General features: G+C 64.1%; 216 protein-coding genes, 1 tRNA gene and 1 pseudogene (2 of these 218 running past the window's edge). 116 read left to right on the forward strand and 102 right to left on the reverse strand.

From position 1 onward, the window contains the following. Positions 1-504, reverse strand: partial view of an IclR family transcriptional regulator gene (locus IVA78_RS33065; RefSeq protein ID WP_247276891.1) — the 5' portion only. The gene continues 348 nt to the left of window position 1, outside the view; only the first 504 of its 852 coding nucleotides appear in the window; its start codon is at positions 502-504; its stop codon lies beyond the left edge, outside the window. A gap of 102 nt (positions 505-606) precedes the next feature. Between IVA78_RS33065 and IVA78_RS33070 the strand changes: the two genes are divergently transcribed. The 8 genes from IVA78_RS33070 (at position 607) to IVA78_RS33105 (ending at position 8,268) form a co-directional block, all read left to right on the forward strand. After that, positions 607-1,527 carry a dihydrodipicolinate synthase family protein gene (locus tag IVA78_RS33070; RefSeq protein ID WP_247276892.1) on the forward strand — a complete coding sequence of 307 codons (921 nt, stop codon included), beginning with the start codon at positions 607-609 and terminating at the stop codon, positions 1,525-1,527. Between the two features lie 26 nt (positions 1,528-1,553). Then, positions 1,554-2,999 carry an FAD-binding oxidoreductase gene (locus IVA78_RS33075; protein WP_247276893.1) on the forward strand — a complete coding sequence of 482 codons (1,446 nt, stop codon included), beginning with the start codon at positions 1,554-1,556 and terminating at the stop codon, positions 2,997-2,999. After that, positions 2,996-4,102 (forward strand): four-carbon acid sugar kinase family protein, encoded by a 1,107-nt coding sequence (locus IVA78_RS33080; protein ID WP_247420197.1) that lies wholly within the window; start codon positions 2,996-2,998, stop codon positions 4,100-4,102. The genes IVA78_RS33075 and IVA78_RS33080 overlap by 4 nt, the downstream gene beginning before the upstream one ends. Next, positions 4,099-5,136, forward strand: a complete 1,038-nt coding sequence (gene pdxA, locus IVA78_RS33085) for a 4-hydroxythreonine-4-phosphate dehydrogenase PdxA (RefSeq protein WP_247276895.1) — start codon at positions 4,099-4,101, stop codon at positions 5,134-5,136. The genes IVA78_RS33080 and pdxA (IVA78_RS33085) overlap by 4 nt, the downstream gene beginning before the upstream one ends. 11 nt (positions 5,137-5,147) lie before the next feature. Further along, complete coding sequence (locus tag IVA78_RS33090) at positions 5,148-6,278, forward strand: iron-containing alcohol dehydrogenase (RefSeq protein WP_247276896.1); 1,131 nt, start codon at positions 5,148-5,150, stop codon at positions 6,276-6,278. A 143-nt stretch (positions 6,279-6,421) separates the two neighbouring features. Beyond that, positions 6,422-7,393, forward strand: a complete 972-nt coding sequence (locus tag IVA78_RS33095) for a tripartite tricarboxylate transporter substrate binding protein (RefSeq protein ID WP_247276897.1) — start codon at positions 6,422-6,424, stop codon at positions 7,391-7,393. Positions 7,394-7,658: 265 nt separating this feature from the next. Beyond that, a tRNA-Gln gene (locus IVA78_RS33100) sits at positions 7,659-7,732 on the forward strand. Between the two features lie 173 nt (positions 7,733-7,905). Next, positions 7,906-8,268 carry a DUF1428 family protein gene (locus IVA78_RS33105; protein WP_247276898.1) on the forward strand — a complete coding sequence of 121 codons (363 nt, stop codon included), beginning with the start codon at positions 7,906-7,908 and terminating at the stop codon, positions 8,266-8,268. Positions 8,269-8,277: 9 nt separating this feature from the next. Here the strand turns inward: IVA78_RS33105 and IVA78_RS33110 are convergent, their stop codons facing one another. The 3 genes from IVA78_RS33110 to IVA78_RS33120 all read right to left on the reverse strand — a co-directional run bounded on the left by IVA78_RS33110 (position 8,278) and on the right by IVA78_RS33120 (position 13,224). Then, a complete protein-coding gene (locus IVA78_RS33110; protein WP_247276899.1) occupies positions 8,278-8,844 on the reverse strand; it encodes an invasion associated locus B family protein in 567 nt (188 codons plus the stop codon). Positions 8,845-8,908: 64 nt separating this feature from the next. After that, entirely contained in the window at positions 8,909-12,055 is a 3,147-nt protein-coding gene (locus IVA78_RS33115) for a multidrug efflux RND transporter permease subunit (protein ID WP_247276900.1), read from the reverse strand. Beyond that, complete coding sequence (locus IVA78_RS33120; protein WP_247276901.1) at positions 12,052-13,224, reverse strand: efflux RND transporter periplasmic adaptor subunit; 1,173 nt, start codon at positions 13,222-13,224, stop codon at positions 12,052-12,054. The genes IVA78_RS33115 and IVA78_RS33120 overlap by 4 nt, the downstream gene beginning before the upstream one ends. Before the next feature lie 376 nt (positions 13,225-13,600). Here IVA78_RS33120 and IVA78_RS33125 point away from each other — a divergent pair, with 376 nt between their 5' ends. The 6 genes from IVA78_RS33125 (at position 13,601) to IVA78_RS33150 (ending at position 19,407) form a co-directional block, all read left to right on the forward strand. Further along, positions 13,601-13,840 (forward strand): hypothetical protein, encoded by a 240-nt coding sequence (locus tag IVA78_RS33125; protein WP_247276902.1) that lies wholly within the window; start codon positions 13,601-13,603, stop codon positions 13,838-13,840. 223 nt (positions 13,841-14,063) lie between these two features. Beyond that, on the forward strand, positions 14,064-16,466 hold the full coding sequence (locus tag IVA78_RS33130; protein ID WP_247276976.1) for a TonB-dependent receptor: 2,403 nt from the start codon (positions 14,064-14,066) through the stop codon (positions 16,464-16,466). Between the two features lie 2 nt (positions 16,467-16,468). Next, a complete protein-coding gene (locus IVA78_RS33135) occupies positions 16,469-17,158 on the forward strand; it encodes a Fe2+-dependent dioxygenase (protein ID WP_247276903.1) in 690 nt (229 codons plus the stop codon). Further along, entirely contained in the window at positions 17,155-18,120 is a 966-nt protein-coding gene (exbB, locus tag IVA78_RS33140) for a tonB-system energizer ExbB (protein ID WP_247276904.1), read from the forward strand. The genes IVA78_RS33135 and exbB overlap by 4 nt, the downstream gene beginning before the upstream one ends. A gap of 3 nt (positions 18,121-18,123) precedes the next feature. Continuing rightward, a complete protein-coding gene (gene exbD / locus IVA78_RS33145; RefSeq protein ID WP_247276905.1) occupies positions 18,124-18,582 on the forward strand; it encodes a TonB system transport protein ExbD in 459 nt (152 codons plus the stop codon). 9 nt (positions 18,583-18,591) lie between these two features. Next, positions 18,592-19,407 (forward strand): energy transducer TonB, encoded by an 816-nt coding sequence (locus tag IVA78_RS33150; RefSeq protein ID WP_247469445.1) that lies wholly within the window; start codon positions 18,592-18,594, stop codon positions 19,405-19,407. On the opposite strand, the gene IVA78_RS33155 is transcribed toward IVA78_RS33150, so the two are convergent. From IVA78_RS33155 to IVA78_RS33165, 3 genes are all read right to left on the reverse strand, one after another. Next, positions 19,395-19,817 (reverse strand): hypothetical protein, encoded by a 423-nt coding sequence (locus IVA78_RS33155; protein ID WP_247276977.1) that lies wholly within the window; start codon positions 19,815-19,817, stop codon positions 19,395-19,397. The genes IVA78_RS33150 and IVA78_RS33155 overlap by 13 nt on opposite strands. Positions 19,818-19,880: 63 nt before the next feature. Then, entirely contained in the window at positions 19,881-20,561 is a 681-nt protein-coding gene (locus IVA78_RS33160; RefSeq protein WP_247276907.1) for a site-2 protease family protein, read from the reverse strand. 78 nt (positions 20,562-20,639) lie between these two features. Beyond that, positions 20,640-21,503: a LysR family transcriptional regulator gene (locus IVA78_RS33165; RefSeq protein ID WP_247420192.1), complete on the reverse strand. Its 864-nt coding sequence runs from the start codon at positions 21,501-21,503 to the stop codon at positions 20,640-20,642. A gap of 89 nt (positions 21,504-21,592) precedes the next feature. Between IVA78_RS33165 and IVA78_RS33170 the strand changes: the two genes are divergently transcribed. After that, on the forward strand, positions 21,593-22,501 hold the full coding sequence (locus IVA78_RS33170) for a DMT family transporter (protein ID WP_247276909.1): 909 nt from the start codon (positions 21,593-21,595) through the stop codon (positions 22,499-22,501). A gap of 2 nt (positions 22,502-22,503) precedes the next feature. Here the strand turns inward: IVA78_RS33170 and IVA78_RS33175 are convergent, their stop codons facing one another. From IVA78_RS33175 to IVA78_RS33195, 5 genes are all read right to left on the reverse strand, one after another. Continuing rightward, on the reverse strand, positions 22,504-22,896 hold the full coding sequence (locus IVA78_RS33175) for a GFA family protein (protein ID WP_247276910.1): 393 nt from the start codon (positions 22,894-22,896) through the stop codon (positions 22,504-22,506). A gap of 7 nt (positions 22,897-22,903) precedes the next feature. Further along, positions 22,904-23,650 carry an SDR family NAD(P)-dependent oxidoreductase gene (locus tag IVA78_RS33180; RefSeq protein WP_247276911.1) on the reverse strand — a complete coding sequence of 249 codons (747 nt, stop codon included), beginning with the start codon at positions 23,648-23,650 and terminating at the stop codon, positions 22,904-22,906. Positions 23,651-23,669: 19 nt separating this feature from the next. Further along, complete coding sequence (locus IVA78_RS33185; protein ID WP_247469447.1) at positions 23,670-24,401, reverse strand: SDR family oxidoreductase; 732 nt, start codon at positions 24,399-24,401, stop codon at positions 23,670-23,672. Positions 24,402-24,536: 135 nt separating this feature from the next. Then, a complete protein-coding gene (locus IVA78_RS33190; protein ID WP_247276913.1) occupies positions 24,537-26,363 on the reverse strand; it encodes an IlvD/Edd family dehydratase in 1,827 nt (608 codons plus the stop codon). Between the two features lie 122 nt (positions 26,364-26,485). After that, a complete protein-coding gene (locus tag IVA78_RS33195; RefSeq protein WP_247276914.1) occupies positions 26,486-27,586 on the reverse strand; it encodes a LacI family DNA-binding transcriptional regulator in 1,101 nt (366 codons plus the stop codon). Positions 27,587-27,787: 201 nt separating this feature from the next. Here IVA78_RS33195 and ugpC point away from each other — a divergent pair, with 201 nt between their 5' ends. The 14 genes from ugpC to IVA78_RS33265 all read left to right on the forward strand — a co-directional run bounded on the left by ugpC (position 27,788) and on the right by IVA78_RS33265 (position 40,865). Continuing rightward, positions 27,788-28,855, forward strand: a complete 1,068-nt coding sequence (ugpC, locus tag IVA78_RS33200) for a sn-glycerol-3-phosphate ABC transporter ATP-binding protein UgpC (protein ID WP_247276915.1) — start codon at positions 27,788-27,790, stop codon at positions 28,853-28,855. 42 nt (positions 28,856-28,897) lie between these two features. Beyond that, positions 28,898-30,217, forward strand: a complete 1,320-nt coding sequence (locus IVA78_RS33205; RefSeq protein ID WP_247276916.1) for an ABC transporter substrate-binding protein — start codon at positions 28,898-28,900, stop codon at positions 30,215-30,217. Positions 30,218-30,281: 64 nt separating this feature from the next. Further along, positions 30,282-31,235: a sugar ABC transporter permease gene (locus IVA78_RS33210; RefSeq protein WP_247276917.1), complete on the forward strand. Its 954-nt coding sequence runs from the start codon at positions 30,282-30,284 to the stop codon at positions 31,233-31,235. Then, positions 31,228-32,163 carry a carbohydrate ABC transporter permease gene (locus tag IVA78_RS33215; protein ID WP_247276918.1) on the forward strand — a complete coding sequence of 312 codons (936 nt, stop codon included), beginning with the start codon at positions 31,228-31,230 and terminating at the stop codon, positions 32,161-32,163. The genes IVA78_RS33210 and IVA78_RS33215 overlap by 8 nt, the downstream gene beginning before the upstream one ends. Before the next feature lie 64 nt (positions 32,164-32,227). After that, complete coding sequence (gene denD / locus IVA78_RS33220) at positions 32,228-33,214, forward strand: D-erythronate dehydrogenase (protein ID WP_247469449.1); 987 nt, start codon at positions 32,228-32,230, stop codon at positions 33,212-33,214. A gap of 23 nt (positions 33,215-33,237) precedes the next feature. Next, positions 33,238-34,224: a sugar kinase gene (locus IVA78_RS33225; RefSeq protein WP_247276978.1), complete on the forward strand. Its 987-nt coding sequence runs from the start codon at positions 33,238-33,240 to the stop codon at positions 34,222-34,224. A 16-nt stretch (positions 34,225-34,240) separates the two neighbouring features. After that, positions 34,241-34,891 carry a bifunctional 4-hydroxy-2-oxoglutarate aldolase/2-dehydro-3-deoxy-phosphogluconate aldolase gene (gene eda / locus IVA78_RS33230; RefSeq protein WP_247276920.1) on the forward strand — a complete coding sequence of 217 codons (651 nt, stop codon included), beginning with the start codon at positions 34,241-34,243 and terminating at the stop codon, positions 34,889-34,891. A 59-nt stretch (positions 34,892-34,950) separates the two neighbouring features. Next, positions 34,951-36,120, forward strand: a complete 1,170-nt coding sequence (locus tag IVA78_RS33235) for an acetyl-CoA acetyltransferase (RefSeq protein ID WP_247276921.1) — start codon at positions 34,951-34,953, stop codon at positions 36,118-36,120. Between the two features lie 121 nt (positions 36,121-36,241). Further along, positions 36,242-36,448, forward strand: a complete 207-nt coding sequence (locus tag IVA78_RS33240; protein WP_247276922.1) for a hypothetical protein — start codon at positions 36,242-36,244, stop codon at positions 36,446-36,448. Positions 36,449-36,570: 122 nt separating this feature from the next. After that, the gene (locus tag IVA78_RS33245; RefSeq protein WP_247276923.1) at positions 36,571-37,770 is read left to right on the forward strand and encodes a CoA transferase; all 1,200 of its coding nucleotides are present in this window, start codon (positions 36,571-36,573) and stop codon (positions 37,768-37,770) included. A gap of 129 nt (positions 37,771-37,899) precedes the next feature. After that, positions 37,900-39,036, forward strand: a complete 1,137-nt coding sequence (locus IVA78_RS33250; protein ID WP_247276924.1) for a thiolase family protein — start codon at positions 37,900-37,902, stop codon at positions 39,034-39,036. After that, complete coding sequence (locus IVA78_RS33255; RefSeq protein ID WP_247276925.1) at positions 39,033-39,392, forward strand: OB-fold domain-containing protein; 360 nt, start codon at positions 39,033-39,035, stop codon at positions 39,390-39,392. The genes IVA78_RS33250 and IVA78_RS33255 overlap by 4 nt, the downstream gene beginning before the upstream one ends. Before the next feature lie 617 nt (positions 39,393-40,009). Beyond that, a complete protein-coding gene (locus tag IVA78_RS33260; protein WP_247276926.1) occupies positions 40,010-40,537 on the forward strand; it encodes a carboxymuconolactone decarboxylase family protein in 528 nt (175 codons plus the stop codon). Positions 40,538-40,562: 25 nt separating this feature from the next. Beyond that, positions 40,563-40,865 (forward strand): nucleoside triphosphate pyrophosphohydrolase family protein, encoded by a 303-nt coding sequence (locus IVA78_RS33265; protein WP_247276979.1) that lies wholly within the window; start codon positions 40,563-40,565, stop codon positions 40,863-40,865. 54 nt (positions 40,866-40,919) lie between these two features. Here the strand turns inward: IVA78_RS33265 and glsA are convergent, their stop codons facing one another. The 4 genes from glsA to IVA78_RS33285 all read right to left on the reverse strand — a co-directional run bounded on the left by glsA (position 40,920) and on the right by IVA78_RS33285 (position 46,407). Next, a complete protein-coding gene (gene glsA / locus IVA78_RS33270; protein WP_247276927.1) occupies positions 40,920-42,767 on the reverse strand; it encodes a glutaminase A in 1,848 nt (615 codons plus the stop codon). Positions 42,768-42,788: 21 nt separating this feature from the next. After that, positions 42,789-44,864, reverse strand: a complete 2,076-nt coding sequence (locus IVA78_RS33275) for a TRAP transporter permease (protein WP_247276928.1) — start codon at positions 44,862-44,864, stop codon at positions 42,789-42,791. A 9-nt stretch (positions 44,865-44,873) separates the two neighbouring features. Continuing rightward, a complete protein-coding gene (locus IVA78_RS33280; RefSeq protein WP_247449219.1) occupies positions 44,874-46,040 on the reverse strand; it encodes a TAXI family TRAP transporter solute-binding subunit in 1,167 nt (388 codons plus the stop codon). 145 nt (positions 46,041-46,185) lie between these two features. Then, on the reverse strand, positions 46,186-46,407 hold the full coding sequence (locus IVA78_RS33285) for a biotin/lipoyl-containing protein (protein WP_247276930.1): 222 nt from the start codon (positions 46,405-46,407) through the stop codon (positions 46,186-46,188). Positions 46,408-46,501: 94 nt separating this feature from the next. On the opposite strand from IVA78_RS33285, the gene IVA78_RS33290 reads away from it, so the two are divergent. The 4 genes from IVA78_RS33290 (at position 46,502) to IVA78_RS33305 (ending at position 51,639) form a co-directional block, all read left to right on the forward strand. Next, positions 46,502-47,476 (forward strand): helix-turn-helix domain-containing protein, encoded by a 975-nt coding sequence (locus tag IVA78_RS33290; protein ID WP_247276931.1) that lies wholly within the window; start codon positions 46,502-46,504, stop codon positions 47,474-47,476. Beyond that, positions 47,406-48,965 carry a carboxyl transferase domain-containing protein gene (locus IVA78_RS33295; protein WP_247469451.1) on the forward strand — a complete coding sequence of 520 codons (1,560 nt, stop codon included), beginning with the start codon at positions 47,406-47,408 and terminating at the stop codon, positions 48,963-48,965. Before IVA78_RS33290 ends, IVA78_RS33295 begins: the two co-directional genes overlap by 71 nt. Before the next feature lie 111 nt (positions 48,966-49,076). Further along, positions 49,077-50,774 (forward strand): GMC oxidoreductase, encoded by a 1,698-nt coding sequence (locus tag IVA78_RS33300; protein ID WP_247276933.1) that lies wholly within the window; start codon positions 49,077-49,079, stop codon positions 50,772-50,774. A gap of 271 nt (positions 50,775-51,045) precedes the next feature. Beyond that, positions 51,046-51,639, forward strand: coding sequence for a hypothetical protein (locus IVA78_RS33305; protein ID WP_247276934.1), 594 nt, complete (start codon positions 51,046-51,048; stop codon positions 51,637-51,639). Positions 51,640-51,740: 101 nt separating this feature from the next. Here the strand turns inward: IVA78_RS33305 and IVA78_RS33310 are convergent, their stop codons facing one another. The 4 genes from IVA78_RS33310 to IVA78_RS33325 all read right to left on the reverse strand — a co-directional run bounded on the left by IVA78_RS33310 (position 51,741) and on the right by IVA78_RS33325 (position 57,163). Continuing rightward, the gene (locus IVA78_RS33310) at positions 51,741-53,216 is read right to left on the reverse strand and encodes an FAD-binding oxidoreductase (RefSeq protein WP_247276935.1); all 1,476 of its coding nucleotides are present in this window, start codon (positions 53,214-53,216) and stop codon (positions 51,741-51,743) included. 211 nt (positions 53,217-53,427) lie between these two features. Next, positions 53,428-54,723 (reverse strand): MFS transporter, encoded by a 1,296-nt coding sequence (locus IVA78_RS33315; protein ID WP_247276936.1) that lies wholly within the window; start codon positions 54,721-54,723, stop codon positions 53,428-53,430. Positions 54,724-54,833: 110 nt separating this feature from the next. Then, on the reverse strand, positions 54,834-56,030 hold the full coding sequence (locus IVA78_RS33320) for an acetyl-CoA C-acyltransferase (protein WP_247276937.1): 1,197 nt from the start codon (positions 56,028-56,030) through the stop codon (positions 54,834-54,836). Positions 56,031-56,392: 362 nt separating this feature from the next. Further along, positions 56,393-57,163: an enoyl-CoA hydratase gene (locus IVA78_RS33325; RefSeq protein ID WP_247276938.1), complete on the reverse strand. Its 771-nt coding sequence runs from the start codon at positions 57,161-57,163 to the stop codon at positions 56,393-56,395. Between the two features lie 152 nt (positions 57,164-57,315). Here IVA78_RS33325 and IVA78_RS33330 point away from each other — a divergent pair, with 152 nt between their 5' ends. Beyond that, complete coding sequence (locus IVA78_RS33330; protein ID WP_247276939.1) at positions 57,316-57,855, forward strand: PaaI family thioesterase; 540 nt, start codon at positions 57,316-57,318, stop codon at positions 57,853-57,855. A gap of 59 nt (positions 57,856-57,914) precedes the next feature. Then, positions 57,915-58,541 (forward strand): TetR/AcrR family transcriptional regulator, encoded by a 627-nt coding sequence (locus IVA78_RS33335; protein ID WP_247276940.1) that lies wholly within the window; start codon positions 57,915-57,917, stop codon positions 58,539-58,541. 163 nt (positions 58,542-58,704) lie between these two features. On the opposite strand, the gene IVA78_RS33340 is transcribed toward IVA78_RS33335, so the two are convergent. Then, positions 58,705-59,613 (reverse strand): LysR family transcriptional regulator, encoded by a 909-nt coding sequence (locus IVA78_RS33340; protein WP_247276941.1) that lies wholly within the window; start codon positions 59,611-59,613, stop codon positions 58,705-58,707. A 123-nt stretch (positions 59,614-59,736) separates the two neighbouring features. On the opposite strand from IVA78_RS33340, the gene IVA78_RS33345 reads away from it, so the two are divergent. The 8 genes from IVA78_RS33345 to IVA78_RS33380 all read left to right on the forward strand — a co-directional run bounded on the left by IVA78_RS33345 (position 59,737) and on the right by IVA78_RS33380 (position 69,078). After that, the gene (locus IVA78_RS33345; protein ID WP_247276942.1) at positions 59,737-61,233 is read left to right on the forward strand and encodes a CoA-acylating methylmalonate-semialdehyde dehydrogenase; all 1,497 of its coding nucleotides are present in this window, start codon (positions 59,737-59,739) and stop codon (positions 61,231-61,233) included. A gap of 151 nt (positions 61,234-61,384) precedes the next feature. Next, a complete protein-coding gene (locus IVA78_RS33350) occupies positions 61,385-62,530 on the forward strand; it encodes an isobutyryl-CoA dehydrogenase (protein WP_247276943.1) in 1,146 nt (381 codons plus the stop codon). Then, positions 62,527-63,594 (forward strand): enoyl-CoA hydratase/isomerase family protein, encoded by a 1,068-nt coding sequence (locus IVA78_RS33355; RefSeq protein ID WP_247469453.1) that lies wholly within the window; start codon positions 62,527-62,529, stop codon positions 63,592-63,594. Before IVA78_RS33350 ends, IVA78_RS33355 begins: the two co-directional genes overlap by 4 nt. A 24-nt stretch (positions 63,595-63,618) precedes the next feature. Then, positions 63,619-64,509 (forward strand): 3-hydroxyisobutyrate dehydrogenase, encoded by an 891-nt coding sequence (gene mmsB, locus IVA78_RS33360; protein WP_247276945.1) that lies wholly within the window; start codon positions 63,619-63,621, stop codon positions 64,507-64,509. Beyond that, a complete protein-coding gene (locus IVA78_RS33365) occupies positions 64,509-66,227 on the forward strand; it encodes an AMP-binding protein (protein ID WP_247449228.1) in 1,719 nt (572 codons plus the stop codon). The genes mmsB and IVA78_RS33365 overlap by 1 nt, the downstream gene beginning before the upstream one ends. After that, a complete protein-coding gene (locus tag IVA78_RS33370; RefSeq protein WP_247420141.1) occupies positions 66,228-66,707 on the forward strand; it encodes a MaoC family dehydratase in 480 nt (159 codons plus the stop codon). A gap of 230 nt (positions 66,708-66,937) precedes the next feature. Next, entirely contained in the window at positions 66,938-67,855 is a 918-nt protein-coding gene (locus IVA78_RS33375; RefSeq protein ID WP_247276948.1) for an SDR family NAD(P)-dependent oxidoreductase, read from the forward strand. Next, positions 67,852-69,078, forward strand: a complete 1,227-nt coding sequence (locus tag IVA78_RS33380) for a TIGR03862 family flavoprotein (protein ID WP_256464573.1) — start codon at positions 67,852-67,854, stop codon at positions 69,076-69,078. The genes IVA78_RS33375 and IVA78_RS33380 overlap by 4 nt, the downstream gene beginning before the upstream one ends. A 9-nt stretch (positions 69,079-69,087) precedes the next feature. On the opposite strand, the gene IVA78_RS33385 is transcribed toward IVA78_RS33380, so the two are convergent. After that, entirely contained in the window at positions 69,088-70,305 is a 1,218-nt protein-coding gene (locus IVA78_RS33385; RefSeq protein WP_247469455.1) for an MFS transporter, read from the reverse strand. 91 nt (positions 70,306-70,396) lie between these two features. Here IVA78_RS33385 and IVA78_RS33390 point away from each other — a divergent pair, with 91 nt between their 5' ends. After that, on the forward strand, positions 70,397-71,299 hold the full coding sequence (locus IVA78_RS33390; RefSeq protein WP_247469457.1) for a LysR family transcriptional regulator: 903 nt from the start codon (positions 70,397-70,399) through the stop codon (positions 71,297-71,299). Here IVA78_RS33390 and IVA78_RS33395 read toward each other — a convergent pair. From IVA78_RS33395 to IVA78_RS33405, 3 genes are all read right to left on the reverse strand, one after another. After that, a complete protein-coding gene (locus IVA78_RS33395) occupies positions 71,296-72,375 on the reverse strand; it encodes a D-TA family PLP-dependent enzyme (protein ID WP_247276952.1) in 1,080 nt (359 codons plus the stop codon). The two genes, IVA78_RS33390 and IVA78_RS33395, sit on opposite strands and share 4 nt — an antisense overlap. Positions 72,376-72,439: 64 nt before the next feature. Then, complete coding sequence (locus tag IVA78_RS33400; protein WP_247276953.1) at positions 72,440-74,251, reverse strand: ATP-binding cassette domain-containing protein; 1,812 nt, start codon at positions 74,249-74,251, stop codon at positions 72,440-72,442. A gap of 2 nt (positions 74,252-74,253) precedes the next feature. Further along, the gene (locus tag IVA78_RS33405; protein WP_247276954.1) at positions 74,254-74,745 is read right to left on the reverse strand and encodes a YaiI/YqxD family protein; all 492 of its coding nucleotides are present in this window, start codon (positions 74,743-74,745) and stop codon (positions 74,254-74,256) included. 104 nt (positions 74,746-74,849) lie between these two features. On the opposite strand from IVA78_RS33405, the gene IVA78_RS33410 reads away from it, so the two are divergent. Beyond that, positions 74,850-75,650 carry a hypothetical protein gene (locus IVA78_RS33410; RefSeq protein WP_247276955.1) on the forward strand — a complete coding sequence of 267 codons (801 nt, stop codon included), beginning with the start codon at positions 74,850-74,852 and terminating at the stop codon, positions 75,648-75,650. A 149-nt stretch (positions 75,651-75,799) separates the two neighbouring features. Here the strand turns inward: IVA78_RS33410 and IVA78_RS33415 are convergent, their stop codons facing one another. Then, entirely contained in the window at positions 75,800-78,172 is a 2,373-nt protein-coding gene (locus IVA78_RS33415; protein WP_247469460.1) for a xanthine dehydrogenase family protein molybdopterin-binding subunit, read from the reverse strand. A gap of 208 nt (positions 78,173-78,380) precedes the next feature. On the opposite strand from IVA78_RS33415, the gene IVA78_RS33420 reads away from it, so the two are divergent. After that, the gene (locus IVA78_RS33420; RefSeq protein ID WP_247276957.1) at positions 78,381-79,454 is read left to right on the forward strand and encodes a Ppx/GppA phosphatase family protein; all 1,074 of its coding nucleotides are present in this window, start codon (positions 78,381-78,383) and stop codon (positions 79,452-79,454) included. A 1-nt stretch (position 79,455) separates the two neighbouring features. Next, the gene (locus IVA78_RS33425; RefSeq protein ID WP_247276958.1) at positions 79,456-80,154 is read left to right on the forward strand and encodes an RlmE family RNA methyltransferase; all 699 of its coding nucleotides are present in this window, start codon (positions 79,456-79,458) and stop codon (positions 80,152-80,154) included. Between the two features lie 134 nt (positions 80,155-80,288). Here the strand turns inward: IVA78_RS33425 and IVA78_RS33430 are convergent, their stop codons facing one another. Beyond that, complete coding sequence (locus tag IVA78_RS33430) at positions 80,289-81,779, reverse strand: MFS transporter (protein WP_247276959.1); 1,491 nt, start codon at positions 81,777-81,779, stop codon at positions 80,289-80,291. A 415-nt stretch (positions 81,780-82,194) separates the two neighbouring features. Between IVA78_RS33430 and guaB the strand changes: the two genes are divergently transcribed. The 3 genes from guaB (at position 82,195) to IVA78_RS33445 (ending at position 85,412) form a co-directional block, all read left to right on the forward strand. Beyond that, the gene (guaB, locus tag IVA78_RS33435) at positions 82,195-83,688 is read left to right on the forward strand and encodes an IMP dehydrogenase (protein WP_247276960.1); all 1,494 of its coding nucleotides are present in this window, start codon (positions 82,195-82,197) and stop codon (positions 83,686-83,688) included. Positions 83,689-83,950: 262 nt separating this feature from the next. Then, on the forward strand, positions 83,951-84,973 hold the full coding sequence (locus IVA78_RS33440; protein ID WP_247276961.1) for an NADP-dependent oxidoreductase: 1,023 nt from the start codon (positions 83,951-83,953) through the stop codon (positions 84,971-84,973). A 145-nt stretch (positions 84,974-85,118) separates the two neighbouring features. Next, a complete protein-coding gene (locus IVA78_RS33445) occupies positions 85,119-85,412 on the forward strand; it encodes a hypothetical protein (RefSeq protein ID WP_247276962.1) in 294 nt (97 codons plus the stop codon). A gap of 15 nt (positions 85,413-85,427) precedes the next feature. On the opposite strand, the gene IVA78_RS33450 is transcribed toward IVA78_RS33445, so the two are convergent. Continuing rightward, a complete protein-coding gene (locus IVA78_RS33450) occupies positions 85,428-86,270 on the reverse strand; it encodes a metallophosphoesterase (RefSeq protein ID WP_247276963.1) in 843 nt (280 codons plus the stop codon). A gap of 295 nt (positions 86,271-86,565) precedes the next feature. Here IVA78_RS33450 and IVA78_RS33455 point away from each other — a divergent pair, with 295 nt between their 5' ends. Both IVA78_RS33455 and IVA78_RS33460 read left to right on the forward strand, forming a co-directional pair. Next, positions 86,566-86,988, forward strand: a complete 423-nt coding sequence (locus tag IVA78_RS33455) for an MAPEG family protein (protein WP_128262063.1) — start codon at positions 86,566-86,568, stop codon at positions 86,986-86,988. Between the two features lie 34 nt (positions 86,989-87,022). Next, on the forward strand, positions 87,023-88,324 hold the full coding sequence (locus IVA78_RS33460) for an RsmB/NOP family class I SAM-dependent RNA methyltransferase (RefSeq protein ID WP_247276965.1): 1,302 nt from the start codon (positions 87,023-87,025) through the stop codon (positions 88,322-88,324). Positions 88,325-88,439: 115 nt separating this feature from the next. Here IVA78_RS33460 and IVA78_RS33465 read toward each other — a convergent pair whose 3' ends face one another. From IVA78_RS33465 to IVA78_RS33475, 3 genes are all read right to left on the reverse strand, one after another. Continuing rightward, on the reverse strand, positions 88,440-88,649 hold the full coding sequence (locus IVA78_RS33465; RefSeq protein ID WP_008141931.1) for a cold-shock protein: 210 nt from the start codon (positions 88,647-88,649) through the stop codon (positions 88,440-88,442). A gap of 267 nt (positions 88,650-88,916) precedes the next feature. After that, a complete protein-coding gene (locus tag IVA78_RS33470; RefSeq protein ID WP_247449243.1) occupies positions 88,917-89,249 on the reverse strand; it encodes a DHCW motif cupin fold protein in 333 nt (110 codons plus the stop codon). 245 nt (positions 89,250-89,494) lie between these two features. Then, entirely contained in the window at positions 89,495-89,866 is a 372-nt protein-coding gene (locus tag IVA78_RS33475; RefSeq protein ID WP_247276966.1) for a nuclear transport factor 2 family protein, read from the reverse strand. A gap of 148 nt (positions 89,867-90,014) precedes the next feature. On the opposite strand from IVA78_RS33475, the gene guaA reads away from it, so the two are divergent. From guaA to IVA78_RS33495, 4 genes are all read left to right on the forward strand, one after another. Continuing rightward, complete coding sequence (gene guaA / locus IVA78_RS33480; protein WP_247276967.1) at positions 90,015-91,613, forward strand: glutamine-hydrolyzing GMP synthase; 1,599 nt, start codon at positions 90,015-90,017, stop codon at positions 91,611-91,613. Between the two features lie 62 nt (positions 91,614-91,675). Next, positions 91,676-93,367: an AIPR family protein gene (locus tag IVA78_RS33485; protein WP_247281680.1), complete on the forward strand. Its 1,692-nt coding sequence runs from the start codon at positions 91,676-91,678 to the stop codon at positions 93,365-93,367. 131 nt (positions 93,368-93,498) lie between these two features. After that, positions 93,499-94,755: a serine hydrolase gene (locus IVA78_RS33490; RefSeq protein WP_247281679.1), complete on the forward strand. Its 1,257-nt coding sequence runs from the start codon at positions 93,499-93,501 to the stop codon at positions 94,753-94,755. 212 nt (positions 94,756-94,967) lie between these two features. Next, positions 94,968-95,849 carry an AraC family transcriptional regulator gene (locus IVA78_RS33495; RefSeq protein WP_247281678.1) on the forward strand — a complete coding sequence of 294 codons (882 nt, stop codon included), beginning with the start codon at positions 94,968-94,970 and terminating at the stop codon, positions 95,847-95,849. A 162-nt stretch (positions 95,850-96,011) separates the two neighbouring features. Here IVA78_RS33495 and IVA78_RS33500 read toward each other — a convergent pair whose 3' ends face one another. Together IVA78_RS33500 and IVA78_RS33505 are read right to left on the reverse strand one after the other, a co-directional pair. Next, the gene (locus IVA78_RS33500) at positions 96,012-96,512 is read right to left on the reverse strand and encodes a peptide deformylase (protein WP_247281677.1); all 501 of its coding nucleotides are present in this window, start codon (positions 96,510-96,512) and stop codon (positions 96,012-96,014) included. Positions 96,513-96,520: 8 nt separating this feature from the next. Further along, positions 96,521-96,982, reverse strand: coding sequence for a cupin domain-containing protein (locus IVA78_RS33505; protein ID WP_247281676.1), 462 nt, complete (start codon positions 96,980-96,982; stop codon positions 96,521-96,523). A 379-nt stretch (positions 96,983-97,361) separates the two neighbouring features. Here IVA78_RS33505 and IVA78_RS33510 point away from each other — a divergent pair, with 379 nt between their 5' ends. Then, positions 97,362-98,582 (forward strand): MFS transporter, encoded by a 1,221-nt coding sequence (locus IVA78_RS33510; RefSeq protein WP_247281675.1) that lies wholly within the window; start codon positions 97,362-97,364, stop codon positions 98,580-98,582. A 21-nt stretch (positions 98,583-98,603) separates the two neighbouring features. Here IVA78_RS33510 and IVA78_RS33515 read toward each other — a convergent pair whose 3' ends face one another. Together IVA78_RS33515 and IVA78_RS33520 are read right to left on the reverse strand one after the other, a co-directional pair. Next, positions 98,604-98,990, reverse strand: coding sequence for an ester cyclase (locus IVA78_RS33515; protein WP_247449248.1), 387 nt, complete (start codon positions 98,988-98,990; stop codon positions 98,604-98,606). Between the two features lie 56 nt (positions 98,991-99,046). Then, a complete protein-coding gene (locus tag IVA78_RS33520) occupies positions 99,047-99,919 on the reverse strand; it encodes a bifunctional helix-turn-helix transcriptional regulator/GNAT family N-acetyltransferase (RefSeq protein ID WP_247281673.1) in 873 nt (290 codons plus the stop codon). A 372-nt stretch (positions 99,920-100,291) separates the two neighbouring features. On the opposite strand from IVA78_RS33520, the gene IVA78_RS33525 reads away from it, so the two are divergent. The 4 genes from IVA78_RS33525 to IVA78_RS33540 all read left to right on the forward strand — a co-directional run bounded on the left by IVA78_RS33525 (position 100,292) and on the right by IVA78_RS33540 (position 104,436). Beyond that, positions 100,292-101,956: an acetolactate synthase large subunit gene (locus tag IVA78_RS33525; RefSeq protein WP_247281672.1), complete on the forward strand. Its 1,665-nt coding sequence runs from the start codon at positions 100,292-100,294 to the stop codon at positions 101,954-101,956. Positions 101,957-102,134: 178 nt separating this feature from the next. Next, on the forward strand, positions 102,135-102,482 hold the full coding sequence (locus tag IVA78_RS33530; protein ID WP_200454603.1) for a Lin0512 family protein: 348 nt from the start codon (positions 102,135-102,137) through the stop codon (positions 102,480-102,482). Between the two features lie 4 nt (positions 102,483-102,486). Beyond that, positions 102,487-103,179 (forward strand): GNAT family N-acetyltransferase, encoded by a 693-nt coding sequence (locus IVA78_RS33535; RefSeq protein ID WP_247281671.1) that lies wholly within the window; start codon positions 102,487-102,489, stop codon positions 103,177-103,179. Positions 103,180-103,248: 69 nt separating this feature from the next. Beyond that, complete coding sequence (locus IVA78_RS33540) at positions 103,249-104,436, forward strand: serine hydrolase domain-containing protein (RefSeq protein WP_247449251.1); 1,188 nt, start codon at positions 103,249-103,251, stop codon at positions 104,434-104,436. A gap of 74 nt (positions 104,437-104,510) precedes the next feature. Here the strand turns inward: IVA78_RS33540 and IVA78_RS33545 are convergent, their stop codons facing one another. Next, positions 104,511-105,851, reverse strand: a complete 1,341-nt coding sequence (locus tag IVA78_RS33545) for an RtcB family protein (RefSeq protein WP_247281668.1) — start codon at positions 105,849-105,851, stop codon at positions 104,511-104,513. Positions 105,852-106,314: 463 nt separating this feature from the next. Between IVA78_RS33545 and IVA78_RS33550 the strand changes: the two genes are divergently transcribed. Further along, positions 106,315-106,980, forward strand: a complete 666-nt coding sequence (locus tag IVA78_RS33550) for a DUF429 domain-containing protein (RefSeq protein ID WP_247281667.1) — start codon at positions 106,315-106,317, stop codon at positions 106,978-106,980. 7 nt (positions 106,981-106,987) lie between these two features. Here the strand turns inward: IVA78_RS33550 and IVA78_RS33555 are convergent, their stop codons facing one another. After that, positions 106,988-107,200, reverse strand: coding sequence for a hypothetical protein (locus tag IVA78_RS33555; protein WP_247281666.1), 213 nt, complete (start codon positions 107,198-107,200; stop codon positions 106,988-106,990). A 403-nt stretch (positions 107,201-107,603) separates the two neighbouring features. On the opposite strand from IVA78_RS33555, the gene IVA78_RS33560 reads away from it, so the two are divergent. Beyond that, complete coding sequence (locus IVA78_RS33560; RefSeq protein WP_247469462.1) at positions 107,604-108,308, forward strand: glutathione S-transferase N-terminal domain-containing protein; 705 nt, start codon at positions 107,604-107,606, stop codon at positions 108,306-108,308. A 2-nt stretch (positions 108,309-108,310) separates the two neighbouring features. Here IVA78_RS33560 and IVA78_RS33565 read toward each other — a convergent pair whose 3' ends face one another. The 3 genes from IVA78_RS33565 to IVA78_RS33575 all read right to left on the reverse strand — a co-directional run bounded on the left by IVA78_RS33565 (position 108,311) and on the right by IVA78_RS33575 (position 110,319). Further along, entirely contained in the window at positions 108,311-109,093 is a 783-nt protein-coding gene (locus IVA78_RS33565) for a sulfite exporter TauE/SafE family protein (protein ID WP_247281664.1), read from the reverse strand. A 3-nt stretch (positions 109,094-109,096) separates the two neighbouring features. Beyond that, positions 109,097-109,729 (reverse strand): TetR/AcrR family transcriptional regulator, encoded by a 633-nt coding sequence (locus IVA78_RS33570; protein WP_247281663.1) that lies wholly within the window; start codon positions 109,727-109,729, stop codon positions 109,097-109,099. 218 nt (positions 109,730-109,947) lie between these two features. Beyond that, a complete protein-coding gene (locus IVA78_RS33575; protein ID WP_247281662.1) occupies positions 109,948-110,319 on the reverse strand; it encodes a tRNA-binding protein in 372 nt (123 codons plus the stop codon). 101 nt (positions 110,320-110,420) lie between these two features. Here IVA78_RS33575 and IVA78_RS33580 point away from each other — a divergent pair, with 101 nt between their 5' ends. Beyond that, positions 110,421-110,795 (forward strand): ArsC family reductase, encoded by a 375-nt coding sequence (locus IVA78_RS33580; RefSeq protein ID WP_247281689.1) that lies wholly within the window; start codon positions 110,421-110,423, stop codon positions 110,793-110,795. Here IVA78_RS33580 and IVA78_RS33585 read toward each other — a convergent pair. Next, positions 110,792-111,439 carry a hypothetical protein gene (locus IVA78_RS33585; RefSeq protein ID WP_247281661.1) on the reverse strand — a complete coding sequence of 216 codons (648 nt, stop codon included), beginning with the start codon at positions 111,437-111,439 and terminating at the stop codon, positions 110,792-110,794. The genes IVA78_RS33580 and IVA78_RS33585 overlap by 4 nt on opposite strands. Positions 111,440-111,790: 351 nt before the next feature. Here IVA78_RS33585 and IVA78_RS33590 point away from each other — a divergent pair, with 351 nt between their 5' ends. From IVA78_RS33590 to IVA78_RS33620, 7 genes are all read left to right on the forward strand, one after another. Beyond that, positions 111,791-112,546: an ABC transporter ATP-binding protein gene (locus IVA78_RS33590; RefSeq protein ID WP_008551999.1), complete on the forward strand. Its 756-nt coding sequence runs from the start codon at positions 111,791-111,793 to the stop codon at positions 112,544-112,546. After that, positions 112,539-113,285 (forward strand): ABC transporter ATP-binding protein, encoded by a 747-nt coding sequence (locus IVA78_RS33595; RefSeq protein WP_247281660.1) that lies wholly within the window; start codon positions 112,539-112,541, stop codon positions 113,283-113,285. The genes IVA78_RS33590 and IVA78_RS33595 overlap by 8 nt, the downstream gene beginning before the upstream one ends. Before the next feature lie 35 nt (positions 113,286-113,320). Further along, positions 113,321-114,544, forward strand: coding sequence for an ABC transporter substrate-binding protein (locus IVA78_RS33600; RefSeq protein WP_247281659.1), 1,224 nt, complete (start codon positions 113,321-113,323; stop codon positions 114,542-114,544). Positions 114,545-114,618: 74 nt separating this feature from the next. Continuing rightward, positions 114,619-115,482 carry a branched-chain amino acid ABC transporter permease gene (locus IVA78_RS33605; RefSeq protein ID WP_247281658.1) on the forward strand — a complete coding sequence of 288 codons (864 nt, stop codon included), beginning with the start codon at positions 114,619-114,621 and terminating at the stop codon, positions 115,480-115,482. A gap of 1 nt (position 115,483) precedes the next feature. Continuing rightward, positions 115,484-116,452 carry a branched-chain amino acid ABC transporter permease gene (locus IVA78_RS33610; RefSeq protein ID WP_247449260.1) on the forward strand — a complete coding sequence of 323 codons (969 nt, stop codon included), beginning with the start codon at positions 115,484-115,486 and terminating at the stop codon, positions 116,450-116,452. 158 nt (positions 116,453-116,610) lie between these two features. Further along, positions 116,611-117,255: a DUF47 domain-containing protein gene (locus tag IVA78_RS33615; protein WP_247281656.1), complete on the forward strand. Its 645-nt coding sequence runs from the start codon at positions 116,611-116,613 to the stop codon at positions 117,253-117,255. Positions 117,256-117,351: 96 nt separating this feature from the next. Further along, entirely contained in the window at positions 117,352-118,359 is a 1,008-nt protein-coding gene (locus tag IVA78_RS33620) for an inorganic phosphate transporter (RefSeq protein ID WP_247281655.1), read from the forward strand. On the opposite strand, the gene sugE is transcribed toward IVA78_RS33620, so the two are convergent. Beyond that, the gene (gene sugE / locus IVA78_RS33625) at positions 118,352-118,666 is read right to left on the reverse strand and encodes a quaternary ammonium compound efflux SMR transporter SugE (protein ID WP_247281654.1); all 315 of its coding nucleotides are present in this window, start codon (positions 118,664-118,666) and stop codon (positions 118,352-118,354) included. The two genes, IVA78_RS33620 and sugE, sit on opposite strands and share 8 nt — an antisense overlap. 157 nt (positions 118,667-118,823) lie before the next feature. On the opposite strand from sugE, the gene IVA78_RS33630 reads away from it, so the two are divergent. From IVA78_RS33630 to IVA78_RS33665, 8 genes are all read left to right on the forward strand, one after another. Further along, entirely contained in the window at positions 118,824-120,446 is a 1,623-nt protein-coding gene (locus IVA78_RS33630) for a peptide chain release factor 3 (protein ID WP_247281653.1), read from the forward strand. 223 nt (positions 120,447-120,669) lie between these two features. After that, the gene (locus IVA78_RS33635) at positions 120,670-121,248 is read left to right on the forward strand and encodes a hypothetical protein (protein WP_247281652.1); all 579 of its coding nucleotides are present in this window, start codon (positions 120,670-120,672) and stop codon (positions 121,246-121,248) included. 195 nt (positions 121,249-121,443) lie between these two features. After that, a complete protein-coding gene (locus IVA78_RS33640; protein WP_247281651.1) occupies positions 121,444-122,028 on the forward strand; it encodes an NnrU family protein in 585 nt (194 codons plus the stop codon). Between the two features lie 73 nt (positions 122,029-122,101). After that, entirely contained in the window at positions 122,102-123,694 is a 1,593-nt protein-coding gene (locus tag IVA78_RS33645; RefSeq protein WP_247469464.1) for a class I adenylate-forming enzyme family protein, read from the forward strand. Positions 123,695-123,860: 166 nt separating this feature from the next. Beyond that, a complete protein-coding gene (locus tag IVA78_RS33650; protein WP_247281650.1) occupies positions 123,861-124,514 on the forward strand; it encodes a tetratricopeptide repeat protein in 654 nt (217 codons plus the stop codon). A 31-nt stretch (positions 124,515-124,545) separates the two neighbouring features. Next, positions 124,546-125,088 carry a hypothetical protein gene (locus tag IVA78_RS33655; RefSeq protein WP_247469466.1) on the forward strand — a complete coding sequence of 181 codons (543 nt, stop codon included), beginning with the start codon at positions 124,546-124,548 and terminating at the stop codon, positions 125,086-125,088. Positions 125,089-125,192: 104 nt separating this feature from the next. After that, positions 125,193-126,575 carry a ribosome biogenesis GTPase Der gene (gene der / locus IVA78_RS33660; protein WP_247469468.1) on the forward strand — a complete coding sequence of 461 codons (1,383 nt, stop codon included), beginning with the start codon at positions 125,193-125,195 and terminating at the stop codon, positions 126,573-126,575. After that, positions 126,572-127,828 carry a TCR/Tet family MFS transporter gene (locus IVA78_RS33665; protein WP_247281647.1) on the forward strand — a complete coding sequence of 419 codons (1,257 nt, stop codon included), beginning with the start codon at positions 126,572-126,574 and terminating at the stop codon, positions 127,826-127,828. The genes der and IVA78_RS33665 overlap by 4 nt, the downstream gene beginning before the upstream one ends. 138 nt (positions 127,829-127,966) lie before the next feature. Here the strand turns inward: IVA78_RS33665 and IVA78_RS33670 are convergent, their stop codons facing one another. The 16 genes and pseudogenes from IVA78_RS33670 to IVA78_RS33745 form a co-directional block, all read right to left on the reverse strand. Further along, entirely contained in the window at positions 127,967-129,193 is a 1,227-nt protein-coding gene (locus IVA78_RS33670) for an ABC transporter substrate-binding protein (protein ID WP_247281646.1), read from the reverse strand. 168 nt (positions 129,194-129,361) lie between these two features. After that, complete coding sequence (locus IVA78_RS33675; protein ID WP_247281645.1) at positions 129,362-130,510, reverse strand: hypothetical protein; 1,149 nt, start codon at positions 130,508-130,510, stop codon at positions 129,362-129,364. Between the two features lie 79 nt (positions 130,511-130,589). Continuing rightward, a complete protein-coding gene (locus tag IVA78_RS33680; protein ID WP_247281644.1) occupies positions 130,590-131,330 on the reverse strand; it encodes an SDR family NAD(P)-dependent oxidoreductase in 741 nt (246 codons plus the stop codon). A gap of 150 nt (positions 131,331-131,480) precedes the next feature. Beyond that, a complete protein-coding gene (gene purF / locus IVA78_RS33685; RefSeq protein ID WP_247281643.1) occupies positions 131,481-133,004 on the reverse strand; it encodes an amidophosphoribosyltransferase in 1,524 nt (507 codons plus the stop codon). Positions 133,005-133,031: 27 nt separating this feature from the next. Beyond that, a complete protein-coding gene (locus IVA78_RS33690) occupies positions 133,032-133,661 on the reverse strand; it encodes a CvpA family protein (RefSeq protein ID WP_018317599.1) in 630 nt (209 codons plus the stop codon). 168 nt (positions 133,662-133,829) lie between these two features. Then, complete coding sequence (gene radA / locus IVA78_RS33695) at positions 133,830-135,275, reverse strand: DNA repair protein RadA (protein ID WP_247281642.1); 1,446 nt, start codon at positions 135,273-135,275, stop codon at positions 133,830-133,832. Between the two features lie 74 nt (positions 135,276-135,349). Continuing rightward, positions 135,350-135,535, reverse strand: coding sequence for a hypothetical protein (locus IVA78_RS33700; protein ID WP_247281641.1), 186 nt, complete (start codon positions 135,533-135,535; stop codon positions 135,350-135,352). Positions 135,536-135,562: 27 nt separating this feature from the next. Continuing rightward, positions 135,563-135,763, reverse strand: a complete 201-nt coding sequence (locus tag IVA78_RS33705; RefSeq protein ID WP_247281640.1) for a hypothetical protein — start codon at positions 135,761-135,763, stop codon at positions 135,563-135,565. Between the two features lie 41 nt (positions 135,764-135,804). Beyond that, on the reverse strand, positions 135,805-136,524 hold the full coding sequence (locus IVA78_RS33710) for a sulfite exporter TauE/SafE family protein (protein WP_247449270.1): 720 nt from the start codon (positions 136,522-136,524) through the stop codon (positions 135,805-135,807). A 260-nt stretch (positions 136,525-136,784) separates the two neighbouring features. Next, positions 136,785-137,231: a ribose 5-phosphate isomerase B gene (gene rpiB, locus IVA78_RS33715; RefSeq protein WP_212433903.1), complete on the reverse strand. Its 447-nt coding sequence runs from the start codon at positions 137,229-137,231 to the stop codon at positions 136,785-136,787. A gap of 68 nt (positions 137,232-137,299) precedes the next feature. After that, the gene (locus IVA78_RS33720) at positions 137,300-138,091 is read right to left on the reverse strand and encodes a transporter substrate-binding domain-containing protein (RefSeq protein ID WP_247281638.1); all 792 of its coding nucleotides are present in this window, start codon (positions 138,089-138,091) and stop codon (positions 137,300-137,302) included. A 19-nt stretch (positions 138,092-138,110) separates the two neighbouring features. Further along, positions 138,111-138,869 (reverse strand): amino acid ABC transporter ATP-binding protein, encoded by a 759-nt coding sequence (locus IVA78_RS33725; protein ID WP_247281637.1) that lies wholly within the window; start codon positions 138,867-138,869, stop codon positions 138,111-138,113. Between the two features lies 1 nt (position 138,870). Beyond that, on the reverse strand, positions 138,871-139,539 hold the full coding sequence (locus tag IVA78_RS33730) for an amino acid ABC transporter permease (RefSeq protein ID WP_247281636.1): 669 nt from the start codon (positions 139,537-139,539) through the stop codon (positions 138,871-138,873). Positions 139,540-139,546: 7 nt separating this feature from the next. Beyond that, a complete protein-coding gene (locus IVA78_RS33735; RefSeq protein ID WP_247281635.1) occupies positions 139,547-140,230 on the reverse strand; it encodes an amino acid ABC transporter permease in 684 nt (227 codons plus the stop codon). A gap of 10 nt (positions 140,231-140,240) precedes the next feature. Next, positions 140,241-141,167, reverse strand: a pseudogene (locus IVA78_RS33740) (NAD(P)-dependent oxidoreductase); the annotation flags it as partial. A gap of 27 nt (positions 141,168-141,194) precedes the next feature. Then, positions 141,195-141,935 (reverse strand): FadR/GntR family transcriptional regulator, encoded by a 741-nt coding sequence (locus IVA78_RS33745; RefSeq protein WP_247281633.1) that lies wholly within the window; start codon positions 141,933-141,935, stop codon positions 141,195-141,197. A gap of 331 nt (positions 141,936-142,266) precedes the next feature. Between IVA78_RS33745 and IVA78_RS33750 the strand changes: the two genes are divergently transcribed. After that, the gene (locus tag IVA78_RS33750; protein WP_247420039.1) at positions 142,267-142,635 is read left to right on the forward strand and encodes a GFA family protein; all 369 of its coding nucleotides are present in this window, start codon (positions 142,267-142,269) and stop codon (positions 142,633-142,635) included. A 4-nt stretch (positions 142,636-142,639) separates the two neighbouring features. Here the strand turns inward: IVA78_RS33750 and IVA78_RS33755 are convergent, their stop codons facing one another. Continuing rightward, positions 142,640-143,410, reverse strand: coding sequence for an exodeoxyribonuclease III (locus tag IVA78_RS33755; RefSeq protein WP_247281632.1), 771 nt, complete (start codon positions 143,408-143,410; stop codon positions 142,640-142,642). A gap of 39 nt (positions 143,411-143,449) precedes the next feature. On the opposite strand from IVA78_RS33755, the gene IVA78_RS33760 reads away from it, so the two are divergent. Continuing rightward, a complete protein-coding gene (locus tag IVA78_RS33760; RefSeq protein ID WP_247281631.1) occupies positions 143,450-143,668 on the forward strand; it encodes a cysteine rich repeat-containing protein in 219 nt (72 codons plus the stop codon). Between the two features lie 12 nt (positions 143,669-143,680). On the opposite strand, the gene alr is transcribed toward IVA78_RS33760, so the two are convergent. The 3 genes from alr to IVA78_RS33775 all read right to left on the reverse strand — a co-directional run bounded on the left by alr (position 143,681) and on the right by IVA78_RS33775 (position 148,527). Next, positions 143,681-144,958 (reverse strand): alanine racemase, encoded by a 1,278-nt coding sequence (alr, locus tag IVA78_RS33765; protein ID WP_247281688.1) that lies wholly within the window; start codon positions 144,956-144,958, stop codon positions 143,681-143,683. Positions 144,959-145,014: 56 nt separating this feature from the next. Next, a complete protein-coding gene (locus tag IVA78_RS33770) occupies positions 145,015-146,520 on the reverse strand; it encodes a replicative DNA helicase (protein ID WP_247281630.1) in 1,506 nt (501 codons plus the stop codon). Positions 146,521-147,276: 756 nt separating this feature from the next. Further along, positions 147,277-148,527: a cyclopropane-fatty-acyl-phospholipid synthase family protein gene (locus IVA78_RS33775; RefSeq protein WP_247281628.1), complete on the reverse strand. Its 1,251-nt coding sequence runs from the start codon at positions 148,525-148,527 to the stop codon at positions 147,277-147,279. Between the two features lie 277 nt (positions 148,528-148,804). Between IVA78_RS33775 and IVA78_RS33780 the strand changes: the two genes are divergently transcribed. The 3 genes from IVA78_RS33780 to IVA78_RS33790 all read left to right on the forward strand — a co-directional run bounded on the left by IVA78_RS33780 (position 148,805) and on the right by IVA78_RS33790 (position 150,961). Continuing rightward, entirely contained in the window at positions 148,805-149,782 is a 978-nt protein-coding gene (locus tag IVA78_RS33780) for a hypothetical protein (protein ID WP_247281627.1), read from the forward strand. 107 nt (positions 149,783-149,889) lie between these two features. Next, the gene (locus tag IVA78_RS33785) at positions 149,890-150,513 is read left to right on the forward strand and encodes a TetR/AcrR family transcriptional regulator (RefSeq protein ID WP_247281626.1); all 624 of its coding nucleotides are present in this window, start codon (positions 149,890-149,892) and stop codon (positions 150,511-150,513) included. Continuing rightward, the gene (locus IVA78_RS33790; protein ID WP_247281625.1) at positions 150,497-150,961 is read left to right on the forward strand and encodes a PaaI family thioesterase; all 465 of its coding nucleotides are present in this window, start codon (positions 150,497-150,499) and stop codon (positions 150,959-150,961) included. The genes IVA78_RS33785 and IVA78_RS33790 overlap by 17 nt, the downstream gene beginning before the upstream one ends. Before the next feature lie 112 nt (positions 150,962-151,073). Here the strand turns inward: IVA78_RS33790 and rplI are convergent, their stop codons facing one another. From rplI to rpsF, 4 genes are all read right to left on the reverse strand, one after another. Next, positions 151,074-151,673 (reverse strand): 50S ribosomal protein L9, encoded by a 600-nt coding sequence (gene rplI, locus IVA78_RS33795; RefSeq protein WP_247281624.1) that lies wholly within the window; start codon positions 151,671-151,673, stop codon positions 151,074-151,076. A gap of 48 nt (positions 151,674-151,721) precedes the next feature. Further along, positions 151,722-152,702 (reverse strand): DUF2232 domain-containing protein, encoded by a 981-nt coding sequence (locus IVA78_RS33800; RefSeq protein ID WP_247281623.1) that lies wholly within the window; start codon positions 152,700-152,702, stop codon positions 151,722-151,724. A gap of 133 nt (positions 152,703-152,835) precedes the next feature. Continuing rightward, the gene (gene rpsR / locus IVA78_RS33805) at positions 152,836-153,075 is read right to left on the reverse strand and encodes a 30S ribosomal protein S18 (protein ID WP_212371059.1); all 240 of its coding nucleotides are present in this window, start codon (positions 153,073-153,075) and stop codon (positions 152,836-152,838) included. Positions 153,076-153,080: 5 nt separating this feature from the next. Further along, complete coding sequence (gene rpsF, locus IVA78_RS33810) at positions 153,081-153,551, reverse strand: 30S ribosomal protein S6 (protein WP_247281622.1); 471 nt, start codon at positions 153,549-153,551, stop codon at positions 153,081-153,083. 336 nt (positions 153,552-153,887) lie between these two features. On the opposite strand from rpsF, the gene IVA78_RS33815 reads away from it, so the two are divergent. The 9 genes from IVA78_RS33815 to gmk all read left to right on the forward strand — a co-directional run bounded on the left by IVA78_RS33815 (position 153,888) and on the right by gmk (position 162,513). Beyond that, entirely contained in the window at positions 153,888-154,595 is a 708-nt protein-coding gene (locus IVA78_RS33815) for a TetR/AcrR family transcriptional regulator C-terminal domain-containing protein (RefSeq protein ID WP_247281621.1), read from the forward strand. A 3-nt stretch (positions 154,596-154,598) separates the two neighbouring features. Next, complete coding sequence (locus tag IVA78_RS33820; RefSeq protein WP_247469470.1) at positions 154,599-155,624, forward strand: fatty acid desaturase family protein; 1,026 nt, start codon at positions 154,599-154,601, stop codon at positions 155,622-155,624. A 172-nt stretch (positions 155,625-155,796) separates the two neighbouring features. Then, a complete protein-coding gene (fabD, locus tag IVA78_RS33825; protein WP_247281619.1) occupies positions 155,797-156,756 on the forward strand; it encodes an ACP S-malonyltransferase in 960 nt (319 codons plus the stop codon). Positions 156,757-156,767: 11 nt separating this feature from the next. Next, positions 156,768-157,505: a 3-oxoacyl-[acyl-carrier-protein] reductase gene (fabG, locus tag IVA78_RS33830; protein WP_247281618.1), complete on the forward strand. Its 738-nt coding sequence runs from the start codon at positions 156,768-156,770 to the stop codon at positions 157,503-157,505. 312 nt (positions 157,506-157,817) lie between these two features. After that, positions 157,818-158,057, forward strand: a complete 240-nt coding sequence (locus IVA78_RS33835) for an acyl carrier protein (protein ID WP_008551805.1) — start codon at positions 157,818-157,820, stop codon at positions 158,055-158,057. Between the two features lie 108 nt (positions 158,058-158,165). After that, positions 158,166-159,431 (forward strand): beta-ketoacyl-ACP synthase II, encoded by a 1,266-nt coding sequence (gene fabF, locus IVA78_RS33840; protein ID WP_247281617.1) that lies wholly within the window; start codon positions 158,166-158,168, stop codon positions 159,429-159,431. Between the two features lie 125 nt (positions 159,432-159,556). After that, positions 159,557-160,840: an endolytic transglycosylase MltG gene (gene mltG, locus IVA78_RS33845; protein ID WP_247281616.1), complete on the forward strand. Its 1,284-nt coding sequence runs from the start codon at positions 159,557-159,559 to the stop codon at positions 160,838-160,840. A 122-nt stretch (positions 160,841-160,962) separates the two neighbouring features. Then, positions 160,963-161,850 (forward strand): YicC/YloC family endoribonuclease, encoded by an 888-nt coding sequence (locus IVA78_RS33850; protein WP_247281615.1) that lies wholly within the window; start codon positions 160,963-160,965, stop codon positions 161,848-161,850. Positions 161,851-161,853: 3 nt separating this feature from the next. Beyond that, positions 161,854-162,513, forward strand: coding sequence for a guanylate kinase (gmk, locus tag IVA78_RS33855; RefSeq protein ID WP_247281614.1), 660 nt, complete (start codon positions 161,854-161,856; stop codon positions 162,511-162,513). Here gmk and IVA78_RS33860 read toward each other — a convergent pair. Continuing rightward, positions 162,446-163,684: a hypothetical protein gene (locus IVA78_RS33860; RefSeq protein ID WP_247281613.1), complete on the reverse strand. Its 1,239-nt coding sequence runs from the start codon at positions 163,682-163,684 to the stop codon at positions 162,446-162,448. The genes gmk and IVA78_RS33860 overlap by 68 nt on opposite strands. 1,024 nt (positions 163,685-164,708) lie before the next feature. Here IVA78_RS33860 and IVA78_RS33865 point away from each other — a divergent pair. Continuing rightward, a complete protein-coding gene (locus IVA78_RS33865; RefSeq protein ID WP_247281612.1) occupies positions 164,709-165,326 on the forward strand; it encodes a cupin in 618 nt (205 codons plus the stop codon). Positions 165,327-165,367: 41 nt separating this feature from the next. Here the strand turns inward: IVA78_RS33865 and IVA78_RS33870 are convergent, their stop codons facing one another. Together IVA78_RS33870 and IVA78_RS33875 are read right to left on the reverse strand one after the other, a co-directional pair. Next, positions 165,368-166,069, reverse strand: a complete 702-nt coding sequence (locus IVA78_RS33870) for a Crp/Fnr family transcriptional regulator (protein WP_247281611.1) — start codon at positions 166,067-166,069, stop codon at positions 165,368-165,370. Positions 166,070-166,075: 6 nt separating this feature from the next. Beyond that, the gene (locus IVA78_RS33875) at positions 166,076-166,246 is read right to left on the reverse strand and encodes a hypothetical protein (protein ID WP_247281610.1); all 171 of its coding nucleotides are present in this window, start codon (positions 166,244-166,246) and stop codon (positions 166,076-166,078) included. A 244-nt stretch (positions 166,247-166,490) separates the two neighbouring features. Here IVA78_RS33875 and IVA78_RS33880 point away from each other — a divergent pair, with 244 nt between their 5' ends. Next, positions 166,491-167,315: a Crp/Fnr family transcriptional regulator gene (locus IVA78_RS33880; RefSeq protein WP_247281609.1), complete on the forward strand. Its 825-nt coding sequence runs from the start codon at positions 166,491-166,493 to the stop codon at positions 167,313-167,315. Next, positions 167,312-167,539, forward strand: coding sequence for a hypothetical protein (locus IVA78_RS33885; RefSeq protein ID WP_247281608.1), 228 nt, complete (start codon positions 167,312-167,314; stop codon positions 167,537-167,539). Before IVA78_RS33880 ends, IVA78_RS33885 begins: the two co-directional genes overlap by 4 nt. Before the next feature lie 61 nt (positions 167,540-167,600). On the opposite strand, the gene IVA78_RS33890 is transcribed toward IVA78_RS33885, so the two are convergent. The 9 genes from IVA78_RS33890 to lptF form a co-directional block, all read right to left on the reverse strand. Then, the gene (locus tag IVA78_RS33890) at positions 167,601-167,783 is read right to left on the reverse strand and encodes a hypothetical protein (RefSeq protein ID WP_247281607.1); all 183 of its coding nucleotides are present in this window, start codon (positions 167,781-167,783) and stop codon (positions 167,601-167,603) included. 418 nt (positions 167,784-168,201) lie between these two features. After that, the gene (locus IVA78_RS33895; RefSeq protein ID WP_247281606.1) at positions 168,202-168,438 is read right to left on the reverse strand and encodes a hypothetical protein; all 237 of its coding nucleotides are present in this window, start codon (positions 168,436-168,438) and stop codon (positions 168,202-168,204) included. Positions 168,439-168,513: 75 nt separating this feature from the next. Continuing rightward, entirely contained in the window at positions 168,514-169,572 is a 1,059-nt protein-coding gene (locus tag IVA78_RS33900; RefSeq protein WP_247281605.1) for an alcohol dehydrogenase, read from the reverse strand. Positions 169,573-169,688: 116 nt separating this feature from the next. Continuing rightward, on the reverse strand, positions 169,689-170,546 hold the full coding sequence (gene rsmA, locus IVA78_RS33905) for a 16S rRNA (adenine(1518)-N(6)/adenine(1519)-N(6))-dimethyltransferase RsmA (protein WP_247281604.1): 858 nt from the start codon (positions 170,544-170,546) through the stop codon (positions 169,689-169,691). Further along, positions 170,546-171,571, reverse strand: a complete 1,026-nt coding sequence (gene pdxA / locus IVA78_RS33910) for a 4-hydroxythreonine-4-phosphate dehydrogenase PdxA (RefSeq protein ID WP_247281603.1) — start codon at positions 171,569-171,571, stop codon at positions 170,546-170,548. The genes rsmA and pdxA (IVA78_RS33910) overlap by 1 nt, the downstream gene beginning before the upstream one ends. Further along, complete coding sequence (locus IVA78_RS33915) at positions 171,571-172,497, reverse strand: SurA N-terminal domain-containing protein (protein ID WP_247281602.1); 927 nt, start codon at positions 172,495-172,497, stop codon at positions 171,571-171,573. The genes pdxA (IVA78_RS33910) and IVA78_RS33915 overlap by 1 nt, the downstream gene beginning before the upstream one ends. A gap of 68 nt (positions 172,498-172,565) precedes the next feature. Further along, positions 172,566-175,052, reverse strand: coding sequence for an LPS-assembly protein LptD (locus IVA78_RS33920; RefSeq protein WP_247281601.1), 2,487 nt, complete (start codon positions 175,050-175,052; stop codon positions 172,566-172,568). After that, positions 175,052-176,149 (reverse strand): LPS export ABC transporter permease LptG, encoded by a 1,098-nt coding sequence (lptG, locus tag IVA78_RS33925; RefSeq protein WP_247281600.1) that lies wholly within the window; start codon positions 176,147-176,149, stop codon positions 175,052-175,054. Before lptG ends, IVA78_RS33920 begins: the two co-directional genes overlap by 1 nt. After that, entirely contained in the window at positions 176,146-177,315 is a 1,170-nt protein-coding gene (gene lptF / locus IVA78_RS33930) for an LPS export ABC transporter permease LptF (protein WP_247281599.1), read from the reverse strand. The genes lptG and lptF overlap by 4 nt, the downstream gene beginning before the upstream one ends. A gap of 338 nt (positions 177,316-177,653) precedes the next feature. Here lptF and IVA78_RS33935 point away from each other — a divergent pair, with 338 nt between their 5' ends. The 3 genes from IVA78_RS33935 to IVA78_RS33945 all read left to right on the forward strand — a co-directional run bounded on the left by IVA78_RS33935 (position 177,654) and on the right by IVA78_RS33945 (position 180,259). Further along, complete coding sequence (locus IVA78_RS33935) at positions 177,654-179,153, forward strand: leucyl aminopeptidase (RefSeq protein ID WP_247469472.1); 1,500 nt, start codon at positions 177,654-177,656, stop codon at positions 179,151-179,153. Continuing rightward, positions 179,150-179,602 carry a DNA polymerase III subunit chi gene (locus IVA78_RS33940; protein ID WP_247281597.1) on the forward strand — a complete coding sequence of 151 codons (453 nt, stop codon included), beginning with the start codon at positions 179,150-179,152 and terminating at the stop codon, positions 179,600-179,602. The genes IVA78_RS33935 and IVA78_RS33940 overlap by 4 nt, the downstream gene beginning before the upstream one ends. Positions 179,603-179,758: 156 nt before the next feature. Then, positions 179,759-180,259: a hypothetical protein gene (locus IVA78_RS33945; protein ID WP_247281687.1), complete on the forward strand. Its 501-nt coding sequence runs from the start codon at positions 179,759-179,761 to the stop codon at positions 180,257-180,259. Positions 180,260-180,495: 236 nt separating this feature from the next. Here IVA78_RS33945 and IVA78_RS33950 read toward each other — a convergent pair whose 3' ends face one another. Continuing rightward, on the reverse strand, positions 180,496-180,864 hold the full coding sequence (locus tag IVA78_RS33950) for an antibiotic biosynthesis monooxygenase family protein (RefSeq protein ID WP_247281596.1): 369 nt from the start codon (positions 180,862-180,864) through the stop codon (positions 180,496-180,498). 97 nt (positions 180,865-180,961) lie between these two features. Here IVA78_RS33950 and IVA78_RS33955 point away from each other — a divergent pair, with 97 nt between their 5' ends. Together IVA78_RS33955 and IVA78_RS33960 are read left to right on the forward strand one after the other, a co-directional pair. Further along, positions 180,962-181,432: a MarR family winged helix-turn-helix transcriptional regulator gene (locus IVA78_RS33955; RefSeq protein ID WP_247281686.1), complete on the forward strand. Its 471-nt coding sequence runs from the start codon at positions 180,962-180,964 to the stop codon at positions 181,430-181,432. A 134-nt stretch (positions 181,433-181,566) separates the two neighbouring features. Then, positions 181,567-182,532, forward strand: a complete 966-nt coding sequence (locus IVA78_RS33960; protein ID WP_247281595.1) for a tripartite tricarboxylate transporter substrate-binding protein — start codon at positions 181,567-181,569, stop codon at positions 182,530-182,532. Positions 182,533-182,679: 147 nt separating this feature from the next. On the opposite strand, the gene IVA78_RS33965 is transcribed toward IVA78_RS33960, so the two are convergent. The 3 genes from IVA78_RS33965 to IVA78_RS33975 all read right to left on the reverse strand — a co-directional run bounded on the left by IVA78_RS33965 (position 182,680) and on the right by IVA78_RS33975 (position 185,324). Next, complete coding sequence (locus tag IVA78_RS33965) at positions 182,680-184,539, reverse strand: ABC-F family ATP-binding cassette domain-containing protein (protein ID WP_247281594.1); 1,860 nt, start codon at positions 184,537-184,539, stop codon at positions 182,680-182,682. A gap of 108 nt (positions 184,540-184,647) precedes the next feature. Next, on the reverse strand, positions 184,648-184,821 hold the full coding sequence (locus tag IVA78_RS33970) for a hypothetical protein (protein WP_247281593.1): 174 nt from the start codon (positions 184,819-184,821) through the stop codon (positions 184,648-184,650). A 233-nt stretch (positions 184,822-185,054) separates the two neighbouring features. Further along, complete coding sequence (locus IVA78_RS33975; protein WP_247281592.1) at positions 185,055-185,324, reverse strand: sulfur globule protein precursor; 270 nt, start codon at positions 185,322-185,324, stop codon at positions 185,055-185,057. A gap of 313 nt (positions 185,325-185,637) precedes the next feature. Here IVA78_RS33975 and ndk point away from each other — a divergent pair, with 313 nt between their 5' ends. Both ndk and IVA78_RS33985 read left to right on the forward strand, forming a co-directional pair. Continuing rightward, complete coding sequence (ndk, locus tag IVA78_RS33980; protein WP_035715388.1) at positions 185,638-186,060, forward strand: nucleoside-diphosphate kinase; 423 nt, start codon at positions 185,638-185,640, stop codon at positions 186,058-186,060. Positions 186,061-186,104: 44 nt separating this feature from the next. Then, entirely contained in the window at positions 186,105-186,965 is an 861-nt protein-coding gene (locus tag IVA78_RS33985) for a TerC family protein (protein WP_247281591.1), read from the forward strand. A 3-nt stretch (positions 186,966-186,968) separates the two neighbouring features. Here IVA78_RS33985 and ppx read toward each other — a convergent pair whose 3' ends face one another. From ppx to IVA78_RS34005, 4 genes are all read right to left on the reverse strand, one after another. Next, positions 186,969-188,471, reverse strand: coding sequence for an exopolyphosphatase (ppx, locus tag IVA78_RS33990; protein ID WP_247281590.1), 1,503 nt, complete (start codon positions 188,469-188,471; stop codon positions 186,969-186,971). 15 nt (positions 188,472-188,486) lie between these two features. After that, positions 188,487-190,679: an RNA degradosome polyphosphate kinase gene (locus IVA78_RS33995; RefSeq protein WP_247281685.1), complete on the reverse strand. Its 2,193-nt coding sequence runs from the start codon at positions 190,677-190,679 to the stop codon at positions 188,487-188,489. Between the two features lie 139 nt (positions 190,680-190,818). After that, on the reverse strand, positions 190,819-191,496 hold the full coding sequence (locus tag IVA78_RS34000; protein ID WP_247281589.1) for a DnaA/Hda family protein: 678 nt from the start codon (positions 191,494-191,496) through the stop codon (positions 190,819-190,821). A gap of 85 nt (positions 191,497-191,581) precedes the next feature. Continuing rightward, positions 191,582-192,124 carry a CDP-alcohol phosphatidyltransferase family protein gene (locus tag IVA78_RS34005; RefSeq protein ID WP_247281588.1) on the reverse strand — a complete coding sequence of 181 codons (543 nt, stop codon included), beginning with the start codon at positions 192,122-192,124 and terminating at the stop codon, positions 191,582-191,584. 154 nt (positions 192,125-192,278) lie between these two features. Between IVA78_RS34005 and purM the strand changes: the two genes are divergently transcribed. Together purM and purN are read left to right on the forward strand one after the other, a co-directional pair. After that, positions 192,279-193,352: a phosphoribosylformylglycinamidine cyclo-ligase gene (purM, locus tag IVA78_RS34010; protein ID WP_247281587.1), complete on the forward strand. Its 1,074-nt coding sequence runs from the start codon at positions 192,279-192,281 to the stop codon at positions 193,350-193,352. Then, on the forward strand, positions 193,352-194,005 hold the full coding sequence (gene purN / locus IVA78_RS34015; protein ID WP_247281586.1) for a phosphoribosylglycinamide formyltransferase: 654 nt from the start codon (positions 193,352-193,354) through the stop codon (positions 194,003-194,005). The genes purM and purN overlap by 1 nt, the downstream gene beginning before the upstream one ends. 44 nt (positions 194,006-194,049) lie before the next feature. Here the strand turns inward: purN and IVA78_RS34020 are convergent, their stop codons facing one another. Continuing rightward, on the reverse strand, positions 194,050-194,361 hold the full coding sequence (locus tag IVA78_RS34020; protein ID WP_247281585.1) for a DUF6678 family protein: 312 nt from the start codon (positions 194,359-194,361) through the stop codon (positions 194,050-194,052). A 71-nt stretch (positions 194,362-194,432) separates the two neighbouring features. Further along, the gene (locus IVA78_RS34025) at positions 194,433-194,639 is read right to left on the reverse strand and encodes a cold-shock protein (protein ID WP_008551638.1); all 207 of its coding nucleotides are present in this window, start codon (positions 194,637-194,639) and stop codon (positions 194,433-194,435) included. A gap of 371 nt (positions 194,640-195,010) precedes the next feature. Between IVA78_RS34025 and IVA78_RS34030 the strand changes: the two genes are divergently transcribed. Next, positions 195,011-196,189 carry an autotransporter outer membrane beta-barrel domain-containing protein gene (locus IVA78_RS34030; RefSeq protein ID WP_247469474.1) on the forward strand — a complete coding sequence of 393 codons (1,179 nt, stop codon included), beginning with the start codon at positions 195,011-195,013 and terminating at the stop codon, positions 196,187-196,189. Between the two features lie 8 nt (positions 196,190-196,197). On the opposite strand, the gene IVA78_RS34035 is transcribed toward IVA78_RS34030, so the two are convergent. Beyond that, positions 196,198-197,238, reverse strand: coding sequence for a LysR family transcriptional regulator (locus IVA78_RS34035; RefSeq protein ID WP_247281584.1), 1,041 nt, complete (start codon positions 197,236-197,238; stop codon positions 196,198-196,200). A 77-nt stretch (positions 197,239-197,315) separates the two neighbouring features. Here IVA78_RS34035 and IVA78_RS34040 point away from each other — a divergent pair, with 77 nt between their 5' ends. From IVA78_RS34040 to IVA78_RS34055, 5 genes are all read left to right on the forward strand, one after another. Further along, positions 197,316-197,921, forward strand: coding sequence for a hypothetical protein (locus IVA78_RS34040; RefSeq protein WP_247281583.1), 606 nt, complete (start codon positions 197,316-197,318; stop codon positions 197,919-197,921). Beyond that, positions 197,908-198,528 carry a GNAT family N-acetyltransferase gene (locus IVA78_RS34045; protein WP_247281582.1) on the forward strand — a complete coding sequence of 207 codons (621 nt, stop codon included), beginning with the start codon at positions 197,908-197,910 and terminating at the stop codon, positions 198,526-198,528. The genes IVA78_RS34040 and IVA78_RS34045 overlap by 14 nt, the downstream gene beginning before the upstream one ends. 25 nt (positions 198,529-198,553) lie before the next feature. Beyond that, complete coding sequence (locus tag IVA78_RS34050; protein WP_247281581.1) at positions 198,554-199,117, forward strand: isochorismatase family protein; 564 nt, start codon at positions 198,554-198,556, stop codon at positions 199,115-199,117. Positions 199,118-199,188: 71 nt separating this feature from the next. Continuing rightward, positions 199,189-199,317 (forward strand): hypothetical protein, encoded by a 129-nt coding sequence (locus IVA78_RS34460; RefSeq protein WP_256464847.1) that lies wholly within the window; start codon positions 199,189-199,191, stop codon positions 199,315-199,317. Positions 199,318-199,482: 165 nt separating this feature from the next. Beyond that, positions 199,483-200,865, forward strand: a complete 1,383-nt coding sequence (locus IVA78_RS34055) for an aspartate aminotransferase family protein (RefSeq protein WP_247281580.1) — start codon at positions 199,483-199,485, stop codon at positions 200,863-200,865. Positions 200,866-201,036: 171 nt separating this feature from the next. On the opposite strand, the gene rnd is transcribed toward IVA78_RS34055, so the two are convergent. From rnd to IVA78_RS34080, 5 genes are all read right to left on the reverse strand, one after another. Beyond that, a complete protein-coding gene (gene rnd / locus IVA78_RS34060) occupies positions 201,037-202,185 on the reverse strand; it encodes a ribonuclease D (protein WP_247281579.1) in 1,149 nt (382 codons plus the stop codon). Positions 202,186-202,601: 416 nt separating this feature from the next. Beyond that, positions 202,602-203,936 (reverse strand): ABC transporter substrate-binding protein, encoded by a 1,335-nt coding sequence (locus IVA78_RS34065; protein WP_247469476.1) that lies wholly within the window; start codon positions 203,934-203,936, stop codon positions 202,602-202,604. 11 nt (positions 203,937-203,947) lie between these two features. Continuing rightward, a complete protein-coding gene (locus tag IVA78_RS34070) occupies positions 203,948-204,817 on the reverse strand; it encodes a carbohydrate ABC transporter permease (protein ID WP_247281577.1) in 870 nt (289 codons plus the stop codon). Beyond that, positions 204,814-205,764 carry a sugar ABC transporter permease gene (locus IVA78_RS34075; protein ID WP_247281576.1) on the reverse strand — a complete coding sequence of 317 codons (951 nt, stop codon included), beginning with the start codon at positions 205,762-205,764 and terminating at the stop codon, positions 204,814-204,816. Before IVA78_RS34075 ends, IVA78_RS34070 begins: the two co-directional genes overlap by 4 nt. Before the next feature lies 1 nt (position 205,765). Beyond that, positions 205,766-206,614 carry a phosphodiesterase gene (locus IVA78_RS34080; RefSeq protein WP_247281575.1) on the reverse strand — a complete coding sequence of 283 codons (849 nt, stop codon included), beginning with the start codon at positions 206,612-206,614 and terminating at the stop codon, positions 205,766-205,768. A gap of 191 nt (positions 206,615-206,805) precedes the next feature. Between IVA78_RS34080 and IVA78_RS34705 the strand changes: the two genes are divergently transcribed. Beyond that, positions 206,806-207,105 carry a hypothetical protein gene (locus IVA78_RS34705; protein ID WP_346015594.1) on the forward strand — a complete coding sequence of 100 codons (300 nt, stop codon included), beginning with the start codon at positions 206,806-206,808 and terminating at the stop codon, positions 207,103-207,105. Positions 207,106-207,534: 429 nt separating this feature from the next. Here the strand turns inward: IVA78_RS34705 and IVA78_RS34090 are convergent, their stop codons facing one another. Continuing rightward, positions 207,535-209,007 carry a protein adenylyltransferase SelO gene (locus IVA78_RS34090; RefSeq protein WP_247449320.1) on the reverse strand — a complete coding sequence of 491 codons (1,473 nt, stop codon included), beginning with the start codon at positions 209,005-209,007 and terminating at the stop codon, positions 207,535-207,537. A 196-nt stretch (positions 209,008-209,203) separates the two neighbouring features. Between IVA78_RS34090 and aspS the strand changes: the two genes are divergently transcribed. Then, positions 209,204-210,976 (forward strand): aspartate--tRNA ligase, encoded by a 1,773-nt coding sequence (aspS, locus tag IVA78_RS34095; protein WP_247281573.1) that lies wholly within the window; start codon positions 209,204-209,206, stop codon positions 210,974-210,976. Positions 210,977-211,128: 152 nt separating this feature from the next. On the opposite strand, the gene IVA78_RS34100 is transcribed toward aspS, so the two are convergent. Next, on the reverse strand, positions 211,129-213,099 hold the full coding sequence (locus IVA78_RS34100) for a hypothetical protein (protein ID WP_247281572.1): 1,971 nt from the start codon (positions 213,097-213,099) through the stop codon (positions 211,129-211,131). A gap of 248 nt (positions 213,100-213,347) precedes the next feature. Between IVA78_RS34100 and IVA78_RS34105 the strand changes: the two genes are divergently transcribed. Continuing rightward, on the forward strand, positions 213,348-215,657 hold the full coding sequence (locus IVA78_RS34105; protein WP_247281571.1) for an NADP-dependent malic enzyme: 2,310 nt from the start codon (positions 213,348-213,350) through the stop codon (positions 215,655-215,657). A 175-nt stretch (positions 215,658-215,832) separates the two neighbouring features. Further along, on the forward strand, positions 215,833-216,285 hold the full coding sequence (locus IVA78_RS34110) for a DoxX family membrane protein (RefSeq protein ID WP_247281570.1): 453 nt from the start codon (positions 215,833-215,835) through the stop codon (positions 216,283-216,285). A 165-nt stretch (positions 216,286-216,450) separates the two neighbouring features. Here the strand turns inward: IVA78_RS34110 and IVA78_RS34115 are convergent, their stop codons facing one another. From IVA78_RS34115 to IVA78_RS34140, 6 genes are all read right to left on the reverse strand, one after another. After that, a complete protein-coding gene (locus IVA78_RS34115; protein ID WP_247281569.1) occupies positions 216,451-216,705 on the reverse strand; it encodes a hypothetical protein in 255 nt (84 codons plus the stop codon). A gap of 79 nt (positions 216,706-216,784) precedes the next feature. Then, positions 216,785-217,264: a hypothetical protein gene (locus IVA78_RS34120; protein WP_247281568.1), complete on the reverse strand. Its 480-nt coding sequence runs from the start codon at positions 217,262-217,264 to the stop codon at positions 216,785-216,787. A 417-nt stretch (positions 217,265-217,681) separates the two neighbouring features. Then, positions 217,682-218,233, reverse strand: coding sequence for a dihydrofolate reductase (locus tag IVA78_RS34125; protein WP_247469479.1), 552 nt, complete (start codon positions 218,231-218,233; stop codon positions 217,682-217,684). Positions 218,234-218,240: 7 nt separating this feature from the next. After that, complete coding sequence (locus IVA78_RS34130) at positions 218,241-219,260, reverse strand: polysaccharide deacetylase family protein (protein WP_247281566.1); 1,020 nt, start codon at positions 219,258-219,260, stop codon at positions 218,241-218,243. Positions 219,261-219,422: 162 nt separating this feature from the next. Next, a complete protein-coding gene (locus IVA78_RS34135) occupies positions 219,423-219,989 on the reverse strand; it encodes a glutathione peroxidase (RefSeq protein ID WP_247281565.1) in 567 nt (188 codons plus the stop codon). A gap of 160 nt (positions 219,990-220,149) precedes the next feature. After that, the gene (locus IVA78_RS34140) at positions 220,150-221,751 is read right to left on the reverse strand and encodes a L,D-transpeptidase (RefSeq protein ID WP_247281564.1); all 1,602 of its coding nucleotides are present in this window, start codon (positions 221,749-221,751) and stop codon (positions 220,150-220,152) included. 208 nt (positions 221,752-221,959) lie between these two features. Here IVA78_RS34140 and IVA78_RS34145 point away from each other — a divergent pair, with 208 nt between their 5' ends. After that, on the forward strand, positions 221,960-222,244 hold the 5' portion of the coding sequence (locus IVA78_RS34145; protein WP_247281563.1) for a CreA family protein. It continues 264 nt past the right edge of the window; 285 of the gene's 549 nt are visible here — the first part of the coding sequence; the start codon lies at positions 221,960-221,962; the stop codon falls past the right edge of the window.

Below are 222,244 nucleotides of genomic sequence, written 5' to 3' on the forward strand. Positions count from 1 at the left end.
ATGGCCGAGCGCGGCGCTATAGGCCGGGATTCGCGTGCCCGGCCGGCGATCCATCTTGTGACGATCGAGGCCCGCGCCGACCCGTGCGAGATAGACCACGTCGCCGCCATCGAGGATGCCGAGCGAGGCCGCATCGCCGACATCAGGAACGAGGTCGCGCAGCAGCGGCTCGACGATCGGCCGCAGCGATCCGTGCGACAGCACGGTATAGCCGAGGTCGAGACAGGCAACGCCCAGGCGAAACCGGCGGCTCTGCGGAACGGCCTGAAGGTAGCCAAGTTCGATCAAGGTCTGGATCAGGCGGAATGCGGTGCCGCGATCGAGGTCGGCCCGTGCGGCAATCTCACTCAGGGTGAGCTCGAAGGCTTCGCCGGTGAAGCTCTTGAGCACGGCAAAGGCCTTGCCGACGGATGCGACGTAGTTCTTTGGATTCGTTGCGCCAGCGCCCGGTACGCGTTTCGTGGCCTTCTTTTCGACCTTGGGCACGTGCGAATGTCTCGCCATGACATGTCCCCTTGACGTGGCGGCAAGCTGATTTTACCACGGGCCAACTGCATAACAAATGTTCGCATTCCGAACAATATCGATTTAAGGATGGGAGGAAGTTTGTCGACATCATCGCTGCACCCTCATGGCGTGTTCTCCGCCGCGCTGACGCCGCTCGACGCCGAGCTCGCTCCCGATCATGCGCGCTTCGTCGCGCATTGCCGCTATCTGCTCGACCAAGGCTGCGACGGCATCGCGCTGCTCGGCACGACCGGCGAGGCGAACTCGTTCTCGGCCGCCGAGCGCATCGCGCTGCTCGAAGCGGTGGTGGCCGCCGGCATCGCGCCGCAGCGGCTTCTTCCGGGCACCGGTGTCGCCGCGCTCAGCGAGACCATCGCCTTGACGCGTCATGCGCTCTCGGTCGGCGTCGACACCGTGGTGATGCTGCCGCCGTTCTACTACAAGGGCGTCACCGACGACGGCATTTTCGCATCCTACAGTGAGGTCGTGCAGCGCATCGGCGATGCCAGGCTCAGGATCGTGCTCTATCACATCCCGCAGATGTCAGCGCAGCCGATCTCGCATGCGCTGATCGAGCGATTGCGTGCGGCCTATCCGGCGACGTTCACCGGCATCAAGGATTCCTCCGGTGACTTCGTCAATATGACCGCGATGGTCGAGCGCTTCCCCGGCTTTTCGGTACTGGTCGGCGCCGATCCGTTGCTGCTGCCGCTGCTCCGCAAGGGTGGTGCCGGCTGCATCACCGCGACCTCCAATCTCGTCGCGCGCGACCTTGCCTATGTCTATAAGCATTTTCGCGACAGCGACGACGACGCCGCCCTCAAGGCGGCGCAAGCGCGTATCGTCAAGGCGCGCGAGTTGGTTTCGCGCTTCGCACAGATGGCGTCATTGAAGGCGCTGGTGGCCGAGCGCACCGGCCATGCCGGATGGCAACGGCTACGTCCGCCGCTGGAATCCTTAGCGTCGGCCCAAGTGAAAGAGCTGCTTGCGGATGCCGCCGCATTCGCAGCCGCCGTTTAGTCGCGACGCGGCAGCGAGGCGATCCGATGTCCGACTCCTTCCAGGATGCGCTGCCCGGGCTCGCTGACATCGTCGGCGACAAGCACGTCATCCCGTCCGGACCCGACCATGAGCCCTATGTGGTGGACTGGCGCGGTCGCTATCACGGTCGCGCAATCGCGGTGGTGAAGCCCGCCTCGACCGCCGAGGTCGCCTCAATCGTCAAATACTGCGCGGCAAGGCAGCTCGCGATCGTGCCGCAGGGCGGCAACACAGGCATGTGCGGGGCCGCGACGCCGGACGATCGTGCGGGCAATGTCGTGATCCGGCTCGACCGTCTGCGGGCCGTGCGCGACGTCAGCCCGCTCGCCAACACGATCACGGTGGAAGCTGGCTGTATCCTCGCCGAGGTGCAGAACGCAGCCCGTAGCGTCGATCGCTATTTTCCCTTGAGTCTGGGTGCCGAGGGCTCCTGCCAGATCGGCGGCAACATCTCCACCAATGCCGGCGGCACGGCCGTGCTGCGCTACGGACCGACACGCGATCTGGTCCTCGGGCTCGAGGTCGTGCTGCCCGACGGGCGTGTCTTTAACGGCCTGCGCGCGCTGCGCAAGGACAACACCGGTTACGCGCTCAAGCAGCTCTTCATCGGCGCAGAAGGCACTCTCGGCATCGTCACGGCGGCGGTCCTGAAACTGTTTGCACCGCCGCGCAGCTTCGCGCTGGCGCTGCTGAAATTGCAAGGCGTCGAGCAGGCGCTCGAGATCATGCAGCGCCTGCGCGGCACAGTCGGCGACCGGCTCGGCAGCCTCGAGATCATGTCGCGCTCGCAAATCGAAGCGATTGCGCAGACCGTGCCGCATGTCACGATCCCATTCGAGCTGACGACGCCTTGGTATCTGATCGTCGAACTGACCGACACGCTCGCAGGCGTTGACCTCGACGAACCGCTCGCCACGGTGCTCGCGGCAGCGATGGAGGCCGGGCTCGCTGAAGACGTGATCTTCGCGTCCAACCTTGCGCAAGCCAAGGCGATCTGGGTGGTCAGGCACAGCGTGTCCGAAGGCAACAAGCGCAGCGGCTATGTCGTGTCGCATGACAGCGTGGTGCCGCTGGAGAGGCAGGCGGCCTTCGTGACCAATGTCGAAGCCCGGATCAAGGCCGCCGTCCCGCATGCGCGCGTCGTGATGCACGGCCATATCGGCGACGGCAACATCCACGTGATCGCCCTGATTGACCGCGCGCGTTGCCAGGATGGCGCTGCCACGGCCGCGCTGGTGGCGGAGATCAACGAGATCGTCGACGACGAGACCGCCGCGCAGGGCGGAGCCATCAGTGCCGAGCACGGCATTGGCATCACCAATTGCGGCCGCCTCGCTCGCGTTACTGATCCCCTCGACATCGAGCTGATGCGTGATATCAAGCGCTTGCTCGACCCGAATGGACTGATCAATCCGGGCAAGATCTTTAGTGCCGGAGGCGCGCGACGATGACGAGCGTCCGCCTGCTTGCCGACGATCTCTCCGGTGCACTCGACACCGCGGCGGAGTTCGTCGGTCTGTGCGGGCCGTTCGACGTCACCTGGCTACCTGCGCCTGCAGTACCGAACAGTCGGAGCCTCGCGATCGATAGCGGTACCCGCGAGCGGTCGAAAGCCAAGAGCGTCGAGATCGTTGGACGACTGGCGCCGCAGCTCCGCGGGGCGACGATCGCCTACAAGAAGGTCGATAGTCTCCTTCGTGGCGCGTGGGCGGCCGAGCTCGGCGCCTGCCTGCATAGCGGCGATTGGGCGTCCTGCGTAGTCGCGCCCGCCTTCGACTATCAGGGGCGCCGCACCGTGGATGGCCAGCAATTCGCGCGCACGCTACAAGGCGAGTGGCATCGCGTCGGCGACAATCTCCTGACCGAGCTGCGGCAGGAAGACATCGAGGCGCGGCAGGGCGGGGCCGATACGCTATCGCAGGGCGGCGTTCAGGTTTTCGATGCCGAAAGTGATATCGACCTCGATCGTATCGTCCAGATGGGACGGCGGATGCCAGGGCCTGTGCTGTGGTGCGGAAGCGGTGGGCTCGCCGGCGCGCTCGCCCGCAGCCATCGCGCCGAGGCGCCGGGCCAATTGAAGCTGCCGGTGCTGGGGCTGTTCGGCTCGGATCAGCCTGCGACTGCGTCTCAGCTGGCCGCGTGCGGCGCGGCAACCATCGCACTTGCGGAAGGCGGGAGCGCGGCGCCTGTCCGGCACAAGCTTGCCGATGACGGCGTGGCACTGGTCAAATTCGCTCTCGCCGAGGGCCTGGCCCGCGCCGAGGCGGCGCGGCGGATTGCGCGCGAAATGTCGGCACTGATCGCGGCGCTCGAACCTCCGGGCACGCTGATCGTTGCCGGCGGCGAGACCCTGAAGGCGGCGTGCGTTGCCCTTGGCGCGCATGCGCTCCAGGTGACGGGACGTATTGTGCCGGGACTGCCGCGCTCGATCTTGCAGGGCGGCCGTTGGGCCGGCGTCGACGTCATCTCGAAATCCGGTGCATTCGGACCAAGCGAGCTCTGGCGCGATCTACTCCGGGACAATCATTTGCTCAATATGGGGAGCCCGACATGACCTCTTGTCATCTTGCCATCACCATGGGTGATCCCGCCGGGATCGGGCCGGAGATCATCGTCAAGGCTTGCGTCGCGCTGAAGGACCGGATCACGAAGGGCGATCTGCGCCTGTTGATCATCGGCAGCGGCGCGGCGCTTGATGGCGCGAGAGCGGCACTCGGCGCCAATGTCGCCATTCCCGAAGTCAGTGTCGAGGACCCCGACTGGTCCAATCTCTGTTTTCTTCAGGCCGACGTCGAGGGCGACCCGATCAGGCCTGGCGTGCTCAGCGCCGATGGCGGCCGCTTTGCCTACAAAGCGATCGAGCAGGGCGTGCGCCTGACGCAGGCGGGCCGCACCGCCGCCATCGTCACGGCGCCGCTGAACAAGGAAGCGCTCAACAGGGCCGGCTATCATTTTCCTGGACATACCGAGATGCTCGCACATCTCACCGGCGTGCGCGGCTCGGTAATGCTGCTGGCCCATGGCAACATGCGCGTCAGCCATGTCTCGACCCATGTCGCGCTGGAGGACGTGCCGAAGCGCCTGACGCCGGAGCGCCTGCGCATGGTGATCGACCTCACCGATGGCGCGCTGCGCCGGCTCGGCATCGAACGGCCGAAGATCGCGATCGCTGCGCTCAACCCGCATGCCGGCGAGGGCGGTCTGTTCGGCCGGCAGGACATCGACGTCTCGGCGCCGACGATCGCCAGGGCGGTCGCCGACGGTCTCGACGTCGTCGGCCCCGTGCCTGGCGATACCATTTTCGTCAAGCTGCGCGCCGGCCAGTACGATGCTGCGGTCGCGATGTATCACGACCAGGGCCACATCCCGGTCAAGCTGCTCGGCTTCCAGGTCGATCCCGCGACCGGCCGCTGGCAGGAGCTCTCCGGCGTCAACATCACGCTAGGCCTGCCGATCATCCGCACCTCCGTCGATCACGGCACCGCCTTCGACATTGCCGGCAAGGGCATAGCCAACGAGCACAGCCTGATCGAGGCCATCGATTATGCCGAGCGGCTGGCCGCAGGCGCTTCCGCATCCAAGTCATGAGATCGAACACGATGACCAACGCCTTCACGCCCATTGAAATCCTCCGCCCGACTGCGATCGAGTTCGGCTGCGGTACAATCGCCGCCGCAGCGCGTTTCGCCGAGCGGATCGGCGCCAAACGGCCGCTGGTGATCTCGGACCCATTCAATGCGCAACGCGTCGATACGCTTGCGTTGCCGGGCTCAGTGAAGGTGTTCGGCGATGTGAAGCCCGAGCCGGACTTGCCCAATCTCGAGAAGGCTGTTGCCATGGCGCGCGACGCCAAGCCCGATCTCGTCGTCGGGTTCGGCGGCGGCAGCGCGATGGATCTGGCCAAGCTGGTCGCGGTGATGTGCACGAGCGACGTGGCTTTCGCCGACATCGTCGGGTCAGAGAAAGTGGCCAGCCGCAACGTGGCGCTGATGCAGATTCCCACCACGTCGGGCACTGGCAGCGAAGCCGGCACCCGCGCGCTCGTCACCGACCCCGTGAGCCAGAACAAGCAGGCGGTGCAGAGCCGCGTCATGCTGGCTGACATTGCCATCGTCGATCCGGATCTGACAATGACCGTGCCGAAGGAGGTCACTGCGGCGACTGGCGTCGACGCGCTGGCGCATTGCGTCGAGGCTTATACCAGCCGCAAGGCGCATCCGATGATCGACCTCTATGCGCTCGAAGGCGCGCGCCTGGTTGGGCTGTATCTCAAGCGGGCGGTGGCCGATGGTGGCGATCGCAAGGCGCGCGCGGGCCTGGCGCTGGCCTCGCTCTATGGCGGCTATTGCCTGGGACCGGTGAACACGACCGCCGGCCATGCGGTCGCGTATCCGCTCGGCACGCGTCACCATGTGGCGCATGGGCTTGCCTGCGCGGTGATCTTCCCGCACACCCTGGCCTTCAATATGCCGGCCGTGGAGGCGAAGACCGTCGCGGTGCTCCAGGCGCTTGGATTGCCGAAGCAGGGCGATGCAAAGCTGGCGTTCGACGCAACCTACAAGTTCTGCGCCGATCTCGGTATCGAGATGCGGTTGTCGGGGCTCGGCGTGTCCAGGGACGACCTCGGCGTGATGGCCGACGAGGCGTACGCCATTCGCCGCCTGCTCGACAACAATCCGCGCGATCTTAGCCGGGATGCGATCCTGCACATGTATGAGGTCGCGTTCTAAAGCATGATCCGGAAAAGTGTGTAGCGGTTTCCGAAACGATCATGCTCAAACAAAAACCTAAAGCGCGATGCATCACGCTTTAGCCATCCCCGCCGCTCGTTCGCGGCAGCCAATCAACAACACTGAAAACAGAGGAAACTTCGATGAGATCGCTGTGGCTTGTTCTTGCCTCACTCATGCTGCTGGCGGCGTCGCCGGCCAAGGCCCAGGACGGTTATCCGTCCAAGCAGGTGACGGTGATCGTGCCCTTCGCCGCCGGCGGCACCGCGGATATCTTCGCGCGCATGGTCGCCAACGATTTGCAGGTGAAGTTCGGCAAGCCCTTCGTGGTCGAGAACGTCGGCGGCGCCGGCTCGATCCTCGGCGTGACGCGGTTAGCGAGGTCGGCGCCGGATGGCATCACGCTCGGTCTTGCTAGCACGTCTGCGCTCGCAATCAACCCCACGCTCTACGGGCCGAAGCTCAGCTATCAGGCGGACAAGGATCTTGCGCCGGTCGCCCAGATCAGCGTCGTGCCCAATGTGCTTGTCGTGAACCCCAACAAGATCAAGGCGCGCACCGTGCCGGAGCTGATCGCCTATCTGAAAGCCAATCCGGACAAGGTCTCGTTCGGCTCGGCCGGCGTCGGCACCTCGCAGCATCTGGCAGCCGAATTGTTTCAGCAGATGACCGGCACCAAGATGGTGCACGTACCCTACAAGGGCTCCAGCCAGATGCTAACTGACCTGTTGAGCGGCCAGATCGATCTCGCCTTCGACAACGTGCCGCTGCTGTTGCCACAAGTGAAGACCGGCCAGCTCGCGATGCTTGCGACCGCAACGCCGAAACGCGCCACTTTCGATCCTGAAGTGCCCGCCGTCGCCGAATTCCTGCCGGGCTTCGAGGCCGTGGCCTGGCACGGCTTCTTCGTGCCATCAGGCACACCGAAGCCGATCGTCGAGAAGCTCTCGGCCGAAATCCGCGTCTTCATGCAGCAGCCGGAGACGGTGCAGAAGATGGCCGAACTCGGCGCCACCGCGGTCGCGGTGGATTCCGAGCCCTTCAAGGCCTACATCGTCTCCGAGACCGAGCGGTGGAAGAAGGTGATCGAAGCCGCGAACATCAAGCTGGACTAAGCGCCTAAGGCGCTGGCGACGTTCGAGACGTCTGCGGGGCCGGACCGTGACCCGATCGCCTCATGCGGTCGGGCGCGGTCCTTGTCGCCGCGGACTCCGACCTCTCGTGCCATCGCCCGTCGAGACAACCCAGTACCGCAGCGCTTGCCAGCCCAGAGCCGAGCGGGTAGAACGCTGCCACGCCTGAGCCGTGATTTGCGCCAAACGCGCTTCCGGCCACGGTCGAGCAAGTCGACAAGTCCTTGAATTTGTTCGACTATTCCGGTGGGGAATGGTGTAACGGTAGCACAACAGACTCTGACTCTGTTTGTCTTGGTTCGAATCCAGGTTCCCCAGCCAATTCCGGGCGCTTTTTCCCAGACTTAACCCCCCGGCCTCTCTGCGGCAGGGACCAAAATTCGTTGACGGCACCATCGATCGCGACCGTTTGCCTCATCTGAAAATCGCGTTTCGTGTCGGATCGCAGTGCGCCCCATCGTCCTCGGACCACACACAACCGAAGGAGATCCGTGATGCCCTATGTCGATGGTTTCGTGCTGGCCGTGCCGAAGGACAAGATCGAGGCCTACAAGGCGCTGGCGACGACCGCCTGCGCGCTCTGGCTGGAGCACGGCGCGCTCGACTATGTCGAATGCATCGGTGACGACGTTCCCTATGGCGAGCTCACCTCGTTTCCGCGCGCGGTCATGGCGAAGGAGGACGAGATCGTGGTTTTCTCCTGGATCGTCTACCGCGACCGGGAGACCCGCGATGCCATCAACAAGAAGGTGATGGCGGACCCGCGGCTCAAGTGCACCGACATTCCATTCGACGGCAAGCGCATGATCTATGGCGGCTTCTCGACGCTGCTTCGGGCAGGCGACATCGCGACCTGACGGCGCTCGTTACTTGATCTTGTCGTAGGCCGCGGCGAAGTCGTTGAGTGGCATCGGGATCGCGATCGTTTCCTTGGCCATGTTCTGGAAGGAAACCTTCAACTGCTTGCCCACCCGCAAGGCGGCGAGCAGATCCGGCGCGACCGGCGTCGAGGCGTAGCAGCCGCGGTTCTCGCAGGTCTGGATCTCGAGATCGAACGTCTTGCCCTCGTCGACCTGGAGCTTGGCGCCGACGGGCAGGTTGAGGCCGAGCGGCAATTGCAGCAGCGCGATCGGCGTGCGGGTGTCGGGCGCGATGCGGATGTTGATCAGGATGACGGTCTGGCCGGTCTTGGTCAGTACAGCGTTCTGCTCCATTGCGCATTCGAGCGGCGCGTCGCGGCTCGCGCTGGTGCAGCGCACGATCCAACCGGGCTGGCCCGGAGCGCCGTCCGCCTGCGCTTGCGTCGGGACAGGCGCGGGATGTGCGGTCGAGGTAGGCGGAGCGGCGTTCTTCTTGGCGCCCTGCTGGGCATACGCAGCGCTGGTCGACAACAAGACAGCGGCGAGGGCGACAAGTCTGGATTGCATGAACATGGCGAAACCGCGTTAGCGTGAACCGTGAGTCCCGCTGTAGCGTCGCGAGAGGTGCGGTGCAAGCTTACTCGGCGGCTTGCTTGACGGTGCTGTGCTCGGGCGCCTCGTCGCCTTCGCCGTCACCCGAACGGCCCCAGGTGGAGAACCAGTTGTTGAGCTTGTCGAGATAGAGATAGACCACCGGCGTGGTGAACAGCGTCAGCGCTTGGCTGACGATCAGGCCGCCGACCATGGCGTAGCCGAGCGGTTGGCGGATCTCGGCGCCGGTGCCGTGGCCGAGCATCAGCGGCACGCCGCCTAGCAGCGCGGCCATCGTGGTCATCATGATTGGCCGGAAGCGAAGGAGCGCGGCCTGGCGGATCGATTGCTCCGGCGTCTTGTGTTCGTCGCGTTCGGCGGCGATCGCGAAGTCGACCATCATGATGCCGTTCTTCTTCACGATGCCGATCAGCAGGATGATGCCGATCAGCGCGATCAGGCTGAAGTCGAAGCCGGCCGCCATCAAGATCGCGAGCGCGCCGACGCCGGCCGAGGGCAGGGTCGACAGGATGGTGATCGGATGGATATAGCTCTCGTAGAGGATGCCGAGGATCAGGTAGACCACGACGAGCGCGGCGAGGATCAACAGCGGCACGGTGCCGAGCGATTGCTGGAACGCCTGCGCGGTGCCCTGGAAGCTCGAATTCAGCGTCGGCGGCGCGCCGAGCTCGGTCATCGCCCGCTGCACGGCTTCCGTGGCCTGGCCAAGCGCGGCGCCTTGCGCGAGGTTGAAGCTGATCGTGATCGCCGGGAACTGACCCTGATGGCTGATCGAGAGCGGGCGGACCGGATCGGTGGTCCAGGTCGCGAAGGTCGACAGCGGCACCTGCTCGCCGGTCAGCGGCGATTTCAAATAGAGCTTGTTCAGGCTTTCGAGATCGCCCTGCATCTCGGGCAGGATCTCGAGGATCACCTTGTAGGTGTTGAGCTGGGTGAAATACTGCGTGACCTGCCGCTGGCCGAAGGCGTCATACAGCGTGTCGTCGATCATCTGCGGCTGGATACCATAGCGCGAGGCGGTGTCGCGGTTGATCTTGAGCTGGACCGTGGTGCCCTGCGTCTGCTGGTCCGTCGCGACGTCGCGCAGCTCCGGCAACGTCTGCATCTTGGCGAGGATCTTCGGTGCCCAGTCGTTGAGCTCGGCGAGATCGGCGTCCTGTAGGGTGAACTCGAACTGCGTGCGGGTCGGCCGGCCGCCGAGCCGGACGTCCTGGGCCGCTTGCATGTAAAGACGGGCGCCCTCGACCTTGTCGAACTGCGGACGCAGGCGCGCGATGATCTGCTGAGCCGATGCCTCGCGCATATCGCGAGGCTTCAGTGTGATGTACAGGGCGCCATTGTTGCCGGCGCGTCCGCTGCCGCCGATCGCCATGGCAACGCTCGCAACGTCGGGATCGGCCAGGATGATCTTGCCGAGCTGCTCCTGGCGTCTGAGCATCTCCTTGAAAGAAATGTCCTGCGAGGCTTCGGACGTGGCCGTGATCAAGCCGACGTCCTGTTGCGGGAAGAAGCCCTTCGGGATCAGAATGAACAGGTAAATCGACAATCCAAGCGTGGCGAAGAAGATCGCGAGCGTGGTGCGGCGCCAGGCCAGAGCGTGGTCGAGCACATATTCGTAGCCGCGCAACATGCCGTCGAAGGCGCGCTCACTCCATTGGTAGAACTTGCCGTGGGTCACCTCGCCATGCGCGCGCAGGAAGCGCGAGGCCATCATCGGCGTCAGCGTCAGCGACACGAACATCGAGACGAAGATCGTCATCGCCAGCACTACGGCGAATTCGCGGAACAGGCGCCCGATGATGCCTCCCATCAGCAGCAGGGGAATCAGCACCGCGACCAGCGAGATGCTGATCGAGACGATGGTGAAACCGATTTCCTTGGAGCCCTTGAAGGCCGCCGCGAGCGGGGATTCGCCTTCCTCGATATAGCGGGTGATGTTCTCGAGCATCACAATGGCGTCGTCGACCACGAATCCGACCGCGATGGTGAGCGCCATCAGCGACAGATTGTCCAGCGAATAGCCGACCACCCACATCAAGGCGCACGCACCCAATAATGCCAATGGCACCGTCACCGTGGGAATGACGGTGGCCCAGAAGCTGCGCAGGAAGATGAAGATGACCATGACCACGAGCGCGATGGTCAGCAGCAGCGTGAACTGGACGTCCTCGACCGCGGCACGGATCGTGGTGGTGCGGTCGCTGATCAGCTCGATCTTGATTGCGGGCGGAATAGCGGCCACCAGCCTGGGTAGGGTGGCCTTGATGCGGTCGACAGTGTCGATGACGTTGGCACCGGGCTGCTTGAAGATCACCAGGAACACGCCGCGCTTGCCGTTGGCCCAGGCCGCCTGCTTGGCGTCTTCGGCGCCGCTGACCGCCTGGCCGATATCGCGGATTCGCAAGGGGCCGCCATTGCGATAGGCGATGATGACGTCGTTCCAGTCCTTGGCGTGGGTGAGCTGGTCGTTGGCGTAGATCGTGTAGGCGCGCTTGGGCCCGTCGATATTGCCCTTCGGGCTGTCGACGGTGGTAATGGCGATCTGGCTGCGGACGTCCTCCATCGACAGGCCCTTGGCGACGAGCTTCGCCGGGTCGATTTGAATGCGGATGGACGGCTTCTGCTGGCCGCCGATGAAGACCTGCGCGACGCCGGAGAGCTGGCTGATTTGCTGGGCGAGCTGGGCGTCGACGGCGTCGCTGACGCTGGTCAGCGGCAGTGTCTCGGAGGTGGCCGACAGCAGCAGGATCGGGGCGTCCGCAGGGTTGACCTTACGGTAGGTCGGCGGCGAGGGCAGGTTCTTCGGGAGCTGGCCGCTGGCGGCGTTGATCGCCCCCTGAACGTCGTTGGCGGCGCCGTCGATGCTGCGATTGAGGTCGAACTGGATGGTGATCGACGCCGTGCCCAGATAGCTCGTCGAGGTCATCTGGGCGATGCCGGGAATTTGGGCGAATTGCCGCTCGAGCGGTTGCGCCACCGACGAGGCCATCGTCTCGGGGCTGCCGCCCGGCAGGTTGGCGGTGACCTGGATGGTCGGGAAGTCCACCTGCGGCAGCGGCGCAACCGGCAGCAGGGGATAGGCGACGAGGCCGACGAAGAGAATGCCGGCCATCAGCAGCGAGGTGCCGATGGGATAACGGATGAAGAGTGCCGAAATCCCGCCCTCGGTCATTCCTGTCGCACCTTGTTCTGGGCCGGATCCGAGCTCGCCACCGCTGTCGAGACGAGGCTTCCAGGCTGCACCTTGAACTGACCGCCGGTGATGACCTGCTGCCCGGGCGTGAGGCCTTCATCAATGACCGAACGTCCATCGATGCCATAGCTGACCTTGATCTTGTGCACTTCGGCCTTGTTGTCCTGATTGACGGTATAGGCGTACAGGCCGTTGGTCGAATGCTGGACTGCATCATCGGGAACGACGGTCGCATCCCTCAGCGTCCGCACCAGAAGACGCGTCGAAACCGACTGGCCCGGCCACAGCGAGTGGTCCTTGTTGTCGAACACCGCCTTGAGCCGAATAGTCCCGCTGCTCGCGTCGACCTGGTTGTTGATGACGGCGAGCTTACCTTCCGCCAGCGTCTTCTTGCCGTCGGTGGTGAAGGCGATCACCTTGAGCGCGCCGGCCTTCTGGCCTTCGCTGATATAGGGAAGCTGGTCTTCCGGTGCCGTGAAGATCACGGCGATCGGCTCGACCTGCGAGATCGTGACGATGCCGGTCTGCGTCGATGCGTTGACGATGTTGCCAATGTCGACCTGGCGCAGCCCCGCGACGCCCGTGATCGGCGCCTTGATCTGGGTGTAGTCGAGCTGGGTCTGGGCGTTGGCGATCGCTGCTTCGTCGGCGGCGATCTGGGCGGTGAGCTGGGCGACGGTGGAGCGCTGGGTATCGACCCGCTGTGCGGTTGCGAATTCGCCGAGCCTCATAGCGCGCTGGAGTTCGAGATTGGCGTTGGCGAGGTTTGCCTCGTCCTGCGCCTTCTTGGCCTTGGCCTGATCGAGGGCGGCTTGATAGGGGCGGGGATCAATCGAGACCAGAAGCTCGCCTTGCTGGACGATCTGGCCTTCGCGGAAGGCGAGCTTGTCGATCTGACCATCCACCCGGCTGCGGACTTGGACGGTGTTGAAGCCCTGAACCGTGCCGAGACCGGTCAGATAGACCGGAAAGTCGGTCTTCTGGACCGGGGCAACGCTGACCGGGACGGGCTGCGGCCGGGGCGGAGCTTTCTCGGCTGTCTGGGTCTTTCCGGCCCCAGGCGAGCCGAATTTCTGCCAACCATAGTAACTCGCGGAGCCCACGGCCGCGATAATCAGAATCCAGAGGATCGGCCGTGTTTTTTTCATATCGGCTCGGCGGCTCTCGTGCCCCCAAGCTACGAATTATGGGGCAATCATAGGGTTCCAGCGCGCTTGTATAATACACGCCAAGTTTAAGTGTAAACAGCACTATCGGTCGAGAATCCTAAACAATTGGAAAGCTTTGCACCCCATGCAGCAGTCTGGCGCGGCGGTGTGCAATGCTGCTTTTTTCCGACTCGAACGATCCGCGTGCGAGCGCTGCCCAATGCCCCGGACGCCGTGTGTGTGGCGCTGGGGGACAACGCGGAAAGCCACCAGGTCGGCAGGTCACGAGAAGGGTTCTAAATCGCGCGCAGCCCGTTTCGGTTGTCAGGAAAATCAGCATCGGTCATATCGGCGCCGCCACGAATGGAGCGCAGCGATGGACGAATTGAACGGCAAGCTGATCGCGTGTCAGATTCTGATCACGGGGCTGATCGCGCGCGTCGCCAACGAGCAGCGCGATCCCTTCCGCTTTCTCACCGACTTCCGCGACGAGATCAAAGCCGTCGTCAACGGCGTCAACATCGCGGGGATGGGCAACACCGATCGCGTGCGTGCGGTCGCGCAGAAAACTGTCGACGAATTGTTCTCGCTGATGAAGCCGCCGAGCAGCGACTGATGCCACGAGCACGACGCCGATTTCGCGGCGTTTTCGCGCTCGTTTTAGAACGACTCCAATCTTTGGTTAGAATGATTTCAAACAGCAGTTTAGAATCGTTTTGATCTGGACCTATTCAAGCGTTCTCGCGGCGTGCTCGCATTGACCCGCTATTTTGTGGCCGATACCACAGCCCATCGTTCATCGAAGTGAATGAGCGAACAGGAAGATGGGGCGTTTGGTAATGGGGCAGGTGGTCGCACCGAAGTCGTTGCGTTCGGTCGTAGCGTTCAACTCAATGGATGAGAAGTCCGCTGGCATTTCCGGCAAGAAGGTTTCAGCAGTCGCGAGCTTGATTGCGGTGGCGTCGGTGTCAAGCGGCGCAGAAGCACAGCAGTCGAACCTGCCGCCGGTGACGGTCGATGCTCCGGTCCAACGTCCGCGTCCGGTGGCCTCGAAGCCTTCGCCGGAGCAGGTCCGCGCCCGCAACGCGCTTCGCCGCGCCGCGCAGCGGCAGCAGGCAGCCCAGCAGACTGCGCCCTCCGTCCCCGCGGGCGAAGTGGACCGCAATCCGTATTCCGATCCGGCGGCGCCGTACAAGGTCGACCACGTCCAGGCTTCCGGCAAGTTTCCCGAGAAGATGCTGAACACGCCCAAGACCATCACGGTGCTCAGTAAGGAAGTGCTCGAGGACAAGAACGCGACGACGCTGAAGGAGATCGGACGTTCGACCGCGGGCGTCACGCTGGGCTCGGGCGAGGGCGGCAACGCGTTCGGCGACCGCTTCTTCATCCGCGGTTTCGACGCGCGCAACGACGTCTTCATCGACGGCATCCGCGATCCCGCCGTGTCCATCCGCGAGAACTTCTTCACCGAGCAGATCGAGATTCTGCGCGGACCGGCATCCTCCTACGCCGGCCGCGGCACCGCCGGCGGCGCGATCAACATCGTCACCAAGCAGGCCGGCGACGTCAACTTCAAGCGGATGGACAGCGAGTTCGGCACCGATCAGACCAAGCGCGTTACGCTCGACGTCAACCAGGTCATCGATCCGACCTTCTCGGTGCGTGCGGGCGGTTTGTTCCAGGACGCCAATGTCGCCGGGCGCAACTACGTGACCGATAATCGCTGGGGCAGCTTCATCTCGACGAAGTACACTCCGACCAGTGACATCAAGATCACAACGAACTACGTCCATACCGACCTCAGCGGCTATCCCGATTTCGGCGTGCCCTATTACAAGCAGGGCAACGTGCCGGTGACCTCGGCCGGCATTCCGCGCGAAAACTGGTACGGCTTCCTCAAGCGCGACTTCCAGACCGCGCGGCAGGATTTCGGCACCGGCACGATCGAGTACAAGGTCAACGAAGCCATCACGCTGACCAGCAAGGTGCGCGGCGAGCATTCACTGCTCAACTACATCGGCACGCTGCCGCAGAACCCGAATACCACCAGCCCCAACCGGCTGCTCTGGACCACGACGGCGAGCGCACAGAGCCGCTACCAGAACGTGGACGTGTGGGCCAATCAGAACGAGGCCACGTTCAAGCTCGACACAGGAGGCGTCAAGCACACCGCGGTGTTCGGCGTCGAATATTCGAACGAGAACATCTCGATCGACCGTTATGCCGGCCTTGCGTCGGAACTGTCCGGCTCCGGATTCACGAGCAACGGTGCTGTCCAGGGCGTCAATCTTTACTCCCCCCAGTTCACCTACATTCCCTTCGGTATACCGTCGCTAATTGGAAATCCGACGCGCTATGGCGTCAACACCAGCAGCGTGTATGTCATGGACACCGCGAATTGGCAGGACACGATCATCGTCAATGGCGGCGTCCGCTACGACGGCTATAGCCAGAGTTCGTCGACCAACGCGGCTTATCTGAAGCAGAACGCCGACCTGGTGAACTACAACGTCGGCCTGGTCTACAAGCCGATGACGATCGGCAGCCTCTATGCGGCTTATGCAACCTCTGCCAATCCGTTCGGATCAGAGCTTGATGCGACCGCTACCGATTACGGTGGTGTTCCGCCCAACACGGCCGTCTTGCTCGGGCCCGAACGCAACAAGGCGATCGAGCTCGGCACCAAATGGGAGCTCGCCGATCGCCACCTGCTGGTGACCGGCGCGCTGTTCCAGACCACCAAGGACAATGCGCGCGAGACCAATGCCGCGGGCTTGCTCACCTCCAATGCGGCCTACCGCATCCAGGGCATCGACATCGAGGCCGAAGGCAAGATCACTGACCGCTGGAGCATCTTCGGCGGCTTGGTGCTGATGCAGTCGAAGGTTACGCAGAGCAACATCCCCTCCAATATCGGCCTTCAGCTTGCCAATATTGCCCACCAGTCGTTCAGCATGCTGACCAAGTACAAGTTCGACGGCGGCTGGGAACTGGGCGGCCAGGCGGTGTACCGCTCGAAAGTCTATGGCGGCACGTTCGCGGCCAACACCAACGAGCTGCCGAGCTATTGGCGTTTCGATGCCTTCGTCGAGAAGAAGATCGACCAGAACTGGACCATGAAGTTCTACGCGCAGAACCTGACCAACAAGCTCTATTACGACTCATTCTATCGCAGCAACGTACCGTTCGTGGCGGTCGCGCCGGGGCGGGCGTTCTACATCGTGACGACAGCGAAGTTCTGATCATGTTGACGTGCCTGCCTGGCGTTCTCAGCAAGGATGATGTGGCGGATTTCCGCCGCATCATGGATGCCAGCGACTGGGAGGACGGCCGCTCCACCGCCGGCGCGCAGTCGGCGATGGTCAAGCGCAACGAGCAATTGCCGCCGGATGGCGAAGTCGCGCGCAAGCTCGGCAACCGCATCATCTCGGCGCTGACGTCGAACCCGCGCTTCATCGCGGCGGCAATCCCGCTCCAGATTTTCCCGCCGCTGTTCAACCGCTATGCGGCGAGCAGCGGTCACCATTTCGGCCTGCACGTCGACAATGCGATCCGCGGCGACCGCCTGACCGGCCTTCGCATCCGCACAGACCTGTCGGTCACGCTTTTCCTCGCCGAGCCGGAAGAGTACGACGGTGGCGAACTTGTGATCGAGGACACCTACGGATCGCACGAAGTCAAGTTGCCAGCCGGCGACTGCGTGCTCTATCCCTCGAGCAGCCTCCATCTGGTCACTCCGGTGACGAGGGGAACGCGGGTTGCGTCTTTCCTCTGGCTTCAGAGCATGGTACGGGACGATCAAGCCCGAAGCATGATCTTTGACCTCGACACCGCGATTCAGGCGCTGGTGGAACGGCTCGGGCGTGACGATCCCGAAACGGTCAAATTGACGGGTATCTATCACAACCTCATTCGCTACTGGGCCGAAGTATGAAGATCATGACCTTCCAAGCCAGCCTTGCCGCCGCCGCGATGCTGGCCGCCGCCTGGCTCGCATCTCCTGCTTCCGCCCAGATACAAACCCCGCCGGCGCCGGCGCAATCGACGGCTCAGCCGGCCCCGGCCGGTGCGCCGCCAGCGGCTACCGCACCTGCTGCCCCGGCACCTTCGGCTTCGACCGCAACCGCGCCCGCTGCTGCGACGGCGCCCCCCGCGACCGCCGCTTCGACCGCCAAGCCCGATGCAGCGGCCGCCATCGCGCCGGCCATGAAGGAATTGTCGCCCTGGGTGATGTTCATGTCGGCGGACGTCATCGTGAAGGCGGTGATGATCGGGCTCGCCTTTGCTTCGCTGGTGACTTGGACCGTCTTCATCGCAAAGTCGATCGAGCTGTCGGTTGCTTCCACCAAGCTGCGCTCGGCGCTGAAGAAGACCGCAGAGGCGCGCTCGCTCGCGGAAGCCCAGATGGCGCTCGGCACTAAGGAGGGCATCCTGCCATCCTTCCTGACGGCGGCCCTGCGTGAGGCGCGGATGTCGGCCGGCCTGTCAAGCGATGCCGGCATCAAGGAGCGCGCCGCTTCGAGCTTTGCCGAGATCGTGCGCGCGGAACAGCGCCGCATCCGCATCGGCATGGGCGTGCTCGCCACCATCGGCTCGACCTCGCCCTTCGTTGGCCTGTTCGGCACGGTCTGGGGCATCATGAACAGCTTCATCGGCATCTCGAAGTCGCAGACCACGAACCTCGCCGTGGTCGCGCCCGGCATCGCCGAGGCGCTGCTCGCCACCGCAATCGGTCTCGTCGCCGCGATCCCCGCCGTCATCATCTACAACCATTTCGCGCGCGTGACGAAAGGCTATCTCGAGCTCGTCAGCCGCGCCTCGGGCGCTGCGGGACGGCTGCTCTCGCGCGATCTCGATCGCAGCCACGGCAGCGTGCATTCGCGCGCAGCGGAGTGAACCATGGGCGTTTCGCTCGCAGACAACGACGGCGAAGACGACGATTTCTCGGAAACGCATGACATCAACGTCACACCGTTTATCGACGTCATTCTGGTGCTGCTGATCATCTTTATGGTCGCAGCGCCGCTCTCGACCGTCGACCTGCCGATCGATCTGCCGACGTCGAGCGCGACGCCGCAGAAGAAGCCAGACAAGCCGACCTATCTCAGCATCAAGCCCGATTTGACGCTTGCGATCGGAGAGAACCCGGTCCATCGGGCGGAGCTGATCGGCACCCTCGACGGTCTGTCCGACATGAGCAAAGACAAGTATGTCTTCCTGCGTGCCGATCGCTCTGTGCCGTATGGCGAGTTGATGGGGGTCATGGAGCTCTTGCGCTCAGGCGGCTATACGCGGGTGAAGCTGGTCGCGCTGGAAGGCGCTCCGGGGGCGCCCTCGGCAGGCGCCGCTCAGCCTTAGAGGCGCACCATGTCGAACGAACCCAGACCATCCAGGAAGCTTTGGGTCTTGGCGGCGGTGGCGGCGCTCGCGCTTCATCTGGGTGGTGCGGCGCTCGCGCTGGCGCACCTGCAAGCCGATGACGGCGACGACGGTCTGGGTGCGGCCGGCGCCGAGTTCGCCGTCGAGGTGGCCTCGCCAAAGGCGCCCGATACCGACCTTCCGCCCGGGCCTGACAGCGAAGCGATGCAGGAGCAGCAGGCGCTTCCCGAGCAGAAGGCTGAGACCAAGGAAACCGAGCTGCCAAAGGATCAGTCGCAACAGGTCGACGATCCTGATCGGGTCGTCACTGAGAACATCTCGAAGAAGCCGCAGGACGAGGATCCGAAGATTGCGGCGGTCGAAACTCCCGCTGCCGAGGCCTCGCCGAAGTCGGTTGCCACGGCACGGCAGGCACTCGATGAAGACGCGCGCGAGGCTGAGAAGGCCTTGGCGCCGGTGCTTGGGCTTGGCAAGGACATCCTGAAGATTACCGCGGACTGGAACCGCAAGATCAGCGCGCATCTGACGGCCCACAAGGTCAAGCCGGAGGGCAAGGAGCCCAATAACCAGAAGGTCAAAGTGAGCTTTGCGATCAACCGCAGAGGAAACGTGCTTTCGGTCGAGGTCGTTGAGTCGTCCGGGGACGCGGCTTACGATGCGGCGGCAGTCTCGATTGTCCGTAAATCCGATCCCATTCCGCAGCCGCCCGCCGGGCTGACAGAGGACCGGTTCGAGCGCACCGTCGACATCATTTTCACGCCACCGGACGCGAAGAAAAAGAAGAAGACGGCTCAGCGCCAGTAGAGCCGGATCCCGACATAGACCACGATTAGACAGGCAAAGATCAGCGCCACCGGCAGCGGCCGTTTCTGGGTTCCGGCGAATGCCGTCGCCCCGAAGGCGGCGGCCTTCTTTGGCTTGGGGGTCGGGCGGCGGAAGGCGGTAACATTATCCGCCGCCGTTTCAGGCGGACGGGGGCGGACGTCAGGCGGCGTTCCCGCTCCGCCCATCTCGGCATAGTAGGCCTTGTAGATCGCGCCGATGGTGGCCTCGGTGGCTTCGCCCTCGCTCATCTCCGCCAGCAGGTTCTTGTAGCTCGCGAGGAACTCCTGGGCTTCCGCAGGCAGCGCGGACGCCCCGTTGAGCTTGGCCATCATCTTCCATGTGGCAAAATCGGCGCGGGCGCGGGTGTCGGCGCGTCGCGCGATCAGCATATCGGCAGCTTTGACCAAGTCGGCCTCTGGCCCTTCGGCTTGTGTTCGGGTGTCGCTGTTCAACTACACATTGCCGGTCAGGAACAGAACAGCCTGAATCACATAACCGGTCAACGTTCGCAGTATTGCTGAAATAACATCAAGATTTAGACCGAACTGCGAACCCGCCAGCGGCAGCAGGATCAGGAGGCCGATCAGGATCAGCATCCCGACTGGCTCGAGCCGGGCCAGCGGCAAGGCAAGCCGCTGCGGCAACAGCCCGACCGCGACCCGACCCCCGTCAAGCGGTGGGATCGGCATCATGTTGAACACCGCCAGGATCGCGTTGATCACGAGGGCATTCTTGAGGTTGTCCGCAACCCATTTCGCCGAACTCGCGGGCACCAGTGGCAGGGCATGAAAGGCGAGGGCGGCGGCGAGCGCCAGCAGGACGTTGGTGACGGGCCCGGCCAGCGCCACCCAGACCATGTCGAGCCTGGGGTTGTTCAGCTTGCGGAAATTGACCGGCACCGGCTTGGCGTAGCCGAACAGGAACGGCGAATGCGCAAACAGCAGCATCGCCGGCAGGATCAGGGTCCCGAACGGGTCGATGTGGCGGAGCGGATTGAAGCTGACGCGACCGAGCTGCGAGGCTGTGTTGTCCCCGAGCTGATGCGCGACGAAGGCGTGCGCAGCCTCATGGAAGGTGATGGCGAGCAGCACCGGCATCACCCAGACGGATAGATCATAAAAAGAAATGTTCACCAGCTCATCCGTTTCGGCTTCTGCCCGCGCGCCTCCCAAAGCAGGCCGTATAGGGCCACAACCCTTCACAATCTACCGTTATATGGCGTTCAATTCCGAAATTCCCCGTTGCAAATGGTCCGCGAGAAGGCCGCCTGCCGATGATAGGTGGCGCGCGCGGTGAAGGCGAATTTCCGCCGGCGGCAACGGCGGCATGCCGTCACAATCGGACAGCACGCGAAGGCTCGCCGGCAAGGTCCCTGCTTTCACCACCGTCACCGCGAGGCCTTGAGCCGCAATCGTCTCGACTGCTGCGAGCGTCCGGCTGACATAGGCGAGGCGCCAGGGCACGCCAGCCGTGTCGAGCGCCTCCGCAGCCCATTGCCGGAACAGACACCCTGGCGGGTAGAGTGCCACGGGCAGGGGATTATGCGCCGCGGCGCGATAGGATGAGGCAGCCGCCCAGACCGCCCGCTCACGCCTCAAAAGCTCGCCGTCGCCACATCCTTGCGGATGCATGGCGATGACAAGATCGTAGGCATCGCCGAGCCGCGCCGGCATCGTCGCGGTCAGTCCCGTCTCGATCTCAATCCGGACCAGTGGATGATGCTTGGCAAAGCTCGTCAGCAGGGGCGGAATGACGATGGTGCCGTAGTCGTCCATCACGCCGAGGCGGACCACGGCTTCGGCCTTGCGTGCGCGAAGCGCCCCGACCGCCTCCGCGTTGAGCGCGAGAATGCGCTGCGCATAGGCGCGCAACTCTTCGCCTGCCGCGGTCGGCAGGACGCCGGCCCTGGTGCGCTGGAACAATCTTGTGCCGAGCCGCTCCTCTAAGCGCCTGATTTGAACGCTCACCGCCGATTGGGTCCGGTTGAGGACGTGGGCCGCGCGGGTGAACGAACGATGCTCGGTGACCGCGAGAAATGCCTTCAGCAGATTGGGATCGAGATCTGGTGTGGTCATGATGTAACGTTATCCCAGCATGACGGAAAATCCATTCCCCGTTTCGGCGCGCCTCTTATGCTGCCTTCGAAGCATTGATGGGAGCAATCGTGACCGAGATCTCTGGCGTTCTGGCTGCCGTGCTGTCGAGCGGCCTCGGCGGCACTTCGATCGGCGCCACGCGCTATCTCGTGAGTATGCTCGATCCGCTCGCGATCGGCTCGTTCAGGTTCGGCATCGGCTTTCTCCTGCTGCTGCCGCTCACGCTGCTGCGCGGAGACCGCTGGCCGGGGCGAGGGGACCGGGTCGCCGCGATCGGGCTTGGTCTTTTGTTCTTCGCCCTGTTCCCGATCCTATTCAATGCATCGCTGATCTTTACCACCGCCGCGCGCGGCGCGCTCGGTTTGTCGACGCTGCCTCTGCTCTCGCTGGTGATGGGGGCTGCGCTCGGCGCCGAATCGCTCACTTGGCGCAAGTCGATCGGTGTCGTAATTGCGACGTTTGGCGTCGCCCTTGCGCTTCTCTTCGACTTGGCTTCGGCGCCGTCGGGCGCCTGGCGTGGCGATCTGTTGATGATCGCTGCGGCCGCGTGTATGGCACTTTACGGTATCTGGTCAAAGCCGCTGATCCGGCGTTCCAGCCCGATCGCCTTCACGACCATGAGCATGGCGGCAGGCGCGACGTGCCTCATCCTGCTCTCATATGTACGCAGCAGTTTTGTGCCGGTGACCGGCTTCGGCACACCGCAATGGCTCGCGGCGCTCTATCTCGGGGCCTTCGGAGCCGCGCTGACCTTTTATCTCTGGGCCTTCGCGCTCGAGCGGACCACGCCGACGCGTGTCGCGATCTCGGTGACGGTCAATCCGATCACGGCATCGCTGGTTGGCGCCTATTTGCTGCACGAACCGCTAAGCTGGAATCTGGCGGCCGGCATCGTCGCGGTGTTTGTCGGGATATGGATTGCGACGACGGACCAGCGTGCTCAGGCGGTGAGCGCATCCGTTTCAAACCAGGCCTGACATCAAGCCGGGATCGTGGTCTGATATTGCGTCAGGCCGTCGTCGAGCTTCAGCCAGGCAAGCTTTTCCGAGACCCAGATGTGCTCGGTGGGCGCGAAGGCGTTGCGATCATCGAACGTGGCCAGCGCGACGCCGGCGAGCGTACCGTTGCGGCGCCAGGCGAACAGCCGCGTGCCGCACCGCTTGCAGAACACGCGGTCGATGTTCTCGGAGGAGGCGAAGCGGGCGGTATCGCCCTCGACGCTGAGCGCGCGCTGGTCGAATTGCGCGCGGGCGAAGTAGGGCGAGCCCATTGCTTTCTGACAGATGCGGCAATGGCAGATGCGGACGTTGAGCGGTTCGCCCTCGGCCTTGAACCGCACCGCGCCGCAGAGGCATCCGCCTTCCCGGATCATGATGTCCTCAATAAGTTGCGCGACCGCCAGAGATATCGAAGACCGCGCCGGTGGAGAACGCGCAGTCCTCGGATGCGAGCCAGGCCACCATCGCGGCCAGCTCTTCCACCAGCACGAAGCGCCCCTTCGGGATTTTCGACAGCATGAAGTCGATATGCTGCTGCGTCATCTGGTCGAAGATCGCGGTCTTCGCCGCCGCCGGTGTCACCGCGTTGACAAGGATGTCGTGGGCGGCGAGCTCCTTGCCGAGCGATTTCGTCAGTGCGATCAGACCGGCCTTGGACGCCGAATAGTGCGAGGCGTTCGGATTGCCTTCCTTACCGGCGATGGAGGCGATGTTCACGATGCGCCCGTATTTCTGCTTGAGCATCACGGGCACGATCGCCTTGGAGACGATGAAAGGACCGTCCAGGTTGATGCGTAGCACCTTGCGCCATTCCTCGATGTCGGTCTCCCAGACCGGCTTGTTGACGCCGGCGATGCCGGCATTGTTGACGAGGATGTCGATCTTGCCGAAAGCGCCGAGCGTGGCATCGCATGCCTGCTCGACGGCTGCGGTGTCGGTGACATCGACCTTAAAGACGCGGACGCCGTCGCCGATCTCCTTCGCCGTCTTCTCGGCCAGCGCGGCATCGAAATCCCAAATGGCGACCTTGGCGCCGGAGACGACGAAGCGCTCGGTAATCGCGCGGCCAAAGCCCTGCGCGCCGCCGGTGACGACAGCGGCGCGGCCGTTGAGGTCGATCTTGTTCATGAGACGTGACCCCTGAACATCAGAGCATGTAGCCGCCGTCGACGACGAGGTCGACGCCGGTGGTGAAGGCGCTTTCGTCACTGCCGAGATAGACCGCCATCGCCGCGATCTCGTCGGCGGTGCCGAGGCGGCCCATCTTCTGGCGGGAGATGAACATCTCCTTGCCTTGCGGCCCCTGCGCGGCGGCGCGGTCGAGCATCGAGGGCGTCTCGACGGTGCCGGGACAGATGCTGTTGCAGCGGATGCCCTTGGTGATGAAATCGAGCGCGACCGCGCGCGTCAGCAGCGACACCGCCGCCTTCGACGCGCTGTAGACGTAACGGTTGGCCGGCGGCCGCAGCGCCGCGCAGGACGAGATGTTGACGATGCTGCCGCCGCCCCCTGCCAGCATCTCGGGCAGAAACGCCCTGATGGTCCGGTGCATCGACTTGACGTTGAGGTCGAACGAGAAGTCAAAATCCTCTTCCGAGCACTCCAAGATCGTGCCGTGGTGCACGAAGCCCGCAGCGTTGAGCAGGATGTCGATCTTGCCGACGCGCTTGGCGAAGGCGTTGACGTCGGCGGTGTTGCGGACGTCGAGTTTTGCGACTTCGGCGACGCCTTCCTTGGTGAGGCTCGCAATGCCGCTCTCGTTGATATCGGTGGCGATGACGGTCGCGCCCTCACGCGCGAATGCGACGGCGCAGGCACGCCCGATGCCTGCGGCTGCAGCGGTGACGAGGGCCCGCTTTCCCTTGAGGCGGTCTGCCATGTTCTTGTTCTCCTTCGTGTAGTTTCAATGCCAACCCACGTCATTGCGAGGAGCTCTTGCGACGAAGCAATCCAGGCCATCTCCGTGGAGATATCTCTGGATTGCTTCGCTTCGCTCGCAATGACGGTGTGGCTGCTAGTGGTTATCTCTTGCCACGCCAAAGGTGCCGGCGACGTTCTGATAGCGCGTGGCGAGCTCCATGCAGGCGCCGGTCGATTGTTGGCCGACCGTATTGCGATAGATCTCCTGCCACGGCGTCTGGTTCGGCGGATGCTTGAAGCCGCCGCTGGCCTTGAGCTCGGCATGGCGCTTCTTCAGTTCCTCCTCCGAGATCAGGATGTTGGCGCTGCCCTTGTTGAGGTCGATGCGCACCTTGTCGCCGGTTTTGAGGATGGCGAGCCCGCCATTGGCCGCCGCTTCCGGCGAGGCGTTCAGGATCGAGGGCGAACCCGAGGTGCCGGACTGGCGGCCGTCGCCGATGCAGGGCAGGGACAGGATGCCGCGTTTGATCAATGCTGCCGGGGGCTGCATGTTCACGACCTCGGCGCCGCCGGGGTAGCCGATCGGCCCGGTGCCGCGGATGAACAGCACGCAGCGCTCGTCGATGTCGAGCGAGGGATCGTCGATGCGCTCGTGATAATCCTCGGGCCCCTCGAACACGATGGCGCGGCCTTCGAAGGCGTTGAGGTCCTTGGGGTTGCTGAGATAGCGGTCGCGAAACTCCTTGGAGATCACGCTGGTCTTCATGATCGCGGAATCGAACAGATTGCCCTTTAGGACCAGGAAGCCGGCGTCCTTCACCAGCGGCTTGTCGTAAGTCCAGATCACGTCCTTGTCAGGCGCCGGTGCGTTCCTACAGTTCTCGCCGATGCCGCGGCCATTGACTGTCACTGCGTCCTCATGGATGCGCTTGTGCTTCATCAGCTCGCGCACCACAGCCGGAACGCCGCCGGCGCGGTGGAACTCCTCGCCGAGATAGAAGCCGGCCGGCTGCATGTTGACCAGCAGCGGCACGTCGTGGCCGAATTTCTGCCAGTCGTCGATCGAGAGCTCGACGCCGATGTGGCGGGCCAGCGCGTTGATGTGGATCGGCGCGTTGGTCGAGCCACCGATCGCCGAATTGATGACGATGCAGTTCTCGAACGCCTTGCGGGTCAGGATGTCCGAGGGTTTCAGATCCTCCCAGACCATCTCGACGATGCGCTTGCCCGTCTCATAGGCGATCTGGCCGCGCTCGCGGTAGGGGGCGGGAATCGCCGCGCAGCCCGGCAGCGAGAAGCCGAGCGCTTCGGCGAGCCCGTTCATGGTCGAGGCGGTGCCCATGGTGTTGCAATGGCCGACCGAGGGCGCCGAGGAGGCCACGATTTCCATGAACTCTTCATAGTCGATCTCGCCGGCGGCGAGCCGCTCGCGCGACTTCCAGACGATGGTGCCGGAGCCGGTGCGCTCGCCGGCATGCCAGCCGTTCAGCATCGGGCCGCCCGACAGCACGATCGCGGGCAGGTTGACGGTCGCCGCGGCCATCATGCAGGCCGGCGTCGTCTTGTCGCAGCCGGTGGTCAGCACCACGCCGTCGAGGGGATAGCCGTAGAGGATCTCGACCAGGCCGAGATAAGCGAGATTGCGGTCGAGCGCCGCGGTCGGACGTTTGCCGGTCTCCTGGATCGGATGGGTCGGGAATTCCATCGCAATGCCACCGGCCTCGCGGATGCCCTCGCGGACGCGATGGGCCAGCTCGATATGATGGCGGTTGCAGGGTGAAAGATCATTGCCGGTTTGCGCGATGCCGATGATCGGCTTACCGGATTGAAGTTCGGCGCGGGTGAGGCCGTAGTTCAAATAGCGCTCCATATAGAGCGCGGTCATGCCCGGATTGTGTGGGTTGTTGAACCATTCCTGCGAGCGAAGGTGGCGGCGAGCGCCGTTGCCGGCAGCGTGCCCATTGGTTGGCTTTTTTGTCATTGGTCTCTCCTGCAATGCAAACGCACTGGCGTCCGTCTCAATCTGTCGGCTGGTGCGATGCCCAGCGGCGCGAGCGATGGTCTGCCGGCCCGCTGGCGGGTCATTTCCTCACAAGTACGATACTAATCTTGGCTACTTGGTAACGCTACCATTTTGTTGGCGGCGCCGGCTCCGGAAGCGGCTGGTCGATTGTCCGAACGCCGCGACAACGAGCTTTGACGCTCGATCACCTTGAAGCCGAGGTCGAGCACCGGTTGCTCGGGCCGCCGTCCATCGATCGCGTCGATCAGCATGGTCGCGGCCGTTTTCCCCATCTCGTAGCGATTGGTGCGCACGCTGCTGAGGGTGGGGACGGCTGAGGCCATGAATTCGAGGTCGTTGAATCCGACGATCGCGATCTGCTCCGGGACGGCGATCTCCCGGCGCCGGCATTCAAACAGGACGCCGAGCGCGAGGTCGTCATTGGCACAGAACACCGCATCGATGCCGGGGTCCCGCGCGAGCAGGTCGGTGAACAGGGCGCCGCCGAGCGTCACCGATGTCGGCGTCGCCGTCGTCACGACGAGCCGCTGCTCGAACAGGGCGGCGTCCTTCATGGCCGAGACATATCCATCGAGCCGCCGCTGCACCCGCGGATCCATCCGCGCGCCGATGAAGCCGACCTTGCGGTGACCCTGCGCGAACAGGTGGGCAACTGCCGCGCGCGCAGCATCATGGTGCGAAAAGCCGATCATCATGTCGACCGGATTGGGGCCGATCTCCATGATCTGCACGATCGGGCAGTCGGCAGCCTCCAGCATCGCGCGCGATTCTGTGGTCTGGTCGATGCCCGTGACGATCAGCCCGGCCGGCTTCTGCGCCAGAAACAGGCGCAGCAGCTTCTCCTCCTGGAGGATGCTGTAGCGGGTGTTGGACAGCTGGATCGAGTAACGGCTGCCTTCGGAGGCGTCATAGATGCCGCGCAGCACGTCGGAGAACACGTTATTGGTGAGGGATGGGATCAATACACCGATCACCTCGGTGCGTTGCGAGGCCAGCGCGCGTGCAGCAAGGTTCGGCACATAGCCGAGCTCCTTGGCGGCGCTCTCGACCCGCGTCCGCTTGGCAACCGACAGTGCTTCCGGATTGCGGAAGAAGCGGGACGCCGTGATCGGGCTGACGCCGGCAAGCTCGGCGACTTCCGCCAGCCGGATTTTGCCTGACTTGGTGCGTTTTCGACCCATTGCTGCTCTTAACACAGTCACGGTCGCAAACAAAGGAACGTTGACAGCGCTACCAGCAACGACTAACCAAAGACAAATTGCCAAAACCGCACAAACTGCCGACAATGTTGCCCGCTATGATCGGGCCTGGTTCGGTAAAGTCTGAAAAAGCAAGACGGTCGCGGCGCGAAGGGCGTCGTCGACTTTCGAGGAGGGAGCTAGATGTCGTCTGTGCAAATCCGCGACGTGCGGAAATCGTTCGGCAATTTTGAAGTCCTGCACGGCGTGACCATTCCGATCGAAGACGGCCAGTTCGTCGTTCTGGTCGGCCCCTCCGGCTGCGGCAAGTCGACGCTTCTGCGCATGCTCGCCGGTCTCGAGAACATCACCTCCGGCACGATCTCGATCGGCGACCGCGTCGTCAACAATGTCCAGCCCAAGGAGCGGGACATTGCGATGGTGTTCCAGAACTACGCGCTCTATCCGCACATGACGGTGGCCGAGAACATGGGCTTCTCATTGAAGCTGCGGAATGCCAGCTCGGACGAGATCAACAAGCGCGTCAAGCGCGCCGCCGAGATCCTGGCGCTGTCGCCGCTGCTCGATCGCTATCCGCGCCAGCTCTCGGGCGGCCAGCGTCAGCGCGTCGCCATGGGCCGCGCCATCGTGCGCGATCCGCAGGTGTTCCTGTTCGACGAACCCTTGTCGAACCTGGACGCCAAGCTGCGCGTCGCCATGCGCACCGAGATCAAGGAGCTGCACCAGCGGCTGAAGACGACGACCGTCTACGTCACCCACGACCAGATCGAGGCCATGACCATGGCCGACAAGATCGTCGTCATGCATGACGGCATCGTCGAGCAGATGGGCACGCCGCTCGAGCTCTACGACAAGCCCGACAACCAATTCGTCGCCGGCTTCATCGGCTCGCCCGCCATGAACTTTCTCAAAGGTCATGTGCGCGTCAACGGCGTTGCTACCTTCGAGGGACCGAACGGTGTCAAGCTGCCGCTCAAGACTGCGCCGACGGCGTCCGACGGCCGTCCTGCCGTCTATGGCGTGCGGCCTGAGCATTTCACCATCGCCGATGACGGCGCCGAGGCGGAGATCATCGTGGTCGAGCCGACCGGCTCGGAGACGCAGGTGTTCGCCAAGGTCGGCGGCGAGCAGGTCGTCGCGGTCTTCCGCGAGCGCCACCAGTTCAACCCGGGCGACAAGGTGCGGCTGAAGCCCGACCCGTCGCTGGTGCATTTGTTCGACGAGGCCACAGGCAAGCGCCTGAACGCCTAGCGTAAGACGTAAGACAAGAAAAAGCATCACAGGGAGGACGATATGCAAGACTTTACCCGCCGGACTCTGCTTCAAGGCGGAACGGCTCTGGCTGCGACCGGCATGCTGACTGGGCCGGCACTGTTCGATTTCGCCAAGGCCTGGGCGCAGAGCGCGCCCTGGAAGGCGGAGCCCGGTGCCAAGCTGACCGTGATGCGGTGGAAGCGCTTCGTGCCGCAGGAGGACGATGCGTTCAACGCGATGGTTGCGGCGTTCAAGGCTGCGACCGGCACCGAGATGAACGTATTCAGCGAATCCTTCGAGGACGTGCAGCCGAAGGCATCGGTTGCGGCCAATACCGGCTCAGGGCTCGATCTCGCCTGGGGCTTGCACACGCTGCCGCAGCTGTTCCCCACCAAAGTGCTGAAGATGAACGACGTCGCCGACTATCTCGGCAAGAAGTATGGCGGCTGGACCGATGCGGCCGCCAAGACTTGCAAGCTCGGCGACGATTGGCTCGGCATTCCCGTGGCGACCAACGGCGGTTACATGACCTACCGCAAGTCGGCGATCGACAAGGCGGGCTTCAAGGAGTTTCCGACGGACTTCCCCGGCTTCCTCGAAATGTGCAAGGCGCTGAAGGCGAACAACACGCCGGCCGGCTTCGCCCTCGGGCATGCCTCGGGCGACGGCAATTCGTGGCTGCATTGGGTGCTGTGGGGGCACGGGGCCTACACCGTCGATCAGAACGACAAGATCATCATCAATTCGCCGGAGACGGCGAAGGCGCTGGAATATTGCAAGGCGCTGTACGAGAACTTCATCCCGGGCACCCCGTCCTGGAACGATTCCTCCAACAACAAGGCGTTCCTTGCCGGCGAGCTCTATTGCACGGCGAACGGCATCTCGATCTACGTGGCCGCCAAGACCGATGCGACCAAGAAAGAGCTTGCCGCCGATACCTATCATGCCCTCTGGCCGGTTGGTCCGGTCGGCAAGCCGACCGAGCTGCAGCTGGCGCTGCCGATCCTCGCCTTCAACTTCACCAAATATCCGAATGCGGCGAAGGCGTTCGTCGCCTTCATGCTGGAGAAGGAGAACTACGAGAAGTGGCTGGATGGCGCGCAAGGTTATCTGACCCAGACCTTGAACGCCTATGAGTCGGCACCGATCTGGACGGCGGATCCGAAGAACGCCGTGTTCTCGCAGGCCTCCAAGCGCACGCTGCCGGCGTCCGGCATCGGCACGGTCGGCGAGAAGGCGGCGACGGCGATCGCCGATTTCATCGTCGTCGACATGTTCGCCAATTACTGCACCGGCGCCAAGGATGCGAAGGGCGCGATGGCGGAAGCCGAGCGCCAGCTGAAGCGCATCTATCGCTGAGGGTCACGGAGCGGGCGGCCGTCCGGCCGCCCGCTCGTCAACATTTCGATCAGGGATATCGGGCATGGCTGATGTCGCAATTCCCCGGGCCAAGCCTCAGATGAGCGAGGCTAGCGCCTGGACCCAGCTCAAACACAATCGAAATTGGCTCGGCTTCTGGTTCATGGTGCCGGCCATGGCGTTCCTGATCTTCTTCCTGGCCTATCCGCTGGGGCTCGGCATCTGGCTGTCCTTCACGGACACGCGTATCGGAAGGGTCGGGCACTTCATCGGCACCGAGAACTACGAGTGGCTCTGGGACGATTCGATCTTCTGGCTCTCGGTGTTCAATACGCTGCTCTACACCTTTGTCGCCAGCGCTCTCAAATTCGCGGTCGGACTCTATCTGGCGCTGCTGCTCAACGAGCACATGCCCTTCAAGGCGATGCTGCGCGCGATGGTGCTCATCCCCTTCATCGTTCCGACCGTGCTCTCGGCACTCGCCTTTTGGTGGATCTTCGACTCGCAATTCTCGATCATCTCCTGGTCGCTGAAGCATCTCGGCCTGATCAGCCAGAACATCAATTTCCTGGGCGACACGACCTGGGCGCGTATTTGCGTGATCTTCGCCAATATCTGGCGCGGCGTGCCGTTCGTGGCGATCACGCTGCTCGCTGGCCTGCAGACCGTCTCGCCGTCGCTCTATGAAGCAGCAACGCTCGACGGTGCCACGCGTTGGCAGAATTTCCGGTACATCACCTATCCGCTGCTGACGCCGATCATCGCTGTCGTGATGACCTTCTCCGTGCTCTTCACCTTCACCGACTTCCAGCTGATCTGGGCGATGACTCGCGGCGGCCCGGTCAACGCCACCCACCTGATGGCAACCTTGTCCTATCAGCGCGCGATCATCGCCGGGCAACTGGGCGAGGGGGCCGCGATCTCAAGCGCCATGATTCCATTCCTGCTCGCTGCGATCATGGTTTCCTGGTTCGGCTTGCAGCGTCGCAAGTGGCAGCAAGGGGAAAGCAATGACTGATCTCCCCACCTCGCGGATCGATCTCAAGGCCGTGCTGCATGGCTCGGCGCCGACAGTCGCGAAGGATGATCACAGCGAAGGCATGAGCTATCTGCAGTCGGTGCCGCGCCGGCTGGTGACGCTCTATCTGCCGCTTGCGATCATCGTCGTCGTCCTCCTGTTCCCGTTCTACTGGATGGCGCTGACCTCGGTGAAGCCCGACGAGCAGCTGCTTGATCTTGACAAGTACAATCCGTTCTGGACCTGGAACCCGACGTTCAAGCACTTCCACAAGCTGCTGTTCGAGAGCTACTATCCGTACTGGCTCTGGAACACGATGTACGTGGCGATCTGCGCCACGGTGCTCTCGATCATCGCATCGGTGTTCGCGGCCTACGCGATCGTGCGGTTGCGCTACAAGGGTGCCAATCTCGTCGGGGGGCTGATCTTCCTCGCCTATCTCGTGCCGCCGTCGATCCTGTTCATTCCGCTCGCCACCGTCGTGTATCAGTACGGCCTTTTCGACTCGCCGCTGGCGCTGATCCTGACCTATCCGACGATACTGATCCCGTTCTCGACCTGGCTGTTGATGGGCTATTTCAAGACCATCCCATTCGAGCTCGAGGAATGCGCGCTGATCGACGGAGCGAGCCGCTGGCAGATCCTGATCAAGATCGTCGTGCCGCTCGCAATCCCCGGCCTGATCTCGGCCTTCATCTTCTGTTTCACGCTGTGCTGGAATGAGTTCATTTACGCCCTGACGTTCCTGCAGTCGACCAGCAACAAGACGGTGCCGGTCGCGATCGTCAACGAGTTCGTCGATGGTGACATCTACCGCTGGGGTTCGCTGATGGCGGGAGCATTGGCCGGCTCGCTGCCGCTCGTCATCCTTTACGCCTTCTTCGTGGAGCATTATGTGTCGGCGATGACCGGCGCCGTGAAGGAATGATCGCGGGGCTTGCCGAGGACGCGTTGGGAGCGGCGCGCTCCGGCCAATAAGAAGGAGTAGGCTCTTGCACATTCTGGTTCTGGGCGCCGCCGGTATGGTCGGCCGCAAACTCTGTGAACGGCTGCTGCGCGACGGCCGGCTCGGCAAGAGCGACATCACGAAATTGTCCATGCACGACGTGGTCGAGCCGAAGAAGCCGGAGCGGGCCGGCTTCCCCGTCGAGACCGTGTCCGGCGATTTCGCCGTGCCGGGCGCAGCCGAGAAGCTGATCGCCGGCCGTCCCGATGTGATCTTCCATCTTGCCGCGATCGTCTCCGGCGAAGCCGAGCTCGACTTCGAGAAGGGCTACCGCATCAATCTCGACGGCACGCGGATGCTGCTCGATGCCATCCGCCTCGTCGGCGGTGGCTACAAGCCGCGCGTGGTGTTCACGTCCTCGATCGCGGTGTTCGGCGCGCCGTTCCCCGATGCGATCGGCGACGAATTCTTCCACACGCCGCTGCTCAGCTACGGCACCCAGAAGGCGATCGGCGAACTCCTGCTCGCCGACTATTCGCGCCGCGGTTTCCTCGACGGCATCGGCATCCGCCTGCCGACCATCTGCATCCGCCCGGGCCTGCCGAACAAGGCGGCATCGGGCTTCTTCTCCAACATCCTGCGCGAGCCGCTCGCCGGCAAGGAAGCGATCCTCCCGGTGTCCGAGGACGTCCGTCACTGGCACGCGACGCCACGCTCCGCGGTCGGCTTCCTGCTCCACGCCGGCACCATGGATCTCGCCACGGTCGGCCCACGCCGCAATCTGACCATGCCGGGCCTGTCCGCGACAGTCGGCGAGCAGATCGCGGCCTTGAAGCGCGTTGCGGGCGAGAAGGTCGCCGCGCGCATCAAGCGCGAGCCCGATCCCTTCATCGTCGGCATCGTCGGCGGCTGGCCGCGCAATTTCGATGCGAAGCGCGCGCGCGAGCTCGGCTTCACCACCGCCGAGAAGAATTTCGACGACATCATCCGCATTCACATCGAAGACGAGCTCGGCGGCAATTTCGTCGCCTGATCGCGCACTGAGCGGGTCATATGATGGCGAGCGTTGCTTGCATCGGCGAATGCATGGTCGAGCTCCGGCAGGCCCAGGGCGGACATTCGACCGGATCGTCCGCGGCGCAAGGGCAGGGCGGCGGCCTGTACTCGCGCGGCTTCGGCGGCGACACCCTGAACACGGCGGTGTACTTGGCGCGGCTCGAGGTGAAGGTCGACTATCTCACCGCGCTCGGCGATGATGCCCTAAGCGATGAGATGGTCGCAGCCTGGACTACCGAGGGCGTCGGTACGCGGCGCGTCGTGCGGTTGCCGGGCAAGCTGCCCGGTCTCTACATGATCCAGCTGGATGCAAAGGGCGAGCGCCAGTTCTTCCACTGGCGCGATAGCGCGGCGGCGCGGCAGCTGATGAATTTGCCGGAGACCGACGAGCTGCTCAACTCGCTGATGAGCTACGACATCGTCTATCTCTCCGCGATCACGCTCTCGATCTACGACGCGCCCGGACGCGAGCGCCTGTTCGCGGCGATCAAGCGCGCGCGCCTGCTCGGCACCCGCTTCGTGTTCGACACCAATTTTCGCGCGCGCGGCTGGCCGGGCCGCGATGTCGCGCGCGAGGTGTTTGCCACGGCCTTCGCGGCCGCCGACATCGTGCTGACCTCGATCGAGGACCTGCTCGCGCTCTACCCTGGCGAAAGCCACGAGCAGCTGATCGCCCGCATCCCTGCTCCGGAGCTGGTATTCCGCCTCGCCGAGCCGGTGAGCCTCCTGCGCTTTCCCGGCGGCACCAACGAGGTCCGCGCCGAGCCCATGACCAAGCCGGTGGTGGACACCACGGCCGCCGGCGACAGCTTTGCCGCGGCCTATATCGCCGCCCGGCTCGCCGGCTCGGAGCCGGTCGAGGCCGCCCAGGCCGGGCATCGCCTCGCCAGCCTCGTGATCTGCTATCCTGGCGCCATCATTCCGGGCTATGCCATGCCGCCGAAGAAGCGGCACCGGCCGGCGGCCTCTCGCCAGGCGACCAAGTGAAGAAGCGACCACAACGATGACCACGAGTGCCCAACAGAATCACCTTGTCGCGCTGTTCAAGGCGGCGACCGTCATTCCCGTCCTCACCATCGAGCGTATCCAGGATGCGGTGCCGCTGGCGCGTGCGCTGGTTGCCGGCGGCGTCCGCACGCTGGAGGTGACCCTGCGCACTCCTGTTGCGATCGAGGCAGCGAGGGCGATGATGTCTGAGGTCCCCGAGGCGCTCGTCGGCATTGGCACAATTCTCAATCCGGCCGACTTCACCCGCGTCGAGAAGCTCGGCGTCAAGTTCGGCATCAGCCCGGGTTTGACCCCCGACCTCCTGAAGGCCGCTGCCGACAGCGCCCTGCCGTTCGCGCCGGGCATCGCGACCGCCTCCGAGCTGATGATGGCGCTGGCCCATGGCTTCGACGTCGCCAAATTCTTCCCGGCCGAGCAGGCCGGCGGCATCAAGGGCCTTCGCGCCCTCGGCGGGCCGTTCCCGAGCGTGCGGTTCTGCCCCACCGGCGGCATCAGTGAGGCCAATGCGGCGACCTGGCTTGCCGAGCCCAACGTGGTCGCTGTTGGCGGTTCCTGGTTGTGCCCGACGGCCGAAATCCGGGCGGGGAACTGGGCCGGCATAACTGCCATCTGCCAGCGCACCCTCAAGGCCCTGAAAGCCGCGTGAAGTCTTGCTATCCCTGGGCTAAGACTTAGCTCAGGAAGAGGCCCCAGGGAGAAATGACCATGACCGCCAGCATCGTCGGATGGGCGCATACGCCGTTCGGCAAGTTCGATACCGAAACCGTTGAAAGCCTCGTCACGCGCGTCGCCAACGAGGCGCTGGCGGATGCCGGCATTTCGGCTGGCGATGTCGACGAGATCGTGCTCGGCCATTTCAACGCCGGCTTCTCGCCGCAGGATTTCACCGCCTCGCTGGTGCTCCAGGCCGACCCGAAGCTGCGCTTCAAGCCGGCGACCCGCGTCGAGAACGCCTGCGCAACCGGCTCGGCCGCCGTGCACCAGGCCTTGCGCGCGATTGCCGCAGGCGCCGCCAAGATCGTGCTGGTCGTCGGCGTCGAGCAGATGACGCGCACGCCGGGGCCCGAGATCGGCAAGAACCTGCTCAAGGCGTCTTACCTGCCCGAGGACGGCGACACGGTCGGCGGCTTCGCCGGCGTGTTCGGCAAGATTGCCAGCTCCTATTTCCAGACATACGGCGACCAGTCGGATGCGCTGGCGCTGATCGCGGCCAAGAACCACAAGAACGGCGTCGCCAACCCCTTCGCCCAGATGCGCAAGGATTTTGGCTTCGACTTCTGCCGCGCCGAGAGCGAGAAGAACCCCTATGTCGCCGGTCCCCTGAAGCGCACCGACTGCTCGCTGGTCTCCGACGGCGCCGCCGCGCTGGTGCTGGCCGATGCCGAGACCGCCAAGACCATGAGCAAGTCGATCGGCTTCCGCGCCACCGCTCACGCCCAGGACTTCCTGCCGATGAGCAAGCGCGACATCCTCCAGTTCGAGGGCTGCACCGTCGCCTGGCAGCGCGCGTTGGAAAAGGCGGGCGTGACGCTCTCCGATCTCTCCTTCGTCGAGACTCATGACTGTTTCACGGTCGCCGAGCTGATCGAGTACGAAGCGATGGGCCTGACGCCGAAGGGGCAGGGTGCTCGCGCGATCAAGGAGGGCTGGACGCTGAAGGACGGCAAGCTGCCGGTCAATCCGTCCGGCGGCCTGAAGGCCAAGGGCCATCCGATCGGGGCCACCGGCGTCTCCATGCATGTAATGACCGCGATGCAGCTCGCGGGACAGGCGCCCGAGGGCATGCAGCTCAAGAACCCAAAACTCGGCGGGATCTTCAACATGGGCGGTGCGGCGGTCGCCAATTACGTTTCCGTGCTGGAGCCGTTGAAGTAAGCTCAGTTCTGAAGGTGGGCAAAGGCGCCTACGCCCACCTGCTTTCTTGCGCTAGATGATGGTGGGCATGCTACGCTTTGCCCACCCTACGGCTCCTGATTGACTTTGCGGGAAATGCATCATGAGCAATGACTACGAAGACTCGCTGTCGATGGACGCACTGAACCATCGCATCGCGATCCTCGAGGACAATATCCGCCAGCTCATCGAGCAGGCCGCTGCCGCCTCGGGTGAGCAGAACGAGTCGCGGATCGCCGACCGCATCAATCAGCAGAACGACGAACTCGACCGTCTCATCAAGATCCGCGAATCCCGCCAGAAAAAATAGCGGGCGATATCGCCGCGGATGCATGCCGCCATACGCCGGTTGCCCTTGCGCGAGCGACGGCGCTGCCGTTAGCTGAACCGACATCGCAGGGCGTTTGAGCCCTGGGCAATGGGGAGCAAGCGATGGGGCCGCTGAAGGGCATCAAGGTCATCGACATGACCACCGTGCTGATGGGGCCTTATGCAACCCAGATGCTCGGCGACTACGGCGCCGACGTCGTCAAGGTGGAATCGCTCGACGGGGACGTCACCCGGCTGATCGGCCCGATGCGGCACGCCGGCATGGGCCCGGTGTTCCTCAACACCAACCGCAGCAAGCGCTCGATCTGCCTCGATCTGAAGAAGCCTGCGGGGCGCGATGCCGTGCTGCGGTTGCTTCGGGGCGCCGACGTTCTCGTCTACAATGTCCGGCCGCAGGCGATGGCGCGGCTTCAGCTCGGCTACGATGTCGTTTCCGAGATCAATCCACGTCTCGTCTATGCCGGCGTTTTCGGCTTCGGCCAGGACGGGCCCTATGCCGCAAAACCCGCCTATGACGATCTGATTCAGGGAGCGACCGGGCTGCCGGCGCTGATGGCGCAGACCGGCGACGGCGTCCCGCGCTACGTGCCCAACGCGCTGGTCGATCGCATCGTCGGCCTCACCGCGGTGGGCGCGATCTGCGCCAGCCTCGTGCATCGCGACCGCACCGGCCGCGGCCAGCGCGTTGACATCCCGATGTTTGAAACCATGGCCGGGTTCGTCATGGGCGATCACATGGGCGGGCTCACCTATGAGCCGCCGCTCGACAAGGGCGGCTACGCCCGCCATCTCTCGCGCGACCGTAGGCCTTACAAGACTTCAGACGGCTATCTCAGCGTCATCGTCTACAACGACAAGCAGTGGGAGAACTTCTTTGACGCGACGGGGCGCGCCGATCTACGCGCCGATCCTAAATTCGCAACCTTCGCCGGCCGCGCTGCCAATATCGACGTCGTCTATGCCGAGCTCGCGCGCATTTTTGAGACGCGCAGCACGGCCGAATGGATCGACCTGCTGACCAAGGCCGACGTGCCGGTGATGCCGATGCACGACCTCGCATCGATCCTGCACGATCCACATCTGGAAGCGACGAATTTCTTCCCGGTCGTGAACCATCCGACCGAGGGGCCGATCCGCAGCATGAAGGTGACGGCCACCTGGTCGGAGACCGAGGCGGTGCCGGTTCGGCTCGCGCCGCGGCTCAACGAGCATGGCGCGGAAATTTTGCGCGAGATCGGTTATTCCGCCGACGAGATCGCTGCCATGATCCGCGATGGCGTCACCGGATCGGCGCCGGAGTAGGGAAACGACGATGACCACGGCTCTCTCATCCGTCATTCCGGGGCTCGCGAAGCGAGAACCCGGATCCTCGAGCTTCCGGGTTCGGCCCTTCGGATCGCCCCGGAATAACGAAGAGGAAAAGTGAGACCCATGAGCTTCATCACCGGCGTCGGCCTCACGCCTTACGGCAAGCACGAAGGTGCATCCTCGCTCGACCTGATGAGCAAGGCTGCGCAAGCTGCGCTCGACGATGCCGGGCTGAAGCGCGCCGAGATCGACGGCATCCTCTGCGGCTACTCCACCGTCTCGCCGCACATCATGCTAGCGACCGTCTTCGCCGAGCATTTTGGCATCCGCCCCGCTTACGCCCACGCCGTTCAGGTTGGCGGCGCCACGGGTCTCGCGATGACGATGCTCGCACATCACCTCGTCGAGGCGGGCCTCGCGCGCCACGTGCTCGTGGTCGCCGGCGAGAACCGCCTTACGGGCCAGAGCCGCGACGCCTCGATCCAGGCGCTGGCGCAGGTCGGCCATCCCGATTACGAGGTGCCGCTTGGCCCGACCATTCCCGCCTATTATGGGCTGGTCGCCACCCGCTATATGCACGAATACAGCGTGACCGAAGAGGATCTCGCCGAGTTCGCGGTGCTGATGCGTAAGCATGCGTGCACCCATCCTGGCGCGCAATTCCATGATCCCATCACGGTCGCCGACGTTATGGCCTCGAAACCGGTGGCGATGCCGCTGAAGCTGCTCGACTGCTGTCCGGTGTCCGACGGCGGCGCTGCATTCATCGTTAGCGGCGAGCGGACCGGGGAGGCGGGCGTGCGCATCCGTGGCTGCGCGCAGGCCCACACCCATCAGCATGTCACGGCCGCACCCGGCCTCAGCGAACTCGGCGCGGAAATATCGATCGCGCGCGCCAAGGAGGCGACGGGCCTTGCGATCTCGGACGTGCGCTACGCCGCCATCTACGACAGCTTTACGATCACGCTCGCGATGCTGCTGGAGGACCTCGGCCTCGCCGGCCGCGGCGAGGCTGCGGCCCGTGTACGATCAGGCCATTTCAACCGTGATGGCGCGATGCCGCTGAACACCCATGGCGGCCTGCTCAGCTATGGCCATTGCGGCGTCGGGGGCGCCATGGCGCATCTGGTCGAGACGCATCTGCAGATGACGGGACGGGCGGCGAATCGGCAGGTGCGCGATGCCTCAATCGCGCTCTTGCACGGCGACGGCGGCGTGCTGTCGTCCCATGTAAGCATGTTCCTGGAGCGGGTGCGATGAGCGAGCGTCTGGGCGATTGGACCAAGGGCGAACAGGCTATCACCTATCAAACCTGCGCCGCCTGCCGCCATGTGCAGTATTTCCACCGCGCCTTCTGCGCCGCTTGCGGCGTGTCCGATCCGCACGAAGAGCGCGCCAGCGGCAAGGGCAGGGTCTACGCGATCTCGCTGGTCTGCCGCGCTGCGACGCCGGAGACGCGCGCGCACGTGCCCTACAACATCCTGCTGGTCGATTGCGATGAGGGTTTTCGCCTGATGGCGCACGGCGAGACCGGGCTGGCCATCGGCGATTCTGTCACCGCGAGCTTCAGGCTCTTTGCCGGAAAGCTCGTGCCGTTCTTCACCAAAGAGGCGTGAGAGAGAAGCGGGATTCGTCATTCGGGGGCGGTCCAAAGGACCGGGCCTGGAACGGGATTCTGGGCCTGGCGCTGTGCGAGGCGCCACCCCGGAATGACGAAAACTCTAAACCTCCAACTAAAGCGCGATGAGATTAGGATAAATCGTCATCGCGCCTTAGGTTATTGTTTGAGCATGATCTCCGCGAAAACGCGTTCCGCGCTTGTCGCGAGGGAAAACCGCTACAATTTTCCGGATCATGCTCTAACGCCCGTAGAACAAGATGCTGGCGATGACGAGCATGGCCGTCACGGCCAGCATATGCGCGAGCGCTCCCGAGGCCGCCCCCTTGGTGGCTTCCTTCATGCCTTTTTCTCCCTAGACTTGGGCGTGACTCATCGTTGCGCGGCTTGCGCACCCGACGGCCAATTGTTTTACTCGGAACACCCCACTTACGAGTATCCGCCGCGATCTGTCCCCACGCGGCGAATATCGACTGTGTCAAGGTTGATCAGCAATGCGGCGGCAATTTGACTCGATGATGTTGCTCCTGCGTCAGCGCAAGAATAGAGTTTCGGGGAGCTCTCGCCGGCAACGACAAAAAGCATCAAAATCTCCGAGAAGACTTCAGGAAAATCATGGCCCGCATCAATTACAGCGACCCGTCCAAGGCCTCCGACCGCACCCGCGAAATCCTCGACAAGAATCGCAACGCCAACATTTTCCGCATGATGGCGCACTCACCGAGCTATTTCGAGCAGTATTGCCGCTTGGGAGGCGCCATCCGCCACAAAGGTGAGCTCGATCCGGTGGTGCGCGAGCTTGCAATCACACGCACCGGCATTCTGTGCGAGGCGCCCTACGAGATCGTAGCGCACAAGCGCATCGGCAAGAATGTCGGGGTCACCGACGAGCAGAACGAGGCGCTTGAGAATTGGCAGGCCGCGAGTTGCTTCAACGAGGTGCAGCGCGCCGCGCTCGCGTTCACCGACGAGATCGTGAAATCGAACAAACCGACGGACGCGACCTTCAAGGCGATCGCGTCGAAGCTGACACCGGCCGCGCTGATCGAGCTCCAGCTCTCGGTCGGCTTCTACATCATGACATCAAAGTTTTTGGAAACCTTCGAGATCGATCTTCAGCCGGTCACGGAAGTGGTGGGCTGATCCTTAGGAGCGGCGAGGGATGCCGATGACGATCGATGAATATGCGGCTTGGGCCGCGCGCATTGGGAAAGTCGAAGAGCATCCGTCCAACGAGCGGCTGTCCTATCTCGGCCTCGGCCTTGCCGGCGAAGCCGGCGAGGTCGCCGATCACATCAAGAAGCTGCTCCGCGACGGCTGGCTGGATCAGGCGGGTCTCGTCGATGAACTCGGCGATGTCGTCTACTACTGGGCTTGCCTGTGTGCGGCCACAGGCCAGCAGCCATCCGACGTGCTCAAGGCGAGCGCAGCCAGGATCAACCGGCGCCTAAGCGAGGCCGCGAGCCGCTGAGCCGGTTCGGATCACCTCTCCCCGTCGCGGAGAGGTGAAGAACCGCGCCCAGCGCTACGTCGACGTCAAAATATCCACCTTCGCGTTCGCCACGATCAGGCGGTCGGCCAATAGCTGCGCCAGATTGCGCATGATGCGCTCGCTGGCGTGCGGGTGCTGCTCGCGGAAGCGCTCGAAATCCTTCAAGGCCACCTCGAACGCGGTCGCCGCCATGTCGGCGAATACGTCGGCGGACCGCGTTGCTTCCAGCAGCGCCATCTCACCAAAGGCCATGCCTGCGGTGAGCGTTGCCAGCCTGACGCCATCGGGCAGCGTGACGTGGACCGCGCCGCTGCGGAGGAAGAACACGGCATCGGCGGGATCGCCGGTCGTGACGATTTTGGCGCCGGACGGATAAGTCCTGACGGTGCAGATTGCGGCGAGATCGCTCAGCTCGTCCTCGCTCAGCCCCGCGAGCAGCGGCTGCTCGGTAAGCTCGGTGGTCTCGTGGAAGTCGATCGAGCCGCCATAGCGGTAGACGATCTGGTCTTCGGCCCATTCGATCGCGGTGTCGAGCAGGTAGAAGTCGCGGACGTTCTTCAGCTCCGCCGTCCATTCCCGCAAGCTGTCCCATTCCTTGGAGGCGCGCCTGACGCCCGACAGCACCACCGTGACGTTGAGTGCGGCGAGCTCTTCGAACGTTTCGGCGATTAGCCGCGCTCCGGCGCGCGTAGTGGAGGGGACGCGATGCAGATCGAAGATCACGAATTGCGGCCGCGGACGGCCTGCAAGCCGGCGCGAGACGTAGTCGACGGCCGACAGCGACAGTGTTCCGACCAGCTCGATGACCCGCACCTCCTGCTCATGCGCGGAAAGAATCTCGCGCTCCTGGGGCCGGCGCACGCGTCGCGACGGGCTCCTGCCGATGTCGTAATCAGCGATGACGGCGTTGCGTGCGTCGTCGCTGCGGTTGAGCATGTGCAGATCGTAATGCGAGGACAGCGCCTCGCAAACCTTGATGCCGCGCACGCTGTTGCCGTGCTTGTCGAGCTTGGGCGAATAGCTGCCGAGGCCGAGCCGGGCAGGGAGTGCGGCGAGGATGCCGCCGCCGACACCGCTTTTGGCGGGAATGCCGATCCGGTAGATCCATTCGCCGGCATAATCGTACATGCCCGAGGAGGTCATCACGGAGAGCGTACGCGAGATTGCGTAGGGCGTCAGCACCTGCTCGCCGGTGACCGGATTGATGCCGCGATTGGCGAGCGTGGCCGCCATCACCGCGATGTCGCGCGCCGTGACCAGAACGGCGCATTGCCGGAAATAGACGTCGAGCACGGCCGCGACGTTGTCGGAGATCACGGCGTTGGTCTTGAGGAGGTAGCCGATGGCCCGGTTGCGGTCGCCGGTCTGGCTTTCCGAAGCATAGACGGCCTCATCGAGAGCGAGATCGCGTCCGGCGAAACGGCTGAGCGCAAGGCGGATCTGCTCGAAAGCGCCCGCGCCCTTGCTGTCGTAGATCAGCCCCGTGCAGGCGATTGCGCCGGCATTGACCATCGGGTTGAACGGATGGTTCTCCGAATTGAGCCGGATCGAGTTGAAGGGATCGCCGGAAGGTTCGACGCCGATCGCGCTTTCGACCTTGCCTGCTCCCAAAAGGTCCAGCGCCAGCGCGAACACGAACGGTTTTGACATCGACTGGATGGTGAAGGGCACCCGGCTGTCGCCGACTTCGTAGACATGCCCGTCCAGCGTCGCGAGGCTGATGCCGAAATGGGCAGGGTCGGCCTTGCCCAGCTCGGGGATGTAGTCGGCAACGCTGCCTGAGGTGTCGGCAGAGAATTCGTTGAGGCAATTGTTCAGAAACCGCAGCAAGGGCGGTTTCGAGCGGGTCCAGGCGGAGGCGGCGGGCGAGTGCGGCTTCATCGCCTCACTTGTGCAACGCAATCAGGGCGCGCGCAACCCGTCCGGCACGATGGTATGCCGGCGAACCAGGAGAAGCGCGAGCAAAGTCGTGGGCACGAGGATCGCAAGGCCAAGCAGCGTCACCTGCATCTGCGACAGCGGCATGATCCCGCCGCCGGGCGTCGCGACCACGAAGCCGCCGATCACCAGCAGGACACGGATCGGCCATTCCAGCGCGCCGGCGCCGCGAAGGTCGCCGACGAAGGGCTGGTAGCCCTGGATGCCGCCGCAGATGAACAGCGTGCCGAACGCGGCAAGCCCCATCAGGCCGAGGCCGGCGAGGTATGGGCTTGGCCCTTGCAGCACCAGCGCCGGATTGAGCACGAAGAAGAAGGGGATGAAGTAAATGATGCTGCCGACCCACATCGATTCCCACCCGGTCTTCATCGCCGGCGAGCCGGCGATGCCTGCGGCCGCGAACGAGGCGATGGCGACCGGCGGCGTGATCGACGACAGCATGCCCCAATAGAAGATGAACATGTGCACGGCCATGCGATTGAGCCCGAGCTTCTCCAGCGCGGGCGCGACCAGGATGGCGAGGAAGATGTAGCAGGCCGTCGTCGTCAGGCCGAGGCCGAGGATCAGGCTGGTGAGCGCGCACATGCCGAGCAGCAGGAAAGCATTGTCGCCGGCAATGTGCAGGAGGTCGTTGGCAAGGCTCGACACCACACCGGTCATCGAGAACGCGCCGATCAGCAGGCCGCAGCCGGCGAGGATGCCGACCAGCTCGACGAAGGTGCGGCCGTTGATCTCGAGGAACTTGCCGATGGTCGCAAACGTCCAGCGCGTGTCCTTGGAGAAGAATTGGTTGAGCACCAGCAGTAGCGCGGTGGCGTAAAACGGCGCGTGGCTCTCGCGCTTGAAGTAGAGCAGCATCACGATCAAAAGTGCGATGACGAAGACGTAATACCAGCCCTCCCTGATCGTATCCATGATGCGGGGCAGCTCGGCGCGCGGAATCCCCTTCAGCCCGTGGCGCGCGGCGTAGGCGTCGACCTGCATGAACAGGCCGATGTAGTAGAGCGTCGCCGGAATGATCGCGGCGATCGCGACATCGGCGTAGCTGACATTAAGGAACTGCGCGATCACGAAGGCGGTCGCGCCCATTACCGGCGGCGCCAGCACCGCGCCGGTCGAGGCGCAGGCCTCGATCGCACCGGCATAGGACGCGCGAAAACCGCTCTTCTTCATGACAGGAATGGTCATGGTGCCGGCGGTGAGCACGTTGGAGATGATGGAGCCCGACATCATGCCGAGGAGGCCGCTGGCAAAGATGCAGACTTTCGCCGCCCCGCCGCGGAAGGTGCCGCACAGTGCGAAGGCGAGATTGATGAAGAACTTTCCGGCCCCCGTCATCATCAGCGCCGTGCCGAACACCAGGAAGCCGATCACGGTGTCGGCGAAAGCCTGAATGGGAATGCCGAGCAGGCTCTCGCCGGAGAGCACGTGGTAGGCGGTTGCTTGCTCGAGCGTCGATTGTGTGCCGCGGAACGGGCCGAGCCAGCCGGCCTCGGCGAACAGCGGATAGACGGTGAAGGGCAGGACGCTCAGCAGCAGGCTCCAGCCGCCGGTGCGGCGCAGCGCCTCCATCAGCATCACCCACATCACGAGGCCCGCCGCGATCACGCCGTTAGGCGCGCCGCCGAACTCCCAGCCGGCCTCAGCCGCCTTGCGTACGTTCGACATTAGCATCAGCGCCGCCGCGAAGGTCGCGACGAACAAGACGAGATCGTACCAGGGAATCCGGTCGAGCGGCGCGCGTTCAGTCCCAGGGAAGATCAAGAAGGTGAACGGCAGCATCAACGCTATCAGAAGATAGAAGTATTCGGTGTTGAGCTGGGTGTAGCCGACGAAGAAGCGCAGCGAGAATTGCTGGTTGATGCAGAGCAGGATGGTTGCCGCCGTCGCGACCACCAACGTCCAGCGCCAGGCGCCGCGCAACGTGCGCACGCGCGTGACCTCCGCCTCCTGCATGTTGGCGGCGGCGCCGTGCGGATCGTCGAACACGATCCGCTTGGCCTCGTCCTGCGGGCCGGTGGAGACTGAAGTAGAAGACATGATCCTGTTCTAATCCTCGAAGCCGTTCGGCATGTCGGCCTTAGCGAGCGCAGCGGCGCGGGCCTTCATCCAGCCGTCGAGGAACGCCTTGTCATCCGATGGCGGATTGGATTTGCCGTACTCCGCCCACGCTGCGCCAAGCACCTCTTGCCGGTTGATCAGCTTGTTATTGTGCGCTTCCTGCGCGTCGGTCCACTGTCCGGCTTCCTTCAGCGCCTTCACCGCGCCGGGATGCACCGGCACCACCCAGTTCTTGGTTTGCCGGTCGGCGGCAAGCCCGCCGGCGCCCGGCGCGGAATCCTTGTAGGCGTCGTAGTTCACGATCATCGCCTTCGTGATCGCATAGACCTGATCGGCCGGTTGCGAGGCATAGGCGACGAAGATCGGATAGGGATAGTTGCCGAGCTCGACCGGCTTGTCCGGCGAGATGCCGGCGCCGCAGGTCGCAAGCTGCGGGAAGAAGAACGAGCCGACCTTCTGCATCCGCGCCCAGCCCTCCTTGTCCTTGGCGGGGAGCGGCGGCCAGATCAGCCCGCGCGGCGAAGTCTCGGCTTCCTTGGCAGGACCGGTGATGGTGGTGCCAAAGGCAGCATCGACGTCGTTGTTGATCAGGCCTTTCCACATCGCGCCGTAGCTGGCGAACTCGACCACCTTGACATCCTTCTGCGTCAGCCCCGCGAAGGCGAGCACTGCGAGCGAGTTCTGGTTCAGCGCCGGCGAGCCGACGACGAAGCCGACACGCTTGCCCCTGAGATCTTTCAGCTCCTTCACGCCGGTGTCGGCGGCGACGGCGAGCGAGCCGCAATTGCAGTCGACGGTTGAGAGCAGGATCTGGAGCGGCTGCGGTCCCCATTCCTTCGATCCGAACTCGAATACGCCTTCCTGCGCGAAATAGGTGCCAGATCCCATCGCCGCGGAGGCCGCACGCTTGGCGCGGAGCGGCGCGAGGCGGGCGACGTCGTTGCCGGCGGGGAGCACGCGCACGTCGGTGCCGTATTTGTCCTTCATCATCTTGCCGACGCCGACTGCTATGTTGAAGCCGGCAGTGCCGGTGTCATAGGCGGTGAACGTCAATGTCGCCGGCAGCTTGATGTCCTCGGCGAACGCATAGCGTGTAGACGCAAAAGAAATGCCCGCCACCAAGGCAGGCGCGAGCACGAGCAGCCCACGAAGCATGTTTCCCTCCTTCATCCTCGCGTTTGCCGCGAAGAAACTTTTTGCTTGAATCGGATCATGTCACCGGGATCAGGCGATGGCAACGCCGTCTCGCGAATGCCGCAATGAGACTGACAGATTGTCGCGGAAGTGACGGATTATGCAGTCAGCTCGCGACAATCGCGATCGCCTGTCCCTCGGCAACGACGTCGTCGAGCTTCACCAGCAGCGATGTGATCGTGCCGCTCGCGGGCGATGGCACCGGTATCTCCATCTTCATGGCTTCGACCACCACAACGTCATCGCCATCCGCGACGGTTCCTCCAACTTGCACGGGAGTCGCGCAGACACGGCCCGCGACTTCGGTAACGATTTTAATTTCTGGCATGCCATCGCCTTTTTGTTGTCGTCGCAAAATGCCTGAGGTAGCGTCGTCTGCAAGTGGAATTTAATTCCGCACAGCGGAACAAACGGTAGGGATCATGGGACGACGTTCGGAGCGGTTGAGTAGGCAAGGTGCGCTCGCCGGCGATGCCGGTGAGGGTGATGTCATCCAGGTGGTATCGCGCGCGTTCGACGTGCTGCGATGCTTCGAGGGCCACGATAGCAGGCTCGGCAATCTCGAGATTTCAAATCGCTGCGGCCTGCCGCGCTCGACGGTGTCGCGGCTCACGCACACGCTGACCCGCATGGGTCAGCTTGTGTATCTGCCGCGCGACCAGAAGTATCGCATCGGCCCGAGCGCGGTGGCGATGAGCGCTTCGATGATGAAGGGCGCGCAGCTGCGCAGCATGATCCGCCAGCGGCTTCAGGAAGTCGCCGAGCAGGTTCCGGGCACGGTCGGCTTCGTCGTTCCCGATCGTTTCCATCTCGTCTATCTCCAGTTCGCGCGCTCAGCGACCGCACTCGGCCTGCACGAGGGCACCGGCAGCCGCATCTCGATGGCTTCGACCGCCGCGGGCGCGGCCTACACTGCGGCGCTCGCGCCCGAGATGGGCGACACCTTCATTGCGGACATGGAGCGGGAAGCGCCCGAGGCTGCGAAGATTCTCAAACCCCGCATCGAGGCCAACCGGCAATCGCTGCGCGAGCGCGGCTATGTCGTAGCCTGCGGCCTCTGGAGCCCGCACATCAACGGACTCGCTGTGCCGATCTGGTCGCCGCAGTATCAGACCTTCGTGGTCGTCACGATCGGTCTTTTGGCCGCAATGTATGACGAGCAACGGCTGCATGACGAAGTCGCCCCGTTGATGCTCGCGCTCGGCCGCTCGCTCGGCAGCCTGATGGAAGGCGCGGAGGGCGATGCCTTCAACAACCGTATCTCGCGTAGACCGGTCGCCATAGCCGTGCATAACAAGAACAAGCCGATCAACTCGGAGGGAGTGAATGAACTGGAAGCCGGAACTCGACGAGCTAGCCCGGCGCGAAGCCTTCGCGCGGGAGATGGGCGGCGTTGACAAGGTCAAGCGACAGCATGACCAGGGCCGGCTGACTGTTCGGGAGCGAATCGGCGGACTGATCGACAAAGGCAGCTTTCACGAAATCGGTGCGGTCTCCGGCATCGGTGAGTACGATTCCAGCGGCGAGTTGCAGAAGCTGACGCCGGCGAACTGCGTGTTCGGTCGCGCACGCGTCGACGGCCGCACCGTGGTCGTGGTCGGCGACGATTTCACGGTGCGCGGCGGCTCGGCGGACGCGTCGATCTCGGCCAAGCCGCTGATGGCGGAGGAAATGGCGCACGACTTCCGGCTGCCCATTATCCGCATCATCGAAGGCTCCGGCGGCGGCGGCTCGGTCAAGACCATCGAGACCAAGGGCGCGGCCAATCTGCCGGGCGGCATCGGTGGCACGCGGTGGTATCGCTTCACGACGGAGAATTTGTCGCGCGTACCGGTCGTCGCGCTCGGCCTCGGGTCGGTCGCGGGGCTCGGTGCTGCGCGTCTCGCCGCCAGCCACTATTCCATCATGACCCGAAAGTCCGCGATGTTCGTTGCGGGCCCACCGGTGGTGAAGGCGCTGGGGCAGGACCTCTCGAAGGAAGAACTTGGCGGCGCCGACATCCAGACTCGCGCCGGTGCGGTCGATCATGCGGTCGAGACCGAGGAGGAGGCGTTTGCCTGCGCGCGGCGCTTCCTGTCCTATCTGCCGTCCTCGGTGTACGAGCTGCCGCCGACCTTGCCGTGCACCGACGATCCGGAACGCGCCGAGGAAGCGCTGCTGAACGCGGTGCCGCGCAACCGCAAGCAGGTCTATAAGATGCGCCCGATCATCGACGCCGTCGTCGACACGGGCTCGTTCTTCGAGGTCGCAAAGAACTTCGGTAAGCCTGTTATCGTCGGTCTTGCCCGGCTCGAGGGTAGGGCGGTGCTGCTGCTCGCCAACGACAGTTTTCACTATGGCGGCTCCTGGACGGCGGATGCCTGCCAGAAGGTGGTGCGCTGGGTCGACTTCGCCGAGACCTTCCACCTGCCGATCGTCTATCTCATGGACTGCCCGGGCTTCATGATCGGCCTCGACGCGGAGAAGGCGGCCACCATCCGCCACGGCGTCCGCGCCATGGCCGCAGTCAACCAGACCACCGTGCCCTGGTGCACAATGATCCTGCGCAACGCCTTCGGCGTGGCCGGCGTCGTGCATCAGCCCGCCGATCGTTTCTCGATCCGCTACGCCTGGCCGTCCGCCTATTGGGGTTCGCTCCCGCTCGAGGGCGGCATCGAAGCCGCCTACCGCGCCGATATCGACGCGGTCGAGGACAAGGCCGCGAAGCTGAAGGAGATCGAGGAGCGCCTCAACAAACTGCGTTCGCCGTTCCGCTCTGCCGAAAAATTCTGGATCGAGGAGATCATCGATCCCAGAAAGACGCGGTCGCTGCTGTGCGAGTTCGCGCGCCTCGCCGAGCCGCTGCGCAAGCCAGGGCCGCCGGAGAACTTTTCGATCAGGCCGTGACGTTCAGCCATCGTCGCGACTGCGCGACAATCTTGTCGCGGCAGCCATGGCGTGACCTCAAAACAAGAACGCGCTACGCTTCCCCGGCAAAAACGAGAGGACGCGCCAATCGTGTATGACTTCATTATCGTGGGCGGCGGCTCGGCGGGGTCCGTGCTGGCCCACCGGCTCTCCGCAAGAAACGCCAGCAAGGTCCTGCTGTGCGAAGCCGGACAGGACACACCACCCGGCAACGAGCCGGCCGAGATCAGGGACAGCTATCCGGGCACTGCGTATTTCGATCCGCGCTTCCACTGGACCGAACTCAAGGTCACGACGCAAGTTGTCAGCCACAACAATCCGAACGAGGAACGTCCTCCTTTACGCAAATACGAGCAGGCGCGCGTGCTCGGCGGCGGCTCGTCGATCAATGGTCAGATGGCCAATCGCGGCGCGCCGACCGATTACGACGAATGGCAGGCGCGGGGCGCCGAGGGCTGGAGCTGGAACGACGTGCTGCCCTTCTTCAAGAAAGTCGAGCGGGACCTCGATTTCGACGGACCGTACCACGGCAAGGACGGCAGGATCCCGGTCCGCCGTATCCCGAGGGAGCACTGGACGCGGCATTCACAGGCCTTCGCCGCGGCCTTCCAGCAGGCCGGCCATCAGTTCGTGCCGGACCAGAACGGCGAGTTCGTCGACGGCTATTTCCCGGTGACGCATTCGAACCAAACCGAGCAGCGCGTTTCGGCCGCGATGGGCTATCTCGATCGCGACACCCGTAAACGCGCCAACCTCACGATCTCCACCAACACGCAGGTTCGGGAGCTGCTGTTCGAGGGCACGCAATGCGTCGGCGTGAAAGCTGTGATCGATGGACGGGAGCAAGAATTTCGCGGTCGCGAGATCATTCTCTCCAGCGGCGCCATCCATTCGCCAGCGCATCTCTTGCGCGCCGGCATCGGCCCGGTCGGTCACCTCAAGGATCTGGGCATTCCCGTGCTGATGGGGCTGCAAGGCGTCGGCCAGCGCCTGATGGATCATCCCTCGATCTCGCTGTCGTCCTTCGTTCGCCGCGGCGCGCGCATGAACGAGCACACCAGGCGCCACATGCAGCTTGGGCTGCGATATTCCTCCGGGCTGCCGGGCGTGCCGAAAGGCGACATGTTCGTCGTCGTCATCAGCAAATCGGCCTGGCACGCGGTCGGCGCGCAGATCGGCTCGCTCCTTACCTTCGTCAACAAGACCTATTCCGAGACCGGGCAGGTCAAGCTTACCTCGCGCGATCCCTCAGCGGAGCCGATCGTCGAGTTCAATTTGTTGTCCGACCGGCGCGACCTCGATCGCCTCATGAGCGGTTTCCGCAAGATGGCGGCGGTGCAGATGAGCGAAGTCGTCAGGAAGGTGACCGACAAGCCGTTCCCGGCCGCCTACACCGACCGCGTCCGCAAGATCGGCGTGGTCAATACCAAAAACAGAATTCTCACCACGATCGCCGCGGCTCTGATGGACGGCCCGGCGGCGCTGCGTCACTACATGATCGACAATTTCGTGGTCGAGGGTTTTACCTTCGATCAGGTGATGAACGACCACGAGGCGCTGGAAGCTTTCGTGCGCAAGGCGACCATCGGCGTGTGGCATGCCTCGTGCTCATGCCGCATGGGCCGGGACGACGATCCGATGGCAGTGGTCGACAACCAGGGCCACGTCAAGGGCGTGCAGGGCCTGCGCGTCGTCGACGCGTCGATCTTCCCGGTGGTGCCATGCGCCAACACCAATTTTCCGGTATTAATGACCGCGGAGAAGATCGCGGCGGCGATGATGCAGTGAGCGGCAGGGTGCGCACCGGACGTTGGCCAATCAAGTGCCTCCGCAACGCTCCAGTTGCGGACGGGACTTGGTTGCATGCCGCAAGCTTGACTTGCTGGGCGGGCATTCGTGCGCTGCGAGTTAATCATCTCAGCCGCTACGTGTAGGCGACGACGATTGCAGGTTGTGTCGCGCAATCCAGCCATTTTTGGCCGCTCTTTAGGCCCATTTCAGCCAAACTGTTATTGGTTTCTCGTTGTCCGGGGCAGGGTCTCTCATTTGGAGTCCTGCAATGTTCAAGCGAGTATTTTCTGCGTGCGTCTTCGTTGTTCTAGGTTCTGTCGCTTCGGAAGCCCGGCCTTATCGCATTCATCAAGCCACTGAATGCAATGTCACCATGCCCTGCGACTTCTCGTATTCGAGAACGCGAAACGAGCGGACTTCCAGGTCCTCACTGATTTCCAGATCTTCACTCAATTCCAGGTCTTCTCTACAAGCCTACCGCTCGACGCAACTGACAGTGACTGATGCAGGGGGCGCCGCCACGCCGGCGACCGTCTCCGGTGTATCCGGCGCGCGCGTTATCGGTGGCCGTCCGGCCGGTTGCCCTTCGTCCTTCTGCGGCTGCGGCGCGGCTCTGCGCGTGTTCGGCCGTATCGTGCCGGAATTGAATCTTGCGGCCAATTGGCTGCGCTTTCGGCGGACATCACCCGCACCAGGAATGGTTGCTGCACGACGAGGACACGTTTTCGTCCTGGAGCAGCACCTCGGGGGCGACGTCTGGATGGCCTATGACGCCAACTCGGGCGGGCGCGCGACGCGAATCCATGCGCGTTCATTGCGAGGGTATACGATCGTCAACCCGCGCGGCGGTTCGATGGCTTGAGGACGGCGGACACTATACTCTCGACAAGACCATGGACAGGTCGCGCCACCTTTGCGACCCGCCCATGCTGGACCATTGATTGGCGCCGGGCGCAGCGTCGATCACAGCCGCAGCACCTTGCCGGGATTCATGATGTTCTGCGGATCGAGCGCGCGCTTGATGGTGCGCATGATGTCGAGCTCGGTCTTCGAGCGATAGTGACTGAGCTCGTCGAGCTTGTCGATGCCTATGCCGTGCTCCGCCGAGATCGAGCCCCCCATGGAGGTGATGAGATCGTTCACGGCCCGCGTGATGACGCCCTTGTATTGGGTCAGCGTCTGCTGATCCATGCCGAGCGGCCCCATGAATGAAAAATGCAGATTGCCGTCGCCGATATGTCCGAGCGGATAGGGGCGGATGGTGGGGAGAATGCCGAGCACGGCCTTGAGTCCCAGATCGATGAACTCGGGAATCCTGGAGATCGCAACGGATACGTCGTAGCTCAGTCCCGGTCCCTCGGCCCGGGAGGCCTCGGCGACACCCTCGCGGATGCGCCACATTTTGCGCGACTGGCTGACCGTGTGTGCGATCGCTGCATCGCGCACGCGACCGGCCTCGAGCTGATCGGCGAGAAACTGCTCCATCTTCTCGGACATGCCCTCGGTGCCGTCCCGGCGTGGGCGTGCGGATGACCATTCGAGCAGGAGGTACCATGACGTATCTGCCTTGAGCGGATCCTGAGTGCCGGGGATATGGCGCAGCACCATGTCTATGGCGGAGCGGCTCATCAGCTCGCAGGAGCCGACATTGTCTTCGGAGGCGCTGTGGGCTTCGGACAGGATTTCCAGAGCCGCGCGCGGATCGCGCACCGCCAGCCAGGCGGTGCAGACGTCCTTCGGGGCAGGCCATAGCTTGAGAACGGCCTTGGTGATGATCCCCAGCGTGCCTTCGGCACCCATGAACAGGTGCTTGAGATCGTAGCCGGTGTTGTCCTTCTTGAGCGCGCGCAATCCGTCCCAGACCTCGCCATTGGGCAGCACGACTTCGAGCCCCAGCACGAGATTACGGGCGTTGCCATAGCGCAGCACCTGCACGCCGCCGGCGTTGGTCGACAGATTGCCACCGATCATGCACGAGCCCTGGGCACCGAGGCTGAGCGGCAGGAACCTGTCGTGTGCGCTTGCTGTCTCCTGAAGCGTCTGCAGCACGCAGCCGGCCTCGACCGTCATCGAATAGCCGACCGGATCGACCTCCAGAATGCGGTTCATGCGGCCGAGCGACAACACGATGCCGGTGTGCGCAGGCCAGGGCGTCGCCCCGCCCATCAGACCGGTGTTGCCGCCTTGCGGCACGATCGCGACGCCGTGCTCGTGGCAAAGCCGGACCACCCTGGAGACCTCCTCGGTGCTGCCGGGACGAACGATGGCACCGGCTCCGCCGACCAGCAATCCGCGCCAATCGGTCACGAACGGTTGCTTGCCGTGCTCGTCCTCGATGAGACCTTTTTGGCCCACGATCGCGCGCAACGCATCGCGCATTTCGGTGGTCAAAGGAGTGGCTGGAATGTCGGGTGGGGACGACGGGAAGGCAGCCGGCATGTGTTTCCTCTGGTGCATCTTTGGTGTGCACTGTGCACGTGACGTGCTGGGGTATTGTCCACGTTTGTGCCCGGGAGTCTAATGGGAATATAGCTCAAATTCCGCGGGGGCTCGGCGTCACTGCCAGCGCCGCGAAGCCGCGAGTCGCCTTTTACGGCGCGGCGTCTCGCCTCGGCAATGCCGCGGTGTTCGGCTTCATCACGATGAGGTACTAGGCCGTCGCCGCTTGCGGGTTCGACCTGGGTTGCCGCGACAGTGCCAGCACGATGACCGAAGCGAACACACACAGCGCGCCAGCGACGAAGAAGGCGGGCAAGTAGCTCTCATAGACGGTGCGCGACAGGCCAGCGCCGAAGGCGGCGGTGCCGGCGCCGAGTTGATGGCCGGCAAAGATCCAGCCGAACACGAGGTTGGCGCGCTCGGGCCCGAACTTCTGCGCGGTGAGCCGTACGGTCGGCGGAACCGTGGCGATCCAGTCGAGCCCGTAGAACATCGCGAACATCGATAAGCCGTAGAACGAGAAATCGCTGAAGGGCAGGAAGATCAGCGACAGCCCGCGCAGGCCGTAATACCAGAACAAGAGCCAGCGATTGTCGTAGCGGTCTGACAGCCAGCCCGACATGATGGTGCCGAAGAAATCGAAGATGCCCATTGCCGCAAGCAGGCTTGCCGCCTGCACCTGCGGGATGCCGAAATCGAGGCACATCGGGATCAGGTGCACCTGGACGAGACCATTGGTTGAGGCGCCGCAGACGAAGAAGGTCGCAAACAGGATCCAGAACGCAGTCGACTTCGAGGCGTCGCGCAGCGTGCCGAGCGCAACGCCGGTGATCGAGCCGTGACTGGCCGGCGGAGCGGGCAGCGGCGCGGTCCCTGCGTCGCCGAATGGGCGCAGGCCGACATCGCTCGGCCGGTCACGCATCGCGAGCAGGACTGCCAGCGCCGAGACGCCGAGCATGATGCAGACGAAGCCGAGTGCGAGGCGCCAGCCGAACCGTTCGGTGAGGCTTGCGAGCAGCGGCAGGAATACGAGCTGACCCGTGGCGACGCTCGCCGTCATGATGCCGACGACGAGGCCGCGTCTTGCTGCGAACCAGCGCGTGGCGATGGTGGCGCCCAAAACCAAGGCGGTCATGCCGGTGCCGATGCCGATCACCACGCCCCAGAGGGCGACGAGCTGCCAGACCTCGGTCATGCCGAGCGAGAGCACGAGCGCCGAGACGACGATCAGCTGGGCGGCGAGCGTGACGTTGCGCAGGCCGTAGCGGTTGAGCAGGGCAGCGGCGAATGGTGCCATCAGCCCGAACAGGATGAAGCGGATCGACAGCGCGGAGGAGATCTCGGCCGTGCTCCAACCGAACTCGTTTTGCAGGGGAACGATGAAAACGCCGGGCGCACCGACCGTGCCGGCGCTGATCAGCGCGGCGAGGAAGGTTACGCCGACCATCACCCAGCCGTAGTGAATGTTGCGGCGGGAAAGTGCTGCCGCGAGCCAGTTCGAGATCATTGGGCCTCAATGTTGACGGGCGGTCGCAAGAGACCGGCGTCAGTTCGAGGATGGCACGGACGGCTTCTGTCGCAAATGACAGAGTTCCCTCGTTTTCAGACTTTCTTGCGTCAGTGCCCCAGCCGCTCTACCGCAATCGCCGTGGCCTCGCCGCCGCCGATGCAGAGCGCCGCGACGCCGCGCTTGAGGTTCTGCGCCTCCAGCGCATGAAGCAGCGTCACGATCAGCCGCGCGCCGGTCGCGCCGATGGGATGGCCAAGCGCGCAGGCGCCGCCATTGGTGTTGAGCTTGTCGCGGGGAATGCCGAGATCGCGCTGCGCCGCCATCGCAACGACGGCGAAGGCCTCATTGATCTCGAACAGATCGACATCGCTTGCGCTCCAACCGACCTTGTCGAGCAGCTTGCGGATCGCCGGGATCGGCGCCGTGGTGAACCATTGCGGCTCCTGGCTGTGGGTGGCATGGCCCTTGATCTCGGCCAGAACCGGCAGGCCGCTCCGATCGGCGAGCGAGCGCTTGGTCAGCACGAGCGCGGCAGCGCCGTCGGCGTTCGCGGAGGAGGCCGCCGGCGTGATGGTACCGTTGGCGCGGAACGCCGGCTTCAAGCCGGGGATTTTGGCGGGATCGACCTTCAGCGGATGCTCGTCGTTGGCGATGACGCGGGGACCCGCTTTCTCGGTGAGCGTGACCGGCGCGATCTCGGCCTTGAACGCGCCGCCTTCGACCGCCTTGCGCGCGCGACTGAGTGTCTCCATCGCATAGGCGTCCTGGTCCTTGCGCGTGAACTGATAGGCTTCCGCAGTCGCCTCGCCGAAATCGCCCATGGAGCGGCCGGTCTCGTAGGCGTCCTCCAGCCCGTCCATCATCATGTGGTCGATGATGCGGTCATGGCCGGCGCGGTAGCCGCCGCGCGCCTTGGCCAAAAGATACGGCGCGTTGCTCATGCTCTCCATGCCGCCGGAGACGACGATCTCGGCCGAGCCGGCGCGGATGATGTCGTGCGCCAGCATGGTCGCCTTCATGCCGGAGCCGCAGACCTTGTTGACGGTGGTCGCACCCGTGGCGTCGGGGAGACCTGCTGCACGCGCGGCCTGGCGCGCCGGAGCCTGGCCCTGACCGGCTGGCAGCACGCAGCCCATGAACACCTCGTCGACCTTCTCAGGCGCGAGTTTTGCGCGCTCCAACGCCGCGCCGATTACGTGCGATCCGAGCTTGTGCGCGGGGAGCGGCGACAATTCGCCCATGAAGCGGCCGAGCGGGGTGCGGGCGGCGGAGACGATGACGACGGGATCGGCAGCTTCGGCCATGACGAACTCCCTGCGGGGATAAGTAAGATTATGCTCATCATATGATGCGGCGCAAAAAATGCAACCGCGCCAGGGATGAGAAAATGTCGTCGTTCGGATGAGATTTAGTCGTTCGATTCGAGGAGGTGCTTCTTCGAGGCACATTGTCATCACCCGCGAAGGCGGGTGATCCAGTATTCCAGAGGCCGTCGTGGGATACGGAGAAGCCGCGGCGTCCTGGATGCCCGGTCCCGGCTCCGCCAAGGCTACGCCGGGCCGTCAGGGTGCTCGGCCGCCGAAGCTTTAGCGAAGGCGGCAAGCCGGGGCATGACACGTTTGGCGTGGCGGCGACTTACTAATCAGAGACGATTGCGGCGACAGCCCTATCGCTTCCGGTTCACGAACGCCTGCATCAGCCGCGTCGGCTCGTCCGTCAGGAACGACTCGCCGAACACCTTGACACTGAGATTGACCGACTCCGTCAGCGGCAATTCCTCCCATTGCCGCAGCAGCGCCTTTTGCGATCGCAGCGCCTCGGGGCCGCATGCGAGCAACGCCTGCACGACGCGCTCGACCTCGGCATCCAGCCCGCCTTGCGGCGCAACCTTGTCGACCAATCCCCACGCGAGCGCCGTCGGCGCGTCGATGTTCTCCGCCGTCATCACCAGCCAGCGCGCGCGGGCCCAGCCGACCAGGCGCGGCAGCAGCGCGGCATGAATCACCGAGGGGATGCCGACGCGCACCTCCGGCATGCCGAAATGCGCATCATGGGCGGCGATGCGGAAGTCGCAGGCGGCGGCAACCTCGAGGCCGCCGCCGAGGCACCAGCCGGGCATGCGCGCGATCACGGGAGCCGGGAAGGCGCGCACCGCCTCGCAGAGATCGCGCAGGCGGCTGATGAAGGCTTCGGCCGATCTTTGGTCGAGTTTCGCCATCTCCTTGATGTCCGCGCCGCCGATCATGCTCTTTTCGCTCTCGCCGCGCAGCACCACGACGCGGATTGCGTGGTCGGTGGCAAGCCGCTGCAAGCCTTCGCGCATGGCGTCGGTCACGGGCGAGCCGAGGATGTTGAGCGGGCCGGCGTTGCAGATCGCGACATGGACGACGCCGCGCGCATCACGCGTCACGCCGCAATGGTGGTTGAGCATTTCCATGTGGCATCTCGAGGTTTGGTGGACAGGCGCAGGGCGCACCGGGTCGAGGTCACTTCCGGGCCGAAACGCCCGGCTTGTCAAGCGGGCGGTGGGCGGAGTTGCCAGGGCGAAGTCCGCCACATAGTATGATGTAAATCATACAAGAGGCGGTCATGACCCAATCCGACCATCTTGACCTGTTTTCGCCCGACCAGCGGCGCGAGCGCGTGGTGGATTGGCAGATGCCTGCACCGGTTGCGAAGGTGGCGATGGGTCTGTCGGGCGTGGACGCCATGCTGGGCATTCGTGACGGCCGCCTGCCGCCGCCGCCCTTCGCAAAACTCATCGGCTTCACCATGGCCGTGGTTGAGCCGGGCCGGATCGTCATGGAACTGGAGCCGCGTGAAGATCTCGAAAATACTGTCGGCCTCTTGCACGGCGCAACCGCTGCGGCGCTGCTGGATACAGCCATGGGGTGCGCGATCTCGACCCGGCTGGAGGCCGGGCAGGGCTCCGTGACCCTCGATCTGAAGCTGACCTTCCTGCGTCCGCTCTCGGTCCGTTCAGGCCTGATCTCGGCCGAAGGCAAGGTGATCAAGCTGGGGCGCCAGACCAGCTACGCTGAAGGTTTCGTTCGTGACGGCAAGGGCGCGCTGGCGGTGCATGCAACCGCAACCTTTTCCATGATCGGCAACAATCTAACTGCGATTTAATGCGCCGTTCGCGACGTTCGCGTGTTATGAGATGATTTCCGACATTCAATGAGATCCGCATGCGCTATTCCCGGGAACACAAGCAGGAAACCCACGACCGCATCGTGAAGAAGGCCTCGGTGCGACTGCGCGAAAAAGGTGCCCACGGCATCGGCGTCGCCGATCTCATGAAGGAGGCAGGCCTGACCCACGGCGGCTTCTACGCGCATTTCGATTCCCGCGAGGCGCTGGTGATCGAGTCCTTCGCCTACGCCATGGATCGCTCGATGGAGCATTGGCGCAAGCTCACGAGCGAGGCTGCGCCGGAGAAGCGTTTGGCACTGATCGCGGATAGCTATCTCTGCGCGCTGCATCGCGACAATCCAGGCCATGGCTGCTCGATCCCCTCACTCGGCGCCGAGATCGCCCGCGAGAGCCCGAAGACGCGGAAGGCGTTTGCCGGCAAGCTCGACGAGATGATCGAGATGATGACCGATTATATCCCGAACATGCCGCGCAAGGCCGCACGAAAACAGGCGATTGCGACGCTCGCCACGATGGCCGGCACCATGCTGCTGGCGCGCATCGCCGGCTCGAGCGAATTGTCCGACGAGGTGCTGAAGGCGGGCCGGGACAGCGCGCTTGAGGGCGCGCGGCGTGAGCCGAAGGCCGCGGCCGCGAAGAAGGCGCGCGAGAAGCAGAACTAGTGCCAGCTACACCCCCTCGGGACCTCATCCTGAGGAGACCGCCAACCGGTCGTCTCGAAGGATGGCCGCGGGTGAGATACGGGCCTGCATGGTTCGAGACGGCACTTCGCGCCTCCTCACCATGAGGAGCTGGCAGTTGTGCTTCGGACCCGACTAATCGACGTTACCGCCCCGCAAACAGCGCTCGCTCGCGCTCCACGATCTCGCTGATGTAATCTGCGACGGCCCTGATCCGCGCGAGGTCCTTGCTGTCGGCGTGCATCAACATCCAGAACGTCCGCGTGATCGAGATTTCTTCGGGCAGTACGGCTTCGAGCTGCGGGTAGTCGCTTGCCATGAAGTGCGGCAGCACCGCGATTCCGAAGCCTGAGAGCGTTGCATTGAGCTGCGCGATCAGATTGGCGCTGCGGAAACGTGCGGAGATCTTCGGCGACACCTGCGGCAGATAGTCGAGTTCCGGCGTGAACAGCAGCTCTTCGATGTACCCGACGAAACGGTGCTGCGGCAGGTCCTGGCGCGACGTGATCTCTGGGAAACGTTCGAGATAGCCAGGCGCGGCATAGAGCCCGAGGCGGTAGTCGAGGAGCTTGCGGCCGACGATGCGGCCTTCCTTCGGCATGGTCAGGCTGATGGCGATGTCGGCCTCGCGTTTGGAGAGGCTGAACAGCCGAGCGGTGGCCACAAGTTGCAGGTCCAGATCGGGATAACGGTCCGCAAAGGGCGCCAGCCGCGGTGCCAGAAAGGCAGTGCCAAAACCATCGGGCGCGCCGATCCGCACGGTGCCGGTCAGCCGTGCGACCGAGCCGCCGACCTGCTCCTGATTGGCGACGATGGTCGATTCCATCGCTTCCGCACTGTCGGCGACGCGCTGGCCGGCCTCGGTGAGGAGATAGCCGGTCTTGCGCCGGTCAAACAATTTTGCCGAGAGATGCTTCTCCAGCCGGTCGACGCGGCGAATCACCGTGGCATGATCGACCCCGAGCTGTTTTGCCGCAGCCGACACCGAGCCGCCCCGCACGATGGCCAGCACGAAGCGAAAGTCGTCCCAATCGATAGCGCCTTGATCCAGCATTTTCGCACATCTATGGTGCAATATCTCAGACTTGAATCCTATAAAATGCAGGTCGATAGGATTTGTCAAAGCGATCAGGCTCGACTTCCAGCGATCAGGCTCGACTTCCAAGGAGATCATTCCATGCGTTCAATCGGACATTTCATCGGCGGCAAGGAGGTCAAGGGTACCTCGGGCCGCACCGCCGACGTTTTCGAACCGATGACCGGTGACGTCCAGGCCAAGGTCGCGTTGGCGTCCAACGCCGAGGTTCGCGCCGCCGTCGAGAACGCGCGCGCCGCACAGCCGGAGTGGGCCGCGACAAATCCCCAGCGCCGCGGCCGCGTCATGATGAAATTCCTGGAGCTGATCCAGCGCGACTACGACAAGCTCGCCGAGCTGCTCGCGCGCGAGCACGGCAAGACCGTGCCCGACGCCAAGGGCGACATCCAGCGTGGCCTCGAGGTCGTCGAGTTCGCTTGCGGCATCCCGCATTTGATGAAGGGCGAATACACCGAAGGCGCCGGCCCCGGCATCGACATCTATTCGATGCGCCAGCCACTCGGTGTCGTCGCCGGCATAACCCCGTTCAACTTCCCGGCGATGATCCCGATGTGGAAGTTCGCCCCCGCGATCGCCTGCGGCAACGCCTTCATCCTCAAGCCGTCGGAGCGCGATCCCGGCGTGCCGATGAAGCTTGCCCAGTTGATGATCGAGGCCGGCCTGCCCGCTGGCATCCTCAACGTCGTCAACGGCGACAAGGAGGCGGTCGACGCCATCCTCGACGATCCCGACATCAAGGCCGTCGGCTTCGTCGGCTCGACGCCGATCGCGCAGTACATCTATGAGCGTGCCGCGCAAACCGGCAAGCGCTGCCAGTGCTTTGGCGGCGCCAAGAACCACGCGATCGTGATGCCGGATGCGGACATGGACCAGGCCGTCGACGCGCTGATCGGCGCCGGCTACGGTTCGGCCGGCGAGCGCTGCATGGCCGTCTCCGTCGCCGTCCCGGTCGGCAAGTCGACTGCTGACCGCCTGATGGAGAAGCTGATCCCGCGCGTCGAGAGCCTCAAGATCGGCACCTCGATCGATCCCTCGGCCGATTACGGTCCGCTGGTTACGCGCGAGGCGGTCGAGAAGGTCAAGAGCTACATCGACATCGGCATCAAGGAAGGTGCGACGCTCGCCGTCGACGGCCGCGGCTTCAAGATGCAGGGCTACGAGAACGGGTTCTATCTCGGTGGTTCGCTGTTCGACAACGTCACCAAGGACATGCGGATCTACAAGGAAGAGATCTTCGGCCCCGTGCTCTCGGTCGTGCGCGCGCACGACTACAAGGAAGCACTGGCGCTGCCGTCCGATCATGACTATGGCAACGGCGTTGCCATCTTCACCCGCGACGGCGACGCCGCGCGCGACTTCGCGGCTAAGGTCAATGTCGGCATGGTCGGCATCAACGTGCCGATCCCGGTGCCGATCGCCTATTACACCTTCGGCGGCTGGAAGAAGTCGGGCTTCGGCGATCTCAACCAGCACGGCCCGGATTCGGTCCGCTTCTACACCAAGACCAAGACGGTGACCTCGCGCTGGCCGTCCGGCGTCAAGGAAGGTGCGGAGTTCTCGATCCCGCTGATGAAGTAGGGCTGTAGCCCAGTCGTCATTGCGAGGAGCGTAGCGACGAAGCAAATCCAGCGGAGACAGGCTGGATTGCTTCGCGGAGCCTGTCATCGGGCCGCGCTTCGCGCGGACCCGTTGGCTCGCAACGACGGTGGAGCAAAGGGTAGGCGACGTCATGCAGTTCGCTCTGAACGAGGATCAGATCGCAATTCGCGACATGGCGTTGGTGTTCGCGGCGGAGAAGATCGCGCCGCAGGCGCTGCGCTGGGACGAGGAGAAGCATTTCCCCGTCGACGTGATGCGCGAGGCCGCCACGCTCGGCATGGGCGGCATCTACATCCGTGACGACGTCGGCGGCTCCGCCATGACGCGGTTCGATGCGGCGCTGATCTTCGAGGCGCTGGCGACGGGCTGCCCGACCACCTCGGCCTTCATCTCCATCCACAACATGGCGTCCTGGATGATCGATGCCTATGGCAGCGACACCCAGCGCCACACATGGCTGCCAAAACTCTGCACCATGGAGCTGATCGCGAGCTATTGCCTGACCGAGCCGGGCGCCGGCTCGGACGCAGCGGCGCTGCGCACCCGTGCCGTGCGCGACGGCGACCACTACGTGCTCAACGGCCAGAAGCAGTTCATCTCCGGCGCCGGCGGCACCGACCTCCTGGTCGCGATGGTCAGGACCGGTGGCGATGGTCCCGGAGGCATCTCGACCCTCGTCATCGACGGCAAGACGCCGGGCGTCTCGTTCGGCGCCAATGAGCGCAAGATGGGCTGGAACGCGCAGCCGACCCGCGCCGTGATGTTCGAGAATGCCCGCGTGCCGGTCGCCAACCGCCTCAGCGAGGAGGGCGCCGGCTTCAAGATCGCGATGGCCGGCCTCGATGGTGGCCGCCTCAACATCACCGCGTGCTCGCTCGGTGGTGCGCAAATAGCGCTCGAAAAGGCGCGCAGCTACATGAAGGAGCGCAAGGCCTTTGGAAAACGCCTCGACGAGTTCCAGGCATTGCAATTCCGCCTCGCCGACATGGCGATCGAGCTCGAGGCCGCCCGCACCTTTTTGTGGCGCGCAGCCGCGGCGCTGGATCGCAAGGATCCTGATGCCACCATGCTCTGCGCCATGGCGAAACGCTTCGGCACCGACGTCGGCTTCGAGGTCGCCAACCATGCGCTCCAGCTTCACGGCGGCTATGGCTACTTAAGCGAATACGGCATCGAGAAGATCGTGCGCGATCTCCGCGTGCACCAGATCCTCGAAGGCACCAATGAAATCATGCGGCTCATCGTGGCGCGCAAGCTGATCGAGGGCGCACCATGAGTGGCGTGGAAGAGGGCGACCTGATCGCCCGTGTCGAGGGCGCAGTCGGCGTGATCCGCCTCAACCGCCCGAAGGCGCTCAATGCCGTGACGTTGGAGATGTTTCGCGACATCGACAAGGCGCTCGACCGCTTCGAGGCCGATGCGGCCGTCGCTGTGATCCTGCTGGAAGGCGCCGGCGAGCGTGGGCTGTGCGCCGGCGGCGACATCCGCACACTCTGGGAAAGCTCGAAGGTCAACGGTGACCTCGGCAAGATCCTGTGGCGCGAGGAGTACATCCTCAATGCCCGGATCAAGAAGTTCCCAAAGCCGTATGTCGCCTTCATGGACGGCATCGTGATGGGCGGCGGCGTCGGTTTGTCAGCCCATGCCAGCCATCGTGTCGTTACGGATCGCACGAAGCTGGCAATGCCGGAAGTCGGTCTCGGCTTCTTCCCCGATGTCGGCGGCACCTATCTGTTGTCGCATTCGCCGGGCGAGATCGGCACCTATTTCGGGCTGACCGGCCAGACCATGAGCGGGCCGGACGCGATCCATGCGAAGTTCGCCGATTGGGTCGTGCCGGCGGTGAAGTTGCCGGAGCTGCGCAACGTCCTGACGAAGCTGCGCCCCGATGCGACTGCGGCCGAGGTCAGCATGATCATCAACAGCTTTGCGACCGGCGAGACAGCAGGACCAGTATCTGCGAAGGAGCCGATCATCGACCCGCTGTTCGGCTTCGACCGCATGGAAGATATTGTTGCGGCGCTCAAGCGCGACGGCTCAGAGTTTGCGCTCGCCACGTTGAAGACGCTCGGCGAAAAATCGCCACGCGGCATGGTGGTGACGCTGAAGCTCTTGCGGCTCGCACGCATGGCGTCCAGCCTGGAAGAGTGTCTCGTGCGCGAATATCGCGCCGCCCTGGAGGTATTTCGCAGCGACGATTTCCGCGAGGGCGTGCGCGCCGCCGTGATCGACAAGGACCGCAATCCGACCTGGTCGCCGCCGCGGATCGAGGATGTGACGCCGCAGATGCTGGCACCATATTTCGCCGAAATCGGCGCCGACGAGCTGAAGTTCAACTAGAATATTGAAGCGGAGGAAACGACAATGGCCACGGTCGCATTCATCGGTCTCGGCAATATGGGCGGCCCCATGGCCGCCAATCTGGTCAAGGCCGGCCATAAGGTGGTCGCGTTTGATCTCGTCGAGGCCTCGCGCAACCAGGCCAAGGCCGACGGCGCAGGTATTGCCGACAGCGCAGCGGGCGCGGTGAAAGGCGCGGACGTGGTCGTCACCATGTTGCCGGCCGGCAAGCACGTGCTCTCCGTCTGGAACGAGGTCGTTCCCGCGATGGCCAAGGGCACGCTGATCATCGATAGCTCGACCATCGACGTCGAGAGCGCAAGGCAGGCGCATGCGCTCGCCGCCAAGCACGGCGTGCTCTCCGTCGACGCGCCGGTCTCCGGCGGCACGGGCGGCGCCAAGGGTGCCACGCTGACCTTCATGTGCGGCGGTGAGGAGAGTGCGTTTGCGGCGGCCAAGCCCGTGCTGGAGAATATGGGCAAGAAGATCGTCCATTGCGGCGGCGCCGGCGCCGGCCAAGCCGCGAAGATCTGCAATAACATGATCCTCGGTATTTCCATGATTGCGGTGAGCGAGGCATTTGCACTGGCTGAGAAGCTCGGGCTCTCGCATCAGGCGCTGTTCGACGTCGCCTCGACCTCGTCGGGTCAGTGCTGGTCGCTGACGACCTATTGTCCGGTGCCGGGCCCGGTGCCGACCTCGCCAGCCAACAACGACTACAAGCCGGGCTTTGCCTCGGCGCTGATGGTGAAGGATCTGACGCTGGCGCAGGACGCGGCGAAGGCGGCAGGTGCGGTGACGCCGCTCGGCAAGCATGCGCAGGAGATCTATCAGTCCTTCGACGCCGCCGGGCAGGGCGGGGTGGATTTTTCCGGAATTATCAAGCACGTTAGGGCGCTGGCCGGGAACACTTGATGACGACATTTCAGGAAGCGCGCGCGTTTCTGCTCAAGCACCGCACGGATTTCGACGCAGCGGTCAAAGGCTTCCGCTGGCCCGATCCGGCTCCCTTCAATTGGGCGCTCGACTGGTTCGACGCCGAGCTGGCGGCGAATGCGGACAGCAAGGACCGTCCGGCGCTCTGGATCGTCGATGCCGCGCAGGATCGGCAGACCAAGCTCTCCTTCGCGGCGCTCTCAAAGCGTTCCAACCAGGTCGCGAACTTCCTTCGCGCGCAGGGCTTGAAGCGCGGCGACCACCTTTTGCTGCTGCTCGGCAATGTGGTTCCGCTCTGGGAGACGATGCTGGCGGCGATGAAGCTCGGCGTCGTCGTGATTCCCGCGACCACGTTGCTCACCGCCGACGAGCTGCGCGACCGGCTCGATCGCGGCAAGGCGAAGGCGGTGATTGCTGCCGAGGATCAGGTCGCGAAATTCGCAAGCCTCGGTGCCGAGAGTATCGTCCGCATCGTGGTCGGCGCGGCCTCCAGCGGCTGGCTGGCCTATGACGAGGCGGCGCACGCTTCGGAGAGTTTTGCGCCTGACGGTCCGACCAATGCCGACGACCCGATGCTGCTCTATTTCACCTCGGGCACGACCGCAAAACCAAAACTGGTGCGGCACAGTCAGCGCAGTTATCCGGTCGGCCATCTCTCGACTATGTATTGGATCGGGCTGCAGCCCGGCGACGTCCATCTCAACATCTCGTCGCCCGGCTGGGCCAAGCACGCCTGGAGCTGCTTTTTCGCGCCGTGGAATGCGGGCGCCACCGTGTTCGTGGTCAACCAGCCGCGCTTCGACGCAAAAAGCCTGCTCGCCACCATCGGCCGCTGTGGCGTCACTACGTTATGCGCGCCGCCGACGGTATGGCGGCTGTTCATCCAGGAGAACCTTGCCTCCTTCAAGGTGTCGCTTCGCGAGGTCTGCGGCGCCGGCGAGCCGCTCAATCCTGAAGTGATCGACAAGGTGCAGGCGGCCTGGGGCCTCACCATCCGCGACGGCTACGGTCAGACTGAAACGACGGCACTCGCTGGCAATTCGCCGGGCCAGCCAATCAAGGTCGGATCGATGGGCCGTCCGCTGCCGGGCTATCGCGTGCAGATCAGCGATGCCGACGGCAACCCGGCGAAGGAGGGCGAGGTGACGCTGGTGCTCGGCGTGAACCGTCCCGCCGGATTGATGCAGGGCTATCAGAGTGATGACGGCAAGCTCTCCGGTGCGGAAGGCGAGCTCTATCGCAGCGGCGACGTCGTGTTCGCGGACGAGGACGGGTATCTCACCTTCGTCGGCCGCTCCGACGACGTGTTCAAATCGTCCGACTACCGCATCAGCCCGTTCGAACTGGAGAGCGTGCTCCTGGAGCACGAGCTCGTCGCCGAGGCCGCCGTGGTGCCGAGCCCCGATCCGATCCGGCTCGCGATTCCCAAGGCCTTCGTGTTGCTGACGTCGGGCGCAGAGCGCTCGCCGGAAACCGCGCTCTCGATTTTCAAGCACCTGCACGCGCGCCTTGCGCCGTTCAAGCGTATCCGCCGTCTCGAAATCGTCACCGAGCTGCCGAAGACCATTTCTGGAAAAATCCGTCGCGTGCACCTACGGCGGCTGGAGCGCGATGACGACCGCAACGATCCCCTGCGTGGCCGCGAATTCCGCGAGGAGGATTTTCCGGAGCTGGCAAAAACACGGAGTGAGACCTAAGTGAACGAAGCCTGGAAGAAGCCGCCGATTACGCTGGACGCCTATCAGGCCATGGTCGGCAAAGAGATCGGCGTGTCGTCTTGGCACCTGATCGACCAGCCCCGCATCGACGCCTATGCCGACGTGATCGAGGATCACCAGTTTATCCATGTCGACCCGGAGCGCGCCAAGAAGGAAACCGCGTTCGGCACCACCATCGCACACGGCTTCCTGACGATGTCGCTGATGTCGATCATGTCGTATGAGGTGATGCCTGTGATCGCGGGCACCACGATGGGCGTGAATTACGGGTTCGACAAGCTCCGCTTCATCTCGCCGGTGCGCTCGGGCAAGCGCGTCCGCGGTCGCTTCATGCTGACGGAGGCCAAGCTGCGCAAGGCAGGCGAATTGCAATCCCGCACCAACGTGACCGTGGAGATCGAAGGCGAGGACAAGCCCGCGCTGGTCGCGGATTGGCTCGGGTTGATCTATTTCGCCTGACCCCGCCCGTCGTTGCCGGGCTTGACCCGGCAATCCATCGCTGCTCAAAAAGGCACCCCAGAGCGGGGTTTCACCCTCTCCCCTTGTGGGAGAGGGTGCCTCGCGAACGCGAGGCGGGTGAGGGGTCTCTCTCCGCGAGCGCATCTTTGCCGAGAGAGACCCCTCATTCGGCGCTTCGCGCCACCTTCTCCCACAAGGGGAGAAGGGAAGAAGAACAGAGACTCCTACTCATGGCAATCAGGTTCGACGGACGCGTCGCCATCGTCACCGGCGCGGGCAATGGTCTGGGGCGGGCGCATGCGCTGGGATTGGCCAGCCGCGGCGCCAAGGTCGTCGTCAACGACTTCGGCGGCGCGCGCGACGGCACCGGCGGCTCGCTGTCGCCGGCCGAATCCGTGGTCGAGGAGATCCGCAAAGCGGGCGGCTCCGCGATGGCCGACGGCGCCGATGTCTCGAATTTCGAGCAGGTCACAGCCATGGTCGAGCGCGCCACCAGGGAGTGGGGCAGCGTCGATCTCCTGTGCGCCAATGCCGGCATCCTGCGCGACAAGTCGTTCGGCAAGATGGAGGCGACCGACTTCCAGAAGGTGCTCGACGTGCATCTCGTCGGCACCTTCTATTGCTGCAAGGCGGTCTGGGCCGGCATGCGCGACCGCAACTACGGCCGCATCGTGCTGACGACGTCGTCCTCCGGCCTCTACGGCAATTTCGGACAGGCCAATTACGGCGCGGCGAAATCGGGCATGGTCGGCCTGATGAACGTGCTCGCGGAAGAGGGCCGCAAGAACAACATCCGCGTCAACATTATCTCGCCGACAGCGGCAACCCGCATGACCGAAGAGCTGCTGCCGCCGCAGGCCCTGCAACTGATGAAGCCCAACGCGATCACGCCCGCGGTCGAGTACATGCTCAGCGAGGACGCGCCGACCCGCACCATCATGGGTGCCGGCGCCGGCTCCTTCGCGGTGATCAAGATCTTGGAGAGCGAAGGCATCAACCTGCCGGAATCCGAATGGACCCCGGACGCGGTCGCCGCGCACTTCGCCGAGATCAGCGACATGTCGAAGGCCAAGGCGCTGACGGGTGCGTTCGAGCAGACGCAGAAATACGTCGCGCAGGCCGCGGCGCGGGCGGGGGTAAAACTCTGATAGCGGTCGCCGTCATCGGCGGCGGTCCCGCCGGGCTGATGGCGGCGGAGGTGCTGGCACAGGAAGGCCTGCGCGTCACCGTCTACGACGCCATGCCGTCTGCTGGCCGAAAATTCCTCATGGCCGGCCGCGGCGGTCTCAATCTCACCCATAGCGAGCCGCTGCCGCAGTTCATGGCGGGCTACCGCGCGGCGGCGCCGAAGCTGAAGGGTGCCATCGACGCGTTTCCGCCCGACGCGCTGCGCGCCTGGAGCGAGGCGCTGGGCGAGCCGACTTTCGTCGGTAGCAGCGGGCGGGTGTTTCCGAAGGCATTCAAGGCATCGCCCCTGCTGCGAGCCTGGTTGCGGCGCCTGGATGCGCGCGGTGTCCGCTTCGCCTTTCGCCATCGATGGACTGGCTGGGACAACGGGGGACGGCTGCAATTCCAAACACCCGATGGAACGGCTGAAATCGCTGCCAAAGCGACGGTGCTGGCACTCGGCGGCGCAAGCTGGCCGCGGCTCGGCTCAGACGGCGGCTGGGCGACAATTCTGGCGGACAAGGGCATTGCGATATCGCCGCTGCGGCCTGCCAATTGCGGCTTCACCGTCGCCTGGTCCGATGTGTTCCGCACGCGTTTCGAAGGCCAACCGCTCAAGGGAATTGCGCTCAACTTCGGTCCGCATGGCCTGCGCGGCGAGGCCATCATCACGCGGGCCGGCATCGAGGGCGGGGCGATCTACGCTTTGTCGGCCGAACTGCGCGAGGCGATCGCTGCGGACGGCGAGGCGGTGCTGCGCGTCGCCTTGCGCCCGGACGTTGATGAGGCCGAACTCGTCAAGCGCCTGTCTGCCCCGCGCGGCAAACAGTCGCTCTCCAACTTCCTGCGCAAGGCCGCGCAGCTTTCGCCCGTATCCGCCGGGTTGCTGCAGGAGGTGGCAATCGGCACGGGCCAGTCGCTGTCGGCGATGCCGCCCGAGCGATTGGCGGAGCTCATCAACGCCGTGCCGATCAAGCTAACTGGCGTAGCGCCAATTGCGCGTGCCATTTCCAGCGCCGGGGGCATCTCATTCGATGAACTCACTGCGGATTACATGATCCGCAAGTTGCCCGGCGTATTTGCCGCCGGCGAGATGCTGGACTGGGAGGCGCCGACCGGCGGCTATCTGTTGCAGGCGTCGTTTGCGACCGGCGCCGCGGCGGGCAGGGGCGTGCTGAAACGGCTCGCCCAATTGTCGTCCTGATCTTCCCGATCATAACGTGCCGGTCCTAGAGACGAGATTCGTGAGGAGGCCCAACACGCCGAAGCTTGCTGCGACGGCGCAAACCAGGGTCCAGCCGCCATAGCTCCAGGCCAGGGAGGCCGCCGCGGCGCCGACGCCGCCACCGAAGAAGAACAGCGCGACAAACAGGCCGTTCAGTCGGCCGCGCGCTTCCGGTCGCAGCAGGTTGATGGCGCGGCGGCCGAGCGTCTGGTCGGTGGTGATGCCGACGTCGAGCAGGATCGTGCCAAGGCTCAACACCAGCAGTGCGGTGATGCGGGATTCCAGCATGCCCGCCCAGGCACACAGCGCGAGTGAGCCGATGATGAGCAGATGGGCCGCAAGGAACATCGGCCGCGCCCTGCCTTTGTCGCCCCAGCGGCCGGCGATCGGTGTTGCCGCCGCGCCAGCCACGCCAATCAGCGCGAACACAGCAATTCCCTTGGCGTCGAGGCCGAATGGAGCATCGGGCAGCCGCAGTGCGACTGCCGACCAGAACGCGGTGAAGGAAGCCATGACAAGCGATGCGGTCCAGGCGCGCACCCGCAGCACGGGCTCTTCCCGCAGCAGCCTTGGAAAGGATAGGAGCAATTCGCCGTAGCTCGCGTGTGCTGTCGTTTGAAGCGTTGGAAGATAGCGGCCAAGTGCACCGGAAAGCAGCGCCATCAGCGCGGCCGAGACGACGTAATAGGCGCGCCAGCTCCAGAGATCCGCGATCAGGCTCGCCGCGGGCCGTGACAAGAGGATACCGACCATCAATCCACCCATCACTTCGCCGATGGCCTGACCGCGACGGTCCGGCGGCACCATGGATGCGACCAGCGGAACCATCATCTGGATCGCCGCGCAGGACGCGCCGAGGATGAAGGTGGCGAGCAGCAGGAGCGAGGGCGTCGGCGCAAGTGCCATTGCGAGCGCGGCGAGGATGGCGCAGCCGAGCGTCCGCAGGATGAGTCGCCGGTTCTCGACGAGATCGACCAGAGGCACGAGCAGCAGCAGGCCGAGCGCATAGCCGAGCAATGTCAGCGTGCTGATCAGGCCGGCCTGCCACGCAGTCATGGACAGTGACCGGCCAATCAGTCCGAGCAGGATCTGCGGCGCGAACAGATCCGTGACGACGACACCGGCGGTGACGGCGCCGAGCCAGATCAGGGGCCGCTCGGCGAGTTGCCCTCGAGACCCCGGCTTGGTTACTTCGGAAATAGTCATGGATCCTCGCAGCTCTGGTGCGGGACCCTTTAAACGGAAGCATCAATATGCTACAATTCAAATAAGACTATAAAGAATATGCGAGTTGCTCATGAACACCCATGACCTTGTCGCCTTCGTCGCGGTGGTCGAGACCGGATCGATCGTCGCGGCCTCGGCACGTCTCAATCTCACGCAGCCCGGCGTGACGCGTCGCATCCAGAATCTCGAGGAGATGCTGGGGGCACAGCTCCTGGATCGGCTGTCGAAGCCGCTGAAACCGACGGCGGCGGGCCACGAGGCCTATGAGCGGGGCCGGCGCCTGCTCAGGATGCTGGACGACCTCAAGTCGGGCGTTGCCGATGACGGCATGGTGCGCGGCGAGTTCAGGCTCGGTCTGACGCCGTTCCTCTCGGAGGCAGGGTTGACCGGACCGCTCGATGCTGTGCGCGCCGAATTTCCCGTACTTGCCGTGCGTGTCGTCTCAGGTTGGTCGCCAAACCAGCTCGAACGTGTCTGTCGCAATGAACTCGATGCCGCCGCGATCTGTCTGCCTGACGGAGCCGTGCCGCCTGCCGATCTCGTTGCCGATGATCTCGGGGCGCAGCCGCTTGTGTTTGTCGTCGCGCGCGACATGAAGATTCCGCGCATCGTCGACCTGGAACGACTGTCGCAGCTATCCTGGGTGATCAACCAGGACGGTTGCGGGTTTCGCGATACGCTGAAACGAAAGTTCGATGCCGCGCATCTTCCGTTCAATATCGCGGTAGAGGCGTTGGACAGCGAACTGCGCCTGTCGCTGGTGTCGCGCGGCCTCGGCATCGGGCTGGTCACTCCGATCGCACTGAAGCACAGCGCGTTTCGTGACAAGCTCAAGGCCGTCGCTGCGCGCGACTTCAAACCCGCCGTGCGCGCATGGATGATCCATCGCGCGCCCGCCGGGCGTCTGAAGCGGCCGATCAAGCTCTTCCGCGACGAGCTGGACAGAGAGCTCCAGGCCCTGATCGGGCGTTAGCGCAGCTTTCCCCGCGCCGCGACCGGCAGTGTGCCGATGATCTCCTCGCCGCGCACCATCACGACCTCATCCATCATGTTGACGACGACGCAGACATGGTTCGGCACGATGCGGACGACGTCGCCGACGTTGGGCCGCGTGTTGCTGCGGGAGAGGTCGAGGAAGCCGTGCTCCTCGGCAAAGCGCGCGATCTTCGCTTCGGGATGCTCCAGGATCAGGCCGTGACCATCGAGGCCGCCGGTGTCCGTGGTCAGCGTCTTCGAACCGGCATCGAGAATGCCGCGCTCGGGCGCGGCGCGGCTCACCACTGTCGAATAGATGTGCAGTGCGCAGTCGTCCCAACTGGCGACGCCGGCGGCGACCTGCATGCGGTCGTTGTAGATATAGGTGCCGAAGCGGTGCTCGGTGCCGCCCTTGAGCTTGCCGAGGTTCTTCAGGTTCGGCGTGCCCCCGGTCGAGACGATCTTCGCGTCCAGCCCGTGCGCGCGCACGCCGGCTAGCGCCTCGTCGTAGAATTTTTGCGCGTCCGCCCAGCCGGTCTCGGTCGGATACATCAGGAAGCCGGCGAACTGCAGTCCTTTGGACGCGGCGATCTCCCGCGCCAAAGCGATTGCTTCGGCCGGCATCTCGACACCGGCGCGCTTGCGGCCCGTGTCGCATTCGACCACGACCGAGAGCGGGCGGCCTGATGCGGCGGCTGCCTTGGGGAGCCCTGCGACGACGGTCGAATTGTCGGCGGCCACGGTCATGTTGGCCTTCGCCTGGAGCGCGCCGAGCCGCGCCATCTTCTCTTCGCCCAGGAGATTGTAGCTGATCAGGATATCGTCGATGCCCGCATTGGCCATGATCTCGGCTTCGCCGAGCTTCTGGCAGGTGATCCCCTTGGCACCGGCCGCAACCTGCATTTTTGCAATCGTCGGGTTCTTGTGTGTCTTGATGTGGGGACGATTGGCGATGCCGGCATCATCGCAGGCCTTCTGGATGCGCGCGATGTTGCGCTCGACCCTGTCCATGTCGATGACGGCGCAGGGCGTGCCGTATTCGCGGGCGATTTTTGCGGCGAGGGGGGTGGTCATGGATGTCCTTTAGTTGGCGCGTATTCCAATCGCAAAACCGGTGCCCACTTTTGCGGAATACGCGCTATGCCTGTTCAATCTCTTCGCGGAGCATTTCAAGTTCGAGCCAGCGCTCTTCGGCAGCAGACAATTCTTCATGCGCCCTGGCGATGGCGGCGGAGGTGTCGTCGAACTTCTTACGATCCTTGGTGTAGAGGTTGGGATCGTCGAGCACGCGTTGCAGCTTGGCGATATCGGCCTGCAACGCTTCCATCTTCTTCGGCAGCGTTTCCAGCGCGTGCTTCTCGTTGAAGCTCAGGCGCCGCTTTGGCGTGGCGGCGGGAGCAGCTGGCCGCTCCTCTTTCTTCTCCGCCGAGGCTTGCGCCTTTGCCGTGTCACGCTTCAAGTCCGCGCCGCGCTGCGCCAGCATGTCGCTGTAGCCGCCGGCATATTCGATCCATTTGCCGTTACCCTCGGGCGCGATCACGGAGGTGACGACGCGATCGAGGAAATCGCGGTCATGGCTGATCAGGATCACCGTGCCCTCGTAATCGCCGAGCATCTCCTCGAGCACGTCGAGAGTGTCGAGATCGAGATCGTTGGTCGGCTCGTCCAGCACCAGGAGGTTCGAGGGCTTTGCCAGCGCGCGGGCCAGCATCAGCCGGCCACGCTCGCCGCCGGAGAGCACCTCAAGGGGCGTGCCGCGCTGTTCCTGTGCGAACAGAAAGTCCTTCATGTAGCCGACGACATGCTTCGGCTTGCCGCCGACCATGATGTGATCGCCGCGGCCACCGGTCAGCGCTTCAGCCAGCGTCGACTTCGGATCGAGGCTTTCACGGTGCTGGTCAAGCGTTGCCATCTCGAGATTGGCCCCGAGCCGCACAATGCCGGAATCCGGCTGCGTGCCGCCGGTGAGCAGATTGACCAGGGTGGTCTTGCCGGCGCCGTTCGGCCCGATGATGCCGAGCCGATCGCCGCGCTGAATACGGGTGGAGAAGTTTTCGACGATCTTCCGCTCGCCATAGGTCTTGGTGATGCCTTTGGCCTCGATCACCAGCTTGCCGGACTGCTCGGCCTCCGCGGCTGCCAGATTGGCGCTGCCGGCGCTGCCGCGATAATTGCGACGCTGGTCGCGCAGCGCATGCAGATTGGCGAGGCGCTTGACGTTGCGCTTGCGCCGGCCGGAGACGCCGTGGCGCAGCCAGTGCTCCTCGTCGACGATCTTGCGGTCGAGCTTGTGCTGGTCGCGCTCTTCCTCCGCCAGCACCTCGTCGCGCCAAGCTTCGAACGAGGCAAAGCCGCGGTCGATCTGTTTGATCTTGCCGCGGTCGAGCCAGGCGGTGGAGCGCGACAGGTTGGTGAGGAAGCGGCGGTCGTGGCTGATCAGCACCAGCGCACTGCGCCGGCTGTCCAGCTCCTTTTCCAGCCACTCGATGGTGGAGAGATCGAGATGGTTGGTCGGCTCGTCCAGCAGCAAGATGTCGGGCGAGGGCGCCAGCACGCGGGCGAGCGCGGCACGACGGGCCTCGCCGCCGGAGAGGTTATGCGGGTTCTCCTCGCCGGTGAGACCGAGCTGCTCCAAGAGATAACGCGCCTGGTGCAGGTCGTCGCCAGGCGCGAGGCCTGCCTCGACATAGGCGTGCGTGGTCTTGTGCTCGCCGAAATCCGGCTCCTGCGGCAGATAGCGCACGGTGGCGCCAGGCTGCACGAAGCGCGTGCCGCCGTCGGGTTCGACCAGGCCGGCCGCGATTCTGAGCAGCGTCGACTTGCCGGATCCGTTACGGCCGATCAGGCAGACGCGCTCGCTTGGCGCGACATTGAGCTCGACGCCGCTCAAAAGCGGGGTGCCGCCAAACGTCAGCCTGATGTCTTTCAGTTGGATCAGCGGCGGCGCCATGGTCAGCTCTGACTGGTTGCGGCCGCATCAGCGCGGCGGCGCTGAATCCGGCGCAGCGTCTGGTCGAGCGCCGAGAGGAATGCGGAACGGTCGCGCGGCGCGAACGAGCGCGGGCCGCCGGTGACTTCGCCGGCCGAACGCAGATCCGTCATGAGGTTGCGCACCGCCAGCGTCATGCCGATGGATTCCTCCGTGAACGGCTTGCCGTTCGGTGCGATCACGTCGGCACCCGCCTTGACGCAGCGGCTGGCCAGCGGAATGTCTGATGTCACGACAACATCGCCGGGCTTGGCGCGCTCCGCGATCCAGTCGTCGGCCGCGTCCATGCCCGGACCGGCGGCGATGCGCTGGATCAGGGGCTCTTGGGGCACGCGGATGAGATTCCCGGCAACCACGCTCACGGGCACGCCGTGGCGGAGCGCGACGCGGTAGATCTCGTCCTTCACCGGACAGGCGTCGGCATCGACATAGATGCGGGTGGGGGTGTCAGTCATTGGCCGCGTGGTACCCCATTCGGGCCGCAAAGGCGAGGGGATTGACCGGTGTTCCCTGGGCTCTACGATCAGCTCCGAAACAACAAGAACGGGGAACGCCAGCCATGCCGGACCGGCTCGAAACCTATCGCGTCGAAGCCTACAACACTGCAAAGCAGTCCGAGAACAAGATGCACGACGACACGGTGGCGCGCCGTTTCGGCTTTTCCGGCGGGCTGGTGCCGGGCGTCGATGTCTTCGCCTACATGATGCACGTGCCGATTGCCCGCTGGGGCCGCGACTTCCTCACCCGCGGACTGGTCGAGGCGCGCTTCATCAAGCCGGTCTATGACGGCGAGACCGCCGATGTCGATGCCACCGAGCACAACGGCCTACTGACGATCGAGGTGTTCAGTCGCACCGAGCTTTGTGCGACCGGCACGGCCACGTTGCCAGCGGCGGCGCCGGCGATTTCGCTGAGCGATTATGTCGAGGTGCCTGTTGTTGCCGAGCGCGCGCCAGTCAGTCCGGCGACGTTCGAAACGGGGAAATGGCTGGGCACGATTCCGCGTCGCTGGGCTGGACAGGATGCGGCCGACTATCTCGCCGACATCAGGGAGACCGATCCGATCTTCGCATGCGAGGGGCTCGGCCATCCCGGCCTGATCCAGCGCGTCATGAACCGCGTGCTGGTCGACAACACCATTCTGGGGCCGTGGATTCACGTCGGTAGCCGTATGCAATTGCTGGCGGCCGCGCGCGCTGGCGACGAGATCAGCGCGCGGGCAAGAGTCACCGCGAATTACGAGAAGAAGGGCCACCGCTTCGTCGAGCTCGACGCGCTGGTTGTCGCCAACGGCACCACGCCGCTGGCGCACTGCCAGCACACCGCGATCTATCAGCCACGCGAGCAGGCGGCGGCGTAATTACCGACACCGTCATTCCGGGGCGATGCGAAGCATCGAACCCGGAATCTCGAGATTCCGGGTTCGGTCCTGCGGACCGCCCCGGAATGACGAGGTGAGATTTAAGGACGGCGTCAAGCCCGGCCATGACGATCGAAGAAGCGCGGCCCTTACGCCGCCTTGGCCTTCGCCTCTTGGATCGCCCGCCACACCCGCTCCGGCGTGAGCGGCATGTCGATGTGCTTGATGCCGTACTCTGAAAGCGCGTCAAGCACCGCGTTGACCACCGTCGACAGGCTGCCGGCGCAGCCGGCTTCACCGCAGCCCTTGCTGCCGAGCGGATTGGTCGTGGCCGGCACCGGATGATCGCCGACCGTCATGTTCGGCACATCCTCGGCGCGCGGCAGCGCGTAGTCCATCAGCGAGCCCGTGATCGGCTGGCCGCTGTCGTCGTAGCGGATCTGCTCCATCAGCGCCTGGCCGATGCCCTGGACGATGCCGCCATGGAGCTGGCCTGCGACCAGCATCGGATTGATCACCGTGCCGAAATCGTTGACCGCGCTGTAGCGCACGATCTGCACCACGCCGGTCTCCGGATCGATCTCGACCTCGGCGACGTGGCAGCCGTTCGGGAAGGCCGACGGCACCGGCTCGCTGGTGTGGTCGACGTCGAGGCTGTCAGGCACGCCCTCCGGCACCTTGCCACCATGCAGGCGCTGCGCCAGCTCCATGATGTCGATGCTGCGATCGGTGCCAGCGATGGTGAAGCGGCCGCCTTCGAACTCGATGTCTGCCTCGGATGCCTCCAGCATGTGCGCGGCGGCGCGCTTGCCCTTTTCGATCACGAGCTTGGCGGCGCCCACGATCGCCATGCCGCTGGCGGTGATCGAGCGCGAACCGCCGGTGCCGTTGCCAGCGTGCACGATGTCGCTGTCGCCCTGGACGAGCTTGACGCGCTCGAAGGGCACCCCGAGCTGCTCGCTCAAAACTTGCGCAAACGGCGTCGCGTGGCCCTGGCCGTAATCGAGCGTGCCGGTGATGAGCTGCACGGTGCCGTCAGGGTCGAACACGATCTTGCCGAGCTCGGGGCTCGGCGGGGCCGTGACCTCCAGATAGGAGCCGACCGCGATGCCGCGCAGCTTGCCGGCCTTTTTGCTTTCCTTCTTGCGCTTCGCGAAATTCTCGTGGTCGGAGATTTCGAGTGCCTTGTTGAACACGGCCTGGAAGTCGCCGCTGTCATAGGTGACGCCGGAGGAGGCCGCGAACGGCATCTGGTCCGGCTTGATGAAGTTGCGCTTGCGCAAGGTCAGTCGGTTGATGCCCATCTCGTCGGCGGCGCGGTCGATCAGCCGCTCCATGTAATAGTTCGCCTCGGGCCGACCGGCGCCGCGATAGGCGCCCATCAGCGTGGTGTTGGTCAAAACCGTCTTGATGTCGACCGCCATGATCGGCGTGCGATAGACGCTGGAAAAATTCTTGCCGGTGTTGAGCGAGAGCGGCCCCGGCGCAACGCCAGTGATGTAGGCGCCGAGATTGCCGTAGCCGGAGAGCTTGGCCGCGAGGAAATGCCCCTCGGCATCGAGCGCGAGCTCCGCATGGATCTTTTGTGCACGGCCGTGGCTGTCGGAGAGAAAGCTGGTGGAGCGCTCGTCCAGCCATTTCACCGGCCGCTCCAGCGCCTTCGCCGCGTACAGGATGCACATGTACTCGGGATAGTTGATGTTCTTCATGCCGAAGGAGCCGCCGACATTGGCGGTGAGGATGCGTACCTTCTCGTTCGGCACTTTCAGGTTCTTGGCGAGATTGGCCCGGTTGCCGGCGACACCCTGCGTCGGCACCTGAAGCGTGTAGCGCTCGGTCTTCTTGTCGTAGGAGGCAAGCCCCACGCGCGGCTCCATCGAAACCACCGCGACGCGGGTATTCTCTATATCGAGCTTGGTGACATGGGCGGCGCTGGCAAACGCCGCGTTGACCTTCTCCATGTCGCCATAGTGGTAGTCGAGCGCGACGTTGTTCGGGATATGGTCGTAGAGCTGCGGCGCGCCGGGCTTGGCCGCCTCCTCGGGGTCCGTCACTGCCGGCAGCGGCTCGATGTCGACCTCGACGGCCTCGGCCGCATCGCGCGCCTGGGCCAGCGTCTCTGCCACCACGAAGGCGACGGGATCGCCGACGAAGCGGACCTTGTCGGTCGCCAGCGGCTGACGGTTGGTCTGAAGCAGGGGCGAGCCGTCGCGGCTCTTCAGCGGCAGGCCGCAGGTGAAGGGGCCGTAGCCGGCTGCATCGAGATCCGTGCCGGTCCATACCCCCAGCACGCCCGGCATCGCCTTGGCGGCATCAATGTCGATGCCGCGGATGATGCCATGGGCATGGGTGGAACGGACGACAACGGCATAGGCCTGGCCGGGCAGGTTGAAATCATCGGTATAGCGGCCTTTGCCGCGCACCAGCGTGTCGTCCTCCTTACGTCGGACGGGCTGCCCGACGCCATATTTTTGCAGTGCAATGGCGTTTTCGAGCGCGGACGATTTGGTGTGTTCTTGCATCGAGTTGACCTGAAAAGCCGGTATTTGCGCATTTTCGCGGCAGCGGGAGACCGGACCTCACTGAAATAACCCACGGCCCCGTTCACGACAACGCACGAATGGGCATGGTCCCATGTGATGCGATGTTGCGCAGACCTGCTGCGCTGCTAATGTTTCAGGCGAAAAGCAATTCCAGATCGGCCCGATGGGTCGCGGAAAGACAGTTTGTATGAATGACCACACGCGGCTCCGCGACGGCCTTGGGCTGCACGGTGAGCTGGAGGGGTCGATGGCGGCGGTGGCGTTGGCCACTGTACCGGCCGTCGGCGCGCAGGCGCCGGGAACCGGCGTCTATGCGGCGCTGGACCTCGGCACCAACAATTGCCGGCTCCTGATCGCCTGTCCGACCCAGGACGGCTTTCGCGTAGTCGATTCCTTCTCGCGCATCATCCGGCTCGGCGAGGGCGTCTCGGCAACGGGATGCATCAGCGAGGCGGCGATCGAGCGCGCCATCGCGGCGCTCAGCATCTGCCGCGACAAGATCAATTTGCGCAAGGCGCGGCGGCTGCGCCTGATCGCGACCGAAGCCTGCCGCGCAGCCTCGAATGCGGAAGGTTTCCGCAGCCGTGTCGCGGCCGAGACCGGCATCGAGCTGGAGGTGATCGATCGCGAGACCGAAGCGGCGCTCGCCGTGCTCGGCTGTTCGCCGCTGGTGGACCCCAGGGGACGCGGCGCGATCCTGTTCGACATCGGCGGCGGCTCGACCGAACTGGTGCGGATCGAGCGCGATCCGCAAAATCCCCAGCCGCGCATAAAAGCCTGGATGTCGATCCCGCTTGGCGTCGTCACGCTCGCCGAGCAGTTCGGCGGCCGCGACGTGACCTCGGAGATCTATGCCGCGATGGAGCAGGAGGTTGCGAGTTACGTCGCGCCGTTTGCGGAAGAGCATGGCGGCGATCTCGCCGACATGCATCTGCTGGGCACCTCGGGCACGGTAACCACGCTCGCCGGCATCCATCTCAACCTCGCGCGCTACGACCGCCGTCGCATCGACAGCATCTGGATGAACGATTCCGACATCACCGCGACCATCAACAAGCTGCTCGGTATGAGCTACGAGGAGCGTGCCGGCAACAGCTGCATCAGCATCGAGCGTGCCGATCTCGTGCTCGCCGGCTGCGCCATCCTCGATGCTATTAGGCGCGCCTTTCCGCTGCCGCGTCTCCGCGTCGCCGATCGGGGCCTGCGCGAAGGCATGCTGGTCGAGATGATGCGCGAGGACGGCGCTCTCAGGAGCTGGTGAGATGGCCAAGGACACCACCGGCCGCTTGCACGTCCAAGTCAAGACCAAGGTCAAGACCGGCGGCAAGCGCAAGCTCTCGTCGAAGCTGTGGCTGGAGCGGCAGCTCAACGATCCCTATGTCGCGAAAGCCAAGGCGGCGGGCTATCGCTCGCGCGCGGCGTTCAAGCTCTTGGAGATCGACGACAAGTTCCGTCTTCTCAAGCCAGGCCTGGCCGTGGTCGATCTCGGCGCCGCGCCCGGCGGCTGGAGCCAGATCGCGGCCAAGCGCGTCGGCTCCGCGGAAGGCAAGGGCAAGGTCGTTGCGATCGACCTGCTGGAGATGCCGGAGATCCCGGGCGTCGATTTCGCGCAGCTCGACTTCATGGACAATGACGCCCCCGAGAAGCTCACCGCGATGCTGGGCGGCGGCGCCGACGTCGTGATGTCCGACATGGCGGCCAACACCACCGGCCACCGCAAGACCGACCAGCTCCGCATCGTCGGTCTCGTCGAGACCGCGGCGGCCTTTGCCTGCGACGTGCTCAAGCCCGGCGGCAGTTTCCTGGCAAAGACCTTCCAGAGCGGTGCCGACGCCGATCTGCTCGCCCAGCTCAAGCGCGATTTCACCGCCGTGCGTCACGTCAAGCCGGCCGCGAGCCGCCAGGATTCCTCGGAACGCTACGTGCTGGCGACGGGGTTTCGGGGCGAGGCGAAGGCGTAACCACAAGCGCTGTCATTCCGGGGCGCCTCGAAGAGGCGAGCCGGGAATCCATTTCTCCTCGCGCTCCGCGGCACAATAAATTCCGGAGATTCCGGGCTCGATGCTACGCATCGCCCCGGAATGACCGAAGGAACTCACCCCAGCCGCTGATCCCGCACGTCCTGGGTATCCTCGCTCGCCGCCTTGAGCGCTGCCTTCTCTGCGCCCTTGCCGGCACCTTTGCGGCTTGCGATCTCCGCCGCCTTGCGGCCGGAGATCTCGTGACCGGCGTCAGCGGGCATCTGCCAGAAGAACCAGCTCGAGGCCGCCGAGGTCAGCGCGACCACGACAAAGGCCGGCGCGAACACGGTGGCGTTGAGCTCGCTGACATGACTGAACCACATGGTCGTCTCGACACAGGCCGCGCCGACGGCGACGCCGGCAGAGACCGCGAGCTGCTGGTTGACGCTGACCAGCGTGGTGGCCCGGCTCATCTGGGCGGTCTCGACATCGGCATAGGCGACCGTGTTGATGGCGGTGAACTCCAGCGAGCGGAAGAAGCCGCCGACCACCAGGATCACCATGATGATGAGCAGCGGCGTCGTCACCGTGAACAGCGCGCAGACGCCGAGGAAGAATGCGCTGATGATCGCGTTCACCGTCATCAGATTGCGGAAGCCAAAGGCGCGGATGATGCGCGCCGCCAGCGTCTTCATGCCCATGGCGCCGAGCGAGGAGGCGAAGGTGACGAGGCCGGAGTGGAACGGCGACAGGCCGAAGCCGATCTGCATCAGGAGCGGCAGCAGGAAGGGCAGCGCGCCGATGCCGAGCCGGAACATGAAGCCGCCGAGCACGGCCGCGCGTAGCGTCGGCAGCTTCAGCAGCGAAAAATCCAGCACCGGCGATCCCGTCCGCCTTGCGTGGATGACGTAGAGCGCCATAGAGATCGCGCCGCCCACCACCAGCGCGGCAACCGTGCTCCAGGGCAGCAGGTTGAGCCCGGCGACGGAGAGACCAAACGCGATGCCGGCCAGTCCGATGCCCGCCAGCATCATGCCGTAGAGGTCGAATGGTTCCTGAGTCTCGCTCTTGATGGGATCGATGAAGCGCAGCGCCATGAAGATGCCGAGCAGCCCGATCGGGATGTTGATCAGGAAGATCCAGTGCCAGGAGGCGTAGGTGGTGATGAAGCCGCCGAGCGGCGGGCCGATCACCGGGCCGATCAGGGCAGGGACCGTCACCCAGGCCATCGCGTTGACCAGCGCGCTCTTGTCGACCGAACGCAGCAGCACGAGACGCCCGACCGGCGTCATCATGGCCCCGCCCATTCCTTGCAGGATGCGCGCGAACACGAAATCGGTGACCGAGGTCGAGAGCGCGCAGCCGACCGAGCCGACCATGAACACGCCGACCGCGATCGCGAACACCATGCGCGCGCCGAAGCGGTCGGCGGTCCAACCGCTCGCCGGGATGAACACTGCCAGCGACAGCAGATAGGAGGTGATCGCGAGCTTCAGCGTCAGGGGACTGGTGCCGATGTCGGCCGCGATCGCCGGCAGCGAGGTGGCGATCACCGTCGAGTCCATGTTCTCCATGAAGAGAGCAGTGGCCACGATCAGCGGAATGACGCGTTGCTTGTCGACCATGACGGATTGGTAATGAAAATCGGAAGGAAGAGTGGACTTGCGGCTTATCACCCCCGTCAGGCCGGGACCATTGCGCAACAACGCATAGCACCTAAATCCCGCGTAACGGTGTGACCCGCTTCAACGGTTGCACCCCGGGGAGTCGCGCTCCCTCGTCATTGCCGGTCCCCTTCTGGCGCCAGCCCGGAATGACGGTGGGTGGGGGCGCGCACAGGCTATCCCCGCTGAATCTGCCCAAAAAGCCTGTGCATGGCTGGCCGGCGGTCCGAATTGCTTTGATTCGTCACGCGGCCGTGCTATCGACCCGCGTCAACCCCACCGATGGGCTCCGATTCTCCGGCGATGCCGCAAGGCACGCCGAGGGCGGCGCTCATCCATAGCTATTTGCGGCAGGGCCGCAGGAAGGAGTTGGCAGATGGCCACGGTGCAACTTCAAGGCATTCGCGAAGCCTTCACGTTCGACGACGTGCTGTTGAAGCCGGGCCTGTCGGACGTCATGCCGGGCGAGGTCGACATCCGTTCCCGCGTCACCCGCGCCATTCCGCTCAACATCCCGATCATGGCCTCCGCCATGGACACCGTCACGGAGGCGCGGATGGCGATCGCCATGGCGCAGGCCGGCGGCCTCGGCGTCATCCATCGCAATTTCGATCCCGACGGGCAGGCTGCCCAGGTGCGGCAGGTCAAGCGCTACGAGTCGGGTATGGTGGTGAACCCGCTCACCATCAGCCCCGAGGCGACGCTCGACGACGCACTCAAGCTGATGAGCGATCACGGCATCTCCGGCATTCCCGTCGTCACCGGCGCCGGCAAGTCCACGCCGGGCAAGCTGGTCGGCATTCTCACCAACCGCGACGTGCGGTTTGCGACCAACCGGCAGCAGAAAATCTCCGAGCTGATGACGCACGAAAATCTCGTCACGGTGCGCGAGAATGTCAGCCAGGACGAGGCGCGGCGGATGCTGCACCAGCATCGCATCGAGAAGCTGCTCGTGGTCGACGAGCAATATCGCTGCGTCGGGCTCATCACCGTAAAGGACATGGAAAAGGCGGTGGCCCATCCGCTCGCCTGCAAGGATGCGCAGGGCCGCCTGCGTGTTGCTGCTGCCACCACTGTCGGCGACACCGGCTTCGAGCGCACCGAGCGCCTGATCGATGCCGGCGTCGACCTCGTCGTCGTCGACACCGCGCACGGCCATTCCCGCCACGTGCTGCACGCCGTCAACCGCATCAAGCGTCTCTCCAATTCCGTGCAGGTCGTTGCCGGCAACGTTGCCACCACCGAAGGCGCGCAGGCACTGATCGACGCGGGTGCGGATTGCATCAAGGTCGGCATCGGCCCGGGCTCGATCTGCACCACGCGCATCGTCGCCGGCGTCGGCGTGCCGCAGCTCACCGCGATCATGGATGCGGTGGAAGCTGCGAAGAAGTCCGACATTCCGGTGATCGCCGACGGTGGCATCAAGTTCTCCGGCGATCTCGCCAAGGCGCTTGCCGCCGGCGCCGACATCGCCATGGTCGGCTCGCTGCTCGCCGGCACCGACGAGACGCCGGGCGAAGTGTTTTTGTGGCAGGGCCGCTCCTACAAGGCCTATCGCGGCATGGGCTCGGTCGGCGCGATGGCGCGCGGCTCGGCCGATCGCTACTTCCAGCAGGACATCAAGGACGCGCTCAAGCTCGTGCCTGAGGGCATCGAGGGCCAGGTACCCTACAAAGGCCCGGTCGGTAACGTCATGCACCAGCTCGCCGGCGGCTTGCGCGCCGCGATGGGCTATGTCGGTGCGCGCGACATGAAGGAGCTGCACCAGAAGGCCCAGTTCGTCCGCATCACCGGCGCGGGCCTGCGCGAAAGCCACGTCCACGACGTCACCATTACGCGCGAAGCACCGAACTATCCGGGCGGGGGTTAGTCGTTTTCGCTCTCGTGCCCCGGATGCAGCGCAGCGCTCTTTCAGCGGTGCGCTGCAGAGCCGGGGCCCAGTGTTCTTCCATACTGGGCAATCATCCGTGCTGCGTGGGTCCCAGCTCTGCGCAGCAGGGCAAGAGCGCTGCAGCGCGTCCGGGACACGAGAACGGCGCATGCCTCCCCGACCATCCCTCCACTGCTTTTGTATTGACGCGCCTCGCTCCCTCCGCTTCGCTCGCAACGAAGAAACTCCGGAGGAAGCCATCATGTCCCAAGGCAAACGCATCGTTCTCGCCGCGCGTCCCGTCGGCGAACCCAAGCCGTCTGATTTTCGTCTGGAGGATTTCGCGGTGCCGACGCCTGCGGCAGGCGAGGTCCTGCTGCGCACGATCTGGCTGTCGCTTGATCCCTATATGCGCGGGCGCATGAGCGAGGGGCCATCCTACGCCGCACCGGTGCCGATCGGCGGCGTGATGGAAGGCGAGGCGGTCAGCGAGGTCGCGGCGTCCAACAATCCGGATTTCGCGGTAGGCAATATCGTGCGCATCCGCTCCGGCTGGCAGACCCACGCAATCTCGAACGGCAAAGGATTGATCAAGGTCGATCCCAAGCTCGGCCCGATCTCGACGTCGATCGGCGTGCTCGGCATGCCCGGCATGACCGCCTATACGGGCCTGCTCGACATCGGCAAGCCGCAACCCGGCGAGACCGTCGTCGTCGCCGGCGCCTCAGGTGCGGTCGGCTCGGCCGTCGGCCAGATCGCGAAGATCAAGGGCGCGCGCGCGGTCGGCATCGCCGGCGGCAAGGACAAGTGTGATTACGTCGTCAAGGAGCTCGGCTTCGATGCCTGCATCGATCACCGCAGCCCCGATCTCGCGGCCAAGCTCAAGGACGCCTGCCCGAAGGGCATCGACGTCTATTTCGAGAATGTCGGCGGCGCGGTGTTCGAGGCGGTGTTCCCGCTGCTCAACCCCTTCGCGCGCGTGCCGGTCTGCGGCCTGATCGCGCATTACAACGACACCGAGGCCAAGCCGCCAAAATGGGCCGCATCCTTGATGCGCGCGACCCTGACCAAGCGCCTGACCTTCCGCGGCTTCATCGTCTCCGACTTCGCCGCGCGCCATGGCGATTTCCTGCGCGACATGTCGGCCTGGGTCCGCGAGGGCAAGGTGAAATACAAGGAGTTCGTCACCGAGGGCCTGGAGAGCGCGCCCGGCGCCTTCATGGGCCTCTTGAAGGGCGCCAATTTCGGCAAGCAGCTGGTGCGGGTCGGACCGGACAAGGTCTAGCTGCGCCGGGGCCACACGCCGGCGGGTATGGTTAAGAAAGAGTCACCAAATGGTCACACCTGGCGGCAAAAGCCGCAGGTGTGACCGGTGTTCATTGACCCCGAGGTGAAGGCATTGAATCATCGCGCATATTTTAGGTGCTGCGATGTTAGAGATTGGTATTTTCTGCGTAATCGTGCTGGCAGCCGGCTATTGGGCGACCATGTTCGTCATGGGCCGGCGCGACGACGTCATCCATGGCAAATTCGTGCATGTCGACGAGGAGGGCGATTTCATTCGTCCAGCGCTGCCGGCGCTGCCGCCGCCATTCCCGAAGCGTCCGGTCAAAGCCGCCCAGCCGGCCAGGGTCCAGCCTGCCAAGGATCCCACGGCCAAGACGGTCAACAGCGAGGCGCTGCAATCCTTGCTGGCCGCGATCCAGCAGGACCTCGTCGCCTGAGCCGTCAAGCACGCATTAGTGCTCGTCGCCCATCTGGGCGAGGAGCTCCTCGATGTCGACATCGACCTGGCCCGCGGCCCTGACGTGGCGGACCTCAAAACTATCGGGCTGGAAACGATACTCGACGAGGCCGACTTCCTTGATCGCGATCCGGTCCTGTCGCGCATCGTTGATGACGAAGCCGGCCGACGGCGCCCAGACATGGCGGGTGTGACGATGGGTGAAGTCGCGCCGCTGGTGCACATGACCGCTGGCGATGAGGCGGAGATCGACGCGCTCAAACATCTCGATCAGTCGCGCCCGGGCCGGCTGCGGCACATAGCGGATCGCGGTTTCCGGCGTTTCGGGATCTTCCGGCAGGTTGAGAAACAGCGGCTTGTGCAGGAACAGCGCGACCGGCTTTCCAGTGGTGCGCGCGATCTCGCGGGCCAGCCATTCGAATTGTTCGGCCTCCAAGGCGAGCCCTGAATTCATGACAAGTGAATTGAGGCCGATGAAGCACCAGCCGGCAGCCTCGAACGCCCAATGGTCCTCGCCGATGATGTCGCAGAATTGCCGGCGGTGCGCCTCGCTGACCGGCGGCTTCGGCGCCGGTCCAATCATGGTTGGATTGTCGCCGATGTCGTGATTGCCGGGGAGATAGCGGCAGGCGACGGGCAGGGCATCGTGCAGGCTTTTCGCGAATGCGACATCGTCCACGCCGGTCGGACCGTCGAACGAGACATCGCCGGTATTGACGACGAGGTCGGGCCTGATGGCGTCGATGTGCTCGCTGACGCGGTGGAAGTTGGCGATCAGGCCGGGAAAGCGCCGGCCGAGATGGGTGTCGGAAATCTGCGTGAGGCGAAATTCGGACATGCGTTCATCATACCGGTTCTCACGCGTCGGAACCATGACGGTGCGGGCATGCGTCGCAACGAACAAAGTTTAAAGCACGCGATAGCGGATCGTGTAGCCGTCCTGCGGGGCGACGGCGCCGGCGGAGCGGCGAGGCGATGCGGCCTCTCGCCTGGCGGCCCGCGGGCACCGAAATCGCCTTAACGATCGACATTTGATCGCGAGAGCGGGAACACGGGTTCAAGTCGTTCATTGTCAGCGCCAAAACTCGCAGCTAATGACGGTCGGCGGCATTTCGCCTTCCGGGAAAGTTCCGATGTCTGTTCAGATGGTCCTGCTGCCGGTCTTCGTGCAGGTCGCTCTCACCTTCGCGCTCTTGATCGGCATGGTCGTCGCGCGCCGCAAGACGCTGGTTTCGGGCGAGACCAAGATCCGCGACATTGCACTCGGCGAGCCGAACTGGCCGAAGGGCGCCACACAAATCGCCAATTGCTACCGCAACCAGTTCGAACTGCCGGTGCTGTTCTACGTCCTGATCGCACTGGCATTGCCGCTGCGCCGTGCCGATCTCTTCATCGTGCTGATGTCCTGGGTGTTCGTGGTGACGCGCTTTGCCCATGCCGGCGTTTTCGTCTCCTCCAACGATCTCGGCCGGCGCTCCACGGTCTGGCTTGCCGGCGTGCTGGTGCTGTTGGCGATGTGGATCTATTTCGCGCTGAAGCTGCTCTTGCTGATCTAGGCGCCTGTGCGCCAATCTTTTTGAAAGATTTGAAATGACGCCCGCTGCCCGGCTGTCCGCAGCCATCGAATTGATCGACACCATCGAGAAGGACCGCGTGCCTGCGGCCAAGGCGCTGAAGGAGTGGGGCACCGCGCACCGCTTCGCCGGTTCCGGCGACCGCGCCGCCATCGCCGGCCTGGTCTGGGACGTGCTGCGCCGTTACGCCTCGAGCGCGTACCTGATGGATGCCGATACCGCGCGGGCGCGGCTGATCGGCATGCTCCGCCTCGAGCGCAACATGGACACGGCCACCATGGCCGCGATGTTCGATGGCAGCCGGTTTGCGCCAGAGCCGTTGACGGAAGCCGAGCAGGCCGCGCTCGCCTCGCGTTCCCTCAAGGACGCCCCCGCCGCCGTGGCCGGCGACTATCCAGACTGGCTCGATGCCCACCTTGCAAAAGTATTCGGCGAGGACCGTGCCGCCGAGGCCGCGGCGATGGCGAGCCGGGCCCCGCTCGACCTGCGCGTCAACACGCTAAAGTCCAATCGGGACAAGGTGCTGCGTGCACTTGCTCATCTTCATGCAAAACCGACGCCTTGGTCCGCAACCGGCCTTCGCATCGAGCTTTCGGCCGACGCGCGCAACCCGGGCATCCAGGCCGAGGAGGATTTCATCAAGGGCGCCATTGAGGTGCAGGATGAGGGATCGCAGCTTGCAGCCCAGTTCACTGCGGCAAAACCCGGCGAGCAGGTGATCGACCTCTGCGCCGGCGCCGGCGGCAAGACGCTGGCGCTCGCCGCCCTGATGCAGGGCAAGGGCCGGCTGATCGCCACCGACCGTGACAAGCGCCAGCTCGCCCCGATCCACGAGCGGCTATCGCGCGCCGGCGTCCACAATGCCGATGTCCGCACGCCCAAGGGCGACGCCGATCCGCTTGCCGACATCCGCAGCACCGCCGATCTCGTCGTCATCGACGCGCCCTGCACGGGAACCGGCACCTGGCGCCGCAACCCCGACGCCAAATGGCGCATGCGGCCGGGCGCCCTGGAGATTCGCCTGCGCGACCAGGCCGAGGTGCTGGAGCGCGCGGTTCCGCTGGTGAAGCCGGGGGGCCGCATCGCCTACATCACCTGCTCGGTGCTGCCGGAAGAGAACGGTGAGCAGGTGAGGGCGTTCACTGGCCGCCATTCCGAGTTCACGGTCGTCCCGCCCGAGCAGACCGCGAGCGTGCTCTGGGACAAGGCGGAGGCGTTTGGCGAGGCCGCACTGCAATCGGATGAAGGCTGGCTGATGACGCCGCGGCGGACCGGGACGGACGGGTTCTTCGTGTCGGTGCTGAGGAAATCGGGCTGACCGCGCCAGCGGCGCCCAAAATAAAAGCCCCACGAACCGAATCCGGTCGCGGGGCCTGTATTCGCTAACCGCTTCTGACCGGTACGTCCGTGGTCAGAAGCGCCTTGCGCGGGCGTTAGCCGACGCGGAGATTGTCAGCCGAGGACTTGCCGCTGCGGCGGTCGGCGACGATGTCGAACGAGACCTTCTGACCCTCGTTGAGGGAGGAGAGGCCAGCGCGCTCGACGGCGCTGATGTGCACGAATACGTCCTTTTGGCCGTCGTCCGGCTGAATGAAACCATAACCCTTTTGGGTGTTGAACCACTTCACGGTGCCCATAGCCATGGGAATGTCCTTTAGTTAGTTAGAGAGGATACGCACGCAGACCGGTACGCAGCATTGCGCCCATAGTCCCTGATGAGTCGATGTTTGGAGAATTCATCTGAAGCGTGCGCGCCCGTCAGCAACGAAGCGAAGCGGCCCAGTCGTTCGGCCAAGTATCGATGATCACAATATAGCGAGAATTTGGGGCCAGTTCAAGGCACCACCCGTGGCTCGGCATGTCGCGCGCGTTTGCTATTTTGCGGTGCAAATTTGCCGCCCTCGCGCCTCTCAATCGACGATGAAGAGCGTCGCACCCACCGCCGTCGAGGACCGGTGCGCGGCGTCGCCGAAATCCGAGACCTGGTAGCTCATCCCCGCCGTCAGCTTGAACTTGCGCCCGTCGCGCAGCTCCGAGTCGAGCTCGCCCTTCAGCACGTAGAGCACGTGACCGCGATCGCACCAATGATCGGCGAGATAGCCCGGCGAATACTCCACCATCCGCACCCGGAGTTCGCCGATATTGAGCGTCCGCCACTTGGCCTCGCCGGTCTCGCCGGGATGCGTGCTGGGTTCGACTTGGCTCCAGTCGGTCACGGTGAACGGGGATGCCGGAAGTTTCATGGCGCAGTCCTATCGGTGTCGGCAGTGTTGTTAGCGCACACCGCGGTCTCCGTCACCGCGTGTGGGAGTCACGAACCCTTCCTCATTCACACTGTCATCGCCAGCCTTGTGCGCACTTGCGCACTGGGGCGGGCGATCCAGTATTCCAGGGGCGGCAACGATCGAGCCGAGAAGCCGCGGCGTACTGGATTGCCCGCTTTCGCGGGGAATGACAGCGAGGGCGGCGCGGCCTTCCGAACCGGGGCCTAGGCCGCCAAATGATTGGCCGACCCCTGCACGATCAGCCCTTCGGCGTTCACCCGCAGATATTCGCAGATCCGCTTCCCCCGCTCGTTCTCGTAGAACACGACCACGCTGTCCGGGCTGACGAACACATCGATCAGCGAGAAATGCAGGTTCGGCAAAAGCCCCAGCGCCTTGCCCCAATAGGCGCGAAGCGCGTCCTTGCCGCGCACGGTGCCGCTGGCATCGAACCCCATCACGGGGATGCGGTCCGACGTCATCACGGCCGCCTCGTCATAGAGCGTGAGCACGCGTTCGAGGTCGCGCGCATTCCAGGCCTCGATCCAGCTGCGACCGAGTGCGGCGAGCGTTGTTGGCTGATGATGCTGAGACATGGCGTTCTCCCTGTTCGGCCCATGTTTGAGAGGAGGGCACAATAGGTCAATATTACTTACCTATATGGCTTTGTCCATGCCCAAAGAAGGATGTGGGGCGCGCGCTCGCGCGGTTGCGGGCGGCTCCCGTGTCGCGTATCTGCTGGCCATGACAGCAGCACAAAACGACCGCTCCACGTCGACGCCCTCGGTGGCCTCGGCGCACGACAAGATTCTTATCGTCGACTTCGGCAGCCAGGTGACGCAGCTGATCGCGCGCCGCGTGCGCGAGGACGGCGTCTATTGCGAGATCGTCCCGTTCAACAAGGCCGAAGCCGCCTTCAACGAGATGAAACCGAAGGCGGTGATCCTCTCCGGCGGGCCAGAGTCGGTGCACGAGGCCGGCTCGCCCCGCGTCCCGCAAGCGATCTTCGATTCCGGCGTGCCGGTGATGGGCATCTGCTACGGCCAGATGACCATGGCAGCCCAACTCGGCGGCGAGGTCGAGGGCGGCCATCACCGCGAATTCGGCCGCGCCGATGTCGAGGTGAAGGCGCCGAGCAAGCTGTTCGAGGACGTCTGGTCACCAGGCGGCAAGAATCAGGTCTGGATGAGCCATGGCGACCGGATCACCAGGATGCCGCCGGGCTTCTCGGTGGCCGGCACCTCGCCGAACGCGCCGTTCGCCATCATCCAGGACGAGACGCGCAAATATTACGGCCTGATGTTCCACCCGGAAGTGGTGCACACGCCCGACGGCGCGAAACTGATCCGCAACTTCGTGCGTAGGATCGCCGGCCTTTCCGGCGACTGGACCATGCGCGCCTTCCGCGAGGAGGAGATCCAAAAAATCCGCCAGCAGGTCGGCAAAGGCAAGGTGATCTGCGGCCTTTCCGGCGGCGTCGATTCAGCCGTCGCGGCCGTGCTGATTCACGAGGCGATCGGCGACCAGCTCACCTGCGTCTTCGTCGATCATGGCCTTTTGCGCCTCGACGAAGCCAAGACCGTGGTCGACCTGTTCCGCCACCATTACAACATCCCGCTCGTGCACGTGGATGCCTCGAAGCAGTTCCTCGGCGAGCTCGAAGGCGTCACCGATCCGGAAACGAAGCGCAAGACCATCGGCCGCCTCTTCATCGAGGTGTTTGAAGAGGAGGCCAAGAAGATCGGCGGCGCCGACTTCCTCGCGCAGGGCACGCTCTATCCTGACGTGATCGAGAGCGTCTCCTTCACTGGCGGCCCCTCGGTGACAATCAAGTCGCACCACAATGTCGGTGGCCTGCCCGAGCGCATGAACATGAAGCTCGTCGAGCCCTTGCGCGAGCTGTTCAAGGACGAGGTGCGTAAGCTGGGCCGCGAGCTCGGCCTTCCCGAAATCTTCGTTGGCCGCCACCCGTTCCCGGGCCCGGGCCTCGCCATCCGCTGCCCCGGCGAAATCACCAAAGACAAGCTCGACATCCTGCGCAAGGCCGACGCCGTCTACATCGATCAGATCCGGAAAGCAGGCCTCTACGACGAGATCTGGCAGGCCTTTGCCGTGCTGCTCCCCGTCAAGACCGTCGGCGTCATGGGCGACGGCCGCACCTACGACTACGTCGTCGGCCTGCGCGCCGTCACCTCCACCGACGGCATGACCGCGGACTTCTACCAGTTCGACATGAAGTTCTTGGGCGAGACCGCCACGCGCATCATCAACGAGGTGAAGGGCGTGAACCGGGTGGTGTATGACGTGACGAGCAAGCCACCGGGGACGATTGAGTGGGAGTAGGGGGGCGAGTTGAGGCCAATGTGGTCTCGCCGGTGTTGAGGCGCTTTGAGGAGCAACAATAGATGCATAGAATTATAAAGGCGCATCTAAACAGTTTTGTTCAGAGTCAAGGACTCGAAGCGGACGAAGAATCAATTCAGTTTGAGAAGTTTGCGATCTACTGTGTTCTTTCGTCGCGCTATAGCGCTGCGTTCGATCTCGACGACATTTCCGCAGGGGCGGGCGAGGATGGGATCGATGGGGCCGCCATTGTCATTGATGAGATCGTTACAACTTCTAACGAAGACGCAAAGGACATTTTTTCTTCGTCTCGGCGAAACCACGACGTCGATGTTCAGTTTATTCAGGCTAAGCGGTCCGAAGGTTTCGATCTCGGTGATTTTCTCAAGTTCAAAGAGGCGATACTTCGTTTTGCGACTCAATCGCCCTACCTCGTAACTAATGATGTATTGATAGAGGCACGGCAAATCTTCGACGTTGTAGTCAACGAAGTGCCGAAAATTCGGAACGGCAAGCCTTCGTTGACTGCGCGCTTTGTCACGACCGGCCTTTATCAGAAACCAGCGGCCCTTGAGACCGCGTTAGCTGATTTTCAAATTCAGCTTAAAGAGCTTGGTTTGTTTCACGACATTGACGTCCGGTTTATCGACCGAGACGAACTCACACGAATGTGGGTGAGTACGTACTCCGGGATTGACGCGAGCTTGCCTGCTTTCAGTACAGCGGCCCTACCGAACATTGCCGGAATTGACGAAGCTTACTTGGCTGTGGTTCGGGCGAGCGACTTTGTAACTAACCTCCTTGTGTCGGACGATGGAAATTTGCGGACGCAGGTATTCGAGGAGAACGTCCGTTCGTTCCTCGGTCACGATAATCCGGTCAACCAATCCATCGCGGCAACTCTGGGATCAGAGGCGGCGAGCCGGTTTCCAGTATTGAACAACGGAATCACAATCGTCAGTCCCGATATCAAATTGCAGGGTACCACCCTGCATCTACGTAACTACCAGATCGTCAACGGATGTCAGACGTCCAACGTGCTCTTTGAAAATCGCAATGCGTTGGGCGACGTTATGGTCAACATCAAAGTGGTGAAGACGCAGCTTGAGGACGTTTTCTCTGAGCTAGTCCGTGCAACAAATAGTCAGACGAAAGTGGAGGATACGCAGTTCCTTTCATTGCGTCCAATAATCAAGCGAGTTGAGCAGTACTTCAACACTTACGATGGCATGGAGAGTCGGCTTCATCTCGAACGGCGAGATCGCCAGTACGTCGGACAAGATATCCCGGCAACGAGAATCTTTTCTCTTCACAATGCCGCGAAGTGTGTGGCGGCAATGTTTTGCAATCGGCCCGAACTGGCTGCCCGATATCCGAAACAGATGTACGAAGAGCTGACGAAATCTATTTTTGCCGACGAGACGAAGGAGTCGGTCTTTTATGCATCGTGTTTGACCATGTACCGTTTCAATCTGCTTGTTTCGAACAGCACCATTCCACAGAACATGAAACGCTTTAAATGGCACATGTTGCCACTGGTTCGCGCGATCGTAAGTAGTAAAACTGTCCCACAGCTAAACTCTAAGCGAGCGGAAGTGGAAGCGGCCCAAATCATTGGGGCGATGGGCCAGCATGGTCAGCCAGCGACTTTGGTTTTCAATAAGGTCGTGGAAATTTATCAGGCCTTAGGAGAGGTATCTCTAGACCGATTGAAGCGCCAGACCATCTTAAACGAGGCCCTTTCGATGGTGTGACTCGGTCCTGTGCTCGAGCTGTTTCGAGACTTGCCGTAGTCCTGATCTCGCGCAGGTGCCCAGCGCTGGCGTCCGATGTGTGTTGCGCTCCGCCATGATACAACACTGCACCGCCCTCCGGAGCTGTGTTTATGTCGACCGCCGCCACCGCTCAACCTCCCACGACGCCCACCTCCACCGACCCCGAAACCCTCGGCTGGATGCGTGGTTTTCCGCCGCCGCCCGACCGCACCATTACCTTCCAGGACGGCTCGTTCCGCAGCTTCCCCGAACTGCGCTGGGCCTGGAGCAACATCCGCCAGCTGGTGCCGACGGTGAACGTCTGGCGCGGGGCGGGGCCGGCGTCGGTGCTGCCGCGGGAGGACCATGACATCGGCGCGGTCGCCTCGATTACGATGGACGGCCGCCCGCTTACGTTCGCAAAAATGCTGGAGGAGACCTACACCGACGGCATCGCGGTGCTGCATCGGGGCAAGCTGATTTATGAGCGCTATTTCGGTGCCTTGAAGCCGCACAAACCGCATATCGCGATGTCGGTGACGAAGTCGTTCACCGGCGTGCTGGCGGGCATGCTGGTCGCCGAGGGCAAGATCGATCCGCAGGCGCCCGTCACGGATTATGTGCCGGAGCTGAAGGCAAGCGCGTTCGCCGACGCGCGCGTGCACGAGGTCATGGATATGACCACGGGGCTCGCATACACGGAGGTCTACACCGACAAGAATTCGGATGTGTGGGGATTGCGACGTGCGAACGGCATGGCGCCGATCCCGCCGGGTTATGACGGCGCGACCACGATCTTCGATTTCCTCATCGCGCAGAAGAAGCAGGGCGAGCACGGCAAGGCCTTTGCCTACAAGACGATCAACACCGACGTGCTGGCCTGGATTTGCCGCCGCGTCAGCGGCATGACGCTGTCCGATCTTCTCTCCGAGCGCATCTGGCAGCCGATGGGTGCAGAGGAGGACGCGCATTATCACGTCGACCGCATCGGCACCGAGAGCGGCGGTGGCGGTCTCTCCACGACACTGCGCGATCTCGCCCGCTTCGGCGAGACCATGCGCAATCACGGCCGCTTCAACGGCCGCCAGATCGTGCCTTCGTCTGTGGTCGAGGACATCGCGCGCGGCGGCGATCCCCAGAAATTCAAGCCGGCCGGCTACACCACGCTGCCGGGCGCCTCCTACCGCAATCAATGGTGGGTCAGCCACAATGCCCACGGCGCCTATATGGCGCGCGGCGTCCACGGCCAGGGCATCTACATCGATCCCAAAGCCGAAATGGTGATCGCCCGCTATGCCTCGCATCCCATGGCGGGCAACGCCGCCAACGATCCCGTGACACTGCCGGCCTACATGGCGCTGGCGAAGGAGCTGATGGCGGGCGGGTAGGGTGGCCGAGGCGCCCGTTCGCGCCACACGCTCGGTGTTATCGTCCGACTTGATTGGGTGATCCAGTATCCAGAGACGATCATGATTGAACCGAGAGGCCGCGGCGTACTGGGTCGCCCGGTCGAGCCGGGCGACGACAGTACAAACCGCAAGATCGGTCGAGCACGCCATGGCCGTCCGCAGCTAACTGGAGCCGCCACGGAGGAAGGACGATGAAGGCGGCGCTGCAAACCTATCAGGACCGGATGCGACGGGTGTTGGACCATATCGACCGGCATCTCGACCATGATCTGGACCTCGACACGTTGAGCGGTGTTGCGGCCTTCTCGAAATTTCATTTCCACCGGCAGTTTTCGGCGACCTTCGGGCTGTCCGTGCATCGCTATGTCCAGCTCGCCCGCATGAAGCGCGCTTCGCATCAGCTCGCCTACACGGACGCGCAGAGAGTCACGGACATCGCGATCGAGGCCGGCTACGACGCACCGGACGCCTTCGCCCGCGCCTTTCGGCAACGGTTCGGGCAATCGCCGTCGTCGTTCCGGAAATCTCCCGACTGGGAACCGTGGCTTGCGGCCTTCGGGCCTCTCGACAACGCGAGGAGCAAGCTCATGCAGACGACCTTTACCCGTGACGACGTGACGATCCGCGATGTGCCCACCACGAAGGTGGCGATCATGGAGCATCGAGGCGACCCGGCAACGCTACAAGCTACCCTCCAGCGCTTCATCGCGTGGCGCAAGGCAGCGGGCCTGCACCCCAGGACAAATCCGACCTTCAACGTCTGGCGCTCCGAACGGCGTCCTGCCTCGCCCGCCGACTACAGCGTGGACCTTTGCGTCGGTACCGACCGGGCGATCGTGGCCAATGGCGAAGGGATCAAGGCCGGCGAGATCCCCGGCGGCCGCTGCGCCGTGCTGCGCGTGGTCGGCTACACCAACAATCTGGAGCCCGCCGCGCTCTATCTTTATCGCGACTGGCTTCCGGCCAGCGGCGAGGAAGCGCGCGACTTCCCGATCTATTGCCAGCGGCTGAGCTTCTTCCCGGAGGTGCCGGAGCATGAGACGGTCGCGGAGCTCTTTCTGCCGCTGAAATAGGTCCTCGGACCGCGGCCTGTCCCAGCCGATCGCGAGCAACGGAGAGGCCGTTATCCACGACCGCCGGGCCATGACTGTTCATGTGAATGAGCATCAGCGAACTGAAGCAGATCAGGCTACTGCGCGCAGGGGATTGAACCTCATCGCCGCCCCGGCGACGCCTCAACTTCGCGACATCTTCTCGAACCGCTTCACCAGTCGCTCCCGCTTCAGCCGCGACAGCCGCTGGATCCAGAACATGCCGTCGAGTTGGTCGATCTCGTGCTGGTGGCACACCGCGCGCAGGCCGTCCGATTCCTCGGTTCGTGTGTTGCCGTCGAGATCCTGATAGCTGATCCGCACGCGCGCGTGGCGCTGGACCTCGTCGTTGACGCCGGGCATCGAGACGCTGCCTTCGCGATGCAGGATCATCTCGGGCGAGGCCCATTCAATGACCGGATTGACATAGGTGAGCGGGCCGTCGTCCCTGGCGTCGAGCTCGAGCACCACGACGCGCAAGGGCACTCCGATATGCGGCGCGGTGATGCCGATGCCCGGTGCGGCGCGCATCGTGTCGAGCAAGTCGTGCGCAAGTTCGCGCAAGCCGTCGTCGAACGCGGTCACGGGGCGCGCTGGCGTCGCGAGTCGGCGGTCGGGGTAGCGGAGGAGGGGGCGGATGGTCATGCAGGGCATCACGCGTCCGGATACGGCGTGCCGTCCTTGTGCAGGAAGCGGCCGTCGGATGCCGGGCTCATCATGTCGATGTCGGAGCAGGTGATGAGGTCGTCTTGCGAGCGCGAGCCGATTTCGAGATAGACCGCCGTCGCATTCGACCTGTTGATCATGTGATGGCCGTTGCCGCTTGCCTTGGGAAAGGCGGCGCAATCGCCCGCGCGCAGCACGGTTTCGCCGTCGTTCTCGATCAGCGTCACTTCGCCTTCCAGCACATAGACGAATTCGTCCTCGTGCGAATGCCAGTGCCGCTGGCTCGACCAACCGCCCGGCGGCAGGCGCATCAGGTTGACGCCGAAATCCGACAGGCCTCCGGCATCACCGAGCCGCTGCCGGATGCGGTCGGCGCATGGGGTGCTGAAGGGCGCCGGATAGCCGGAACCCTTGCGGGCCGGCGTCCTGGCGAGGTCAATCTTGGGCATGGACGGGTTCCCTGCATTTCAGCGCGCCGATGGAGGAGCACATCGCGACGCATCGTCGGACACAGCCGCACGCGGCGCGGCGAGCGTCTGGAGAGCGGACGGACGAATGGTCACGATCGCAATCGTGGACCAGGGGATCAGTGGGATGATGCCATTGTGCAGCTGTTTTGCCCGACGAGTCAAATTGCGGCTCGCGCATCGTGAGGTGCCAGCACCCTAAGTCGTTGATCTTGCAGCACCCGGCTACTGTGCATGGGGTTGTTTTCGCGACTTTTAATTGGCAGATCACAAAACGTGCCGCAAAATTTTACGTCGGCTTGTCGACCCCGGCTGTTCCCATTCGTCTTCCACGCAAGACAGACCTGAACGGGAGACCCAAATGACCCAATCCCCCTATCGCTGGGTGATCGTCGCCGCCGGCGGCCTGCTCGGCTGCGTCGCGATCGGCGGCATGTTTTCGCTGCCGGTGTTCCTGCAGCCGATCGCGAAGGACACCGGCTGGTCGGTGACCGGCATCTCCAGCGCGATGACGATCGGCTTTCTGGCAATGGCCTTCACCAGCATGGCCTGGGGCACGCTGACGGATCGATTCGGGCCGCGGCCGGTGGTGCTGACGGGATCGACCGTGCTGGCGCTGAGCCTGTTCGCCGCGAGCCATGCGACCTCGCTGATCGTTTTCCAGTTTGTGTTCGGGCTCCTGGTCGGGGCGGCCTGCGCGGCGATCTTCGCGCCGATGATGGCGACCGTGACCGGCTGGTTCGAGACCCATCGCAGCCTCGCCGTGTCGCTGGTGTCGGCTGGCATGGGCATGGCGCCGATGACGATGGCGCCGTTCGCGGCCTGGCTCGTTTCCGGCCACGATTGGCGGACCTCGATGCAGATTGTCGCCCTGGTGGTCGGCGCCATCATGATCCCGGTCTCGTTCCTGGTGCGCCGTCCGCCGGCGCTCGCGCACGCGGCCGCCGCACCAACGGGCGAGGGGGCCGGGCAGGGCGAGCTGTCGATGGGCGAGGCATTGCGCTCGCCGCAATTTTTGATCCTGCTCGCCACCAACTTCTTCTGCTGCGCCACCCATTCCGGTCCGATCATCCACACCGTCAGCTATGCCGTGAGCTGCGGCATTCCGCTGGTCGCGGCAGTGACGATCTACAGCATCGAGGGTTTTGCCGGCCTGGGCGGCCGCATCGCCTTCGGCGTGCTCGGCGACCGCTTCGGCGCCAAGCGGGTGCTGGTCTCCGGCCTCCTGCTCCAGGCGTTCGGTGCGCTCGCCTACGTCTTCGCGCATCAGCTCACGACGTTCTACGCGGTCGGCGCCGTCTTCGGTTTCATCTATGCCGGCACCATGCCGCTCTACGCCGTGCTCATCCGCGAGAACTTTCCGCTCAAGATGATGGGCACGGTGATCGGCGGCACGGCGATGGCCGGCAGCCTCGGCATGGCAACCGGTCCGCTCGCCGGCGGCCTGATCTACGACGCGTTCTCGAGCTATGCCTGGCTCTATATCGCCTCCTGGGCGATGGGTCTCGGGGCCTTCCTGATGGCAATGACGTTCCGCCCGTTCGCAAAGCCGCAAGGCGAGGTGGCAGCGGCGCCGGCATAAGTTCGTGATCGAGGCGCAGCATCAGAGCTGCGCCTCGATCGCCGCCTTGTCGATCACCGACCAGACCTGCCGGATCTTTCCATTGTGAAACGCGTAGAAGACGTGCTCGCAAAAGGACACGCGCCTGCCGTTCACCTCGAGTCCCAGGAATTGTCCGACCGGCGCGCAGTCGAATGCCAGCCGGCACGCGATGGTGGGCGGATCTGAGGTCAGCAGCGCGATGTTGAAACGCAGATCCGGGATGTCGCGAAAGTCCTGCTCCAACATCGCACGATAGCCAGACAGGCCGAGCGGGCGGCCGTTGTGGACGACATCGTCATGCACGAACTGGCCGAGGCCCGGCCAGTCCTGCCGGTTCAGGCAGGCGATGTAATTGCGATAGCGGTCGGCGAGATCGGCGCTGTTCATCGTGAAGCTCCATGCTGCAAGGATAACGCGGCAGGAGGCGAATTCGCCTCGCGGCGTCACAGCCGCTTTTCGAAGAACAGATCGGGATAGGGATCGTCGTTGAAGCGAGGAATCTCGCGCCAGCCGGTGCTGCGGTAAAGCTGGCCGGCCTCGGGCAGCGCGCTGTTGGTGTCCAGCCGCAGCAGCCTGATGCCGAGCTCGCGCGCAGCATCTTCGGTCGCATCCATCAGGCGGCGGCCGAGCCGCAATCCGCGCGCGGCGGGCGCAACCCACAGCCGCTTGATCTCGGCATAGCCGTGATCGGTGCCCTTCAGCCCGACGCAGCCGATCGGCAGCGTGTCCGAGATCGCAACGATGAATGTGCCGCGCGGCCGGCGCATGTCCTTGGCATCGGGATCACGCGAGCGCGACACGTCGAAGCCCTGCTTGAAGCGGCGCCCGAGCTCGGCATAGTACTCGCCGAGGCAATAGCGGGCCTCCGCGCCTTGCGGGTCCATCTCGTTCAGCGTGACACGCTCGCGCGTCAGCGCGGAGGCGATCAGGTCCATCGCCGCCAGCAGCGCCTCGGCTTGCGAGTGTTGCGCGAGGATGCCGTCCGCCTGCGCGTTCGACAGCGCCTCATAGGCTGCGAACTCGCGCCGGCCCGCGCGCGTGAGCTTTGCCATGCGCCGGCGCGCATCGTCCTCGCGCGCATTGGTCTCGATCAGCCCTTCGTCCTCGAGGCTGCGAAGCAGCCGGCTCATCAATCCGGAATCAAGACCGAGATAGTCGCGGATTTCCGCCACGTCCGAGCGGCCGTGGCCGATCGCGTTGAGCACCCGCGCCGCGCCAAGCGGCCGGCCGCGGCCCAGGAACGAGGTATCCAGTGCACCGACAGCGGAAGTGACGGCGCGGTTGAAGCGGCGGACGCGGGAGACGGGGTCGAGCATGATGTCTGACTTTAGTCAGGTATCTCCTGCTGTCAATCGCTTTGGGCAGGTCAAGAGGTCCTCGCATGGCGCAGATCGCAACCGCGCTTCCCTTGCGCCGGCCGACGGGAGATCGCCGCGGCGATGCCGCGGGAGCCGCCGGTCACGCGTGCTACACCGCGGCCGGGACACGCGAGAGGTGGAGGCTGTCGCTCCACACTCTCTCAGTGCGAGCGCAGGAAATGGATCCGGGAGAGACGCTGGATTGCTTCGCTGCGCGCGCAATGACGAGGCTGGAGCTCTCGCGCGCCTCTTTGTGAGTTGTGCCCGTGCCGCGAGCCGCTACCATGCGGCCGCTCCCGGAGCGTGGGACGTGCAGCAAGCGGAGACCACATGAGCGGACAGGACCACAAAGTCAAAGGATCGGACTTGTTTGTCGCCGCGCTGGAGAACGAGGGCGTCGACCGCATCTTCGGTGTCCCCGGTGAGGAGAATCTCGACCTCGTCGAATCGCTCCGCACCTCAAGGATCGAGCTGATCCTGACGCGCCACGAGCAGGCCGCCGCCTTCATGGCTGCCACGCATGGGCGGCTGACCGGCAGGCCCGGCGTGTGTCTGTCGACGCTTGGACCTGGCGCACTTAATCTGTCCACCGGCGCGGCCTATGCGCATCTCGGTGCGATGCCGATGATCCTGATCACCGGTCAGAAGCCGATCATGAGCAGCCGGCAGGCGCGCTTCCAGATCGTCGACGTGGTTGCGACCATGAAGCCGCTGACGAAGCTGTCACGGCAGATCGTCAGCGCTTCCAGCATCCCGACCGTGGTGCGCGACGCCTTTCGCGTCGCGATGGAAGAACGGCCCGGGCCGGTTCATCTCGAATTGCCAGAAGATATCGCGGGCGACGAAGTATCCGCCGTCCCGGTGATCCCTGTCCATCCGATCGAAATTCCGGTCGCCCATCGTGCCGCACTCGACCGTGCCGCCGAGATGATCCTGGCTGCAAAGCGTCCGCTGGTGATGATGGGCGCTGCGACCAGCCGGCCGCGGTCGACGCATGGCATCGCAAGCTTCGTGCGGCGGACCGGCATTCCCTTCTTCACCACGCAGATGGGCAAGGGCACCGTGCCCGGCGGCACCAACCTCTATATGGGGACCGCCGCGCTGTCCGAACGCGACTACGTTCATGACGCGATCGATGCCGCCGACCTGATCGTCGCGATCGGCCACGACCCCATCGAGAAGCCACCCTTCATCATGGGGCCGGCGGGGCCGAAGGTGATTCACGTGAGCTATACACCGGCGAGCGTGGAGCTGGTCTATTTTCCAGACGCCGAGGTCGTCGGCGACGTCGGCCCGAGCCTGGAGCTGCTCGCCGATCGGCTCGAAGGCAAGCTGCCGCAGGCGGCGGCGCTTTTGCCGCTACGCGAAGAGATTCTCAGGCACATCGCCGATCGCGCCACCGAGGCGCGCTGGCCGCCGACACCGCAGCGGATCGTGCACGACATCCGCCAGGTGATTCCGGAGAACGGCATCGTCGCGCTCGACAACGGCATGTACAAGATCTGGTTCGCGCGCAACTACCGCACTCGCGTTGCCAACACGCTGCTGCTCGACAATGCGCTGGCGACGATGGGTGCCGGCCTGCCGTCGGCAATGATGGCCGCGATGCTCCATCCGGACCGCCGTGTGCTCGCGGTCGCCGGCGATGGCGGCTTCATGATGAACAGCCAGGAGCTGGAGAGTGCCGTCCGTCTCAAGCTCAATCTCGTCGTGCTGGTGCTCGAGGACAACGCCTACGGCATGATCCGCTGGAAGCAGGCGGTAGATCATTTTGCCGATTACGGCATGACCTTTGGAAATCCGGACTTTGTCGTCTATGCCAAGGCCTACGGCGCCAAGGGGCATCGCATCGTGAGCATCGACAGCTTCGGCCCGACGCTGGAGGCGGCCTTCAAGGAGGGCGGCGTGCACCTCGTCTCGATTCCGATCGATTATTCGGAGAACGTGCGGGTGCTGGTCGACGAGCTGCGGGCGCATGAAAAGTCAAAGGCGTAAGTGTGTTCGACACTTCGCCACACCCGTCATTGCGAGCGCAGCGAAGCAATCCAGAGCCGTTCCGCAGAGGCAGTCTGGATTGCTTCGTCGCTTCGCTCCTCGCAATGACGGGGTATGCCGACCAGCCCGAATGCGATAACAACTTGCGGCAACATCCAACCAACCACAGGAATATGAAATGACCCGGGTTCGTTGTGTCACCGAGATGGGCATGGGCGTCGACGTCCACGGCAGGGATGCCACCAAGGCGGCGAAACGTGCGGTGTCGGACGCGATCAGGCATTCGAGCCTCGGCTTTTTTCGGATGATCGGGAAGACCGCGAACGACATGTTTGTCGACGTCACGATCGCCGTGCCCAATCCGGAAGCCGTCGACAAGGAAGCCGTCGCCAAGGAGCTGCCTTACGGCACAGTGACTGTCAACGCAGTCAAGGGCGGGCTGGAGATTCCCTCGGCCACGGAAGTGGCCAACGACCCCATCCTCATCGCCAATGCGGCCGTGATCGTCAGCTTCGACAAGGACTAGGCCGGTGTCCGACAGCGATATGGCGCTGCTGGATCGTCCGATCTGGAGCGCTCTGACAACGCGTCAGAAGCATCTGGCCGAAGGCGGCCCGCGGGCGCTGCGCTATCCCGTGGACATGACGCCGTTTGCCGACATGATCGACCTGTCCGCGGCAAGCTTTGCTGCGCTCGGTGATCTCATGACGGGATCGCAAGTCGCTGCGCTGTTTACGCCGGAGCCGGTCGACGTGCCCGCCGGCTTCAAGGTCGTGCTCGCCGAGACCGGCGAGCAGATGATCGGATCGCCCGCCGACAGCCCGCTCCGCGATGCCGAGATCGTCACGCTGGGACCCGCCGACGTGCCCGCCATGATGGCGCTGACAGAGCTGACCAAGCCGGGCCCGTTCGCGCTGCGCACGCACGAACTGGGGACGTTCTTCGGCATCCGTGCCGGCGGCGAGCTGGTTGCCATGGCCGGCGAGCGGATGAAGCCAGGCAATTTCACGGAAATGACGGCCGTGTGCGTGCATCCTGATCATCGCGGCCGCGGCTATGCGCAGGCGCTGCTCGCGGCGGTCGCGCGGCAGATCGAGGCGCGCGGCGAAATTCCTTTCCTGCACGTATTTTCGAACAACGCGTCCGCCATCGCGCTCTATCAGCGGCAGGGCATGCGGATTCGCCGTCGCCTGCACGTGACGGCGCTGATGAAGCAGGAATGAGCTGCGCCGCGGGCTTCATATCCGGCGAATTCGCGCTATATCGTTCCCAACCATAATTTGAGGAAACACATGGACGCCAGGACACCTGATTTTTCCGCCGCGCGGACGGCGATGCAGCGCTACGTCGATCAGGAGATCATCCCCGGTGCATCTTGGGCTGTGCTGCGGGGGCGCGATGTCGTCGACCAGCAATGCGTCGGCTTTGCCGACCGCGAGGCCAACACCGCGCTTCGGCCCGACCACATTTTTCGTGCATTTTCCAATACAAAGATCTTCGTCACCTGCGCCATCATGCTGCTGGTGGAGGAGGGCCGCGTCGGGCTCGATGATCCCGTCGAGAAATTTCTGCCGCAGCTCGGCCATCGCACGGTGTTGAAGCCGGGGGCTGCGAGCCTTGCCGATGTCGAGCCGGCGAGGGGCCCGATCACGATCCGACAGCTGCTGACCCACACGTCCGGGCTCAGCTACGGCATCTTCGATCCGGGCACGGTGCTGTTCAAAGGCTACAACGAGGCGCGCGTGCTCAATCCGCTGACGCCGCTCGCCGACATGATCGACCGGCTTGCCGATCTGCCCTTGTCCTATCATCCCGGCACCGGCTGGGAATATTCGGTGGCGACCGACGTGCTCGGCCGCGTCGTCGAGGTCGTCTCCGGCCAGCAGTTCGACGCTTTCCTCAAGGCGCGCATCTTCGATCCGCTCGGCATGACCGATACAGGCTTCTATGTGCCGGAAGCGCAGCAGGGCAGGCTGGTGGCACTCTATAACGGCGCTGATGTGCTCGATCCCATGAAGCCCGGCCTCACGCGGGCCGACCATCTGCCTTATTCGCAGGCCTATCGGCGGCCGTTGCCGCGGCTGTCCGGCGGCGGCGGTCTGGTCTCGACCTTGCCCGACATGCTGGCGCTGGTGCGCGCGTTGCTGCCCGGTTCTGATGCGCTGCTGAAGCCGGAGACGCTGCGGCTGATGATGACGAACCAGCTGCCCGCTGGCCAGACCATCCGCTTCGCCAATCTCGGGCCGATCCCCGGCAAGGGGTTCGGTCTCGGTGGCGCCGTCACCTTCGCGCCGACGCCGTTTGATCCGCCGAACTCGACCGGTGAATTCCAGTGGGGCGGGCTTGCAGGCACCCATTGGTGGATCTGCCCTGACGCCAACACCGCCGGCGTGCTGATGGCCCAGCGCTACATGGGGTTCTGGAATCCCTTTTTCTTCGAGTTCAAGCGTCTGGCCTATCAGGCGGTCGGCGCGACATGACGAGAGTTCGGCCTGGCTCGTCGGCTGTGCCAGACACAAGGTGAGCCGGAGGCGTTGCCTCCCGCCCGTCCTCGTCAGTCCTTCCACGGATCGAACTCGCCTTCGCCGGCCATGGCGACGGCGAACGGCCGCAGCGTGTGCAGCACCCGCACGGTGCCGGCGTGCTGCGCCAGCACGTCCGGCAGGCGGCGATAGGCCATCGGGCTCTCATCGAGGTCGGCACCAACAAGGGTGACTCCGCGCTCGCTCAGCCATCGGTCCATCTCCGCGCGCGAGAAGCGCCGCTTCGCCTCCCTTCGTCCGAACAGGCGGCCGGCGCCGTGCACGGTCGAGTACAGCGAGGCCTTGGCTTCGGGGCTGTCGACGCCCTCGAGGATGACGGCGTCGTCACCCATCGAGCCGCCGACGAATCCCTTCTGGCCCGGAAACGCCGGCGTCGCGCCCTTGCGCACCACCCACAAATCACGGCCGTCGTGGGTCTCGCGCCAGGCGTAGTTGTGGTGGTTGTGCACGCTCTCGGTCACGCTGCCGCCGATGATCCGGCGGACGCGCTCGACGACCCACTCGCGGCCGGCATAGGCGTAACGTCCGGCGAGCTGCATCGCCGCGATGTAGCGGCGGCCGAGCTCGGACTCCTCGTCGACCACGGCAGGCGGCACGTTCATGCCATCCTTGCCGCCGGCGGCCTTGAGATAGCGCGTCGCGGAGGTGTGCCCGAGGCCGCGGCTTCCGAAGTGGACACCGACCCAAACAAAGCCTTCCTCGTCGCGCATGAGATCGACATAGTGGTTGCCCGATCCGACCGTGCCGAGCTGGCTCACCGCCTTCTGACGATAGGCCTCCATGTCGCTCTCGCGCCAGGCATCGCCGTCGTCGAACAGCGCGTGCTCGGCCCGCTCGGCATTGGCCCGGCCGACACCGAACGAGATCGTCTTGGCGACGTCGCGGATGATCGTGGGCACGATGTCGACGATATCGTCGAAGCGCGTGTCGAGCTTTGCGGCCATGTTGCCGCAGCCGATGTCGAAGCCGACGCCGGAGATGCTGATCTGCTTCTCATAGGCGATGACGCCGCCGACCGGCTGGGCATAACCGAGATGGCCGTCGGCGCAGATCACGCCGGATACGACATTGCCGACCGCCATGCAGTTGCGCATCTGCGCCACGGTCGCCTCCTCATGCGGACCGAAGATCTTCAGCGGCGCATTCTGGAAGCGCGCCTCCTGCGGGCGCAGCTTCGCGAGCTCGCTCGCGGCGGTGTTGGCTTCGCGGGCGAGATGCTCCTTGCGCGCGGCGTCGCGGTACGAGCACCAGGCCGGCTGGCCGCGTCCTTCGCCGACGCGCGAGTCGGGATCGATACCGGCGGCGAGGCAGAGCTCGCGGGCGCGTTCCATGTAGGGATCGGATCGTCGCATGGCCGTGATTCCTGCTTCACTTCCTGCGCGCACCACAGAGTGGACGCGCGGCTCCTGTCAGAGATTTCGCTGGTTCCAGGCGCAGTCCCGCGTCCGGATTCGCTGTCCTTTCGCATTAATTCAACGCCGTCTTCGAGGTAGTGATCCACGCAACCGAGGCTTCGGAGAAGCGCCGCGGGCAACAAAAAACCCTCCGGAGCGGCAGGCTCGGGAGGGTCCGTGAGAAGCGGACTGTCGATCTTGCGGTTAGGCAAGATCGCTCCGATGAGCCGGGCATGCGACATCGGATTGGCCGAAGGCCGTTCGACAGTCGCGCAAATCTTTCGTAGCGGTACAGCATCGCTCGGTTCATGTTGTCGGTCGCGAACGGAAGTGCTCGCGAGGCCGCGGGAGGCAACCCGCGGTTGTCAAGCAACGGCGCGTGTGAAATTGCAAGATATGGACGCAAGACATGGACGAATGAGTGCCAACCTATCTCGGTCTCGATGGATTTCGCTTCGGCTGGGTCGCTGCCTGGATCGATGAGCGCGGCGATCACGGCTTCGATTACTCACCGGGCCTGACGCGCCTGCTCGCGTTGCCGCATGCGCGCGCGATGATCGACATGCCGATCGGCTTGAATCCGAGCGGCTATCGCGCTTGCGATCTGCGTGCGCGCGAATTGATCGGCCCTGCCGTGTTTCTCGGCGCGCGCCGCGACCTGTGGACGTTCCCGGATATGGCTGCGGCGAATCGCTATTACTGGGATCAGGAGGGCAAGGGCAGGGGCGTATCGGCGCAGCTCTGGAACATCAGAGACAAGCTCAAGGAGGTCGACGATGCCATGGCGCCGGCGCGGCAACCGACGATCGGCGAGGCCCATCCTGAATTGATCTTCTGGAATCTGGCCGGACGAGTTCGGCTTGAGCCGAAGACGTCACCGCGTGGTCAAGCGCAGCGTATTGCTCTGCTGAGAGACCGGGGCTTCACCAAGATCGAGACATGGCTGACGCTTCGCTATCGCACCGGCATCGGCCGTGACGATCTGATCGATGCCTGCGCCTGCGCGGTCGCGGCGCGCGAGAGCACGCAACGTGTCGGCGACGACGAGATCGATCCGCGAGGCCTGAGAATGGAGATCAACTATTGAGCCCTCCTTAGCCCTCGCGATCGCTTCCGTCTCCCGTGTAGCGCCGGCGAGGATAACTCTGCTTCAGATGAACGCCATCGTCGTCCAGCCTTGCTGCTCTCTGTTCGTACTCCTCGGCCATGGACTGCAGCCGCCGCGCAGCTTCGCTATGTGCGAGATCGCCGGCGACGCGGCGGCACCGCTCAGCATGGTCCAGCAGTGCGCGCTTCTCGATGCTCATCCGGCGATAACGCTTGGAAGGCTTAATGGTCCCTGCGCGGGCGCTTGGAACAGCGCAAGGGGCTTTGTCTCGATGACCGGGAAAAAGTAGCAATATTTTCAAGCGGCCAAGGAACATGGTTCCTGAGCCGACGTTGAAGCCAAAGGCTGCTGAGGGACAAGATAACTATGTATGACACCTGCCAATTGGCGACCGCGATGCTCGCGGTTGCCTTTACGGCCCTGCTGTTGATCACGGGCCAACGGTTCATCGAGTACCGATTGCAACATGAAGCAATGATTCCGATCGTGGCGCTCGCAACGCTGCCGCCATAAGCGCGGGTTCGCCGGGACGAATCGTGACTTGCGCCGGACGGCGTCCTGCCTAGATTGTGCACGCCTCAGTCCATGCACCACAGGTCTCGATGTCCGATCTCTCCGCCTTTCCCATCACCAAGCGTTGGCCGGCGAAACATCCCGAACTGCTTCAGCTCTATTCCTTGCCGACGCCGAACGGCGTCAAGGTCTCGATTATGCTGGAAGAGATTGGATTGCCTTACGAAGTCCACCTCGTCGATTTCGGCAAGGACGACCAGAAGACGACCGAATTCCTCTCGCTCAATCCGAACGGCAAGATCCCGGCGATCCTCGATCCGAACGGCCCGGGCGGCAGGCCGCTACCGCTGTTCGAATCCGGGGCGATCCTGCAATACCTCGCCGAGAAGACCGGCAAGCTTCTGCCGGAAGACGCCGCACGCCGCTATCAGACCATCCAATGGGTGCATTTCCAGATGGGCGGCATCGGGCCGATGTTCGGCCAGGTGGGCTTTTTCCACAAATTTGCCGGCAAGGATTTCGAGGACAGGCGGCCACTCGAACGCTACGTGAGCGAGTCCAAGCGCTTGCTCGGCGTGATGGAGACGCAACTCGCCGGCCGGCACTGGTTCATGGATGACGATTACACGATCGCCGACATCTCGATGCTCGGCTGGGTGCGTAATCTCATCGGCTTCTACGGCGCAGGCGAACTCGTCGAGTTCAGCCAGTTCAAATCGGTCGGCGCTTGGCTTGAACGAGGTCTCGCGCGTCCGGCGGTGCAGCGCGGGCTGAATATTCCGAAACGGCCGTGAGGCTAGCCCAGCGCCTTGTACGTCATATAGAGCGCCATCAGCGCGACGAGGGCGATCATGGTCCGGCGCAGCACCGATTTGCTGACGCCATTGGCTATGCGTGCGCCGAGATCGGTGCCGATCCAGAGGCCGGCCAGAATGCCGATGATGGCCGGCCAGCTGACCATCAGTCCCTTGCTCCAGTAAATCCAGGCCGCCGGACTGTTGGTCGGGATCACCGAGAAGATGAGGCTGACGAGCTGTGCCTGATGCTGCGGTACGCGCAGGCCCGCGGCGAGGCCGACGGTGATCGCGAGGCCGCCGCCGATGCCCATGAAGCCGGACGAAAAGCCCGCGAGCACGCCGACAAGCAGCAGAGGGAGCCACGGCAATTCGGCGGGATCGCCGGCCTTGCTCTCGCCGTCCTTGCGGTCGCGGCGTAGCGCCAGCACTGCGATCAGCGCGACGAGATAGATGACGTAGGTCCATTGCAGCACTGTGTCGGGCGTGGCGGCCGCAGCATAACTACCGCTGGCGCCGCCGATGAGAAATCCGATGCCGATCCAGACGATCCATTGCAGCGGGCTGCGGTTGCCGCTCTGCCAGTAGCGGCGTACGCCCGCAAGGCCCGTCGGCGGCACTTGTGCGATCAGAGATGTGCCCTGGGCGACGTGCTGCTCGGCGCCGAGCAACAGCACGGAGAAGATGACGAGGCCGCCGCCGGGGCTCGTGCCCGAGAAGCCCGATGCCAATCCCGCGACCAGACCGACGCCGGCGCCGGCGAGGAGTTCATATATCCAGGTCATCGTTCATGTCCTGGTTCGTCGCTTGACGTCCGCCTTGGTCGTGCGCAGGCCGTCGACCACGCTGTCAACGGCCATCATGCAGGCGTCGACGTCAAAATCCTCGCCCCAGCATTGTTGCAGCACAAAACCCTGGAAAATTGCGATCAGCACGCGCGCGATCGCCTCGGCGCCGAGGTCGCGCTTGATGAGTCCGTCATGCTGGCCGCGCTCGACCAGCGCCACGATCAGCGCGCGCGGCATGTCGATGCCTTCGACGACGCTGCTGCGGACGCGGCGGTTGCGCAGCGCTTCGGCCCAGCCATGAATGCCGACACGGCGGCGGGGCTCGCCGGCGGGATCGGTAAGCCATTGCGCGTAGACGCGGACCAGCGCGTGCAGCCTTTCGATCGGATCGCCCGATCCTTGAGCGACCGAGTTGAGCACGGCCTCACGGCGATGCCGGTCGTCCGCGAGCGCTTCGATCAGATCGTCCTTGCTCTGGAAATAGAGATAGACCGCGCCATGGCTCAAGCCCGATCGCTTGACGATATCGGCCATGCCGGTCTGGTGAAAACCGTTCTCGGCAAAGCAGGCGAGGGCCGCTTCGAGGATCTGCTGCCGCCGGCCTTCGCGCTTCTTGTCGCTGATCTTGGGCATCGGCTCAGTCCATAAATAACTGACAGATTGATCACTTTGGAGTTTTGTCAGCGACGCACAAATTCTCGGTGATCTACATAAAAACCGATCGATCAGTCATTTTTAAAGCAGAGCGGCAGCGAGGTCAAGACCTGCCGGCGCCGGACCGGGAGATAAGGCGGTGAAGTGGCTGACGCGCCCTGCCAGCGGCGGCGGGGCGGCTCTTGGCTCGTGTGCCGCTAGAACAGCCGTCCGCCGTTGGGCACGGGCTTGCTCGGCTGCACCAGCACGACCTTGCCGGCAGCATCGGGGAAACCGAGGGTCAACACCTCGGATACGACCGGGCCGATCTGGCGCGGCGGGAAATTGACGACGGCCGCGACCTGCAGCCCCACCAGCGTCTCGAGCGGATGATTTTCGGTGATCTGCGCCGAGCTCTTGCGGACGCCGATCGCAGGGCCGAAGTCGATCCATAGCCGAAAGGCCGGCTTGCGCGCCTCCGGAAACGGCTTGGCGTCGACGATGGTGCCGACGCGGATATCGACCGCGAGGAAGCTGTTGAAGTCGATGGCCGGCGAGGCGGCGGCCGCGGGGTCGTGAGTGACGTGCATAGTCCATCCGTTCGGCAAATGGCGTCGTTCGCAATATTGTCGCGCGAACCGGAGTTTCGTACAACGCTGCGGTCACCATGCGACGCATGCGCGAGGACGACTTGCCCAACATCATCTACGGCATCAAGAACTGCGACACCATGAAAAAGGCGCGCACCTGGCTCGACAGCCATGGCGTGCCTTACGAGTTTCACGACTACAAGACGGCGGGAGTCGAGAAGGACAAGCTCAAGCAATGGAGCGAAAAGGTCGGCTGGGAGACGTTGCTCAATCGCGCCGGCACGACTTTCAAAAAGCTCCCTGATTCCGACAAGGAAGGGCTCGGCGAGAAGAAGGCGCTGGCGTTGATGCTAGCGCAACCATCGATGATCAAGCGGCCGGTGCTGGAAATTGGCGGCAAGCTGCTGGTCGGATTCAAGCCCGATATCTATGCCAAGGAAGTCGGCGCCAAGAACGCTGAAGCCAAGGCGCGCTAATTCAGTTCGATGGTCTCGGCGGTGACGCTTGGGCCGGACTGGTCGGCGATCTCGACCACGTCGGCTGCTGCGATGCGACCAGGCGCGCGATGAAAGAGGTCGCGGTCGATCACGACGCGCAGTCTCGGACGCGGCGGCGCGTCATTTCCGCGCATCAGATTCTTGATCTCGAAGCCGCCGTCCTCGCAGAAGGTCTTCACCGACGCGATGATGTGGCTGACCTTGTCCTCGGTCAAGAACGGCAGCAACAGCCGTTCATAGGCGACGATGCGACCGTAGATGTCGTCGATGTCGGCAACGCTGTAGATCGGAAGCCCGCGCGCAACGCATTCGTGATAGATGGGCATCACGAAGGGCGCGAGCCGCGGTCCGACATAGTCGTGCAGCAGGATGCCCTTGCCGCTGTGGCCATAGGCGCGCGAAATGCGCGTGCCTTCGCTCTGGATGATCAGGTGCGGCGTCGGCGTCGAATTGTCTACCGTGTAATAGATGAGATCGGACAGCTCTTCCTCGAGCCGCGCGGGCTGGTACTCCCAGATCGCCGGTGCGACCTGCTGGCGCGCATAAAGTCGCAGCCACGTGTTCAGGAGATCACGCTGCCTGATCGACTTGACGACGGAGGGCGCGGCGCTTGCGAAATCCAAAACAATATTCCCGGCATGTCAAAACCCGCACATGATCCATGCCGCGGGAAAATTTTCTATGAAGGCTGGCGCGGGAGACGAAAGACCGTTAACGACGGCTTGACGACCGGTGCCTTGCGAACCGGGAGGCCGGGCAGGCACGACATCAAAACATCTCCGACTAAGGGAGCATTTGTATCCCAGCCGGAGGCCTGATCTGCTCAGCTTTCCGCCTTGCCTAACCCCCGTCACCTCCGGCATATTCCGCGCCCGGAGGCGGCGTTCCGGAGGGGCTCCAAGGCCTCCGGAAAGCCGAAGCAACAAGGACAGCCACGCGCGGCCAGCGCGTCGCGCGGGCAGGGGGAAATCTGTTTGGCCGATGAGTTCATTCTCGAAACGGAAGGCTTGACCAAGGAGTTCGCGGGCTTCTTCGCCGTCCGCGACGTTGCGCTCAAGGTTCGCCGTGGGAGCATTCATGCGTTGATCGGTCCGAACGGGGCCGGCAAGACGACGTGCTTCAATCTTTTGACCAAGTTCCTCAAACCGTCTGCCGGAAAGATCCTGTACAAGGGACAGGACATTACTGCGATGGCGCCGGCCGACGTGGCGCGCATGGGCTTGGTTCGCTCGTTCCAGATTTCGGCGGTTTTTCCGCATCTCACCGCGCTGGAGAACGTCCGCGTCGCCCTTCAGCGCCAGCACGGCTCTTCGTTCGACTTCTGGCGCTCCAAATCCGTGCTCAACCGCTTCAACGATCGCGCGCGCGAGCTGTTGAACGATGTCGGCCTCAGCGAGTTTGCCAATACGCCGGCGGTCGAGATGCCCTACGGACGCAAGCGCGCACTGGAGATCGCAACCACGCTCGCGCTCGACCCCGAGATGATGCTGCTGGACGAGCCGATGGCCGGCATGGGTCACGAGGACATCGACAAGATCGCGGCGCTGATCAAGCGCATCTCCGCGAAATATACCATCCTGATGGTCGAGCATAATTTGAGCGTCGTGGCCAATCTCTCCGACATCATCACCGTGCTGACGCGCGGGCAGGTGCTCGCGCAGGGCCATTACTCCGAGCTCACCAAGGACGAGCGCGTCAAGGAAGCCTATCTGGGAGCCGGTCATGCCTGACACTGCGATCGCCGAGGCTCCGGCAAAGGCCGCGACCGGCGGAAACATCCTTCAAGTCCGCAACCTGGAAGCCTGGTACGGCGAGTCCCACATCCTGCACGGGATCAACTTCGACGTGAATGCGGGCGAGGTCGTCACCCTGCTCGGGCGCAACGGCGCCGGCAAGACGACCACGTTGAAATCGATCATGGGCATCATCGGCAAGCGAACCGGCTCGGTGAAGTTCAACAATCAGGACATCATCCGCGCGACCTCCGACAAGATCGCGCGGATGGGTATCGCCTTCTGCCCCGAGGAGCGGGGCATATTCTCCAGTCTCGACGTGCGGGAGAATTTGCTGCTGCCCCCGGTGGTCCGCGAAGGCGGGCTGCCGCTCGATCAGATCTTCGACCTGTTCCCGAACCTGAAGGAGCGGCTCAACAGCCAGGGCACCAAGCTCTCGGGCGGTGAGCAGCAGATGCTGGCGATCGCGCGCATCCTGCGCACGGGCGCGAGCTTCCTGATGCTGGACGAGCCGACGGAGGGCCTTGCGCCCGTCATCATCCAGCAGATCGGCCACACCATTGCGCGGCTCAAGAAGGAAGGCTTCACCATCCTTCTCGTCGAGCAGAACTTCCGCTTCGCATCCACTGTTGCCGACCGCTATTACGTGGTCGAGCACGGCAAGATCATCGACGGATTCTCCAATGCGGAGCTTGCCGCCAACATGGACAAGCTCCACACCTATTTGGGTGTCTAGAACTGCCAACGAAAAAATTCAAAAAGGAAAGTTGCATGAAGACCAGGTCGATTGCGTCATTGCTGCTGACGACCGCGCTTACCTTCGCCGCAGCAGGCGTCGCGTCCGCGCAGGACAAGTCCGTCAAGATCGGCGCGCTATCCGATCAGTCCGGCCTCTACGCCGATCTCGGCGGGCCGGGCTCGACGCTTGCCGCGCAGATGGCCGTTGAGGATTCTGGCCTCGCGGCGAAGGGCTGGAAGATCGACATCATCTCGGGCGATCACCAGAACAAGCCCGACATCGGCACCGCGATCGCGCGGCAATGGTTCGACGTGGACAAGGTCGACGTCATCGTCGATGTGCCGAACTCGGGCGTCGCGCTCGCCGTCAACAACGTCATCAAGGAAAAGAACGGCGTCTATATCAATTCCGGTGCGGCGACCTCGGACCTCTCCAACGCGCAGTGCTCGCCCAATACCGTGCACTGGACCTACGACACTTACATGCTGGCCCACACCACCGGCCAGGCGCTGGTCAAGGCCGGCGGCGACACCTGGTTCTTCCTGACCGCGGATTACGCCTTCGGCGCGGCGCTCGAGCGCGACACCACGGCGGTCATCACCGCCAACGGCGGCAAGGTGGTCGGCGGCGTCAAGCATCCGCTGAACACGCCGGACTTCTCCTCGTTCCTGCTTCAGGCGCAGGCCTCCAAGGCCAAGATCATCGGCCTGGCCAATGCCGGCGGCGACACCACCAACACCATCAAGCAGGCGGCCGAGTTCGGCATCGTCAAGGGCGGTCAGAAGCTGGCGGCGCTGCTGCTCTTCCTCACCGACGTCAAGGCGATCGGCCTCGAGACGGCGCAGGGCCTCAACTTCACCGAGACGTTCTATTGGGACATGAACGACCAGACCCGGGCGTTCTCCAAGCGCTTCGCCGAGAAGATGAAGAACAATGCGCCGCCGACCATGGTGCAGGCCGGCGTCTATGCGGGCGTGCGGCACTATCTCAAGGCCCTCGAAGCGCTCGGCGGCAATCCGCATGACGGCGTCAAGGTGGTCGAGAAGATGAAGTCGATGCCGACCGAGGACGATCTGTTCGGCAAGGGCGAGATCCAGCCCAACGGCCGCACCATTCACAACGCCTATCTATTCGAGGTGAAGAAGCCCTCGGAGTCCAAGGGACCGTGGGACTTCTACAAGCTGGTCGGCACGGTGCCGGGCGATCAGGCCTTTACGCCGCTGTCCGAGAGCAAGTGCGCGCTCTTGAAGAAGTAAGATGACGGCCCGCAGGCCATCAGGCTTGCGAGCAACTTTTTAAGGGAACGCCGAAGGGACCGGGTGCGGGATCGATGCAGGCTCTTTACGCTCAGCTACTGGTGGGACTGATCAACGGCTCGTTCTACGCGCTGCTCAGTCTCGGGCTTGCCGTGATCTTCGGCATGCTCAACATCATCAATTTCGCCCACGGCGCGCTCTACATGATGGGCGCCTTCGTCGCATATTTCCTGCTGAACCTCGGCGGCATCAATTATTGGTGGGCGTTGCTGCTGGCGCCCATCATCGTCGGCATTTTCGGCATGATCCTGGAGCGGACCATGCTGCAATGGCTGACCGGGCTCGACCACCTCTACGGCCTGCTCCTGACCTTCGGCATCGCGCTGATCGTGCAGGGCGTGTTCCAGAACTATTTCGGCTCCTCCGGCCTGCCTTACGCCATTCCGGACCAGCTCAAGGGCGGCATGAACCTCGGCTTCATGTTCCTGCCCGTGTATCGCGGCTGGGTGGTCGTGTTCTCGCTGGTGGTGTGCCTTGCGACCTGGTTCCTGATCGAGAAGACGCGGCTCGGCGCTTACCTGCGTGCCGCCACCGAGAACCCGACGCTGGTGCGCGCCTTCGGCGTCAACGTGCCGCGCATGATCACGCTGACCTATGGTCTCGGCGTCGGCCTTGCCGCGCTCGCCGGCGTGCTCTCGGCGCCGATCAACCAGGTGCGGCCGCTGATGGGCGCCGACCTCATCATCGTCGTGTTCGCGGTGGTCGTGATCGGCGGCATGGGATCGATCATGGGCTCGATCATCACCGGCTTTGCGCTCGGTGTGATCGAGGGCCTGACCAAATATTTCTACCCCGAGGCCTCCAACACCGTCGTGTTCGTGCTGATGGTGCTGGTGCTCTTGGTGAAGCCAACGGGATTGACGGGAAGGGCGGCCTGATATGACAGCCTTGACGGACGACACGCTGCCGGTAACCCCGCGCACGGTGCGCGACGAGATGATCGTGTTCGTAGTGATGGCGCTGCTCTTGGCGTCGGTGCCGTTCACAGGAGTCTATCCGTTCTTCGTGATGCAGGCGCTGTGCTTTGCGCTGCTCGCCTGCGCCTTCAATCTGCTGGTCGGCTATGGCGGCCTGCTGTCGTTCGGGCACGCGATGTTCCTGGGGACTGCCGGCTACTGCAGCGCACATGCGCTGAAGGTATGGGCGCTTCCGCCCGAGCTCGGCATCCTCGTCGGCGTCGCCGCCGCGTTCGTGCTGTCGATCGTGACCGGCTACATCTCGATCCGTCGCCAGGGCATCTATTTCTCGATGATCACGCTGGCGCTGTCGCAGCTTCTTTATTTCATCTACCTGCAGGCGCCGTTCACCCATGGCGAGGATGGCATCCAGGGCATTCCACAAGGGTACATGTTCGGTGTACTCGATCTGTCCAAGCCGACCGTGCTCTACTATGTCGTGCTGGTCGGCTTCCTCGCCGGCTTCCTCTTGATCTTCCGCATCATCAACTCGCCGTTCGGCGAGGTCCTGAAGGCGATCCGCGAGAGTGAGCCGCGGGCGATCTCGCTCGGCTACCGTACCGACCAGTACAAGTTCCTGGCCTTCATCCTGTCGGGCACGCTGGCCGGCTTTGCCGGTGCGCTGAAAGTGTTCGTGGCGCAGAACGCCTCGCTCACCGACGTGCACTGGTCGATGTCGGGCGAGGTCGTCCTGATGACGCTGGTCGGCGGTCTCGGAACCATCTTCGGTCCCGTGATCGGCGCCTTCGTGATCATCGCCATGCAGCAATATCTGGCGGGCTTCGGCCAATGGGTGACGGTGATCCAAGGCGCGATCTTCGTGATCTGCGTGCTCACCTTCCGCCGCGGGGTCATCGGCGAAATCGCGCATTACTTCCGGCGATCGCTCTAAGTAGCTGATTTAAAATCGGTTTACCGGTCGCTCGAAAGCGGTGGATGATCCGGCGCCGCGGGCGTGAGATGACACGCGCGTGGATCGAAAATGGTCTATGACAGTTTCATGACGGCCCATTCGGGCCAGGCCATTTTTCCAACCGGTAGCCTATCCCCATGATGCGATGGTTTCGTGCTTTCCTGCCCAAGGAGGAACGGTTCTTCGACCTGTTCGACCGTCATGCCCAGACCGTGATCCAGGGCTCGATCGCGCTCCAGAGCATGCTCAACGGGGGCGAGGAAACGCCGGTCTATTGCCAGCGCGTCAACCAGTTCGAGAACGACGCCGACAACATCACCCGCGAAGTGCTGACGGCGGTGCGCCGCACCTTCATCACTCCGTTCGACCGCGGCGACATCAAGAACCTGATCACCTCGATGGACGACGCCATCGACCAGATGCAGCAGACGGCGAAAGCCGTGATGCTGTTCGAGGTCCGCGCCTTCGAGCCGCCGATGCGCGAGATCGGCGGGCTTCTGATCGAATGCGCCAATCTGGTCGGGCGCGCGCTGCCGCTGATGCAGTCGATCGGCCCGAACGTCGCCATGCTGACGGCGATCACCGAAGAGCTGGGCAAGCTGGAGGGCCGCGTCGACGACCTCCATGACATCGGGCTGAAGGAGCTGTTCCTCAAGCATCGCGCGGGCAACGCGATGGATTTCATCGTCGGCGCAGAGATCTACGACCATCTCGAGAAGGTGGCCGACCGTTTCGACGACGTCGCCAACGAGATCAACAGCATCGTGATCGAGCAAGTGTAACGCATGATCCGGAAAAATGTGCCGCGGTTTTCCTTCGCGACAAGCGCTGAACGCGTTTGCGCGGAGATCATGCGAAAAAACTGAGGCAGGGCCGCTGTGGATGCTGCGTTGGCTCTTCCCGTCCTGGTCGGCTTGATCGCCGTCGCGCTGCTGTTCGATTTCTTGAACGGGCTCCATGACGCCGCCAATTCGATCGCGACCATCGTCTCGACCCGCGTGCTGCGGCCACAATTTGCGGTATTCTGGGCCGCGTTCTTCAATTTCGTCGCCTTCATGGTGTTCGGGTTGCACGTCGCCCAGACCATCGGTACCGGCATCATCGATCCCTCCATCGTCGACGCCCAAGTGATCTTTGCGGCCTTGGTCGGGGCCATCGTCTGGAACCTCGTGACCTGGGCGCTCGGCATCCCGTCATCGTCCTCGCATGCGCTGATCGGCGGGCTCGTCGGCGGCGGCATGGCCAAGGCGGGCATTTCGGCGGCAGTGTGGAGCGGATTGTCGAAGACGGTGCTGGCAATCGTGCTGTCGCCCCTGGTCGGCTTCCTGCTCGCAATGATGCTGGTGGCGATCGTGTCCTGGGCCTCGGTGCGCTCGACGCCCTTCGCCGTCGATCGCGCCTTCCGCATCCTGCAATTCGCCTCCGCCTCGCTCTATTCGCTCGGCCATGGCGGCAACGACGCCCAGAAGACGATGGGCATCATCGCGGTGCTGCTCTATTCGCAGGGTCATCTCGGCAGCGAATTCTCGGTGCCGTTCTGGGTCGTGCTGTCCTGCCAGGCCGCGATGGCGCTGGGCACGCTGATGGGCGGCTGGCGCATCGTCCGCACAATGGGCCTGCGCATCACCAAATTGACGCCCATGCAGGGCTTTTGCGCCGAGACCGGGGGCGCTGCGACCCTGTTCATGGCGACCTTCCTCGGCGTTCCCGTCTCGACCACCCACACCATCACCGGCGCCATCGTCGGCGTCGGCGCCGCCCGCCGCGTCTCGGCGGTGCGCTGGAACGTCGCGAGCTCGATCGTCTATGCCTGGGTGATCACGATCCCGGCCTCGGCCATCGTCGCCGCGCTGACCTGGTGGGTGGTCAAGATCTTCGTCAAGTAACGAACTTTAGGCCCGCAATTCCGGCGACGATGAGCGCGATGCTGGCGAGGCGGAACGCCGTGGCCGGCTCGCCGAACAGGATGATGCCGAGCGTCGCGGTGCCGACCGCGCCGATTCCGGTCCAGACAGCGTAGGCGGTTCCGACGGGCAGTGATTTGAGAGCGAGTCCGAGCAAGATGACGCTGCCGGCCATGGCCGCGAGCGTGACGACGGACGGAACAGGCCTGGTAAAGCCCTCGGTGTATTTCAGGCCGATCGCCCAGGTGATCTCGAGAAGCCCGGCGATCAACAGGATACTCCAGGCCATGACGACCCTCCTTTCTAGGCAGGGTCGTCCCCGCGGCTGAGGTGCTGAGAACGGGAAGGCCGTCCTTCCCAAATGCCGATATGGGGCTGGCCGGAAGGCCACGCAATCACCAAATGAGGCTTGATCAGGCCCAGTTTCCCTGCCAAACGCTCCCGCCATGTCCGACATCGTCGCCACCGCAGCCGAATCGCCGGCCCGTTCCCCGCTTGCCGCTGAAGTGGCGCGGCGGCGGACCTTTGCGATCATCTCCCACCCCGACGCCGGCAAGACCACGCTGACCGAGAAGCTGCTGCTGTTCGGTGGCGCCATCAACCTCGCCGGCCAGGTCAAGGCCAAGGGCGAGCGCCGCAACACGCGTTCCGACTGGATGAAGATCGAGCGCGAGCGCGGCATCTCGGTCGTGACCTCGGTGATGACCTTCGAGTTCGAAGGCCTCGTCTTCAACCTGCTGGATACTCCGGGCCACGAGGACTTTTCGGAAGACACCTACCGGACGCTCACGGCGGTCGATTCCGCCGTAATGGTGATCGACGCCGCCAAGGGCATCGAGGCGCGCACCCGAAAGCTGTTCGAGGTATGTCGTCTCCGGGATATCCCGATCATCACCTTCATCAACAAGATGGACCGCGAGAGCCGCGACGTCTTCGAGCTGCTGGACGAGATCGAGAAGACGCTGGCGCTCGACACCACGCCGATGACCTGGCCGGTCGGCCGCGGCCGTGACTTCCTCGGCACTTATGACGTCGTCAATGGCGGCGTGCGCCTGCTCGAAGGCGGCGGCGCCAAGACCGGCGCGGCGCAGCAGATCGAGATCGAAGAGCTCGCCAAGCTCAATGCCAATCTGGACGTGTCCGCGGTGAAGGACGAGCTCGATCTCGTCACCGAAGCGTCAAAACCGTTCGAGCTCGAAGCGTTCCGCGAGGGCCATCTGACGCCGGTTTATTTCGGCAGCGCGCTGCGCAATTTCGGCGTCGGCGACCTCCTGGAGGGCCTCGGCAAGTTCGCGCCCGAGCCGCGCGCGCAGGACAGCGACCAGCGCAAGGTCGAGGCCACCGATCCGCGCATGAGCGCCTTTGTATTCAAGATCCAGGCCAACATGGATCCGAACCATCGTGACCGCATCGCGTTTGCGCGGCTCTGCTCGGGCAAGCTCAGCCGCGGCATGAAGGCCAAGCTGGTGCGCACCGGCAAGAGCATGCCGCTGTCGAGCCCGCAATTCTTCTTCGCGCAGGATCGTTCGGTTGCGGATGAGGCCTTTGCCGGCGACGTCGTCGGCATTCCCAACCACGGCACGCTGCGCATCGGCGATACGCTGACCGAGGGCGAGGATTTCAACTTCGTCGGCGTGCCGAGCTTTGCGCCGGAAATCGTCCGCCGCGTCCGTCTCACCGACGCGATGAAGGCGAAGAAGCTCAAGGAAGCGCTACAGCAGATGTCGGAGGAGGGCGTGGTGCAGGTGTTCCGCCCGCGCGACGGCGCGCCCGCGCTGGTCGGCGTCGTCGGCGCGCTCCAGCTCGATGTGCTCAAAGCGCGGCTGGAGGCGGAATATTCACTTCCGGTCGAGTTCGAGGTCAGCGAGTTCCAGCTGGCACGCTGGGTCTCCTCAGAGGACCGCAAGAAGCTCGACACCTTCATTGCCGCCAACACCTCGAGCATCGCCGACGATGTCGACGGCGATCCCGTGTATCTGGCGCGGAACGAGTTCTATCTCGGCTACACCCGCGAGCGCGCCGAGGGCATCGAGTTCACCAACGTCAAGGACGTCAAGAAGAAGGCGTAGGGCGGCTACCCCCTCCGCTGTGCAGCCACCCCTCAGCTGTCATGCCCGCGAAGGTGGAGCATCCAGCGCGCCTCTCGGCTCAACAACCATCCCCTGGAATAGTGAGCGGGTTCGGCCCGGCGGCGAAACCGCGTTTGAACGCGCGCATGTGAACACGAGATGGGCTTGAAGCCGCTGCAAGATCTCCCAAGATGATGGTGGTCGCTCATCGCGGTGCTTCTCAATGCTGCGCGCAATCCTGGTTCTGCTGCTGACCTTCTTGGCCGTGAGTGTCGCCGCCGCGCGGCCCCGGCAGATCAATCCCATCCCGTTCTCGCACGAGCCCTGCAGCGTGCTCGATGGCGGGCCCTGCACGCCGTCCTATTGCAGCGTGCTCGAAGAGGGTCCCTGCATTCCCGAGATCGACTATCCTTACGGGCAGAACCTCCAGCTTACGATCGAGAGCGTGCCGTCCGAGGCCGATCGTGCCAAATATCAGAGGCCGGATCACGATCTCAACACGATCGGCGACCTCTTCGCCGCGCTGCGCAGCTGCTGGTCGCCGCCGTCGGACAATTCGCGCGCCGGCATGCAGATGTCGGTGCGCTTCAGCTTCAACAAGTCGGGTGGTCTGATCGGCCCGCCGCGCCTGACATACGCGACCGCGGGCGTGCCGGCCGACACTCGCACGACCTATCTCAATGCCATCAACGCATCGCTGAATGCATGCCTGCCGCTGAAATTCACCAGCGGCCTTGGCGGCGCGCTGGCGGGCAGGCCGATCGCGATCCGCTATGTCGATAATCGCGAGCTTGCCAAATAGCGCAGCTCTATCTCCTCATCCGGAGGAGCGCGTTCTTCACGCGCGTCTCGAAGGATGAAGGCCGGGCTGTGACAGAGGGGGCCTCTGTGGTTCGAGACGGCGCTTTCGCGCCTCCTCACCATGAGCGGTGAGAGTTGCGAGCGGCGGCCAATCGATGATACTTCAGATGCGGGGCTGCTTGAGGGGGAGGATGTCGTGGGTCTGCTGGTCATGATGCTGGGGCTGGTGCTGTTTTTCGCGGCCCATATTTTCACGACGAAACGAAAGGCGCGCGCAGAGGCGATCGCGAGGCTGGGCGAGGGGACCTACAAGATTGTCTATTCGCTCGTTTCGCTCGCGGGGCTCGCGCTGATCATCTGGGGCTTTGCCCATTATCGCAGCTCCGGCTGGATCGACGTCTGGTACCCGCCGAAGGTGCTGAAGCACATCACGCTCGCCTTGATGCTGCCGGCCGTCATCTTGGTGGTGGCCTCGTACCTGCGCGGCCGCATCTATGCGACACTGAAGCATCCGATGCTGACCGGCATCAAGCTGTGGGCGGCCGCGCATCTGCTCGCCAATGGCGATCTCGGCTCCATCATTCTGTTCGGCTCGTTCCTGGGCTGGGCGGTGTATGATCGTATCACGCTCAAGCACCGCACCGATGCCGGCGGTCCGCCGATCCCGGTGGGCGGTGTCACCAACGATTTGATCGCGGTCGCGGTCGGAAGTGTCGCTTATCTCGCGCTGGCCTTCGCGTTCCATCCGGTCGTAATCGGTGTTCCCGTCATCGGCGTCTAGCCGGTCAGCACAAGACGAAGCCTGGACGTCCATGGGCGATAGTTGGCAAGAGCAATAAGCCGAGGGCCCTTCGATGGATTGGTCGCAATCTCAGATTCCGCCGATGCGGTTCGAGGCGCGCTTTGGCGATCGGGTGGTGCCGGCATTTTGCGATCGGCCGTCGAGCGTGTGGGCCATGATCGCGGAAGCCTCCGCGCGCAACGGTGATGGCGACGCGCTGATTTGCGGCGATGTCCGCCTGAGCTGGCGACAAGCCGTCGAGCAGTCCGCGCGGATCGCGGCCGGCTTTCGCCAGCTCGGCCTGCAACGCGGCGACCGCGTCGCCATCCTGCTCGGCAACCGCATCGAATTTCCGCTGCTGCTGTTCGCCGCCGCGCATGAGGGACTGGTCACGGTGCTGCTCAGCACGCGCCAGCAGAAGCCGGAGATCGCCTATGTGCTCACGGATTGCGGCGCGAAGGTCCTGATCCACGAGGCAGCGCTCGCCGAGCGGCTGCCCGATGCGCAGGATGTGCCCGATGTGATCCACCGCATCGCCATTGACGACGATCCGGCCCGGTCGCGCTTCTCCGCTCTCGCTGACAATGCGTCGGCGCCTGCCTCGGTCGAGGTGAATGAGGAGGACACCGCGATGATCCTCTACACCTCGGGCACGACGGGCAAGCCGAAGGGCGCGATGCTGGCCCATTGCAACATCATCCATTCCTCGATGGTGTTCGTGTCCTGCCTGCAATTGACGGCGGCGGATCGCTCGATCGCCGCGGTGCCGCTCGGCCACGTCACCGGCGTTGTTGCCAACGTCACGACCATGATCCGCTGCGCAGGCGCGCTGATCATCATGCCGGAGTTCAAGGCGGCCGACTATCTCAAGCTCGCTGCGCGCGAGCGCGTCACCTACACGGTGATGGTGCCGGCGATGTATAATCTTTGCCTGCTGCAACCAGATTTCGACAACTACGATCTGTCGAGCTGGCGCATCGGCGGCTTTGGCGGCGCGCCGATGCCGGTCGCGACCATTGAGAAGCTCAAGGCGAAGATCCCCGGCCTGAAGCTGATGAATTGCTACGGCGCGACCGAGACGACCTCGCCCTCGACCATCATGCCGGGCGAGCTGACGCAGAGCCATATCGACAGCGTCGGCCTGCCGTGCCCGGGCGCGCGCATTGTCGCGATGGACACCGGGGGGCGCGAGCTGCCGCCCGGGGAGATCGGCGAGCTCTGGATCCAGAGTGCCTCCGTCATCAAGGGCTATTGGAACAACCCGAAGGCCACGGCCGAAAGCTTCACAGGCGGCTTCTGGCACTCCGGCGATCTCGGCTCCGTCGACGCGGAAGGGTTTGTCCGCGTGTTCGACCGGCAGAAGGACATGATCAATCGCGGCGGCCTGAAGATCTATTCGGCCGAGGTCGAATCCGTGCTCGCCGGCCATCCCGCGGTGGTCGAGAGCGCGATCATCGCCAGGGCCTGCCCGGTGCTGGGCGAACGCGTCCATGCGGTAGTGGTGACGCGCAGCCCGGTTGCCAGCGAGGCCCTGCGGGCCTGGTGCGCGGAGCGGCTGTCCGACTACAAGGTCCCCGAGACCGTGGCGATCACCGCCGAGCCATTGCCGCGGAATGCCAATGGCAAGGTGCTGAAGCGGCAGTTGCGGGAGCTGCTCGGAAGCTGAGCCAGACAGGCGGCTCCGGGCTGTCCCGGAGTGGTTAACGCCTTGATCGAGCTGGCTTTGCCTTGCCACCGCCATATCGTTAGGGTACCTCGCCGCCACACGGGGACGGGATTCCTGACGCGAATGCTTTGGCGCGCGCACCCGGACGGGCATGGGATTAGCATAAGTGTCTGAACTATTTGACGAAGTCGATGAGGAAGTACGTCGCGAACAGCTCAAGAAGCTGTGGGACAAGTATTCGATCTACTTCATCGCCCTGATGGTGCTGATCGTGGCCGCCGTTGCTGGCTGGCGTGGCTACCAATATCTGGAGGCCAAGAAGGCCGCCGAGGCCGGCGCCGCCTTCGAGAAGGCCGTCGAGCTGTCCGAGCAGGACAAGCACGCCGACGCCGAAAAGGCCTTCACCGAGCTCGCCGCCAAGGCCCCGTCCGGCTATCGCACCCTGGCGCGGCTGCGCGCTGCGGCAGAGGCCGCTGCCCGCGATCCCAAGGCCGCCGCGAAGATGTATGACGACATTGCCGCCGACCGCGGCGTCGGCGGCGAGTGGCAGGATCTGGCCAAGATCCGCGCGGCCGGCTTGCTCCTCGACAGCGCCAGCTACGCCGACATGCAGCAACGGCTGGACGCCTCCGCCGCGCCCAAATCGACCTTCCGCCACAGCGCCCGCGAGATGCTGGCGTTGTCGGCCTGGCGCAACAACGACATGACCGCGGCCCGCAAATGGCTCGACGCGATTGCCGAGGACGGCGAAACACCGCCCGGCCTGCGCTCGCGCGCCGAGGCGCTCCAGGCTCTGCTGCCGCCCGTCGCCAAGAGCTGACGACGGCCCTCTGACGCAAACGAGACACAAGATGCGCCGCACGCCACGCTTGATCGCAGCCGCCGTCCTGATCGCCTTCACGGGCGTCCTAGGCGGCTGCTCCAGCTTCGATCCAAGCGACATGCTCGACTTCCTCGATACCAAGAAGAAGCTGCCAGGCGACCGCAAGCCGGTCTTCCCAGAGGGTGTGCCGGGCCTCGAGCAGGGCGTGCCGAAGGAGATGTACAAGGGTGCGCAGCAGCAGCCCGATCCGAACGCGCCTGCCGTCGCGGCTTTGCCCGCGGAGCCGCCGCCCGAGCCGGCCAAGCCTGTGAAGGGGGCGAAGGCGACGAAGTCCAGGCAGCCAGCCGCTGCGGCCGCCGCGCCCGCTGGCGCCGAGGTCGATGGCGAGGCCCAGCCGGAGGCTGCGCCGTCTACCACCGCTCCGTCGCCCAAGCATAAGATCGTCCGCAAGCGCACCACCGCGCCGCCGCCGGATCAGCCGGTCCAGCAGGCGCAACCGACCCAGACCACGCAGCAGCAATCGCAGGGCGCTTTCCCGGCGCCGCTGCCGAGTGGCAGCTTCTCGCGCTAGAGCATGATCCGGAAAAGTGTGAAGCGGTTTTCCGAAAAGATCATGCTCAAACAATTACTTTCACTGCATTGACAGACGCGGCTCCGGCAGCGCACGAATGACTGATGCCCTTCACGATCGCCATCATCGGCCGGCCCAATGTCGGCAAATCGACGCTGTTCAACCGCCTGGTCGGACAGAAGCTGGCGCTCGTCGATGACCTCCCTGGCGTCACCCGCGACCGCCGCGAGGGCGAGGCGAGGCTCGGCGATCTCGAATTCACCATCATCGATACCGCCGGTCTCGACGAGGGCGCCAAGGGCTCGCTGACGGCGCGCATGCAGGAGCAGACCGAGACCGCGATCGCGCAGGCCGACGCGCTGTTCTTCGTGATCGATGCCCGCATCGGCCTCACGCCCACCGATCGCGCTTTCGCCGATTTCGCCCGCAAGGCCAATAAGCCGGTGCTGCTGGTCGCCAACAAGAGCGAAGGCAAGCATGGCGATGCGGGGGCGATGGAGGCCTTTGCCCTCGGCCTAGGCGATCCCATCCAGATCTCGGCAGAGCATGGCGAGGGCATGGGCGAGCTTTACGATGCCTTGGCTAAGCTGATGCCCGCGCCCGTTGACGACGACGAAGACGAGGACGACGAACAGCTTTCCGAAGAAGAGGCAGCGACGCGCCCGATCCGGGTCGCTATCGTCGGCCGGCCCAATGCCGGCAAGTCGACGCTGATCAACCATCTGCTCGGCGAGGAGCGCCTGCTGACCAGCCCGGAAGCCGGCACCACACGCGATTCTATTGCAGTGGAGATCAACTGGAAGGGCCGCGATTTCCGCGTGTTCGACACCGCAGGCCTGCGCCGTCGCTCGCGCATCGAGCAGAAGCTGGAAAAGCTCTCGGTGGCCGACGCGCTGCGCGCGGTGCGCTTTGCCGAAGTCGTCGTGCTGATGATGGACACGCAGAACCGCTTCGAGGAGCAGGATCTTCGCATCGCCGATCTGGTCGAGCGTGAGGGAAGGGCGGTCGTGCTCGCCGTCAACAAATGGGACCTGATGGAGACCAAGGGCGGCGGCGCGATCTCGGGCCTGCGCCGTGATGCCGACCATTGGCTGCCACAGCTCAAGGGGGTGCCAATCGTCGCCGTATCAGGCCTGATGGGCGAGGGCATCGACCGCCTGATGCACGCGATCCAGGACGCCTACGCGATCTGGAACTGTCGGGTGCCGACGGCCGCGCTCAATCGCTGGTTCGAGCAGGCGGTCCAGGCCAATCCGCCGCCCGCGGTGTCCGGCCGCAGGCTGAAGCTGAATTACATCACCCAGACGAAAGCGCGCCCGCCGAGCTTCGTGCTGTTCTGCTCGCGTGCCGATGCGGTGCCGCAGTCCTACTTGCGCTACCTCACCAATTCCATGCGCGAGACTTTCGAGCTGCCGGGTACTCCGGTGCGCATCACCTTGCGCGAGAAGGCCAATCCCTTCGCGCATAAGCGCAAGCGGCCGTCGTGAGCGGGGAGACGGGCGAGGCGATGGCGCAGAGCGCCGCGCCGGTCCGGCGTGGTGCCGTCGCCTTCATCTTCGTCACCATCCTGCTCGACATGCTGGCACTCGGCGTGATCATGCCGATCCTGCCGAAGTTGATCGAGAGCTTCGTCGACAACGACACCGCGCACGCGGCCCGCATCTTCGGCCTGTTCGGCACCGCCTGGGCGCTGATGCAGTTCGTGTTCTCGCCACTGCTCGGCGCGCTGTCGGATCGCTTCGGGCGGCGGCCCGTGGTGCTGCTGTCGAATTTCGGGCTTGCGGCCGACTACGTGCTGATGGCGCTGGCGCCGTCGCTGGTCTGGCTGTTCATCGGCCGCGTGATCTCTGGCATCACCTCGGCGAGCATCTCGACCGCCTTCGCCTATATCTCGGACATCACGCCGCCGGAGCGGCGCGCGGCGGTCTTCGGCAGGATCGGCGCGGCCTTCGGTGCCGGCTTCATCCTGGGCCCGGCGCTCGGCGGCCTGCTTGGCGACATCGATCCACGCCTGCCGTTCTGGGCCTCGGCGGCCTTGAGCTTCGCCAATGCGCTCTACGGGCTTTTCGTCCTGCCGGAATCGCTTTCGCCCGACAGGCGTGCGCCGTTCCGCTGGAGGAGTGCCAATCCGGTCGGCGCGCTGCACCTGCTGCGGTCCAACGCGGTGCTTGCCGCCTTGTCGGTCGTCAATTTCATTGCGCAGGTCGCGCATGTTGTGTTGCCCTCGACCTTCGTGCTCTATGCGACATATCGCTACGGCTGGGATTCCAAGACCGTGGGGCTGACGCTCGCCATGGTCGGCATCTGTGCCATGGTGGTGCAGGGACTCGCCATCGGCCCGATTGTGCGCGCGCTCGGCGAGCGGAACGCGCTGCTGCTGGGCCTGTGTTGTGGCGCGATCGGCTTTGTGGTCTTGGGCGCTGCGCCGACCGGACCGCTATCCTGGCTCGGCATTCCCGTTTTGGCGCTATGGGGGATCTCCGGCGCCGCCTCGCAATCGCTGATGACGCGGCTGGTTGCACCCGATCAGCAGGGCCAGTTGCAGGGCGCGACCGCGAGCGTGCAGAGCGTGTCGCAGCTCGTCGGCCCGTTCCTGTTCACGTTGACATTTTCCTACTTCATCGGGGCCAGCGCGCCGCTGCATCTGCCCGGCGCGCCGTTCCTGCTTGCGGCGGTGCTGATGGTGGTCTGCGTGGCGATCGCGGTGCGGTCGCTGGGTGCGACCAAGACAGTCTCGTAGGATGGCAGGAGCGGCTTGTCCGCCGTAGCTCGAAGAGCGAAGGCGGAAGCGTGCCCCCCGCTGCTTCGTCAGTTCGCGGAGAGAAGGTGGGCACGGCGCTTACGCGCCTTTGCCCACCCTACGGCAGCGTTGCCTCGCCTACTTCTTCACCAGCGGGCAATCGCTGTCCTTGAGCGGCTTGGCCGCGTCTTCCGCCGCGATCGTGGCGATCTGCTTGTAATAGTCCCACGGCCCCTTCGATTCCTCGGGCTTCTTCACCTCGAACAGGTAGGCGGGGATCAGGCGGCGTCCGTCCTCGCGCAGCGGGCCTTTACCGAACAGCGGGTCGTCGGTCGGCAGCTCCTTCATCTTGGCGACGACCTTGGCGCCGTCATGCGGATTGCCGCCAAGCGCTTCCATCGCCTTGAGATAGTGCAGCACCATGGCGTAATTGCCGGCCTGGGTCATCGAAGGCATCGCGTTCTTGTTGGCCTGCGCCGAGAAGCGCTTCGACCAGGCGCGGGTCTGATCGTTCAGGTCCCAATAGAAGGATTCGGTGAAGGTCAGTCCCTGCGCCGTCTTCAGACCGAGCGAATGCACGTCGTTGATGAAGAGCAGCAGCGCGGCGAGCTTCTGGCCGCCCTGAACGATGCCGAACTCGGCGGCCTGCTTGATCGCGTTGGTGGTGTCGCCGCCGGCATTGGCGAGCCCAATCACCTTGGCCTTGGAGGATTGCGCCTGCAACAGGAAGGACGAAAAGTCGGCCGTGTTCAGCGGATGCTTGACCCCACCGAGCACCTTGCCGCCATTGGCGGTGACGACCGCGCTGGTGTCGCGCTCGAGCGCATGACCAAATGCATAATCGGCTGTCAGGAAGAACCAGGTGTCGCCGCCCGCTTTCGTGAGCGCCTTGCCGGTGCCGTTGGCGAGCATGTAGGTATCGTAAGTGAACGAGATCGTGTTCGGCGTGCAAGCCTTGCCCGTCAGGTCAGCAGTGGCCGCGCCCGAATTGAGCAGCACTGCGTTCTTCTCCTTGACGACATTGCTGACCGCGAGCGCCACGCCGGAATTCGGCGTGTCGGCGATGGCGTCGACCTTCTCGGTATCGATCCATTGCCGGGCAATGTTGACGCCGACGTCAGGCTTGTTCTGATGGTCGCCGCTGACGAGGTCGATTTTCCAGCCCTTCTTGAGCAGGCCGGAATCCTCGACAGCCATCTTGATTGCGACCACGGAGTTCGGGCCGCCGATGTCGGCATAGAGGCTCGACATGTCGTTGAGCACGCCGATCTTGACGGTCTTGTCCTGGGCGTAGGCGGATGTGGCAAAACCGAAAGCGGCACAGGCCAGAAGCGCCGCCGACCGGCGCGCGAATGTCGTCGTCATGAAAGGTTCCCTCCATTGTCAAATAAGCGGACGGCTCTCTTGCGGAGCCTTGTTTCCGGCTGTTGGCTCTAGCCTGTCCCATGGCCGGCGGCAATGCGCCTAAAGCCGGATGACGCTGCGTCGTAGCGTCATCCATCGGTTAACTTTTGGGCAAAATGCGTCAAGTCGCTATTTGAGCGCGTCCGATGTCAGCCTGAACTTCTGGATGCGCTTTCCGGTGTCAACCTCGGCGGTATACACGTTACCCTTGCCGTCGATCGCCATGGCGTGCACCCAGTGGAATTGGCCGGCGTTGCGGCCGTTGTGCCCGAAGCTGCCGACCACGCTGCCGTCCTCGCGCTTGATCACCCTGATCTCGTTGTTCTCGCCATCGGCAGTGAGCATATAGGTCTGCTTCGGATCAGGCCAGATCGCGACGTCCCAGACGGCGCCGTTGCCGAGCGTGTTCTTCTCGTAGAAGAACTCCTTCACGAAGCTGCCGTCCTTCCGGAACACCTGGATACGGTTGTTGATGCGATCGCAGACGTAAACCAGTCCGTCATTGGCGAGCTTCACGCAATGGACCGGGTTGCCGAATTGCTGGGCCGCCGGCGCCTTGGGATCGTAGGGTGCCTGCTTGGCGTCATCAGGCTTGTTGCCATAGGCGCCCCAGTGCCGCTTGTAGGCGAGCGTCGTCGCGTCGAACACGATGACGCGGCGGTTGCCGTAGCCGTCGGCGACGTAGATCTCGTTTGCCTCCTTGTCGATCGCAGTCTCAGCGGGTTTGCCAAGCTGCGTCGTGTCGTTGCTGCCGAGGCTCGGCGCGAATTTGCCGATCTGGGCGACGAACTTGCCATCGAGCGTGAACTTCAGGATCGCGTTGTCGTTGTCGGCATTGCCGCCGACCCAGACGAAGCCGCGCTCGTCGACCTCGATGCCGTGCTCGCGGCCGACCCATTCATAACCCTGGCCCGGACCGCCCCAGGACCGCAGCAGATTGCCATCGCTGTCGAATTCGAGCACGGGCGGTGCCGACACGCAGCATTTCGAGCGCGACGGATTGAGGCTCGCGCCTTTCTCGTCGTCCGTCAGCGAGCGCGGGCGATGGATTACCCAGATGTGGCCCTGCCAGTCGGCGGTGATGCCGCCGACCTGGCCAAGGATCCAGTTGTTCGGCAACTGCTTTGGCCAGGAGGCATCGACCGCGAAGGTCGGGACGTCGCCGGCGGTTGCGGCAACGGGAAGCGCGAATGCGCTGGCTGCGATCAGGACGAAGAAAGCTCGAGAGACATTTGCGAGCGCACGCGCAGGGCCTGCGCGATCATGCCATGGCGCCATGACAACCTCCCTTTTTTGGCTTTGCGGCTTGCTGCCGTTTGAGCGGCGGCAGTCAATCGCGGGGAGGCATCCGAGTCAATCAGGCCGGCGCGCGGAAGCTCATCAGGCTGCGCGTCTTGTAATCGTAGAACTTGCCGGTCTCGGTCCAGTCGGGCGTGCACATCGGCACGATGAATTCGGCCACCTGCTCGGGCGTGTCGAGCGTCGCCGGATCCTCACCCGGCATCAGGGTGGCGCGCATGCGGGTGCGGACCGGGCCGGGGTTGAACAGGTTGACGCGCAGTTTCGTGTTCGCGGTCTCCTGCGCCCAGGCGCGGGCCAGCGTTTCCAGTGCGGCCTTGGACGCTGCGTAGGGGCTGACATAGGCGGTAGCCTTGTTGGCCGCACCCGAGGTGATGAACACGGCGCGGCCGGCATCGGACTGCTTCAGCAGCGGCTCCATGCAGCGGATCAGCTGGAAGTTCGCGGAGACGTTCACGGCCATCACGTCGTTGAAGGCCTTCAGCTCGATATGGCCGACCGGCGAGGACGGGCCGAGCACGCCGGCATTGCCCACCAGGATGTCGAGCTTGCCGTAGCGCTCGTGCAGGCCTGCGCCCAGCCGAGCGATGCCGTCGGAGTCGATGAGGTTGAGCGGCACCAAGGTGGCGCTGCCGCCGTCTTTCCGGATCTCGTCGTCGAGCTCCTCCAGCCCGCCCTGCGTGCGCGCCACCGCCACGATATGCGCGCCGGCTTTAGCGAGGGCCTTGGCCGTGGCGAAGCCGATGCCGCGCGAGGCGCCGGTGACGAGAGCGATGCGGTCGGTGAGGGGTTTGGTCATGGCGGGGTTTTACAGGCGTGGATGGCCGGGACAAGCCCCCATGGTCTCGTCATTCCGGGGCGGTCCGCAGGACCGACCCCGGAATCCAGAGCTTACGACACGATCTCGAGATTCCGGGTTCGCGCTGCGCGCGCCCCGGAATGACAGTGGTCAGCTCGCCTCCGCCAGCAGCGAGAGCTGCCGCGGCTGCGGCTCGGTCTGGGTCTGGTCGGTGAGATGGGTCGGATACGCCCCGGTGAAGCAGTGGTCCGAGAATTTCGGATTGGCGGGATCGCGGCCCGGTTCGCCCATGGCGCGGTACATGCCGTCGATCGACAGGAAGGCGAGCGAGTCTGCGCCGATGATCTCGCGCATCTCCTCGAGTGAATGCGTCGCCGCGAGCAGGCCGCCGCGGTCGGGCAGGTCGATGCCGTAATAATCGGGATAGAGGATCGGCGGCGAAGCGAGGCGGAAGTGCACTTCGGTCGCACCCGCATCGCGCATCATGCGCACGATCTTCTTCGAGGTGGTGCCGCGCACCAGGGAGTCGTCGATCAGGATGATACGCTTGCCTTCGATCGCAGCCCGGTTGGCCGAGTGCTTCATGCGCACGCCGGATTCGCGGATCGCCTGCGTCGGCTGGATGAAGGTACGGCCGACATAATGGTTGCGGATGATGCCGAGCTCGAACGGCACGCCGGAGAACTGGCTGTAGCCGACCGCCGCGGGTACGCCGGAATCCGGCACCGGCACCACGACGTCGACCGGCACGTGGCTCTCGCGCGCGAGCTGCGCACCGAAGTTCTTGCGCACCTCGTAGACCGAACGGCCGTGGACGATGGAATCCGGACGGGAGAAGTAGATATATTCGAAGATGCAGGGGCGGGGCGCCATCGGCGGGAACGGCTTGTGGATGTCCTGGCCGTTCTCGTCGAACACGATGACTTCGCCGGGCTCGATGTCGCGCACGAAGCGCGCGCCGATGATGTCGAGGGCGCAGGTCTCCGAGGTCAGGATCGGACAGCCGTCGAGCTCGCCGAGCACGAGCGGACGAATGCCGCGCGGATCGCGCGCGCCGACCAGCTTCTTGTTGGTCAGCGAGACCAGCGCATAGGCACCTTCGATCTCGCGCAGCGCGTCGACATAGCGCTCGATGAAACGGCTGCGCTTGGAGCGCGCAACCAAATGCAGGATCACCTCGGTGTCGGTGGTCGACTGCATCATCGCGCCGTTCTTCACGAGCTCGCGGCGCAGTGTCAGGCCGTTGGTGAGGTTGCCGTTATGCGCGACGGCAAGACCGCCGGCGTTGAGCTCGGCGAACAGCGGCTGCACGTTGCGCAGGATGGTGGCGCCGGTGGTGGAGTAACGGACATGGCCGACCGCGACATTGCCGGGCAGGCGGTCGATCACCTCGCGGCGGGAGAAGGTGTCGCCGACGAGGCCGAGGCGGCGTTCCGAGTGAAAGCGGCTGCCGTCGTAGGAGACGATGCCGGCGGCTTCCTGGCCGCGGTGCTGAAGAGCGTGGAGACCGAGCGCGGTGATGGCGGCGGCATCGGGATGGCCGTAGATGCCGAACACGCCGCATTCCTCTCGCAGCGTATCCCCCTCCAGATCGTCCTGGACCTCCAGAGCGGCCGGGCCCAAACCGGCCCTTGGATCGAGATCAAGCTGGGCGTCCTGGTCAGGGTGTCGCATCTCGTCCGCGCCTTTCTTTAGGGCCAATCAACGCGCCGCAGGTTTCTCGATCAGCTTTTTCAGGCTGTCACGAGCCGGTTTACTGTATCCGTCGCCACTGCCCGAAGGCTGCTGCTCGGATTCAGCTTGATCATCATCTGGTTTGTTTTTCTTGAATCTCTTCAAGATGGTGTTCTCGGGGTCGTCGGGCAAGAGGGCCATCAGCCAATCCCCGGTTCCCTGGAGCACCACGCGGGATTTCGCCCCTGTAACCCAGTCCGGACGCTGCTTGTCTGGAACCAGCCAGGTGAAGAACAGGAAGGCGACCACGACGATCAAAAGCCCGCGAGCCAGGCCAAACAGGAAGCCGAGCGTGCGGTCCAGCGCGCCGATGCGCGAATCCAGGATCATGTCCGAGATTCGGACCGTGATCACGGAGACCACGACCAGGGTGCCCACGAATACGCCGGCGACCACGACCACGCTCGCCACAGTGTCGTTGTTGAAATAGGTCTTGGCGGTCGGCAGCAGCTTCGAGAAGGAGTACAGCGTGACGATCGCGGCAGCGCCCCAGGCTGCGATCGACAGGATTTCGCGCATGAAGCCGCGGACCATGGCGAGCAGGCCCGAAATCAGCATCACACCGAGCAGGATCAGGTCGAGGAGTGTTACTGGCATCGGCTGGTCTGGTCCGCTCGTACTCTCAAAGGTGCTCTAGCGAATCGGTGTTTGGCCGCTGCCCTAAAAGACGGGCAGACGGCGTTCCCGGCAAGGCCGCAACCACGCAATCCCATGCTGCTTTTGTGACGGCTGTATAGCGGCGGGGGCCTCCGACGTCACCTCCGGCTAACCATCTCCACGGCGGAATCTTGCCGGTGTGGCATTTTTCTCTGCCGGCCCGTTCGATTCGCCCCGGCGCGAGCCGCGGGCGGCGATTTCGGCCACCAATGTCGTCAGGCTGTTGACCGCGTTCAGCGACAACCCGGCATCGGCGCTGGTCTCACCCCGGGCCGATTCGGGCAGCACGGCGCGCTGGAAGCCGAGTTTTGCCGCTTCCTTCAGCCGGGCTGGGGTCTGCGCGACGGGGCGGACCACGCCGGACAGCGAGATCTCACCGAAATAGACGGCATCGGTCGGTAACTGCGCATTAACCAGGGACGACACCAGTGCCGCCGCAGCGGCCAGATCCGCCGCCGGCTCGTTGATGCGCAGGCCGCCGGCGACATTGAGATAGACGTCATGGCCGGACAGCTTGACCCCGCAATGGGCTTCCAGCACCGCCAGCACCATCGAGAGCCGGCTCGGGTCCCAGCCGACCACGGCCCGGCGCGGGGTGCCGAGCGAGGTCGGGGCCACGAGTGCCTGCAATTCCACCAGGACGGGCCTTGTGCCCTCGATTCCTGCGAACACGGCGGTGCCGGGCGTGCCGAGATCGCGCTCGGACAGGAACAGCTCGGAGGGGTTGGTGACCTCGCGCAGGCCGAGGCCCGTCATCTCGAACACGCCGATCTCGTCGGTCGGCCCGAACCGGTTCTTCACGGCACGGAGGATGCGGAATTGCTGCGAGCCTTCGCCCTCGAACGACATCACGGCATCGACCATGTGCTCGACCACGCGGGGGCCGGCGATCTGGCCGTCCTTGGTGACATGGCCGACCAGGATGATGGCAGCACCGGTCTTCTTGGCAAAGCGGATCAGCGCCTGCGCCGAGGCACGGACCTGGGTCACGGTGCCGGGCGCGGATTCCACCGTGTCGGTCCACATCGTCTGGATCGAGTCGATCACGATCAGCCGAGGGACCGCGCCCTCCGACAGCGTCGACACGATGTCCTCCACCGAAGTCTCGGCGGCGAGCTGCACCGGCGCATCCGACAGCCCAAGCCGCTCTGCGCGCAGGCGCACCTGCGCGACCGCCTCTTCACCGGAGATGTAGACGACGCGGTGGCCGGCGCGCGCCAGCAGGCTTGTCGCCTGCGTCAGCAGGGTGGATTTGCCGATGCCGGGATCGCCGCCGACCAGCAGCACCGAGCCGCGGACGAACCCGCCGCCGGTGACGCGGTCGAGCTCGGTCATCCCTGACGACAAACGCGGCGCATCCGGGCTTCTTCCGGCAAGGCTCTCCAGCGCAAACGTCCGTCCCTTGCGTTTGGAACGGATCGACACCGGCACGCTGCCGCTGGTGTCCTCCTCGGCCAGCGTGTTCCACTCGCCGCAGGACTCGCACTTACCCTGCCAGCGATTATAGGCCGCGCCGCAGTTCTGGCAGACGAAGGAGAGGGTGCTCTTGGCCATGGAACGAAGTGAGTCGCTACTTTGGGTGCGGCGTGCTTAGCACGATCAGACCCGAAGTTGCGAACCGTCTCCCGCTATCGCGCTCTTGGCAACTCGTCCTTGCGCTTGCACAGCACGTATGGCCTCCCGTCGATCTTGATCGCGCCGTTTGCGCCCGGGGCCAACTTGATCGCGACCTTGCTGCCGTTCGCGCCTCTGGTGAAGTCGTCCGAGAATTCGAAGCAGGTGGCGGACAGCACAAGGCCGTCGCCGGCCGGCACTGTGCGGTCGACGCGGCAGTGGTTTTCTTACCGATCGATCAGCGGGGCCGGCTTGCCCTTGATGGCGTTGTCGAGATCGATCATCGTCTTGCTGTCCGGGGCGTTCTTGTCGCGGCAATCCTGCTTGGTTAGAGCCCATAAACCGTCGAACGGCTGCGCGGCGAAAGTCGGCTGTGGTGCGGAAAGGACGATGCCGGCGGCAGCGACAATCAGGGGCACTGTGTGCATGCATTGGTCCTTCTCGGCGATATGTCTCGAAGGGAGCGCAGTCAGAACGCGTTGAACAGCATCGTCAAGCCCGCCGCCAGCATGATGCCATCCATCAGCAGGCGAAACATCTCCGGCTTCAGGTGCAGCACGAAACGCTTCGCGACGAAGGCGCCCGACATCAGCGAGGCGCCCGCGATCAGGCCCTTGACGAAGACCTCGCCGGTCAGGGCGCCGAAGCGCTCGAAGGTCACGGATTTCGCGAAGTAGAGGCCAAGCGAGGAGGCAGCTTCAGTCGCGAGGAAGGCGCCCTTGCTGAGCCCGTAAAACAGAAACAAGGGCACGCTGAGCGGGCCAGTCGAGACCACGATGCCGGTGAGATAGCCGATGACGGCGCCGCCGATCGCGAGATGCCAGAGATTGGCCTTCAGGTCGTGCTGCGCCAACCAGTGTCGCACCGGAACCATCGCGATCAGGAAGATGCCGATGGTGAGATCGACCGCGTGCGCGGGCAGCGCCAGCAGCGTCCGTGCGCCGAGCGCTGCGGCCGGAATGCCCGTCACCGAATAGGCCACGCAAGCCCGCCAGTCGACCTCGCGCCACCACGCCAAAATCCGTGAAAAGTTCGCCATCACAGAGGCCACCGCCATGATCGGCACGGCTTCCTTCGGCCCGTAGGCATAGACCAGCACCGGCATCAGCATGATCGACGAGCCGGTGCCGACGATGCCGGAGATGGTGCCGGCGATGAGGCCGACGCTGAGGACGAAGAGAAAGGCCAAAATGGGCTCCGCGAATCGGGAGAGTTTAGCCGCGCCCAGCGATATGGGCGATCCGTGAGGCGAGGGAACCGATCGCGCGACGCATCGGCATGCCGGTCTGGCCGGCTTTGAGACATTTCAATGCCGCGGCTTTGCAGCTTACCACGAGCGCGCTGCAGCGACACGCTTTCCCTGAGCATGGCTGCGAATGCGCCGACAAAGGTATCGCCGGCCCCATCGTATCGGCCGGCGAGCCGAACACCAGGGTCATGGAGAGGCGGTCAGCCTTGCTCGTCCATGACGCGCAGCTTCTCCACGCGGCGGCGGAAATCCTCGTCGGTCGAGAATTCGGCCGAGAGGTAGGAGGACACGAGATCCACAGCGAGCCAGGCGCCGACGATCTGCGCGCCGATGCACATGACGTTGACGTCGTCGTGCTCGACGCTCTGATGGGCGGAATGGACGTCATGGCAGACCGCGGCGCGGATGCCCTTCATTTTGTTGGCCGCGATCGAGGCGCCGACGCCGGTGCCGCACACCATGATGCCGCGTGCGGCTTCGCCCGAAGTCACCTTCTGCGCCACCGCGCGCGCGATGTCGGGGAAGTCCACCGGCTTGTCGTCATAGGAGCCGACGTCGATAACGTCGTGGCCGAGCTTGCGGATGTGATCGATGACGGTCTGCTTGAGCGGCCAGCCGGCGTGGTCGGATCCGATGACGAGACGCATGTAATATCCTTCTTGAGCTTGCATTGATCGTGACAGCCGTATGCGGCTGTCACGATTGTCCGTTTGATTCAGCTGCGCATGTCGGGCGGCAGTTCGACGCCGTGGAATTTCTTGTAGATCGCGTTGAGCTTGCCGTTCTTGACGTTCTCGGTGATCCAGGCGTTGAGCTTGTCCATCAGGCGCTGCTCGCCCTTCTTCAGGCCGATGGCGAGGTCGAAGGTCGCCAGCGGAATCCTGGACTCGAACACCCGCGAGGGGTTCTTCACCCCAATCTGGTTGATGATCGTCGCGGACGAGGCGACGCAGTCGACCTGGCCGGAGACGGCCGCCGTCACCATCGTGGCATCATCGTCGTAGCGGGCGATCTTGAGGTCCTTGTCCTTCATGTTGGACAGCGTCGTGTCCTGCGTGGTGCCGCGCGAGACGCCGATCGGCTTGTCCTTCAGGTCGGGCCAGTCCTTGACGGCCGACGATTTCAGGCAGCCGACATCGGATTGCAGCGTCGCATAGCGCTTGGTGAAGTCGATCACTTTGGCGCGGTCCGGCGTCACCGACAGGGTCGAGATGATGATGTCCGCCTTGCCGGTCAGGACGTTGGGGATCCGGGTCGCGCCGGTGGTCTGGATGAATTCCAGCTCGAGCCCCCAATCCTTGGCGAGCAGCTGGGCGACTTCGACGTCGGAGCCGGTCGGCTTCATCGTGGAATCCATCATGCCCGAGGGCGGAATGGCAAGGTCCGTCGAGATGCGGATTTTCTTCGCCTTCGTGATGTCGTCGAGCAGATCGGCAGATGCCGGCGTGGCTGATATCATGACGAGGCAGCACAGCGCGGCCGCCCCCAGCAATGTCTTGTTTGTCATCCTTGGTTCTCCTCTCCTATTATGATTTCAGGTTTCCCGTGCCCACGAATTGCATGAGCTCGGGCGTTACCGGCGACGTCAGGATCGAGGCGGGCCCAGTCTCGTGGACCTTGCCGCGATGCATGAAGACGATTCGGTCGGCGATGCCTTTGGCAAAGCCCATCTCGTGGGTGACCATCACCATGGTCATGCCATCAGCCGCGAGTTGCTCGATCACCTTCAGCACTTCGCCGGTGAGCTCCGGATCGAGCGCGGAAGTGACCTCGTCGAACAGCATCACCTTCGGCTGCATGGCAAGCGAGCGGGCGATCGCGGCGCGCTGCTGCTGGCCGCCCGAGAGCTGTTCGGGATAGGCATGCAGTTTCTCCTCGAGCCCGACCTGTGCGAGCACTTTTCGCGCGAGGTCCTTGGCTTGCGAAGCGGTCAGGCCCTTCACGGCACACGGCGCGAGCGTGATGTTCTGCTCGATCGTGAGGTGCGGAAACAGATTGTAGCTCTGGAACACGATGCCGACGTCCTGGCGCAGCGCACGCAGATCGACGTCCGGTCGGTCGACCCGGTGTCCGCAGACGACGATCTCGCCGCCGTCGACCTTCTCGAAGCGGTCGATGCAGCGCAGCGCCGTGCTCTTGCCGGAGCCGGAGCGTCCGATCAGCGCCAGCACCTCGCCGCGTTCGACGGCAAAGGAGACGCCGTCGAGCACCCGCAGCGGGCCAAAGCTTTTCTGCACGTCGCGAAGTGACACGATGGGCTCGGAGGAGAGGGCGTTTTGTTGCATGTCAGGCCGGCGCGAGGTTGGACCTGCCATACCCCATCCGCCGTTCCAGCCTCTGGCTGAACAGCGACAGGGGATAGCACATGGCGAAGTAGGTGGCGGCGATGATGGCGTAGATGGCGAACGGCTCGAACAGCGAGTTGTTGACGATCTGGCCCGAGCGCATCAGCTCGACGAAGCCAACGACGGAGGCGAGCGAGGTGTTCTTGATGATCTGCACCATGAAGCCGACGGTCGGAGGCGTCGCGATGCGGATCGCCTGCGGCAGGATCACCTTCATCATGCGCTGGGTCCGGCTCAGCGCCAGGCCTTCGGCAGCCTCCCATTGCGGCTTCGGCACGGACTCGATGCAGCCGCGCCAGATCTCGCCGAGATAGGCGGCAACATAGAGCGTCAGCGAGGCGCCGGCCGCCGCGAGCGGCGAGACCTTCAGGCCGATGGCGGCCAAGCCGAAATAGCCGAGGAACAGAATGACGAGCAGCGGCGTGCCCTGGACGAGCTGGACATAGACGGCACTGGCGATCCGCACCGATTTGAGCGGCGAGATACGCGCCAGCGCAATCACGAAGCCGACGATGCCGCCGCCGATCAGCGCGATCATGGACAATCCGATCGTCCACAGCGCGCCCTGGCCGAGGAACATCAGATGATTGATGTTGAGATGTCCGCCCATGGTCATCTCACAACGGCGTGCCGAGCCGGCGTCGGCGCGGAAACAGCACGAGGCCGAGGCCCCAGAAGCCCGCGCGCATCACCAACGACAGGATGACGTAGAGAACGGCCACGATGATGTAGGTCTCGAAGGCGCGATACGTGTCCGACTGGATGTAGTTCGCGACCGCGGTGAGCTCCTCGGCCGAGATCTGCGAGCAGACCGAGGAGGCCAGCATCAGCAGCACGAATTGGCTGGTCAGCGCCGGATAAACCTTCTCGATCGCCGGCAGCAGGATGATGTGCCAGTAGATCTGGAGACGCGACAGTGCCAGCCCTTCGGCGGCCTCGATCTGTCCGCGCGGGATCGCCTCGAAGCCGGCCCGCATGATCTCGGCGGTATAGGCGCCGACATTGATGGTCAGCGCGGCCACCGCCACGGTGAAGGCGGAGTACTTTAGGCCAAGGCTGGCGAGGCCGAAATAAACCAGGAAGATCTGCACGAGCAGTGGGGTGTTGCGGATGGTCTCGACATAGACCTTGCAGGCGCCCGCGATCAGCGCGTTATGCGTGCCGCGCCCGACCGCCGCAAGCGTTCCGAGCAGGGCGCCGAGCACGGTCGCGAAGAATGCCAACTCCAACGTGAGCGCGGCACCGGCCAGAAAACTTGGCCAGCGCTCCAGCACTGCGGGAAAGTCGAGTTGGAGGGTCATCGTATCGGGTTCAGCCCGTCACCTGGTTGGTCATGCGGTCATAGACGCGGAACAGCGCCTGGTTGCCGTTGCTGCCTTCGCCATGCGCGCGCGCATCGACATATTGACTGGTGACGAGCGCAGTGCCGGGCAGCGGCACGTTCAGCGCCTGCGCGTGCTCCTGCACCAGGCGCAGATCTTTCAGCATCAGGTCGATGCGGAAGCCGGCGCCGACGTCGCCCTCGATCATGGACGGGCCGAGCTTGTCGAGCATCCACGAGGCAGCCGAGCCGCCGAGCAGCACCCGACGCAGCAGGTTGAGATCGACCCCCGAGGCGCGCCCGAGCGCAACCGCCTCGCAAATGGCCTGGATGTTGATGCCGCAGATCAGCTGGTTGCAGAGTTTGACGGTCTGGCCAGCGCCGGAGGCTCCGACATGCGTGATGGTCGTGCCCATCGCACGGAAGAACGGCTCGGCTTTGGCAAAGGCTTCGGCATCGCCACCGGCCATGATCGACAGCGCAGCGTTCTTGGCGCCCACAGGCCCGCCCGAGACCGGCGCGTCGATGAAGCCGACACCGGCTTTTTGCAGCTCGGCATGGATACGACGGACGGCGACCGGCGAGATCGTGCTCATGTCGACGATCAGCTTGCCGGGAGGAGGGGACTTCAGGAGCCCATGGTCGCCGTAAATGGTCGCCTCGACATGGGGCGTGTCGGGCAGCATGGTGATGACGATCTCGGCGCCTTGCGCGGCGTCGGCGGGGCTGTTGGTGCGGGTCGCACCTTCCTTGACGCTTTCCGCCAGCGCGACTTCGTTCAGATCGAAGACGCGAACCGCGTGTCCGGCCGCCAGAAGGTTGCGCACCATCTCGCGTCCCATCGTGCCGATGCCTATGAAGCCGACATTGCCCTTGTCGTTCCGTCCCATGGTGTCAGTCCGTTTCTTGCTTGATTGGTTTCTTGCTTGATTGGCCTGCCGCGATCAACCTGAGGCGCTGGTCTTGTCGATGTCGCCGGCAACGGCGCGCCGCCGGTATTCGTCGCCGATGGCAAAATGCTTGCGCAGCGTCGCATCTGCGCGCTCCGGATCACGTGCAATGACCGCTTCGAAGATGCGCCGGTGATCATCGATCAGATACGTCTTCATCGACGGGAAAGCCTGAACCAGCTCGCGGCGGCTGCGATGCGAATGCGTCAACAGGCCTCCCATCGAACTGTGTAGAACCGTCAACGTCTCCGAATGCGAGGCGACGACGATAGCGCGATGGAAGTCGAAGTCGGCCATGCCGCCGGCATCCGCCTCGTCGATCGTTTCCCCGATTTTTGCCAGCGCGCGTTGGAGACGTTCGAAATCGGCTATGTTGGCGCGTTCGCAGGCCAGCCTGATCGCCTGGCATTCAATCGCCACGCGGGCCTGCATGACGTCATCGAGCATGTCCGCCTGTTGGGCCAGCGCGAAGGTGAAGAAGTCATTCAGCACGGAGACGTCCGGCCGCGTCACCACGGTGCCGATGCGGTGGCGGATCTCGACGATGCCGAGGACGGTCAGGGCCCGCAGCGCTTCGCGGACAATCGGCCGGCTGACGCCGAGCAGGGTCGCCAGCTCGCGTTCGGAAATCAGCCGGTCGCCGGGCTTGAGCGAGCCCGCCAGCAGGCGCTCGCGCAAGAAGGCGAACACCTTCTCGAACCCTTTTTCGCCTTCGACCGCCCGCTTGAGCTCCATCCCACGTCTCTTGGTCTGATCCTGGTCAGACCAGTATGATAACCAGCACCGCTGAGGTCAAGAGGCTCAACATTGAATGGGTCGGAAAATGCGCGAACTGCTTCCAGACGGCCGGCTTGGAGGCCGACGAGTCAAATGGAATCGGAATACGCGTAACCCATTGAGCGGATAGGGGTGGGCTACTGTGCATGGGGTTGTTTTCCATGTTCTGTTGGAGCGACCGGATGACCGCCATCCGCGTGGGTTTTGAAACCCAATGGCGAGGCTGCTGACAGCATGTTGGCAGCAGCGGCCGGCTACGACCATGTCCTGACTAAACGGAGAGAGGATCATGCCGATCGAGGCAAGCTGTCATTGCGGTGAGACGGTGTTCGAGGTGACGGAGGCGCCGTCGAGCGTGACGCGCTGCACCTGCACGCTCTGCACCAAGCGCGGCGCGCTATGGGCCTATTACACGCCGGCGCAGTTCCGCCTGCTGTCGCCCCCCGACAACGTCGCGACCTATCTCTGGGGCAGCCGCTCCGTCAAGCATCACTTCTGTGCGAATTGCGGCTGCGGCACCTATTCGGAATCGCCGGACTGGTCGACGGGCAAGCCCGATTTCGACAATCCCAAGGTCGCCGTGAATGCGCGCCTGTTCGACGATTTCGATTTGGACGCGGTACCGGTGAACGTGATCGACGGCAGGAATCTGTGGTGAGGAGTCACCGCAACACGATCCACGCCGGCGCGTGATCGCTCGCGCCATCCTCGCCGCGGATCTTCTTGTCGACGCCGGCTTTGACCAGGCGCGGGGCGAGGGCAGGGCTGAGCAATAGATGATCAAGCCGCAGGCCCGCATCGCGCGGCCAGCGGTTTCGCTTGTAGTCCCAGAACGTGTAGATGCGCTCTTCGGGATGCAGTTCGCGGATCGCGTCGCACCAGCCTTGTTCGACCAGTGAGGCAAACGCCGCACGGCTCTTCGGCTGGATCAGCGCATCCTTGTCCCATGAGCGCGTCGGATAGATGTCGATCGCCGTCGGCGCGACGTTGTAGTCGCCGGCGAGCACCACCGGTAGCTCCTGCTTGATGAAGCTCTTGGCGTGGCGCCTCAGCCGCGCGAACCAGTCCAGCTTGTAATCGAATTTCGGCCCGGGCTGCGGGTTGCCGTTCGGCAGATAGATACTCGTGACGATGACGCCGCGGACGGCGGCTTCGATGTAGCGGGCTTCGTGATCGTCGGTCGTCCCCGGCAAGCGGTCGCGGGTGAGCACCGGCTCGGCGCTGCGGGCGAGGATGGCGACGCCGTTCCAGGTCTTTTGTCCACGCCAGACTGCGCCATAGCCGGCTTTTTCGATGGCCGCCGCCGGAAATTCGCCATCACTTGCCTTCAACTCCTGAAGCGCGACGACATCGGGCTTCGCGATCCGCAGCCATGCCAAGAGATTGGGCAGGCGGCGACTGACGTTGTTGATGTTGAATGTCGCAATCTTCATGTAGGGCTGACGCTTCTGCCTTCCGATTCCGGAGACACAATGTCCAAGTTGAGCTTTATTGCCATCGCACTTGTCGTCGCGTTCTCCGGAGGCGCATCGGCACAATCGTCCGATCCGCGCGGCGCGTGCAAGGCGGACTATGACAAATTCTGCGCCGGCATCGCGCCCGGCGGCGGCATCGTCGCCTGTCTGAACGGCAAGCGCGATCAGCTCAGCGCGACCTGCAAGGCGGCGCTGGACAACCGGAAAAAGAAGTAAGCGAGGAGCAGTTCAGCTCCGCAGCGGCGGCGGGCTTGCCGGCTGCTCGATCGACGGCGGGGAGGGCGGCTGCTCAACTGCCTGTGCGGCAGCTGGCTTTGTCACCGGCTCCACGATATTGCCGCCCTTGTAGAGGCGGGCATAGCGGCGGCCGAGGCTGGTCAGCACCTCATAGCCGATCGTGCCGAAATGATGCGCGAGCTCGTCGACGGTAATGCCCTCGCCGAGCAGCGTCACCATGTGGCCGCGCCGCGCCGCGTTCGGCGGCAGGTCGGTGATATCGATTGCGATCAGGTCCATCGAGATGCGGCCCGCGACCGGGCAGCGTTTTCCGGCCACGATGACTTCGGCGCCGCGGGTGCCGTCATTGGAGCTGGCGGCGCGGAAATAGCCGTCGGCATAGCCGACCGCGATGATCGCGAGCTTGGTCGGCCGCCGTGCGGTCCAGGTGCCGCCATAGCCGACGGTCTCGCCGCGCTCGATGGTGCGGATCTGCACGATGCGCGCCTTGAGATCCACGACTTGCTGCATCGGATTATCGGCCTCCGGCGTCGGATTGACGCCGTAGAGTGCGGCCCCAGGCCGCACCATGTCGAACTGGAAGGGCGCGCCCAGGAAGATGCCGGAGGAATTGGCGAGCGCCGCCGGCACGCCGGAGAACTCGCTAGCGATGCCGCGGAAGGCTGCGAGTTGTCTTGCATTCACCGGGCTGTTGAGCTGCTCGGCCGAGACCAAATGGCTCATCACCAGCGTGATGCCGTGATCGCCGGCATTGATGCGGGGGATGATGGCCTGCGCTTCCGCAAGCGTCAGGCCGAGCCGGTTCATGCCGGTGTCGATGTGAACAGCGGCGCCTCCGGTCCAGCCGGTGCGGCGGCAGAACACGTCCCATTCGGCGAGCTCGTTGAGGTCGCCGATCACCGGCCGGCAGTTGATCTTCGCATAGTGCTCGCCGGTGTTCTGGAAATAGCCGCTGAGCACGTAGATCGTGGGCTCCGGCACGGCCGCGCGCACCTTGCGCGCTTCCTCTATGGTGGCGACGAAGAAGGTCTTGCAGCCGGCCTTGCTCAGGGCACGCGCGACTTCGGCGGCGCCGCAGCCATAGGCGTCGGCCTTGATAACCGCCGAGCACTCGGCCGGCACCGCCGTCTTCTCGAGTTTGCGCCAATTGGCGATGATGGCGTCGAGATCGACGGTGAGCACGCCGCCATAGGCGGCGAGCGCGGCAGCCTGACTGGCCTCCGCGGAGAGAAGACCGGATTGCGGGATCGTTTTCGGGTCGGACGCCATTGTCATGGCGCCGTTTTACGCAAGAGGCCCCAAGGGTTCAACCCGGGGAACAGTTTCTAATAGTCGCTGCGATCCGGCAATTGGCCGTCATGGGCGAGGTCGCCGAAGCGGGTGACGGAGGCGTCGAAGTGCAGCTCGACCGTGCCGGTCGGGCCATGGCGCTGCTTGCCGATGATGACTTCGGCCCGGCCGACCGTGCGTTCCATGTCGGCCTGCCATTTGGCGTGCTCCTCAGTGCCGGGACGCGGCTCCTTCATGGCGAGGTAATATTCCTCGCGGAACACGAACAGCACGACGTCGGCGTCCTGCTCGATCGAGCCGGATTCGCGCAGGTCCGAGAGCTGCGGCCGCTTGTCGTCACGCGACTCCACCTGACGCGAAAGCTGAGACAGCGCGATCACGGGGACGTTGAGCTCCTTCGCCAGCGCCTTCAGGCTGGTCGTGATCTCCGTGATTTCCTGCACGCGGCTGTCGCTGGCGCGCTTGCCTGAGCCGGACAACAGCTGGATGTAGTCGATCACCAGGAGATCGAGGCCCTTCTGGCGCTTGAGTCGGCGGGCGCGCGCCATTAGCTGCGCGATCGACAGGCCGCCGGTGGCGTCGACATAGAACGGCAGCGATTGCAGCTCGATCGAGACCTGGCGGATCTTCTCGAAATCGGCTTCCGTGATGCCGCCGCGACGGATGTGCGAGGAGGGGATGCCGGTGCGCTCGGCCACGATACGCGTGGCGAGCTGGTCGGCCGACATTTCGCAGGAGAAAAAGCCGATCACGCCGCCATTGGCGGCCTTCATGGTGCCGTCGGCCTGGAGTTCCGGAACATAGGCTTGCGCGACGTTGTAGGCGATGTTGGTCGCCAGCGAGGTCTTGCCCATACCGGGACGTCCCGCCACGATGATGAGGTCGGAATGCTGCAAGCCGCCCATCTTGGTGTCGAGATCGCGCAGGCCCGTCGAGATGCCTGACAGCTTTCCGTCGCGCTGGAACGCCTTCGCCGCAAGATCGACGGCGACCGTCAGCGCCTGCGAGAATTTCTGGAAACCGCCGTCATAACGGCCAGACTCGGCAAGTTCGTAGAGCTTGCGTTCGGCGTCCTCAATCTGCGCCCGCGGCTGGAAATCGACGGGCGCGTCGTATGCGACATTGACCATGTCCTCGCCGATGCCGATCAGGTCGCGCCTGAGCGACAGGTCGTAGACGGTGCGGCCGTAATCCTGGGCGTTGATGATGGTGGTCGCTTCGGCCGCGAGCCGCGCCAGATATTGCCCGATGGTCATGCCGCCGACATCGGTATCGGCGGGAAGGAACGTCTTCAGCGTGACGGGCGTCGCGATCTTGCCCATCCGGATCAGGCTGCCGGCGGTCTCGAAAATGGTCTGGTGTAGCGGCTCGAAGAAATGCTTCGCCTCCAGGAAGTCGGAGACGCGATAGAAGGCGTCGTTGTTGACTAGGATCGCGCCCAGGAGGCTCTGTTCCGCCTCGATATTGTGCGGCGCGCTCCGATAGGCGGGCGTTCCGGCGTCGGGCGCGAGTTTGAGAACGTTCGAATCAGTCAGGGCCATGGTCGGACGTGCTTAGCAATTTTCTTGGGCGGATGCGGGGCGGGGATAAAGCGCCGCTGCAGGCGAAAGCGGAAGCAAAAGCTGACCGCTATCAACCGTTCAGTGAAAATGGTGGATGATTGGCCGCCGCAGCACGCCCCACGCTTGACGGATTTTCGCGGAACCGGGTGCGGCTTGGGAGCGGACGCACCCGCGCGGTGGAAAAAGCCTGAAGCCGTGAACCTTATGGATTGGCGCGCAGACCCATCGAAGAGCGCGCGAATTGACGCACGCTGGGAGCTTTCGGCTGGGATTCAGACCAGCAGGAGGTAGACCAGCGCAGCCAAGGCCGCCCCGACGCCAGTGACGATCAGGGCGTAATCGGTGCGGAGGTCGTTCTGCACGTCGAATGCGGTTTGGGTCTCTTTGCGCATGGCGACGATCTAAGCCAAGTCCGACCAGCTTTGTGTGAAGCAGATCACATCTTCCCGGATTCTTTCGGGTAGAGCCGGAACAGGCCGGCGGGCAGGGGGTTGTCCCCGACCCGCCAGCAGGGAGACGCAAGCGATGCGGCCAGAACGGCAGCAGCAGATGTGGCGAAGCGAGGCAGGCAGCCGGCTTTGGCTAGCTGGACTGATCGCGGCCATGGAGCACGCCGAGCGGCCTGAAGTGCGGCGTCAGCCGGTTGCACCTGAAGTGCTTTTGGAATTGCGGACGCAACTGGCGCTAAGCGCCTCCTTGCGGCTTTCCCAGATTTCCGGCCTGCATCATTAGGGCCTATTCACCTGCCAGCTTGAGCCTGGGCTTGGCGCCGCCCTCGATGGCCCGCAGCCGGGCCTCTTCGCGCGCGATGTAGTCGCGCGTCATCGGCACGATGCCCTGGCGCCGGGTGAGCTGGATCTGGAAGTTCATCATCGCCTGCTTGCGGAAGGTCATTTCGCAGGCCGCCAGGTAGAACTCCCACATCAGCGCGAAGCGCTCATCGTAGAGCTGCACGGCCTCCTCGCGCCGCGCCATGAAGCGCTCTCGCCAGGCTTTGAGCGTCTCGGCGTAGTGCAGGCGCAGGATCTCGATGTCGCAGACCAATAGGCCCGCCCGCTCGATCGACGGCAGCACCTCGGACAGCGCGGGGATGTAGCCGCCGGGGAAGATGTATTTGGCGATCCAGGGATTGGTCGAGTCCGGTCCCTGCGAACGGCCGATCGAATGCAGCAGCATGACCCCGTCCTCGCTCAGGAGCTCGGCGCAGCGCTGGAAGTAGGTGTCGTAGAAGCGGGCGCCGACATGCTCGAACATGCCGACTGAGACGATGCGGTCGAATGGGCCTTCGATGTCGCGGTAGTCCTGCAGCAGGAATTTGGCCGAGCCCGTCAGCCCCTTTTCGGCGGCGCGTGCATTGGCGATCCGCAATTGCTCGGTTGACAGAGTGATGCCGGTGACGTCGGCGCCCGCGATCTCGGCAAGATAGAGCCCGAGCCCGCCCCAGCCCGAGCCGATGTCGAGCACACGCTGGCGGACCCCGACGAGCAGCTTCGCGGCGATGTGCCGCTTCTTGGCGAGCTGCGCGTCATCGAGCGTCGTCTCCGGCGTCTCGAAATAGGCGCAGCTATATTGCTTGTCGGCATCAAGAAAGAGCGAATAGAGCCGGGCGTCGAGATCGTAGTGGTGCGCCACGTTACTGCGCGAGCGCGAGCGCGGATTGAACTGCTTGAGGTGGCGCGTCAGATAGCGCAGGTGCCACCACGGTTTGGCCCACTGCGGCAATAGGTCGGGTTGATCCAGCAGGATCGCGAGGGCATCAGCTATGGTGCCGTGTTCGACCACGAACTCGCCATCCATGTAGGCTTCGCCAAGCCCGAGTTCGGGATTGATGAGGATTTTTCGTTCTGCGTCTTTCGTGACGAAGCGGACTGCGACCGGGGCGCCGGAGCCGTCACCGACGGTGAACGTCGTCCCGCTTGCGCTGGTCACCGTCATCGACCCGCGCCGGATGAATTGAGACAGAAACTTATGCAACAAGCGGTCCATCGGCATTTCCTCTCGAGCGGACCCGAAAGATGCGACTAACCCGGCCTTCATATCTGACGCCCAGGCGCCGCAGCGGTTCCTATGCGTTTGCATCTAAAATCTAGCGAGCCAGTTCCGGCTCCGCCATTGCGCTGTGCTCAAAGCCGATATTCGAAAAGCGCTTAATCACATCCTTGCGCGCGGGCCTGCTTCCATTCGCGGCGCAATCGGATAAAAGGTGACCGCCGCCGCGCGGGATGCCGGTGCACCTCTCGTATTTCAGTGGAGATGATGGGAAATGTCGAGCCGAGCGTTCAGTCTCGCGACGGTACTGCTTCTGATCGGCTTCGGCGCGACCGATACCGTTCTTGCGCAGGCAACGAACCTCGAGGCCGGCAAGACTCCGTCCCAGCTCTTCGCGCAGACCTGCAATGCCTGCCACAAGAGCCCGCGTGGACTTCTGAAGTCCGTGGCGCCGAGTTCGCTGCCGGGATTCCTGCGCCAGCACTACACCACGAGCTCGGACATGGCGGGCATTCTCGCCTCCTACCTCGTCTCCAATGGTGCCACCGACACCCGGTATCAGGCCAAGGACGGCAGGGACAAGAAGGACGGCACCAGGGAGCGAGAAGCCAATACAGCTCCGGGCCAGTCCGAACATCAGGGCCGCCGCCAGCGCTCGCAGGAGGCCGCCAAGCCGGAGGGCGAGGGGTCCGCTCCTGCGGTCGAGGGCCCGCGCCAAAAGCGTGCTGCGCGGCCGGCCGACGAAGGCATGAAATCCGAAGGCCAGGCAGCACCCGAGGGACGCAAGGCCAAGCGCCGCGGGAAGCCCGGCACTGAGGAAGCACCGAAGTTCGACGCCGCCGCGCCGGCCACTGAAGACAAGAAGAGCGAGCCGAAGGCCGAGTCGAAGCCTGAGACGGTCAAGCCCGACAGGGCCAAGGTCGAGCCGAATCGTGACGAGACCGAGCCCGACAGTGGCACGGCATCGGAGAAGCCCGCCGACGCCATGCCTGATAGCGCGAAGGTAGAGCCGCGCGGCAGTGAAGCTCCGTCGCTGCGCCCGGATCCGGTGCCGCAGGTGACGCCGTCTGCACCAGCCGCCGTGAAGCCGACCGAGCCGGCCGCGCCCAGAGCGACGGAAGAGGCGGCTCCGACTGCGCCTGCTGCCAGCTCCGAACCGGCCAAGGCGCCGGCACCTCCCGCGACCGCTGCAGCCCCGCCTGCGCCGCCGGCCGAGTCGTCCGGCCCGCCGACGCCGCCGATCTCGCGCTAAACCAGCTTGGTTTTGATGGACATGCGCCGACCGCGTTGATCGCGGCCTCCGCACCGTATTGACGAGGCCTAGAGTGATACTCTAGATTAATGCTCTAGGAGGCGGCAATGACGTCGAACGTGCGAGACGACCTGTTGGCGGCCGGGCTGATCGTGTTCGACCGCGTCGGCTTCGAAGCCGCGACGGTGGCTGCGATCCGCACCCGGGCGCGCGCCTCCAATGGCAGCTTCTTTCACGCCTTCGGCTCAAAGAAGGAGCTCGCCGGTGCGCTGTTCCTGCAGGTCCTGCGGCACTATCACGCCGCAATGCTGACCGCGCTCAATCCCGTGCCCGGTGCGGAGCAGGGCATCGATCGGCTGATCCGGGCGCATCTTGAGTGGGTCGTGAGCAGCCGGCGCGAGGCGCGCTACCTCTTCGAGATTTCCCGCAGCGAGTGGGGCGAGGAGGTTCGCGATGCCCAGCGCGCGCAGAACGCGCGCCTCGCCGACGGCATCGAGCGCTGGCGCGCGCCGCTGGTTGCACGCGGTGAGCTCTTGCCGATGACGCCGGCAATGTTCATCAGCCAGCTGATCGGGCCGGCGCAGATCTTCTGCCGCGCCTTCCTGTCGGGACGCGACCACACCGACCCTCGCGGGGAGGCCGACATACTGATCGCCTGCGCCATTCGGGCGCTAAGGCCGTTCGACCGCATCAACCAGCAACAGGACAGAGTGCATGTCAGCCGCAGCTGATCCGGAGTTCGCACCGATTGCCGACCGCATCCACGCCAATGTCGGCCGGCAGGGCTTCATGACCCTGGTCGGCGCCGAGCTTTCGGACTTGTCGCGCGGCAGCTGCACGATCGCCGTGGATCGCCGGCCGGAGCTGCTGCAGCAGCACGGCTTCTTCCACGGCGGCGTCACCGCCTTCCTGATCGACAACGCCACAACGATCGCAGCCGCGACCTCGCGTGGCCAGCCGGCGCTGACGGCGGAGTACAAGCTCAATTTATTGTCGCCTGCAGTCGGCGAGAAGCTGATCTGCCGTGCCCGGGTGATCAAGCCGGGCCGTCAGGTCTCGGTGGTTGCGGCCGACGTATTCTGCGTCAGCGACGGCGTCGAGAAGCACACGGCAACGGCGCTGGCCTCGATTGCGATGCTGAGCGAGGACGCCGCGAAAACGAAAAGCCCGGCCGCCTGAGGCAGCCGGGCTGATTTTGAGCTCGTCATTCCGGGGCTCGCGAAGCGAGAACCCGGAATCTCGAGATTCCGGGTCTGGTCCTTCGGACCATCCCGGAATGACGACATTGGAGTTACTTCTCTTCCGTAGCCGGCGCCGGCTCGACCTCGTCGTGCTGGGCTTCCGGATCGAAGAACTCGCCGGCCGCGGCGATTGCCTCGGCAGCCGCGTCGCGGTCCTCGTTGCGGGTCGAGATGTCCTCGCCGCGGTTGATGCGCTCGGCCTCGTCCTGGCTGCGCGCGACCGTCACGGTGATGTCGACCTCGACCTCCGGGTGAACGGCGACGGTGACCGTGTGCTTGCCGATTGTCTTGATCGGTGCGTCGAGCTGCACCTGCGGGCGGTCAAGATGGACGCCGTCGGTTTCGAACGCCATGACGATGTCGCGCACGGTGACCGAGCCGAATAGCTGGCCGGCTTCGGAGGCCTGGCGGATCACGATGATGTTCTTGCCCTGGATCTTTTCGGCGACCTTGGACGCTTCGCCCTTGGCCTGGAGGTTGCGAGCCTCGAGCTCAGCCTTCATGCCGTCATACTTGGCACGGTTGTCGGCAGTGGCGCGCAGCGCCTTGCCGCGCTTGAGCAGGAAATTGCGGGCATAGCCGTCGCGAACCTTCACGACTTCGCCCATCTGGCCGAGCTTGGTGACGCGTTCCAGCAAAATGACTTCCATATTCGTTCTCCTTTGAAGGGATCTGAGTTTCAGTTTCCGGGGTTGAACTTAAGAGGTTGGCAGCGGCGGCGGCCGCCGGCTGCGCAGGAAGCGCTCGCGGAAGCCGAACACGGCATCCGCAAGACCGAGGATCACCATCGCGATGACAGGCCATCCGAACACGACGACGACGGCGTAGGTCGAGCCGAGCCAGAAGGTGCGGCTCTTCAGCGCCAGTGTCAGCGTATGCAGCACGGCAAAACCGGTCAGCGCATAGCCCATCATCAGCGCGGCCGTGGTGATCTGCGCGACGATCGCGAGCAGCCCGCCGGTGAAGCAGAAGGCGAGCGCGATGCAGAGCGCCACGAGCGTCATCGGCGGCAGCTCGGCCGCCTTCAGGTCCGGCCAGGGACGACGCAGCCGGCCCGACGTCGCGGTCACCTTGGCGCTGAGCCAGAGGCTGAGAGTCAGCGTCATCATCGCGACGATGGTGGCGGCGGCCGGTGCAATGCGCACGAGTGCGTCAACGAACTGGCTGGCTTCACCCGAAGTTTGCGGATCGGCGGCGGGGAGGAGGCGCATCAAGCCCCCCCGCAGCGTGCCGCTGATGGTGTCGGCGTCGGTGCCGAGCGTGAGCAGGGCGGCAATGGTGGTCAGCGCGGCGAAGCCTGCGATCCAGAGCAGGATGCGGCCGACCGGATACCACTCGATCTCGGGCTCGGCCGGCGGCTCGACGGCAGAGATATCTGGTGCGACGCTTCCCACGGGCCGGCCAAGCAGGACGAGATGGCCGAGCCACCAGGCCGGCAATGCGACGGTGACGGCGAAGGCGATGCAGTAGGGCAGGCCGAACAGCGCGCCGAGGCCGATTGCGGCGGCAATGCCGCCGAGGCACGCGCAAAGCGGCCCCCAGCCGATCGCGGCGACCATCAGCGGCAGCGGTGCGAGATAGAACAGGACGAGCGAGATCAGCGCGCCCGAGATGATCGAGGCGAACATCAGCGCCGACGCGGCGCCGGCGATCAGGGCTATCAATCCAAAGGCCATCATCAGCTGTCCCGCTCCCTTCGAGCGGTTAGAGGCGTCGTTTGCCCCAACCATCGGCGACCGGACGACCCGGAGGCCTTATGATTTCAGAATATGACGACCGGCGGCTCAGCGGCCGCCGGTCGAATTGGTCGTGTCAGCGAATGACGTAGGGCAAGAGGCCCAGGAACCGCGCGCGCTTGATGGCGCGGGCGAGCTCACGCTGCTTCTTCGCGGACACCGCGGTGATGCGGCTCGGCACGATCTTGCCGCGCTCAGAGACGTAACGCATCAGCAGCTTGGAGTCCTTGTAGTCGATCTTGGGAGCATTGGTGCCCGTGAACGGGCAGCTCTTGCGACGACGGAAAAACGGACGGCGTGCACCAGCTTCAGCCATTGATCTTACTCCGCATCCGCAGTGGTTTCAGCTTCTTCGCGCGGACGGCGCGGACCGCGGTCACCGCGGAAGCCGCCCTCACGGTCGCCGCGGAAGCCGCCTTCACGCTCGCCGCGGAAGCCACCGCCGCGGTCGTCACGCTCGCGATCACGATCGGCCTTGCGCATCATCGCGGACGGGCCTTCCTCAAGCTCCTCGACGCGGACGCTGAGATAGCGGATCACGTCTTCGCTGATGCGCTCCTGGCGCTCGATTTCGGCGATCGCCGCGGACGGCGCATCGATGTTGAGCAGCACGAAATGAGCCTTGCGGTTCTTGTTCATGCGATAGGTGAGGGAGCGAACGCCCCAATTCTCGGTCTTGGTGACCTTGCCGCCGAGACCCTCGACGATACCGGTCATCTGTGCAGTCAGCTCTTCGACCTGCTGCGGGCTCGCGTCCTGACGCGCGAGAAAAACATGCTCGTAAAGAGGCATGGAAGTCCTTTCCTCATGTTGGCGCATCGCCCGGCGTCAAGCCCTTAAGAGACCTTCGGAAAGGACTCTGGGATTAAGCTCAGAAGGCGGAAACACGGGACGACGGGCCGACTGGCCCTGCCACACCAAAATCACGAATGATTTGCTGAGACCGTCCGTTCAGCTCCCGGCCGGGGTCTGCGGATGTGCGCCTTATACGGATTTTGGCCGGCTTTGCAAGGTTGGGGGCCAAGTCTCGGCTCGCACAACCGAAGGCGGGTGGTGGTCGGCCCGCAAATCGAATCAGCTTGACCTGTTTGTTTGTATGGCATACAAAGAAGTCAGCGGGAGGATCCAATGGCAGACAATTCTGCCCATGCTCCGTTTGAACCGGGCGCCAGCGACCCCAAGCACGCCGCGCGCGCCACACGCACGGCCGGCCGCAAGATGCGGTCGCTGCTGTTGGATGCGGCAAGCCCGCTGTTCCGGGAGCGGGGGCTGTCGGGCACGTCGATCACCGACATCGCGGCCGCGGCGGACGCGTTCCCGAGCCAGATCACCTACTACTTCCGCACCAAGGAGGCGCTGTTCGTCGAATGTGCCTGCCGCGAGCTGCTGTATCTGGCGCGCGCAACGGAACAGGCGGCGCTGAGGACGCGCACGCCGCAGGAATACACGCACGCGCTGGCGGAGACGGTCACGGCGAGCGATTCGGTCGCCTTCTTCGCCGAGGCGCTGACGCTGACGCGGCGTCGCCAGGATCTCGCACCCCTGGTCGAGCGCACCATCGAGCGCCTGCACAGCGAAGGCGCGCGGGCCTATGCAAGCCAGGTCGCACGACACGGCTGGCGCACGCTGCGCGCGCCCGATGAAAGCTCGCGGCGGTTCTGGGCCGTTGCCATCGGCGTCATCCTCGAAGGCTACGCCATGGGCCGATCGCCGGAGGAGCTCTGCAGCGAGATGCTGCGCGTGCTCGGTGAGCAGGCGAAATCCACGGGCGAGGCTGCGCGCCTGCGTCTTGTCGAGCAGCGCGACGCGCCGAGCAATTCGAACGAGGAGAGTTAGGCCATGACCGCGCTTCGCATGCGTGCCCGCGATTTCCTGACCGACGATCAATTGGCCGACGTGCGCCAGCGCGTGACGTGGAAGGGCGTTGCGCTGATCGCGCACGCCTGGGCGCTCATCATCGGTGCGATCGCTCTGGTCGCGTGGTGGCCCAATCCGCTGACGTACATTCTCGCCGTCGCCATCATCGGCTCGCGCCAGCTTGGACTTGCCATCCTCATGCATGACGGCGCGCATGGCTGCTTGTCCGCCGATGAGAAAACCAATCTGGCGCTGAGCCAATGGTTCTGTGCCTATCCGCTGTTTGCGGAGACGCGGAGCTACCGGCGCTATCACTTGCAGCATCACGCGCGCACCCAGCAGGACGACGATCCCGATCTGGTGCTGTCGGCGCCGTTTCCGATCACCAAGCTGAGCTATCGCCGCAAGTTCATTCGCGACATCACCGGACAGACCGGCTACCAGCAGCGCAAGGCGCAATTGCTCAACGCGCTCGGGCCAAAGGACTGGGCATGGCGGCAGCGTGCGGCGCATTTCTGGGAGAAGCTCGGCCCACAATGCGTCGTCAATGCCGCAATGTTCGCTGCGCTCGCGGCGGCCGGCGTGTGGTGGGCCTATCCATTGCTATGGCTGGTGCCGCTGCTGACCTGGATGATGGTCATCACCCGCATCCGCAACGTCGCCGAGCACGCCGTCGTCCCTGACAGCAATGATCCCTTGCGCAACACTCGGACCACGCATGCCAATTTTCTCGAGCGCCTGTTCATCGCCCCGTACTACGTGAATTATCATCTCGAGCATCACCTCTTGTTCTATGTGCCCTGCTACAATTTGCCGAAGGTGCATCGCCTGCTGAGCGCCAGCCGGCATGCCGACCGCATGGAGGTGCAGCCGGGCTACGCCGCGGTGCTGCGGCTTGCCACCGCGAAGCCAAATCAGGACGATCGGCCGGGGCAACTGGTCAACAGCGCGCGCCGCGCGCGGGCGGGGGCAGAGGTCGACGTCAACCAGACGGCCGGCGGATTCTAGGAAACCGTATCACCGGTTGAATCCGGCCGGGGTTCCCATCTTGGCTTGACATTCCGACCCCGGACAGTGTCTACGGCCCCCTTTGGAGCGTGATCCGGAACCTTGGGCTGAGGCCGCGCGTAGTCGGCTGCCGGTTCTCGTGAGGATCACGCCCGACATGCAGGGAGCGCCGATGACGGCAGCATTTACATTTCCGGGGCAGGGGTCCCAGGCGGTTGGCATGGGCAAGGCCCTCGCCGACGCCTTTCCGGCAGCGCGCGCCCTGTTCGACGAGGTCGATGCTGCGCTTGGGGAGAAATTGACGGCGACCATTTGGGATGGTCCGGCCGAGACCCTTCAGCTTACCGAAAACGCCCAGCCAGCGCTGATGGCGGTCTCCCTCGCAACCCTGCGCGTGCTGGAGAGTGAAGCCGGTTTTTCCGTCGGGCGGGACGCAGCCTTCGTCGCTGGCCACTCGCTTGGTGAATATTCGGCGCTGGCTGCGGCCGGCGGCCTGAGCATCTCCGATACCGCTCGGCTGCTTCGCACCCGCGGTCTCGCAATGCAAAAAGCCGTGCCAGTCGGTGCCGGCGCAATGGCCGCGCTGCTTGGCCTCGACTACGAGGCCGCCATCGAGGTCGCCGATGAGGCGGCGCAGGGGCAGGTCTGCCAGGCCGCCAACGACAATGGCGGCGGGCAGGTGGTGGTCTCCGGCGACAAGGCGGCGGTCGATCGCGCCGTCGAGATCGCCAAGGGCAAGGGCGCCAAGCGCGCGATGCTGCTGCCGGTGTCGGCGCCGTTTCATTGCAAGCTGATGCAACCGGCCGCCGACGCCATGGCGGAGGCGCTCTCGACGGTCACGATCAAGGCGCCGGCCGCGCCGTTGGTGTCGAACGTGCTGGCGAGCGCCATCACCGATCCCGACGAGATCCGTCGCCGCCTGGTCGAGCAGGTCACGGGCACGGTGCGCTGGCGTGAATCGGTCGCCTATATGGCAGGGCAGGGCGTCACCCGTTTCTTCGAGATCGGCGCGGGCAAGGTGCTTACGGGACTCGTCAAGCGCATTGCGGACGGTGCCGTCGGCGTTGCGGTTGGCGGTCCGAGCGATATCGCTGCCGCCAAGGATGCACTGGCCGCTGCCAAGCAGGCTTAGAGGAGTACTTCATGTTCGATCTGACTGGCAGAAAGGCGCTCGTCACCGGCGCGACCGGCGGCATCGGCGGCGCGATCGCGCAGGCGCTGCATGCGCAGGGCGCTGCCGTTGCGATTTCCGGAACACGCAAGGACGTGCTGGACGAGCTTGCCGGCAGGCTCGGCGAGCGCGCCTTTGTGCTGCCCTGCAACCTCTCCAAGGCCGATGAGGTCGAAGCGCTGGTGCCCGCCGCGGAAGCCGCGATGGGACAAGTCGACATCCTCATCGCCAATGCCGGCATCACCCGCGACAATCTCTTCGTGCAGCTTCGCGATGAGGATTGGGAGGAGGTCATCAATGTCAATCTGACCGCGACCTTCCGCCTGGCGCGCGCGGCGACCAAATTGATGATGCGCAAGCGCTTCGGCCGCATCATCGCCATCACTTCGGTGGTCGGCGTCACCGGCAATCCGGGACAGGGCAATTATACAGCATCGAAAGCGGGCCTGATCGGCATGATCAAGACGCTCGGCGCCGAATACGCCAAGCGCGGCGTGACCGCCAATTGCATCGCGCCCGGCTTCATCAAGACGCCGATGACGGATGCGCTCAATGACAAGCAGCGCGAAACGATTCTGACCAAGGTTCCGGCTGCCCGCCTGGGGACGCCCGAAGACATCGCGGCAGCCGCCGTCTACCTGAGCTCGAACGAAGCGGCTTACGTCACCGGGCAAACCATCCACGTCAACGGCGGCATGGCCATGATCTGACGCCTCGTGCCGCACCGCCGGTCAGACCGGTGCCGGATGCGGCAAACGGCCGTTTCCGGAGCGAAATGAGGCTTGTAGTCAAGGCAATTGAAGTATGATAACCGGACCTACAACGGATGGGCAAAGAACGCCATTGCAGGTTTTTGAAACCCTGTATATTGGCGATGCGGAGCCTTTGGCCGTCGTTCGCCGGGGCCTGCATCGGTTAGGATGGGCCAAATCAAAGTTCGTAAGCGAAGGCAGTCAAACGACCACGACGGCTCGTATCGTCCCGGGGGGTCGGGTCTACAGGGAACAACACGAGGTTAAGCAATGAGTGACATTGGCGAGCGGGTTAAGAAGATCGTGGTCGAACACCTTGGTGTTGAACCCGAGAAGGTTGTCGACAACGCGAGCTTCATCGACGACCTCGGCGCCGACAGTCTGGACACCGTCGAACTGGTGATGGCGTTCGAAGAGGAATTCGGTTGCGAGATTCCGGACGACGCTGCGGAAACGATTCTCACCGTCGGCGACGCTACGAAGTTTCTCGAGAAGAACGCGAAGAGCTAAGGCTCTTCAATTTCGCGGGGACAACATTGAAACCGGACGGGCCGCTTCGCAGCGGTCAGCCGGTTTCTTGTTATTGGCCGTGAATCTTTCGATACGGAGTTTTCGGATATGAGGCGGGTCGTCGTCACGGGTCTCGGCATGGTGTCGCCACTCGGCTGTGGCGTCGAGCCGACCTGGAAGCGCATCCTCAACGGCGAGAGCGGTGCGCGCAGAATCGAGAGCTTCGACGTCTCCGATCTTCAGACCAAGATCGCCTGCACGGTCGTGCGCGGCGACGGGTCGAACGACACGTTCAATCCTGACAAGTGGATGGAGCCGAAGGACCAGCGCAAGGTCGACGACTTCATCATCTTCGGCATGGCCGCAGCCGGCCAGGCGCTCGACGATGCCAACTGGCATCCCGAGACCGAAGAGGACAAGTGCGCGACCGGCACCATGATCGGGTCCGGCATAGGCGGCCTCAACGGCATTGCCGACACCGCGATCCTGCTCAAGGAGCGTGGGCCGCGCCGAGTGTCGCCGTTCTTCATTCCCGGTCGTCTGATCAACCTCGCCTCTGGCTACGTGTCGATCGCGCACGGGCTGAAGGGACCGAACCATTCGGTGGTCACAGCCTGCTCGACCGGCGCGCACGCGGTCGGCGATGCCGCTCGCCTGATTGCGCTCGGCGATGCCGACGTCATGGTTGCCGGCGGTGCGGAATCGCCGATCAGCCGTATCGGCATTGCCGGATTCAATGCCGCGCGCGCGCTGTCCACCGGTTTCAACGAGACGCCCGAAAAGGCCTCGCGTCCCTATGACAAGGACCGTGACGGCTTCGTGATGGGTGAGGGCGCCGGCGTCCTGGTGCTCGAGGAGCTCGAGCACGCCAGGCGACGCGGCGCAAGGATCTATGCCGAGGTGATCGGCTACGGCCTTTCCGGCGATGCGTATCACATTACCTCGCCGTCGCCCGATGGCGATGGCGGCTTCCGCAGCATGTCGGCCGCGCTCAAGCGTGCTGGTCTCACCGCATCCGATCTCGACTACATCAATGCGCACGGCACCTCGACACCGCTCGGCGACGAGATCGAACTCGGTGCGGTGGAGCGCCTGCTCGGTAACGCTGCCTCCAAGGTTGCGATGTCCTCGACCAAATCGTCGACGGGTCATCTCCTCGGCGCGGCCGGTGCGATCGAGGCGATCTTCGCCATTCTTGCGATTCGCGATAATGTCGTGCCGCCGACCATCAATCTCGACAATCCGTCGGTCGAGACCGCGATTGATCTCGTGCCGCACACGGCGAAGAAGCGTGAGGTCAATGTCGCATTGTCGAACTCTTTTGGTTTTGGTGGCACCAATGCGTCGGTGATCGTCCGGCGTTTGGCCAATTAGTTTGTGTTTGAGACGAATCCACCGTTTTGCCGTATTCGGCGATAGTCATAGAAGTGGGCGCGTGCATTTGGCTCGGCAAGTCATTGTCAGGCCGCGATTGAACCGGCAGGATTCAGGTTGCTTCGATGAGTGAAAGGCCGCCCATTTCGCCCCGGAGTCCGCGGGCTGCACTCGAGCCCGAGCAGGTCCCGCCGCCGCCCAAGCGATCGGACCGTGCGCGCAATCCCTTCGTGGTGGTTGGCAACGCGATCATCACGCTGCTGTTGCTCGCCATGCTCGGTGCCGGCGGCGTCTATTATTACGGCCGGCAGGTACTCGAGGCGCCAGGACCGCTGAAGGAAGACAAGATCGTCAACATCCCGCAGCGCGCGGGCAAGCGCGACATCGCCGAGACGCTGAACCGGGAAGGCGTGACCGACGTCAATCCGTGGGTGTTCATCGCCAGCGTCGCCGCGTTGAAGGCGAGCTCGGACCTCAAGCCCGGTGAGTATTCGTTCCAGAAGAACGCATCCTTGCGCGACGTCATCGCCACCATCGTCGAGGGTAAGGTGGTGCAGCATGCCGTGACGATCCCGGAAGGCCTGACCTCCGAGCAGATCGTGGCGCGGCTGTCCGACAACGACATTTTCACCGGCACCGTGCGCGAGCTGCCGCGCGAGGGCACGTTGCTGCCGGAGACCTACAAGTTCCCGCGCGGCACCACGCGCGAGCAGGTGATCCAGCGCATGCAGCAGGCGCACAAGCGGGTGCTGGCCGAGATCTGGGAGCGCCGCAACCAGGACATTCCCGTCAAGACGCCGGAGCAACTGGTGACGCTGGCGTCCATCGTCGAGAAGGAGACCGGCAAGCCGGACGAGCGCAGCCGCGTCGCGGCGGTGTTCGTGAACCGCCTAAAGCAGAGGATCAAGCTGCAGTCCGATCCCACGATCATATACGGCCTCGTCGGCGGCAAGGGCACGCTGGGCCGTCCGATCAAGCGCAGCGAGATCACGCAGCCCTCTCCCTACAACACCTATGTGATTGAGGGCCTGCCGCCGGGGCCGATCTCCAATCCGGGCCGAGCCTCGCTCGAGGCCGCCGCCAACCCGGCCCGCACCCGCGATCTCTATTTCGTCGCGGACGGCAGCGGCGGGCACGCCTTCACCGAGACCTATGACGCGCATCAGAAGAACGTCGCGAAGCTTCGTGCGATCGAGAAGCAGATCCAGAACGACACGGTCGAGCCGGCCGAGGACGCGCAGCCGCCGGCCGCTGCTGCGCCCGGCGCCGCCGATACACCGACCGCGACCACGCCGGCGCGGTCCAACCAGCAGAAAAAGCCACCCGCGGCCCGGCCGGCCAATCCAGCCAATCCCGCGCCGGCCCGGCAGGGCGCGGTGCAACCCTCGCCGCCGGTGGTCCAGCGCTAGGCCGGGGCTGCGCGCAGCGCCGTCCATCACACTTTGCGGATTACACTTTCCGGCAAAATAGTCTTAAGATTCGCGTGGCTTGATGTCCTCGCGAATCCCGAGTTTCTGGAGAATCTCAACCGATGGCGCTGTCGTCCATGACCGGGTTTGCCCGAAGCAACGGCGCAAGCGGGCCGTACACGTTCGAATGGGAATTGAAGTCGGTCAACGCCAAGGGTTTTGACCTCAGGGTGCGGCTGCCGCAGGGGTTCGACGAGCTCGAGGCCCACGCCAAGAAGCGCGCCGGCGAGCTGTTGTCGCGCGGCACGGTCTACGCCAATCTCAACGTCAAGCGCACCAACGCCGCCGCCACGGTCCGCATCAACGAGGACGTGCTCAACGCCGTGCTGAAGGCGGCGGCGCTGATCGCCGGCAAGGTCGATGCGGTGGCGCCGAGCGTCGACGGCCTGCTCGCCATCAAGGGCGTCGTCGAGGTCGCCGAGCCCGACGGCGACGAGGAGGAGGACAAGGCCGCACGCGCCGCCGTGGCGGAGGCCTTCGACAAAGCGCTTGCCGATCTCGTAGGGATGCGCAAGCGCGAGGGCATCTCGCTGGGGCAGATCCTGACCCAGCGCGTCGACGAGATCGAGCAATTGGCGAAGAAAGCGGAGGCTGCGCCCGGCCGCAAGCCGGAGGCGATCAAGGCGAAGCTCACTGAGCAGATCGCGGCCCTGCTCGACACCTCCGATCGTTTCGATGCCGATCGCCTGATGCAGGAAGCGATCCTGATCGCGACCAGGGCCGACATCCGCGAGGAGCTTGATCGCATCGCCTCCCACATTGCGCAGGCGCGCGAGCTGATCGGCAAGGGCGGTCCGATCGGCCGCAAGCTCGATTTCCTGGCGCAGGAGTTTCACCGCGAGGTCAATACCTGCTGCTCGAAGTCGAATGACATCGAGCTCACCAATACGGGACTCGCCATGAAGAATGTGGTCGAGCAGTTCCGCGAGCAGGTCCAGAATCTGGAGTGATCGATGACGACGGGCAGTCACGGAACTGACGGTGTCGAGCGCCGCGGATTGATGTTCGTGCTGTCCTCGCCCTCGGGCGCGGGTAAGACGACGCTGTCGCGGATGTTGCTCGAGCGGGAGCCCGGCCTGAAGATGTCAGTGTCGGCGACCACGCGCGAGAAGCGGCCGGGAGAGGTCGAGGGGCGCGACTATTTCTTCGTCGGCAAGCGCAAGTTCGAGACGATGGTGGAGCAGGGCGAACTGCTCGAATGGGCCACCGTGTTTGACAATCTCTATGGGACGCCGCGTGCTCCGGTGGAGGCAGCACTGTCGGCCGGGCAGGATGTGCTGTTCGACATCGACTGGCAGGGCACGCAGCAACTGCACCAGAAAGCGAGCGTCGACGTCGTTCGCGTCTTCATCCTGCCGCCCTCCGCGGCCGATCTCGAAAAGCGCCTGCATTCGCGCGCACAGGATTCCGACGAGGTGATCCGCAAGCGGATGAGCCGCGCCAGCCACGAAATGAGCCACTGGGCCGAGTACGACTATATCGTCATCAACCACGACGTCGACCAGGCCTTCGCCGAGGTACAGTCGATCCTGAAGGCCGAGCGCCTCAAGCGCGAGCGGCGGATTGGCCTTGTAGGCTTCGTGCGAAGTTTGCAAGGTCAGCTTCAAGGTTAGGCCGCGACAGGCGCGGCCCTTCCTTCACCAGCTGTTCCAGCATCGTCGTGATGACGTCGACGTCGACCGCATCCTCGTCGCGGCCTGCAGGCGCCTCATCGCGATCCTTGCCGATCTCGTTGGCGGCGAGCCGGGGCGCAGCGGCCTCGATTTCGAAATCCCGGTCGAACATCTTGATCTTGGCCTCGGCGGGCCTGACCTCGTCGGGTTCTGCGGCAGGGATCGCGGCACGCGACTTGCGCGCGTCGATCAGATCGATCTCGCGACCGATCGCGGCAAGTTTTGTCGCTTGTTTCGTCGCTTGCGGACGCGGCGCATCGAAGTCGATGGGGCGCGACGGCTGGGCGTTGGCCGACGTCGCATCGAGCCAGGGCGCGCGGCTTGCGTCCTGTTTCTGCGGCTCCCAATCGTCCCAATGTATGCGGCGGTCGGCGGACTGGACCCGGACGCGCGCGCCGGCGAAGCGGTAGATGAGGCTGGCGAGGATTCCGGCGAGCGCCAGCGCACCGCCAATCACGAGCAGCAGCATCTGGACCGAGCCGGTCGGCTTGTCGGTCGTGCTGTCTGCCGCGGCGGGTGCCGGGGAGGAAGGGGATTTTGATGGCTTTGCGCTCGGCTGGGCGGCTGTCGCGACAACGGCAGGCGCCGGCTGCGGCGCGGGCGGGGCGGAGGTTGCGGAGACGTCGGGCCACGGCGTGGCGGATTGTTGCGCGTTGCCGTCAGCGGTCTGATCTGCAGATGGTTGCGCCGGTGTCGCGCCTGCGGCTTGCGCAGTTGCGTTTGGTGCTTTGGCGGCGACACCGCTCCGTGCTGTCAGATATTCGGCGCGCGCATCCTGCGCCGGGTGCTGCTGCTGTTGCTGCTGCTGCTGCTGCGCCGGCGCGACTCCGGTCGGCGTATCGCTCGTAGCCTGCGCGCTCTGCACGGATTTCGCGCCGTCCTTGTCGTCGGCGGCGCGCAGATACCAGCACTGCCGCTTGGTCCCGCGCTCGATGCGATAGTACCAGTGCTGCCCCTGCGGCGCGGCGCCCTTGGGCGAGACGAGGCAGTCGGCGGCCGCGTTGGCCGTGCTCGGCGCGTTCTGCGCGTTCTGCGACACGGCGGCCAGTGGCGCGCCGGCAATGATGCTGCCGACTAGCGCGGATATGAATTTTGCGGTGCGGTTGCCCATCCTGGTCTCCCGGTTACGCATGACGCAACTCTTACTCGCCCCTTTGTCATCAAAGACTTGGGTGGCAATGAGCCGCAAATCCGGAGAGGATGTGGCTTGAATCGGGCTCGCGGCGCGTTGGTTCCGCCGCGAAATCGGGCCTTTTCGCGTCGCTGCTGGTCCCGCCGAACTCCAGGTCCGCCGCAGCTGCAACCGCTGCGGCCGCCGGCGCGCTCCCCGCGGCGCGTTTTTATTGCCCCCGTCGCCACTGCTGATGATTGATGCACGTGCCCGGTCGGGCCGCCACATCACCGCAGGACTTGACGCACAGACCCCGAGCGTCAGGACCACACGACTTCTCCGTCCGCGGACGGTCCCGCCTGAATGGCTGGAGGCTTGCGTGTGCCCGCCCCCGGCATCAACGAGACCGCTGTTACAGCATCGTGTCGCACCGCGCCGTGTGAGGACTCACGGTTGGCCGCCCTGTCAACCCACGGTTCGCGCCGACGCTGCCGCGTCCACCGCCACCCGGCCCGCGTCTCGTGACGGTCGCGAACGCCCCTTTGGGAGGGCCGGGTTGTCGCGGTGTATGCCACAATCCGAAATTCGGAAAAGAAAAATCTTTTCGCGGCGAGGGCTTGACGAGGTGTTTTGCTCGGCGGCCCCGGGGGCAACATCAACCCCGCCGCCCGTCGTCTCGGATTCTACGTCATTTGCAAGCAAGCGGAGCCGAAGCGGCTACGCACTGGCAGCCTTCGTTTCTGGGCGCTCCTTCTATTAGTCGTAATGGAAATAATCCGAACGTATTTCGTCGTGACTGGAAAGGTTGCGGCCAACGCCCTCACGTCAGACAACTCCGGACTATCGCCCTTCATGCAGCGCCGCGCACGGCCTCACCAATTGCATCGAAGGTCTACCGATTTTCGGCGGCTTGTTGCGGCGGCTGCGCAACGTACCGGAGTAGAAATCAAATGGCAGGCTGCGCAGGTTCTCCGTTGGAAACTTATCATCTCCGCAGCCGTTGAATCGCGGCTGAGGCGACGCTATGCCGGTTAAGGACCAGATCAAGAATCTCGCCAAGAAGCTGGTGGAGGAGCATCCCGACGCGGCGACACTGCGGGCGCTGGTGCGGGCTCGGAAGCCGGTGGCCATCCATTTCAGGGACGACGGCGTCGTGCCGAACAACCCGCATTTTCCGCTCTTGCACTATCGCGGGGCGGTGAACCTCAAGCCTCGGCGTTTTGCGCCAGAGGTCATCATCGACACGCTGTTCGATGCGAACGGCTGGGGCCGGTCATGGCGCGATACCGTGTACGACTTTGTGCACTATCATTCGCAAGTCCATGAAGTGATGGGTGTGGCGCGCGGCACGGCCAAGATCGAGTGCGGCGGGATCAAGGGGCGGGTTCTGCGCGTGAAGGCCGGCGACGTTCTGGTGCTTCCCGCAGGCATCGGACACCGGCTCATCGAGGCCAGCCGGGACTTTCTGGTCGTCGGAGCGTATCCGCGGGACGGAACGTATGACGAGTGCACCGACACAAGGGAGCGTCCAGACGCCATCAAACGCATCACCAAGGTGCGCAGGCCGAAAACAGATCCGGTGCTGGGACGTAACGGCCCGCTGCTCAAATCATGGCGGACGAAGCCGCGAGCGAGAGGGTAATGCGTCCAGCCCCAGCTCGAGCATGCGTTCACTCGCTGCGTTCAGCTCAGATAGTCAGGCGCAAAATCCGCAAGCCTTCGCAGTTCTTCGGGCTGCAACAGCTCGATCTCGCTGCCTTCCCACGCGATCAATCCGCGATGTCTCAGCTCCTGAATGGTGCGATTGACATGGACGATGGACAGTCCGCAGGCGTCCGCCACGTGCCGCTGTGTCATCGGCATCTGAAAGCAGCCGTCGGTGACGAGCCCGACGATCTCCAGCCTCGCGGCGAGCTCGCAAATGAGATGCGCTACCTTCGGCAGCGCTGCCTGAGCGCCGAGGCGGGCGATCCATTGCCGCGAGATCGCCGCGTCAATCAGCGTCTCGCGCCAGAACGCGCGGGTCAGGTGGACGGAGCCATCGAGAAGCTGCCTGAGCTGACTGTGCGCGACGGTGCCGACGATGCTTGGCCCGAGGCCGACGAGGTCCGCATCCATGGGTGATACCAGCAGCGTGTGCAGGCACGGCATGTCGCCGGGCACGTGGAATGCAAGGATCTGGCTGCGATCACCGACGATGCGGGCCTGATAGAAGAAGCCGCTCACAACAAAGACACAGCGCGTGGCGGCCTCGCCCTGGCGCAACACGATCTCGCCGTCCGCGACCTGGCGCAGCGTAGACGGCAAGCCGGCGATTTGCCGGCGTTCGTCCTCGGAAAGGCCTTCTATGGCATCGAGGCGCGCGATGAAATTCGGATGCGGCATGAGACTTCAGTCGTCACGGGGCACGTCGACGAAGCGCCGCGAGAGCTTTGCGACGGTCCAGTCGGAGACGGGCATAGCGCGGAACTCGCGGATAACGTGGGCGAGTTCCTGATCCGACATCGGCCGGACCGGCTCGTTCAGCGTTCCCTTCAGGAAAGCATCGTTGATGCTGTCCAAGTGCTCGCTTCCCAAGTGCTCGCTTCCCAGGTGCTCGCTTCGCTCCGATGCGAACAGACGGCAGATGCGCTCCAGGATCGTGGTAGGGCTCATGACAAGGCCGGCTCGGTTCGCGGGTGGAGTGGAAGCGAACCGGTGCCATCGCAAACCGGTTAGCAACCTGTGCTTCCGGCTCGCGTTCTAATCCGCTGGATACACGTCAGATGTATCATTTGATAGAACCAATGCGATTTTTGGCGGCCGTATGGAAAAAGCCCACGAGGTGCTGATCCGGAACCTGTGCGAGCACACCGCGCTCGAAGAGGAGGATATTGCCGAAGTCCGCGCACTCACCTTCACGGTGCGCGACTATGCACCGAACGAGGATTTCATCTGTCAGGGCGACGAACCTGAACATTCGGTATTGGTCGTGTCGGGCATGGTCGCGCGCTACCATCTGCTTGGTAGCGGGCGGCGGCAATATCTCGCGTTCCATCTCACCGGCGACCTGCCGGACGCGCAAGGCCTGTTCATCGACCAAATGGATCATGGGCTGAGTGCGTTGGGGCCTGCTTCGGTCGCCTTCATCCCGCATCGCGAATTGTTCGCCGCGTTCAGGCGGCGATCGCTTTTCGGAATGGCCGTCTGGCGCGAGACGCTGCTCGACGCGGCGATCTTTCGCGAAGCCATCACCAACAACAGCGCCCGTCCCATGCAGGCGCGCATGGCGCACCTGTTCTGCGAGCTGTTCTATCGCGCCCGCGCCGCGCAGCTGGTCCGCGGCAATCGATGCCGCATGCCGATCAGCCTGGCGCAGCTCGGCGAGACACTGGGCATGGCGATTGCGACCGTGAACCGGACGCTCGCCGATCTCAGGCGGAGCGGGGCCATGGATCTTCGCGATGGCGAGCTGATCGTGCTGAAATGGCGCGAGTTGCAGCGGCTCGGGGATTTCAACCCGGCCTATCTGCACCAGAAGCGCCAGTCGCCGCCGCAAGCGGCAGCGCACGTCGGCGCGAGGTCCGGCTCGAGAGCGGGGAACAACTCTGTCGCGGGCACGTCATCCATGGGACGAGGGAGATGCCCATGAAAGCACTCATCGTAGCAATTACATTTGCAGCCATGGCCGGGCCCGTCATCGCTCAGAATACCGGGCCCGCTCCACAGAGCGGCATGGAAAGGCCGGAGAACACCAACGGCGCCACGGAAAAGGGGACGATGGATACCACCGGCATGAATGCAAATCGGGCAAATCGGCCCGGCATGACCGATGCGTCCAAACAAGAGAACGGGACCGACCGCAAGAAAAAATAAGGGCCGGCGCCATCCACGGCGCCGGCTTTGCAGACATACTTGTGTATGATCTGCAATTGTCTCACTCGCGCGCGCAGCAATCGACCAGCGCGCGCCAGATACGTTCGGCCTGCAATTTCCGTTGACGTTCGAAGACGGCGTCGTCCTCCGCCCGAGGCGATGTCGCGGTCGGCGTATCGCGCGGCTCAATCCAGCGCTCCGAGATGGGATCGTACCATCGGCCGAGACTCGTCACATCCAACATTCCCCTCATCGTCTATCCCATGTGCCTGTTGCTGGTGTTCTGGGTGAGCTTGCCATGCGCATCCTGCTCGCGAATGTCTTGCTTCTCGTCATCGCGGGAACTGACGGCGCGCGACCGGCCGCCGTGGGACTCCGGTTCTGCTTGGGAACCGATCGCACCGTTTCGCCCACGGCTTTGTCCTGCGCATCAACTCCACCGTTGCTGATGCGGGATCAATGCAATGAACGTTCGCGGCGTTCCAAATGGTGCCGTTACGTTCCAGATGCCATTGAACTCTGTTGCCATTGAACTCTGTTCTCCGCCGGAGAACACGGGCACCGGCGCCGGTTGCGCGTGCCCGCGTGTTCAGGAGTGAACATACAGGAGTGAACGCCTGGCAACCGGCGTCTCGGATGCGCCGGGTAGCCGCCGAACACCATCATCCAAGGCGCGCTTCACGTTTCGCGGCGGCGTTGCTCCTCGCCGAATGCACGCGGTAAGCATCGATCGCCCGGTTGGCGAGCATCAACTGCCGGCGCTCCCCGGTTCGAAGCTGCGCTTCAATGGCGTCGAGAATGACGTTGGCGCTCTCGTCCGGAGGACCGAGCTCGCCGCTCTTCTCCAGGCAGCTCCAGGCGATGAAAAATGCGCTTTCGACGGTGCAACGGATCGACATGCGCTGCCAACGCGGCGCGGCCGCAGGTGTTCCGTACGGGCGGGCGAGACTTGCGTCAGGCCCGTCGCGCTTCGGTCAGTTCTTGAGCACGATGCGGCCGACCACCTTGCCGGCGCGGAGCTCGTCGATCCATTTCTGGACCTCGCCCATCGGCTCCTCGCGCATCGGCGTCGGTTTGATCTTGCCGGCGCGTGCCAGCGCCATCAACTCGTGGGCTTCCGCGAGGGTGCCGACCATGAAGCCCTCGATGGTCATGCGCTTGTAGACCCATTGCACCATCGGCAGCGTGAACTGGCCGCCCATGAGGCCGGAGACGACGATCTTGCCGCCGCGCGCGGCAACCGCGACGGCAAACGCCATCGATTTCTCGTTGCCGGCGAAATCGACGATCTCGTCGAAACCGCCCTCGCTCTCCTTGAGGATGCGCTTGATCACGTCGGGCTCCGCCGGATCGTAGGCGTTAGCGGCGCCGTTCTTCAGCGCGGTGTCGCGAGCGGCCGGTGAGAGGTCGGCGACCGTAATCGGCTGCTTGAACATCGCCTGCGCGAACGACAGGCCCATCATGCCGACGCCGCCGAGCCCGATCAGCAGGAGGTTACGCTGGCGCGGACGGTCGACCAGGCGCTTGAGCGCGCCGTAGGCGGTCACGCCGGAGCACATCAACGTCGCGGCCTGGTTGACGGGCAGGGGATCGTAATCGAGCAGATACTTGGCGTCGGGCACCAGCACATGGGTGGCAAAGCCGCCGTCGATGGAGACGCCGAGGAAGCGCTGCTTGACGCAGAGATTCTCGTCGCCGTTCTGGCAGTCGCGGCACTGGCCGCAGCCGATCCACGGGAATACCGCCTTCTTCGCGCCGACGAGTCCGGCAGGAACGTCGGCGCCGACTTCGTCGACGACGCCGGCGATCTCATGGCCGAGCGTGAAGGGCAGCGTCATGCCGCGCGTGGTGTCGAGCTTCTTGCCGCCGCCGAGATCGGCATAGCCATCCTGGATATGCAGGTCGGAGTGGCAGAGGCCGCAGCGCTCGATGCGCACCAGGACCTCGCGACCTTGCGGCTTGGGCGTTTCGACGATGGTCTCACACAAGGGCGCGTCGAACTTGACCAGGGACTGCCTGCGCATCAGCGCCATATTCTTTCCTCCGAAATTACCGCTAAAACGTTTGGCGCTTTAGCCGATTGCTTGAGCATGATCTGTTTGGGAAAACCGCTTCACACCTTGCGCTAACGCGGCCCTTCGCGTTGGGATCACGCTGCTTCGCTTCGTATATTGGCCAATTCACGGGCCATGGCAACAAAGCCGGCAATCGGAATGGTCTCCGCACGCCGCGTCGCATCGACGCCGGCAGCTTGCGCGAGCCGCGCGGGATCGACGCCAAGCGATTTCAGGCTTTGCCGCAGCATCTTGCGGCGCTGGCCGAAAGCTGCGGCTGCGACCTGTTCGAGCAGCCGGCGATCACAGGCAAGTGGGTGTGCACGCGGCTTAAGGCGCACCACGGAGGAGGTGACCTTCGGCGGCGGCACGAAGGCTGACGGCGAAATGTCGAACAGGATTTTGGTCTCGCAGCGCCAGTTGGCGAGCACGCCGAGCCGGCCATAGGCCTCCTCGTCCTCGCACGCAACGATGCGCTCGCCGACCTCGCGCTGGAACATCAGCACCATCGTCTCGTACCAGGGTGGCCAGGGCTCGGTGGTGAGCCAGTTGATCAGCAGCTGGGTTGCGATGTTGTAGGGCAGGTTGGCGACGATTTTTGCTCTTTCGCCATCGAGCAGCGGACGCGGGTCGAAGGTCATGGCATCGCCATGCACGATCTCGAGCCGGCCGGGATAGCGCGCGGCGATATCCCCAAGCGCCGGGATCGCGCGCTCGTCATGCTCGATGGCGATGACGCGCCTCGCGCCGAGCGCGAGCAAAGCGCGCGTCAGCCCGCCCGGGCCGGGGCCGATCTCGACGATGGTGGAGTCCTCGAGCGGCGCGGCGGCGCGCGCGATGCGCGCGGTGAGGTTGAGGTCGAGCAGAAAGTTCTGGCCGAGCGATTTGCGGGCCGACAGCGCATGCTGGCGGATGACCTCGCGCAGCGGCGGGAGGTCGTCGATCGCGTTCATCAGAGGTTCGCAGCCGCCATGCGGCTGGCGAGCCGAAGCGCGGCGATCAGGCTTGCCGGATTGGCCCTGCCGGTGCCGGCGATGTCGAAGGCGGTGCCGTGATCGGGCGAGGTGCGGATAAAGGGCAGGCCGAGCGTGACGTTGACGGCGTCGTCGAAAGCGACCGTCTTGATCGGGATCAGCGCCTGGTCGTGATACATGCAGACGGCGCAGTCATAGGTCTGTCGCGCGGCCTCGTGGAACATGGTGTCGGCAGGCAATGGACCCCTGGCTTCGATGCTCTCGTTGCGCAGCGCCTTCAGCGCCGGCGCGATGATGGTCTGCTCCTCGTGGCCGAGCGAGCCGTCCTCGCCGGCGTGCGGATTGAGGCCGGAGACTGCGATGCGCGGCCTCGTGATGCCGAAGCGGGATTTGAGCTCGGTCGCAACGATTCGAACGGTCGAGGCGATCAATTCGCTCGTGAGTTGGGCCAGCGCCTCGCGCAGCGAAACGTGGATGGTCACGGGCACCACGGCGAGCTGCGGCGACCACAGCATCATCACGGGCTGCGGGACGTGGCCGTCCGTCGCGGCGAGCTCGGCGAGGTATTCGGTGTGGCCGGGATGACGGAATCCTGCGCGGTAGAGCACGCTTTTGGCGATCGGATTGGTGACGACGGCGCCGGCGCGGCCCTCGCGGACGTCGGTGACCGCCTGGCGGATCGAGGCGAGCGCGGCCGGCGCGCTCGATGCGTCGGGCTTGCCGGGCTCGGCCGTGGCGTGCTCGCCGGTGGCAACCACTGGCAGGGCGTCCGCGAAGGCGGCGTTGGCCTCACTGGGGTTCACCGCGGCAATGCTGATGTCGGCGCCGAGCGCCTTGGCGCGCCGGGCGATCAGCGCCTCGTCGCCGAGCAGGTAGAAGGCGGGCAGGTTCAGCTCACGGCGCCTGAGCCAGGCCGCGATGGTGATGTCGGGGCCGATGCCGGCGGGCTCCCCCAGGGTCAGGGCGAGGGGTTTTGCTGGGCGCGCTGAGGAGGGCTCGGCCATCAGCGGTTGCGATATTCGATCATCGCCGCTTTGCGGAGCTCTTCGAGATAGGCCTTTTGGGTCTTCTCGTACTTCTCCTGATACATCTTCTCGCGGACCTCGCGCTTCTTCGGCGTGTCGATCATGGTCGGCTTGCGCGCGCACAGCACCACCATCTCGATGCCAGCCTTGGTCACTTCGGGCGCGGTGAGGTGGCCGATCGGCGTGTCGTCGAGCACCTTGCGCAGCGCCTCGGGCAGTTCTGCGGTGGTCTTGGTGACGGTGTCGCGGATGGTGGCGTTCGGTGTCGAGCGGAACAGCGAGTTGGCTTCCTCGCAGCTTCCGACGCGCGCGCGGTAGGTGTCCGCTTCCTTCTTCCGTGTTTCCACGAACGCCGGCGACGAGCCGCGCGGCACGATCAACACGATCGGCTGCATCTTGTATTCGGTGCCCTCGACCTGAAGCTTGTCGCCGGTCTGGGCCTGCACGGCCTGCGCGACGTCGCGCTCGCCGACCTGGAGGCGCTCCTTGTAGCGGCCGCGGACGAGGCTGGTCCAGACCATCTCGGCCTTCATGCGGCCCTTCAGCGTCTCGGGGCGGACGCCCTTGGATTCGAGCGACTTGGTAAGCTGGTCCGGCGTGATGCGCATGCGCTGCGCCATCCCCTCATAGGACTGGTTGATGTCGGAGACGCCGGGATCGACCCCGTACTTCTTGCCTTCCTTCATCTTCACCTTGTCGTCGATCAGCTCGTTGATGACCTGCTCGCGGCTCGGGGTCTTCTGCGTCGTGAGCTGGTCGAGCTTGGAGCGCTGCTCGATGTCGAAATCGGTGATGGGATCGCCATTGACCATGACGACGATGTTCTGCCCCCGCGCCGGCGCACCGGCCAGGAACAGGGCGGCGAGGACGAGAAGGAGGCGGAAGATTGGCAACGGAATCGTCATGGTTATCGCTCGCATGTCAGCCGCGCCGAGCCTGTGGTGGGGCAAGCGCGGCCGGCACTTCAAACCGCTCACTGGAGGCCCGAGGAACCGCTGGTCGTCGAAGAGGTCGCCAGCGTGCGCAGGCCGATCTGGAACATGAACGCGTGGCTCAGAACGGGCGGTGCGGATCCCGCGGAATAGCTATAGGAAGTTACATAGTTCGCCGCCAGCACGAAGCAATCGTCGACATAGCCGGCCCCGAGCACATACTGATTGATCTTGTTGGCCTCGAGATCCCAGCGGGCCGAGCCCGACACCACCCAGTTGGCGGCGACCTTCAGCGAGCCTGTCGTCAGGATGCCCTCACGGCGGGTCAGGTAGCCGAGTTCCGGCTGCGCTGCGTAATTGCCGTACAGCATGCTGACTGACCAGCGATTGAAATTGGCGCGGCCTTCCGCCTCGAAACGCTGGACGTTCCAGGTCTGCTCGTCCATGCGGGAGCGGACGCTGAACGTATACGTGCTGTTGGGTGAGTAGCTGGCGCTCGTGACGTAATCGGAGCGCGGCTTGTCGAGGCCGGAATTGAGACCGGTATTGAGGGTGTCCTGGACCGTAAAGGAGTTCAGGCCGAACAGGTGGTAGGACTGGCCGAACAGCACCTTGACGGCACCGCCCTTGTCGAACTGCGTGGTGGATTGCACGCCGACATTGGCGCGGCCACCGCCCTCGACGCGATCGTAGCCGGAGAACTTGTCGACGCTGAACAGGTTCGAGGCGTCGAACACCATGCTCTGGGCGTCCTCGTTCGGGAGCTTGCCGGCATAGGTCTCGTTCGGCCGGATGATGATCTGTGCGATCGGCTCGATAGTGGTCGAGCCCCAGGGCTGAATGTTGATGAAGGGGTAGCGGTATTCCAGGCCCACGGTCGGCATCAGGCGGAACGCCTGGGTGTCGCCGACGGGCAGGTAGTTCGACACGCCCGGCTGGTTGGAGACCGAGGAATTGATCGCATCTGCGCGCAGGCTGGCGAACGGCGTCCAGATCTGGCCGAACGGATCGGTGAAGGACTTGCGCCACTGCGCTTCAGCGGTGAGGCGGGTGTAGGTGCCGGGGAAGCCGCGCAGGAGGCACTGCGAGGGCGTACGGGCCAACGGATCGGCCGATGCCGTCGTGCACAGGCTGCTGGTATTGGCGACCGTCGTGATCGGATCGAACACCGCTCCGTCACGCGACAGGTTCACGAAATTGGTCTTGTAGCTGAACTCGCCGCCGAAAACGGGATAGTTGAGCACGTTCGAATAGTCGATCACCGGATAGACGATCGGCACCTGGCTCTGGTTACCCGAATAGCTCAGCCAGTACATCGTGCGCGCATCGAAGAAGCTGCGATTGCCGACGCCGGTCAGATAGAGCTGCGACAGCGCTTCCGTCGGCAGCAGCAGGAACGAGCCGAGCGGGTCGCGGTATTGATAGAGCCGGTAGTCCGAGAAGAAATAATAGTCGGACATCAGGACGCCGTCCCAACCCCAGACCCATTTGTCGTTCAGCGCGAACTGGCCCTTGGTGTCGACCGCGCCGCGGAACTGACGGTCGCCGGGCTGCCCGGCGAACGCTCCGGGATCGAGCTGGTCGATGCCATAAGCGCGGATCTGGTAGGCGCCGTCGATCAGGCGCTGCCGGAATTCGCCCTGCAGCATCACGCCCTGCCGCGTCATGAAGCGGGGGGTGATAGTTGCGTCCATGTCGGGCGCGATCGCCCAATAATAGGGAATTTCGGCGCCGAAGCCGGTGTTCGTCGTGCCCGGGAAATAGCCCGGCATCAGGAAACCGGACTTGCGCTTCACCGTCGGGTCGGGCGTCGAGAAATAGGGCATGTAGGCGAGCGGCACGCCGAAGAATTCGAGCTGTGCCGTCTCGAAATACAGCATCTTCTCCTGCTGGTCGTGGATGATGCGCGCGCCCTTCACCTGCCACAGCGGCGGCTTCTTCGGATCGTCCTTACACGGTGCGCAGGCGGTGTAGACGCCGTTCTCGAACACCGTGTAATTGCCGCTGGAGCGGTCAGCGCGGCTCGCGGCCATGCGGGTCTGGTCGGCGGTATCCACGCGCAGCGAATCGACGAAACCGTCGCGGTAATCGTCGGAGAGATCCATGATCTCGGCATAGGTGATCTTGCCGTCGGCATCCGTCATGCGGATGTTGCCTTCGGCATGGAGCCGCTTGGTCTTCTGGTCGTAAATGACCCTATCGGCCTCGACGCTGGTGCCGTTGTAGAACAGCTGGACGTTACCGACCGCGGAGACGCGCGAATTGTTGTAGTCGTAGTCGACCTCGGTCGCCTGCACCAGCATCTGGTTGTCGTTGGGGCCCCTCTGCGGCTTCGGACGCGGTGGCAACGGATTATAGGTGTACTGGGCGGAGGCGGGCATCACTGCAGCAAGGTCGATCACCGCGCCGAGCGAAGCGGCAGCGGCGACTGCGAGCAGAAGCCTGCGAACGGACCAGCCGCGCCCGTTCGCGCGCACCAATGTGCGCCGCGTCGAACGAGACACGAGCCCTCGGTGGACGGCAGTCACTATCCGTCCTCCTGATAGAGCAAGGCCAAAAAGCCGGTGAGGCCGCCCACCACAACGGGCAACCACGCCGCAGCGATCGGATGCATCAACTCAGCCTTGCTCAAATCCTCAGTTACTTTCGACAGGACGTAGAGCAGAAAGCCTGCGCCCACGCCACTCAAAACCATCTTCTGCACGCCGCCCATCCGGAAGAAGCGCAACGACACGGAGGCCGCCAGCATCACCATGGCCGCCAGCAAAAACGGCTGTGCCAGAAGCTTCTGATACTGGAGTCGGTATCCTGCTGTCGCGAAGCCCGAGCTTTCGGAGGAGCGGATGTAGCTCGGTAGTTGCCAAAAGGACACAGTCTCTGGTGTGGAAAAGCTGTTGCGGACCTGCGCCTCGGTCAATGTCGTCGGGATCTCGAGGCGGGCCTGGTCGACTGGCGGGGAGTCCAGCGAGAAGCGGCGGACGCCCTTGAACAGCCAACGGCCAGCCTCCAGCGTCGCCTCGCGCGCTTCGATCCGTTCCTTGAAGTGCTGCTCCGTATCAAACCGGAACAGCGTGAGGCCGGTGAGCCGGACGCCCTGCTGCTCGCTGCGCGCCGCATTGATAATGGTCTGGCCGTCGCTGGTCACCTGATTGAGCCAGAAGCCGGACGCATCCTGGATGCCGCCGCCGGGCGCCGAGCCGAACAGCTCCGCCTCCATGCGCTTGGAGAGTTCGCGCAAGTTGGCCGACATCGGATTGTAGGCGACGGTGGCGATCACCCCGATCAGGAGCGCGCTGCCGAGCGCCGGCGAGATGAACTGCCAGGCGGAAATGCCGGCAGCGCGCGCGACCACGAGCTCGAGCCGGCGGGAGAGCGCGAGATAGCAGGTCATCGCGCCGATCAGCATGCAGAACGGCGTCAGCTTCTCCAGGAGCTGCGGCACCCGGAACAGCGAGGTCTCGGCCACCATGATCGCCGAGGCGGATGCAAGGCCGGAGGTCTTGCGCACCATCTCAATGTAGTCGACCAGCACCAGCAGCAGGAAGATGCTGGCGAACACGCCGAGCGCGGCGACCACGAAGCGGCCGGCGAAATAGCGCCCGAGCGTGTTGGTGAGCATGCTCATGCGATGGCCGGCCGTCTGAACAGCCGCGCGATCCGTGCGTTCGATCTGTTGATGGCCTCCATGAGGCGCGGAGGCGGCTCGACCACCACGCCGCCGATGATCATCCAGAGCCCGACGCCGATGGCGCCCATGACCATCGCGTATTGCACCAGCACCGCCCCCGGCGATTTCACCGCCATCACCGAGCAGGCGAAGCCGGCCATGCGCAGGCCGAACACCGCGAGGATCGAGGAGCCGATCGAGAAATTGCGGCTTTGGCGGGTGGTGCGAGGCGCACCCAGGAATGCAAAGGTCAGCACAGCAAAGGCGAAGGGATAGATCGGCGCCAGGATGCTGTCGTGCAGGGCCGAACGGAACTGGCCGGGAATCTGCTTGTAGACCGGATCGTCCTCGGACGGCGAGAACAGCTCCCAGAGATAGCGTTCGCGGATGCCGAGGGTGACGTCGCGGCCCTGGCCCGAGAATTTGGACATGTCGAAGCCATAGCGGCCGAACGCCACCAGCGCCGGGTCGCGCTTGCCGGCTTCGAAGCGCTGGAGATTGCCCGTCTCTAGCACCAGGAACGATCCGGTCTCGTTCTTCACCACCTCGCCGTGCTCGGCGACGATCGAGACGCGCTCGTTCGGATCGCGGCGATCGTCGATGAAGATGCCGGCGAGGATGCCGCCGGGCTGGCGCTCGCGGATCCGGATCGTCAGATTCTTGTCGAGCTGGGCGAAGCGGCCGGGTTGGAGAATGTTGGTGAGCACGTCGGCGGTGATCTCGGCGTCCCATTGCTTGATCCGCCGCATTCCGTCGGGAGCGAGATAGGCCGCGATGAAGGCGACCAGCAGCGCCACCACACAGGTGGCGTAGAAGAACGGATAGAACAGGCGGAACGGCGAGAAGCCCGCCGCATTCATCACGATGATCTCGGAATCGGTCGCCAGCTTGTTCAGCGTGTGCGAGATCGCGATCATCAACGCGATCGGCGAGATGATCAGGACCAGGGCCGGGATGACGAGGCTGGTGATGCCGAGGAAGGTGAGGATGGTCTGACCCTGGCTCGTCATCAGGTCAATGCCGCGCAACGCCTGCGTAATCCAGATCACGCCGGTGAGGCTGACCAGGACCAGCGCAAACGACGCGAGCGTCGTGCGGAAGATATACTTATCAATCGACCCCATGCGCTACCGCACGAATCCCACCAAGGCCCCAATGCTGGCTGGAATCCGGCTGCCCGACCCAATCCCGAAACGGGATCCCCAAGGGACGGCCAGCCATCGGTTCCGCCAGCTTACTCTCTCACTAGCATCCCTTTGATCCGTCAACAAAATGGCTGCCCCGTGGCACCCTCAATATATGGTTAATATTTCGCTCGTTGTGGCCTGAGGGCCACGGCGGCGCTTGGCATCTGGCGGGCTGCTGGCCCATAGTACGAAAACCTCAGTGAATCGCCGTTCAGCTCCGGCCCCTGGCCGGGATCGCGGGACGGCGAAAAGCCCCACATTTTGGAGGAGTTACCATGTCCGATGCCATCAAGGTCGGCTTTGTCCCGCTGTCTGCCGCCCCCCGTGGCATCCTGGTTGTGTTCTGCGACGATGGCCTGAAGCTCGGCCCCGCGACGGCAAAGGCGCTCGGCAGCGCCGCTGACCTCGTGAAGCGGGCGGCCTCCGCGGCCGCCTTCAAGGGGAAGAGCGGGGCCGCGCTGGACATCCTGGCACCTGAGGGGGTGAAGGCCACCCGCCTGATCGTGATCGGCGCGGGCAAGGCGGCCAGCCTGAAGGCGAACGATTTCCTCAAATTCGGCGGCGTGGCGGCAAGCAAGCTTCCGGCCGGGACCGCGGCCATGACGATCCTGGCGGAGCTGCCCGATGGCGCCATGACCAGCGACCAGGCGGTCGCGGTCGCCTCGGGCCTTCGCTTACGCGCCTACAAGTTCGACCGCTACAAGACCAAGAAGAAGGAGGGCGAGGAGGGCGGCTCGCGCGCCGACATCTCGCTTGCGGTCGGCGATGCCACTGCTGCGAAGAAGGCGTTCGCCGCGGCTGGCCACGTCGTCGATGGCGTGATCATCGCGCGCGATCTCGTCAACGAGCCGCCGAACGTGCTTTTCCCCGAGGAATTCGCGCGCCGCGCCGGCCAGCTCCGCAAGCTTGGCGTCAAGGTCGAGGTGCTCGACGTCAAGGCGATGCAGAAGCTCGGGATGGGCGCGCTGCTCGGCGTCGGCCAGGGCTCGACGCGGCCCAGCCGCACCGTGATCATGCGCTGGGACGGGGCCAAGAAGGGCGAGGCGCCCGTCGCGTTCGTCGGCAAGGGCGTCTGCTTCGACACCGGCGGCATCTCGATCAAGCCGGCCGGCAGCATGGAGGACATGAAGGGCGACATGGGGGGAGCTGCCTGTGTCGTCGGCCTGATGCATGCGCTCGCGGCGCGTAAGGCCCAGGTCAACGTGGTCGGCGCCATCGGTCTCGTCGAGAACATGCCCGACGGCAATGCGCAGCGGCCGGGCGACATCGTCACCTCGATGTCGGGCCAGACCATCGAGATCATCAACACCGATGCCGAAGGCCGCCTCGTGCTCGCCGACGTGCTCTGGTACGTTGCGAAGAAGGTGAAGCCCAAATTAATGGTGGACCTGGCGACGCTGACCGGTGCCATCATGGTCGCGCTCGGCACCGAGCATGCCGGCATGTTCTCCAACAATGACGAGCTCGCCGACCGGCTGATCGCGGCCGGCCTCGAGAGCGGGGAAAAGGTCTGGCGCATGCCGCTCGGTCCCGAATACGACAAGCTGATCGATTCCCAGTTCGCCGACATGAAGAACACCGGCGGCCGTCACGGCGGCTCGATCACCGCGGCGCAGTTCCTGCAGCGCTTCGTCGACGATGTGCCCTGGGCGCATCTCGACATTGCCGGCACCGCCATGGGCGCGCCGAAGACCGACATCAACCAGAGCTGGGGAAGCGGCTATGGCGTCCGTCTGCTGGATCGTCTGGTCGCAGATCATTACGAGCGCAAATGACCGAAGTGCTGTTCTATCATCTGCAAAACATGACGGTGGAGAACGTGTTGCCGCCGCTTCTGGAGAAATCCCTCGAGCGCGGCTGGCGCGTCGTGGTGCAGTCGACGTCGGAGGAGCGCGCCGATGCGCTGGACGCGCATTTGTGGACCTATCGCGACGATTCCTTCCTGCCGCACGCGACATGGCGCGTGAACGATGCCGTCGACCAGCCGATCGTGCTGGCGATCGAGGCGGACAATCCGAACGGCGCCAATGTCCGCTTCCTGGTCGACAACGCCGCGCTGCCGCAGGACGCGGAGGGCTACGAGCGCATGGTGTTGTTGTTCAACGGGGACGATCCGGACGCGCTTGCGCTCGCCCGCAGTGCCTGGGCCGATTGCAAGGCGCGTGGATTTGATGTCACCTATTGGCAGGCCGACGAGCGGGGCCGGTGGCAGAAGCGGAATTAGAGACTGCTCGCAATTAATGATAATTTGCACTTTACGAACGATGCTGGCTTCGGTCACCTTCGTGCCGCAAAGGGATGTTGGGACAATCGTTTAGGGCTGGTCCTTCACGCGGGGAATTAGTTTATCGTGCGACATCAAAAGCTTCCCGGCTCGCTCATGATTGCGTTAGCTGCCGTAGCACCGCTGGTCGCGGGCTGCTCTGGCGGGACTGATCTGTTGTCGAAGGACGCAGAATGGTTCCAGAAGCCCGGCCGTCTCTTCATCAAGAACATCTCGATCGAATCGCCGCCACTCACGCCTGATAAACCGGTGGGAGCCGAGGATCTCGTCAGTGCCGACGGTGGCTGTCCCGGCATGGCGCCGCCTCCCGGGCCGGCAGACGCCAATGCATCGAGCACGGCGCCCGCGCCGCTGGGCGGCACGGTCGCGCTTGGCCATACCGAATGCGACGTGGTGCGCGGCATCGGGGCGCCTTCGTCGGTCAACCTCTCCAATGACGCCATCGGCCGCCGCGTTGCCGTGGTGACTTGGACGACCGGTCCGCGAGCGGGGATCTATACGTTCACCGCCGGACGCTTGTCCTCGATCGAGGGCAATCCCGAGCCGCAGCCGGCGCCGAAGGCGACCAAGCCGAAGCCGAAGAAGAAGTCGGCATAAGCGCGGCCGCGTGACATGACTTGTTTCCCAGAGAGCCGACGCTTGCGGTCGCCATTGTTCTCTGTGTCTAAGCGGTTCAATCTCAACGCTCCGATGAACGCGGCAGGAAGCCGTTGAATTCGGAGTCCCATTGCTGGCTCTTTGCCATCCGTCTCGGCTGAACACATGCGCCGAAGAAGTTGGTCGCCTTTTCGGTTCTGATTGCTGGCTCCCTCCGTGAATGCTCGCGGGGCGGATTACGCCGTGCAGACGCCTGCCACCGCGACCTTCTGGAACAGATGCGGAGAAGCGACTGCGGACGCGGGATAGGCCGCGATCTTTGATCTGAATTCGGTGTGCGTGAACGCAGCCCTGAAGTGGGCAGTCGATTCCCAGACAGCATAGTTCAGATAGGTCGGACTCTCGCCGATCGCGCGATGAAGCTGAGTGGCAATGAAGCCGGGCTGCCGCTTCATGAAGACCGCATCGTCCTGCCAGACCTCGAGGAAGGTTTGCTCATCGGCCTTGTCGAGGGTGAAGACATTCACCAGGACGACGGGGCCGGCGTCAATGCCGAGTTGACGGTCGATCGGAAAGGAAGGGTCCAGCGGGCGTAGCAGCGACATGAAGGCCTCCGGTAACTTGGTTATATGATGTCAGTGTGGTACTATGGATACGATGTCAAATCGACATTATGATGTCAATACGGTCTATGGTGACGATATGTTGAAGTCGCAGCGAACGTCGGCCGGCGATGCCCTGACCAAGCTCATGCTTGACTTGTTCCGGCTGAACAGCCTGCTCTTGACCGCGGGTGACCGTCTGGTGGCCCGGCTCGGACTTACGAGCGCCCGTTGGCAGATACTGGGCGCCATTGTGCAGGCGGAGCGTCCCCAACCGGTGGCTTGGCTCGCCCGCGATCTGGGCGCCAACCGCCAAAATGTGCAGCGGATCGTCAACGACCTGCACGCGGACGGCCTTGTCGCCTTCGAGGCCAACCCGCATCACCGCCGAGCGCAGCTTGTTGTCCTCACTGACAAGGGACGGCGCGCTTTCGATGCCGCGATGGCTTTGCAGGCGCCGTGGGTCAACAGCCTTTCGGAAGGGCTTGCGGTGAAGGACCTGCAAACCGTCCATCGCATCGTCGCGGCACTACGCAAGAAGCTCGAGAGCGAGACCGAGGAGCAGACGTAACGCTCGGCGAGCGGGGCACGCGCGTCCGCGGTGCGTCATCATCGTGATCGCGACATGGCTGTTGAACCTGCTTTCCTGATGGTCTTGCCGCCACGAATACGCTCATATGGAGCTACAAGAATTTGGAGGAGACTATGCGGTTCATCGCCTTCATATCGGCTCTGCTTCTGCCGCTCGGCGCGGCGGTCGCCCAGGACTATCCGGCGAGGCCCATCACCATCCTGGTGCCCTTCGCCGCCGGCGGACCGACCGACACCATCGCGCGCCTGACCGCGGCAGGCATGGCGAAATCCCTGGGACAGCAGGTCATCGTCGAGAACGCGACCGGCGCCGGCGGCACCATCGGCACGACCCGCGCCGCGCGCGCGCAGCCGGACGGGTATACGCTCTTGATCCATCACGTCGGCATCTCGACCGCCGCGACGCTCTACCGCAATTTGAGCTACGACACGAAGACGGCTTTTGCGCCGATCGGACTTGTGACCAACGCGCCGATGACCATCATTGCGCGTCCGGATTTCCCGGCCGACACGCTCAAGGACCTGGTCGCCTATGCCCAGCAGCAGGGCGACAAATTGACCTACGCCAATGCCGGGCTCGGCGCGGCGTCGCATCTCTGCGGCATGCTGTTCATGACGGCGATCCAGAAGCAGCTCACCACGGTGCCCTACAAGGGCAACGGCCCCATCATGAACGACCTGCTCGGCAGGCAGATCGATCTCACCTGCGACCAGGCGACGAACACCACCGGACCGATCACGGCCAAGCAGGTCAAGGCCTATGCGATCACCACCAAGGAGCGGCTGAGGAGCCTGCCCGATCTGCCGACGGCCGACGAGGCCGGCCTCAAAGGTTTCGAGCTCGGCGTCTGGCACGGCATCTATGCCCCCAAGGGCACGCCGCCGGCGATCGTTCAAAAGCTGACGGCTGCGCTCCAGACGGCGCTCAAGGATCCGACGCTGATAGCCCGGTTCAACGACATCAACACCGAGCCTGTCCCGCAGGACAAGGCGACGCCCGAGGCGTTGGGTGCGATGCTGACGAGCGAGATCGACCGCTGGGCGCCGATCATCAAGGCAGCCGGCCAATACGCCGACTGAGTCATCCCAGTATAATGGTGCCGACATCGCCGCCGGGCGGCGCCGACCGCGCCGTAAAAGAACATTCAGTGCAATGGCTCATTTCCGGGTATTAACATACCGGTACTGTGCATGGGGTTGTTTTCACGATTTTGATGAGGCGGGACGTTATCCCGCCGCCTCATCGTATTGCGTGCTCGCCTCGAGCCATTGCTCCTCCGCGCGCGCCAATGCGTCGGCCGCGTTCGCGCGGGCCTTCGACAGTTGCGCAGCCTGCTTGGGGTCGCGGGTGAAGATGTCGGGCAGCGCCAGCGCCGTGTCGATCTTGCTGATGATCTCGCTCACGCGGGCGATCTCGGCTTCGGCTTCCGCGATGCGCTTCTTCAGCGAGCCGCGATTGTCCGACCTCACGCGCTGCGGCTTCTCGCTCGCGACGCTGCGCTCGCGCGGCGCTTCGGCGTTGCGCGCGGACAGCACCAGGCGGCGGTACTCGTCGAGGTCGCCGTCGTAATTGGTCACGGTGCGGTTGGCGACGATCCAGAGCCGCTCGGCGCAGGCCTCGATCAGGTAGCGGTCGTGCGAAACCATGATCACTGCGCCGGGAAACTCGTTGATCGCCTCCGCGAGCGCGGCGCGGCTGTCGATGTCGAGATGATTGGTCGGCTCGTCCAAAATGATCATGTTGGGGCCGAAGAAGGTCGCTAGCCCCAGCAGCAGCCGTGCCTTCTCGCCGCCCGACAGTTTTCCGACTATGGTGTCGGCGGCCTTGCCGGAAAAGCCGATCGCACCGGCGCGGGCGCGCACCTTCGCTTCCGGCGCATCGCCCATCAGCTTGCGCACATGGTCGTAGGCGGAGGCGTCCTCGTTCAGCTCATCGAGCTGGTGCTGGGCGAAATAGGCGATCGACAGCTTGTCCGCGCGGGTCACTCTGCCAGAGAACGGAGCGAGCCGTCCGGCGAGCAGCTTGACCAGCGTCGACTTGCCATTGCCGTTGGCTCCGAGCAGCGCGATGCGGTCGTCATTGTCGATGCGTAAGGTGACGCGGCTCAGCACAGGCGTTTCCGGATCGTAGCCGACCGAGACGTTGTCGACGGCGATGATCGGCGGGGACAGGATCTTCTCCGGCGCCGGAAAGCTGATCTCGCGCACGTCCTCGGTGACCAGCGCCGTGATCGGCTTCAGCCGCTCCAGCATCTTGACGCGGGACTGCGCCTGCCGCGCCTTGGAGGCCTTGGCCTTGAAGCGGTCGACGAAGGCTTGCAACCGTGCGCGTTCGGCTTCCTGGCGCTTGACCTGCTTGGCATCGAGCAATTCGCGCGCGGCGCGCTGCTCCTCGAAGGAGGAATAGGTGCCCTTGTAGAGCGTGAGCTTGCCGCGCTCCAGATGCAGGATCTGGTCGACCGAGCTGTCCAGGAGGTCGCGGTCGTGGCTGATCACGATCACCGTGCGCGGATAATGCGCGAGGTGATCCTCCAGCCACAGCGTGCCTTCGAGATCGAGATAGTTGGTGGGCTCGTCGAGCAGCAACAGGTCGGGCGCCGCGAACAGCGTCGCGGCGAGCGCGACGCGCATGCGCCAGCCGCCGGAGAACTCGGCGCAGGGGCGGAGCTGATCGGCGGCGGAGAAGCCGAGGCCGGAGAGGATCGCGGCCGCACGGCTCGGCGCCGAATGCGCGTCGATGTCGACGAGGCGGGTCTGGATCTCGGCGATCCGGTGCGGATCGGTCGCGCGCTCGGCCTCGGCGAGCAGCGCGTCGCGTTCGAGATCGGCCCTGAGCACGACAGAGATCAGGCTCTCGGGGCCGTTCGGCGCCTCCTGCGCCAGGCTGCCGACGCGCCAGCGCGGCGGCAGCGTCACCGAGCCGTGCTCGGCCGCGACTTCGCCGCGGATCACCTTGAACAGGGTCGACTTGCCGGTGCCGTTGCGCCCGACCAGGCCGACGCGGGACCCGGGCGTGATCTGCACGGAACTCTGGTCAATCAGAAGGCGTCCGGCGAGGCGGACGGAGAGATCGGTGATGGACAGCATCCGGCCTTGTCACCGCAGGGCGCGTCGAACGCAACCCGTTTTTCCAAGCTTGTCGTTCAGCGTGACCCTTCGGAAAACCGCTTCACACCTTTCCCGATCATGCTCCCATCAGTGCGATTCGCGCTCGCGCTGCCTCAATTCGTTGAGCAACTTCTCGAGGTGCGTCGGGAGGCGGGGATCGGGGCGCAGACTCTGCTGAAGCCGTTCGCCCACGGCATCGCGAATCGAGCGGCTGGTGCGCCGGTCGATCTGTTCGCTGTCATTGGCAAAAAGGCCAGCCATCGCGCGGTTCCGTGTTCTCAGAGGTAAGGACACGGTACCAAGTCATTGCGCCCAAAATGGTTTCGCTGCTTGCGGGGAATCCCCGGGATTCTCGTAAAAATTGTATTATGCCAGCCATGTCCGCCCAAATAAAAGGCCCCGGCGCGGACGCCGGGGCCTCTCCTGAAGGGTTACCTTGGGGGCATAGGTAACCCCTTTGTTCAGGAAGGTGCTTGCGGAAGGTGCTGTCGGGCTCAGTAGCAGCGGTTGATCAGCCGCCAGCGGGGTCCCCAGGGGGTCGGGACCAGCCGGCGCACGTAGCAGCCGCCATAACCGTAGGAGACGGGACCGCCGACATAGAAACGCGGTCCGCCCCAGCCGCGGTGCCAGCCGCCGCCGTGCCAGCCTCCGCCGTGCCAGCCGCCATGCCAGCCGCCATGCCAGTGGGCGGAAGCGGAGGTCGGCGCCAGCGCGGCACCAAGCGCGACCGCGGCAACGGCGGCAAGCGAAAGTTTCCTCAACATGGTGATCTCCTCAACAATTGCCGGCGCGGGGCTATCGCGCCGATGGAAAGGCCGCCGAAACGCTCTGCCTCATGGTCAGGCTTCGGTTTCGATAGCCCCGACCTTACGCCCGCGAAGCTGAACCGAACCCTGATGCGGGTTTCAGATTCGGTTCATCTGAGTGAAATCGGTGTAATCCATGTTGAATCGCGGGCTGCGAGGCCTGCGGCGAAGCGCCTATGCGGCTGTTTCGGCGGTCGCTTGCCGTCCGGCAATGGCGCCGATATAAGCCCCGCAACTGCGAACCCCCGCATTCTCCCCGAGGACAAGATTTATGGCCATCGAACGCACTTTCTCGATCATCAAGCCCGACGCGACCGAGCGTAACCTGACCGGCGCAGTCAACGCCGTGATCGAGAAGGCGGGCCTGCGCATCGTCGCACAGAAGCGTATCCGCATGACCAAGGAGCAGGCCGAAACCTTCTATGCCGTGCACAAGGCGCGGCCGTTCTTCGGCGAACTCGTTGACTTCATGACTTCGGGGCCGGTCGTGGTGCAGGTGCTGGAAGGCGAGGGCGCGATCGCCAAATACCGCGAGGTGATGGGCGCGACCGATCCGGCCAAGGCTGCCGAGGGCACCGTCCGCAAGCTCTACGCCAAGTCGATTGGCGAGAATTCGGTGCACGGCTCGGATGCGCCGGAGACGGCCGCGATCGAGATCGCGCAGTTCTTCTCTGGCAACGAGATCGTCGGCTGATCTATCAGCCGATAGGTTAGGTACGACGGGCGAAAGGACTCATTGTGGACTGGCTCTGGCAGATCTTCGATCCCGCTACGATCGGGGCATTCTTCACCCAGTTCCGCAACGAAATGGCTGCGCCGACCTTCTGGATCGCGGTTGGCAAGATCATCTGGATCAATATCCTGCTCTCCGGCGACAACGCGCTGGTGATCGCGCTCGCTTGCCGCGGCCTCAGCCCGCGGCATCGGCTGTGGGGGATGATCTTCGGTGCCGGCGCGGCGGTGATACTGCGGATCATCTTCACCGGCATCGTCGCGACGCTGATGGAGCTGCCGTATCTCAAGCTCGTCGGCGGCCTTGCGCTGATCGTAATCGCGGCAAAGCTCTTGGTGCCGGAAAACGAGGACGAGGATGACGTCGAGTCGGCCTCGCATCTGTTGCAGGCCATTCAGATCGTCGTGGTCGCCGACATCGTCATGAGCCTGGACAACGTCATTGCGGTCGCTGCCGCAGCCAACGGCAGCGTGCCGCTGCTGATCCTCGGCCTCGCCATCAGCGTGCCGCTGATCGTCGCAGGTGCCGCGCTGATCATGGCGCTGCTCGCAAAGCTGCCGGTTCTGGTCTGGGCTGGTGCTGCGCTGCTCGGCTGGATCTCGGGAGAAGTGATCGCGACCGATCCCGGCGTCGCGCCGAAGCTGCACACGCTGTTCGACGGCCCGCTCGGCGCCTCGCTGGACAGCATGCTCGGCGCACTTCGCATCCCGCCGCAATTCACCCATGGCGGCGGAGGCGGCGAATATCTTTGCGCGCTTCTCGGCGTCGTCGTCGTGCTGGTCGTCGGCACCATCTGGCGTCGGCGTAGCCTGGGCGCGGCCGCGCTCGAATCCTCGGAGCGCCACGCCAAGGCCTCGGTCGAATAGTTTTTAACGGCGGACGATCGAGCCGGCGCGGCCAATCAGGCGGGCGAGCTGGCGGAAGCGGCTGCCGACGCGGTCGGCGACGAGATCGCCGAGGCGGTGTTCGAACACCAGCATCAGCTTGCGGCTCTGGCTGCGGAAATGCGTGGCGGGTAGCACGCCCGGCCGCGCCGCCGAAATCAAGTGCGCGACGCGGAACGCTGCTCCCAGGAGGCGGGCGCGCTCGAGCTGCGCCGGCGTCAGCAGGCCCTGCATGTTAGCCGGCGGCTGGTTTTCCTCGCTCAGGCCCGCATAGCGATAGAACACCGACAAGCCGACGAAGGCGCGCTCGGTATGGGTGATCGCGCCGAAATTGCCATTGACGACGAGGCTTAGCGTCTGCTCGCCGCGATGATCGGGGTGCACGCGCCAGCCGATGTCGGAGAGCAGGCACGCGGTGTGGCGCAGGCGGCGGTCCTCTTCGGTCTCGCGCAGCTTCACGACGCGCGCAAGGCGGTCGGTCCAGGCGATCAGCTCGCGGGCATGCTTCGCCGAGCGCGACAGCAGCTGGTTGAGCTCCTCTGCTGCGCAGATCAGCCCGTCCTTGTTGCGTTCGGAGTCCGAGAGCTTCTCGTGCAACAAACCCTCGCGCACACCGAAGGTCGAGAACACGATGGTTTTCGGCTTCGCCACGCGGATGATGTGCTCGAGCACCAGGGCGGCATAGGTGAGGAGCGGGCGGCGTGCATCAGCGACGATCTCGATATCGGCCAGCATGTCGGCGGCCGCAAGCCGGCGCAAACGCCGCGAGAAGTCGAGCGCCTCGGCCGCCGAAATCGAATAGCCGTGCATCACCTGGAGCGGATAGCCGCTCTGGATGATGTGGATACGCGCGAGCGCACGCCAGGTGCCGCCGACCGCGTAAAAAGTGCGGCCGCGGCCCGCGGCGAGCTGCGGCACCTCGTCGAGCGCCTCGCGCACGATACGGTCGGCGCGCTTGAGCGATTTGTGTGCGAGGTCCTGGAGCGCGAGGCCACCGAGCGGCAGCGTCACGCCGCTGCGCACGCTGTTCCTGCGCACGTCGATCAGCTCGAGCGAGCCGCCGCCGAGATCGCCGACGATGCCGTCGGGATGATGGATGCCGGAGATCACGCCGAGGGCCGACAGCCGCGCTTCGCGCGGGCCCGACAGGATCTCGATCTTCACGGCGCAGATGCGCTCGGCCTTCGCGATGAAGTCGGGACCATTGGAGGCGTCGCGGCAGGCGGCAGTCGCAATTGCGAACACGCGTCCGACCTGCATCACGCGGCACAGGGCGCGGAACCGCTTCAGCGAGGTCAGCGCCTTGTCGACGGCGTCGGGCGCGAGCAGGCCCGTGCTCTGCACTTCGCGCCCGAGGCCGCACAGCGTCTTCTCGTTGAAGATCGGAATGAGGCTGCGCGCCAGCGCCTCGTAGACGACGAGGCGGACCGAGTTCGAACCGATGTCGATGACCGCGACGCTCGAGCCGCGCTTGCGCGGCTGCTTCACGTTGAGAATCCGGGATCAGGATTGATGACGTTCATTACGCCGCGTGAGACGGCGCGGCGAGGATTCCTTGAGCGACTTTCCACGGCCAGACAGACTCGGATTCGTCATGAAGTAGTTGTGGACGTTGAAAGGCTCCTCGCCCTTCGCGGCTTTCATACGCGTTGAGGACCCGTCCGGCAACAATTGCCAGCTCTGCTCATTGTCCTTCAGGTTCGCGACCATGATCTGTTCGAGAACCTGCTGATGCACCGTGGGATTTTGCAGCGGACACAGCACCTCGACGCGGCGGTCGAGGTTGCGCGGCATCATATCGGCCGAGGAGATATACACAGCCGCTTTTGCGCTCGGCAGGCCTTGGCCCATGCCGAAGCAGTAGATTCGGCCGTGTTCCAGGAAACGTCCGATGATCGACTTGACACGGATGTTCTCCGACAGACCGGGGATCCCGGGCCTGAGACAGCAGATGCCGCGCACCACGAGCTCGACCTGGACGCCGGCCTGCGAGGCCTCATAGAGCGCGTCGATGATGTCGGGGTCGACCAGCGCGTTCATCTTCATCCAGACCGCGCCGTGCCGGCCGTGCCGTGCATGCGCGGTCTCGCCCTGGATGTGCTCGATGATGCGCTTGCGCAAGGTCAATGGCGACACCGCCATCTTCTCCAGATCGCTCGGCGCGGCATAGCCGGTGATGAAATTGAACACGCGAGCCGCGTCGCGGCCGATGGTCGGGTCCGACGTGAAGTAGGAGAGGTCGGTGTAGATGCGCGCGGTCACCGAGTGATAATTGCCGGTGCCGGTATGCACGTAAGTCGTGAGGCTGCCGCCCTCGCGGCGCACCACCATCGAGAGCTTTGCGTGCGTCTTCAGTTCGAGAAAGCCGTAGACGACCTGCACGCCGGCGCGCTCGAGGTCGCGCGCCCAGCGGATGTTGGCCTCTTCGTCGAAGCGCGCCTTCAGCTCGATCAGCGCCGTGACCGACTTGCCGGCCTCGGCGGCTTCGGCGAGCGCACGCACGATCGGCGAGTTGTTGGAGGTGCGGTAGAGCGTCTGCTTGATCGCGACTACATCTGGGTCGCGCGCGGCCTGCTGCAGAAACTGCACCACCACGTCGAAGGATTCGTAGGGGTGATGGACGATGAGATCCTTCTGCCGGATCGCAGCGAAGACGTCGCCGGCATGCTCGCGCACGCGCTCGGGATGGCGAGGCACGTAAGGGGTGAATTCGAGGTCGGGACGGTCGAGACGAGTGAGCTGCGAAAGCTCGTTCATGGCGAGCACGCCGTCGACGAGAAACACCTCGTCGTCAGCCGTCGACAGCGCATGCTGCACGAAGCTGCGCAGCTGCTCCGGCATCTTGGCGTCGATCTCGAGCCGGATCACCGACCCGCGGCGGCGCCGCTTCAGCGCGGTCTCGAACAGGCGAACGAGGTCTTCGGCCTCTTCCTCGATTTCGAGCTCGGAGTCGCGGATGATGCGGAAAGCGCCCTGGCCATGCAGATTATAGCCGGGGAAGAGACGGTTGATGAACAGGGCGGTTGCCTGCTCCAGCGAAATCAGCCGGACGGCCTTGCCTTCGGCCGGCAGGCGGATGAAGCGGTCGATCTTGCCGGGCATGCGGATCAGGGCGTTCATCTGCTTGCCGTCGGCAGCGCGCGTGAGCTGGAGCGCGATGGTGAAGCCGAGGCTAGGAATGAACGGGAAGGGGTGGGCCGGATCGATTGCGAGGGGAGTCAGCAGCGGGAACACGTTATTGAGGAAGTAGTCCTCGATCCAGGTCCGTTCCGGCTTGGTGACGTCCTTGCCGTCGACCAGGACGATGCCGACCTCGGCGAGCGTGCCGCGCAGGTCGCGCCAGATCGCCTGCTGGTCGGAGGCAAGTTGGGAGACGGTACGATTGATCAAGGCAAGCTGCTCCGACGGGGTCAGGCCGTCCGGGCTGCGCTCGGCAATGCCCTCGCGCACCTGGGCCTTGATGCCGGCGACGCGGACCATGAAGAACTCGTCGAGATTGTTTGCCGAGATCGACAGGAATCGCACCCGCTCCAGCATGGGATGGCTGGGATTGACCGATTCTTCCAGGACACGGCGGTTGAAATGCAGCCAGGACAGCTCGCGGTTGATGAACCGTTCGGGGCTCGAAGCGATCGCCGGCAGGCTCTCCGTTTCCGGGGCTTTTTCTTTGATTTCAACAGCTTGCGCAGAGTCCATGAGAAGTCGATCCATCCAGTTCACCCCAATTGCGACTTACGCGCAAAATCGGTGGGAGCATGTGTTAGAGCGATGACGTTTCGATGACATTGATGTTCCGCCGCTCCGCCGCGTCAAGCGGCTGGTGCCAGCGAACTGGTCAGACGTCCCGAAGCAGCTCGGCCGCCAGCGCCCGGGTGACGGGGCGGCCAAGCCGCAGGGCCTCGCTGTCGAGCAATTCTACCGCCTGCCGGGCGGCGGCCGAGGATCGCTCCAGCCGGGTAGCGAGGTAGCTGACGATGTTCTCATCCACCGTGAGCTGGCGGTCAGCGCAGAATTTGACGATCAGGCCGCGGAAAAGCTGGTCGTCCGGCGACAGCAACGCGACCACCGGCACGGCGCGCAGACGCGAGCGCAGGTCGCGAAGCTCGATCTCGAGCGATGCGGGTAGCTCGCGCCCGGTGAAGAGGACGTAGGCGCCATCCTCGCGGGCGAGGTTCATCAGGTGGAAGAGGGCGCGCTCGTCAAACTCTTTCGCCTTGAGATCTTCGACGACCAGCGCTCCGGTCGCGAGCGCGCCCGGGACCGCGGCGGCGGCCAGCGCATTGGCCGTGGTCGAGCGGGCGCCTGATACCTCGGCCCAGATCGCGGCGAGATGGCTCTTGCCACTGCCTTCGGGGCCGGTCAGCCACATGATCCGGTTCGGCCATTCCGGCCAGGCGTCGATCAGGCCGAGACCGGCCGCGTTGGCGGGGCCCTCGAGGAAATTGTCCCGGCTGAGGCTTTCCGCATGCGGAAGCGAAAACGCCAATTGTCGGGGATGAACGCGGCCTGCCACGCTTGCCTTGCTCCATGCCGGCGTCCCGGCCTCGTTTGGATTCGACTTTCGAGCGGGAGTTGGCCTTTTGCGGGGCCACATCCACTCATTTGGCCTCGATCGTGCTCATGTGCCGCAGCCACTCGACGAGATAGAGCGACACCGAGGAGAGCGTGAACACCGTGACGAGGCCCATCAGGATCGTATCATAGGGTGCCGGCTTGAAGCCGAAGGCAAGCGCCGCCAGCACCAGCGCCGCGAATGCCACTTGTGCCACAGTATTGAGCTTGGACACCTTTGATGGCTTCATCTCGACCGGCCGGTCGAACAGCCAGGATACGATCACGGCGGCGACGATCATGATGTCGCGCGAGACCACCAGGATGACGATCCAGCGCGGAATCGCCCCCCAGATGCCGAGCGCCATGTAGATCGAGACCAGCAGCGCCTTGTCCGCGAGCGGATCGAGCAGGGCGCCGAGCTCACTCGCCATGTTGAACCGCTTAGCCAGGAAGCCGTCCACGGCGTCGCTGATACCGGCGATCAGGAAGACCGCGAACGCCACCTCCATTTGGCTCGACACGATGGCCCAGACGATGATCGGGACCAGCATGATGCGGCCCAGGGTAATGATATTCGGAATACTCACGCGGCGCTTCCCGGCACCCGGCCTGACTTCGGATCCGGCCCCTAGGGAGGCTGAACCGGTTGATATCTACATACTATAAGGCGGGGCGCCACGCTTGCCATTGCGTGTCCCCGGAATTCGACGTAACCAGCCGCAAACCCACTGGAAATCGGGCATGACCGACCGCAAAAACGGCCTCACTTACGCCGATTCAGGCGTCGATATCGACGCGGGCAACCGCCTCGTCGACCTGATCAAGCCGATGGTGCGCGCCACCGCGCGGCCCGGCGCCGACGCCGAGATCGGCGGTTTCGGCGGCCTGTTCGACCTCAAGGCGGCCGGTTTCAAGGACCCCGTCCTGGTCGCCGCCACCGATGGCGTCGGCACCAAGGTCAAGATCGCGATCGAGACCGGCCTGCATGGCGGCATCGGGATCGATCTTGTCGCGATGAGCGTCAACGACCTCGTGGTCCAGGGCGCCGAGCCGCTGTTCTTCCTGGACTATTTCGCCTGCGGCAAGCTCGATCCGGAGGCCACCGCCGCGATCGTCGCGGGTGTTGCGGAGGGCTGCCGGGAATCCGGCTGCGCCTTGATCGGCGGCGAAACGGCCGAGATGCCCGGCCTCTACAAAGACGGCGATTACGACCTCGGCGGATTTGCAGTCGGCGCCGCCGAACGCGGTACGCTGCTGCCGCGCCCGGACATCGCGGCGGGCGACGCCGTGATCGGGCTCGCGTCGTCGGGTGTGCATTCCAACGGCTTCTCGCTGGTGCGCAAGATCGTGGAACAATCCGGTCTCGGCTTTCAGGCGCAGGCGCCGTTCGCGCCGGTCATGACGCTCGGCGGCGCGCTGCTGACGCCAACGCGGCTCTACGTCAAATCCTGCTTGCGTGCGATCCGCGAGACCGGCGCGGTGAAGGGGCTGGCCCACATCACCGGCGGCGGTTTCACCGACAACATTCCGCGCGTGCTGCCGAAGAACCTCGGCGTCGGCATTGACCTCGCACGCCTGCCGGTGCTGCCGGTGTTCAAATGGCTGGCCGCGCAGGCTGGCATCGCCGAACTCGAAATGCTGCGCACCTTCAATTGCGGTATCGGCATGATTGCGATCGTCGAGCCTGACAAGGTCGAGCAGGTGGTTGAGGTCTTCACCGATGGCGGCGAGACCGTGGCGCAGCTCGGCACCGTGATTCCCGCCGAGGGCGAGCACCGCGTCGTCTATAACGGCCATCTCGACCTGGCGCTGTGATGAAGCGCCGCGTCGCCATCCTGATCTCCGGCCGGGGCTCCAACATGGCCGCGCTGATCAAGGCAGCAAGCTCGGCGGATTTTCCGGCGGAGATTTCGCTGGTGATCTCGAACAAGACCGGTGCGCCGGGGCTGGAACGGGCCAGGGCGAGCGGCGTGACGACCGAGGTGATCGAGAGCAAGCCGTTCGGCAAGGATCGCGCCGGCTTCGAGAAAGTATTGCAAGCCGCGCTCGACCGGCACGGCATCGAGCTGATTTGCCTGGGCGGCTTCATGCGCCTGTTCACGGCGGATTTCACCAAGGCCTGGTACGGGCGGATGCTCAACATCCATCCGTCGCTGCTGCCGTCCTTCCCCGGTCTCGATCCGCACGGCCAGGCCCTGCGTGCCGGCGTCAAGCTATCCGGTGCGACGGTGCACTTTGTCATTCCAGAGACCGACGCAGGCCCGATCGTGATGCAGGGCGCCGTCCCCGTCAGCGATCACGACACGGTGGATACGCTGTCCGAGCGTATCCTCGAAGTCGAGCACCGCATTTATCCCGAGGCGCTGCGGCTGCTCGCGACCGGCAAGGTCCGGATCGAGGGTGATGTGTGCAGGACGGTGGGCAGCGCGGCGTCGGAGAATTTTCTGATTGCGCCCGTGGTGGGCTGAGCCGGGCACCTCGGGCTCACTCGATGTAGCCTGCTGCCTCGCCGTTACGAACATATCCGTAGATCCTGACCGGCCGTCGTCTGCTCTCCGGCAAACCGCATGCGGCGCAGGATTGCGCGGACAAGTTCACGTTGGTGCGCGGTCTCGGTGGATAGTTCAGCCCATTCCATCCAATCCCATCCAACGCTCATCCAGTGATAGAACCATTCGCCATCCCACTGGCTCAGATTTCCCGTTTCCAGGTTCTTGCAGCGAAATCGAGGTTGATCGGAGGGGGCAAGGGCGAGCATCGCCTCCCGCAACTCGCGCCATTTTGTATCATTCGCGGCCGAATAATAGTCGGACTGCTGAGCCATATGGCTGCCAAACAAAATCCCCCGGCAGAGCCGGGGGCAACGTCATGATCTCTCGCGTGTCGTGAGAGGCATCAGGAGACCTTGAGGTTCTCCGCGGATGATTTGCCGCGGTTCTCCACGAGGTCGTATTCAACCACCTGGTTCTCGTTGAGGGTCGAGAGTCCGGCGCGCTCGACGGCGGAGATGTGGACGAACACGTCCTTGTCGCCGCCGTTCGGCTTGATGAACCCATAGCCCTTGGTCGGGTTGAACCATTTGACGGTGCCCTTTTGTGGCATCGCTAGTCTCCTCCACTAGATAGCAAAAAGACGCGGCCGGTTTTTCGCGTGCCACGCCACAAACGGCCTTCCGAAAGTCTGTCGAGTCTTGAGTCTCAATGTCGCGAAACGCACAGCCAGCGGCCAATTCCGTTGTGGCCAATATTGCAACATGAAAACCGTGCGTTAGCAAGCAGAGCACGAATTTCAAAATCGCCCCGGATGTGCCCGGGCCCAATTTCGACCTGTGGCCGGGGAACCACAATCAGGAGCAATCCCCCTTATCTGGAGGCGTCCCGTGGTTGACCCTCCGTAACAGTTCGGCGCAAATCAGCTCATGGGCGCTCATGTTGCATTTTTGCGCGCCGCCATTTGCTTCGGGTTTTGTCGTCATGCGCTGCACTGCGCAGCCACCAGGGACACGGCAGACGATCGGGCTGAACCGCGTCCGCCGGGTCGCGGCAGCGATCGCCACGACCTTCACCCTTATGGCGTTTGCGCTCATCGTGACGATGTCGGCGGCTACGGCCGTCCTCGCGCAAAGTCCCACGCCGACGCCGACCCCGACCCCGACACCCACGCCGTCGCCGACCCCGGTCCCGATGCCGACCTCGGCCAATTATGACCAGTCGGCCGGCAACAGCACGCTCAATCTCGGCTCAGGTTTCCTGGAGCGCCTCGGCAACCAGGCATCGAGCGGCTTTAACCGGGCGTTGCGGACCAATCCCGGCGGTGGCGGCGCATCGGCGAGCACCGAAGATCCGCGCTACCGCACCTGGTTCGAGGGCTATGGCATCTCGGTCCGCACCGATGCGCAAGGCGACTTCGTCGGCGACAAGCGCAAGACTTTTGGCGGCGTCGCCGGCATCGGCGCACGGCTCGCGCCGGGTGTCAGTATCGGCTTTTCGGTCGACCAGAGTCACACCGACATCGACGTGCCCTTGGCGCTCCAGTCCGCGACACTCGACCTCACCCAAATCGGCTTCAATGGCTCCGTCGACAAGGGGCCATGGACCTGGGCCTTTGCGGTGGTGCACGGCTTTGGCAAGGTCCGTTCCAGCCGTAATACCGGCCTTGGGCTTGCGCGGGCGGGCTACAGCGCCGCGGTCGACGGCGCGCTGACCGAGATCAGCTATTACTGGACCAAGGACCAGATGCGCATCGTGCCGAAGGGCGCGGTCGAATACGTGCGCGGTACCAGCGCGGCGTTCCAGGAGGTCGGCGGCCTTGATCCGCTCAACGTCGGCGCAACAGCGCTGTCGCGTGCGCGCATCATGATCGGGGCCGAGATCGGCCGCTATTTCGTCATCGACCAGAAGATCCTAGACCTGTCCGCCTACGGCAAGTTCGTCGACAATTTCCACCAGGACCTCGGATCGATCCAGGTCAGCCTGGGCACCCAGAGCATCGTCGTCCCCGGCATCGGCGAGAGTCGCTACGGCATGGATGCCGGCGCCTCGGCCTCGCTCAGCCTGACCAGCGTCGCGCGGCTCTACGTCAATTACGACGGCAAGCTCCGCAACGAGCTCACGTCGCACCAGGGCACGGTCGGCTTCGAATACAAATGGTGAGCTGAAGTCTATGCGGGTGTTGCCGCAACGTAGCCGGTCAGCCCAAATCCGTCGCGCGCGGCCGTCATCATCGGCACCAGCGCGTTCGGATGGATGAACTCGTCGCGGAAGCAGGGATAGGTCCTGGGATCGAAGATCTTCTTCAGCCAGTCGACCACAATCTTGTGCCGCTCGGAGGTGCGGAACTCCTTGTGATAGGTGAGCCAGAGATCGGCGTGGTGGCTGACGCCGAGATCGACGGCAACGAGCGGCGCACCAAGCGCGATCGAAACCGTCGGCAGGAAGCCGATGCCGGCGCCGCGTTCGACGGCATAGAGCGCGCCGACCGAGGAGTTGATCTTGATGCCGACGATGCCCTCCAGCGACGTCAGCCCGAGCACGCGGGCATAAGCGCCGTCGTCGACTTGCGGCGCGCTCTGCTTGATGATGCGGTGGTTGTTGAGTTCGGCGAGCGTTGCCGGGACGCCGTAAAGGCTCTCGTACTCCTTGGAGACGAACGGATAGATGTGCAGCCGGCCCAGCTTGGCCACGATCAGATCCGGATTGGTGGGTGGCTCGAGCTGGATCGCGATGTCGGATTCCAAGCGAGCGACGTCGGCCTGCTCCATCGCACAGCGCAGATCGACGGTGATCTTGCGATAAGTCTTCTGGAAATCGATCAGCCGCGGCAAAATCCAGAAATTGCCGGGCCCCTCCGTCACCGCGACGCGCACGGTGCCGGCAGTGTCGTTCGACGAACGCGAGGCGCGACGGAAGACGTTGAAGGCGTGACGCTCCATATGCGCGACGTCGGCGATCATCGCGGTGCCTTCATCGCTGAGCGTGAGCCCGCTCTGGTCGCGCAGGAACAGCTTGCAGCCGATGCTCTCTTCGAGCCGGTCGATCCTGCGCATCAAGGTGGTGGAGGTGAGCCCGAGCTCTTCGGCTGCATTGCGAAAACTTTTATATTTTGCGCACGCTAAAAACAGCTTCAAATCGTCCCAGGACGCACCCAGGGCTTCTTCACGGTGCTGCATCATCGCAGCACCCCGGTGCAATAACTGCTGCATACTGTTGGTCCCCAACCGCTAAGCTCGTCCTCATAGCGGGGTACGAAAGCGGCAAACGATAGAGAGGCGATATCGGTATGGAAAGGGGCTCGTTTGACGCACGGCATGATTTCGATGCGCTGCCGCTGAGCCCGGACGTCGATGTCCGTTGTGCGCAATCTTCCGAAATCGCGGCGCTTTCGGAGATGGCGCATCGGCTGGTGCCGGGTGTGCGGATCGAGGCGGCGGAGCTTTCGAAATATCTCACGTTCGATCCTCAGAGCATCCTGACTTTCAGCCGGAAGGGACTTCTGCTCGGCGGCATGGCCTTCCTGTTCCTCAATGATCGCGGGCACGATGCGCTGCTGCTCGACGAGATCTGCCTGACTGCGCCGGAGACGCGCCATCTCGCTTCAGCGAAGGACGACGTTGCGGCCATCTACATCTGGGCGATCGCGGCGACGGGGCGCGGCATCGCCGGTCTCGGCAAGGCCGCGGCTCATCTGCGACAGCTAAGGTTTCGCGGCGCCGATTGCTATGCGCAGCCGTCAACCGTGGCCGGACGCGATATCATGAGGGCGACCGGCTTTGCGCCCGTTCCGAGCTTCCAACCCGACCTCTGGTGCTACGAGCGCCCCTGGCATCGCCGGCCGATGCCGGGTGCAATCATCCAAGCAAGGAGTTTTGCAGATGCACGGTACTAGAATTCCTTTCGCCAAGCCCGACTCCCGCGCCGTTACCATTCGCCTTGCGCGCGATCCCAGCGATCTCATGCTGGTCACCGCGATCCGTTCCGCGGTCTATCTCGCCGAGCAGAATTGTCCGTTCGAGGAGGAGTTCGACGGCAACGACATGGTCGCCGCGCATTTCATCGGCTTCGTCGGTAACGAGCCCGCGGGCTGCCTGCGCGTGCGCTTCTTCGGCGACTTCGCCAAGGTGGAGCGCCTTGCGGTGCGTCACCAGTACCGGCGCTCGCGCGTCTCGTTCAAGCTGGTGCAGGCGAGTGTCGACTATGTGAAGCGCAAGGGCTTCCGCAAGATTTACGGCCAGGCGCAGGACCGCCTGGTGGATTTCTGGGCCCATTTCGGCGCCAAGCCGCTCGGCCACAATCGCAAGATCACTTTCTCCGATTTCTCCTACACCGAGATGCTGCTTGAGATCGAGCCCGGCCCGGACGCCATCACGCTGGACAGCGATCCCTATGTGATCATCCGGCCCGAAGGCGATTGGGACCGGCCGGGCGTGCTCGACGCCTCGGCGGGGCGGGCGGTGACCTCGCCACTGCGGCACCTCGCGGCCGCCGATCACTGAGCTAGGTGCAACTGCGCGCAAGACAATGCCGGTTTCCATCCACGATGATCCTCCGATCCTGGTCTGCGCGGACCTGCAGGTCGAATATCTGACCCCTGGGCGCCGCCACGTCATCCTCGGCGGCGATGCCGCCACCGCACGCTGCCTGGAACTGCTGACGCTGTGGCGCAGCAATCTCTGGCCGGTGATGCATTTGAAGCGCATCGCGCAGGCGGCCTGGTTCAATCCGGCATCCAGGCTGACCGATTGGATCGCGGAGGCGAAGCCGCGTCCGGGAGAAATGACGTTCGAGCATCCGCTGCCCTCGGCCTACAGCTCGTCGCGGTTTGTGGACTATATGTCCAATATCCACAATGTGCGCTGCGTGTTGGCCGGCTTTTCCCTGGACGAGACCATCCTGGCCACCGCCGTGGACGGGTTTCACCGCAGCCATCGTTACGAGGTGATCACTGACGCCGTGGCCTGCCGGCAGCCGGGCACGGGCGATGCCGCCGCCTACAAGCGTGCAGTAGTGAATGTCATCGGGAATTTTGCTACGATCCATTCCAGCGCCGAACTGATCAGAACCAGCGGCGCCGTTGCGGTGTAGGCGGCCGCGATCGGCGGGGTGGGGTTGAGACATTGTCCCGGGGAGAACACCTCAAGGAGCTGGCAAGCGATTTGTCGCGTGCCGTCGAAACGGCGCGCCGCGTCGGCTTGCCCACGACGGTCTATCTGCTCTCGATGGCGCTCGTCGAGGTGAGGGAGGCCGCCGCCGCTGAAGACGGGGATGACGACGACGCGGCCTAAAAAGCCGTCCAATCCCGATATGCGGCTTTGTGCAACGCTGCTGAGCGCTTGCTGCCGACGAATTGGCGTTGCAAGCTTTGTCTCATCGAAATAGCCAAGTAACTTGATCATCAAGTGATGACGCTGGCTGTGCCGGCGGTGTCACGACTTTAGGGATCCCTGCAAATGTCCATGCTGCCGAATTCGCAAGAGGCCCGGGATGTGGCCTACCAGCTCCATCCCTACACCAACGCGCGCACCCATCAGCAGGCCGGTCCTCTCGTGATCGAGCGCGGCGAGGGTCCCTACGTGTTCGATGCCGCGGGCAAGCGCTATTTCGAGGCGATGGCCGGCCTGTGGAGCGTCGGGCTGGGCTTCAATGAGAAGCGTCTGGTCGACGCCGCGCACAAGCAGATGCAGGCGCTGCCGTTCTATCACACCTTCTCGGCCAAATCGCACGGGCCCTCGATCGATCTCGCCGAGAAGCTGGTCGCGCTCGCGCCGGTGCCGATGAGCAAGGTGTTCTTCACCAATTCCGGCTCGGAAGCCAATGACACGGTGCTGAAGCTGATTGCCTACCGCTCCAACGCGCTGGGCCAGCCGCAGCGGAAGAAGGTGATCAGCCGCCTGCGCGCCTATCACGGCGTCACTATCGCCTCGGCCAGCCTCACGGGCCTGCCCAACAATCACCGCTCGTTCGACCTGCCGCTGCCGAACATCCTGCACACGGGCTCGCCACATTTCTACAAGGACGGCGCACCCGGCGAGAGCGAGGAGGCGTTCGCGACGCGCCGGGCCGAGGAACTGGACGCGCTGATCCAGAAGGAGGGCCCGGATACGATCGCGGCTTTCTTCGGCGAGCCGGTGATGGGTGCGGGCGGCGTCATCGTTCCGCCGGCGACCTATTGGGACAAGATCCAGAAGGTCTTGAAGAAGTACGACATCCTGCTGGTCGCCGACGAGGTGATCTGCGGATTTGGCCGCACCGGCAAGATGTTCGGCTGCGAGACCTACGGCATCAAGCCGGATGCGATCGTGGTGTCCAAGCAGATCACTTCGAGCTATTTCCCGCTGTCGGCGATCCTGCTGAACGACCGCATGTTCGAGCCAATCGCCGACGAGAGCAACAAGATCGGCGTGCTCGGCCACGGCTTCACCGCCGGCGGTCATCCCGTCGGCTCGGCGATTGCGCTTGAGAATTTGAAGATCATCGAGGAGCGCGGCCTGGTCGCGCATGCTGCCGAACTCGGCGGCTACATGCAGGGCAAGCTGCGCGAGCTCGCCAGTGGTCCGCTGGTCGGCGAGGTCCGCGGCGTCGGCATGATTGCTGCCCTCGAGCTCGTGCTCGACAAGGGGCGCAAGACCGCAGCCGCTACGCCGGGCGCCGTCGGCGGCATCGCCAGCCGCATGCTGCAGGAGCGCGGCGTTATCTCCCGCAACATGCTCGATGCTATCGCCATCTGCCCGCCGCTGATCGCCACCAGGGCGCAGATCGACGAACTGATCGCGGCGATCTCGGGTGTGCTGGAGGACATGAAGGGGGAAGTTGCGAAGCTGACACCGGCGTAAAATCTCTCCTCATTATTGCGAGGAGCGAAGCGACGAAGCAATCTAGCCTGCCTCCAACGAAAGATTCTGGATTGCTTCGCGGAGCCTGTCATCGGGCCGCGCTTCGCGCGGACCCGTTGGCTCGCACTGACGACGCGGCTGGCAGAGCGCCAGCCACAGGCCTTCGCGGGCCTACGCCCGCTGCACCCCGATCACGCGGCCTTTTTCGATTGCGAGCGCCAGCTCGCCCCGCTTCAGTTTCAGCGCGGCATCGCCGAACAGCTCGCGGCGCCAGCCACGCAAAGCCGGCACGTCGGCCTCGTCACTGGCTGCGATCTCTTCGAGATCGTCGACGGTGGCGATCACCTTGCTGGCGACGGCATGGCGCTCGGCGGTCATGCGCAGCAGCACCTTCAACAATTCGACGATGGCCGCTCCATTGGAATTGTTGCGCGGCTTCTCCAGCTTCGGCAGCGTCGAGAAATCCCGCGCCAGTCCGCGCTCGACGGCCGCGACGATGTCCGCGCCCCATTTGGATTTCTCAAACCCCTTCGGCACCGAGCGCAGATGGGCGAGCTTCTCAAGCGTAGTCGGCGCATGCGTTGCGATGTCGCTGACCGCTTCATCGCGCAGCACGCGGCCGCGCGGCACGTCGCGGCTCTGCGCCTCCTGCTCGCGCCAGGCCGCCACCTCCATCAGCACCGCGAGGTCCTTCGGCTTGCGCACCCGGGTCTTCAGCCGCTCCCAGGCGCGCTCGGGGTGGAAGTCGTAGGTTCTGGGCGAGGTCAAAACCTCCATCTCGATGGAGACCCATTCGCTGCGGCGGCGCTTCTTCAGGTCGGCATCGAGCGCCGCGAACACGTCGCGCAAGTGGGTGACGTCGGAGACCGCGTAATGCATCTGCTCCTTGGAGAGCGGCCGGCGTGACCAGTCGGTGAAGCGATGGGTCTTGTCCGGGCGGTGCCCGGTAACCTTCTCGACCAGTTGGTCGTACGCAATGCTGTCGCCATAGCCGAGCACCATGGCCGCGACCTGGGTGTCGAACACCGGGTGGGGAATGATGCCGGCCTGGTGCCAGATGATCTCGATGTCCTGGCGAGCGGCGTGGAAGACCTTCAGCACGGCCTCGTTGCCCATCAGCTCGAAGAACGGCTTGAGGTCGATGCCCTCGGCCAGGGCGTCGATGACGACAGCTTCCTCGGCGCTCGCCATCTGCACCACGCACAACAGCGGGTAATAGGTGGTTTCGCGCAGGAACTCGGTATCGACGGTGATGACGGGGTGCTTGGCCAGCCGGCTGCAGGCAGCCGCAAGGTCAGCGGTGGTGGTAATCAAATCCATGAACGGCCCATGACGAGACCATCAGCCGTTCTGCCGAAAGTGCAGTGATGTCAAGGGGCTCGATGCGAATTCGAGCCTTGCATTTGGGCCGGAATCGCCTTTTCCGACAAAAATCCTATTCGTAGCGGACCCGTTGCGAGGATTTCCGGACGCATGGCAGTGCCACCACAAGCACGCACATGCCGACCAGAGCCAGTCCCAGGAACTCGAATACCAACAGGTCCACGGTGAAAACCCCTCAGAAACATTGCTAAACTTGTCCGGGACGAATTGAGGGTCTGTTAATTCTCGTGGTTACCGGCCGCGGGGCGGGCCGGATGGTGGACAAGGCGTTAACGGGCGGGGCCCGTCGAAACGCATTCGGCGCCCCCGCATGACGGCGCGCCGAAGCTTGTTCGCGCGATGAGTTGCCGGCCTTACGGCAGTTTCAGCGACGTCTCAGCGTTGTACGGCTTGAGCGTCTCGTCGGCGGCTTTCTGAGCGGCGGTGAGGGCGTCCTTCGGCTGCTTCTTGCCGTTGAGGACCAGCATCACCTCGTCCTCGAGGTTCTTGCGCACCGGCACGGTCTTGTAGGTGGCAAACCACGGCTTTGCGACGTCGAGCTGTTCGACGGCGGTCTTGGCGTCCGGGTTCTTGTTCAGGAAGTCGACCATGTCGGGCGTCTTGTAGGCAGCCATATTGGGCGCGAAATAGCCGGTGGCGCGGCTCCACCAACCGCTCTTCTCGGGCGAGGTCATCCACTTGATCAGCGTCCAGGCGGCCTTCTGCTTGTCGGCTTCGAGCCCTGGCGGAATGATCAGCGATGCGCCGCCGATCGGCACGGCATTGCGGACGTTGCGAGGAATGAAGGCGACCTTGTAGCTGAACTTGGCGTTGTCGCGCACATAGGTCAGCGACCCCGTCGAGAGCATCATCATCGCGGCATTGCCGGAAATGAAGGAGGTGCTGACGGCCGGGCCGGGCGTCGCGCCGGGCGCATGCACCTTGTGCTTAAAGATGAGGTCGTTCCACCAGGTGAGCGCACCGAGCATCGAAGGCGTGTCGTAATAGACTTCGCCGCCAAACTCCTCGTTGTAGTAGCGCCCGCCGTTGGACATCGTGAGCGTTTCCATCATCCAGCCGCAATAATCATAGGCGCATGGAATGGCGATGCCCCAGCGCATGACCTTGTCACCCTCGCGCTTGGTGAGCTTCTTGGCCCATTCGGTAAGCTCGGCCCAGGTCTGCGGCGGCTTGTTCGGATCGAGGCCGGCCTCCTTGGCCTGATCGGCATTGATGTAGAGCAGCGGCGTCGAGTTGTGGAAGGGCACGCCGTAGACCGAGCGGTTGATCACCGCGTTGCCCTGCAGCGCCGGGAAGAACTGGCCCAAGAACTTTTCCTTGGTGGTGCCGTCGGCGGCGATCAGGGGGTCGAGATTGGTAAGCTCGTTCTCGATCTGCATGTCGAGCAGGAAGTTGGCCGACATGATCACGGCTGACGGCGGCTTGCCGGCCTTGATCGCCGCGCGCGTCTTGATCAGCGTGTCGTCGTAGGAACCGGTGTAGACCGCGGTCGCCTTGACCTCGGGGTGGGTCTCATTGAACTCCTTCATCAAGGTCCCCATGTCGCGGGCGAGCTTGCCGTCGACCGGGACGGGGAAGAACAAATCGATCTCGGTCGGGCCTTCGCCGGCAAGGGCTGGAAAGGCGAGGGCGCCAGCCAATGTGCCTGCAATGGCAAGGCCGAGCATGAGCCTGCGGGGGAACAGCATCGGAAAATCTCCTATTTGATGCCTGAGGTGACGAAAGAGCTGATGAAGCGCTTCTGGAAGATCAGGAAGGTCACGAACAGCGGTGCGATCACCATCAGCGTTCCCGCGGCGATGGTGCCCCAGGCCTGCGTGCCCTCGGCCGTCTTGGTGAAGACGGAGAGCCCGACCGTGAGCGGCCGCTTGTCCGGCGAGTTGATCACCATCAGCGGCCACAGGAAGTCGTTCCAGTGGCTGGTCACGGAGATGATGGCGAAGGCTGAGAAGCTCGGCAGCGACAGCGGCACGTAGATGTGGCGGATGCGCTGGAATAGGCCGGCGCCGTCGATCAGGGCGGCATCCTCCAGCTCGCTTGGAATGGCCTCGAAGGCTTGCCGCATCAGGAAGGTGCCGAAGGCAGAGGCAAAGAAAGGCATCATCACGCCAGTGAGCGTGTCGTAGAGGCCGAGCTGCGCGATCAGGCTTAAATTGGGCACGATCAGCAGCACCGGCACCAGCATCAGCTGCATCAGGAACAGGTAGAAGATCAGCGTCTTGCCGGCGAAGGCGAGGCGGGCAAAAGCAAAGCCCGCCAGCGTGATCGTGACGAACTGCACCAGCAGGATCCCGGTGCAGATGATTGTGGTGTTGAGGGTGTAGCGCGGGAAGTCGCCGATCTCCCAGGCATCCCTGACGTTGTCGAGCGTCGGCTTCAGGCTCGGCATCAGCTCGGCCATGAGGTTGATGCCATCGGAGGCCGGGCGCAGGGTCGCCACGCCCATCCAGACGAACGGGATCAGCCAGACCAGTGCGAGCAGCACGGTCAGTACGAAACCGAGCTTTGGCGTGATCTCGCGACGGGTGGCGAGCGGAGCATCCCTGAACAGACGGCCGATCAAATTCATGGGCCGCTCTCGCGGTCCGCCAGCGTCCGGAACGAAAGCGCGGTGAGGCCCATCAACGCTGCCAGCGTCAGCAGCGTCGCCGCCGACGCCTTGCCGACGTCATAATGCTCGACGGCCTGCTGATAGATGTAGAACAGCACGAGATTGGTCGAGTTGGACGGGCCACCCTGGGTCAGGACGAAGACGTGGTCGACTTGCGTCACCGCATTCAGCGTCGCGATCACGGTGACGAACAGGAAGGTGGGCTTGAGCTCCGGCAGGATGATGTAGCGCAGGCGCTGGAACGGACCGGCGCCGTCGAGATGGGCGGCCTCCATGACGTCCTCCGGCACCGCCTGCAGGCCCGCGAGGAAGAACAGCATGTGATAGCCGGCGTTCTTCCAGATCGTGATCACCATGATCGCTGATAGCGCGATGTCGGGATCGCCCAGCCAGTTCGGCAGCACCGGAAGTAGCCGGCCGATGTAAGAATCGAGCAGGCCGACATTGGGCAGGAAGATGAACAGGAACAGCGCGGAGGCTGCGACCATCGGGATCAGCACCGGCAGGAATAGCGCGGCGCGGAGCGCGCTGGTCACTGCGCTGGTGCGCGAGAGCGCGAGTGCAAACAAGAGCGCGAGGCCGATGCTCGGGATCGCTGTGCCGACTGCGTAAATGAGATTGTTGACGACCGCGCCGGTGAAGGCGGGGTCGGCAAGCACCGCGCTGACATTGTCGAGGCCGATGAAGCGCACGGGCGCTTTCGGCGTCGTGCGCTGATAGAGCGCATCGATAAGCACGCGGCCCATCGCGCCATAGGTGAACAGCGCCAGGAAGACCAGCGAGGGGAGCAGCAGCAGATAGGCCGGCAGCGACGCCGTGAAGCCGGCGGTGAAGCGTTTCAGGACATGCAGACGCGGTGCCGCCGAGGTCGCGCGCGGGAGAGCCGCGGGTTCAGCGAGGCTCATCTCACCGGGCCAGGAAGTTGAGCGCATAGTCGCGGTCACCGATTCCCGCTGGCGCGGCGAAAGGGAAGCGTGGGCTTTGGTCGAGGAAGTCGTGGCTGTGCACGACCAGGTTCTCATCGTCGATCAGCACCACGCCGTAGGCCGGCGGCTCGTGGCTCGCCAAATGCGGCGCGTTGGCATTCAGCTCGAACCAGACCTGGTGGTTGGTGCCGCGCAGCGTGGAGAAGGGAGTCTTGCCGTAGCTGCCGAAGATCGGCCGGTGCACATGGCCGAAGAAGAGGTGGCGGATGCGCGAACGGTAAGGCGCGATCACCTCGGCGAATTCGGCGCTCTGCTTCAGCGCGATCTCGTCCATTGCGAGTACGCCGACCGGGAAGGGCGGATGATGCATGAACACCACGAACGGCATGTCGGCCGGCGCGGCGGCCAGCGTGCTTGCGAGCCAGCCGAGGCGCTTGCCGCACATCTCGCCGGCATGGCTGGTCTCGTCCAGCGTGTCCAGGAAGACGAACAGGCCGTGCTCGGTCGTCCGCGTGCCCTGCACGAAGCCGTTCTGATCGCGCGGCGCGGACCGAAGGCGGTCGAGGCAAGCGTCGCGGCGGTCGTGATTGCCGACCATGGCAACGTACGGGATTTTCAGCGCAGCCATGGCGTCGGCGAAATTGGCGTAGGACTCCGGCTCGCCCCAATGGGTGAGGTCGCCGGTCACCACAGCAAACGCAGCGTCCGACTGATGCTTGTTGATGTCGACAATCGCGGCATCCAGCCGGGCGCGCGGGTCGAGGCCATAGAGCTTTTGCCCCGGATTCGCGAGATGCGTGTCAGTGAGATGGATGAATTTGAAGGACATGGCGCGCTGTGTCGGGACTGTTGGAGGATGGACGCCTCCGGCAAGACGGCCCTGACAGGCGGTTAGAGCGCCAGTGTTTCAGTTTGATGACAGCGGTTCCCGCGTCCACAAGTGGCGACGTGGTAGGGTGGATTAGCCGAAGGTGTAATCCACCACTGTGAGCCAACTTCAAGTTGTGCTATCGATGATCCATGTCCAACTATCGCCGCATTCGTCTCGGGAGGATGCTGGTTCTTCGCGGTGAACCTGCTCGATCGGCGGAAGGCTCTTCTGATAGACAAGATCAACATCTTACTCTGATAGACAAGATCAACATCTTACGCGGCGCCGTGGCAGCAACGCGCCAAAGCCATCCATTCGAGATCGACGCGTTTGTGGTCCGCCGGATCATCTGCACGCGATCTGGAAGCTTCCGCCGGGGGCGACGCCAATTTCTCGGCGCGCTGGCGGTTGATCAAGACACGTTTTGCCAAGGCACTCCCTGCGAATGAGCCGCTGAGCGCTTTTCGTGCCGCTCGGAACGAGCGCGGCATCTGGCAACGCCGGTACCGGAGCATCTCATCCGTGACGAGACCGACTACGCGCGTCATGTCGAGTATTGCTATTACAATCCCATCAAGCACGGTCATGTCTCGAAGGTGTGCGACTGGCCGTACTCGTCGCTTCACCGTGATGTCCGCGCCGGTTTGTTTCCAGAGGATTGGGGCGGCGACGTCAAGATCGCGGGCGAGTTCGGCGAGCGGGCGTGATGCTCGCGGCAGCGGCAGCCGGTAGGATGGATTAGCGAAGCGTAATCCACCAATCTACTTTCCGCTGGTTGAGAGAAGAGGTGGATTACGCCTCCGGCTAATCCACCCTACCCAGCTACGTCAGGCGAGTTCAGCTCCACGAACAATCTTTGTCCGGATGATCAGGGGGAGTTAGGTGCCACAAAAAGTCTGCAGCACCCGCTGGTCCGGCAGCGGCGGATCGGCATAAGCCGCATACTCCGGCTGGTCCTCGTAGGGCTTGGCCAGCACCTTCACCAATTCTTCGAACGGGGCGTAATCGTCGTTGTTGACGGCGGCCTGGATCACGGCTTCGACGCGGTGGTTGCGCGGGATGAACATCGGGTTCACGGCGTGCATGGCGGCTTGCCGCTCGGCCGCGCTCTGCGGCTCGAGCGCGATGCGCTCGCGCCAGCGTCCGGCCCATTCGTCAAACGCCGCGGGCTCCATGAACTGCGCGCGCACGTCTGCGCCTCCGTCGCCTGCGGCATCGCAGAGCTTGCGGAAGGTGAGGGTGAAGTCCGCCTGGTTCTTCGCCATGGCATCGAGCAGGTCCTGGATCAGCGCCTCGTCGCCGTCGCGCTCCGTGAACAGGCCGATCTTCCTGCGCAGGCCGGCCTGATAGGCCGCACTGAACGTCTCGGCGAAGGCGCCGAGAATGTCCTGGGCTTCGGCGACCGCCTTTTCCTGCTCGTCTGAGAACAGCGGCAGCAGGCATTCGGCGAGCCGGGTCAGATTCCACAAGCCAATGCGCGGCTGGTTGGCGTAGGCGTAGCGGCCCATCTCGTCGATCGAGGAAAACACCTGCGCGGGATTGTAGGCATCCATGAAGGCGCAGGGGCCGTAGTCGATGGTCTCGCCGGAAATGGACGTGTTGTCGGTGTTCATCACGCCATGGATGAAGCCGACCAGGAGCCAGCGCGCGATGAGCTCAGCCTGCCGCGCAACGACGGCTGCGAGCAGCGCGTGATGGGGCCGCTCCGCTTGAAGCAAATCCGGGTAATGACGGGTGATGACGTGGTCGGCGAGCCGGCGGATGGCCTCGGTGTCGCGGCGGACGGCAAAGAACTGGAAGGTGCCGACGCGGATATGGCTGGAGGCGACGCGCGTCAGCACCGCGCCGGGCAGGGCGGTCTCGCGGATTACATGCTCGCCGGTGACGACCGCGGCGAGCGAGCGCGTGGTCGGAATGCCGAGCGCGAACATCGCCTCGCTGACGATGTATTCGCGCAAGACCGGCCCGAGCGCGGCACGGCCGTCGCCGCGGCGGGAGAACGGGGTTGGGCCGCTTCCCTTGAGCTGGATGTCGCGGCGGATGCCGTCTTTGTCGATGACCTCGCCGAGCAGGATAGCGCGGCCGTCGCCGAGCTGGGGCACGAAATGCCCGAACTGGTGGCCGGCATAGGCCATAGCGATGGGATCGGCGCCCACGGGAACCGTCTTGCCGGCCAGGATTTCGGCGCCTTCCGGGGTCTCCAGCATATCAGGGTCGAGCCCGAGCTGGACCGCCAGCGGCCGGTTCAGCTTGATCAGCCGGGGCGCCGCCACGGGGGTCGGCGCGACGCGGGCGAAGAAGCTGTCCGGCAGCGCTGCATAGGAGTTCTGGAAGGGGAAATGAACCGTCATGAGCTCAAGATAGGGTTGGAACGCCTGATGGCAAAGGTTGGACCCCAGATAAGCCAAAAATGGGCGCATCTGGTCCGAATCAGGCCGTTCCCTTGGTTGCCGCTTTGGGCCTCGTCGGGTAAACCCTGCCGCAACTTCGGACCGGCCGTTACAGGCCGTTCGATTCGCTTCCTCCGAGATTGAATTTGGGACGACCATGCATCGCTACCGGTCACATACATGCGGCGCGCTCCGCGAGAGCAACATCGGCGAAACGGTTCGCCTCTCGGGCTGGGTCCATCGCGTTCGCGACCATGGCGGCGTGCTGTTCATCGATCTGCGCGACCATTACGGTCTGACCCAGTGTGTGGTCGACCCGGATTCGCCGGCATTCTCGCTGGCCGAGAAGCTGCGTTCGGAATTCGTGGTGCGGATGGACGGCAAGGCCCGCCGCCGCCCCGAAGGTACCGACAATGACGATCTGCCGACTGGCAAGATCGAAGTTTACGTCAGCGAGATCGAGGTGCTGGGTCCGGCCGGCGACCTGCCGCTGCCGGTGTTCGGCGACCAGGAATATCCTGAAGACATACGCCTGAAGTACCGCTTCCTCGATCTGCGCCGCGAGAAGCTACACCAGAACATCATGACGCGCGTGTCGATCATTGACTCCATGCGATGTCGCATGAAGGAGCAGGGTTTCTTCGAATTCAACACCCCGATCCTGACCGCGTCCTCACCGGAGGGCGCGCGCGACTTCCTGGTGCCCTCGCGCATTCATCCGGGAAAATTCTACGCGCTGCCGCAGGCGCCGCAGCAATACAAGCAGCTGCTGATGATGAGCGGCTTCGACCGTTACTTCCAGATTGCGCCCTGCTTCCGCGATGAGGACCCGCGTGCCGACCGTCTGCCCGGCGAGTTCTACCAGCTCGACGTCGAGATGAGCTTCGTCACGCAGGACGACGTGTTCGCCGCGATGGAGCCGGTCATCACCGGCGTTTTCGAGGAATTTGCCAAGGGCAAGCCGGTGACAAAGGGCTGGCGCCGGATTCCGTTCGCCGAAGCCTTGCGCAAATACGGCAGCGACAAGCCGGACCTGCGCAACCCCATCGAGATGCAGGACGTCTCCGGACATTTCCGCGGCTCCGGCTTCAAAGTCTTTGCGCGCATGCTCGAAGATCCCAAGAACCAGGTCTGGGCAATTCCGGCACCGGGCGGCGGCAGCCGTGCGTTTTGCGATCGCATGAATTCCTGGGCGCAAGGCGAAGGCCAGCCCGGCCTCGGCTACATCATGTGGCGCGAGGGCGGCGAGGGCGCCGGTCCTCTCGCGAACAACATCGGTCCCGAACGCACCGCCGCGATCCGAGCGCAGCTCGGCGTGAAGGAAGGCGATGCCGCCTTTTTCGTCGCCGGTGATCCCGACAAGTTCTGGAAGTTTTCGGGTCTTGCCCGCAACAAGGTTGGCGAGGAGCTGAACCTCACGGACAAGGAGCGGTTCGAGCTCGCCTGGATCGTCGACTTCCCGATGTACGAGTACAACGAGGACGACAAGAAGGTCGACTTCTCGCACAACCCGTTCTCGATGCCGCAGGGCGGCCTCGACGCGCTGAAGGGCCAGGACCCGCTGACCATCAAGGCGTTCCAGTACGACATCACCTGCAATGGCTACGAGATCGCCTCGGGCGGCATCCGCAACCACGTGCCGGAAGCAATGGTGAAGGCGTTCGAGATTGCCGGTTACGGCGAGCAGGAAGTGGTCGAACGGTTCGGCGGCATGTACCGCGCCTTCCAATACGGCGCCCCGCCGCATGGCGGCATGGCCGCGGGCGTCGACCGCATCGTGATGCTGCTCTGTGGCACCACGAACTTGCGCGAGATCTCGCTGTTCCCGATGAACCAGCAGGCCATGGACCTCCTGATGGGCGCGCCGTCGGAGGCCACCACCAAGCAGCTGCGCGAGTTGCATATCCGGGTGAACCTGCCGCAGAAATGAGCTGGTCTCTTGCCCGGACGCAGCGCAGCACGCAGTGGTGCGCGGCTGAGCTGGGGGCCCATCTCTCGGCAGACATAGCTTTCTGGGTCCGGCTCTGCACAGCGTCATTGCGTGCCGCAGCGCGTCCGGGACACGAGACCAACCAGCTCTCCCTACAGCCCCGTCGACGCTTCGATCTTGAACTGCGCCAGCGTGCCCTCCGGGTCGGCATTGAAGAGCTGCATCAATTGCATCAGCGGCACCTTCGTGCGCGGCGTGACCTTGATGACGAGCGTCTGGCCTGGCGTCTCGACAAAGCTCGCGATCGCGTCCACCGCCGTGCCCGCCTCCGGATTGGCGGCGGCGACATCCGCTCGGTACGCCCTGACGCTGTCGACGAATGTCCGGCGCGCCTCGTCGCGGCTGACATTTCGTCCCCGTGCATTCTGCGTCACCGCGGAATCGACGAAACCATTGTCGCGGACCGAGAACTCGAGCGCGACAGCCTCGACCTGGGCGGCCCGACCCATGAACTGAGCGGGGTCAGCCGAAAACAGCTCGCGTGGCACATTGCTAAGCGTGATGCGCAATTGCGCGCTGGCGATCCCTCCGATGTCGAGCGTCGCGGGCGTCAAATTGAAGCTGTTGGACGACTCTGTCCACGCGGCGCCGAGATCGAGATCGATCGCGAGCTTGTCGATCCCGCTGAGAACCAATGGAAGTTGTTTTGGGTCGGATGGATCGGTGGGCGTGACGAATTTCGCAATCAGGTGCGCCTTGCTCGGGATCGAGCCAATCAGCTGTCCCCACTCCAGTGTCATCGTATCGATCGTGATCAGCCTTTTGGTGTTCTTGTCGGGCGCCACCACGCCCTTGATCTCGGCGCCTTCCAGCACGCGGAACAGGCCCAGCACCTGATCGGGCGAGGGTGCCTGCCCGTGATTGCTGAAGCCTGCCGCCCAGCGCATCAGGTTTGCCGCGCTGAAGGATTTCAGCGCGAAGCGCTCCATCTTGAACTGCCCCTGCGGGGTCGGCGTATCGACGCCTTCGATCGCGAATTCGCCACCCCGATATCTGACGGCGTTGATCCTCGCGGTGCCTTGCGGCATGCTGATCGACGTCTTGCCGACCTGGATTTTGCCGATACGGAGGCCATCATAGAACCCGGCGAGCTTCTCCATCATCTCGCGCGATTGCGCGGATGTCGGGAGGACCGACCGGTCTGTCGGCATGAGCGCAACGATCTCGGCCGGCCGGAATTTTGACGGCTGCGCCGCGACGTCCTCGAAGGTGATCCCGTCGATGTCCATCCGCATGCCCTGGGTCGATTTGAGCACATAAGGGCCGGCGGAGATTTGCCGGTAGACGCGGTAGTAGCCGTCGTCGCCGGTCTTGTCTGGGTCGAGTACCGCGGCGATCGCGGTCGCATCGAATTCGTTGACGATGATGTTGGAGAGGTCGCCGGTCAGCTTGTCCTGCTTGCCCGGCTGCGGCACGTCGATGGTGAAAACAGCGCGGTCCGCCTTCATCGCATCGAACTTGCCGTGCTTGAGATTCTGGATGGCCAGGCCGGAATAGGCGACCTCGCCGCTGCCGGCGGCGCTGCCGCTCGCATCGAAGCTCATCGTCAGCGCCGGAGCCGTGACTGACGATGCTGTCACGCGTGCGTATTGACCGAGCACATAGCGGTAGATATCGCTCACGGAGCCACCCGTCGGCACATTCCCGGCGTGAAGGGGGCCGGCATAGTCACGCAGGGTGAGTTGCGGGATCTTATAGGATGCGTTCAGCTTCGCGGGGCCGACCTGGTTGAGCGCGACTTCGAAACCCGTGACGTCGATGTTGTCGGCCGAAAAGCTGCTCTGGTCGAGCAGGCGGACGCCGGTGCCCTTGATGCCGGCGATCTTGATCTGCGCCTGGGACTCGTTGCCGGGAGTCACCGCTATATCATCGACCCTCAGTGTCCGGCTCATCACGTCGAATTCGATCTTGCCGTAGCTCGCCTTGCCGCCTTGCTTGCGGATCTGCTCGAAGGCGGCCTCGACCTCGGTGGTAGCGCGATATTTTGCATAGAGGTTGAAGCCGAACGATCCGCCCGCGCCGAGCACGGCGAGTGCGATCAGGCCGATCAGGATTCCCTTCATTTCCTTGCTCCAGTTGCTGGTTTTGCACCGCGCAACCTGCCATATTCGCGAAACGCCGCGCGGTCCAGGGAAAGCTATGGTTTTCAAGCATTTGACCACGCGTCCTGTTGATGGGGTCGCAATCGGATGTTGCCACCGGGGCGGCTGCCGTGCTTCATCCCGTTTCCATGACCCGGAAATAACGTCCGCATTGGGCGGCCGCTCCCGGTGATGCATTTTGAGGCCGGTAACGCGAGGCGAGACACCGCATGTCGTCCTATTCTGATGATCTCCACCAGGCGGCGCTCGCCTATCACCGTCTGCCGCGGCCCGGAAAGCTTGAGATCCAGGCGAGCAAGCCGCTTGCCAACCAGCGCGATCTCGCGCTGGCCTATTCTCCGGGCGTCGCCGCCGCCTGCACCGAGATCGCCAAGAATCCCGCCGAGGCCGCCTCGCTCACCACCCGCGCCAATCTGGTCGCCGTTGTCTCGAACGGCACCGCCGTGCTCGGCCTCGGCAATATCGGCCCGCTGGCCTCCAAGCCGGTGATGGAGGGCAAGGCGGTCCTGTTCAAGAAATTCGCCGGCATCGACGTGTTCGACATCGAGATCGCCGCCGACACCATCGACCGCGTGGTCGAGACCGTGGCGGCGCTCGAGCCAACCTTCGGCGGCATCAATCTGGAAGACATCCGCGGGCCGGAATGCTTCGAGATCGAAGCGCGCTTGAAGGAGCGCATGAAGATCCCGGTCTTCCATGACGACCAGCACGGCACCGCCATCATCGTCGCTGCCGCCATCACCAACGGCCTCAGGTTGAACGGCAAGAAACTGTCCGACGTCAAGATCGTGGCCTCGGGAGCAGGGGCCGCGGCAATCGCGACGCTGAATCTCCTGGTGTCGATGGGAGCGCAGCGCAAGAACATCTGGGTCTGCGACATCGACGGCCTCGTGCACGAGGGCCGCAACACCTCGATGGACCGCTGGAAGGCGGTCTATGCGCAGAAGACCGACAAGCGCACGCTCGCCGACGTCATCGGCGGCGCGGACATCTTCATCGGCCTGTCCGCGCCCGGCGTGCTCAAGCCGGAGATGGCCGAGGCGATGGCCGACAAGCCGTTGATCATGGCGCTCGCCAATCCCGTGCCGGAGATCATGCCGGAGGAGGCGCGCAAGGTGCGCCCCGACGCCATGATCTGCACCGGCCGCTCCGACTATCCGAACCAGGTCAACAACGTCCTGTGCTTTCCCTTCATCTTCCGCGGCGCGCTCGACGTCGGCGCCAGCGCCATCAACGAGGAGATGAAGCACGCCGCAGTCGAGGCGATCGCGCAGCTCGCGCGCGAGGCGCCGTCGGATGCAGTCGCGCAGGGTTTTGACACCGGCGAGACGCAGGGTTTTGGCCCGGGCTCCCTGATCCCGAGCCCGTTCGATCCGCGGTTAATCTTGCGGATCGCGCCGGCGGTGGCGAAGGCGGCGATGCAATCGGGCGTCGCAACGCGGCCCATCATCAATTTCGATGAATACACCGCGTTGCTCGAGCGCTTCGCCTTCCGCTCCGGCCTCGTCATGAAGCCGATGTTCGCCAAGGCCAAGACTCAGCCGGTGCGCGTGATCTACGCCGAGGGCGAGGACGAGCGTGTGCTGCGCGCCACCCAGGTGGTGCTGGAGGAGAAGCTGGCGCGGCCGATCCTGGTCGGCCGCCCCTCGGTGGTGGAGGCACGCATCAAGCGGTTCGGCCTGTCGATCAAGGCCGGCAAGGATTTCGACCTCATCAATCCTGAGGACGATCCACGCTACCGTTCCTATGTGCAGTCCTATGTCGAGGTCGCCGGCCGCCGCGGTGTGACGCCCGACGCAGCGCGCACGGTGGTGCGCACCAATAACACGGTGATCGCGGCACTTGCGGTGGTGCGCGGGGAGGCCGACGCCATGCTCTGCGGCGTCGAGGGTCGCTATATGAGTCATCTGCGCCATGTCCGCGAGATCATCGGCTTCTCAGCCGGCGTCAGCGACTACGCCGCGCTGGCACTGCTGATCACCAGCAAGGGCGCATTTTTTATCGCGGATACGCAGGTACGCCCAAATCCGAGCGCGGAAGAGCTTGCCGAGATCGCTTCGCTCGCGGCGGTCCACGTACAGCGTTTCAACATCAAGCCGAAGATCGCCTTCGTCTCGCATTCGGATTTCGGCAGTTACGATACCGACTCCTCGCGCAAGATGCGCCGGGCGACCCAGCTTCTGAAGGAGAAGCATCCCGAGATCGAGGCCGACGGCGAGATGCAGGGCGACACCGCGCTTTCAGCTGCTGCGCGGAAAATGGTGCTGCCGCACTCCAAGCTCGAGGGCGAGGCCAACATCCTGATCATGCCAAGCCTGGATACCGCCAACGTCGCCTACCAGATGATCAAGTCGCTGGCGGACGCGCTCCCGGTCGGCCCGATCCTGATCGGCCCGGCACGGCCGGCGCATATCCTCACGCCCTCGGTGACCGCACGTGGCATCCTTAACATGACGGCGGTCGCGGTGGTCGAAGCGCAGGAGCGCGCCGCGAGGCAGCAGCCGACGTTGTTTACGTAAGGGTCGATCTGCGCGAAAGATGCACATCTTTCTCCGACAAGGGGAGAAGGGGCACCGGTCGCGCGGCTTATTTTGAATTCCTCGCAGCTCTCCATTTCCCTGTTTGAAAACCGCAAGCGGACTCTGCATAATCCTCGCGCATCCCGTGCTTAGCGCTCTTGCCAAGAGGCCGATCATGCCAGCGTTCGTGACTTTCGGGCGGATCCTGTTCGCCGTACTGTTCATCTACACGGGCGCGTCCAAGCTGTTCGCCATTCAGGCGACGGCGGACTTCATCGCCACCAAGATCATGGTGCCCGATATGATTGCGCCTTACGCCAAGCAGGTCGAGACCGCTACCGCCATGACGACGCCGCAATTGCTGGCGATCGCGGTCGGAGGACTTGAGGTCATCGCCGGGCTGATGATTGCGTTGAATTTCGGCGCGCGATTCTTCGCGATGCTGCTGATCATCTACATTGCGGTCGCGACCGTGCTGTTCGATGACTTCTGGAACCAGGCGCCGCCCGACAACGCCAAGGTGGTGATCGACGCGCTGAAGAACCTGTCGATCATCGGCGCACTGTGCATGATCATCGGCTACGGCCGAACCACACGTCCGGCCGAAGCGGCCTACGGGGACGTGTAGGCAGGGTATGACCGCCGCTCCGCGCGGTGCTGTAGGGTGGATTACGCTGACGCCAACCCGCACCTAAAAGCGTGATGAGATTGGGATGAGTCATCGCCGCGCTTAGGTTGTCGTTTAAGCATTATTTTTTTCGGAAAACCGCTTCGCACTTTTCCGGATCATGCTCTAACGCGCCCCAAGGATGCGCTGCCAGAACGTGCCACCCAGCACCTTCCAGCCAAGATAGAAGTACAGGGTGATCAGGGCAAACAGCACAAGAGCAGATGCGCCGTGCAGGCTGAAACCGTCCTTCGTCGTCTCGCCGGTGGCGGCGCCGATGGAATAGCCGCCGACGAAGAACACCGTCAGGAAGTCGAGAAAGCCGGCGAGGCCACGGCGCCAAAAGGGTTTGGGTGTCGATGGAGTATCGCTTGTCGACATGGAAGCAGCCTCCTCTTGGCAGCCGCGCCGGCTCGCTGGCTCAGGATTCCCCGTCTCGGCTTCTTGTCGGGGTTTCTTGTCAGGGTTTCTTGGCATCGACGTCGATGCCGATGATCTTCCAGGCATTGTCGTTCTGGGCAAAACGCAGCCTGTACTTGACCCGGACCTCGTCGTTCTTGAACTCGCCGGCGAGAACGAGCGCACCTTCCGAATCGAGCTTGGGTTTCTGCTGTGCTTCGTAATCGTCGGTGACGATCCCTTCGAAGAACAGCTTCTTGCTGCGGAAGGATTCGAACGCGGCCGCCAGCTTCTCGGGCGTCATTTGTTCCTGGAACTGCCTCGAGCCCTTGGCAAGCAGGACCGAGTAGTTCCCGGTGATGTTGGCGTCGTTGAAGGTCATCAGCGTCGTGCGGACCAGCACGTCCTGCTCGTCGTCGGTCGGCAGGTCGATCGCGTAGGCCGATGACGGCGACATCACTGACAGAAAGGTCAGCGAGACCAGGACCGCGATAGCGCCGAGAAACTTGCGGCAGGAGAGGGAGGCAAAAATCGAACTCATGGTCTCTTTGTCCTTAATGAGGGGCCGGGCGTATGCCAGAAAGCGGAATGAAGTCGCCACATGCGATCTGCATAACAGAGAAGCTCTAATTTTTCGCTCGTGTGGGAAGGAGTTTTGGCCTCGCCGGTTCACGCCGCATTAAACAGGCTCGGGATGAGGAACGTCGTAACTCCGCCGCACCGTCGCCCTTCGGCACTGCTCTCTCTGACTCCAACTGGCGCACGAGAATCTGCCGCGCAGGCCGATTTCGGGATTGTTGAAACTCTCGGCACATTGAGCCATCGCCGGACCTGCCGGGGACGCGGGAGCGTGCGCGACGACGGGGCACGGGCCGCGGCGATTGACGTTGCCTGAGGACGGGCGGCTGGCTTCGGCGGCTCACAGCGGACTGGCGGCGATGCGCACCTTGATCTTGCGCTATCCCCGCCGCCACGGCGTGACGGCGACATCATGTGCCGCGTCGAGCAGATACGGCGCGCTGGGCTTCATTCCGTGCGAGGCGAGCACCTCGTGCGGCGTCCGCTGGGGCACGCCGCCAAAACAGCCTTCGCCGCCGGGCAGTCGCACATGCGGCGCCTCGGACAGCCAGAACGTGTCGTAGCGGTCCATGAACATGTCGAACACCATCGGGCCGCCGATGATCGCGACCGTGCCGGATGCGACGTTGGCGAAGGCGCAAGCTTCCGCGAAGCTGGCGTGACCCGGATTCCACAATGTCGCGTTCGGCATTTCAGGGTCGACGGTCAGCGCCCTGGTCTTGCGGGTCAGGATCAGTCGCTTGCGCTTCGGCGAGTTCGGCTGCTGCTCGTGCGAGTTGCGGCCGTGCACGATCAGCGCGGCGCGATCGAGCGCCTGCTCGAAGAACAGCTTGTCGCCTTCGAACTTCAGACTGTCCGGCATCACATGCGCGGCGTCAGCGAGCATGCCGTCCGCCGAGACGATGACGTAGCCTTCGATGCGAAAAGACAATGGCCGTCTATTCGGAAACGGTCGTCACCACGGAATTGACCGGGCGCTGGCTCACCGTCGGCAGCTTGACGTCCTTGAGCAGCTCCTGGTCGTATTCGGGCAGCGTCGATGCCGGGAATTTGGCGCGCATCGCTACCACCTTGTAGCCGCCCGCCTTCAGGCGCTTGAGCAGCTCGGGCAGGGCCTCCGCCGTGTGCTTCTGGAAGTCGTGCATCAGGATGATGCCCTTGCCCTTGGTGTCGAGCTTCTTCATCACGGTCTCGACCACCTTCTCAGGCTTGGAGGCTTTGAAGTCGAACGAATCGATGTCGCAGGAGAAAATTCCGATGTTGCGGTTGCCGAGATAGGTGACCATCTCCGGCGGATGCTGGAGCGCCGGGAAGCGGAAGAAAGGCGAAGGCGAGATGCCGCCGAGCGCCCATTTCACCGCGGATAGGCCCTTCTCGATCTCTTCCTTGCGCTGCGCTTCGTTGAGCTTCTTGTTGTTGAGGTTGGCATGCGACCAGGTGTGGCTGCCCACGGTATGGCCGGCCGCATAGACCTGCTTCAGGATCTCCGGCTCGTAGGTCGCGTGCTTGCCGATGGAGAAGAAGATGCCGGTGGTGCACTCGTCGGCGAGTGCCTTCAGCACGGCGGGCGTGTTCTTGGGCCAGGGGCCGTCGTCGAAGGTCAGCACCACCTCGTGGTCGCGCAGGAAGTCGAGCTCCTTGAAATGCTCGAAGCCGAAGCCGGGGCCGCCGGTGGTGTCGATCTCGACGGTGCGGGCGACACCGAGCGCGCCCGGCGTGCTGCAGGCTGCACGCGCCGGCTGCGGCGCCTGTTTCGGTGGCGGCGGGTTAACGAAGCCCGCTGGCGCGGCAGCTACTGCGGGAGCGGGTGCCGGCGCAGCCGCCGGCGCGGAAGCTGCCGGTATCGCCGGTGCTCCTTGGGTGGTGGCCGCGGGTTTTGCGGCGGTCTGCGACCATGCCGCGCCGGTCATGCCCAGAGACATCGCGCTTGCCAAAATCAGTCCTGCCGCCACACGCATGGTGTTGTCCTCGAGATTGATCCCGTTGTTCCGCCGCGGCTTTTTCTGCGGCAAACCGTCCTGCCCCAAACCATCCTAGCCTAGAGGGTGGGCCCTCGCCATTGCAACGGCTGTTTGATGCCCCGCCACAATTGTGCCCAACCGGATGGGGCGCAACTCGCGTCAACTGTCGGCCAGCGCCTTGGCAATGGCCGTTTTGACCCGCGTATCGGTCGGCGCGACGGCGGACGCAAAGACCTCGGCGATATAGCCGTCACGGCCGATCAGATATTTGTGGAAGTTCCACTTCGGAACCTCTCGCGGCCGTGCGTCGGCGGCCCATTTGTAGAAGGGGTGCGCTTTCGATCCGATCACAACGGACTTGGCTGTGATCGGGAAGGAAACGCCGTATTGGTGGTGCGCCGTCTCGGAGATTTCGCTGGCGCCGCCGGGCTCCTGGCCACCGAAATCGTTGGAAGGCACGCCGATCACGGTGAGCCCGCGCTCGCGAAACTCGTCCCAGAGCTCCTGGAGGCCTGCATATTGCGGGGTGTAGCCGCAGAGCGAAGCGGTGTTCACCACCAGCAGCGGCTTGCCGGTGTACGCGGCAAGGCGGATGTCCTCGCCGGACAACGCGGGGAAGGAGAAGGCATAGGCCGAGATCCGGCTCATGCCGCCGTCGGCAAACGCGCGCTTCATTGGCACGAGTGCGCCTGCAAGCGCGGCGAGCATGGTCCTGCGGTTCATCATGACGCCGTCCCCGAAATGATCCGGGGTGCATGTTACTTCGCCGCTGCAACCTCACTCGTCAACACCGCGTTATCGGTCGCGGCGAGGCGCTAGACGTTTGGCGCGTTTGCTTTGCGCGAAGCGGTATCCACTTCGCTCAAAACGCTCTCTAGTGAAGGCGCTAGTAAAGGCGGACGATGAAGTCCGTGCCTTCGCCGGTCTCCCCCTGGTTGATGCCCTGGTCGGACACGATGATCGAGCCACCTGATGTCAGCATCTCGTTGATCTTCGCCATGGTGTCGGCCGGAATTGAGATGCGGTCGAGGGCTTCAGTCGGGCTGTCCGGTGTGACGACCGGCTTTGCGGCAACGGGAACCACGGCAGCGCCACGCTGGCGGCGTGACACGCGTCCGTCGTCATCGCGCGCAGCGGCGCGGACCGAGATCGGCAGCGACACCACCGACCAACGCAGCGCGTTGGAATCGGTCTTATCGACTTCGGCTGTGAAGACGTGTGTACCGAGGGGCCGGTCGCTCGGGGCGATCGCGACGGGCACCTCGAACAACGGCGCAAAGTTCTGTCGCACGTAGAGCTTGGAATCCTTGCGGCTGATGAAGACGGCGATCTGGCCGGCCCGCCGCGGCGCGTCCGGCTTCGCCGCAGGTGCCGGATCGGCAACGCGGGTCTCGTCCTTCTCCACGTCGGCCGAGGTGGCGAGTGCCGGAGCATCAGGCTTCTTCCGGGAATCGGCAGCTTCGGTCTTGGCAGCGCTCTTGTCGTCGGTCACTGTCGAAGCCTTGGGCGCTTCCGCGGCCTCAATCGGCTTCGCGTCCATGTTCGCGGGCTTGGCGGTTTTTTCGGACTGCGGCTTGGCCGCGTCAGATGCCTCGGCGATCTCGGTCGTGATCTTGTCGGCGAGCGCAGCCGCTTCCTCGCGGGCGGGCGCATTGCCGGTGGTCACATCCGACATCACGGTGTGGCCGACGGAGGCGCGCAGCTCGAGCACGCTGTCTGCGCTCGCGGTCTTCGTCTCGGCCGGCCTGGCTTCGTTGACTTTGGTTTGCGCCCCGCCCTTATCGGCATTGTCGCTGGTGTTGATCTGCGGCGCGAGGCTGGCGGCGGGCTGCGGCGCTACGCGCACCGAGGCGAGCAGCGGATGCGAAAAGCTTTGCGGCGACATCTGGCCGGGCGCGACGATCACGCGCGCGCCCATCCTGGTCCAGTTCCACATCTTCACCGCGAACGCCATCGGCATGCGGATGCAGCCATGCGAGGCCGGATAGCCCGGCAGCACGCCGGCATGCATGGCGACGCCAGACCAGGTGATCCGCTGCATGTACGGCATCGGGGCGCCGCTGTAGATGTTGGAATGGTGGAATTTGTGCTTCTGGATGACGCTGAACACACCCATCGGCGTCGAATGGCCCTTCATGCCTGTCGACACCGGGGATTCCGCGAACACGCCCTTGCTGTCGTAGACCGTCACCTTCTGCCGGTCGATCGAGACGACGATGACGAGCGGTCCTTGTGGCTTGGTGCCGGCTTCTTTCTCGGCGACGATCTCCTTCTTGCCCGCCGTGCCGCGCTTCGGCGGCTTCTGGCGCGGTATTTCGGGAGGCCGATCCTGCCGGGCGTAATAGGACCCGTCGGAATAATCCGTCCAATAATAAAACGCTGCGTCAGCCTGGCTTGCCGTCCCGATCGCACCCGCCGCCGTCAAAATGGCGATTTGCCAAATTCGCGTTGGCTTGGCAGCAAAACCGGACCCGTTCACGCTGTTCATCCTCGAATCCATAATCCAAATCAGACGTTAGTCTCGCAAAGGGGATACGCGTTCACCCTCAAGGTGGTTCTGCCGTCAGTTACTTTTGTTCAACGCGTAGCAAAAAAGCCTCACAGAGCGGTAAACGGCGGCCGTGCCGACTGGCCGCTCGTCTTCCTGACCGGCCGCCTGATGCCTACATTGCGGGGACTTGTTACCGGAGAACTTCATGTCATCTCGTTTCCACGGTCTTTTCGGCATCCGTTTGAAGGGCCTCGCTTTATTCCTCCTGGCTCTGACGATTTGGGCGGCGCCCGCCCTTGCTGCCGACGAGCCCGATCTGATCTTCCGCCGCTCGACTGTATTCAAATGGATGAGCCCGAACGACAAGCTCGCGACTTACGGCCTCGACGACCCCGAGGTCGAGGGCGTCGCCTGTCACTTCACGGTGCCGGAGAAGGGCGGCTTCAAGGGCTGGCTCGGCCTTGCCGAGGAGGTCTCGGACATCTCGCTG

Source organism: Bradyrhizobium sp. 137 (assembly GCF_023074095.1).
GTDB lineage: Bacteria > Pseudomonadota > Alphaproteobacteria > Rhizobiales > Xanthobacteraceae > Bradyrhizobium.

What these genes read in the sequence shown, in the direction of transcription:
- IVA78_RS33075 (WP_247276893.1), top strand. Translation starts at nt 1,554, where the DNA reads ATGTCCGACTCCTTCCAGGATGCGCTGCCCGGGCTCGCTGACATCGTC.
- IVA78_RS33080 (WP_247420197.1), top strand. Translation starts at nt 2,996, where the DNA reads ATGACGAGCGTCCGCCTGCTTGCCGACGATCTCTCCGGTGCACTCGAC.
- pdxA (WP_247276895.1), top strand. Translation starts at nt 4,099, where the DNA reads ATGACCTCTTGTCATCTTGCCATCACCATGGGTGATCCCGCCGGGATC.
- IVA78_RS33090 (WP_247276896.1), top strand. Translation starts at nt 5,148, where the DNA reads ATGACCAACGCCTTCACGCCCATTGAAATCCTCCGCCCGACTGCGATC.
- IVA78_RS33095 (WP_247276897.1), top strand. Translation starts at nt 6,422, where the DNA reads ATGAGATCGCTGTGGCTTGTTCTTGCCTCACTCATGCTGCTGGCGGCG.
- IVA78_RS33105 (WP_247276898.1), top strand. Translation starts at nt 7,906, where the DNA reads ATGCCCTATGTCGATGGTTTCGTGCTGGCCGTGCCGAAGGACAAGATC.
- IVA78_RS33110 (WP_247276899.1), bottom strand. Translation starts at nt 8,844, where the DNA reads ATGTTCATGCAATCCAGACTTGTCGCCCTCGCCGCTGTCTTGTTGTCG.
- IVA78_RS33115 (WP_247276900.1), bottom strand. Translation starts at nt 12,055, where the DNA reads ATGACCGAGGGCGGGATTTCGGCACTCTTCATCCGTTATCCCATCGGC.
- IVA78_RS33120 (WP_247276901.1), bottom strand. Translation starts at nt 13,224, where the DNA reads ATGAAAAAAACACGGCCGATCCTCTGGATTCTGATTATCGCGGCCGTG.
- IVA78_RS33125 (WP_247276902.1), top strand. Translation starts at nt 13,601, where the DNA reads ATGGACGAATTGAACGGCAAGCTGATCGCGTGTCAGATTCTGATCACG.
- IVA78_RS33130 (WP_247276976.1), top strand. Translation starts at nt 14,064, where the DNA reads ATGGGGCAGGTGGTCGCACCGAAGTCGTTGCGTTCGGTCGTAGCGTTC.
- IVA78_RS33135 (WP_247276903.1), top strand. Translation starts at nt 16,469, where the DNA reads ATGTTGACGTGCCTGCCTGGCGTTCTCAGCAAGGATGATGTGGCGGAT.
- exbB (WP_247276904.1), top strand. Translation starts at nt 17,155, where the DNA reads ATGAAGATCATGACCTTCCAAGCCAGCCTTGCCGCCGCCGCGATGCTG.
- exbD (WP_247276905.1), top strand. Translation starts at nt 18,124, where the DNA reads ATGGGCGTTTCGCTCGCAGACAACGACGGCGAAGACGACGATTTCTCG.
- IVA78_RS33150 (WP_247469445.1), top strand. Translation starts at nt 18,592, where the DNA reads ATGTCGAACGAACCCAGACCATCCAGGAAGCTTTGGGTCTTGGCGGCG.
- IVA78_RS33155 (WP_247276977.1), bottom strand. Translation starts at nt 19,817, where the DNA reads ATGCTGATCGCGCGACGCGCCGACACCCGCGCCCGCGCCGATTTTGCC.
- IVA78_RS33165 (WP_247420192.1), bottom strand. Translation starts at nt 21,503, where the DNA reads ATGACCACACCAGATCTCGATCCCAATCTGCTGAAGGCATTTCTCGCG.
- IVA78_RS33175 (WP_247276910.1), bottom strand. Translation starts at nt 22,896, where the DNA reads ATGATCCGGGAAGGCGGATGCCTCTGCGGCGCGGTGCGGTTCAAGGCC.
- IVA78_RS33180 (WP_247276911.1), bottom strand. Translation starts at nt 23,650, where the DNA reads ATGAACAAGATCGACCTCAACGGCCGCGCCGCTGTCGTCACCGGCGGC.
- IVA78_RS33185 (WP_247469447.1), bottom strand. Translation starts at nt 24,401, where the DNA reads ATGGCAGACCGCCTCAAGGGAAAGCGGGCCCTCGTCACCGCTGCAGCC.
- IVA78_RS33190 (WP_247276913.1), bottom strand. Translation starts at nt 26,363, where the DNA reads ATGACAAAAAAGCCAACCAATGGGCACGCTGCCGGCAACGGCGCTCGC.
- IVA78_RS33195 (WP_247276914.1), bottom strand. Translation starts at nt 27,586, where the DNA reads ATGGGTCGAAAACGCACCAAGTCAGGCAAAATCCGGCTGGCGGAAGTC.
- ugpC (WP_247276915.1), top strand. Translation starts at nt 27,788, where the DNA reads ATGTCGTCTGTGCAAATCCGCGACGTGCGGAAATCGTTCGGCAATTTT.
- IVA78_RS33205 (WP_247276916.1), top strand. Translation starts at nt 28,898, where the DNA reads ATGCAAGACTTTACCCGCCGGACTCTGCTTCAAGGCGGAACGGCTCTG.
- IVA78_RS33210 (WP_247276917.1), top strand. Translation starts at nt 30,282, where the DNA reads ATGGCTGATGTCGCAATTCCCCGGGCCAAGCCTCAGATGAGCGAGGCT.
- IVA78_RS33215 (WP_247276918.1), top strand. Translation starts at nt 31,228, where the DNA reads ATGACTGATCTCCCCACCTCGCGGATCGATCTCAAGGCCGTGCTGCAT.
- IVA78_RS33225 (WP_247276978.1), top strand. Translation starts at nt 33,238, where the DNA reads ATGGCGAGCGTTGCTTGCATCGGCGAATGCATGGTCGAGCTCCGGCAG.
- eda (WP_247276920.1), top strand. Translation starts at nt 34,241, where the DNA reads ATGACCACGAGTGCCCAACAGAATCACCTTGTCGCGCTGTTCAAGGCG.
- IVA78_RS33235 (WP_247276921.1), top strand. Translation starts at nt 34,951, where the DNA reads ATGACCGCCAGCATCGTCGGATGGGCGCATACGCCGTTCGGCAAGTTC.
- IVA78_RS33240 (WP_247276922.1), top strand. Translation starts at nt 36,242, where the DNA reads ATGAGCAATGACTACGAAGACTCGCTGTCGATGGACGCACTGAACCAT.
- IVA78_RS33245 (WP_247276923.1), top strand. Translation starts at nt 36,571, where the DNA reads ATGGGGCCGCTGAAGGGCATCAAGGTCATCGACATGACCACCGTGCTG.
- IVA78_RS33250 (WP_247276924.1), top strand. Translation starts at nt 37,900, where the DNA reads ATGAGCTTCATCACCGGCGTCGGCCTCACGCCTTACGGCAAGCACGAA.
- IVA78_RS33255 (WP_247276925.1), top strand. Translation starts at nt 39,033, where the DNA reads ATGAGCGAGCGTCTGGGCGATTGGACCAAGGGCGAACAGGCTATCACC.
- IVA78_RS33260 (WP_247276926.1), top strand. Translation starts at nt 40,010, where the DNA reads ATGGCCCGCATCAATTACAGCGACCCGTCCAAGGCCTCCGACCGCACC.
- IVA78_RS33265 (WP_247276979.1), top strand. Translation starts at nt 40,563, where the DNA reads ATGACGATCGATGAATATGCGGCTTGGGCCGCGCGCATTGGGAAAGTC.
- glsA (WP_247276927.1), bottom strand. Translation starts at nt 42,767, where the DNA reads ATGAAGCCGCACTCGCCCGCCGCCTCCGCCTGGACCCGCTCGAAACCG.
- IVA78_RS33275 (WP_247276928.1), bottom strand. Translation starts at nt 44,864, where the DNA reads ATGTCTTCTACTTCAGTCTCCACCGGCCCGCAGGACGAGGCCAAGCGG.
- IVA78_RS33280 (WP_247449219.1), bottom strand. Translation starts at nt 46,040, where the DNA reads ATGCTTCGTGGGCTGCTCGTGCTCGCGCCTGCCTTGGTGGCGGGCATT.
- IVA78_RS33285 (WP_247276930.1), bottom strand. Translation starts at nt 46,407, where the DNA reads ATGCCAGAAATTAAAATCGTTACCGAAGTCGCGGGCCGTGTCTGCGCG.
- IVA78_RS33290 (WP_247276931.1), top strand. Translation starts at nt 46,502, where the DNA reads ATGGGACGACGTTCGGAGCGGTTGAGTAGGCAAGGTGCGCTCGCCGGC.
- IVA78_RS33295 (WP_247469451.1), top strand. Translation starts at nt 47,406, where the DNA reads ATGAACTGGAAGCCGGAACTCGACGAGCTAGCCCGGCGCGAAGCCTTC.
- IVA78_RS33305 (WP_247276934.1), top strand. Translation starts at nt 51,046, where the DNA reads ATGTTCAAGCGAGTATTTTCTGCGTGCGTCTTCGTTGTTCTAGGTTCT.
- IVA78_RS33310 (WP_247276935.1), bottom strand. Translation starts at nt 53,216, where the DNA reads ATGCCGGCTGCCTTCCCGTCGTCCCCACCCGACATTCCAGCCACTCCT.
- IVA78_RS33315 (WP_247276936.1), bottom strand. Translation starts at nt 54,723, where the DNA reads ATGATCTCGAACTGGCTCGCGGCAGCACTTTCCCGCCGCAACATTCAC.
- IVA78_RS33320 (WP_247276937.1), bottom strand. Translation starts at nt 56,030, where the DNA reads ATGGCCGAAGCTGCCGATCCCGTCGTCATCGTCTCCGCCGCCCGCACC.
- IVA78_RS33325 (WP_247276938.1), bottom strand. Translation starts at nt 57,163, where the DNA reads ATGGAAATGCTCAACCACCATTGCGGCGTGACGCGTGATGCGCGCGGC.
- IVA78_RS33330 (WP_247276939.1), top strand. Translation starts at nt 57,316, where the DNA reads ATGACCCAATCCGACCATCTTGACCTGTTTTCGCCCGACCAGCGGCGC.
- IVA78_RS33335 (WP_247276940.1), top strand. Translation starts at nt 57,915, where the DNA reads ATGCGCTATTCCCGGGAACACAAGCAGGAAACCCACGACCGCATCGTG.
- IVA78_RS33340 (WP_247276941.1), bottom strand. Translation starts at nt 59,613, where the DNA reads ATGCTGGATCAAGGCGCTATCGATTGGGACGACTTTCGCTTCGTGCTG.
- IVA78_RS33345 (WP_247276942.1), top strand. Translation starts at nt 59,737, where the DNA reads ATGCGTTCAATCGGACATTTCATCGGCGGCAAGGAGGTCAAGGGTACC.
- IVA78_RS33350 (WP_247276943.1), top strand. Translation starts at nt 61,385, where the DNA reads ATGCAGTTCGCTCTGAACGAGGATCAGATCGCAATTCGCGACATGGCG.
- IVA78_RS33355 (WP_247469453.1), top strand. Translation starts at nt 62,527, where the DNA reads ATGAGTGGCGTGGAAGAGGGCGACCTGATCGCCCGTGTCGAGGGCGCA.
- mmsB (WP_247276945.1), top strand. Translation starts at nt 63,619, where the DNA reads ATGGCCACGGTCGCATTCATCGGTCTCGGCAATATGGGCGGCCCCATG.
- IVA78_RS33365 (WP_247449228.1), top strand. Translation starts at nt 64,509, where the DNA reads ATGACGACATTTCAGGAAGCGCGCGCGTTTCTGCTCAAGCACCGCACG.
- IVA78_RS33375 (WP_247276948.1), top strand. Translation starts at nt 66,938, where the DNA reads ATGGCAATCAGGTTCGACGGACGCGTCGCCATCGTCACCGGCGCGGGC.
- IVA78_RS33385 (WP_247469455.1), bottom strand. Translation starts at nt 70,305, where the DNA reads ATGACTATTTCCGAAGTAACCAAGCCGGGGTCTCGAGGGCAACTCGCC.
- IVA78_RS33390 (WP_247469457.1), top strand. Translation starts at nt 70,397, where the DNA reads ATGAACACCCATGACCTTGTCGCCTTCGTCGCGGTGGTCGAGACCGGA.
- IVA78_RS33395 (WP_247276952.1), bottom strand. Translation starts at nt 72,375, where the DNA reads ATGACCACCCCCCTCGCCGCAAAAATCGCCCGCGAATACGGCACGCCC.
- IVA78_RS33400 (WP_247276953.1), bottom strand. Translation starts at nt 74,251, where the DNA reads ATGGCGCCGCCGCTGATCCAACTGAAAGACATCAGGCTGACGTTTGGC.
- IVA78_RS33405 (WP_247276954.1), bottom strand. Translation starts at nt 74,745, where the DNA reads ATGACTGACACCCCCACCCGCATCTATGTCGATGCCGACGCCTGTCCG.
- IVA78_RS33410 (WP_247276955.1), top strand. Translation starts at nt 74,850, where the DNA reads ATGCCGGACCGGCTCGAAACCTATCGCGTCGAAGCCTACAACACTGCA.
- IVA78_RS33415 (WP_247469460.1), bottom strand. Translation starts at nt 78,172, where the DNA reads ATGCAAGAACACACCAAATCGTCCGCGCTCGAAAACGCCATTGCACTG.
- IVA78_RS33420 (WP_247276957.1), top strand. Translation starts at nt 78,381, where the DNA reads ATGAATGACCACACGCGGCTCCGCGACGGCCTTGGGCTGCACGGTGAG.
- IVA78_RS33425 (WP_247276958.1), top strand. Translation starts at nt 79,456, where the DNA reads ATGGCCAAGGACACCACCGGCCGCTTGCACGTCCAAGTCAAGACCAAG.
- IVA78_RS33430 (WP_247276959.1), bottom strand. Translation starts at nt 81,779, where the DNA reads ATGGTCGACAAGCAACGCGTCATTCCGCTGATCGTGGCCACTGCTCTC.
- guaB (WP_247276960.1), top strand. Translation starts at nt 82,195, where the DNA reads ATGGCCACGGTGCAACTTCAAGGCATTCGCGAAGCCTTCACGTTCGAC.
- IVA78_RS33440 (WP_247276961.1), top strand. Translation starts at nt 83,951, where the DNA reads ATGTCCCAAGGCAAACGCATCGTTCTCGCCGCGCGTCCCGTCGGCGAA.
- IVA78_RS33445 (WP_247276962.1), top strand. Translation starts at nt 85,119, where the DNA reads ATGTTAGAGATTGGTATTTTCTGCGTAATCGTGCTGGCAGCCGGCTAT.
- IVA78_RS33450 (WP_247276963.1), bottom strand. Translation starts at nt 86,270, where the DNA reads ATGTCCGAATTTCGCCTCACGCAGATTTCCGACACCCATCTCGGCCGG.
- IVA78_RS33455 (WP_128262063.1), top strand. Translation starts at nt 86,566, where the DNA reads ATGTCTGTTCAGATGGTCCTGCTGCCGGTCTTCGTGCAGGTCGCTCTC.
- IVA78_RS33460 (WP_247276965.1), top strand. Translation starts at nt 87,023, where the DNA reads ATGACGCCCGCTGCCCGGCTGTCCGCAGCCATCGAATTGATCGACACC.
- IVA78_RS33465 (WP_008141931.1), bottom strand. Translation starts at nt 88,649, where the DNA reads ATGGCTATGGGCACCGTGAAGTGGTTCAACACCCAAAAGGGTTATGGT.
- IVA78_RS33470 (WP_247449243.1), bottom strand. Translation starts at nt 89,249, where the DNA reads ATGAAACTTCCGGCATCCCCGTTCACCGTGACCGACTGGAGCCAAGTC.
- IVA78_RS33475 (WP_247276966.1), bottom strand. Translation starts at nt 89,866, where the DNA reads ATGTCTCAGCATCATCAGCCAACAACGCTCGCCGCACTCGGTCGCAGC.
- guaA (WP_247276967.1), top strand. Translation starts at nt 90,015, where the DNA reads ATGACAGCAGCACAAAACGACCGCTCCACGTCGACGCCCTCGGTGGCC.
- IVA78_RS33485 (WP_247281680.1), top strand. Translation starts at nt 91,676, where the DNA reads ATGCATAGAATTATAAAGGCGCATCTAAACAGTTTTGTTCAGAGTCAA.
- IVA78_RS33490 (WP_247281679.1), top strand. Translation starts at nt 93,499, where the DNA reads ATGTCGACCGCCGCCACCGCTCAACCTCCCACGACGCCCACCTCCACC.
- IVA78_RS33495 (WP_247281678.1), top strand. Translation starts at nt 94,968, where the DNA reads ATGAAGGCGGCGCTGCAAACCTATCAGGACCGGATGCGACGGGTGTTG.
- IVA78_RS33500 (WP_247281677.1), bottom strand. Translation starts at nt 96,512, where the DNA reads ATGACCATCCGCCCCCTCCTCCGCTACCCCGACCGCCGACTCGCGACG.
- IVA78_RS33505 (WP_247281676.1), bottom strand. Translation starts at nt 96,982, where the DNA reads ATGCCCAAGATTGACCTCGCCAGGACGCCGGCCCGCAAGGGTTCCGGC.
- IVA78_RS33510 (WP_247281675.1), top strand. Translation starts at nt 97,362, where the DNA reads ATGACCCAATCCCCCTATCGCTGGGTGATCGTCGCCGCCGGCGGCCTG.
- IVA78_RS33515 (WP_247449248.1), bottom strand. Translation starts at nt 98,990, where the DNA reads ATGAACAGCGCCGATCTCGCCGACCGCTATCGCAATTACATCGCCTGC.
- IVA78_RS33520 (WP_247281673.1), bottom strand. Translation starts at nt 99,919, where the DNA reads ATGCTCGACCCCGTCTCCCGCGTCCGCCGCTTCAACCGCGCCGTCACT.
- IVA78_RS33525 (WP_247281672.1), top strand. Translation starts at nt 100,292, where the DNA reads ATGAGCGGACAGGACCACAAAGTCAAAGGATCGGACTTGTTTGTCGCC.
- IVA78_RS33530 (WP_200454603.1), top strand. Translation starts at nt 102,135, where the DNA reads ATGACCCGGGTTCGTTGTGTCACCGAGATGGGCATGGGCGTCGACGTC.
- IVA78_RS33540 (WP_247449251.1), top strand. Translation starts at nt 103,249, where the DNA reads ATGGACGCCAGGACACCTGATTTTTCCGCCGCGCGGACGGCGATGCAG.
- IVA78_RS33545 (WP_247281668.1), bottom strand. Translation starts at nt 105,851, where the DNA reads ATGCGACGATCCGATCCCTACATGGAACGCGCCCGCGAGCTCTGCCTC.
- IVA78_RS33555 (WP_247281666.1), bottom strand. Translation starts at nt 107,200, where the DNA reads ATGAGCATCGAGAAGCGCGCACTGCTGGACCATGCTGAGCGGTGCCGC.
- IVA78_RS33560 (WP_247469462.1), top strand. Translation starts at nt 107,604, where the DNA reads ATGTCCGATCTCTCCGCCTTTCCCATCACCAAGCGTTGGCCGGCGAAA.
- IVA78_RS33565 (WP_247281664.1), bottom strand. Translation starts at nt 109,093, where the DNA reads ATGACCTGGATATATGAACTCCTCGCCGGCGCCGGCGTCGGTCTGGTC.
- IVA78_RS33570 (WP_247281663.1), bottom strand. Translation starts at nt 109,729, where the DNA reads ATGCCCAAGATCAGCGACAAGAAGCGCGAAGGCCGGCGGCAGCAGATC.
- IVA78_RS33575 (WP_247281662.1), bottom strand. Translation starts at nt 110,319, where the DNA reads ATGCACGTCACTCACGACCCCGCGGCCGCCGCCTCGCCGGCCATCGAC.
- IVA78_RS33595 (WP_247281660.1), top strand. Translation starts at nt 112,539, where the DNA reads ATGCCTGACACTGCGATCGCCGAGGCTCCGGCAAAGGCCGCGACCGGC.
- IVA78_RS33600 (WP_247281659.1), top strand. Translation starts at nt 113,321, where the DNA reads ATGAAGACCAGGTCGATTGCGTCATTGCTGCTGACGACCGCGCTTACC.
- IVA78_RS33605 (WP_247281658.1), top strand. Translation starts at nt 114,619, where the DNA reads ATGCAGGCTCTTTACGCTCAGCTACTGGTGGGACTGATCAACGGCTCG.
- IVA78_RS33610 (WP_247449260.1), top strand. Translation starts at nt 115,484, where the DNA reads ATGACAGCCTTGACGGACGACACGCTGCCGGTAACCCCGCGCACGGTG.
- IVA78_RS33615 (WP_247281656.1), top strand. Translation starts at nt 116,611, where the DNA reads ATGATGCGATGGTTTCGTGCTTTCCTGCCCAAGGAGGAACGGTTCTTC.
- sugE (WP_247281654.1), bottom strand. Translation starts at nt 118,666, where the DNA reads ATGGCCTGGAGTATCCTGTTGATCGCCGGGCTTCTCGAGATCACCTGG.
- IVA78_RS33630 (WP_247281653.1), top strand. Translation starts at nt 118,824, where the DNA reads ATGTCCGACATCGTCGCCACCGCAGCCGAATCGCCGGCCCGTTCCCCG.
- IVA78_RS33635 (WP_247281652.1), top strand. Translation starts at nt 120,670, where the DNA reads ATGCTGCGCGCAATCCTGGTTCTGCTGCTGACCTTCTTGGCCGTGAGT.
- IVA78_RS33645 (WP_247469464.1), top strand. Translation starts at nt 122,102, where the DNA reads ATGGATTGGTCGCAATCTCAGATTCCGCCGATGCGGTTCGAGGCGCGC.
- IVA78_RS33655 (WP_247469466.1), top strand. Translation starts at nt 124,546, where the DNA reads ATGCGCCGCACGCCACGCTTGATCGCAGCCGCCGTCCTGATCGCCTTC.
- der (WP_247469468.1), top strand. Translation starts at nt 125,193, where the DNA reads ATGCCCTTCACGATCGCCATCATCGGCCGGCCCAATGTCGGCAAATCG.
- IVA78_RS33670 (WP_247281646.1), bottom strand. Translation starts at nt 129,193, where the DNA reads ATGACGACGACATTCGCGCGCCGGTCGGCGGCGCTTCTGGCCTGTGCC.
- IVA78_RS33675 (WP_247281645.1), bottom strand. Translation starts at nt 130,510, where the DNA reads ATGGCGCCATGGCATGATCGCGCAGGCCCTGCGCGTGCGCTCGCAAAT.
- IVA78_RS33680 (WP_247281644.1), bottom strand. Translation starts at nt 131,330, where the DNA reads ATGACCAAACCCCTCACCGACCGCATCGCTCTCGTCACCGGCGCCTCG.
- purF (WP_247281643.1), bottom strand. Translation starts at nt 133,004, where the DNA reads ATGCGACACCCTGACCAGGACGCCCAGCTTGATCTCGATCCAAGGGCC.
- IVA78_RS33690 (WP_018317599.1), bottom strand. Translation starts at nt 133,661, where the DNA reads ATGCCAGTAACACTCCTCGACCTGATCCTGCTCGGTGTGATGCTGATT.
- radA (WP_247281642.1), bottom strand. Translation starts at nt 135,275, where the DNA reads ATGGCCAAGAGCACCCTCTCCTTCGTCTGCCAGAACTGCGGCGCGGCC.
- IVA78_RS33705 (WP_247281640.1), bottom strand. Translation starts at nt 135,763, where the DNA reads ATGCACACAGTGCCCCTGATTGTCGCTGCCGCCGGCATCGTCCTTTCC.
- rpiB (WP_212433903.1), bottom strand. Translation starts at nt 137,231, where the DNA reads ATGCGTCTCGTCATCGGATCCGACCACGCCGGCTGGCCGCTCAAGCAG.
- IVA78_RS33720 (WP_247281638.1), bottom strand. Translation starts at nt 138,091, where the DNA reads ATGACAAACAAGACATTGCTGGGGGCGGCCGCGCTGTGCTGCCTCGTC.
- IVA78_RS33725 (WP_247281637.1), bottom strand. Translation starts at nt 138,869, where the DNA reads ATGCAACAAAACGCCCTCTCCTCCGAGCCCATCGTGTCACTTCGCGAC.
- IVA78_RS33730 (WP_247281636.1), bottom strand. Translation starts at nt 139,539, where the DNA reads ATGGGCGGACATCTCAACATCAATCATCTGATGTTCCTCGGCCAGGGC.
- IVA78_RS33735 (WP_247281635.1), bottom strand. Translation starts at nt 140,230, where the DNA reads ATGACCCTCCAACTCGACTTTCCCGCAGTGCTGGAGCGCTGGCCAAGT.
- IVA78_RS33745 (WP_247281633.1), bottom strand. Translation starts at nt 141,935, where the DNA reads ATGGAGCTCAAGCGGGCGGTCGAAGGCGAAAAAGGGTTCGAGAAGGTG.
- IVA78_RS33750 (WP_247420039.1), top strand. Translation starts at nt 142,267, where the DNA reads ATGCCGATCGAGGCAAGCTGTCATTGCGGTGAGACGGTGTTCGAGGTG.
- IVA78_RS33755 (WP_247281632.1), bottom strand. Translation starts at nt 143,410, where the DNA reads ATGAAGATTGCGACATTCAACATCAACAACGTCAGTCGCCGCCTGCCC.
- IVA78_RS33760 (WP_247281631.1), top strand. Translation starts at nt 143,450, where the DNA reads ATGTCCAAGTTGAGCTTTATTGCCATCGCACTTGTCGTCGCGTTCTCC.
- alr (WP_247281688.1), bottom strand. Translation starts at nt 144,958, where the DNA reads ATGGCGTCCGACCCGAAAACGATCCCGCAATCCGGTCTTCTCTCCGCG.
- IVA78_RS33770 (WP_247281630.1), bottom strand. Translation starts at nt 146,520, where the DNA reads ATGGCCCTGACTGATTCGAACGTTCTCAAACTCGCGCCCGACGCCGGA.
- IVA78_RS33775 (WP_247281628.1), bottom strand. Translation starts at nt 148,527, where the DNA reads ATGGACCGCTTGTTGCATAAGTTTCTGTCTCAATTCATCCGGCGCGGG.
- IVA78_RS33780 (WP_247281627.1), top strand. Translation starts at nt 148,805, where the DNA reads ATGTCGAGCCGAGCGTTCAGTCTCGCGACGGTACTGCTTCTGATCGGC.
- IVA78_RS33785 (WP_247281626.1), top strand. Translation starts at nt 149,890, where the DNA reads ATGACGTCGAACGTGCGAGACGACCTGTTGGCGGCCGGGCTGATCGTG.
- IVA78_RS33790 (WP_247281625.1), top strand. Translation starts at nt 150,497, where the DNA reads ATGTCAGCCGCAGCTGATCCGGAGTTCGCACCGATTGCCGACCGCATC.
- rplI (WP_247281624.1), bottom strand. Translation starts at nt 151,673, where the DNA reads ATGGAAGTCATTTTGCTGGAACGCGTCACCAAGCTCGGCCAGATGGGC.
- IVA78_RS33800 (WP_247281623.1), bottom strand. Translation starts at nt 152,702, where the DNA reads ATGATGGCCTTTGGATTGATAGCCCTGATCGCCGGCGCCGCGTCGGCG.
- rpsR (WP_212371059.1), bottom strand. Translation starts at nt 153,075, where the DNA reads ATGGCTGAAGCTGGTGCACGCCGTCCGTTTTTCCGTCGTCGCAAGAGC.
- rpsF (WP_247281622.1), bottom strand. Translation starts at nt 153,551, where the DNA reads ATGCCTCTTTACGAGCATGTTTTTCTCGCGCGTCAGGACGCGAGCCCG.
- IVA78_RS33815 (WP_247281621.1), top strand. Translation starts at nt 153,888, where the DNA reads ATGGCAGACAATTCTGCCCATGCTCCGTTTGAACCGGGCGCCAGCGAC.
- IVA78_RS33820 (WP_247469470.1), top strand. Translation starts at nt 154,599, where the DNA reads ATGACCGCGCTTCGCATGCGTGCCCGCGATTTCCTGACCGACGATCAA.
- fabD (WP_247281619.1), top strand. Translation starts at nt 155,797, where the DNA reads ATGACGGCAGCATTTACATTTCCGGGGCAGGGGTCCCAGGCGGTTGGC.
- fabG (WP_247281618.1), top strand. Translation starts at nt 156,768, where the DNA reads ATGTTCGATCTGACTGGCAGAAAGGCGCTCGTCACCGGCGCGACCGGC.
- IVA78_RS33835 (WP_008551805.1), top strand. Translation starts at nt 157,818, where the DNA reads ATGAGTGACATTGGCGAGCGGGTTAAGAAGATCGTGGTCGAACACCTT.
- fabF (WP_247281617.1), top strand. Translation starts at nt 158,166, where the DNA reads ATGAGGCGGGTCGTCGTCACGGGTCTCGGCATGGTGTCGCCACTCGGC.
- mltG (WP_247281616.1), top strand. Translation starts at nt 159,557, where the DNA reads ATGAGTGAAAGGCCGCCCATTTCGCCCCGGAGTCCGCGGGCTGCACTC.
- IVA78_RS33850 (WP_247281615.1), top strand. Translation starts at nt 160,963, where the DNA reads ATGGCGCTGTCGTCCATGACCGGGTTTGCCCGAAGCAACGGCGCAAGC.
- gmk (WP_247281614.1), top strand. Translation starts at nt 161,854, where the DNA reads ATGACGACGGGCAGTCACGGAACTGACGGTGTCGAGCGCCGCGGATTG.
- IVA78_RS33860 (WP_247281613.1), bottom strand. Translation starts at nt 163,684, where the DNA reads ATGGGCAACCGCACCGCAAAATTCATATCCGCGCTAGTCGGCAGCATC.
- IVA78_RS33865 (WP_247281612.1), top strand. Translation starts at nt 164,709, where the DNA reads ATGCCGGTTAAGGACCAGATCAAGAATCTCGCCAAGAAGCTGGTGGAG.
- IVA78_RS33870 (WP_247281611.1), bottom strand. Translation starts at nt 166,069, where the DNA reads ATGCCGCATCCGAATTTCATCGCGCGCCTCGATGCCATAGAAGGCCTT.
- IVA78_RS33880 (WP_247281609.1), top strand. Translation starts at nt 166,491, where the DNA reads ATGGAAAAAGCCCACGAGGTGCTGATCCGGAACCTGTGCGAGCACACC.
- IVA78_RS33885 (WP_247281608.1), top strand. Translation starts at nt 167,312, where the DNA reads ATGAAAGCACTCATCGTAGCAATTACATTTGCAGCCATGGCCGGGCCC.
- IVA78_RS33890 (WP_247281607.1), bottom strand. Translation starts at nt 167,783, where the DNA reads ATGTTGGATGTGACGAGTCTCGGCCGATGGTACGATCCCATCTCGGAG.
- IVA78_RS33895 (WP_247281606.1), bottom strand. Translation starts at nt 168,438, where the DNA reads ATGTCGATCCGTTGCACCGTCGAAAGCGCATTTTTCATCGCCTGGAGC.
- IVA78_RS33900 (WP_247281605.1), bottom strand. Translation starts at nt 169,572, where the DNA reads ATGGCGCTGATGCGCAGGCAGTCCCTGGTCAAGTTCGACGCGCCCTTG.
- rsmA (WP_247281604.1), bottom strand. Translation starts at nt 170,546, where the DNA reads ATGAACGCGATCGACGACCTCCCGCCGCTGCGCGAGGTCATCCGCCAG.
- pdxA (WP_247281603.1), bottom strand. Translation starts at nt 171,571, where the DNA reads ATGGCCGAGCCCTCCTCAGCGCGCCCAGCAAAACCCCTCGCCCTGACC.
- IVA78_RS33915 (WP_247281602.1), bottom strand. Translation starts at nt 172,497, where the DNA reads ATGACGATTCCGTTGCCAATCTTCCGCCTCCTTCTCGTCCTCGCCGCC.
- lptG (WP_247281600.1), bottom strand. Translation starts at nt 176,149, where the DNA reads ATGAGCATGCTCACCAACACGCTCGGGCGCTATTTCGCCGGCCGCTTC.
- lptF (WP_247281599.1), bottom strand. Translation starts at nt 177,315, where the DNA reads ATGGGGTCGATTGATAAGTATATCTTCCGCACGACGCTCGCGTCGTTT.
- IVA78_RS33935 (WP_247469472.1), top strand. Translation starts at nt 177,654, where the DNA reads ATGTCCGATGCCATCAAGGTCGGCTTTGTCCCGCTGTCTGCCGCCCCC.
- IVA78_RS33940 (WP_247281597.1), top strand. Translation starts at nt 179,150, where the DNA reads ATGACCGAAGTGCTGTTCTATCATCTGCAAAACATGACGGTGGAGAAC.
- IVA78_RS33945 (WP_247281687.1), top strand. Translation starts at nt 179,759, where the DNA reads ATGATTGCGTTAGCTGCCGTAGCACCGCTGGTCGCGGGCTGCTCTGGC.
- IVA78_RS33950 (WP_247281596.1), bottom strand. Translation starts at nt 180,864, where the DNA reads ATGTCGCTGCTACGCCCGCTGGACCCTTCCTTTCCGATCGACCGTCAA.
- IVA78_RS33955 (WP_247281686.1), top strand. Translation starts at nt 180,962, where the DNA reads ATGTTGAAGTCGCAGCGAACGTCGGCCGGCGATGCCCTGACCAAGCTC.
- IVA78_RS33960 (WP_247281595.1), top strand. Translation starts at nt 181,567, where the DNA reads ATGCGGTTCATCGCCTTCATATCGGCTCTGCTTCTGCCGCTCGGCGCG.
- IVA78_RS33965 (WP_247281594.1), bottom strand. Translation starts at nt 184,539, where the DNA reads ATGCTGTCCATCACCGATCTCTCCGTCCGCCTCGCCGGACGCCTTCTG.
- IVA78_RS33970 (WP_247281593.1), bottom strand. Translation starts at nt 184,821, where the DNA reads ATGGCTGGCCTTTTTGCCAATGACAGCGAACAGATCGACCGGCGCACC.
- IVA78_RS33975 (WP_247281592.1), bottom strand. Translation starts at nt 185,324, where the DNA reads ATGTTGAGGAAACTTTCGCTTGCCGCCGTTGCCGCGGTCGCGCTTGGT.
- ndk (WP_035715388.1), top strand. Translation starts at nt 185,638, where the DNA reads ATGGCCATCGAACGCACTTTCTCGATCATCAAGCCCGACGCGACCGAG.
- IVA78_RS33995 (WP_247281685.1), bottom strand. Translation starts at nt 190,679, where the DNA reads ATGGACTCTGCGCAAGCTGTTGAAATCAAAGAAAAAGCCCCGGAAACG.
- purM (WP_247281587.1), top strand. Translation starts at nt 192,279, where the DNA reads ATGACCGACCGCAAAAACGGCCTCACTTACGCCGATTCAGGCGTCGAT.
- purN (WP_247281586.1), top strand. Translation starts at nt 193,352, where the DNA reads ATGAAGCGCCGCGTCGCCATCCTGATCTCCGGCCGGGGCTCCAACATG.
- IVA78_RS34020 (WP_247281585.1), bottom strand. Translation starts at nt 194,361, where the DNA reads ATGGCTCAGCAGTCCGACTATTATTCGGCCGCGAATGATACAAAATGG.
- IVA78_RS34025 (WP_008551638.1), bottom strand. Translation starts at nt 194,639, where the DNA reads ATGCCACAAAAGGGCACCGTCAAATGGTTCAACCCGACCAAGGGCTAT.
- IVA78_RS34030 (WP_247469474.1), top strand. Translation starts at nt 195,011, where the DNA reads ATGCGCTGCACTGCGCAGCCACCAGGGACACGGCAGACGATCGGGCTG.
- IVA78_RS34035 (WP_247281584.1), bottom strand. Translation starts at nt 197,238, where the DNA reads ATGCAGCAGTTATTGCACCGGGGTGCTGCGATGATGCAGCACCGTGAA.
- IVA78_RS34040 (WP_247281583.1), top strand. Translation starts at nt 197,316, where the DNA reads ATGGAAAGGGGCTCGTTTGACGCACGGCATGATTTCGATGCGCTGCCG.
- IVA78_RS34045 (WP_247281582.1), top strand. Translation starts at nt 197,908, where the DNA reads ATGCACGGTACTAGAATTCCTTTCGCCAAGCCCGACTCCCGCGCCGTT.
- IVA78_RS34050 (WP_247281581.1), top strand. Translation starts at nt 198,554, where the DNA reads ATGCCGGTTTCCATCCACGATGATCCTCCGATCCTGGTCTGCGCGGAC.
- IVA78_RS34055 (WP_247281580.1), top strand. Translation starts at nt 199,483, where the DNA reads ATGTCCATGCTGCCGAATTCGCAAGAGGCCCGGGATGTGGCCTACCAG.
- rnd (WP_247281579.1), bottom strand. Translation starts at nt 202,185, where the DNA reads ATGGATTTGATTACCACCACCGCTGACCTTGCGGCTGCCTGCAGCCGG.
- IVA78_RS34065 (WP_247469476.1), bottom strand. Translation starts at nt 203,936, where the DNA reads ATGCTGTTCCCCCGCAGGCTCATGCTCGGCCTTGCCATTGCAGGCACA.
- IVA78_RS34070 (WP_247281577.1), bottom strand. Translation starts at nt 204,817, where the DNA reads ATGAATTTGATCGGCCGTCTGTTCAGGGATGCTCCGCTCGCCACCCGT.
- IVA78_RS34075 (WP_247281576.1), bottom strand. Translation starts at nt 205,764, where the DNA reads ATGAGCCTCGCTGAACCCGCGGCTCTCCCGCGCGCGACCTCGGCGGCA.
- IVA78_RS34080 (WP_247281575.1), bottom strand. Translation starts at nt 206,614, where the DNA reads ATGTCCTTCAAATTCATCCATCTCACTGACACGCATCTCGCGAATCCG.
- IVA78_RS34705 (WP_346015594.1), top strand. Translation starts at nt 206,806, where the DNA reads ATGTCCAACTATCGCCGCATTCGTCTCGGGAGGATGCTGGTTCTTCGC.
- IVA78_RS34090 (WP_247449320.1), bottom strand. Translation starts at nt 209,007, where the DNA reads ATGACGGTTCATTTCCCCTTCCAGAACTCCTATGCAGCGCTGCCGGAC.
- aspS (WP_247281573.1), top strand. Translation starts at nt 209,204, where the DNA reads ATGCATCGCTACCGGTCACATACATGCGGCGCGCTCCGCGAGAGCAAC.
- IVA78_RS34100 (WP_247281572.1), bottom strand. Translation starts at nt 213,099, where the DNA reads ATGAAGGGAATCCTGATCGGCCTGATCGCACTCGCCGTGCTCGGCGCG.
- IVA78_RS34105 (WP_247281571.1), top strand. Translation starts at nt 213,348, where the DNA reads ATGTCGTCCTATTCTGATGATCTCCACCAGGCGGCGCTCGCCTATCAC.
- IVA78_RS34110 (WP_247281570.1), top strand. Translation starts at nt 215,833, where the DNA reads ATGCCAGCGTTCGTGACTTTCGGGCGGATCCTGTTCGCCGTACTGTTC.
- IVA78_RS34115 (WP_247281569.1), bottom strand. Translation starts at nt 216,705, where the DNA reads ATGTCGACAAGCGATACTCCATCGACACCCAAACCCTTTTGGCGCCGT.
- IVA78_RS34120 (WP_247281568.1), bottom strand. Translation starts at nt 217,264, where the DNA reads ATGAGTTCGATTTTTGCCTCCCTCTCCTGCCGCAAGTTTCTCGGCGCT.
- IVA78_RS34130 (WP_247281566.1), bottom strand. Translation starts at nt 219,260, where the DNA reads ATGCGTGTGGCGGCAGGACTGATTTTGGCAAGCGCGATGTCTCTGGGC.
- IVA78_RS34135 (WP_247281565.1), bottom strand. Translation starts at nt 219,989, where the DNA reads ATGATGAACCGCAGGACCATGCTCGCCGCGCTTGCAGGCGCACTCGTG.
- IVA78_RS34140 (WP_247281564.1), bottom strand. Translation starts at nt 221,751, where the DNA reads ATGAACAGCGTGAACGGGTCCGGTTTTGCTGCCAAGCCAACGCGAATT.